Genomic DNA, 230,686 nt, shown 5'->3' with positions numbered 1-230,686 from the left:
TTTTGCAGAAGCTCAACGAGCAAGGGCGTACCATCTGTGTAATAACGCACGACCAACAGCACGCGGCACTGGCGCACAGGCAGATCCCCATTAAAGATGGTCAAATCGGTTTATGACGAAATCACTGCTCATCGATTTACTCATTAATTGGAGTAAGCAAACTTACCAAAGCAAGAAGCTACTTCTCGCTATTGTGTTAGTGGCGCTCCCCCTGAGTATTTTGGTTAGTTTTTCGAGCATAAAGGCCACTTATCTAAGCCCCACTTTTGCTGGGCTCGAAGCGAATACGCCGATTCACCACATAGTGCTTAAAGAAGCCGAATCACAAAGCCCCTTAGAGCCCTATCTAGCAGAAGAAATAGCGCAAACGCTGGCGCACCCCATTCTCTATGAAAGAACGGTGCCACTGTCGCTGAACTATTTAGGGCGGCAATATCAAACCAACATTAGTTTCTTTTCCGGTGCTTACAAAAGCCTTAATTTAACGGCTTTAAAGGGCTCGCTCAGCAGCTTGGACTTTCCAAAAACAGGCGCTGAAGCCAGCGCTGCAATAGGCTATCACTTTTGGCAAGAGCAACTCTCCGGCGAAGAGGTTATTGGCAAGTATATCGCTGTTAACGGCAAGGCCGTCAAGATTGTTGCCATCTTGCCGCCTGAAATGGAGTCTTTGCGTAAAGGGGTGCCATTGGACCTGCTAATGGCTTTTAATCAACAAAGCTTTATCCTTGATACGGAAAACATCCAACTTACCCCGGACACCTATAGCTATATTATTACCGAGCCGACGCGCTCTAACGAAGAGCTAGCCCAATCTCTGAGCGCTCACCTTATAGAGCAAGGCTTGCTGCTGGAAGAGGATAAAATCAGCATTACCGCCGTATTCGGGATCCATCCCCAACAGTTTGAGATGATAGTCACCCGAGTGAACATACTTATGGCGGCATTCTCACTGCTGTTACTGTTTTGCTTTATCGCATTTTTGACCGTTTTTAATGCCCAGTGCCACTACAAGCAAGAAGAGTTAATCGTCAGGCAATTATGTGGTGCATCGTACAAACAGATCACCTGGCAAGGTTATCTGGAGTCTACCGCGACGGCCTTATTGATTGTGCTAATCGCGTTTTTGCTCACCCCTGTGAGCAACGCCCTCGCAGACATGCTGTTACCCAGTTTAAAAACGGGGTTATCTGCTACGGACAAGCTCACTTTCAGCCGGTTAGGTGTGGGTATGTTGATACTTGTCATACTGATCATGAATGTGTTTTATACAATTCAAAGCAAATGGATTAAAACACCCATTGGACGGGGTGCAAGCGCAAGTAAAAGCCAGATATTACAAAGTCACACCTTGTTAGCCCTGATGCTCAGCCTGTCGTTTGTTACGCTTTACTCGGCTACTTTGCTGTTACACAGCCAATATAATATTTACCACACCGATTTAGGCTTTGACACCACACAAAGATACTATGTGAGTTTTGAATTTCCCGAGCAGCATGACATAAGAATGTACTCGCAGTTTTCACTGGCACAGTTAGAGCAGATGTTAATGGCTAAAGAGGAAATTAACCAGGCCGGGGCAGCAATCACCTTGCCACTGACTAATCGCCATTACTTTTCAAACTGGTTTTTAGCATCAGGCGAAAAAATTGGCAGCGGCCAATTCAGTAACACCCATAGCAACCTGGTTTCTCCCAACTATTTTGAAACGCTCAACATCCCTTTTATCTATGGCAACAACTTCTCTTTTAACCATACCAACGCCGTGATTATTAATCGCAGTTTATGGCAACGTTATTTTCAAAACAGCTCGTTAGCACAAGCCAAGCTTCTGAAATACGACCCTTACAGTGAAAAATACACAGAATACAGCGTGATTGGCGTAGTCGACAATGTTCATTATCAAAGTGCAGATTCAGCACCAGTGCCCAGGGTTTATGAGCTGCAAACTACGTTCAACAGCATCATTAATTTAGTCATTTCCTCCGGTGCTAATATGGCAGATTTAAAATATATTTTATCCGACGCTATTGGCCGCTATGACACAAGCATAAATGAATTTAGCTTGGACAGCCTAGAGCGCATCGTTGCTCAAGAGAATCAAACTCGCTTATCTATTACGCTGACTATGCTGGTGATCACCATCATCATCTTATTAGCGACAATCTCCTTCTGTATAACCAGTTTGGCTCAACTCTGCCGCAAAGACGCCCAAGAGCTGGCGCTACGTTTTAGCGTCGGGGCTCCAACTCATCGTCAGTTAGGCAATCAGATAAAACGTTTTATGCTTGTTGCAATACCGATATTCGCGGCGATTTTTATACTTTTCGCGAATTTTATACACCTTTTGCAAGAGCTTTTAGTTGATCTTGCTACCTATGTACCGCTGTACTTTCTTTTCAGCGGCGGGATATGCGCCCTTATATTCAGCGCGACAATTTTATACCAGTTTCACAACACCATACGCCAATCATGGCATCATTTAAGTTAATAAAGTAAAAGGGAAATTCGCATGAAAAAACTAATATTCATGGCACTTGTTTTGGTTAGCACATCTTCGTTTGCAAAAGAGTTTACAATTAATGCCGTAGAGATGTATGAAGCGGGCTTGATGCCGGGTGGACCACAAGTACTTATCTTTAATCAACAAGGTAAGCTGGTACACCACAGCACTGAGCTTAATAAGCAGATAGTCACTGAATTCAAGCAGCAATCAGACTTTGCAGACACGCAGAATATCGTAGAAAAACTAGAGAAAATATTAGGGGAGCCGCTCGTTTCTGGTGCACAAGATTACACCGTCTACTCCATTAATATGGAAGCCGCAAATCCTTGCCCTCCATGCGCAAAGCAAAACAAATTCCTAAATGCTGCGTTAAAGAAGTATGCCGATAAAAAAATAACGCACAACAAGGTTCACCTAAGTTTGTAAGCACCGCCCCATTACTACCAGCATTTTTCATTTTTTTAAATGACGTAGTGGGGTCATTCGGTTTCTAACAGGCCGATAAACTGATCGAGCTGCTGGGCCATCTGGGTTAGCGCCTGCTGCTGGCAGGCCAGGCCTTCACTGAGTGTTTCCCGCCATTTTTTAACCTTAGGTGCCAGGGCTATGCCCTGCTCCGTCAAGGCAATCTGCAATTGCCGCTCGTCCTGTTCACTGCGCACTCTGCTGAGCAAGCCAAGCTGCTGCATGCGCTTTAATAAAGGCGTTAGAGTGCCCGAGTCGAGATGCAAACGTGAACCCAGGGCCTTTAAGCTTAAAGGCAACTGTCCCTGCTCGTTAGCCTGCCACAATACCAGCAATACTAGGTATTGGGGGTAGGTGATCCCTAAGTCTTTCAGCATCGGCTGGTAACCGCGGATCACCAGCCGAGAAGCGGTATAGAGCTTAAAACACAGCTGGTTTTGCAAATAGAGATCCTGATCCATGCTCATGTTTAGCTCGCTAGCAGGGCTTCGATGTCGGCGCGGATCGCTTCGGGCTTGGTCAGTGGTGCATAACGCTTTAACACCTTGCCGTTTTGGTCGACCAGAAACTTGGTAAAGTTCCATTTGATCTTCTTGGTGCCCAACAGGCCCGGGGCCTGAGCCTTGAGGTAGTCAAACAAGGGATGAGCACCCGTGCCATTAACGTCTATCTTGCTCATAATGGGGAAAGACACACCATAGTTCAGCTCGCAAAACTCGCTGATCTCGCTATCGCTGCCCGGCTCTTGCTCGCCAAACTGGTTGCAAGGGAAACCTAGCACCACCAGCCCCTTGGCTTGCAGGTCTTTATATAGATCATTTAAGCCCTGGTATTGAGGCGTAAAACCGCACTTGCTCGCGGTATTGGCGATCAACATCACCTTACCCTTAAAGCTGGATAAGGCCACCTCTTCGCCTTTGTTATTGGTCGCAGAAAATTCGTAGATAGACATAAGGTAACCTCATTTAGATTGTGCACAATATAATTGATCAAAATCTAACTATTCGCAACAAAAGCCACCCCAAATTATTGTATACAATATATTTTAAATGTATTTTGTTGCTCTATTCGTTCACTCTAACGCGATCACAATGACAAAAATTACAGCACTTATCGCGCTGACCCTGCTCAGCGCCTGCAGCACCTCGGTGCAGAAAACCCCATCGACAACAACTACCTATAACTATGTTGATATCTGGCACAGCGCGCCGACACTCACCCCGTCAGACGCAGCCTTTGCCAGTGCCCTTGAGGACACGCTGACATTTATCTCTACACAGGCCGATGCGCGCACGGTCGATTGGGCAGCGCTAAACAATGCCTTGTATTTTTTGCGCGCCTACAGTTACAAGGGCGATCTAGACGCCATTAGCGAGTCGCAATTAGTGAACCTAAACTCTACGCTGCAGGCCTTAATAGTGCGAGTTGAGGATGCGCCAAAGGCGCAGCAACAGCGATTTTTAGAGCACTATGCGGTAACACTGTACCGCCTACTCGATACCCCAAAGCTCTATGACCAGGCGCCGCAATGGCTTGAAAATACGCTCAATACCCTAACTAAAGAGCAAACAGCACCTTCGCTAGAGCGTGATTATGCCCTGTGGGAAAGCTATCGCGCCCTGGGTTTTTTAGCCTTTAGCGCCCGTGACAACGAGCAACTGGCCCAGAGCATCAGCGCAGACGCTAGGCTGCGCCAGGTCTTAATCAAGAACATTGCCCTGGGCGATTGGCAGCAGGCCCATGCCCTGTGGGTGCTGGGCTATGTGCACCAGTTGTTGCCGCGGGAGCAACAGCAGCTACTGGACACTCAGGTATGGCAGGCATTGACCAAGGCAGAACCAAACAAGACCCAGCAACAAACGCTGTTCTCAGGCGTTTACCTGGTTAATAGCTTTCGCGGCAAAAGCAGTTGTGGTGAAACCTTTAAAGGCCAGTGCCTGGAAATTGATATCGACCAGGCGCTACCAATAAATCATGAGTGCAGCGAACACCTGTTTATTCGCGCCACCTCATTAGACGCCGAGCAACTCGCCTATAGCTGTAACAGGCTTACCGCACAGGAGGAGGACTTTCATACCCTGCTCGACACCCAATACCAGGCCGTGGCCAACGATCATAACCGAGCCCTGCGGGTGATTATTTTTGACCAATATGCTGACTATAACCGCTACGGCCAACTGCTGTTCGACATAGATACCAATAACGGCGGTATGTATATCGAAGGCACACCAAGCGACCCCAATAACCAGGCCACGTTTTATACCTTTAGGGCATTTTGGCTACAAGACAGAAATAAGGTATGGAATTTAAACCATGAATACGTGCATTACCTGGATGGCCGTTTTAATAAATACGGCGGCTTTGGGCACTTCCCAGCACAACTGGTGTGGTGGAGTGAAGGCTTAGCGGAATTAGTCGCCAAAGGCGAGCACAACCCCAAAGCCTATAAAGCCATTGCCGAAACGCCAAAGCATGAGCGCCCAACACTGGAGGCCATTTTTGCCACCAGCTATGAGGATTCGAGCCAGCAAATTTACCAATGGTCCTATCTTGCCATTCGCTATCTGGCCGAGCAGGATTTAAATGCCCTGCGCCAGTTGCAACAGCACCTAAAAGGGGATTTCTATCAAGGTTACGCCAATAACCTGGCCAAGCTTGCCAAGAAACACCAGGATGGCTTCACCGCCTTTTTGGACAACTACCCGGCGACGGAGGAAAGCGCAGAAGACAAAGCAAAACAGAAGATCAACAAGCTTTATCGCTATCTGTATCGCGACTACCTGATGCCAAAGCACCTCAGCTACGATGAGCAGCATCGACATTTATTTTAAATCACTTTATCTGGGGTCAGCTGGCCCCCTTTTTTTGCAAATACGCTAGTCGTTCGCCGCGCACTTGATATATGCTGACTCAAATAAAAACCGCAATATAAAGTGAAGCGAATACATGGAGTTAGTTACCCCTAGCCAGGCATTGGAGCAATCGTACCGCGACTATATCGTCGAGTTAGGCGCTGAAGAGCGCTACCCGTTTCCCCTCGATTTTGACCACCAGGATTTTCCCGCCTTGCTGGCACGGCTGGATGACTTTGCCAAGGGAATGAACCTGCCAGCAGGTTTTGTGCCGAGCTCAACCCTGTGGCTGGTCGATAAGGGGGAAATCCTTGGCGTGACCAATATTCGCCACACCCTGAATGACGCCATTGCCCATTGTGGCGGCCATATCGGTTTAAGTATTCGCCCTTCCAAGCGCGGGCTGGGTTTGGGCAAGGTGCTGATGGCCAAGTCCATCGCGTTTTTGCAGCAGCGCCAAGTCAATGAGGTGCACATCCATTGTTATAAGGATAATCAGGCCTCCGGCCGAACCATCATCTCCTGCGGCGGTCGGCTCGACTCCGAGATAGAGGTCGGCGATAAATGCGTACAGCGCTATGTGGTTAGGCGCTAACCGATTTCGGCGCCGCCTCAGTACCAAAAATAACAGCATGCTCTGCGGCCCTGGTGTTTAGTACCTAAATTTGCTTTTATAAGAACAGGCTTTTATTCAATGAGTTAGCACAGGGAAAACATGGCCATTCAACACCTTTTTTATCGCATGTATCATCTGGGTTTGCGCCTGGCGGCGATGCTTTTGCCTATTCCCGAGCCCCATGTATTTCACGGTGATAAGGCCATTGAACAATGGCTGGCACACCTAGAAGCGCAAAAGTGTAAACGTATCTTGCTGGTCAGCGATCCGGGCGTACTCGCCCTTAATTTGCATGCCCAGCTAAAAGAACAACTGCTGGCCAATCACATTGAGGTGGTAACCTTTAGCGACCTGAGTGCCAATCCCAGTATCGAACAGATAGAGCAAGGCGTGCGCTGCTACCAGGCAAACAAATGCGATACCCTGTTAGCCATAGGGGGCGGCTCGGCCATGGATTGCGCCAAGCTTATCGCCGCACGAATTGCTCGCCCCAAAAAGTCGTTACGACAAATGCGCGGGCTGTTTAAGGTGCTGCGCACCTTGCCCCCTGTGTATGTAGTGCCGACAACGGCAGGCACCGGCTCCGAGGTAACGGTAGCGGCCGTAGTCAGTGATACCGAGCGCAGAATTAAATTCGCAGTCAATGACCTCTGCCTGATGCCTAAGGGCGTGCTGTTTTTGCCCGAGCTCACCACAGGGCTGCCACCGGGGCTGACAGCCAGCACCGGCATAGATGCGCTCACCCATGCCCTAGAGGCCTACATTGGCATCAATGCCACCGCCTATACGCGAGATAAAAGTGAAAAAGCCGTGGCGCTTATTCTCGATGCGTTGCCCAGGGCCTATCACCATCCCGACGACCTTGCCGCCCGCACCGACATGCTTTGGGCCGCCATGTTCGCCGGTCAGGCCTTTACCCGTACCTCGGTCGGTTATGTGCATGCCATCGCCCATCAGTTAGGGGCTGTTTATGGCCTAGGCCATGGCCTCGCCAATGCCCTGGTACTCCGGCCCATACTGGACTTTTATGGCGATAGAATAGACGCCCAGATGAAGCGCTTAGCCAAGCACTCCTTGAGTGAGCACAGCACGGCCGCTGAGTTACGCGATAAAATCTATGCGCTGCTGGATGAACTGGCTATCCCACACTGCATTGCCGATTTAAAAGCAGAGGATATCCCACTCATTGCCAAGCTGGCGCTGGAAGAAGCGCACCCGGACTACCCGGTACCCTGCTTTATGACGCAGCAGGAGCTGGAAGACCTGCTGCGCTCGCTCTTACCTAATAATGAGCCTGATAGTTAGCCTGTTATATGCGAGCTATTAGCGAGCTATTAGCCAGCTGTTGGCAAGCTTAATCCTCCGCCAAATAGTCCTCAAGTTGTTCGGCTAACCATTGAGTGAGGCCACCTAGCTGGCTATAGCGATTTTGGATCATGCCATAGGCCTGACGTTTCATGGCCTGATCATAATTAAGCACCTTGACGCTGCCATCGCGCAGGTAGGGGTTAATAAGTACCGAGGGGACGTTGGAAAAGCCGGTGCCATCGAGCACCGCATTGCGCAGATGCTCATAAAACGGCAGCGCAATGTAATTGCTAGAGGCCGGCGCGACGGCGTGCAACCCCTCATCGTCTATGGTCGCCAGGGCAAATTCGGTGTAACGGGCCAGATCGGAACTGACAACCTGTGAGAGCTTACACAGTGGATGGTCACTTTTGGCCACCGTCATCATGCGAATTTCACCCAGCTTGACGTGATGAGTGCTCGGTAAACGGTTGCTGTGAGGCAATAGGCAGTAGGCAATATCAACCATATTCTGCTCCACCATGTCGTTAAGCTCCGGCGGCGGCGCCATATACACGGACACACTGGTAGCTGGAAACTGCACGCTCATCTCATGAATAAGCTGGCGCCAATAAGACTCGGGCAGCGCATCGTCTCGGGCGATACGCAGCACGGACTCAACGCCCTGCAAATGCTGCCGGCAACGCCCGGTAATGTCATTGCCTATCATCACCATACGCTCACAGTCATTCTTGATCACCCGCCCGATATTGGTCAGGGTTACCTGATTACCGCTGCGCTCTAACAGCTCAACGCCAAGCTCATCCTCCAGCGCACTCAAGGACGAGCTCAAGGTGGTGCGGCTTTTGCCCAGCCGCCGTGCGGCTTCGGCAATCGATCCCGACTCGCTAATGGCAAGAAACATTTCCAACTGGCTGATCTTCATCATTGACACCCAAACAGATCCGTTGATATCTAAGTATTTAACGGTCAACACACAGCAGCCTAGAAATAGCAGGCGCCTCCAGCGACGATAATATCGTCGCTCAGCGATTATGGGAATAGCCAACCCCCCTATAAAATCTACACCAACGAGTAAAACGCCAGCGATAGCTGACGAATAATTGCCACAACCGAGGTGTCTATGCACTGCAGTATTTCTTTAGAGCGAAAATTATTAACCTTCTCTACCGCATCGGCCTTGGTGTTTGCCCTGATGGGTATCGGCCTTGGAGTCTGGATGGGCTCGCTGGTGATCCTGTTCGACGGTGCCTATTCACTGGTGAGCCTGTTACTGACCATTATTTCCCTTGCCGCCGCCTGGTATATCCGCTCACCCAAGGCACGTGAGCATAACGCAAATATCAACTTGATTGAGCCGGCGGTGATCGCCTTTAAAGGCTTTGCCATTACCCTGATGTGCAGCGCCTCTTTTATCTCGGCAATTTTGGCGGTTTTGGCTGGGGGGCGCGAGGTAAATACCGGACTGGCATTGGTATTCGGGGTGATCAACCTTGTTGGCTGCGTGGGCACCTATTGGCTCTTGGCTAAGCGTGGCCGCCAGACTAAGTCGGCACTGCTTGAGGCGGAGTCGAAACAATGGCTGATGGACTCGGTGATCAGCGCCGCGGTGATGGCCGGGTTTATTATCGCTTCCCTGCTGAGCTATGCAGGACTGACAGAGTACGCGGTGTTTGCCGACCCTGTGATGGTAATGATTGCTTCTGTCTATTTTACCCTGGTACCAATAAAGATGACCCAAGGCGCCCTGCGCCAGCTATTCACTGTGTACCAGCAAAACGATGGGGCTATTTTTGACCGACGCATGCAAAAGGCGGGGTAAATGCACCCCGCCTTGTTGGCATGACTTTTTACCTAGAAGCTAAGACAAACGCTTAGTTACAGGCTGTACCCACGCATTGAACATCGGCATCGTAATACACATACGCAAGCTTGGTATTTGCCGTTAAGTCCAAGGATGTCAAGGAGTTATTGTTCAGATACAGGGTGTCAAGCTCTGGGTTATTGACCAAGTCGATACTGGTCAGTTGGTTATCGTTGAGGGTCAACGAGGTAAGCTCCGGGTTATTGGTGACATCGATACTGGTCAATTTATTGTTCTCGATATTAAGATCGGTGAGCTTCTGGTTTGCAGCCAGGTCTATCTGGGTAAAAGATTGATAACCCAACCACAGGCGCTCTAAGTTTGCGTTCTGACTTAAGTCCAACACCGACATCACACCTGGGCGTGCCTCGTCCATAACGATAAAAAGCTCGGTTAGCTGGGGTAATACGGACACATCGACCTGTGTTAGCTGCACATTGCCACTCAAAGCGACGGTTTCAAGCAGCGGATTGTTTGACAGATCAATGTTGCCCAGCTGATTGCCTCCGGCATAAAGCGTTTCAAGATTGGGATTATGGGCAAGGATAAGGTCTGAGAGCTGCATTGCTTCCACGTTGAGAAAGGTCAGAGACTCGTTTTGCGATAGGTCAACCTCTGCAATGGCATTGGCGCCAACACTTAACCTGCTTAATTGGGGATTTTGGCTGACATCAATTGCCGACAATTTATTACCATACACACTGAGGTTTTCTAGCAGGGGGTTATTTCTGGTATCGATGAGGGCTAACTCATTATAATCGGCTTCTATACGCGATAAATATGGGTTACTGGACGTGTCCAACTCGGTGAGTTTGTTCTGAGCAACAGCTAGATAGTTTAATCTGGTATTCGCCGAGATATCCAAGCTACTGATACCTGTATACGTTAGGTTCAGAGTTTCCAAATTCACAAGATGCTCAACCCCTTGCGTTGAGCTCACCGCTTGATACCCACAATAAAGATTATAGACCTCATCGGCATAGTGACTGCCTTCAACATTCTCGCCGTCAGTGCCTTGCGCACAAGCCAGTAGGTTGTCATCGGCAATTATTGAGGTTAACTCAAGGCGCGCAGCAAATGTCACGGTGACTTCACAGTTTGAAGTCATGGCCTGCGAGTAGGTTTCAAAGCTAGTCGTGGCGTTTTGTTGGTCAAGACTTAGTTCAACACCGCAACCGGTGAAGCTTTCCAGCAAATAACCTTCATCTGGGGTCACGGTAAATACGGCCACCTGTTCGTTAGAATAGCTGGTGTCATCCGTGGTGACCGAGCCGTTGCCATTGATATTAATGGTCACCGTATAAGACTGTTCAACGGGTTGAGGTTCCGGCTCACTCGAGCCACCGCCGCCACACCCCACTAACGCCAAACTCAAGATCCCTGGCGCAAAAAGCGCTGTTTTTGTTTTTTTAATCATAATGCCGCTAATTGTTAATCCTTTGTATGGTTCAATTTAAATAATTGTGCCCAAAAAATCAACAAAAAAGGCATAAATAAGCTAATTAACCTAAAACCAACACCTTGGCAAAGGACTTAAATACCGGAGGTTTATTGGCGTAAAGTGACCACCGCAGCCAAAGCAATGACTGCCCCTACCAGAGCCCACATCACATAAAACAATCGCCGTTGTGATAATGTGGCTATCACACCTTGCTCATCCGCCAAAATATAACGTGGCACCTCCTGCGTTGGTTCCAGGGGCATCAGTTGCGAGCGCAATTCATTGCCGTAACGGTAGGTCAGCAACATCTGCTGCTGGCCCACCAATTCCAGGGGAAGGACGCGGTTGTCGCGCACCGCGGTGATATCCACCACCTTACAGCTGCGCGCTTTGGGCTTACGCCACAGAAGTGATTTGATCATAGACATATTTAGCCGCCACCAGGTCGCTCAAGGCCGTACCGACCGATTTAAACAAAGTAATGTCGGTGTCATTTTCACGGGCATGGACGTTATCACGGGCGAGCTCGCTGAGCTCCCCTCTCACATCCGTTTCGCTAAACACACCTTCATTGATTGGAAGCAGCAGCTCTCCGGCTTCGTTTAATACATTTTCTCGACTATCAACAAATACCTTGGCACTTACCACCGTATGGGTATCGCATTCCCTGGCATCGCGATGGTGGTTACCAATTAAGTCCACATGGGTGCCTGCACTTACCCATTGGCCATCAAACAAGGGGGCATGACTGCCGGTGGCGCAGCAAATGGTATCGGCGCTGGCGATCAGCTCCTCACTGACAGGTTCATGGCTAAACTGGCAATGAGGGTACTCCCCCTGAAGCAGCGCTATCAGCGCCTGCGCTTTTTGTTCATTGCGCGCCACTATGCTCACTTTTGCGTAGTTGCGAACCGCCAGATGGGCCCGTGCCATAAAGGGTGCCAATTTCCCCGAGCCAAATAAAACCATGTGTTTCGCGTCTTTCCTCGCTAAATAATCGGCGGCCAGGGCCGATACCGCAGAGGTACGCCAAAGAGTGATTTCGGTGCCATCCACCAAAGCCAGCGGCTCGCCAAACTCCCGCGAGAACAGCATAATTTTTGAGTACAATGACGAGCGACCTTGGCGCTCGTTCTCGGGAAAATAAGTAAACGCCTTGACACCAATTACCTCGTCATTCCACGCCGGTAACACGGCAAAGGCATCGTGGTTATTCGGCTTATTATCAAGCGCATAGACAGTGCGCCTGGGTGTGCCAGCCTCACCGGCGAAGCCCCATTGTAAGGCCTGTAGCAGTGGCGTGTAGGCCATCACCTGTTGCACCTGCTCGGCGGTAATGATGTTCATGTCAGCCTCCTAAAATGAATTGTTGTGGCGCCTGGGTCAGGCAATCATAACCTTCTGCCGTGACCACTATGTCTTCTTCCAAACGCACGCCGCCAAGGTGTGGAATATAAATACCCGGCTCTATGGTGATCACATTACCGGCTTGCAAACGGTACTGCTCGCCGGGCTTTAAAAATGGAATTTCATGCAAAAATAAGCCAAGACCATGCCCTAGTCCCTCCCCAGCATATTGGCCGAATGGGCTTGCCTGGAGCACCTCGTGGGCTTTTGCATTGAGCTCATGGGCGCTTACTCCAGGTCGCACCGCATCCAGCGCCGCACGCTGGGCATTTTGCACCGTATCAAAAATCGTCTGTTGCTCGGCACTGGGCTGCCCCCACACATAACTGCGGGTCATGTCCGAACGATAGCCATTCACCACGGCACCAAAATCTATCAAAATAAAATCGCCCTCAAGCAGTTGCTTATTCCCCGGATTTCCATGGGGCAAGGCGCTGCGCTCGGCAAAGAGTAAAATGGTGTCGAACGAGGTGCCGGTGGAGCCGCGCAACTGCATTTGATAATCCAGCTCAATGGCCAGTTCGCGCTCTGTAATACCGGTTTTAATTTGCGTGAGCGTCTGTGCCAAGGCACTGTCGGCGATAGCGGCCGCCTGACGTATACAGTCAATTTCATACTCGTCTTTGACCCGGCGTAAGGACTCGACCATATCGGTTCTTGGTGTGAGCGCGGCGGCGTTCAATTCACTTGCTATGCCTTGCCACTGCGCCACGCTAAAGTGCGCCGCTTCAAAGCCAATGCGCAGGTTTGCGCCACCGAGTCGTGCAATACAGGCCCCCAGACTTTCATTATCACGGTCCCGCTGCACCACCTCGATATCCTGGGTTTCACTCAGGGCGCGTTGGTAATAACGATAATCGGTGATCATCATCGCTTTTTGCGGCATCACCAAGAGGGTTGCCGCGTGGCCAGAGAAGCCGGTAAGGTAAGAGATATTCTCAAACCCTTGCACTACTAACAGTTCGTCACCCAACGAGGTAAGAAGATTTTGTAATCGCGCTAAACGCGCTAAAAAGACCTGACTCATCAAAAAATAAACCCTTGTAAGAAGACCCTAAAAATAAGGTAAACCGGCCATTACGGCCAATGCATGCGTGTACTAAGGTGCTAACAGCAATCATGGGATCCTTTGCTATCAATGGCACTATCAAGACCCAAAAAAGCCTCCCCCTTAACAAAGCCTCAGCGCCTCTTTTAGAGTTCACTACTGCAGACCAAGGCAGCGATTTTCGCCCTTGGCTCTACATAACGCCTGCAATCTATTGCGGTGCCTACCGCTTAATTGTATACAATATCCATAATGCCATTTCCTTATTCGACGCACAAGCTCTCGCCATGAGTAAATGCAGGCGACAAGATAAAACTATTAAGTGACTGATAATAAAGAACTAGTAGAGTTTATATTCTAAAAAAAACCAAGTTCTATAGAGCTTATATTCTAAAAGCACCAAGAAAGTATTAAATGTCAAGCACTGGTCCAAAATGGTACAAATTAACATCAGTTGTGACATTTATTAAAAACACCTTTTAACACACCGTTAACACTGGGTTTTTAATTTCGCCTAATTTTTCTTCACGCCATCTCTTGTACTTTTCGCCATGACAGGCATTGCAATCAAAGGGCCCATCCTTTACTAATCTAGGGGCTGCTTATCGGCAAAGCACCTAATAGCTGCTCATTTTGCAACAATTGCCATTTGAGCATCAGCGGCAACAAATTTTTAAAGTGAAAACCTAAATTTTTTGGGGAAGGTCCAATGAAAACAACATATCTCGGATTACTCATACTTGGAGCAATGACCACGTTAAGCGGTTGCGCCAAGCTCGATGGCCGTGTGACGGCTGGCGGCACCTTGCACTCGCAAGGCGGTGATGGCAAGGCGGTCTTTACTGCCCATGCAGCACGCTGTGATGGCGACATTAAAGGCCGCGTCAATTACCAGGATAAAACCGCAATCGATTGGCAACAATTCGGCGGCATCGCCTTTAAAGCCAACGTTACTGGTGCCGGGTTATGCAGTGAAGATCCCGTTGCTCCGGATGGTTTAGAAGACGAAACACGTCATTGTAAACAGGATATCTGTACCGAAGGCATGTTCCAGGTTGAGTTCAATTATGACTCCACTAACCCAGCGGCGCCCGGTGAAGGTACAGGCTTTGCCTGCATGATGGATATCGGCGAGGGGATCAACTCCGGCTTTGGCGCCAACGGCATCTTAAATGTGATGTTGCTTGAGTCTGGCCCATATCAGGGTTATCACAACGCCGGAACCATGAGCGGTAACGTTCAAGTACACGATTGTCCATCTAGCGATGACGACGCCTAAGCGCAAGGAGCAAAAAATGAAAGTACTAAAAAATAAAACCCTACTTGCAGCGAGTATCGCCACCCTACTGAGCCTACCGGCAACGGCCGCCGAGCCACTGCGTATGGTCTTAGAGGTCAATGCCAACGACTTTGACAGCGTTAAATCACAACTTGTTGCTCAGGGCATTCAAATCAATCGCGAAATATCCGCTTTAGACAGCCTGGCGATCACCCTGGATAAAAGTCAGCTGGGCAATGTGTCTGCATTAAAAGGCATTCAAGCATTTTACCCGGATATGCCACGAAAGCTTATGTCTGAGGGCAGCACCCAATTTATTCCTTATGGCCTGCCCATGGTGCAAGGAGATCAAGTAAGCTACCAAGGCGGCCAGAAGGTGTGCGTAATTGACAGCGGTTATGGATTAAGCCATCCAGATCTGCCTAGCGCGGCTGTAACAGGTGCCGAAGACGGAGGCGCCGGCGTATGGTATGAAGACCCATTTGGTCACGGCACCCATGTTGCCGGCACCATAGCGGCCGTGAACAACGACATCGGCACGGTTGGCTTGGTCTCGGATCATTCCCTCGAGATGCATATTGTACGTGTCTTTGGCGGTGATGGTCGTTGGGCTTATGCCTCGGATCTGGCTCATGCCATCAATGAATGTAACGACGCAGGTGCAAACATCATCTCCATGAGTTTAGGCGGTACCTTCTCCAGCCCTATCGAAGAACGCGCCATCGCCAAAACCGCTCGCAACAACGTGTTGATGATTGCCGCCGCGGGTAACTCGGGCCAACCAAGCCACAGTTATCCGGCCTCATACGACAGCGTGGTTTCAGTAGCGGCCGTTGATAGCATTAAAGATCGTGCCCCTTTCTCCCAACGTACGAGTCAGGTTGAGTTAAGCGCCCCAGGCGTGGATATCTTTTCGACCGTTCCTCAAGGACGAGGCGCTCGCTTTGATAAGTTTAACGTGGTTCAAGACGGCTTAAACCTGCTTCACTACGCCATGGAAAATTCGGCCAAAGGTAGCGTCACCGGTGAGCTTGTGGACTGCGGTCTGGGTACCGAAAGTTGTGGCGACATGACGGGCAAAATCTGCTTAATAGAACGTGGCCAAATTCCTTTCTACCAAAAAGTGGAACAGTGTGAAGCCGATGGTGGTGTAGGCGTTATCGTGCGCAATAACATGCCTGGTAAATTGATCCCCATGATCTATCCAACTGACATGATTGCCGGAGCAGTCACCTACCAAGAAGGTATGAAACTGATGGATAATCTTGGCAAGGAAACCACGATTTCAACGGCCAACTTCCCGGATCATGACTTTATGTCCGGCACCTCTATGGCGACACCACATGTCTCGGGCGTTGCGGCCCTGGTGTGGAGTAACTTCCCGGAGTGTTCTGCCCAAGGTATTCGCTTAGCGCTTAGAGCATCGGCACAGGACTTGGGTGAGTCGGGCTATGACTATGCTTACGGCTGGGGTCTGGTTCAGGCCAAGGATGCGGTCGACTATATCAAGGCCAATGGCTGCCAAGCTCCGCAAGGCAACATGAAAGGCGGTCAAGGCTAAACGAGTTCGTTTTTATTCCTTTATAATCGTTACTTCAAGCGCTCCTAGTGAGCGCTTTTTTATTGCAGAATTGACATTAAAAAAGCAGGCAATTCAGCCTGCATTTTTATCTGTTAAGCGCTCTGCTCTTCCATCTTAATAAGCAGCTTTTTGATGTCTTCTTTGGCACCAGTTATATGGCGAATAAGGTAATCACAGGCTGCATCCACTTGCTTGGCCCTGCAGAGTTTCAGCAATTCGCGGTGCTCTTCCGGGGCGGTGTTAAGGCCTCCGGCAAGGAGAATATGCATACGCACATAACGCTCGGAGTTTTTACTGAATTGCTCTACCAGTTCACGGGTTTGTGGACGCTCGGCGCGGCTATACAGCTTGCCATGAAAGGCGCTGTTAAGATGACCCGTCGCGGCCTGAGTATCACCGGCAGCCATCGCGGCTTCTAGCTCTTGTAATAATACTTCTGCACTTTGAAAATCGTCTTCAGTTAATTTTTCCAGCGAGTGGCGCAGCAACTCCGCCTCGAGCAAGGCACGTAAGTCGAAAATTTCATCCACTTGCGAGGCACTGACCTCGGTCACCGTGGCCCCTTTATGAGCTTCAAAATTAACCAGGCCTTCGGCTTCAAGTTGCAACAAGGCTTCACGCACCGGAATACGGCTGACATTAAGCTCTTCGGCCAAGGCCGCCTGACGCAGCGGTGAGCCTGATTTAAATTCACCCGTTAGGATCTTTTCACGGAGCACCTCGGCGACCAGCTGGGTGCGGGTTTTATGTTCGATTGCCATAATACTTTCAATAAGTTGCATCTTTTATACAGTATACAGATGGACGCTACCTATTTCGAGTACATTGTATACTTTTGTGGGAATGAAAAAGCGCTACCACGCACGGGATGCGGCAGCGCTTGGGGACGTTTTGCTTAACGTTTATTTCCTATCAGGGAATTATTTTTGCACGCACAGGGGACGCATAAAGCGGCGCATGGCCTCCAGGCCTACCGAGGTTGAACGTACATCGGTAGACGATGGGAACGGCCCTCCATGGTTCATCGACGGACAGACTTCAACACCCGTTGGCATTTGCTCCATGATCAGGCGCCCTACCTTGTAGCTCAATGCCTCCAGCAAAGCCTGATGCTCATCGTTTTGCTCATTGGCGCCATGTACAGAGGCCGTAAGCTGTCCCTCTAGCGCATTGATCACCTCCATCAGTTGCATCAAGTCCTGGTAGTGCACAATCAGGGCGCAAGGACCAAACACCTCTTCATGGAGCAAGGACGTTTGCAAAAATGCCTTGGCATCACAGCTAAACACATGGGCGTTGGCGTGGAAATCCCTCTGTCTTTCCCCCTGTGCCACCAGCCTAGTTGCCTTACAGTCGGTGAGACTTTCAATCGCATGTTCAAATGAGCGCACAATACCCGGTGTTAGCAAGGTATCGGAAGGGGCAGAGTTAATACTTTCTATCACCTTATCCATAAAGACATCACAGCCATCGGCCGGCACCAACCACAGTCCCGGACTGGTACAGAATTGACCGTTGCCCATCAACATGGATGCGCACAATTGCCCTGCAAGTGCAGGCTTACTTTGCAATGCCTCTGGCAAGACAACTTGAGGGTTGATGGAGCCCAGTTCACCATAAAAGGGGATTGTTTCAGCCCGGGTTTGAATGGTGGCCATCAAGGCTTTGGCAACCCCCATGGAGCCGGTAAAGCCCACGGCTTTTATTTGCGGTGCGGCTACCAGGCGATGGGAGATGTCATAGTTTACGCCTTGCAGCATAGAGAACACGCCTGAGGGCATATCACAACGCTGGATGGCCTTATCGATTGCACGGGTCATCAGTTCACTGGTGCCAGGATGAGCCCGGTGACTTTTCATCACCACGGGGCAGCCCGCCGCCAGCGCCGCAGCAGTATCGCCGCCTAGCGTGGAGAAGGCATAAGGGAAGTTAGAGGCACCAAATACCGCAACTGGGCCAACCGGCAAATATTTAAGCCTGGTATGCGGCTTTGGCAACGGCTGTCGTTCTGGATCGGCCAGATCTTCGCGGGTGACATGCAAAGGCGCTAAGTTATCCGCCAAGGCATCGGCAAACGCACGCAATTGATTAATGGTGCGACCACGTTCGCCCTGCAAGCGCGCTCTGGGCAGGTTGGTTTCTTGATGGGTTACATCGAGTAATTGTTCGCCCAAGGCTTCAATTTCATCGGCGATGGCGTGTAAAAACGCGCTGCGCACCTGCATGCTGGTTTGTCGATAAATAACGAACGCCTGCTGTGCCGCCTCGCATGCGGTATCGACTAGATCCAGAGTGATATCGTAATAGGCCTGGTTTAGTGGCTCATTGTTTACAGGGCTAAAGCTAAAAAAGCGCTCACTGCTGCCTTGCTGCCATTGCCCGGCAATGTAACTATAACCCTTCAGTGTATGTGGCATTACTGTCTCCTTATAAAACTTGAAACCCGAAAGCATAGGGATCGTCATCATCAACCACTATGGCGTTGTGACCGGTTACCCTAGCCCAGCCTTCAATACTGGGCACTATGGCGGTTTTGCCCGCCACTTCGGTCACCGACTCGATGCAACCGATAAACTGGCTGCCAATGTAACTTTCGTGCACAAACGGCTGCCCCTGCCCTAATTGGCCCTTGGCAAACAGCTGCGCCATACGGGCACTGGTGCCGGTACCGCAGGGCGAGCGATCAATGGCTTTGTCGCCATAAAACACCGCGTTAGCGGCATCCGAATTGTCATTTTTAGGTAACCCGGTCCAGAGCACATGAGAGGCACCGCGCATGGTTGCATCATCCGGATGCACACACTCAAGCTGCGCGTTGATGGCATCACGCAGTAAAGGGCTCCAGCGCAATAACTGCGCGGCCGTGCAATGCTCGATACCGGGGAAGTTCGCCTGTGGCTCAACGATGATGTAGAAGTTTCCGCCGAAGCTGATATCAACGCACAAGGAACCGAGCTCAGGCACATCAACCTGCACTTGCTCATAGGCAAGGTAGGCGGGCACGTTGAAAATTTTCACCGCCTCCACCTTTTTACCTTGCATGCGGTAGTGAGCTTGAACTCTTCCTGCCGGAGTATCCAGCTTGACCACTCCTGGTGTTCTTGGGTTTAGCAGGCCGTTTTCGATGGCAAAGGTCACGGTACCGATAGTGCCGTGACCACACATGGGCAAGCAGCCCGATGTTTCGATAAATAAAATGGCCGCGTCACCGTCTGCTGTTGTCGGCGGATAGAGAAATGAGCCCGACATCATGTCGTGGCCGCGCGGCTCAAACATCAACGCCTTGCGGATCCAGTCATAATCACGCAAAAAGTGCTGACGTTTTTGGCTCATACTTTGCCCTTCTAAAGAAGGATGGGCGCTTGTGACCAAGCGCACCGGATTCCCGCAGGTATGGCCGTCGATACAAAAGAAGGTTCCGCGGTTCATAGGCTAGTCCAGGTTGTACTTGCTAAGGTCGATGCGATTCTCAAGCGCTTCGTTGTAAAGGCGCTCAACGTACGCTTTTTCATCGGCGGTCAGGGATAAACGCGGAGCACGGGTGCGCTCACTGCCGCGACCAGCCAACTGCTCAGCATACTTGATGCACTGCACCAAGGTAGGGATGGTATCCAAACGTAACAGTGGTAAGAACCAGCGCCACAACTCACGCGCTTCTTCATAACGCCCCTGTTGCGCCAGTTTATAAATGGCCACAGACTCGCGAGGGAACACATTCGTTAAGCCCGATATCCAACCGGTTGCGCCCAGCATCATAGACTCAAGGGCGATATCATCAACGCCGCCGAACACCACATAACGGTCGCCAAAGGCACTAAATAGCTCGGTGATACGGCGAGTGTCTTCAGTTGCTTCCTTCACCGACACGATATTGGCTTCCTCGGCCAGTACACGCATGCCCTCGATAGACACATCAACGCCGTAGGTGACCGGGTTGTTGTAAATCATAATGGGTAATGCGGTAGCGCGGGCTATTTTTTGGTAATGGTCGATGGCCTCCCGCTCGCTGCTGCGATACACCATACCCGGTAGCACCATTAAACCATCGATACCCAGCTTTTCGGCATCCTGAGCAAACTCGATAGCAACTTGCGTGGTGGTTTCAGCCACACCGCTTAGCAATGGTACGCGACCAGCGACCACCTCTTTGGCCATGGCTAAAACCTGACGCTTTTCATCACTGCGCAAAGAGCAATTCTCGCCCACGGTACCAAGCACGATAATGCCGTGCACACCCTCTTTAATCAGGGTGTCGATCATCGCTGCCGTGGTTTCAAAATTAATGCTGTCATCGTTGTTGAACTGGGTCGTGACTGCCGGGTATACACCCTGCCAATTTACCTTCATGGTTATTCCTCATGTTGTCGTTGTGCTTGCCATAATAGATATATTGTATACAATATTCAACATACAAGGTTAAATTAGATTGCCAAAGTGTTCGCAACACCCGTTTAAGCACACAAGAAAAAATGCAACACATTGAAAAAATTAAACAAAGAAACCTAAGAAAATAGCGGTGTAGGATCAGGAAGGGTTAGATGCAAAATCTTTATAGCAATGTACACACAGACGATTTGCCCATAGCGGTGATCGGCGCGGGAGTTGTTGGCTTAAGTTGTGCGTTGCAATTACAGCGCCAAGGGCACAAGGTCCATTTGTACGACCCAGAGCAACCGGGCAGCCAATGTTCGTTCGGCAATGCCGGCCACTTTGCCACCGAGCAAGTATTCCCCCTTGCCTGCAAAAGCTTATTGCCTAAGTTACCTAAAATGCTGCTCACGCCAACCAGCGTGCTGCGCATTCGTCCTGCTTACTTTTTTAGCCTGCTACCCTGGCTGTGGCGGTTTTGCATGAACATGCGACAGCGCCCATTTAAGCGCAACACCCTAGCCCTCAAGGCGCTTAATGAAGCGGCACTTGGCGCCTGGCAACGACTACTGGCCGATGATTTTGATACTCATATTCAATGCAATGGCTCATTGCTGACCTTTGAGCGCACGCCACTAAGCAGGGTTCAGGCACTTGCCGAAAAATACGCAGCGCACAGCATTGCCGTTGAAGTGCTCAATAAAGCGCAAGCGCAGGCCCTGGAGCCCGAGCTAAACACCAATATCAATTATGCGCTTTATTTTACCGAGGTTGGCCATACCGCCTCACCAAAAGCACTGAGCGATCACCTTTTTGATACATTAATTCAAGCGGGCGCGGAGTATTTCCCCCTGGACGTCGAGGCAATACAGGATAAAGGGTCTTTTTGCCAGTTAGTTACCGCAGGGCAGACACGTGCTTATCGCAAAGTGGTTGTATGCACCGGTGCATACAGTAAAGTATTGTGCCAACGACTTGGTTACAGGCTTCCCATAGAAGCAGAACGCGGCTATCACTATCAATTGCGAACGCACCACAATGTGACGCGCCCCATTGCCTGTGCTGAACGTCAGTTTATCGTAACGCCTATGCAGCAGGGGCTGCGTTTGGCAGGAACCGTGGAGTTTGCTGGCTTACATACGCCAGCGGATTATCGCCGCGCCAAGAACCTGCTCAAGCATGGCAAAGAGCTGATACCCTGCATTAACGAAGAATACAAACAACAGGATTGTTGGCAAGGGGCACGACCATCACTACCGGATTCATTACCTGTGATAGGCCCGGCGCCCAAACACCCAAATGTTTATTTTGCCCTGGGCCACCAGCACTTAGGGCTAACCCAAGCAGCAATAACGAGCGAGCTGATTGCAGCAAGTATTAACGAACAACCCACCGCGATTAATCTCGATGCATTTTGCATCTCGCGGTTTCAATAAGTAAGGAGCTAGGCGCAATGAAAGGCATTGGCTATCAAACACAAGAACAAGCATTGGCACAATTGAGCGACATGACCACAGATATCACGCCCATTGAAGAGGCGGAATACCGTGCGCGTATTGCCAAAGCGCAAGCCTATATGCAGGCGCATCAAATCGATGCCGTCTACCTTAATGCTGGCACCAACATGACCTATTTCACCGGCTTAAAATGGTATGCCAGTGAGCGCTTAGTGGGAGCACTTCTGCCGGCTCAAGGTGACATAGCCTTTGTGGCACCGTTTTTTGAAATTGGCTCATTGCGCGATTACCAGGTGATTGATGCGCCAATTCATGCCTGGCAGGAAGAAGAAAACCCCTATGAACTGGTGCGCGAGGTGATGACACAACTGGGTTATGGCAACACCGCCACACTGGCCATTGATGAAAGCGCGCAATTCTTTATTGCCGATGGCATTAAAAAAGCGGCACCCAATTACACCCTGATTAATGGCGGCGAAGTAACTAAGCATTGCCGCATGCATAAATCAAACAATGAGCTGGCGCTGATCCAGCGTGCCATGGACATGACCTTGGAAGTACACAAGGCAGCGGCCTCGATTCTTCATGAAGGGATCACCACCCGCGAAGTAGAAGCCTTTATCAATGCGGCGCACAAGAAAGTAGGCGCCGTGGCCGGTAACATTTCTGCATCGTGCTATTCGGCCAGGCCACCAGCTTCCCCCATGGCGTGAAAGACCCGCAAACCCTGAAAAAAGGTGACATGGTGCTGATCGATACCGGTTGTCAGCTCAAAGGCTATTTAAGCGATATCACCCGCACCTATGTGTTTGGTGAAGCCACCGAGCGCCAGCGTATGTTCTGGGAATTTGAGAAAAACGCTCAATTAAAAGCCTTTGCAGCGGCACAAGTGGGTAACACCTGTGGTGATGTAGATTTTGCCGCGCGCAGTTATCTAGCAGAGCAAACGCTGGGACCGGATTATCAACTACCGGGCTGCCCGCACCGCACCGGCCACGGCATTGGCATGGATATTCACGAATGGCCGTATTTGGTTAAAAACAACCCGCAGCTGCTGGCGCCGGGCATGTGTTTCTCCAATGAGCCCATGCTGGTGATCCCGGGCGAATTTGGCGTGCGTTTGGAAGATCACTTCTATACCACGGAAAAAGGTCCAATATGGTTTACCGAGCCGGCGCACAGTATCGATAACCCTTTTGGGCTGTAAGCACGGCCCAAAGCATACGCAGCACCTGTTTAGGTGCGGCCATTGAAATACCAACTAATAATATGAAAAACAGGATTTTTATGCGCCTATTTTTGTTTGTTCTACAACTTCTAACTATTCCAGTGCTATGCGCTGAAACATCTCAGCCAACCTACGCAAACTTAATTAACCGCGAAGCCACTGTGCTCGCGATGCAAGACCAGGATAAGTTTGACCATTCGCGCCACAATCCGCTGTTCGATTTGGGTGCCTGGCACGGTCATCTGCTTAACGCTCAACAGCAACCTGGATTAGGTGGCCTGGCTTTGCTTACCGAGGAGTACCTCAACTACGTTGCCAATGAGTTTGAGCGTTTGGATGTGTTTCAAAACGATACCCTAGTTAGACTTAAGGTAGAGCAATTCGCCCTTCCCGATGCACTCATCCAAGAACTCACACATGAAAATGTACATATTCGCCATACCCTACGTTTTGTGGATGCACGCACATCGGTATTACACACCGAGGTTATTAAGGGAGATAACCTCACTCTAAAATACAGTGGTAAACTACTAACTCATTTCCATGCAAAAGAAAAAAAGCTTTCAGAACAGAACATTACTGAACGTTTTAAGACCTTGAACTTCAATTGGCAGCAGGATAAACAAAGCATTGTACTGGCACTTGGGCGCACACGTGACAGCTACAACTTAATGACCTCAGGTAATGCTCGCTTCTCTATAGTACGCAGTGTTCCACAAAGCCTCTCGGCCAAAGGAAATTCCTATCAAAGCACATTAAATCTATCCCAAGGTGAGTCTGTGTATAGCCGATATCGCTATATTTTAGATGCCAGTGAAGCGGAGCAATGGCCGCACAAAGCAGACTGGCCATCACTTGTCAGTAAATTCAAAAACAATCAAGAACGCTGGCATGATCGCATTGCTCGAGCAACGGCCAGTATTGAATCTACCAAGGGCAAAAAAATTGCGGTCAAATCCGTACAAACACTGATTGGCAACTGGCGCTCGCCCGCTGGCGCACTTAAGTTTGATACCCTTTCCCCCTCCGTTACTTCTAGATGGTTTTCCGGGAATCAAACATGGCCATGGGACAGCTGGAAACACATTGCTGCTCTGGCTTACTTTGAACCCGAACTTGCAAAAGCACACATGCGAGCGGTATTTGCCGAACAAATAAAAGCTAACGACCCAGTACGCCCACAAGATGCTGGCATGCTACCTGATTTAATTGCCTATAATCGCAGCGCTGAGCGTGGCGGTGATGGCAGTAATTGGAATGAGCGTAACACCAAACCCTCACTGGCTACTTGGGCTTTAGATATCCTTTATCAACAAACCGGTGATAAAACCTTTGTGAAAGAAATGCTCCCCAAGCTTATTGCCTATCGCAATTGGTGGCATCAAAATCGAGACAGTAATCACAATGGCCTGATGGAATATGGCGCAACACGGGACAAAGCCCATAACAATGCCCAAGGCGAACTGCTTTTTTACCACGATGGACAACCTAAATATGGCCTCAACACCCTAGCCCAGGCGCGTGCTAAAGGCGGCAATCTTGATATCCCAGCGCTCACAGCTGCCTCGTGGGAAAGCGGTCGCGATCACGCTGCCACCTTTGGTTTCATTGGTGACAAGCAACTTAAGAAATACATTGCCAGCGGTGGCAGAGCAAGCGATTGGCATGTGCAGCTTGCACCTATTTTCACCGAAAGTGGCAACCACGCTGGGTTTGTAATTGACCAGGAATCGGTTGACCAATCAAGTTATTTTGCCAGTGAGGCGCGCTTACTCAGCGAGTTAGCAAAAGAAATCGGTGAAAAAGAGCTTTATAGAAGCATGCAACAAGAATTTGGGCACCTAAAAAAGGCTATTCAAGAGTGCATGTTTAGTTCTGACCATGGCTTCTTTTTTGATGTTCGAATAAATCATCAAGGCCATGACTGTGAAGTCATAGCTGAGCGTGGTATGGGACCGGAGGGTTGGTCTCCCTTGTTTAATGGCATAGCGAGCCAAGAACAAGCCGAAAAAGTGCGAGACATTATGCTTGATGAAAAACATTTCAACACTCATGTGCCTCTGGGCAGCGCCGCAAAATCCAATCCAGCTTTTGGCGCCGATATTTATTGGCGTGGCCGAGTATGGCTCGATCAAGTGTATTTTGGTTTAAAGGGCCTAAGTGATTATGGCTACGAGCAAGAATCACGCATGCTCGCAGCCAAGCTGTTGAACAATGGTGATGGCCTACTTGATTCTGCCCCCATACGCGAGAATTATCATCCACTGAGCGGTGAACAACAGGGTGCACCTAACTTCTCTTGGAGTGCTGCCCACTTATATTTAATAGCAAATGAGAATTGGTTTTAGCTCAGTTCTGTAACATGCAGCACCTGTTTAGGTGCTGCATTCAACTTCTAGCCCCTTTTGGACTGAGCGTCAGGGGCCCTATGCACCCACTTGGGTTCTCTCTTCCACCGCTAGCAACCTGTGCTTTATACCCGAAACATTACTGCCGGCACCAGTCCCTGCAATCAGAGCAAACAAGGCTAAAAAAACTTCACCTATACTAAGAACCATAGGTTGAGCTTTTTCTATGCGAGCTGAATTGATCCATGAATGAAAAGCAATATCATAAGTTTCTTAGCTTCAAATACTTCGAATATATTATCGGACTGTGTTTAACCTTATTTATAGCCGCATTAGTGTTTGTGGTTCTAGCCTTTGTCAGTAAGAGTGAGCAACAAAAAGGCTTGGAGCAAAACTTTAACCTAGTACGACTCTCTCAAGAACTGCGCTTGAGTTCAGATCAACTCACCATGATGGCAAGAGCCTATGCCGCTACATCGAATCCCAAGTTTAAAGAGTTTTTTGAACAAATTCTGAGTATTCGCTCCGGCGAGAGCCCAGGCCTAAACACCTCAATAGAGTTTACTGGGACATGCTTATGGTGGTCGATGGGTCACCCCCCTTCCCCAGTGGCGAACCTAAATCACTGCTCGACCTTCTCAAAGAAAATGGCGCGTCCGAGCAAGAGTTAACAGCCCTGACGCGTGCCTATGATCAAAGTGAATCTTTGGTGCTCTTAGAAAACCAAGCCTTTGATTTAGTGCGCCAAGGTGAAAATCAAGAAGCGTTAGCAATCTTATATAGCGAAGCCTACCTGCAAAGTAAGGTACGCATAATGAGCCACATCAACGAATTTTTATCTATTCGAGAACAAAAGTTGGGCGAGTTTATCGCTTACTCTACGATGAAGCTCAACGTCTATTATTTCGCTGCGGTGGTTTGCTTTTTATCCCTACTTTGCGTCCTCATTTTCTTCTACAACGCCCGTTCACGCATACGCAAAAACATTATTTCTTTTTTGAATTCTGAAGTAAAAAGCCAAACCAACGAGCTCGTATCAAAAAATAACGCGCTCTGTGCCGCAGTATCCGATCTTGAGCGGGTACAAGCCAGGTTGGTTAACGCCGAGAAGTCGGCAACCTTGATGCGCCTTATTCCAGGGCTAGCGCATGAGATAAACACGCCAGTTGGCATTGCCGTGACCGCATCAAGTAGTCAGCTTCTTGCCCTTGAAGAGGTCAAAGCCTGTGTTAACGAGAATAAATTAGCCAAAAAATCCTTACTTGAATCAATTGAAAGCATAGAAAATTGTGCGAATTTAGTCGGTAACAGCGCCAGTCGCATCAGCAATATAATGACCAAGCTAAAAGTGATTACTCAGTATGGATTTGACGAAAAAGCACAAATGCTCGTGCTTGCAGATGAAATACGCGACTGTGTTGAAGACGCGGATAACAAAGGGATGGATGTAGAGTTAGACATCGAAGTCGATGAACACATTCAAATTGAAGCACCTCGATTTTTACTGCACCTGCCTCTGGCTATATTGATAGAAAATTCTTTCAATCATGCCTTTGAGCATCCATCCACCCAATATAAATTACACATTCAAGCCAGTTTAACTAATCAAGAGCTAACCATAAGGGTTTGCGACAACGGCTGCGGTATTCCTGATGCTATAAAAGGCAACCTGTTCGATACCCTTGTTGTCGGTAACCGCGATGCAACGGTTACGGAACTGGGCTTGTGTTTAGCACATGAAATTATTAGTCAATATTTTTGCGGAACGCTGGAATATGAGTCGCACAGTGAAGGAGGCGTATGCTTTGCGATCACCATGCCACTTGATGGCTTCAGGCAATCTACAGCCAAGGAGAATGGCGCATAACAACACCTCGAAAAAACAAAATGAGCATATCTGATACTCCTTGCTATTAATGCATTTGTTGTTATGTTCGACGTGCCTTTATTACGGGCAAGATTCTTTAGACGCTCTACTGACCATTTTTCCTTAAAGATACGAAGAGCCAGGCTTAAAGTAGATGAAAAATTCTGAAATTATTAATCAGCAGGTAGCTATTTCACTATTGAAATGCAAGAAAATATCTTTGTTTTATATGTAGTTAAGGGGTACAGTACAGCTAACAAAGCGGTTGAATAATCGGATACATAACTGTTAACTCGTTGTCGCTTACGCCAGTTTTAGCCAGCTATTACTGCAGCTTCGCATGGCGTATATCCTAAATAAAAGTATGGCATTATGGATATAGTATTTACCAAAGGTGATAAAAAATACGGTCACTTAAAGTGTATTAGAAAAGATGGCTCATCTACAGAAACTAAAATGCCTGAGCAAGGCGTTGCACCTCACGATATGATCCATTTTGTAGTAGAAAAGCATTTTGCCGTAAAAGGTGCTTTTTATGGGCAATTGAAAGCAGGCGCAAGCATCAGCTTTCAATTAGAACATAATGAGCTTTCTAAAGAAGTTGCAGATAAAATAGACGTCTGGCAAACAGAATCTATGGTTGAATCATTACAGTCACTGCTATGGACTGGAAGTGAGCCCGATTATAATGGCTTTATGTACATGACTGAGCAAGCCTGTGTTAGTCGCAATATACCCACCCCAAGCATCACTCAACTGCAATTTGAAAATGTGGTAGAAGAACTTCTTAGCCTAAACCAGCAATGGAAACAGCTTTCTAAAGGTCAGCATCTATCGGTTCATTTCTAGGGTTAATTGTGGGGTTAACCTCGAACGCTTAATTATAGGTGTTATTCTCATTATGTCGTTTTCTGCATGGGTGTATTTGACTGGCTACCTCACTTTGACCGGAACATTACCAATAAAAAGTGAACAACAGCAAAGCGATAGCGAGTAACAGGAGAGGATTGTTGAATGAAAGGATATCGAATCAGTACCAAACATGAAGACCTGGATTTCGAGGTAATCTATCAATTCATTTCTCAAAGTTATTGGGCCATGGGTATTCCAAGAGCAACCTTGCGCAAGGCAATTGATAATTCCTTGTGCTTTGGTGTGTTTGAAAATGGCGGCATACAAGTGGGCTTCGCCCGTTTAATCACGGACAGAGCGACATTTGCTTACCTGGCCGATGTATTTGTTGTCGAAGCGCATCGCGGCAAGGGGCTGAGCAAATGGCTTGTAGAGTCGATTGTTTCTCACCCGGATCTACAGGGGTTAAGGCGTATGGTGTTGGCCACAAGAGATGCCCATGGTTTATATGCTCAATATGGTTTCAAAAGGATAGAGAACCCGGAAATACTAATGCAGATTTGGCAACCCGATATCTACAGCGAGCAAAAGGCTTAGCCTCCCCCATAAAAAACCCACGCTTAGGCGTGGGTTTTACTTTTTAAAACGCAATTTACTCGGCGTTAGCGTTAGTGTCGCTGAGCAGGTACTTATCCAGCCACTGCTCTTGCTCCCATAAAACATGCAGCAAGCTCTTGCGGGCACGGTAGCCGTGTGCTTCGTAGGGTAGCATCACCAGGCGGGCGTCTTTACCCAGACCTTTCATTGCCGCATACATGCGTTCACTTTGCATCGGGAAGGTGCCGCTGTTAGGGTCTTCCTTGCCGTGGATCATCAGCATGGGTTCGTTAATCTTTTCCGCATGGAAAAACGGTGACATATTGGCGTACACCGCCTGACCTTCCCAGAAGTTACGCTCTTCACCCTGGAAACCAAATGGCGTCAAGGTGCGGTTGTAGGCGCCGCTGCGGGCAATACCGGCTTTAAACAGGTCGCTGTGTGCCAGCAGATTGGCCACCATAAAGGCACCGTAGGAATGACCGGCAATGGCTATCTTATCTTTATCCGCCACGCCTTTTTCAACCAGCACATCCACCGCCGCCTGAGCACTGGCTACCAGCTGCTTGCGGAAGGTGTCGTTCGGCTCCTTGCCATCTACCCCAACTATGGGCATTTTCGGGTCGTCGAACACGGCAATGCCCTTGGCCAAATAAGGCATGGGGCCCCAATAACCTATATAGGTAAATTCATAAGGCGATTCACGCACTTGCGAGGCCACATTTTTGTCCTTGTACTCCAGTGGATAGGCCCACATCAGCACGGGGATTGGGCCTTGTGACGGCTCATAACCGGCTGGCAAATACAGGGTACCGGACAACTCAACACCATCGTCACGTTTATAGCGTAACTGCTCTTTTTGAATGCCCTTAAAGGCCGGATAAGGATGAGGGAACTGAGTCAGTTGCGTCAGGGAATCGTCATCCAAATCGCGCACGAACAAATTGGGTTGTTCGGTTTTAGACTCACGCACGGTAATAAAGCGCTCACCCTCTTCGTCTAGCAAGTCAACAACGCGCTCATAGTAAGGCGCCTCGCTGCGCCACAGGCGCTCGGTGCTGTTGGTTTTAACATCGTAACGGTCTAAAAACGGGATATTACCCTGCTCCGAGGCACCATCGCCGCGCAGGTAAATATAGCGGTCACCCACGACCTGCATTACGCGCGCCCCCAAATCATTGTGGGTGTAAATGGGGTCGCCCGGATCTTTATAGGCATCGTTATAACTGCGCTCGGAGAAGAGCACAGGTGAAGCACTGGCATCGTTAGGCGCGATAATCCAGCTGCGCACCTGACGGTCGCTAAAGCGCCACTCGGAAAGCATCGCCAGATTCTCATTGCCCCAGGTCACCCCGGCAAAACGACGCTCTGTTTTTGCAAATAACTTAGGCTTACGTTTAAACGGCGCGCTCAGGGTGTAAATATGGTCGTGATGCGGCACATCTTTTTTCATATCGCCGCCATCTTGGGCTTCGGCCCAGATCAGCGTTGCACCTTTATCGCTGCGCCACTCAAAGTCGCGAGGGCCGGTGCGCACACTATCAAAACCCTGGGGAATGTTGTCGGCCAACGGCTGTTTAACCAGCTCTGTTAGCTCGTAGCCACTCATTCCCCACACAGACCAGGTAGTGGCAAAACGGAAATACGGCACCTGATAAGAGAAGGGCTGATCCAAGGTCGCCACAAGAATATTGTTGCTATCGGGTGAGATACTGAAATTACTAAATAGCTTGGCCTTACCTATGGCTTTGGCCTGGCCATCCAAACCCACACGCATCAACTGACCCTGACCATAGAAGGAAAACAGCGCTTCGTCGTAGGGACTGGTCAATAGATTCTGATAGGTACGGGCCGGCGCCTTTTCACCCGTGGTTTGTTGGATCACAGGCACAACCGTGCTGGCATCGTCTTGTGGCTGGGCCTTACCCAGGTTCACCGCATGGTTAATGATTAACCCACTGGCATCGGGCATCCATTGATACGGGGTGGCGGTAACCACTGAGTTAAGTGCATGCTCGGTCAACTGTTTCAGGGTACGCGTACTTATGTCGTACACCCACAAGGTGGCCGATGCTGGCGTTTCATAGACAAAGCTCAGATAGCGGCTGTCGCTGGACCACTGTGGCGAGCGCATAATGCCCTCATCCAAACCGCTTACGTCCAGGCTAATATCACCCTCGAGGGATTTAAACGTCAGCGCCGTGTACTTGTTGCGCACTCGCGAGCGAGAAAAATTATCTGGATTGAGCTTAATACCGGCCAGTTTCAGCTCTGGCTTGGCCAGCTCCTGTAAGCTCTCAACGCGGCGGCGTTCAAGTAATGCCAGCCATTGGCCGTCCGGTGATAACATGGAATGCGGTGCCAACTTGGCATCGACGACCTGCGCCAGCTCTTTCGATGGCACTTGATAGCCACCGTCATTTTGTGCCCCGGCCGGCGCCTCTTGCTGAGCAAGCGCAGTTGACGCACATCCCAGGCCCAATGCCCCAAGGAGCACTGAGGCGATGAGGTGTTGTTTCATAGAAAACCCTTTTGTTGTGATTATTATCCTCCAGAGCCTATTTATCCAAATAAACAGGCTCTTGGGTACAGTCTACCTCGGTATAAAAACCAAGCAACTAAATAGGGTTAACTTGTTAGTTTTGTTCACAATTACCAGGGAATGCGTTCACCCAAATAGGTGTAGAAGCCGCCGCTTTGCTCAGGGCTGAGCGCATCGATTACCTGTTTCAGCCCCTTGGCCGAGGTGGCCGCATCGATCAGCGCGTTAGGACCCCCCATCTCGGTTTTCACCCACCCCGGGTGCAAGGAGACGGTTTTGATCCCCCGGCTTAGCAGATCATTGCTCAAACTTTTCACTACCGAATTGAGTGCAGCCTTGGAGCTACGATAGATATATCCGCCGCCCTTGGTGTTCTCCGTATGACTGCCGACCTTGGATGATAACGCGGCAAAAACCGGGGTCGAGGCTTTTAAGAGGTGTGGTAAAAAGGCCTGCGCCAACTTGGCTACTGCCAGCACATTAGTGCTCATAACCTGCTGCCACTGGGCAAAGTCGATGTCATCCAGGCCGTACCCCTTGGGACCATACATACCCGCATTACTGAGTAACACATCGATGGCCTGATCGTTAATCTGCTCGGCGAGTTTGTCTATTTGCTCAAAGTCGGTGATATCGAGTCGGTGCACGCTCAGCGCGTTATCTTGCTGGGCAAGCGCTTGCAATTGCATGGCTTCCTCGGGCTCTCGGCAACAGGCAAGCACCTGCCAGCCTTGCGCCAAGTAGAGTTTGGCAAGGGCTAAACCTATGCCGCGATTGGCACCGGTAATAAGGACGGTTTTCATGGGTTAACTCCTGTATTTGTACTGACGCTAAAGCGCGGAATCTGCTACCATGTAGAGCTTAATCAGCGCCTTATAATGCCATGAACAGCACACCACCTCATCCCAAAGTCACCATTATCCAAGTTGCCGAGCTCGCCGGGGTGTCTAAATCCACCGTTTCGCTGGTGCTAACGCAACCGGACAAGGTCAGCATTAAAACCAAGGAAAAGGTGCGCCAGGCGATGGCCGAATTGGGGTATGTATATAACCGGGATGCGGCAGCGCTGCGCTCAAAACGCTCGGGCCTGGTGGCAATTATGCTGCCAACCTTGGATAACCCAAAATTCACAGAGCTGGCAACGACACTGCAACAAGGCGTGCTGGAGCGCGGCTTTGTGCCCATGCTGCTTAGCAGTAATGATGAGCTCGACACCCAGCAACGGTTGATGGAACGTCTCAAGGAATCCAATGTGACCGCGGTGATTTTGTGTCCGGCCACGGGCACGGATGTTAATTGGCAAAACGCACTTAACAATAGCGGCATGGTGATCATTAATGTGCTCCGTGAAGTGCCCTTTAGCGAGGCCCCCTGTGTATTGGCCGATACTCAGCGCGGGGCGTTTTTGGCAACTCAGGCATTACTGGAGCAGGGCTGTCACGCTCTGGCCTTGGTGGGCGGCCCCTCTCTGAGCAATTATGCACATTTTAAAGAGGGGTTTGAGCAGGCGGTACATTTGCACCCAGGTACCCCGAGCAGCCAATACATCCCCTGTGATAATACCCGCCAGGCAGGTCAGCAGGCCTTGAATGACCCAGCACTGGCCCAGGTGATCGCCAAAGTGCGTACCGATGACCGGGCGGCGCCCGTGGGGCTTTTATGTGCCAGCGACCAACTCGCCTATGGCGTGCTCGATGCCCTGCCAAGTCATGGCCTGAGTGTCGGCAAGGAGCTTAAGATCGTGGGTTTTGGCGATCTGCCCGACTCCGCTGTTTTGCCTTGTCCGCTCAGCTCGGTGGCCTATCGCAGCGGCGATCTGGCCGAGCACAGCCTAAGCATTTTAACCGCGTTACTCAGTGATCAAAACGTGCCTCGCCGCACGCTTATCGATGTAACCCTTATTAAACGAGCGTCTTGTTTATGACCCAAGTATTAGTGATTGGCTATGTGTGGCCAGAGCCCAATTCGTCGGCGGCCGGCAGCCATATGATGTCGTTACTCAAACTGTTTCGAAATCAAGGTTGGCAGGTGGAATTCGCCTCACCGGCGCAGCGCACAGAACATATGGAAGACTTGGCACAATATGGGATCAGCAGCGCGGATATCGCCCTCAATTGCAGTAGTTTTGACGCCTACCTCAACGAATTAAACCCGGATATTGTGATGTTCGATCGCTTTATGATGGAAGAGCAATTCGGCTGGCGGGTCGATAAGTATGCACCGGATGCCATGAAAATCCTCGATACCGAAGACCTTCAGTGTTTGCGCGGTGCTCGCCATGAGGCCCATAAAGCGGGCAAGGAGTTTGAGACGAGCGACCTGCACACGGATTTGGCCAAGCGCGAAATCGCCGCTATTTTGCGCTGCGATCTCAGCTTGATCATCTCCACCTACGAAATGCAGCTGCTCAATGAGGTATTTAAGGTTGACCGCGCGCTGCTGCATCACCTGCCCTTTATGGTCGACTTAAGCGCCCTGCCCAAGCAAACACCGAGCTTCGCCGAGCGCCAACATTTTATGACTATTGGCAACTTCAGGCATGCACCCAACTGGGATGCGGTGCTGTATTTACAACAGATCTGGCCGCTTATTCGCAAACAGCTCCCCAAGGCGGAACTGCATATCTACGGCTCTTACCCGCCGCCTAAGGCTACCGCCTTGCATAATCCAAAAACCGGCTTTTTAATCAAGGGCTGGGCCGATGATGCATTGGCAGTGATGAGCGCGGCGCGGGTGTGTTTGGCACCATTGCGTTTTGGTGCCGGTATCAAGGGCAAACTACTGGAAGCCATGATCACCGCCACCCCTTCGGTCACTACCCGCATTGGCGCCGAGGGTATGCATTTAGACTTGCCGTGGAACGGAGCTGTGCACAACGACCCGCAGCAATTTGCCGATGCCGCGGTGCGCTTACATGAAAATGAAGCCGAATTCATTACCGCCCAGGGTCACGGCCAGCAAATACTCAACCAGATCTACGACAGCCATACCTTGTCCTCTAACTTGTTGGCACGCATCAAGGAGTTACAGCAAAACCTGATGCAGCACCGCCAGACAAACTTCACCGGGCAAATGCTAAAACACCACACCATGCGCAGTACCCAATACATGGCACAATGGATTGAAGCAAAAAATTCAATAAAATCTTGATAGAAATCAGTAGACAGGTAACCTTAGATCAATAAAATGCGCACGCTCTATGCGTTATGAATGACTACCGAGGACCGCTGCGTGGAAGACGCTCTCTTTAAAGAAAAACGTAAATTTATCGTTAAGCTCGGCAAGATGCTGCACAAATACGGTACCCCGGCCTATCGACTCGAGGCGCACCTGATGGAGGTTGCGACCTACCTGGAGCTGAAGTCTTCCTTTGTAATGTCACCGACCTCGGTGACCTTTGTGATCTGGACCGACGGTCATGAAAACGAGTATACCCATGTGGCTCGTGTTGATCCGGGTGAGCACGATCTGGGCTCATTAGCAAACACCGACGAAGTGGTGAACTCGTTGCTCAAAGGCGAATTAAGCATCACCGAGGCGGATAAGCGCCTAGATGAAATCGCCGTGATGCCGGCGCCTTACAATAAACTGATCACCGCCGTAGCCTTTGCTTCCTCTGGCGGCGCGTTCGCCATGTTGATGGGCACCAGCTGGAATGATGTATTTTATTCCGGCTTGCTCACCCTGGTGGTTTACTTGTTCGTGCTCTGGTCAAGCTACTCGCGCCGTGTAGCCCACATGCTCGAGCCCTTGGTTGCCGTGATATCAGCCATTTTGGCCTGTGCCATTAGTGTGTATCTGGACGCCCAGATCAACATTCGCCTAGTGGTGCTCTCCAGTATCATTGTCTTTATCCCCGGTCTGGCCTTGGCGCTCGGTCTTGCCGAATTAGCGGCGCGGCATCTGGTGTCCGGTACAGCGCGAGTGATGGACTCCTTTATGTTGCTCTTTAAGCTCTATTTTGGGGCTTTTATTGGGATTGGGATTGGCTTTGCATTGTTTGGACAAGCGGACTTTGTGGCCCCGGATCCCCTACCAAAGTGGACCGCCTGGCTTGCTATTTTACTGCTGTGTATTTCACTGGTGGTTATTTTTAGAACCAAAACAAAACATGCAATTTGGTCTATTGCCTCTGGCTTTATCGCCTATGGTGCCAGCATCGGCTCCGCCGCTTACCTGGATTACACCCTGGGGACCTTTGTCGGCGCCCTTGCGGTGGGGATTTTTAGTAACCTCTTTAACCGCATCGCCAACGCGCCAGCCTCCATCGTTGCCATGCAGGGCTTAATCGTACTGGTGCCGGGGTCAAAAACCTACATTGGACTTAACTCTTTAATTGAAGGGCAAGATTTTGTTTATGCCGACCATATCGGCCAACAAACCTTTTTGATCTTTATGTCACTTGTGGCTGGGCTTATTTTTGCAAACGTGGTGCTGCCACCGAAGAAAAGTCTCTAAGCAAAAAAAAAGGGTGAACTTATTGATAGGAAGCCACAGGGAAAAGGCTATAAGTTCACCCCAAAAAATGTTGTCACAACAATAACAACAACGTACTAGCAATCAGTACAAACGCGCTCCAGCAGAGAAAAAAAGGGGAACTCCTGGGGTAGCCCCAGGGAGAGCCTCATGGGTAAAAGACTACAAGTTTCCCCAAACACTGCAGGAACAGAACTCTGTATTAGCCCTTGGCTAACAATTCTTGATTAACCTGGTCGATGCCCACCTCGGTGATACGAGCGATAATTTCTTTCTGTTTGGCATCAAGTAGTGAAATACCCTCGGCTACCAGGTCATAGACGCGCCAGCTACCGGCCTTGTCTTGGCGCAGTTTAAAGACGATATCTATGGTCGGCTTGCCCGCTTCGACAATCTCGGTTTTCACCGTCGCATAGCCATTAGTTGGCGCCGCATTAGGTTTAATAAAGTGCACTTCCTGACCCGTATAGCTCATCAGGGCATTGGCATAGGTATTGGTCAGGTATGACTCGATGGCACCGATAAAGGTAAGCGCCTGTTGCTTATTGATCTCGCGGACATGCTTGCCAAGGAGCTTAAACGACACAAATTTGGTATCGATATGGGGTATCAACTGCGCCTTTACCAGGGTGCGTAATTGCGCTTTTTTCTGTTGTTCTTCGGCATCAATATTGCCGATATCAACAAAGAGTTGCTCGCCAACCTGCTTAAGCAGCGTGTAAGGCTCTTCGGCATTTGCAGCCTGGGCCTTGCTCGCCGACAACATCAGCATGGCGGTGGTAATAAACAGTATAAACAGCTTGGGTGCTCGCATTGGCCACTCTCCTCACTTCGAATTGGTGGCAATAGTAGCGGATTGGATTTTGAAATATAAGCAACAAATACGCACATTATTGATTCCGATTTTGCACATATAATTTTATTCTTATTATTCAAATAGTTAGTTTATTGTTGCCGTGTATGCACCAGCACTGTGCATTTTCGTGCATTGATCCCAGGCCCGACACAATAAATAGTACGCGCCCTTTTTGTTGTGAGGTTAAGCGTATGAAATCACTAATGTTAGCCACCTTGGCGGGCGCCCTAAGCCTGGCTCCTATGGCGGCCAGTCAGGCTCAGGAAGCACCACGGCACGGATACACCCTGCATTACATTCAGGGTGAAGGGGATGTACAAGGGATCAAGTTAGGCTATCAGTATTATCTCAGCGAATACCTGCCGGAGCGCTTCAATAACGTTGAGATGTTTCTCGAAAGCAGTGTGAATTTTTGGCGCTACGGCGACAATAACGACTATGATCACAACTTTGTTGTGGCACTCACCCCGGTGTTTCAATACCCGCTCACACAATACCGGGGCAATCCGCTGATGTTTGAATTTGGGATCGGCTTTTCGCTTTTGGATGACACTCAGTTTGCCGGTAAAGACGTAAGCACCCACTACCAGTTTGAAGACAGAATTGGCCTAGTATATAAACTGGATAATGCCGAGTTTGGACTGCGCTACCTGCATTATTCCAATGCCGGTTTTGAAAGCCCTAACCCGGGCCTGGACTTTATTTCCTTGTCCTACTCGCGCTCTTTCTAGTGACTCGGCCCACGCTGGTTCGCGCCGGCCTCTGGCTCAAGGGGAATGTCTCAGCCTTGAGCCGATTTAACTGTCACCACAGGACGCACATCGGCGCTGTGGTGATACAGTTCGCGCAGAGCCTCACTGACCAAATCGGCATCAAAGGCCAAGGTACGATGGGCTGGAGGCTGAATGTGACCGGCGCCCACATCCTGCAATAATTGTTGTCCCATAAAGCTCAATTTTTGCTGCGCACATAGGCTGTTTGCCAACCAGGCTCCGCCCAACGACACGGCGGCGATAACGGGTGCCCGGCTAAACAGCAACTCCTGCGGGATTTGTGCAAAACCATTGAGACAGGCAATACGGCCACCAAAGCGCAGATGCGCCAAATCGGCAACAAAAGTCTCACCACCGCAGCTGTTGAGTATGGTGTCAAAACCGTCGGGGCCGAGTTCGTGCTTGATATCCTGCACCAACTGCTCACCCTCGCTGGCAAACAACACCTCGGCGCCCAAGGCCTTAATTCGCTCATGCTCGCTTTGCGGAGCACTGACAAACACCTTGGCTCCGCGCTGGCGTGCGTATTGAATGGCAAAATGCGCCACCGCCCCGCAGCCGGAATTAATATAGATGCTCTCACCCGCCTGCAACTGAATTTTATCCAAGGCTGCCAGCGCCGTCATCCCGGCATTGGGCAAGGTGGCGGCCACAGCACTGGGGATGGACTCGGGCACTTCGGCAACCGCATAGTTAGCCACCTTGGTATAGCGCTTGAGCACCCCCTGCTCGGCCAAACTGGTGGTAAAGATCACCCGGGTACCGCGCTTAGGAAATACCCCTACCGGCGCCTCAACAACCGTGCCCACGGCATCGAGGCCAAGCACATGAGGATAGTGCCAACGACAAAAACCCTCGGCGCCAAGACGCGCATCGATATGATTGAGACCCACATATTCAACCTCCACCAGCACCTCATTGGCACCGATCTGCGGTACCGGCAGCTCCTGCATCTGTAACGCCAAAGAGGGAGAAGGCTCATTTATAACAAGCGCTTGCATAGTATTTGTGGGGCCGAGCATAACCTACTTCCTATTATTAAAAATTCATATCGCCGCCCAGCGACGCGTCTACTGTTCGCTACTGGCGTCAATTGCTGGGCTCATACTGAGCAAATAGACGCCAAGATTCAACCTTATACCAATTCACTTAAATAGCTAATCATTCTAGCGGGCTAAATATCATACTAACGGCGTTGGAATTTTTCTATGGAGAATACGACATAAGAAAAACTCCGCCTGTTATCACATCATTTATCCAGCGCAATCTTTAACCACATACTTAACAGAATTGGTATTACCATGTTAAATAACCACAGCGGCGCCAGATACACTGGTTTTATAAAAACATTAATGCCAGAATGGCATCAATTGATGCTGCCCCGCCGAGACCCTAGCTATGGATACCACCAGCCGACTCATTATGCTCCTTGAAGTAGTGGAACAGGGATCCTTTTCTAAAGCCGCCGCCATGCGCAACATAGATCGCTCGGTGATTTCTAAACAGATCAGTAAGTTAGAAGATGAACTGGGCGTACGCTTACTTAATCGCACCACCCGGTCGTTTTCATTGACCGCCGCCGGAGCGGAAATGGTGAAAAAAGCCCGAGACCTGCGCCTGCTGCTAACGGACACGGTGCAACTCGCGGAAAACTACCACCAGGAGCCTCGTGGCCTGCTGCGCATTGCCACCTCGCACACCCTGGGTCGGCGCTACATTCAGCCGGTGATCAACGACTTTCAAAAGCGCTTCCCTCAGGTCAACGTCGATATGCGCTTGGGTGATCGCCCCGTCGATATGATCTCCGAGGGCTATGACTTGGCCTTTCGCATCGGTGAGCCCCGCGACTCATCCTTGATCGCCCGAAAAGTGGCCCGCAACCGCATGCTCCTGCTGGCAAGCCCGGAGTTTATCGCCACCTATGGTAACCCTCAATCCATAGAAGAGCTCGGACAATTACCGGCGGCCACCTACGCCACCTCGCATACCCGTCTTGATACCATTAACTATATAAATGCCGAGGGCGAGGAGTGTGAGCAGGTGATCAACGCCGTGTATACCTCCAACGACGGTGAGGTGATCCTCGATAAGGTGATCTCCGGTACCGCTTTTTGTCTGGTACCGGCGTTTTTAATCGAAAATGAAATACGTGACGGCCTGCTGACACCGCTTCTGCACGACGTTAATCTACCCGACTATGGCGCCATGTATGCGCTCTACCCTCATCGCGATCTACCGGTGCGTACCCGCCTACTGCTGGATGCGGTCCGTCATTATATCGGCGATCCCGTGCCCCGTTGGGAGTTAAATATTCCCGAACTGGACTCCCTTTATAAATCCCAATAACCGCTGTCGTCTGGTTACAGACGGGCGGTACGTTTGGGTGCTACATATGTAACCCGCACAGTCAAAAATCGCACACTTTTTCACACTTGTGTAAACATCTGTTAAGTGGAGTAATACTATGTAAAACATGGGATTTTTTGTTTTTTTATCGGTCATACTGGGCACCTAGTTCACTATGGAATCAAGTATGAAACACAACAATAATAAAGGCCTTAAGCCAACCCTGGCAGCGCTAGCAGGCACCGCCCTAGTCACCCTCAGCGGTTGCGGCAGCAGCTCCGACGGCAACAGCGACTCGGGCAGTATTCAGCTATACAACGGCACCATAAATGGCCCAACCATGACCCTGAGCATCGCCGATGTTGCGCGCACCACGGCGGATCTGGGCGATGTCACATCAACACACAACTACACCGCCGACGATTACGACTACGCCATCCAATACAGCAATGATCAGGGCAACCTGGTCGATATTATCGGCGACACCTTGAGCATTGTTGACGACACCAAAACCTTATTAATGATGTATGGCAACATCGAAGATAAAAAGCTCATCAGCGTTGATTTGCCCTACCGTGAAGCCAGTGATATGTTCTCGTTGCAAATGCTCAATATCACCAGTGAAGGGCGCAATTTCGATCTGTATATGGCCGCGGAGGATGGCGTCTTCGATCAGGCTGAATTGGTGGGCTCGGCAATGTTTGAAACCCTTAGCGCGAGTACAGAGCACAGGGTCGACACCTATACCTTCTACCTGACCCAAGCTGGCGCAACCACGCCCATTTGGCAATCCGATGAAACCCGCATCAGCTCCGACGATGCCCTGGTAATGGCCATTCGCCCCAGCTATGACAATAACAGCGACTACCTGACGGTGGACATCATTACCAATGGCAATACCCCGTATAGCCTGAAAAACAAAGATGCCCAGGCTCAGGTGCAGTTTTACAACAGCATAGACGAGTATCCAAACGCCCAATTCAGCGCCAGTAAGGGGGACTTCCAGCTAAGCACGGCAAGCACCGCCGCCGATACCCTGTCACAGACGTTACAACTGGCACCGAACAGCTACTCTATTTCCATGCATGATGAGCAGGGCAATACCCTGGTAGATAATTACCTGTTAACCCTGGAGCAAGAGCAAAGCGCCTTAGGTATTTTCTACAAGGATGCCGAGCACGGGCCAAGACTGATGAGTGTGGCGCAAAACCTGGTGCCGAACAGCGTTAGCCATCAGCTCACCGTGGTAAACCTGGTCGACGAATACGCCGGTTTGCCGGTGCACAAGCTAGACATCTACTTTACCCTCGATGGTCAGCCCATTTCGCAAACCGAACACCATCTGGATAGCGTCAATAGTTATAGCGCCAAGTCATTGACCCTACTCGATAAAAACTATGGCTTTTATGCCATTTTAGAAGATAACGGCCAGGAAATAGTGCTGCACCAGGAAGGAAATGTGGATGTGACCGAGGACGGCAACTACATAGTGATTTTAGAGGCCGATGCCAACACTGCCTCCGGGTATAAGCTGACCACCTTGCATACGGTGGCCACCGAGAACGAAGAGCCGGCCCCATAAATTAGCAATCAGGGCCTAGGTTTAGGCCCTCGGAACAGTTCCCAACCCAAGTTGGCAGGCGCAGAGCAACAAGCGCCCGCCAACTGTCTCTGTAGTCCCGTTGTTTAACCCACCGATTCTGGCCTTAATCGCAAACACTGGCTTTCGCGGCGCGCTTTTGTAGAATAGCGACGACTGACAACAAGCGAAGGACAGACATGAAATTATTAAAATCGACGCTGGCCCTGGCAATGGCCGTGGGCGTCAGCGCTCCGGTATTTGCCAATGACACCATCACCGTTGAAGACATTCCAAAAATTAAAAGCGTTTTACAAACCGCAGTAAGCCCGGATGGCGAGCAGGTGGCCTTTACTCGCTCTCTCCCGCGTGAACTCTACAAGGACAAAAACGGTCTTAACTACAGCGAGTTGTACGTTATTGATGATGAAGGGGTAGAACGCCCCTATATTACCGGCAAGGTCAACATCAAGAGCATCAGCTGGTCTGCAGATGGCAAACACATTTATTTCTTGGCCAAGCTTGCAGAAGATAAATTCACCGCCCTATATCAGATCCCCGTTGATGGCGGTCAGGCGCAAAAAGTCATGGCCCTCAAAGGTCGCGCCATTGCCAGCTACGAGCTCAGCCCCAATGGCGAGCAGGTAGCCTTGCTGGCCATGCCGGCAAAAGACAAGTCTGAAAAAGAACTTAAAAAACTTGGCTTTATGGCCGAAGTGTATGAACTAGGTCTGGACAACAAACAACTGCACCTGGTTGACCTTGCGCAAGCCGACAAGCCACTCGACCCAGAGGCCATTGCCATTGCAGGCTATGTCAGCGACATGAATTACTCAGCCGATGGCAAAAAGCTGTTGGTTAAGACCCAGCCTACGGCGCTGATCGATGACAAATACATGAAGTCACAATGGCACCTGTTCGATGTCGCCACCAAGCAAGTGACCTTGTCATTTAAAACCGAAGGTAAGCTAGGTGCCGCCGAGCTTTCTCACGATGGCCGCTACGTGGCGATTCTTGGCGCCGACGACAAGCACGATCCGGCTACCGGTCGTTTATACCTTGCCGATACCGAAACCGGTGAGATCAATGAATGGCTGCCTGACTTTATGGGTCATATCAGCGATTTTGAATGGTCGAACAAGCGCAACACCTTAAACTTTGTGGCTCAGGTTAGCCCTGAAAGCTTTATCGGTCAGGTCAAAGTTGGCTCAAACAAATACAAGAAGCTGGTAAAAGAAGGCAAATTTATCGCCGGCTCTTTGAGCATTTCAGACTCGGACAAGACTCTGGCCCTGAGTGCCAACACCGCCAAACACCCGAACGAGGTGTATATGGTGCGCGGCTCAAAGGCGACGCGTTTAAGCGACTCAAACCCTTGGCTCAATGACAAACGCTTCGCCAAGCAAGAAGCGCTGACCTTTAAGGCCCGCGATGGCGTTGAAATCGGTGGTGTACTTGTTTACCCGCTTGACTATGAAGAAGGCAAAACCTACCCACTGATCATGGCGGTCCACGGCGGTCCAGAAAGCCATGACAAAAATGGGTGGGTAACAAGCTATTCAGATCCAGGGCAAATGGGTGCAGCCCGCGGCTACGCCGTGTTCTACCCTAACTACCGTGGTTCAACGGGTAAAGGGGTTGAGTACTCTAAGCTGGGTCAAAACGACTATGCCGGTAAAGAGTTCGACGACCTAGTCGACATGAAGCAATACCTTGTAGACATGGGCCTGGTTGACAGCAAGCGCGTGGGCATCACAGGTGGTTCTTACGGTGGTTATGCCTCGGCCTGGGGTGCAACCAAGCTGACCGAGCACTTTGCCGCCAGCGTGATGTTCGTAGGGGTGACCAACCAGCTTTCCAAGTTTGGTACCACGGATATTTCCAACGAAATGCACCTGGTTCACGCTCGCTCTTACCCTTGGGACAAGTGGCAATGGTACCTGGAACGCAGCCCAATCTACTGGGCGGGTCAATCGAAAACACCATTGCTTATTATGCATGGTAAAGACGACCCCCGTGTTCACCCGGCACAATCCATGGAGCTTTATCGCTACATGAAAGTGCAAGGCAAAGACGTACGCTTGGTATACTACCCGGGCGAAGGCCATGGTAACCGTAAGGTAGCGGCACAATACGATTACAGCCTGCGTTTAATGCGTTGGATGGACAACTACTTGATGGAAGGCAACAAAGACATGCCGGAATTCAAGATTGACCACGCCGCTAAACTCAAAGCCGTGAAAGACGCAGAAAAAGAAGACTAAGGCGTTGTTTTAAAATTTACTTTTATACATACAAGGGAGCGACTTTTGTCGCTCCTTTTTTTATTTCCTCAATAAACTCAGCCCATCGACGAACTTTTTACTGCCAGTGCACTTTTATTTCCTAAGAGCATGGCCGGTTTCATCGCTAAGCCATGACAACGCATTGTATTCTCTGTTGACTGGCGAGGATGGCGTGGGCGGGTCGGAGTGAAGACGTAAAAAAGCCCCACCTTGTTAAGGTAGGGCTTTGTAATTTTACCTCTAGTCTTTAACTAGCAGTCAAATTAGAACTTGTAGTTCAAACCTAAAGTTACCGTACGGCCATCTAGGTCGAAGAACTCACCGTCATCGTAGTAAGAAGGATGACGAGGTGGTGTACGGTCAAATACATTCAACAAACCACCACGTAGTTCAAGGCTTTCAAGAACTTGATAACGCGCTGTCAAATCCCACTCGATATATGAAGGGATGTTGTTGTAGTTGTTGTCTTCAGGAGTCCATTCACGGTCAACTACGGTAGCATGACGATAGTTTGCATTTACTGCAACGCTTAGATCATTCCAGCTATAGTTAGTTGTGAAACGCGCCTTCCAGCGTGGACGGTGAACTTCCCCTTGGAACTCACGCTCATCTTCAGGACGGCCGGTGGTATTTAGCTTACGCTCGGCAAGGTAAGTAGTTACCAAACGGAAATCGAACTCACCAAAGCCAGTCTCAAGGCCATAGTTAACTTCGATATCGGTACCCTTGATGCTGCTTGTCGCGGCGTTTACAGGCTTCTCATAGAAAGCTGTGATTTCTAGTGAATCTGGGTCACGCTCGATCAGACCACAGTATGGGTTATCCAGCGATTCAAACTCATAACAGTTTCTAACAATAGATGCAGCGCCAGTTGCTACGATCATTTTCTCTAGTTCGAATTCCCAGTAATCTACCGTGAAGCTTAGATCTTCAGCAAAGCTCGGCGTATAGATAAAACCAAGGGTAATGTCGTCCGCCGTTTCGTTCTCTAGATCTTGGTTACCTACTACCCAACCAGGGTGGTTAGTCGTCTTCCATAGGTCAGTAGGAGCCCAACCTTCTGGGATACCCGCTGCACGACAGTTACGCTCTACGTTATCGCGGAACTCACCGGCGTTATCGATTTGACCTTGCTCACACGGATCGTTGAATGACGCAAAGGTTTGGCCTTTTGGTGCAAATAGTTCATCAATGTTAGGCGCACGAACCGATTTAGAGCGGTTTGCACGGAAGCGTAGTTCATCGTTAAGCACATAGTTGAAGCTTACTTTCCAAGCATCATCTGTACCTGTAGAAGAATAATCCATGTAACGGTACGCTAGTTCGAAGAAGATCTCATCGGCAAATGCAGTATCTACTACCACTGGAATTGAGAATTCAGCAGCAACTTCAGTTACATCAAATTCACCACGAAGGGCATCTGATTGGTTGTTAAAGATAAGACCGTTACGCATTGACGGATCCGGCAAGGTAGATGCTTTTTCTTCACGGTATTCCGCTGAGAATGCAGCCGCTAAAGGACCTGCCGGTAATTCAAATAGATCACCCGTTACCGTTGCACCAATGACTGTTTGGTCGATTGTTGCACGACGCATCGCGTCTGTACCTACATATGCTAATGCTTCTTCAGAAGCTAAGCCCTTACCCCAAATATTCAGAGGCACACAACCATCGGCCTGAGCTTCGGCACTGCGACATACGATGTTACCATCGTCGTCCAAGGCAGCATCAATAGCGTTATAGAAACGTTCTTCGATTAGCTCACCAAACCAAGTCGTATCGGCTTGTACGTGACCCTTAGTGATATAAGCGTCATATGTCCAGTTATCAGTGATCATGCCTTCGAAGCTTAGCGCACCACGAATAAGTTCACGGTTCTGATCATACTTACGATGACCGAACAGATCCGCTAGGAAGTAAGCGCCGAAGGTGTCCATGCCACGGTCATCGAAGAACTGCTGCGTCTCATCGCTAAAGAATGGGTTATCCGTGCTGTTACCCGGTAGGTAGAAGAACGCTGGAGAACTCTCACCATATGCAGACGTGTTTGAATACGTCATTTCAAAAGACATTTTATGGTCTTCGTTAATGTCATAATTTACATTAGCTGACGCATTTAAACGCTCTAATGGAGTACGAACGTATTTGTGTTCTAAGAAGTTATAACCATCGCCATCGCCGATGTAATACTGGGTGTTACGGCTTCCCGGAGTCGAACTCGCAGGTAAAAACTCGCCAGTTTCAAATGGACGAATAGAGCCGTCATCGGCGAAAACGAAGTGGCCGTCTGGTGCAAAGAAGTCACCTGTTTTGCTGTATACGAACAGCGATGTTGAACCTTCTTTATCCCAAATAATACGACGTGGAATACCATCTTCGTTATCAACGTTATCTGGGTGGTCGATAGCAATTACACCATTACGAATAAAGTCACGCTGATCGGCGCGAAGCTGTTCGTTTTTAGTGTAAGTGATGTTAGCGATGAAACTGCTGCTTTCGCCTTCATCACCAAAAGTTAGTGAAGTGTAGTATGACTCACCGCCGTCCTGGGTAGGTTGAGAGGTTGAGGCATCGATCTCAACACCGTCAAACGATTTTTTAGTGATGATGTTAACAACACCGGCAATCGCATCAGAACCGTATACCGCAGAAGCACCACCTGTTGATACTTCGATACGCTCAATCATAGACGTTGCAATGTTGTTTAAGTCAACCGCTGCACTGCCTGGCGCACCCGCTACATAGCGGCGACCATTAACTAGTACCAGAGTACGGTCTGAACCCAAACCACGTAGGTCGGTGTTACTCAAGCCGTTGGCAAAGATAAAGTTGTTTGTAGTTTCTGGAGAAAGACCTACAGTCGCAGAAGGCATTTCTGAAAGCAGATCTGCAACGTTAGTAATACCCGCGTCAGTTAAGGTATCGCCGGTAATTACAGTTACTGGCGTCGGTGATAGCTCACCGATACGCTTAATTTTTGAGCCAGTTACCTGAATACGCTCTACCTGTTCTTCCGATGCATCTTCGGCTGCAAACGCTTGACCTGTTACCACAGATCCAACAAGCAGCGAATATTGTATCGCTTTTGTGATTGTTGATTTAGTAAACATTTTTATTCCCTGAATTTTTTATTATCACCTACCCAAAAAGCTTATTAACTTGGCTTAAATAGCAAAATTAAAATTGGGCACGAAAATGTTTTACCCACTCCCACAATTTTTTACAACAAAAATAGATAAAAAAATCCATATTTTTTTATTAATAAAAAATGTTCAATTTACTCTCTGTCAACAGGGGCAACTAATGCAGACCAAAACCTCACGAATTGATACACTTTAATACTTCTTGTTTCATTTATTCACTTGACATTCAACTTATAATATAGATGTTAAAATAAGATCAATTAAATACACAATTAAGGAACAAACTATTTACATTTAAGAATTCAAAATATAACGTAAGTTAAAGATTTTAAGAGCGAATTTCTAAATCATTCAGACCTGCCTCTTTTACTTCTTTTCCATTACCTTTACGAATAAACGATGCCAGTAGGGCCTGCTAAATGGACTAGTGCCCAGATGAATTTTAATTTGTGAAGGTGTCAGAGCCGAAGCATGGTAGTGGGTAATAAACCTCATCCCCAAATATTCGGCGCTTAATTTAAAGGGAGCAGCAAAGGCGTCTAGGCCGAGTTCAACGTTACTAGTCGACAGCAGCGACATGTGCTTGTTACGCAATAACCTCAGTTGCGGGCGCAATTCTTCTTCATTCATATAGTCGGTGAGGCGATCAAAGAAGTTCTTTAGCTGAGGTGTGGTGTTATACCAGTAAACGGGAGAGGCGAAAACCCAGTGCTCAAAGGTAAGTAATTTAGCTATGAGTGCTCGAAAATCATCTTCTTCAATCTCTTTATACTCATTTATTTCATAGCAATAATTTTTTATTCGAAAATCGTCTAGAAACAATATATAGGTATCCAATCGCCGCGCCAGCGTTCGTGCTGCTTTATAGGTGTTGCCGTGACGTCGTGCACTGCTGAAGATAATAATTTGTTTAGCCATAACCAATTGCCTTATTTGAAATTTAGCAATAGGCTAAAAGCTCAACTTAGGTTTAGGTCAAGAGCAAATGACATTAGAAGCGAACCTGTCCGTGGGGTTGGTGGCCAAGCGCGCCGACGTAAGTATTTCAACATTGCACTTTTATGAAAAGAAAGGACTGATCCGCAGTTGGCGTAACCAGGGTAACCAGCGCCGCTATAAACGTGATGTATTGCGACGCCTCGCCGTGATCAAAGCGGCACAGAAGATGGGCATAACGCTCGAAGAAATTAAGGAAACACTGAGTACCTTGCCGGATCAGCGCACGCCAACCAAGGCCGACTGGCAACGCCTATCGCGGCATTGGCAAAGGCAGTTAGATGAGAAGATTGCGTATATGCAGAGGCTTAGAGACAAGGTTGACGGCTGTATCGGTTGCGGCTGCCTGTCGATGCAACATTGCCCTATATACAACCCAGACGACCAATTAGCGGAGCTTAGCAGCGGTGCCGTATTACTGGAGCACCCCGAACTGGAAAAAGATGAAAAGTAGAGTCGTTTTCTTTATTGCCAGCTTTTCTATATCTTATTAACCTGCACTAGATAACAAGAATAATGATGAGCGCTTAGTTCAATAGCGCTAAAAAGAGACAGGGTTAACAATATGAAAAAACTCGGCCCAGGCCTGCTCGTTGCCGCCGCTTTTATCGGTCCAGGCACCATTACCACCGCGTCCGTCGCCGGCGCCAGCTTTGGTTTTACCCTGCTTTGGGCGCTGGTGTTTTCGGTCTTTGCCACCATTTTATTGCAGAGCATGGCAGCGAGGTTGGCCGTGGTTAGTGGTCAAGGCTTAGCGCCAGCCCTGCGCGATAATATAAACCAGCCTCTATTAAAGTATTTAGCAATCTTTTTGGTGATCAGCGCCATCGGCATCGGCAGCGCCGCCTATGAGGCCGGAAACCTAAGTGGCGCAAGCCTCGGTTTGCAAGGGCTCTTTGGACAACACACGGGAAGCTTCTGGACACCTGTCATTGCCCTTGTCAGCGCCCTGCTTCTTTACAGCGGCAAATACAAATTAATTGAGCGCACCTTGATGCTCCTTGTTGGCGTTATGAGCATAGTGTTTATTGCCACCATGGTGCTTGCGTCGCCATCATTTGGCGAGCTATTTGCCGGTTTTAAACCCAGTCTGCCCGCTGACTCTTTGACCACAGTGCTGGCGCTGATCGGCACCACCATAGTGCCTTATAACCTGTTTTTACACTCTGGAGTGATTGCCAGAGAAGATGCCAAACCACAGGATGTAGGCCAAGCTATTCGAACACACAATTGGGACACGGGTCTTTCGGTGGGTCTTGGCGGTCTTATTACCCTGGCCATAGTCGCCACCGCCAGCGTCGCCTTCTTTGGTCAGCATACGGGCCCACTCAATGCCGCTAATATGGCGAAACAGCTGGAACCCCTGCTCGGCAGCTATGCTCAGTATTTCTTTGCCATTGGTTTATTTGCCGCCGGCCTAACCAGTGCCATTACCGCTCCCTTAGCCGGCGCTTATGCGGTCTGTGGTATGCTTGGTGGCACAGACGCGGTAGAAGATACGCGCTTTAAGCTGGTGGCCCTCGCCATCTTGGTTTTTGGCACCGCGGTTGCCAGCTTGGGGCTCGACCCCGTAGCAGTGATCATCTTTGCCCAAGCCAGCAATGCCTTACTTTTGCCCATTGTGTGTATATACCTGTTATGGTTACTCAATAACAAGCAGGTGATGGGCCAATATAAAAATAACTGGTTGGTAAACCTATTGAGCCTGCCGGTCATTATTACCGTGGTCGGCTTAAGCGCTTACAAGCTTGTTTCACTGCTGTAATGATTGGCGATATTCCGGCCCTTTGAGCACACAAAGGGTCTTGATATCATAGCTAATCAACTGTATTCATTGCTTCTTTCTTGATCCCGCAAGGATTGTCGTTCACTCTTAAAGACAACCAAAGTTACGAGAGATTAAGACGCCGATGAAATACTTACTTTCCGCCTTCTTGCTGCTGTGTACCCATATAGCGAGTGCCAATGGCAAACTTGCCAGCGAGCTGCAAGTGTTCGAACCTTACCTGGGTACCTGGGAGTCCACCTTCAGCATGGGCCCCGAGCAACCTGATGTCACCGATGTGGGCAAGTGGGAACGAGCACTTAACGGTACGGCGATACGCACAATGCACAGTATTAATGACGGTGCCTATGGCGGCGAGTCCCTGATTTTTTGGGATAAGGATAAAGAATCCCTGGTGTTCTACTACTTCACCACCGCAGGCTTTTACACTCAGGGAACATTAGAAGTGACTGACGACGGCTCTTTCGTTGCCTATGAGGATGTGAGCGGTAGCAGTGAAGGGATCACTCGGGTGAAATCCACCAGCTCATACGTCGACGGGCAGTTTGTGGTCACAACACAATATTTAAAAAATGGTGAATGGACCCCGGAACAAAAGCGTCACTATAGCCGCTCGCAAAAAGAAGTGGTGTTTAAATAAACCCTTGCTAGGCGCTAAATATCACTGCGCCTAATTGACTCAAAACCAAAAAATAGCGCGTTAGGCGCTATTTTTTGTGCTCAAGCAACATCCCAGCCTGAAACTTAACTCTGTTTAATGCTAGGTCACTGCCGCTCGCTGTCTTATCAAAAAGCTTACGTTTACCCACAAAGGGAAAGCCTTGGTTTTCGTCTTTTAATTATGTTACTTGTAATTAAAAGTAAAAATTAAGTTAATCAGCTTGTTTCCTTAGCTGTGTTTGTTCCTCCTAATCGCAAGGACATCGATATGTTAAAGGCCCTCATTCCGCTCGCTATTTCCGCCGCATTAAGCACTTCGGTTGCCGCACAAGAAACCAGTTTCAATCACGCTTACCAAAAGTATAAAGACGCTGTAGAAAGCGGCCAACCTGCTGGACAATATGCAAAAGCAGCCTACGCGCTAGGCGTCGAGAAATTCGGCAAAGACTCCGTCAATGTGGCTAACCTGGCAATCAACTATGCCGGTACCCTTGGCGTTCACTCCAAAGAATTACGAGAGCAGCGTAGCGAGCTTTATCAACGCGCCTTATCAATCTTTGCCAATGATAAAGAGACATCCGAGCTTGCAAAAATAGATCCTCTCTTCGGTCTAGCGGAGAGCGCCGATGGCAGAATAGACACCACAGATTACTTAGAGCAGGCCATTGAGGTTGCTAGCAAAAGTAAGGACTTTAAGCTGCTGGCGGATCTTCGTGTGAATGCTGCGCAGGTTTTAATTAGACGCTTCCACTTCAAACCTCACGCCATGACTCAGGCTCGCGAGTATCTCGACAAGGCCGAAAGTTATTATCAAAGTCATGTTGCAAACAATACGTTGGAGTATGTGCGTATCAACTTATATCAAGCCATTGTTCACGGGGCTAGAGGCAATAAAAATGAATCCATAGAGCGACTTACTAATGTAATCAAAGTCTTTGATGATAACCTTGAATTTGACCACCTTCTCGAGCTACAAGCCCGTTCAATGTTGGTAGAACTCTATGAGCAAAAAGGAGACAGAGACAGTGCCACCGAGCATAGCCTGGCCATAGCGAAGATGAGGCCCTGGAGTGACGATGCTGAGCAGGTGCCAATCTATCGAGTGCATCCAAAATACCCCATTTCCGCAGCAAGATGGGGCAAAGAAGGTTGGGTGGAAATGCAAATCACCATAGACCCGGCGGGTCTTGTGGAGCAGGTGACCGTTCTTGATTCTGATGGCGGCAGCAAATTTGAACGGGAAGCGCGTAAGGCGGTTGAACAATGGCGCTATGCCCCTAAATTTGAAAATGGGCAGCCGGTCGCAGCCACAACCAAGGTCCGATTAGACTTTAAACTTGGCTCCTAACAAAAAACGGGCGAGTAAATACACGGGCATAAAGCTACGTTAAGCTAATAAAAAAGTATAAATTTCGATCTAAGTCATAAAACTGTCATTTTGACGGCGCATAATTGTCCGCAAATCGGCAATAATTGACAGGATATGACCCAGTTTCGCTCTCCGTTGGCAGTGTTTGCACTGCGTAACGACAATGCTTTAGCAGACTTTGATAGTTTAACGCAGCAGCCCGTGCTTTTAGGCGCGCCCGAACAGCCGCCGCAACTGCTTTGCCGTCTGCCAAACAATGCCCAACCAGGGGACTGCCTTCATGCCAGCGTGAGCTTTGCCGAGCAACGTCATGCCCAGTTGCAGGCGCACTATCGCGTCAGTGAGCGTGACCTTAATAGTGCCATGGTGGCTTTGACGCTGCGCCCCAGCACCGAGTCCATGGAATTGGAAATACAGGGCCAGGGACTGTTGCAGCTAAGCCTGCACGGTCGTCATGAAATCATTAAAGAAAGTGCTCAGTTTAGCGTTCATCTGCACCCACAAAGCCTGTACCAAAGCCTAACCCCTGGCCTGCAAAATAAATCCAAAGCCCGCCGTTTGGTTGACTACTGCCAACGTATTTGGGCTTAGTCGGGAAAACTGACTTTGCCCATGCTTACCGCCGGCATGCCCGCATGACCGGCATCGCTCATGCTGCTGCCGGCCAAGGTCTCATTGGCCAACAGGGCAAATAACACCGCTTCCTTGGCATCCGGCTCTATACCCAACAGCTGCAACGAGTCCAGGCTTATACCCGTAAGGCAATAAGCGCGAATGCGCGCCATCAACAATGGATTATGAATGCCACCGCCGCTGGCATAGACCTTAATTTCACCTAGCTTATCTGCCAAGACATTAAGCTGCTTAGCAATCGCCAGCGCGGCAAATTCACATAAGGTGGCCAGCACATCCTCATGATTTAACTCCTGAGTATCACTTTGCGCTTGGCATTGGCGTAAATAGGCGAGATTAAATACTTCCGGGCCCGTGGTCTTGGGCATGGCCTTGGCAAGAAACGGATGGGCGCAAAGGGCCCGTAATAATGCCGGGTCTACCTTACCCCGTTTTGCCAATTGGCTGTCTTTGTCGTATTCAAGGGGGGCAAAATAGCGCTGCACATAGGCATCAAGCATGGTATTCCCTGGGCCAATGTCCGCGCACAAGGTGTCTGCTAGGGGAGCATCTTTGGCCAGCACGGTCATATTCGCTATACCGCCCATATTCAGCAACACTCGGTGCTCATCGCTACTGGCAAAATACCAATAATCCCCATAGGCGGCCAAAGGTGCACCCTCGCCACCTGCGGCTATGTGTTTTTGACGAAAATCGCTCAGGGTGATGATCCCGGTAGTACGGGCTAGATGGCAACCATCGCCAAGCTGCAGCGTGGCGTTGCCATAGTCGCTAAGCCCATGCTGGCTTTGCGGACAGTGATAGACGGTCTGCCCATGACTGGCAATAACATCAACACTCTGCGGCTCTAGGTGCCAACGCGCCAAACATTCATTCACCAATTGCCCATGCAACTGCCCTATCCAGGGATTAAGCAAGGTAAGGTGCTGCAGGTCAATATCACGCTTGGCAAAAACCTGACGTACCCGCTGTTGATAGCTTGCGGGATAAGGGCAAGTAGTAAAATGTTGAACCTCAACTTGCGTATGGGTACCGGCACCGCGAACACGGCACAGGGCTACATCGAGGCCATCCATAGAAGTACCGCTCATCAATCCAACAATAATACGCTCTGACTTAGCGGCAATTTTATAAAGGCGCTCGATATGTGCATGCATGGGGAGGAAACCTGAAGATTCTTTTACCGTCAATCTAAGCTAACGGTCGGCAGAACTCAAATGCTTTGCCGCGCATCATCCCCATTCGTGAAGGTAAAGCGCGGCTGCATTGTGTCCCGGCCTAAAAACCACTAGTGTTTGGCAAAGCGCACAACCAACTCACACAAATCATCGGCCACCTTGGTCAAACGGGTAATGGCAGTTTGTGCCTGCACCGAACTTTGCTGCGAATCATTGGCGAGCTCGGCAATTCCCACTACCTGTCTGTTAATGTCCTCAGACACATGGGCTTGCTCTTCCACGGCCGCGGCCATTTGCGTCGCCATATCGTTAATATTGGCCACCGCCTGCACGATACCCGCAAGCATATGGGTGCTGCGTTCCACTTCCTCTAGGCCCATCAGTGATTCCTGTTGTCCCTGATCGGCGATTACCACGGCTTGCTCGCTGCGGGCATTCAATTCATTGATGATCCCCTGGATTTCACCGGTTGAGCGCTGGGTTCGCTGTGCCAGTTGTCTCACCTCATCGGCAACCACGGCAAAGCCGCGACCCTGCTCGCCGGCGCGCGCCGCTTCGATGGCCGCGTTCAAGGCCAATAGGTTAGTCTGCTCGGCAATTTGCTCGATCATCTGCGCCGCCGCGGCAATATAGCCGGATTGCTCGGAGACACCGCGCACCGAATCGCTGATCTGCGCCACCGTCTGCCCCAATGTTTCGATTGAAGCGCGGGTTTTCTGCGCCACCTCAGCCCCTTCGATAGCCAGTTCATTGGCGGCTCGGGCCTGCTCAGAGGTCAGGTTCACATTTTGCGATACCTCGGCAATGGTCGCCGTCATCTCATTCATTGCCGTCGCCACTTGCTCGGTTTGTTGATGCTGGGCGTCAATTTGCTGACCGGCATTGGTAGACAAGTTAAAGCTCGCCTGGGCATCGTCGGCCACGCGGGCGGCGGCATCGTCGATACGCGTTAAAATAGTGCCAAGGTGGGCACGCTCCGCCTTGACCGCGACATGGAGTCGCCCGAGGGGACCGCTGTGATCGCAATAACTCAGTACCGCCAGCGGGTCGTTAAAACGCCCCTCGATAAGTTGATCTAAACGTTTCTTAAGGCGTAGTCGCGAAAACGTATTAAAAACGGCAAAAAGAATGACGCTGCCCACCATCACCACCTCGGCGGCCAGTGTTTGCTCAAAAAACCACAGTGCTAAGGCTGCAAGCAAAGCAAACATGAGGGCATAAAACTCGCTGTTGTCCGGCAAAGTGAACGAGCTCTTATTGGCATTCACTTGCTGATAAAGGGCCGCTGCTCGATTAACATCTTCACGAGCGGGGCAACTGCGCACCGACTCATAGCCCACTACCTGACCATGCTCTGTGATGGGCGTAACATAGGCATCTACCCAATAATGATCGCCATTTTTACAACGGTTTTTAACCAGTCCCATCCAGGGTTGACCGGCCTTAAGATAACGCCACATGGTGGCAAAGGCGGCACCAGGCATATCCGGGTGGCGAACAAGATTATGCGGCTGACCGATAAGCTCTTCGCGGCTATATCCGCTTATGTCGATAAACGCCTGGTTACAGTCGAGGATGTTGCCCTGTAAATCGGTCACCGAGATCAGTTTTTGGTCTTTCGCGAAGTGACGTTCATTCTGTGTCACCGGCAGATTCGTACGCATTTGTTGGCCCCCATTCAAAACACAACAATAGTCTTAATTTTAAAGCCGGGATATTACCAAAAAGTTGACCCTACGCCTCATAAATACGTTCGTATCCAAACCTTTATGATGTTTTATTCATCGCTCCGGTTTGGAAACTTGATCTAGATCAAGTTTTTGCCCGATTAGCCATTATATAAGTGAGGCGTTACGCCCGTAATTAACCACTCAAATTTTAAACCTTGGCAACATTTTCCAGATTTGCAATGAGTTACTATACTGAACAAATAATGAATCAAAACCATCCAGGGCGCTTGGGGAAGCGGCGCCGGGTGCTAGAATATGGTGCGTTTACATCGCTATAAAGTCGCGCTAATACAGGCCTTAGCTGTAATCAGTTGTAATAGCCTTAAGTTTACAAATTTGAGAATTAAACCAATTGTAAAATAAATAAATCACTTGTAATTGAAATAAAATCACATAAAATTAGTATCAAAGTACTAGTAATAATTATAACCTGCTGCTTTTGAAAGGATTTCTTCCACATCAAGGCGCTTACACAATAATAGCTATAGGTATTTAAGGTCTTGTATCACGCATTTCGCTCAGTCATTAGCGCGTCGCTACTGTGTTTTGTACTTTTAATAAGTTCGAAGCAGGGACTCGCACAAACGTCAAAGACTCCTCAGTCTATTGCCTTCTATTACGGTGATATCGACTCAACTCGGGAGTTACTCAGCTATGAGCGCGTGGTAGTCAGTCCTGAGCAGCTCTCTTCGGCTCAATTACAGCAACTTAAAAGTGCCAAGACCCAGGTATTTGCCTACCTCAGCCTGGGTGAAGCGTCTGAACAGCTGGCGCCGCGTTTCTCCTCCGCGGTACTGGGTTACAACGACTTGTGGCAGGCCAGCATTATGGATAGCAGCGCCGAACCATGGCGCCAGTACCTGTTAACACAGGCACAGCAACTGCGCTCTGCCGGATACGACGGTTTCTTTCTCGATACTCTGGATAGCTATCAGCTGGTGCTCGATAAAGCACAATTTGGCGCCCAGCAAAACGCCTTGATCAGTCTGATAGGTGAGCTGCAAACGCAGGGGCCGGTGCTATTGAATCGGGGGTTTGAACTCTATCAAGGGCTGGCACAACCGCCTCTTGCCGTGGTCGCCGAGTCCTTATTTCACTCCTATGACTACCAGGGCAAGCGCTACCGTAAGCAAAGCAAAGAAGACGCCCAATGGCTAACGGGGCAATTGCAACAAGTGCAGGCCAGCCAGATTGAAGCCATAGTCATAGATTATTTGCCCGCCGATGATGCACAGCGCCTCAAAGCCGCACAACAAATAGCGGCGCTGGGTTTTACCCCTTATATCAGCGACCCCATGTTATATCAGTTTGGCGTCTCCACCCGCTACCCGGTGCGCCGTCGCGTACTGGGCCTGTATGATTCCAGTGTCAATGTGAAAAAGCAGTCCGAATGCCATCGCTTTCTGGCAACCTTGATTGAATATCAGGGCTATGTGCCTCAGTGTATTGATATTCAAGGAACGGCCTTACCCAAGCTGGATTGGAATCGCTATGCCGCGGCGGTCTTCTGGCTACCACAGGTCAGCTACCAGCAAAGCAGCACGCGCGACGCGTTATTGCAAAGCCTGGACACATTGCCAACTGTCCTAGTCGGCGAATTGCCAGAACAAACAAGCCTGTTGGCCCGCCTGGGGGTCAAACAACAAGGCAATTATCGCGGCGTCTTGCAACTGGACGCTGCCGCGCTTAAGTATCCACTGCCCAAGGCGCAAGGGGAGCAATATCCGCGCTATCGCTGGCTAGATGAACAGCAAACCTCCCAGCTTTCTCTTATCGACGAACAGGGCCAACAAGGCATCGCTGTCGCCAGCAGCGATTGGGGTGGCCTGTGGCTTGAGCCATTAACCGTACAGGAATTGCCCGGCGAGCGCATGCGCTGGCCGCTTGATCCGTTTGAACATCTCCTACCCTTGCTGCGATTAGCGCCGATCCCGAGCGCCGATATCACCAGCGAATCAGGGCAACGTATCGTCACCGCCCACATAGATGGCGACGGTTTCCCTTCTCGTGCCTGGCTCCCGGGTAAACCCTTCGCTGGGGCCTCGATTTATAACAATATTTTGCGTCGCTCTAAGCTGCCACACACGGTGTCCGTGATTGAGGCCGAGGTGGCAAAAACCGGTCTGTATCCAGAGCTGACCCCGGAGCTTGAAGCCATCGCCCGGGATATCTTTGCCCTGGATAATGTTGAAATTGCCTCGCATACCTTTAGCCACCCGTTTTTCTGGGACCCGCGTATTGAAGCCAAGGAAAAGCTCTATGGTGATGCCCTAGCCGTGCCCGGTTATGTCCTCGATTATGACCGCGAGATTTTTACCAGCGTGCGTTACATCAACGAGCACCTGGCGCCAAAAGATAAGCGGGTCGAGGTTTACTTGTGGTCCGGTGCCGCCAACCCGACCGCCGATATCATCGCCAAGGTGGCTCAATTGGGCCTCTACAATGTCAATGGCGGCAACACTTATGTGCTAACCGATAACTATTCCATCGCCCAAGTCACGCCGCACCTCAACTGGTATAAAGACGCGGTGCAGGTGTATGCACCGGTCATGAACGAAAACCTCTACACCGAGCTGTGGACGGAAAACTTCAGCGGCTTTGGCCGTGCCATTGAAACCTTTGAGCTGCTCGGCGAGCCCCGCCGCTTAAAACCGGTGAGCGTTTATTACCATATGTATTCCGGCGTCTACCCGGCGTCATTATCGGCCTTGGAAAAGATCTATGATTGGGTGGACAAGCATCCGCTCACGCCCTTATATCTGAGCGAATATGCCCACAGGGCTCGTGCCCTGTATGAAACCGGTCTGGCCAAATCAATTAATGACGAGGCCTGGTATATCACCAGCACCGGGGTCAAAAGCATGCGAATCGATAAAGCGCAGAGCCCAAGCGGAAACAGCCAGGGTGTGGCCGGGGTCAATGCTGGCCCCGATGGTAACTATGTCACCTTGTCGGCGGTGCGCGCTCGCCTCGAGCTAGACGCCGCGGATACACCTTTTTCCGGAAACCTGTATCTGCAAGGCGCCAATGGCGTGCTTGAACATTGGCAGCAACAAGGCGGTAATATCGACATCAGCTTTATGAGTCACCAGCCATTGCAAGCCCGTTTTGCTCAAGCACGAGGCTGTCGCGTGCAACAGCACAGCGGCGCCCCGGTGACGCACAAATTTAAGGGTGATCAGCTTATCCTCACCAGCAAACACAAGGGCCGGGTTCGATTCACCCTTAGCTGCGCCGGCCAACCTCAGGGTGGGAAAACGCAATGACCTCACCTAAGTACGTACTGGGCAGTCGCAACAAGCAGGACAAACGCATTGTTCTGACCAACCGCCGTACCCTGATCAGCCTAGCCTTGGCCACCTTGGCGCTATTGTGGATTTTGCAGCCCAATCGCGGCCTGCTGCTCGATATTCTCGATGAAGCCCAAGACCCCAATGTGGCGCTGGCGTTTTTACGGGTGTTGAAGGACGCAGATGATCCCTCCCCGCGCTTGCAAATGGCCTTTGCCAAACAATATTACCGCTTAAAAGACTATGAAAAGGTGTTGCATCACCTTACGCCGCTAAGCCAATTTAGCGATCCCGAGCAGCTGTTGCGCGCTCAGAGCATGTACGCCAACAGCCTACTGCAGCTCAGCCATGATTCGCGCTTTAAAGAGCAGGCCACCCGCGAACTGAGTCGCTACCTCAAGTATCTGCCCGACGATCTCAGCCCCGAGCAAAGGCAAACCTTTGCCGAATACGCGCTGCAAATCGGCCAACCCGCGGTGGCCCATAAGCTTTTAAAACACCACAGTCAGGGCGATCTGCAGCGTTTGTTCACACTTGCACTGCAAGCCGGCTTGTATGACTCCGCCATGGCGCACGGGAAACAACTTTATCAACGCCAGCCTTCGGCCGCTCACTTCGAACAACTCCTGGCGCTGTATCAACAGCATCAACGCTGGCCCCAGGGACTGGCGCTGATAAACCAACATATCGACGCCGGGCTCTGCGAGCTTGCCTGTTTGCAACAAGGCATCGACTTTGCGCGCAGCGCCGATAACAGTGCCTCAGCCAGCCAATTTGCAGTGCAAAAGGCCAGCATCAGCTCGGATAGTCAGGACTGGTTGCAGGCCAGCGAACTGGCGGTCGCTGTCGGCGATATTGCCACCGCTATCACCTGGCTGGCCAAGGCCAATCAGGCGGCACCATCAGCTGAGCATATCAGTACCCTGCACAGTTATTACTTATGGCGTGGCGACCTAGATAATGCGCTTGCCATGAGTAAAGACCTGATGCGTTACAATCCTGAGCTGGCGCAGTTGCGCCAGGGAATAAATGAGGCCTTGGCGCAAAGCGACCTCAAGGCTCTGAGTGACTTTTACTATCAGCTGGCGCAGACACAACAACTGAATCAGGAAGAGCGCCTGCAATGGGTCAACTATAACGACAAGGCCTACGGCGCCAAGGCCACCGTGAAACGCCTAGAGCATTTATCTCAGCGCTTTCCGAATGAGCCACTTTATTGGTTCCAACTGGCGCGTTTTTATAACTTTATCGGTCAACCACAACGGGCGACTGAGCTGTGGCAGCAAATTAAGGTACCCACACCAAGCAACTATCTTGATCTCAATTACTTTGCCCAAAGCTTTATGGCCACTGGCAACCCACAGCAGGCCCTGACCATTTTGCATCAATACAGCAACCCCCAAGGTTTGGCTCTTGACCAACTCATCACCTTGCAGGAGCTGGCCAATTACAATGCGGCCACCGACCTACAGCGCTATTATCAGCGCCAACGCATCGAGCGTGGCGACACCAGTTTAGACCCCTACTCCTTAATCGCCAGCCATAACGGCAAACAGCGCCAGGATATAGACGTGCTGTGGGATTATTATCAGCGTACCCAATCACCGGTGCTGCTGATCTATCTAATGAATCTAGCGCTTGAGCAAGGTGACGAGCGCTTACTCAATGCCACCAGTGAAGCCCTGCTTGCCAACCATGGCGACGACACCAGCTTGAATATGCAGCTGTTGCGGGTCCGCTTAGCCATGCATCAGGAGCGTTATGCCAACGCAAAAAACTTGTTGCAGCAGTTGCTCGGCAGCCACCCGGAACATGATGAGGTTAAACAAAGTGCCATGTGGCTGGCCATCTCCATTGGCGACAACCTGTGGCTGCGGGAGCTATATTGGCGTGTGATCAGCACCCATCAAGACAGCAGCGATATGTACCAGGTACTCGCTATCGCCGCGCAGCAACTGGGCCTGTTCCAACACGCGGATTTATGGTTCCAACGCCTTAACAATAGCGCCCCCATGAGCGCCTCCGATAAGTTAAACTGGGCACAAATCCTTGAACACCAAGGCAGTCTGGCCCAGGCCTCTAGCCTGCGTTGGCAAGTGATCAGCACCCTCAGTGAGCAACTGCGTCAAGTCGAGGGAGGGGATGTAAGTTACCGCTCCTTGGTAGCGCTGTTCGTGTCACCGGCTCTGGCGGATGCCCAGCTCACTAAACAACTACTGCTCCGTGGCAACAAGGCAGATATCGCCGCGCTATTAAACGGCTCACAGTCTCATGCACTGCAACAACTGGTCTTGTGGCAGGCGCAACGCAATTTAAAAGACCAGCAATTCAACGCCTACGTACAGTTGGCCCTGGCTCTGGCCCGCGATGACCGCTCCGCCATTTACCAGTTGAGTTACGACTCGGTGCAGCTGGATGACTTCACCCGGGCAGCGGCCCTGGCGCAAATAGGTGAAAATGCCCACGCCTGGCAATTGGCCGAGCAACAGCTGGGCGCGCATACCGCCAAACGAGATATTGCGCCGTTGCAGCGCTTGCTCGCACAACAGCACCCGCTGGCCAGTCACGGCCTGCGTTATGAGCATGTGATAAAAGATTCATGGCAGGTCCGCTCGGAACAGCTTAGGTATTACCGCCCCATGGAGAACGGTCAATGGCTACTCGATGCATCCTATGACCATGGTCACCCGAAAAGCGATCTGCTTGAGGACTACCAGCAACGAAGCGCGCAGTTAAGCTGGCGTTTTAGTCCGCAGCATTATCTGGTTAATCGCGGTGAAGTCGGCGTAGCCATCAGTGACCGCCACCAAAAAACACACTATGGTCAGTTTGCCACCTTGATATGGCAGCCCTCATCGCGCTTGAGCCACAGCCTCAAACTCGGTCACAACATGGCCACAGAGCAGAGCGAAAACCTGTTCCTGCTGGGCCGTGAAGACAGCGCCAAATGGGAAGTGAACTGGCAGCCTACTCGCTACGAACAACTGAGTGTCAGCGTGTCACGCTCGCTGTTTAAGTCCGATTTCGATGATCCCATTGCGCAGCAATGGCACAGCACGGTGCGCCTGAGCGAGCAGTTTAACTTTACCCCGAGTTGGCAGGCCTATGTGCAATATGATCACCAGGAAAACACCCTGGACCAGCGTGCCCTCACCGGTGTCTCGGACTATCTGGGTAGGCCGGTAGTGGCAGCTATTTTTATTTCGCCCCGCTATCGCCGTTTGGCATTGGGACAACAATTGCTGCATGGTAATGTCGGCGAGCCGGGCAAGCAGGTACCGGGCATGCGCTATTGGCTCGACAGCGCCATAGGTTACAACTTTGTCACCGACGAAGCGGACTACTCCGCCAATATCGGCCTGGGTATTCGCGTGTTTGGCAATGATGAATTCTTTATTAAGGGAGCGTGGCAAAGCGCCGATCCGAATGGTCGCGAAAGCCTCACCTTTAACTTAGGTTACTTTTTAGATTTTTGATCCGAGGACAGCAAGATGAAAACTTTACTTACTACCGCGTTAGCGCTTTTTTTGGCCGGCTGTGCTTCCCAATACAGTGCCCAAAGTCCGGCCCTGAATAGCGGCAATACCCTGTACATTATGCCCTTTGCCAACCAGTCAAATATGCCCATGGCACAGGCTCAGGCAGAACAACTGGTGGCCTCGGCGCTGGCCGATCAAGGCATCAAGGTGCGCGTGTATCCCAAGGCTCAGGTCGGCGATCTGCAGGCCAGTTTAGAGCCGCAGCAACGCCAACAAGAAGCGCAGGCCTGGCTGATGCAACAACCGGCGGGCTATGTTCTTGCGGGCTCGGTACAGGAATGGCAATACAAGTATGGTCTCGATGGCGAGCCTGCGGTGGGCCTGACCCTCACTTTAGCCACCAGCACGGGTGAACAACTGTGGCGCGGCTCGGCATCTAACAGTGGCTGGGGACGAGAGTCCTTGTCTGGCGTTGCCTTAGATGCTATTGAAGACTTACTCGACCAATTAGATTGGGAATAATTTGGCCATGCCACATAGCAAACGCCGGGGTATCAATGCCCTTATCAATCGCCTCTTGCTCGGCAGCGATAACCAGCCAATAGCCTGGTTTGAGTTGGTGTTCATCACCTTCTTAGCGCTGAGTATATGGGGTTATCAATCGACCCTGAGTCATGACAGGGCCACCGACTATTTCTACTGGCCCATGTTTGGACCTGTATTGATAGCGCTGCGCTATGGCTTTGGCCGCGGCATGATGAGCTTTGTATTATTGCTGCTTGGCGCGGGCCTATTTGATCGTCTGCTTGGCACCCAAATTCAGCTTAGTTTCTCGGTGTCGGTGGGCACCGCCGTCGTCACCATGCTGGTTGGTGAGTTTCGCGATCACTGGCACGAGATCAACCAAAGATTCGATCTCAACCACAGATATATGGAACAAAAGCTGAAAAGCTTTACCCAAAACTACCACCTGTTAAAGATCTCTCACGATCAGCTCGAACAACGCGCCGCGGGCAAGCAGATGAGTTTGCGCACCGGCATTCAATTGTTGCAACAGGCGGCTTCCGGTCATACCGAAAATCGCCTGGCCAATTTGGCGCAAAAGAGTTTGCAGGTGTTCGCCGATGTGATCACCATGTATCAGGCCGGACTGTACGAGGTACGGGACGGCAAGCTCGTTCCCGGTGCCCTGGCCACGGTGGGCAGCGACCATCAGTTACACCCGGGCGATCCCATGTTGGCCGATGTACTGGTCTCCAAGGCGGTGCTTTCTCCTGCAGACTTTATCGAGTCCGACGAGCATCAGTTGCACTATCAACTGGTGGTGCCCATGGTTGATGTCAGCGGCGAAATTCAAGGCGTGCTCTTGGCCGAAAAGGTGAAGTTTGTGTCCCTGACCGAGGGCAATATCGCCTTAATGGCGCTGCTTGCGGGCTATATAGCTAACTTTATGTCGCACCAGTTATTTGCACCCATCTTGCAACCAGAGCAACGCCAGTTATTTAGCCAGTATCTCGACAATCAATTGTGGTACAAACGCCATTACGGAGTCGACAGTGCCCTGGTGGTGTTTACCGACATCAGTGCGAAGCAGTACCTGGATCTGTATCGGGTGACCGACTACCGCCGTGGTGCCGATGTCTATTGGGCCTGTGAAAATAGCGAAGGGAAACAAGTACTTTGCGTACTGCTGCCGATGACTACGGCGATAGAAGCGCAGCAATTTATCGAGCGCATAGAAACGATCCTCAGCGATAAACATAATTATGCCGCCGGTGAACTGGACGTGGTGGGACCCTTGCTGGTCTTTGAACAGCATCAGCAAGTCAATCTGCTGTTGGACGATTTAGGAGCCTTTGATGAAGATTTGGTTGATTCTTCAAACGATACTCTTTGAGTCCGCCAGCCTCTATCTGCTCGGTGACAGCCAGCTCGGGTGGCTGGGTTGGCTGGGCTATGCCAGCAGCCACGGTGCCGCAGCGGGTACCTTCACCCTGTTATGCTGGTTGGCACTGCCGATGCGTTATAAAAAGCCGGTGCTGGCATCCATGGCCTTTATTTTTGTTATCGCCTTTAGCATGCCCATCATCGGCATGCTAGGCCTGGCAACCGTGTTTATTCTCGCTCTGTATCTGCCCAAAGAGCAGTCTCAGTCGCTGTGGAAGCGCTCCGAAGTGCTCGAATTGCCACAGCACCCAGAGCAACTGGAGCAAGGTCAATACGGCGCCGCTGCGCTTAAAGATATTTTGCTGTTTAACCCTTCGGACGAGCGCCGCCAAATCGCCGTCAATGCCTGTCGTTTCTTACCGGAGCGAGTGGCAATTCCACTGCTTAAACTGGCCCTCACCGATAAGGCCGATGACGTACGCCTGCTGGCCTACGCCGCCATCGAAAAGATTGAGTTTGCCATCAACCAAAAAATCGATGCCTTAAAGCAACAACAATCAACACAACGGGCCTCGCAACATTTTCAAATTGCCGAGCTCTATTGGGAGCTGTGCTACCTGGGCCTCGCCGATGGCCCACTGCGCACCCATTATCTGGAGCAGGCCAAAAAATACCTGTTGCAGGCGCAGCAAATCGCGCCGGCGGCGCGCAGCGAGCTACAACTTGGCAAGGTCCTGCTAGAGCTGCAAGACTATCAGGGCGCCTATCAATACCTGGAGCAAGCCAGACGCAGTGGTCTGTTGATGAAGCAGGTGGCTCCCTATTTAGCCGAAGCCGCCTTTGCCCAAGGGGACTACCGTCATGCCGCCCTGCTGGTGAGTCACTTACCCACGGAGCGAGGCGAAGCGCTCAACGAATTAAGGGAGTATTGGCGCCGTGAAGCCTATTGATATTTGCCTGCTACTCGAAGGAACCTACCCCTATGTGCGCGGTGGCGTATCCAGTTGGGTGCATCAGCTGATCACCGGCTTGCCCCAGTATAACTTTTACCTGGTCTTTATCGGTGGCTGTAAGTCGGCCTACGGCGAGCAATATTACCAACTACCGGATAACGTGGTGGGCATGGAAAAGCATTTCCTGATGGATCATCACGGCCTCTTTACGCCGCGCCCTCGTCGCGGTAAAAAAACCGCCTTTACCATGTGGCAATCGGTGATCGAGCGCTTTAAACGCCCCGAGGAATCGCTTTCTCCCGAGCACTTGCAAGGCCTGCTCGATAACCTGGGTAAACAACAAGGGCTGAGTTTTAGCGATTTTCTCTACAGCGAGCGCTCCTGGGAAGTGATCGTCGATTTATATTATCAGCACGCTCAGCAGCAATCCTTCGTCGATTACTTCTGGACCTTCAGGCATGTTTACAGCCCGCTTTTCACCCTGGTAAAAATCGCCGAGAACCTGCCTAAGGCACGCATGTTCCATAGTATTTCTACCGGTTATGCCGGGTTTTTAGGCGCCTTGGCAAAACAACAACAGAGCGCGCCCTTTTTGCTGACCGAGCATGGTATTTATACCAAGGAACGTAAAATCGACCTCACCCAGGCGAGCTGGATTAAAGACCGCCATAGCGCGTTGGACACCAGCATCCATAAGAAGATGGAGCAAACGCGGCAAACCTGGATCGACTTCTTTGAGCAGCTTGGTCGCACCGCCTATGACCGCGCCGACGAAATCGTGGCCCTGTATGAGGGTAACCGACAGCGGCAAATTCACGATGGTGCGCCTGCCGAGAAAACCCAAATCATAGTCAACGGCATCAATATGGCCCGCTTTTCAGAGGCCTACGACGCCCGATTGGTGGCACCGCCAAAGGTCGCCGGACTAATTGGCCGCGTGGTGCCCATTAAAGACATTAAAACCTTTATCCGGGCCATTCGGGTGGCAGTTAATTCCGAGCCCGAGCTGCAAGGCTGGATAGTCGGCCCCACCGAGGAAGATCCAAGCTACTACCACGAGTGTAAATTGCTGGTTAGCAGTCTGGGGCTGGAAGACAATATCCGCTTTTTAGGCATGCAGGATGTGGCCGAGATCATGCCGCATATTGGCGTCTGCGTGCTGACCTCGATCAGCGAAGCGCAACCCTTGGTATTGCTTGAAGCCATGGCCGCCGGCGTACCCTGCGTTGCCTCCGAAGTGGGCTCCTGCCGGGAAATACTCGAAGGCATGAATGATGAAGATAAAGCCCTGGGCCGCTGCGGTTACGTTACCAATATTGCCGACCCGAACCAAACCAGTGCGGCACTGTTAAGCTTGCTCAATGATGCGCGCAACTGGCGTCGCCTCGGTGACAACGGCTATCGACGGGTGCAGAGGTTTTATCAAGAACACACCATGTATAACCATTACCAAGGTCTGTATGAGGAGCTATTAGCATGGCAGGAATAGGTTTTGAGCTGCGTCGTATTCTGCGCAAAAACACCCTGCTTTCCTATGTGGAGGCCTATGGCCTGGCCGCCGTAGTCGGATCCGGCCCCTGGGTGCTGTCGATTCTGGCGCTGATGGTCATCGGCCTGCTGAGCATAGGACGCATTTTCCCCAGCAGCCTGATCGTGCAGTTTTTGGTGCTGGTCACCTATATGATGGCGGGCTCGCTGCTCTTGAGCGGGGCATTCCAGGTGCTGCTCACCCGCTTTATTTCCGACCGCTTATTTGAGCGTAATGATCATAAGGTGACCCCGAATCTGCTCGGCTGCATGCTGGTCGTTTCCATGTTGGCCAGCGTCCTTGGCATTGCCATACTCGGTCTGACCGAGCTCGATTCGGCGGTTAAAATGAGCCTGCTCTGTGGCTTTGTGGTGCTCTGTAACCTGTGGCTGATCATCGGCTTTTTAAGCGGCATGAAACAGTATTACCGTATTGTTCTTACCCTCTGTGGCGGCTATACCCTGATGGTACTGGGCGCCTGGTTATTGCCTCCTTTCGGTGTCCTTGGGCTGCTGATTATTTTTGCCGCCTGTCAGGGTCTGATAGCCTTCGTCCTGCTGTTCTTTATTTTGCGCACCTTTAGTGCCAACAAACTGATAGCGTTCGACTTTTTAGACCCAAAACAAGCGTTTTTCTCCCTCGCCCTGGTTGGCCTGCTGTATAACCTTGGGGTCTGGGTGGATAAGTTTGTGTTTTGGTCGCACCCCGAGGTGTCCTTCGAGGTCATCGGCGGTTTTCGCGCCTCCTATATTTACGATCTGCCCATTTTTGTCGCCTACCTGGCGATTATTCCCGGCATGGCGGTGTTTATGCTGCATATGGAGACGGATTTCGCCAAGTCCAACGAGAAATTTTATAATTCCGTGCGCGACGGTGGCACCCTGGAGTCCGTGTACCTGCTTAAAGACCAAATGGTCCTGGATTGTAAAAACAGTCTCTATCAGATCTTTAAGGTGCAAGGACTCACCTTGGCACTCTTGCTACTGTGGAGTGAAGAAATTCTCACCCTGCTCAAGATCGACTTGGCCTATTTGCATCTGCTCTATGTGGATTTGGTGGGCGTGTCCTTGCAGGTAATAGTTATGGCGATTCTCAACGTCATGTTCTATCTCGACAGGCGCTATGAGGCCCTGTCTTTGGTGGCGGTCATGGCCTTGACCAACTTTGTGCTGACCGAGATTTCAATTATGCTCGGGCCGCAAATGTATGGCTACGGCTTCGCTTTATCCATGCTGCTCACCACCATGCTCGGGCTGGTCTGGCTTAACCGCCAGTTTGATCGCCTCGAATACGAAACCTTTATGCTGCAACGCTAAGCTTGTTTGCTACCCACCGCAAAGCGCCCAGGGTTGAACACCTCGGGCGCGTAAATTTCGTCTTGGCTCTTTTTAGCGTGCGCCCTATTCCGTATGATTGCGCTTTAGCCAAGCAGTGAGTGGGGTGCTATGAATATTCAGCAGGTGATTGACGAAATTAATGCCGACATACGGGCACGTTTGCCTGACATGCCCGGTCAGGTAGCCAGTTATATTCCGGCGCTGGCCCAGGTCAAGGGTGAGCAGTTTGCCATGGCGGTGCACACAGTTGATGGCCAGAGCTATTACAGCGGCGACAGCGAGCAGCGCTTTACCATACAGTCGGTCTCTAAGGTACTGACCCTCACCCTGGCGCTACAGCGCTATGGCGATACCCTGTGGCAACGCGTCGGCAAAGAGCCCTCGGGCACGGCCTTTAACTCCCTGACACAGCTCGAATTTGAGCAGGGAATACCGCGCAATCCCTTTATCAATGCCGGTGCCATCGTCACCTGCGATGCCCTGTACTCGCGCCTCAGTGCGCCAACCCACCATATGCTGGCAACGGTGCGTCAGCTTAGCGGCAACCCGCGCATCAATATCAATCAGCAGGTATCACGCTCGGAGTTTCAACACCGTCACCGCAATGCCGCCATGGCCTATTTAATGGCGTCGTTTAATAACTTTGAAAACGAGGTGGAGGAAGTGTTAAAGGTGTATTTTGGCTTTTGTGCCATAGAGATGAATTGTGCCGAATTGGCGCGCACCTTTTCCTATTTGGCGAATAAGGGCGTGGATGTGGCCTCAAAGCGACGCATTCTTGCCGCCAAGCAAAACTCCCAGCTCAATTCCCTGCTCTTTACCAGTGGCCTCTATGATGCCGCCGGAGACTTTGCCTACCGCGTCGGAATGCCGGGTAAGTCGGGCGTCGGTGGTGCGATTATCGCCGTAGTGCCGGGACAGTTTACGGTGGCGGTGTGGTCGCCCAAACTCAATGAATACGGCAACTCCAGCGCCGGTATTTATGCACTGGAGCAATTTGCCGACAGGCTGTCGTTACAGCTCTTCTAAGGCTTCCTCAGCGGTTTCCATGGCCGCTTTTTTAGCTGCCTTCGGTGCCGACTGCGGCTTATCGAAAATGCCCAGACGAATACGAATAAAGTGGAAGATCTCCCGCGCCACATCAATGGCGGTGGCCTGCTCTAGCCCCTCAAAACCCGGGCTGGAGTTGGCTTCACAAATCTTAAAGTGCTGCTCATCGAACAATAAATCGATACCGGCCACGTCGAGATCCAGAGCATTGGCGGTTTGCGTTGCCAACCATTCAATTTCCGGGGTGATGGCATAAAGCGAGCCCGTGCCACCGGCGCTGACATTGGCCTTAAAGTTATCGCCGCCGCTGTTACGCTCCATACAGGCCACGGCTCTGCCGCCTATGGTTAGTACTCGTAAGTCGCGGCCATGACTGCTTTTAACAAACTGCTGCAGGATAATATTGGCCTGAGGACTAGTCGCCTCAATAAGTTGCATCAAGTCGTCGAACTCGTTGCGGGTCTTACTCAAAAATACGCCGCTGCCTTGAGAGCCCGACAAGGTTTTTACCACCACGGGGAAGCCAATTTGCTGCTCAACCAGGGCGATGTTGACCGGGAACTTCACCAACATGGTGGTTGGCGTGGGCAGGTTTTGCTTAGCCAGGATTTGCTGCGCATAAAGCTTGTCTTTGACCGTTTCTATGGCGTGAGCCCCATTGACACAGTACACCCCAAGACGCTCTAAGTGACGGATAATGGCGAGGGCGAAATAGGTGGTACCCGCTCCCATACGCGGCATAACAAAGTCCGGCAGAGGCACCGGTTTGCCATCGATCAAGATACTTTTTTCATCTTCACGAGTGACCAGTAGATCGAATTGATCCGGGGCATAGACCTCCAGCTCGATATTCTCTTCTTTGGCAACCGCCAGCAGTCGTTCGATTTCATATCGCTCTGGTTTTAATAGATTGGCGCCATCAGTGTAGATTATCCAGCCGCGCATAGTGCCCTCTCAATAAGCAAAAGGCGGCATTATGCTTTGCCGCTTAACGCCGGTAAAACAAGATTATTTTATCGTGGCGATAAAAATTCACACTATTGAGTAGGGACACCAAGGCTGTCTGCCAAGGAGCAACGAAGGAGCCCAGTTAGTGGCTCACCTCAAGCGGGCTGGTCAAAGAGTCGGCCTGCTCCAGCAGGATCAGCGCCTGAGCCAGACTAACCGGCTCAGAGTAATAAAAACCCTGACTAAAGTGACAACCGTAATCACGCAATTGCTGATGCTGCTCTTCGCACTCGACGCCTTCGGCGATCACTTCCATATCCAGCTCGGAGGCAATTTTGATCAGGCTGGCGATCACCACCTGATGCTTATGCTCACCGAGCAGTTGCTGGGTAAAGGATTTATCAATTTTGAGGTAATCGGCGCGCAGGTCGATAAGGTGGCTGAGCGAGGAATAGCCGGTACAGAAGTCGTCCAGGGCCACCTTGACGCCCTTGTCACGGAGCTCATTAAGCTGATCCTGCACCTGCTTTTGTGCGCCAATGGCCACCGACTCGGTGACCTCTATGGTAAGCTGATGGGTGGCGATTTGATGTTCGTGCAACGCCGCCAAAATCGCCTCAACCGGCTGCAACAAATGGTTAAACTCGGATGCCGAACGATTGACCGACACGCCGATATGACGGTAGCCCCGCTTGTGCAGGGTGGCCAAGTCATTCAAGGCCCGTTTGAGCACGAATTGCCCGAGCACGGAGATCAAACCGAACTCCTCGGCAATGGCAATAAACTCATCGGGGTAGATGGTGCCCAGCTCCTCATCATGCCAACGGGCAAGCGCTTCAAACTTGGTGATTTTGCCGCTGCGCAAGCTGATAATGGGTTGATAAGCCACGCTCAATTCATTGGCCTTAAGCGCCTTGGCCAGCTTGTCGCGCAGCTGAATTTTACGTAAGTACTGGCCCTCAATCTCGTCGCTGTAGATAACAATGCTTTGAGACTGGGCCCGTTTAGCGCTGAGCATGGCATGGTTGGCGTTGCGTACGAACACGGTCGCGCTTTTGGTATTGTTATCGATATGGGCGATGCCCAGGCTACAGGTCAGCTCGATATTAAGCTCGCCAAGACGGATTGGCTGGCAGATGTGGGTTAAAATACGCTGGGCACAGGCGTAGGCCTGCTGTGGTGAGCTGTTGGCCAGCAACAAGGTAAACTCATCACCGCCATAACGGCTAAGCACGTCCGAGCTTAATACACAGTGTTGCAAGCGTAAGGCCACCGCCACCAGCACTCTGTCTCCCACTTCCGGGCCATAGAGATCGTTGATGTCTTTGAAGCGGTCGAGGTTCAAAAACAATAAAGAGCTGAGTGTGCGCTGCTCATTAAACAGGTCAATATGCTGCTCTACTCGCTCTAAAAAGCTGCGACGATTGTGCAGTCCGGTAAGCGGCTCTTGGTTGGCAAAAAAGCGCAGTTGTCGCTCGCTTTCTTTCCAATCGCTGATATCGCGAAAAAGACCGATGTAATGGGAGATTTCACCCTTATCATCGCGATTAACCGTGATCGATAATTCTTCCGGGTACACCTCGCCATTTTTGCGGCGGTTATAGACCTCACCACGCCAATGACCATGGTTGTGCAACTGCTGCCACATGTTGGCATAAAAAGGCTGGTCGTGACGGCCCGACGCCAACACCCCGGGGGAGCGCCCCAATAATTCGCTTTCACGATACCCGGTGTAAAGTTCAAATGCCGGATTCACACGCAGGATTTTGTTCTCACTGTCGGTGATCATAATGGCTTCTTTGCTTTGCTCGAACACAATATTGCGCAGCGACAGCTCCGCCAGCATGGTATTTTTTCGTTCAATATCAATATCATGGCGCGCCTGTGCGGCAACGATAAAGGCCAGGTCTTGAAACCATTGCAGGCTTTGTTCGCTAAAATCCTGTGGCTGCTCAAACATGGCCACCAAAATGCCGATGGGATTTCGGGCCACATCGCGCAGCGTCACGCCTAAATAGGCATGGATACCCAGCTCCCTCAACATGGTGTCTTGAGGAAACAAGTCCGCAACCTGCTCGTTGTAAATACAGACATCAACGCTTTGCAGAGCGTCGGCACAGGGGGTCTCTTCAAGCCCATACTCGATGTTGGCCAATACATTCCCTTGGCCATGAAAAGCCGCGGTGCGTACCCGCGCGCCATCGTCACTCAGGCGACCGACAAAACAGTATTTGGCAGCAAATACCTCATCGATCATCGATAAGGCCAGCTCATAGGCTTGCTCACTGCTGCTTGTTTGGTACAGGGCGTTGAAGGACTGGGTCATGAAGTGATGTTATTCTTTGTCTTATTTTCTTGTAGCTTAGCACAATATCGTCTGTGCACCTGAGCGTATTGTTATATATCAAGACAATATAAAACAATGACTTTAGAGTGACAGTTTTTTTACCATGGCAAAAAATCGGAGTTTTCTTTGCTACACTAGGGCAAGCAACCTAGGTGACCTAAACTATGCAAAAACGTGTTCAAAAACAAAATAATACCTTATTACGAATTTGCCTGTTTTCGTGCTTCACGCTGAGCCTGAGTTGGCTGTTTATTAGCGACCAAACCTTGTTGCTGATCATCACCCTATTGGTGATCTTGCTGTTGGTCTGGGGCTTATCGCAACGCTTACTCACTCTGCTGGAGCGACAGAAACAGCGTTAAAGCCACTGCACCTCGGTGCGATTGCGGCCATTGTGTTTCGCCTTATAAAGAGCGTTATCGGCGGCCTTAAGTGCGGCACCTATCTCGTTGCCCGGCTGCCATAAGCTTACCCCCACCGATACGGTCACCTGGGCCACGGGCGCAAACTCATGGCTGGCTATCTGCTGACGCAAGCGCTCGGCAAGTTCCTGTGCCTTTTCCACATGAAGCCCGGGTAATAGCAGCATAAACTCTTCGCCGCCGCTGCGGCACACACTGTCATATTCACGACAGCCCAGCTTTAGTAACTGCGCCAGGGTTTTGATCACTTCATCGCCAATATCATGACCAAAGTGATCATTGATTTTCTTAAAATGATCAATATCCAGAGCCAGCACAGCGAACGCCTGCCCCTGCTCTTTCATTGAGTCTAAGCAAGCTTGCATATAGCGGCGGTTACCGATGCCGGTTAATGGATCCGTATTACTCGCCAGGTTAAGTGCACTAATGCGCTGCAGCTGCTCATTGCTGTAAGTTTCAATGGCCCGCTTCAGGGTTTTGGCCTCGTTATACCAGGCGGGGATATCGCTAAAGGTTTTATCGTTGTCGCGCACTCTTCGTGCCAGTAGCTGTAATGGCGCACTGATGGTACCGGCAAGCAGCCAAATGGCTAACAGCGTAATTAGAGTGACCGGCGCCGCCTTTTTCATCAGGTTGCCTATGGTGTTACCCACACTGGTGACCACCTGCTGCTGCGCACTCACCACCAGGACAACCCAACGCATGTCCTTGACCGGCGCATAGCCAATTAGCTGAGCCTCTTCTTTTGTGCTGATCATGGCGCCACTTTCACCCGCTTGCGCTTGCATAAACGCAGGCCATAAGGGGTGCACGTCGCCTATGGTCATCCCGATATGCTGACGCTGGTTATCATAGACCACGGCGCCATTCTCGCTGAGCACCAAAATACGCGACTCTGCACCGTGAAAATGGGTCCCCAATAGACGGGATAAGATGTTGTTGCCATTTAAATAAATGGTGCCCGCGATATAACCCAGATAACGTTTGGGTTCACCCTCAGCAAAAATAGGGTGTGAAGGACTTACCACCAGGTTGCCCAAGGGCGATACAAAGGGCTGTGGCATCAAGGGCTGCTGGGCCCTTAACGACTGTTTAGCCTCACTCGATTGTAGGGTTAAACCCACGGCCCCCAGTTGCTCCGGGGCGGCGCTGATCACCTCGCCGCGATGATCGATAAGCACCACAGAATTAAAGGATTCAGTCTGTGCCAGCAAACGCTGCACCTCTTGTTTGCGATGGGCTGGGTTATCCAGATCGCGGCTCAGAGACTGGGCGCTATAGGCCAGTTGCATTTGCAAGGATTGAATAAACTGGCTGGTGATATCGGCCATTTTACCGGCGTAGGCGCGGTTTGCCTCCAGGCTTTGGGTCATGGCCTGCTGGGTGTAAACCCGGTAACTAATAACAAACTGGTTAGCCAGGGTAATAAGCACCAAGAGCAGGGTAAAGCCCAGGATCACTTGGCGTAGATCGAGTAAAAACAACCGCGTAAGACGCATTAACTACCCACCACTAATACTTAATTACCAAATCAGGGTAACACAAATTCATGCTAATAATTTGTTATTAGTCAATAAAATCGCACAAGAAAAACGCTATTTTCTCACTGCATCAAGTGCCATTATCGCACAAAGGCTGGGTTTAACCTATTGAATTTTAAAATGACTATATAAGGCTATAGCGTAATTAATAGAATAACTGTTAGACTAGGTGAAGATAACACAATGTTTACTTATGTTTCGGAAATGAGATTAGCTTTTCTACTACTTTTTACCCTAGTTCTGTTGCCAGCTAGCGAAGCCGAGGCGCGAGAATATAACCGCGCCATGTGTATTCTATTAAAACAACAAATGGCTCAATTCGACCATTCGCGCACGCATCCCACTTACCGTAGCGCGCGGCGCGACTATGACAGAAACTGTCAGCAATTTAAAAACGCCCAGGCACAGCAACAAACAAGACCTCAGGCAAGCGCTAACGAGCCAGAGCGCGCGACCCTGGTTAAGCCCGAACCTTTTACAGAGCAAGTTAAAACCGAAACCAGTGCCGCAGAAGAGCTGGCCTCCACGCAGGCGCAAAGCACCCCGAGCAACACCACCAAGCCAGAAGTAGTGGCTACCTTAGCAAGTGCGCCTCAACAAGCCTCCGCTGAGGAGCAGGCTAATACCGAAACGGCAGCAGCAGGCAGCGCCACAGAAACCCAGACTGCACAGCTAAACTCAACACAGCCTAAGGCCGAACCAAAAGCCCAAACAAAACCAACCAAGGTGGCACCTAAACCTCAGCCCATTGCACAAACTGCAACGTCAGGCCTGATGGACATGATGGTCCCTGCACTTCTCGGTTTACTCGTGCTCATAGTTGGCATTGCCGCACTGGTGGTGGTGCGTAAAAAACGCCAAGAATCAATTGCTATCGCTAAGCCGAAATTGTCGCCAGAAGGCAAACCGCAAGCCATGAGTAAGCCCTCGGAGTTTATAAAGGCTCTGAAAAAATTGATCGGCAATAAAAAAGCCACCTTAGACCCGCAGCTTTACAGCAAGTTTACCAACGTGCCCATCGCCACCGGTGAGGAAGGCAAAAGCACAAACATAGAACACCTCTTGCTGAGCCCCTTTGGTGTATTTATGGTCGCCCACATCGATGCTGTCGGTGATATTTACGGCGGCGAAAAGGCCCAGGAATGGACCACCCGACACCACGGCGAAGACGAAAAGTTTGCAAACCCTCTTACCGCCTTGCGTGAACAAGCGCAGAGTTTGGCCGAGATGCTTTCACTGCCGATGCAAGAGATCAACTGTCTTATCGTGTTTAACAACGAGGCGGTATTTAAGTCGCCCATGCCAAGTTTCGTGCTACATGAGAAAGAGTTTGTTGAGCATGTGCTCAGCATCAGCACCCATGACTACGGCGAAGAACTAAACTCGGCTCATAAAGACCAAATTAAGCAATTACTGACCTATGGGGCTCATGCAGCGCTTAGCCCAGAACTAACCAGAACACTGTTGAAAGAAAAAGCGGATGCCCTATTGGGAACCCCCTCAGCCGATGCTTCTGCCGAGCCCTCAGCCGAGCCTTCAGCCGAACCCTCAACTGAGCAAACACCGCAAGCCGATGGCAACGACGAGCCACAGCCGCAGAATGTTGCACCTTTACACCGTAAGGCCGCTGCAAGCAAAGCCGCCAGCCATAGCGAGCCCCAGCATTGCGCCGAAATCCACCCCTTTGTGCGTAAAAAAGCGCAAGCTGATACTGAGGAGCCGAGCCCGACTCCTGTAACAGAGCCTACGGCTACCCCTGAAGCCGAGACAAACGCGCAGCCGCAAGAAGAGACGCCTGCAGCAGAACCGCAACCGACCAGTAAGGATTGGTCGAGCATGTCAGATGAAGAATTTCAGGCCTATTTAAACCAGGCAAGCGGCTCGAACACCACGCAAACGACTGAGAGCACGCCTGCTGAGCAAGAGCCGCAAAGTCACCAAGGTGGCCACCAAGGTAGCCACCAAGGTGAACCGAGCAGTGACGCGTCACAACTGCCCGTTGAGGACGAGCCCAGCATGGAAAATCCAACTCATGCTGAGGAGTTCGAACAAACGCCGGAGCCACAGCAAGATAACGAAGAAGCCGTTAATGAGCAGGTTATAGAGCAGCCTATTGCGGCCCAACCGAGTGCGGCCCAACCGAATGCGGCCCAACCTGTTGAGGCCCAACCTACTGAAGCTCTGACCGAGATAGTTGAGCCTCTTGCCACGCCAACGCTTGAAGACGAGCAAGGCGAAGTGGAACAAGTCGGAACGCAACCTCTCAACACCCAGGCCATTACTGACGAGCCGAGCGAAATGGAGCCTGAGCCAGAAGTAAATCTGGAACTCAACGACGCCGAAGCGCAGTCACTGGATGATGCCCTGCTGGAATTAGAGTCGGCCCTGGCACAACAAGCGCCTGTTCAAGAGCAAGAACTGGTTCCAGAAACCGAGGTTGAAGAAGACAAAGAGCAGAACAAAAAAGCCAAGGCCAACCCCTTCGCCAACCTGTCGCTCGACCCCGACTTCACCCCGCAGGAAGAAAAGATAGACATAGGCGCCGGCCCGTTGGAAAACGAAAAATCTTAATGCGAAATGGCGCCCGATGGGCGCCATTTTATTGTGTTAGTAAGTGCAATAAAGTTGTTTAGTTACCACTCCTGCAACTGCTGCAAATCCCGTAAACGCCCGCGCTGCAATACCAAAGCGGCAAACAAATCGTCTATCGAACGATTGCCCACTCCTAAGCCCGGTAGCGCCAGATTCGCCTCGGCGAAAAAGCGCTGCGAAAGCACGCTCTCTTTTTCCGTTTCCCAGGCTTGTTGCCACCAGTGGCGTATATGTTCCCCTGCATGAAGCAAACGGGTATTGCTGGGCAATCGGTCGCGCTTTTCATTGTTCGCTTTGGGTGTACTCGGTAATAAATTCCATAAATCGTTATTTGGCCAGCGTGAAAAAGGCATGCAATGATCAACATCAAAACCTTGCTGCAGCGAACGTTGCGTCCAGACACAATGAATCGCATCACCCTCTTCGGCCATCTCGGTCAATCGCTGGCGCACTTCTGTGGTTGTGCGCTTAGGGTCAAGCCAGTTTAATGCCTGAGAAAAGATATATGGCTGCTGCTTTAAGTGAATTGCATTACCGCGATAATTAGCCATGGTTCTTGCCCATTCGCTGACTAGCACCGGCTCAATCCAACAGGCGTAGCGATTCAGTGCCGTCCAAACATGTTCGGGAAGCGAAAACTCCCCCCATTGACACAGGCTCTCAAAATCTAAAAACAGAGTGTCCTTGGCACGAACAACTTGGCTCGCAAGCTCAAATACGCACTGCTCTGTATTGGGGAAGGTAATATATTTACAGGGCATATCGCGAATATTCTGCACCGCATGGGAAAGGGTGCGGTGCAAAGCAAGCGCATCCTCACCAGCAAATAGGTTGCCAACGCGAAAGTCAGTTGAACCTAAGTGCCTTAATTTATGCCAGCCACCCTCTTTCATAAACCCCATGTTTGGGCTGGCATTCGGCGTTTGGAAAAGTTCGTAATGGTCGATTAGATCTTTATATTGATGGCACCAATAAAGAGCTACCAAACCTGCCGGCAGTATGACGCGATTCTCCTCCCTGCGTATCACGGCTCCGGGGTGGCCATCGGCGATACGCAACAGCACTCGCATCAATGCCAATTTATGAGTCGCAGATTTACCATCATTGAGGGCTACGTGACGAATTAAACTAAAGGATCCGCTACCATCATCCGGCAAGCGCAGTACGACGGTTTGCCAATGTACATCTGCACGGTTGAGTTCATCGGTTTGGAGCTCGGTGCAGAGAATACACTGCAAGCCAACTTGCGTTGCTAATTGCTTTAACGTATCCGCGCATACTTGATACATGCCCCGCTCTTTAAGCTCTAACTCTCCTTGCCCATGACGCAAGGAGATCACCAGTTGCCCGCCGGGTTTCAGTAAGTTTGCCAGCTTGCGGATCGCTCGCGAACGTTGCCCTTCGGGAATATGCATCCACACGGCACTAAGCAAAATAAGGTCAAAGCTGATTTCTTTGCTGGTAACACGCTCGAGTGCCGGCAAGGAGTCTTCCAGCCAATGCACGGCATGATCCTTTGTATGCCTGGCACCTAACTCGGCGAGCATTTTGGCTGGCTCCACCGCATAAACCTCAACATCTTGCCCATGCTGAGCCAGGTATAAGGCGTCCCGACCCGCTCCCGCACCAATGTCCAGCATGCGACATTGTGATCTATTTAGTAGTGGTTTAAGCAGATGCAACCAGGACGCATGCACCTTTTCAAAGTCGGTACCGAGGTATTGCTCCGCCAATTGCGAAGCATGCTGGTTATAAAACTGAGCGCTCAAGAAGAATCCTTTCTACTACTTATAGTTATGAAAGAAAAGTAACACACCAAATAGTAATAACAAAGGCCGCCACGCTTTTCCTGGCACAAAAAAACGCCCCTTGCGGGGCGTTCCAGTGCGTATCTTAATTAATGGCGACGGCTTAGGATTTCTACAATCTCCAGGCTGTTTTCCAGTACCCGGAAAATGTCGCCGTGCATATCGACAATCACGTGGCCGTGGCGGTCGCGGCGCAGTATTCTGCCATGGCGGTATAGGTCGTAATCAATATGGTGACCTACACGCCAGTAGCGGTCATGGCGGCGATGGCTGTAATGGTCGCAGTAGTAGTGACGATTACGTTTATGCTTTTTATGATGGCCATAGTAGTGGCGATCATGGTGACGGTCATAATGACGGTCCCTTTTATGTTTGCGATCATGCTTATGGCGCTTTCTGTCGCGCTCGTGACGGTCATACCGCTTTCTGTCGCCTTCATGGCGATATTTGTGATCACGATCGTCGTGATTCACCAGCTTTTTCTCTTGGCCTGGCGGCATAAAGTGATCGGGTTTCGCCAGGGCCGCATCCAGGGGTGCCAAACAAAATAGTGCTGCACCGATAACAAATGTAGTGAGTCGCATAAGGACCTCCTTTTTCGGTCAGTTGACCTCTTTGTAATATCTTTACTCTAGTGGCGACTCCATGAACCCCAGATAAACCAACGGATTCTTTACACTTATTTACACACGCTCAAAACTCTTAATGAAAACTGAACAAAAGTTCGCAGATAGAAATCCCTCCACTATACTTTTTTCTAACACCGAGCGCTCTGCCACCAACAACTAATACTAAAGAATCAGGCTCGATAACTCTTAGCTAAACAGTTGTAGGAACCAACTTGAGCAACAACGAAAATACCATCATCTTGCTTTTCGATTGTGGCGGTCTTTGCAATGCGGTCTTCCCACGCCATTTGCAACGTTACCTGGGCTTACACATAGATGAGTTTGCTTTTCGCACCAGCGTCGAAACCCTGGATTTCAGAGCCTTGCTTCTGGACGAACATTATTGGGTAGAAACCGAGTGCGAGAACGGCGAGTATCAGGGTGACTTACATGTGTGTTGCGGCGAGCAGGCGTATATTATGGTTTCCCTGCAAAGGCGCCTTTCCGGCTACCACCAGCTCAGTTATGCCGAGCGTTTGCAAACCATTATCAACAGTACCCGCGCCGGCACCTGGGAGTGGAACTATCAAACCGGCGAGGTGATCTTAAATGAGCGCTGGGCACAAATTATCGGTTATACCCTGGAAGAGCTCTCCCCCATCTCCATTGAAACCTGGCTTGAATTTGCCCACCCGGATGATATTAAGCGCTCAAACAGCGCCTTGGAACGCCACTTTTGTGGTGATGACGAGGATTACCTGTGCGAGGTGCGCTTAAAGCACAAGGACGGGCATTGGGTCTGGGTTCGGGATTGCGGCCGGGTAGCTACCCGCACCGTCGACAACCAGCCGGAGTGGATCACCGGCACCCATATAGATATCAGCGCCCGCATCAACACCATTAATGAGCTACAACAGGTGCGCAACGAGCTCAACTCCATTATCGATAGTCTGCCGGCGGCGGTGTTTAAGAGCCCACTCAATCGCCTGGGCCACTTTACCTATATGTCGGTCGAGGTTGAGCGCATCACCGGCTACAACGTTGCCAGCATACAAGGCAACAGTCATTGGTGGCTGGCGCAAATACACCCGGAAGACAGAGAAGCGCTGCAGGCGGAATATAATCATTGGCTTGCTCAAGGTGCCCGGGGCGTGTGTAAATGTGACTATCGCTTTCGCCATAGTCAGGGCCATTATGTGTGGCTGTGTGAGCACAGCCAGCGCCTGAAAGCGCCAAAAGGCAACAATGGCGCGGCGGATGCCCTGGTTGGTTCACTGTTCGATAAAACTGAGAATATGAGCCTGCACACCCGCATGGATGCCCTGGCACAGATCATCCCCGGTATGATCTATCAATTTGTGTTAACGGCCTCGCGCTCCTGGCATTTTCTCTATGCCAGTGAAGGGGTAAAACGTATTTTTGAGGTAACGCCGGAGCAGGCGCTGCAAAACCCGGCACGCATGTTAAGCAAGGTCGCCCACGGCGACAGAGAGAATATGCTGGAAGAAATCGTGCACTCGGCCGCCAAGCTGGAAGACTTCGAATGTGAATTTAAGGTCACCCTGAGCGTCGGTTACAAGTGGTTGTTTGCCCATGCCATACCGCAGCGACAAACCGACGGTGGCATTATGTGGACCGGCATGGTGATCGATATTACCGAGCGCAAACTGCTGGAACTGCGTTTGCGTAAAGAGTCGACCACAGATCCCCTCACCGGACTTTATAATCGCCGTTATTTCTTTGAGCAGTTGCAACTGCGCCTGGATCAGGCAGTGCGCGAAGAACAGACCCTGGCCTTGATCATTCTTGACCTCGACTTGTTTAAACAAATTAATGATAACTTCGGCCATCATGGTGGCGATCTGGTGCTGCAAACCGTGGCCCAGTTACTCAATACGGTGATCCGTAAATACGATATCGTGGCCCGCATTGGCGGAGAGGAATTTGCCATTATTTTGCCCAACACCACACAGGAACAAGGGGTGCATGTAGCCGAAAAAATTCGCGAGAAGATCGCCCACGCCAGCATCTGCATTAATCAGGAGCTGATAGAGGTCACCGCCACCTTGGGTGTCTCCAGCACCGAATACACCAAGGCTCAGGTGAACGCCCTGTTTAAGCAAGCCGACCTATGCCTGTATCGAGGCAAGCGCTTGCGGCGTAACTGTGTAATAAGCAACACACTGTAACGCCGCGTCTCAGGGTTACAGTAGGTTGCCATCCCCATCATAGGCCTGCAGGCGCAAACCGTCAGCGTCTTGCTCATCCACGCCGGGCACCCATTTGTTCATGCAACTGGGTGTTTGTGTACAGGGATCGGTGAGGGTGGCCAAAAATGCCAATAAGTCTTCGATTTGCTGTGCATCATAGCTGCTTGGCTGCAACTGTGACTTACCCTCACTTTGCAGTCTATCCAGTTGTGCCAATGCCTGCTCGGTGTTATCTCGCCAGTGGCTCATTTGTATTCCCGGCTGAGTGTCATCGGGCACATAATCATTGATGCTTTGATGAGGTTGCAGGTGATGCACCAGCATGTCGCTCAGCTCGCTAAAAGCACCACTGTGCCCCCAAGGCCCGGTTTGCGTGACATTCAGCAGGGTCGGCGTTCTAAATGCATATTTGTCATCGGCAACCTTGGTTTCACGATAACGACCAAAGTCATCGTCTCCCCAAGCACCATCACCTTTACCACGGCCTATCTGCGGCACCGCTAGCACATGGAACGACTCATCGGTGAAAAAGCCTCCCTGATGGCAACTGGCACAGGCAAAGCCGCCCTGCTCGCTGGATTTGTAAAAAAGCAGCGCCCCGCGCTTGGCTTGCTCGCTAATAGCATCCTGCTCACCTTGTAAATACGCCGCCCAGGGGTTGTCGATAAGCACCTGGGAATTTTCATAAGCGGCAATGGCTAGGGTGATGTTGTCAAAGGTCAGCAAGGCGCTTGCACTGCCATCGGCTTGCTCTAGGCCTTGGCGAAAGGCTTCCAGCCAGTTGTTAATGGCCAGCTCGTCGGTATCGCCCTGAAAACGCGCTTGTAATGCGGCACGTAAATCATGGTTATTGCCATTGGCAACAAAGTCAAAACCACGCATCTCCTCTTTTGAGGTCACCGGGAATCGCGCTTGCGCCTGAGCCAGAGAAACGCCGGCCTTGTCATCACGCTCGCCGAAGGCGGAGTCTGGAGTGCGCATGCTGCCTTGTTCATCCAGCAGTTCGATGCGCCCATCATGGAACAGGGTGCGCTGATAAAATGCCAGGTTAAAGGTGCTGGGGGAATTGCGCGGCACGGTCGGCCCGCCATCATGGTGATACCCGTTAGCATCATGAAGGCGCCCGGGTCCTAGTAAGTCCGGCTCCAGCGCTTCAACGCCCACCGGCAAGGCCAGGGCATCGCCGCCGCCTAAATTGGGGTGATGGCAGCTTGCACAGGCGGTGTCTAAATTGCCGCTGAGCGCTTTGGTAAAAAATAGCTGCTTGCCTAATTGTGCCAGCGGGCTGTCGATGGCGACGGCCTCTTGCGGTGGAACTAATGGCGTGATCTGCTCTGTGGCGATCAGGCTTTGCAGCTCAATTTCTACCGCAGAGGCCTCAACGGCGGGTGGCTCCTGGGTTTGAGTATCGTTGGAGTCACAGGCACTCAGCATAAAGCACACGGCCAGAGGCAGCGCTATTTTTGTTGTCATTGCGTTTTTCTCATTAATTGGATTTATTATTGCTTTGCTAACGCCAGGCTATGCGGCAAGCATGCAGCAGGCCAGATAGCAGACGCTCGGATGGCGGGCATGATATATCAAGCCCCTCTTCATTAACATTACTTAACATTACATAAGGCGTTTTATTGGCATTTGAAGGGCGATTTACCCCTATATCTAGTTAAAATATAAGCAGGCTATGCACTAAATACGCGGAAATAACGGAATAAATGACTAGAAACCGTCCCGAAAAAGAGAATATAATCACATTGTTATTACAAAATAATAACAATGATAAAGGAATTATCCATGAAGAAGCTCACGCTAGCCGCTCTTATCTCTGCAACATTAGTAGGTTGTGGAGGCTCAGATAATAATGACGATTCGACTCCGTCTCCGGTAACCACAAACACTCCACCAACCCTTAGCGGCACCCTCACTTACGAGGTAAAAGCAGCCGCCGAATACCAAGAGGTATTAAATCTGGCCGATGCCGATGGCGACACCGTCTCGGTTTCGGTCGCAGAGCAGCCGGACTGGTTAAGCACAGAGGTAGCAAACTCACAGCTAACCTTAACTCTCGCTCCAGGCTTTTTTGATATTGGCGAACACGCAGTTACTTTACAAGTCAGCGATGGCAAGGCCAGTGTCGATTATCAACTGACATTGACCGTCGCAGATAACCCGGATAAATGGCAAGACATTGCACTTGGTGATGGTGTGCTCGAAGGTTTATGGACTAACCCTGTTAACGGTAATTCGTTAGCATTCACCGAGAGCAACAACGGCGTTATGACCGATGACAATGGTGATATCCATCATTTTTCCTATGAAGTGAGTGACACGGGTTTTACTACGGATATCAAAAAATATGCCTGTCTATCATGCACAGAATATGACTGGCTGGAATTCGAAGTTGTTGCTCAAGAGCAGGATAAGATTCGTGTGGTGCTGAGCACGGATGAAACAGAAACCGTTATGAATTTAACTAAAACGGTCCAGCCTGAGTTACAACACAGCTATTTCTTCATCGACGAACCTTCGAGCTATTATGGGGTCGGCCATCTTGAGCCAAGCGCAGATAAAGCCAGTCTGCCTGTATTCTATGCAAGAATAAAAGGGAAAGACTTCAATAGCACGGCTATCAATACCCAGATAGAAGGTAATCAACTCGTCCTTTCGGAGCTTTCTGAGGATTTTTACAGCTCATTCCATGATATAGATTATAACTATGTAGATTTATTTTTTACCCATTATATAGACGGTATAAAAGTACTGGCGCAGACGGAGCAAGGTTTAGCCATTGAGTTACTGCACCACAATGATTTAAAGGCAGAGTCGCAAGGTATTAGCTTGCTTAATCCGAGTGAGCTCGAAGACGCACTCATGCCGCAAGCGGATGTGCTCATTTATAGTAAGGTAGATAAGATCTCTGCGCCGGCGCTGGCGACTGGTGCCAGTTACTCGGGGCGCTTTATTACTGAGGCAACCACAGTAGGTGAAGAAGAGTATTTGATTGGCGGTACGGTACTCACGCTGGAGTCGGCAACCAAGGCTACAACGCACATTTACAGTCCCAAAAACCAACAAACTGAGGAACGCACGCTCACACTGACTCAAGGAGCAGATGTTCTGGCGGTAAATGATGGAACAACGACCACGGAATACAGTTTCTTTAGTAATGGAGAGATAACCTGGGCTGCGCGATATTTTGCAGAGTCAGAAAGTTATCTTGCCTACCCCTTTATGGAGGTGGATACCAACCTGGCATCGGCTAACACGCTGAGCGATGTTATCGGCATATACCAGCATCAGGATGCATTCATCAGCTTGGATATGAAAGACACTACCAATTATATGTGGTTGCACGGCGGCGGCTTTGGCAATTATAGCGAGCTCTTTGATTATCAGCCAAGCGTGGATGATTTCTACAGTGGACGAGACCTATGGAAGCTTGATGAGCAAGGTAGAATTCAGTTTATCTCAAGCTATTATTGTCCTACTGCTACAAGCTATGATGAATGTTATACCGAGACGCTGGCGACTCCGGAAGCAATGTATTTTATGCGTTCGCTACGTCCGCTGCACAGCGAGGCTGGTCAGACCGTCTTTAGTTACAGCTTTGCAGTAAAAAGTGGTGCAAGTGACTACTCATATCAGAGCCTGAGAATACTCAATAAAGTTGAGTAAAAAGAAGATAAAAAAGCCGAGTTAAACTCGGCTTTTTCTTTCCTGGTTAAAGCGGTTCGTTAATTTTGACGACCATTTTGCCGAAGTTACGCCCGTTGAGTACGTCGTTCAATCCCGCTGGCGCATTCTCAAGGCCTTCGATCATGTGCTCTTTGTACTTGATCTTGCCCTCACTCACCCACTGTTGCATATCCTTGGCGAACTCGTCATAACGATGGCCGTAATCATCGTAAATGATAAAGCCTTTTACCGTTACGCGCGTTACCTGCAAAAATGACATCAACTGGTATGAGCGATCCGGCCCAGCCGGCAGCTCGTCGCTATTGTACTGGGAGATATTGCCGCACAAAGGAATACGGGCGCAGGGATTTAATAGCGGTAATACCGCATCGAACACCTTACCGCCGACGTTTTCAAAATAGACATCGATGCCCTTTTCACACACGGCGGCTAATTGCTCAGCAAAATCATCGGCCTTATGATCGATACAGGCATCAAAGCCAAGCTCTTCAACCACGTAACGGCATTTTTCTTCGCCACCGGCAATACCCACCACCTTGGCACCTTTAATTTTTGCAATCTGACCCACGTTCGAGCCTACCGCGCCACTGGCCGCGGCGACCACCACTGTTTCGCCTGGCTGAGGGTTACCGATATCCAGTAAGCCCATGTAGGCGGTAAAGCCGGGCATTCCCAAGACACCCAAGGCCCAGGATGGCTTGCTTGGGTTTTTACCCAGGTTAATGACCATCTCACCTGTGCTGATGGCATAGTCCTGCCAACCATTAATCGACAGCACCCAGTCACCTTCGGCATAGCCATCCAGTTTAGACTCCACTACTTGCGCGACCGTACCGCCAAACATCACCCCGCCAAGAGCAACCGGCTCGGCGTAAGACTTGGCATCGCTCATGCGCCCCCGCATATAAGGGTCAAGCGAGAGATAAACGGTGCGCAGCAGCATTTCACCCTGTTTTGGGCTTGGGATCTCCCCATGGTGCAAACGAAAATTATCGGCGGTGGGCTCCCCTACCGGGCGTGAGTTCAACAGGATTTGACGGTTCATTTTATTAACTCCTAAGCATTCTTGAATGATTACTCAAGTAAGGTTGGGGCGCTCACCTGGCTTTCAAGTCGGCATCAGGTTGCAAAATGTAACCCTAGGTAATAAAGCGTCACTCGCCTGATAAAGAAGAAACCTGGGCAAAGACGTTCATCATTCGGTAGACTCTTTACAAAAGTACGGCTGTCGAATCTTATGAGCTTTAACCCGCATTTACCCTTGGTGTATCACCCTAATTATTCATTTAGCTTTGATCCCAATCACAGATTTGTGATGAGCAAATTTGCGCGCCTTTATAAGCACGTGAAGGAGCTAGGCTTAGTGCAGCGCAACCTGCATCAGCCGGAAATAGGCTACCCGGAGGATCTCGCCCTGGTGCACTGCGACAACTATGTCGACGACCTGTGGCATAACCGCCTCGATGCCAAAGCCATGCGCCGCATCGGCTTACCCTGGTCTCCCAGCCTGATGGCCCGCACCTTTACCGCCCCCTTGGGCACGCTAAAAACCGCCCGCCTGGCACTCGAACATGGACTTGCCTGTCACTTGGCCGGTGGCACCCACCACGCGCATTACGATTTTGGCTCCGGCTATTGCATGGTGAATGACTTGGCCTTCACCGCCCAAACCCTGATCCAATCGGGCGAGGTGACCAATGTGCTTATCTTTGATTTGGATGTACATCAGGGCGATGGCACGGCGGCACTTTTGCAGCATCAGCCCTATGCCTTCACCTGCTCAATCCATTGTGAGAAGAATTTCCCGTTTAGAAAGTGCGCCAGTGACCTGGATATCGGCCTGGCCGATAATATGGGTGATGATGAATATTTGGGCGTAGTCGATGATACCCTCTCTCATCTACTGCAGAGCCTAAACCCCGATCTAGTGCTCTATGATGCCGGCGTCGATATTTGGCAAGACGATGGCCTTGGCAAGTTGGATATCAGTTGGCAGGGTATAGCACGTCGGGATCACCTGGTTCTCAAACGCTGCCTGGAGCACAATACCCCGGTAGCAACCGTAATAGGCGGTGGCTATGACAAGGATCATGCCCGCTTAGCGGCGCGTCACGGTATCGTTATTGAACAAGCGATGCGTTTTTAAGTGTGGGTACCTTGTCATCACCTCGCCCGTTCCACCCCATGCGTAAGTAATTCAGCGCGATACTGAAGGTTTGGGTGGCATTAACATAATGATTGTTCATTGACTTTATCCCATTGTATTGCCAGATTTAAGTTATTGAAGCTAAAGGCTTTGGAGCAAACAATGGCAAACTGGTTAGAGGCAAAAGTAAAACGGCTGGTATGGTGGAACGAAAAGCTATTTAGTTTGATTGTTACCGCAGACATAGACCCATTTACGGCAGGACAATACACCAAACTGGCGCTACAAATCGGCGATGAGCGCGTAGCAAGAGCTTATTCCTTTGTGAACCCACCGAGCTCGAAAAACCTCGAGTTTTATCTGATCAAGGTAGACGATGGTGCTCTTTCAGCGGCCTTGGCACGCTTACAACCGGGTGACAGCGTGCAAATTGCCGCCCAAAGCAATGGCTTTTTCACCCTGGACGAGGTACCGAGCGCCGAGCAGCTGTGGATGCTCAGTACCGGCACCGCCATCGGCCCGTTTTTATCTATGCTGCAAGAGCAGCAGGTATGGCAACAATTTCAACATATAGTGCTGGTACACTGTGTGCGACACAGCAAGGATCTCAGCTACAAGGAGATGATTCAGGAGCTGCAGGAACAACACCCACAATTACAATATGTGCCCGTAGTAACCCGCGAGGACGAGGCGACGCCACTCAAAAAGCGTATCCCAGCATTAATTAAAAGTGGCGAGCTTTTTGCACACGTTCAGCTTGAGGCCACCCCGGATGTGGCACAGTTCATGATTTGCGGTAATCCCGACATGGTCAAAGAAACCACGCAATGTTTAAGCGATTTAGGCTACAATCGCAACCGCCGCCGGACCCCGGGGCACATAACCGTAGAGCAATACTGGTAGTAACCAAAGGACTAACTATGAAAACCTATATTGTCGCTCTTCTCGCGGCCCTGCTGTGGCAACCGGCACAGGCCAGCGAAAGTGCCGCCCCCCTAAGCGCCCAAGAAAGCGAACTGGTTGAAAATCAACTTGAAAAGCGCACCGCAAAGCAATTAAGCGCGGCTCAACAGCAGGCCGTAGCCGTGGTTGACGCCTGCTTAGCGCCTACAACGACAAGGACATAGATACCTTTATTAGCTATTTTGCCGAAGATATTTCCTTTTATATGTTTCCCGACAAACTGATGTTCAGCGGCAAGGAGCAGTTAATTGCCCGCTATGGCGCCATGTTCAAGAATCTGCAATGTGTAAAAAGCACGCCTATAAAACGCATCGTGCACGGTAAATACGTGATAGATCAGGAGCTCTCAGAGTCATGCAGCCAGGACCCCGAGGTGGTGGATAAGCGCGGCGAAGTGGTCGCCAGCTATGAAATCAATAATGCCAAGGTCACCAAGGTGCTGTTTTTTAGAGGGAAGTAACTGGTGCTAAGAAAGGTTTTATTACTAGGTAAAGCTAAAACCAAACCTAGAACTTAACGAAAGTTTTACATTTGTGTATCATGTCAATTGATAATGACAAATATTGACATGGTACATATCGATGGAACGAGTTTTACTTTTCGCCTTGACGCTATTTTTAAGCGCTTGTGCAACTAAAGTGAGCCACCAGAAGATAGATTCCGATCGTCTCGAATCAGACGAGCAGGGTTATCTTCTAATAGGCGTCAACACTAACCGCAGTTTAAAATCTATCCGTATTAGCGGCCCTCAAAACATTCTTTTGACCCCTAAAGACATTCGCCAAGGCAGCAACTACATACTCGTTGCTTTGCCCTTAGGAACCTATCATATAGAGCGGGTAGACTTGAATAGATATAGCTACCTGAAGCTAGATGATGAACAAAATTGGCAAATATCCCTGCAAAAAAGCCAAATAAATTATGTTGGCCACTTAGACATAGCTACAACTGGCTTTTGGCGTACACGGTCCTATATCGAATTAATAAACAGAAGTGCTCAAGCCTTAGCTTACCTCGAAGAAAGCTTTCCTAATCTGTTGCAACAAAGACACATCGCCTATGGTGGGCCGGGTGAAGATGGATTCCTAGAGTACGTCCAACAGCACAATATTAGTCAGGAGCAAAAATGAAATACTTACTTATATTAATTTGTTCACTTTTCTGCTCCCTGGCTCAAGCACAATTCATATCCAGTGAAGAGCTATTTCGTTCTGCAAACAATTACGATGCTCAGCTCTCTCCGAACGGGCAATGGATGAGTCATATTAATTTACCGAAGCTAACTGGTGAACAGAGAATCTTATTAACTAAGCTCGACTCAATGCAACAAACGAATATTCTCGAAATATCCGCAAAATTGAGGATCAGGGAGTACCGCTGGCTTAACGATGAGCAGCTCTACCTCACTGTTGTTAATAAAAATAAACCATATCGATTTGTCCTGACTTTATCGGACCTAGATAGCGAGCCAAAAAGCAAAAAAAAGGAACTCCAGCAAGCAGGATATATCGCCAGCTTTTTACCCTCTGAGCCAAATTACGTTTTATATGCAAAATCAACAGAACATGGCTATCGACTGTTTAAAATTTCCATTGAGGATTTACTCAATAGCCAATTTGGCAAGGCTAGGCTAATAGAAAAGAACATTGACGAAAACACCCGTGTTTTTTTCGACACTAAAGTAAATAAGCTCATTTCCTTTGCCTATCAACAAGAAGAAAACCGCATTCAAATTAAGCAGCGAGCAATGGGGGAAAGAAAATGGCAAGAGGTATTATCAATTAAGAACGACGACTCCTATTTTTTGCCCATCGGGTTTTTAACCGCCAATAAGCTAGCCGTTCTAAGCAACCAGAAAAGCGACAAAATTCAGGTGCATAGTTTTGATATTAAAACAAAAACACTAGGCGAGGTACTGTATGCCCACGACCGCTATGACGTACAAGACGCCTGGGTCAGTGAGCAAGGCCCGCTTTTGCAAAGCATAGCCTACTATCAATCTGGTCGTTATAAACGAGAATATTTGGCCTCCAGCTACAGCCGTGTCAAGCAACAAATTGCCCCCTTGTTGGCCGAAACCTCCTTCTTTTTTACCGCCGTAAATTTACCCACCGAGCAATATATTATCTTTACTCATGGCTCAGATAGCCGCGGCAGCTATTACTTATTTAATGGCAAAGAGAAACATTTAGAACAACTATTTTCTGAATATGAAGGTGAACCTTTGCAATTAGCAAAAACAGAGTTTATTCAGTTTAAGGCTGGCGACGGCCACACCATTGAAGCTTTTCTCACACAGCCCCTACACTTTAGCAATGATACCTTACTCATATATCCTCACGGCGGCCCTATAGGGGTTCAAGATACACAAGAGTTCAATGCTACCGTACAGTACTTGGCTAATCGCGGGTTCAGTGTATTAAAAGTTAACTTTCGCGGTTCATCCGGTTATGGAAAATCCTTCCAAAAAATGGGCGTAGGACAATTTGGTCAGCTAATTGAAGAAGACATCATGGCGACGCTGGCCCATATCAAGGCCCAGCAAAGGTTCAAATACAAGTGCGCCATGGGCAATAGTTACGGCGGCTACTCGGCGACCTTATTAGCCATAATGCACCCGGAAGAATTTCAATGTGTCATCGCGGGGTTCGGCATTTATGATCTGCCGCTATTATTCAACATGAGTAACCTAAGGGCACAAAAAGAATTTAGAGAATTTGTAGCTCGCACTGTAGGTGAATATAACGACAACCTCACGCAACTATCCCCTTTATATCGCCACCAAGAGTTACAGGCTCCCATTCTGCTGATTGCCGGTGAGCAGGACGATACCTCAGGGTTTGAGCAAAGTTACCGATTCAATTATGTGCTTAAGCAGCAAGGTGCAGACATTGAGCACGTCTTTTTTGAGGACGTAGGTCATGGTTTCAGCCTTTGGCGACATGAACAAGCTTATGCTGCATTAGTAGCCGATTTTATCCAGCGAAAATTGTCTCTACCCAAATGGCAACAACATATCGACAGTTCCTCGGATAGGGCTGCGGTTGCCAACGATTATTGGTCGATAGCGAGGACGTTATCAGCCAATGATGTGTCAGCTTCTCGTGCTAAAGCAGCACAGGATTACTTCGTTCAAGCCGCCCAGCTAGAGCACAATGAAGCCATGTTGTATGCCGCGTATCGCAAACATCATGGCATTGATACCGAGGTGGATTTAGCAGCTGCGGCTTCAATGTACGAACAAGCGATTGAACTTGAAAATAAGTTTGCTTATCAACATCTCGCTGAGCTTTACTGGGTGGGTATCAATCATAAGCCCAATATTGACAAAGCACTGGACAATGCTGAGCAGGCATATATCCATGACGATTCACTTTATAATCTGTTTGCCGTCACAACAATGCATTGCACCGCACCTGCTCCATTTAGTGATTACCAAAAGTGTTTAACGCACCTAGAAAAAGCACAAAAACAAGGTGACGTAATAGCTAACCTATCCAAACTGGAAAAATTCATCGCCGAAATCGTAATCGAAAATCGCTTTTCACCCACACAACGACAACAGGTTGTATCTGCTATTGAAAAAATGCTCAATAACACTGATGAAGATTACAGCCTTAATCTTATAGATAGCGGTTTTTACTATGAACAACAAAGCGACAAGCACCTACGCCCCAATGAATATATACATCTAGGTGAACAGTGGCCGGACACCGAAAATAGCCATGAAGCGAGTTACTTTGGGCTACGTTATGAATTGGACCAAGATGGTATAGACTCACGCAAAAGCCGCTTTACCGTCTTCCTTAAATGGCAGCACCGGGACACAAACGGGCAACTTCTGAATACCCGTTACGAGATTCAATTGGGCTCCCCCCTTGATCAGTGGCGCAACCTTTTATACTTCAATGACAAGGACAAGGGTACTTGGAATTTAAAGGTCTATAACGCTCAGGCACAACAGTTATACGCAACCAGCTACCATATTCCTTTGCTATAAAAAACGGCGGCCACTGGCCGCCGTTTTTTATCTTAATCTATCTTGCTTAGCCGTTAACGATATCGTTGAAGCTGGCGTTATCATGCAAGCTGGCAAAGGCGCTTTCGTGCAGCAGCTCGTTACGCAGATTTGGCGAGTATTCCAACGCCATACGAATATCAGCAAGGGCATCGCTGTGCTTGTGAGTCATGGCGTAGGCGCAAGCACGTTGCCAATAGGCATAACCATAGTCAGAGTCAACCTCCAGGGCTTGGTTGCAGAGGATAATCGCCTGCTGAATATCACCGAGCTCAAGCAATGCATCGGCCTTGTAGGCGATGGCTTCAACGTCTTCGGGCTTGCGAGCGAGGATTTCATCATAGATCTCCACCTTAGTGCCAAAGTCGCTTTCAAGGTTGGCCCGCATCCACAACGAGTGGATTTCATTGGTAATGGTGATCTTTTTCTGGTTATTGAGGATTTCTTCAGAACGCTCACGGAGCTGGCTTTCTAAACCGGCCAGCCGCGATTCATACTCTTCGGTAATCGCTTTGACCCGGGTGTTGACTATGTCTTCTACCTTGTTTTTAACATCACGCAATGAATTCCAGCCCACCAGTACAAGAATAGATACGGTGGCCGTGATCAAGATAAATAGGTTATTCATTGTGTCTGTGGTGTAGCCAAGGGCGCGATCGGCCGTGTCCAGCTGAGCATGCGCTATCTTTTCCACGTATTCGGCACGCAAGGCTTGCTGATCTTTGCGCACGGCCTGTAATTCATCGAGAATGTAACGCTCTATCAGTGGGCGATACATGGGCTCGTTTAACTCAGACACCGTTTGCTGGGCCTGTGCTTGTTGCGCTTGAGAAAGTCCTTTCGCCTGCTGCTCGGGTAGCGTATCTGCTGGCTGCTCAGTTTGGGCCCAAACCGATTGCAGCGTCAAAACGCTCAACATAAAACCAAATAGTAGGTAATTTACCCATTTCAGCATGCTTAGATCCTTTTCTCTTATTTTTTGCAGCCCCTATGATGCCAGCTTGGCGACGCCCAGGCAAAAAAAAGCCAGCTACAAATATAGCTGGCTAACCTGCTTAACAACAATAAAGGTTCAAAGGAACATTAACAGGAGTGAAGGGCCATAATAGTTACCGGACAATGAACCCATACTTAATTGATTTTACATACACTTATATTTTTATTGCGGCTAGATTAACTGGTATTTTTGGGCATAATGGATAGTAACTGAATAAAATTAACGCAGCCCGAGAAACAATATAATTGAGCGGTTTATAGACAAATGCGTTACCAAGATATGTTTCAGCCAGGTGTTGCGCCGAATGTCGGCTTTGTTTGTTTCAACCGAGCTTTTCAACCGAGCTTTCAACCGAGCCGTCAAGCGAGTTTGCAACCAGGGGAATGTGGTCTTTACTTCCTTATATAACAGCCGTGTTCGGCCGCGCGCAAAGCAACACAGATAAAAATAACCTGTTTGCGCAGCAAGGAAGACAATCATGGGCGCTAACCTCATCTAGCTTATAGGGTTTTGAAATGGGTCGGGACTTGCCAGGTCATGCTAATTTAGGATTATAAATGTTTGATATAAACAAAATATACAAGGGTAAGATTTTTTTGTTTGCGGTCGTTATATCGGCGTTCTCAACCCTGGCAATGATACTGGTCTACAAGCTTTTCGCGCAAAATATGCATGACATCGCCAAGGTGCTTTTTCTCCTGTGCACCCAACTGTTGTTAACCATGAGCTTACTGCTGTTTGTGATCCGCAAAGTCAATAAGCATGCCGCCGTTATCAAGCGGCTGCTCAACTCCATCAACGATGTGGTGCTGATCAAGGACTATCACGGCAACTTCAAGTTTTGTAACGACACCATGGCCAAGCTCTACAACTGCTCCCCGGAGCAAATGGTGGGCAAAGACGACTATTACTTTACCCAAAATCAAGAGCAAGCCGACTTTTTCAAGGACAATGTCCAAGGCATTATGCGTCGCTTTGAAATAGAAGAAGTGTACGAGTCGTCCACTGACGCCAATACCGGCGAAATCCGTCATTTTCATTCCGTAAAGGTGCCTTTTCGCGATGTTCGCAACCAACTTCATATCGCCGTTATAGCCAAAGACATCACCGAAATCACCCGCCTTAAAGAAGAAGCCGACAGAAACAAAAAACGCCTCGAGCATGTGTTGGATGTGTCCGAAGAAGGGCTATGGGAATGGAATGTGCAGACCAATCAGGTGTTGCATAACCGCCAATGGGAGCTGATCACCGGCATTGAGCACAGCGACAAGTCATTCCAAGAGTTTGAAAGCTGTATTGTCCCCGAAGACCGACCCATGGTGGCCAAGGTGCTGAAAAAGCTATTGCAAGATCATCAGTCCTACAGCATTGAATTTCGTATGAAAAAGCCCAGCGGTGAGGTGATCTGGATTTGGGATCGCGGCCGTGTTGCCGAGTTTGACGACAACAATCAACCGCTGTGGTTGGTCGGCCTAGCACTGGATATCACCGAAGAGAAAAACAATCAGGATAAGATCGTAAACCTGGCCTATTTTGACCAGCTTACCGGCCTGCTGAACCGCGCTCAGTTAGAAATTGAATTAGAAAAAACCATAAAAGCAAATCAAAAAAGTAATAGTTTCAGCGCCTTATTGTTTCTCGATCTGGATCGCTTTAAGTTACTCAACGACAGCTTTGGCCACCATATCGGCGATCAGTTGCTCAAGGTGGTGGCCGAGCGTTTAAAACAGATTAATCAGGATCGGGGCATCATCTCCCGTTTTGGCGGCGACGAATTTGTTATTGTGCTGCCGCACCTCAATATGGACCAAGCCAAGGCCTTGCATAGCGCCGAGCAATTTGCCGAGCGGGTGCTGAAAGAAATTTCCAAGTCGACGTCGTTAGCCAGCGACGTGCAGGATATAGACGTCGATTACTCGATCACCGGCAGTATTGGCGGCGTGGTGTTTACCGCCGATGACCTGTGCACCATGAAGCTGTTGCAACTGGCGGATATGGCCTTGTACCGCACCAAAGCCAGCGGTGGTCAAAAGGCAATGATCTTCGATACCAATATGCAGGATGAACTGCGTCAGATCAGTGAACTGCAAAAAGCCATGCATGATTCCATCACCAATCGTGATTTTTGTATCTATCTGCAGCCCAAGTTCGATATGAACGAAACGCTGATCGGCGCCGAGGCCTTAGTGCGCTGGCAGCATCCCAGCCTGGGTATATTAAGCCCAGATGTGTTTATGCACATGGCCGAAGAAAGCAATTTGATCGTGCCCATAGGCGCCATAGTGCTAGAGCGGGCTTGCCAGCAACTCGAGCAATGGCAAAGTCAGGCCCACAGTAAGCACCTGCATATAGCGGTCAACCTCAGCGCCAAGGAGATTTGGCGCGCCCACTTTGTCGAAGACTTTATTAAGGTGGTAGAGCAATACCAGATTGACCACAGTAAGCTAATTGTTGAAGTCACCGAGTCGGTGCTTATTCGCGATATTAATGATGCCACCGAAAAGCTCAATAAACTCAGAGAGTTTGGCGTGTCCATCGCCCTGGATGATTTCGGCACCGGCTATTCTTCATTGAGTTATTTACGCTCGCTGCCCATAGATGAAATTAAAATCGACCGCACCTTTGTGCAAGACATGGTCAGCGACGAGCACGCGCACCTGGTGGTGAAATCGATTATCGATTTAGCGAATAACTTTAATTTGACCGTTGTGGCCGAAGGCGTTGAAATGAAAGAGCATTTTAATCTACTGAAATCCTATAAGGTCGACTCTTATCAGGGCTATTATTTCAGTAAGCCGGTGTCTGCAACCGAGCTTGAGCGCCTGTTTATGGCTTCGGACAGCAAGACCAAGACCGAGCAAGGCGAGTCCTTGCTGCCATCAACCTAAAAATAAACTAAGAGATGGAGTCCAGCTAATGACAGAGTCACCCGCATCGCCGCCAAGCAACACAGACGAAAAATGGTTGGAGGCCGAAGTCTGTTATTTAAACCTTGAAGGGGGCTTTTTCGGCCTAGTTACCCGCGATGGCAAGCGCCTTTTACCACTAAACCTGCCTGCAACCTTTTCACAAGCCGGCGCTCAGGTCAAACTACAAGGCTATGCCCAGCGAGATATGATGACCATACAGCAATGGGGCACCCCTTTTCATCTTACTCAAATTGAATTTATCGACCCAGTGAACAAGGCCAAGCCACACAATCCCCTGATTTAAAAACCTTTGTAAACGCTGACTTGCTCGGCTCAGGTGCGCTACAATGGAGCTGCGCCTGGCCCCAACAGCAATGACGCAAGGAACCGAGTTAAGCCACACAAATCATGGATGAGTAGATGAAATCACGTCGATTAAATAGACCCCTGGTGTTCGTTTTAGTGCCCCTATTGGCCATTGTTTTAGCTGGCCTGTTTGCCTACACCTACACCCCATACACGCTGACCTCAGAGGATGTCATTCTAGATAGTAGCAGCGGCACCCTGGTCAAATACCAAGGTAATTATGGCCCGCGTACCTTTATCTCAGATTATGTTGCCGTGCGTATTCCCAGTAATCTCGATGGGGTGAGTATCACCCATATCGCGCCGTCGGCGTTTGAGCGTATCAGGCTCTCCAAGGTCATTATTGGCGAGGCGGTCACCCACATCGGCAAGCGCGCCTTTTGGGACAGCAAACTCAGCGGCGTTCGCCTGCCTGCAGCCCTGACACACATTGGCGAAGATGCCTTTAGATTTAATGAGTTAGTAAGTGTAGATTTACCGGACACGCTGAGCAGGATTGACGCCGGGGCGTTCGAGTACAACCTGCTGACCCAAGTTAATCTGCCCGACTCGCTGAGTCATTTGGGGGCGGATGCCTTTCGGGTCAACAAGCTCACTTCGGTCGCTCTTCCCGCGGCGGTGACACGAATTGATGAAGGCACCTTTGAGCACAATACCCTCACGGCCATCACCCTGCCAAAAACACTGGAGCATATTCACTATTCCGCGTTTCGCTATAACCGCATTGAAAAGGTAAACGGCAAGATCACACATGGCTTTATTTATGGGGAAGAGTCTAACCGCACCTTGATTGCCTATGGCGGCGAACGTAAGGCCATTACCCTGGCCGATTCGGTCACCAGCATAGCCCCTCATGTCTTTGATTGCCAACACCTAACGGCCGTCACCCTGCCAGACTCGCTGATCCATATAGGCACTAGCGCCTTTGATAGTAACGAGCTCACCGAGGTGATCCTGCCCGACTCCGTTACCTCGATTGGCAGTTATGCGTTTTGGGGGAATCCAACGGCCGAGATAACTGCTCCGGCAGCGCTGAAAAGTATGGGCACCGACGCGTTAAAAACGCGCCTGCACCCAAGTTGGGACTATATGGATGAGCTCAGAAGAAGTCTATGCATAGTTGATGAGCCAGCCTAACCAATACGCCCTTTACTCATTGGCCAGGGCGTATAACTCATCGATATCACTGATGTAGATTTTTTTACGTTTAACCTCGAGTACGCCCTCTTGCTTTAAGCGGGTGAACTCGCGGCAGACCGCCTCGGAGGAAACACCCAGCAAATTAGCAATATCGGCACGACTCATGGGTAACTCAAAACACAGGGTCGGCACCCTTGAGCTGCCCAGGCGCGAGGAAAGGTTCAGCAACAAGGAAGCGACGGCCGACTTAATACTTTTTGTTGGCAATTGACGCAGATGCTGATCGGCGGAAAATTCCTGGCTGATCAGACTTAGCATGGTCAGCAATACATCGGAGTTGGCAACCGAGTCCTGTAGCAGACGCGCAAAAGGAATTTCGCACACTCGCGAGTCCTGCAACGCCGACACCGAATAAAAGTGTTGCTGCTGTGCCAAACCGCCAACGCCAATAACATCGCCGGGAAAATACAGCCCGGTGACCACTTCCTTGCCCGAGGTCGTTAGTCGATAACTTTTGAATGCACCGGATTGCACCAGGTAAAGGGCTTTAAATTCATCCTCTTGGCGGAACAAGTGCTGCTCGGCGTCAAGGGATTTGCTGCCCTTCACCAACTCGCTTAGGCGCACCTGAGGTGTCTTCTGAGCGGTCTTGGCTTGCTTGCCTAAGCCCAGCTTAGGTGCCAACAGGTTAAAAATACTTCCTTGCATAGCCAGCTCCAAATTCACACTGTTCAATGGCATGTTGTGATCAATCATGGGTGCCTCGCTACATTCAATTCGCTGTTCGTGTCTTGCATGCTGCTAATTTAGCCAATTCAATGGGGCGCTCGCTATGCGTAGATGTACCTATGGGGGATCGGAAACTACTTATATTGACGTAAAAGTGAACATGGTAGCGTGCCTTATCAGTTATTTTTCGAGGTCGAGGCCTTGCCCATGAAGTTAATACGCACCGCACTCACCCCTTTAGTTTTATCCGCTCCAGGATTTGTCACTGTGGCAGCCCACGCCGATGGCATGGAGCATATTGAGGTGCTCAGCAGCACCTCGAACTTTTATCAATCCAGTCTGAAGTTAATCGAGGTCCAGCACATCGACCTGCAGCAAGCCCAGGGCTCGCCATTGCAGTTGTCGGAATTGCTGGCGCAGGAACCGACCATTTCCCTCAACGGTCAGGGCGGCATGATGCAAATGTACAGCATGCGCGGCTTTTCCCGCTGGCGAGTGCAAACCCTGGTAGAAGGCATTCCCATTTATGGCGATCGTCGCGCCGGCAGCGCCGCCGAATTTATCGACCCGGCGTTAATTAGACAGGTGCAGGTAATTCCCGGGGCCGCTTCAACCTACTATGGATCCGGGGCCATGGGCGGCGCCGTGGATATCAAACTGAACCGCGTCGAGGGTCAACAATTGGATGCCCAATGGCAAAGCAATAACCAGGCGCAACATCTGGCCTGGCAGGGGAGCAAAGAAGGCATTTCCTGGGGAATGTCGACCCGCACTGCCGATGAAGGCGAAAGCGCCGATGGCAACAGCATCTACAACGGCTATGAAAACCACAACGTGTTTTTAAGTGCCGACCTTGAGCTTCCCTACCTCACGCGTGCCTGGGTGCTCTATAGCGAAGGCAACAATCTGGGTAAGGCCAGTGCTTCGCCACTGAGCAAGAAACGCACCCTCTACCCACGCAATGATCATCTCTTAGCCAAGGCGGAGTTTGATTTTGACCAGATTTATGCCGATGTCTATGTGCACAATGCCCATCTCGATACCTATATTGAGCGCCCCAACAAGCGCATCAATACCCTGAGTAATTCATCCTTGGATTATGGGGCGGCGCTTTACGGCTATCAGTATTTTGGCGATTGGCAGGGCAAATGGCGTTTGTCCTTCGATGCCAGAACCCAGGTGCAAGCGACAGAAAATGAGCTTGATTTAGCCTCGGGCCTAACCAGCAGCGACACCGTGCTGGACGCCAGCCAGTACCAGGGCGCCCTGGTGTACGATGCGACCCGTAGCCTGGATAACATCGACCTGTTGCTTGGTGCCCGCCTCGATTACAGTAAAACCAAGGCACAACAAGGGAGCCGCAACGACACCAATGTCAGTGGCTTTGCCGGTATTAGCTGGGCACTCACGCCCGAATTAGCGGCGAAGTTTATCACCAGTACGGCCTTTCGCCAGCCGGCGCTGACGGAAAGCTACTTTTTTGGTGAAACCCCCCGCGGCCGCGTGGAGGGCAATCTGGAGCTCGAGCCGGAGCAAAGCCTGGGCTTTGAAGCCAAGCTCTCCTACCAGAAATCGGATTTTAATTGGAGCGTCAGCGCCTTTTCCCAGCATATTGACGACTACATCGAACGCATCGATATCGATGCCGATACACGTCGCTATATCAATGTGGGCTCCGGGAAAATTAAAGGACTGGCATACAAGGCGGCATTTCAGGTAACCGACAACTTCTCCCTCGGCCTCGGTGGTCAGTGGCTTAACGGCGAGGATGAACAGGGGCGCCCCCTTGCCGACATTGGTGCCGGCGAACATAAACTCACTTCGACCTACCAGGGCGACCGTTGGCAATGGGATCTGGGTGCAACATTACGCAGTGCCAAGGACGAGGTGGGGCCCTCAGAGTTACCCCTGCCCAGCCATACCTTGCTTTCGACCAAACTGACCTATCAGCTCAATGAACGAACCAAGGTACGTCTGTGGCTCGACAATGCCGGTGATCGCCTCTATCGCGTCAGCGCCGATGACAGTGCACCCTACGCGCCGGGGCGAAACGTGGGCATTGCCATCAGCTACCAGTTTTAAGCGCTATTGAAGCAGTTGGGTGCTAGTTTTCTCCCAACTGCTGCGCCGCCAATTTATCTTTATTAAACAATGCGTTGACTTCTTTATCCGTTAAAATTAATTCCGACATAAAAAAGTCGTCGATAACGCCAGCAAAGGCATGCTTGCCTTGGGTGGCATGTTGCTTGGGGATCCCCCCTAAAAACACATCATTGACGATAGAGCTAACGCTAATGTTGGCGTCTTGGGCGGCATCAAGCTCACCGTTAATAAACAGCCGCGCTTGTTTACCATTATGCACCACAGCGACGTGCGTCCACTGGCCGTTTACCAGGCGAGTGTTACTTTTAACCACTGATTTTGGCTGGTATCCGGAGCTTGAGTAGATCAGTAACTCTACGCGTTTGTCTACCACTCTCAGCTTGTTACTTTGTACATCGCCATACCAGCCACCATACAAAGGATAAATTTGCTTGTCTTCCAGGGCCAGGGGCTTGAGCCACATGGCGATACTGATGCCACCATTTTCAAAGGTCACCTCACGCCAACGCGTAGTCGACAGCGGCTTACCAATTTTACAGCAGATATCCACACCCATATGAGCGTCCTGATGCACCGAGAAGTCTAGACCCTTGCCGGTTTTACCGGCACTGCGCGCGGCGCCGTGCAAGGTCCCTGGCCAAAAGCTGGCAAAGTCATCCAGTACTTGGTCACCCTCGCCCTCAAAGGAATAATAGCTGGAGTGACCGTGTAAATTGACCTGCAACACCTTGGATAATTCGTCTTCAACCTGTGTTTGTTCAACTCGCTGCAGCTGAGAAAACGCCAAGGCCGCTATGATGATAAAAATGGCGCACAGCAGCAGGGTCACTCGCAGCGCAAAGCTCATTTTAAACGTCATAAGCCACCTCCTCGCCAACGGCAGGTAAGGTCAAAGTAAAGTCGCATCCGCCCTGAGCATTGGCCTGATACTTCAAGGTACCATTGTGCGCCTTGGCAATCGCCAGGCTGATTGACAGCCCCACACCCATGCCTTGCTTCTTACTGGTATAAAAGGGTTCAAAAAGATGCTCGACGGCCTCGCCACTCACCCCCACGCCCTCATCGTGAATGCACAACTCCACCTCATTATTATCTCTGTTAAGGCAGGTAGAAATAACCACCTGAGCGCCCGGGTGACTGGCCTCAATGGCGTTTTTAATCAGGTTAATGCTCACCTGCTGCAACTGTACCGGATCGCCCTCGACATACAAGGGCGACGGATTGAGTTCGAGCACCAAACTCACCTGGTTACTGTTGGCCGTGGTCTCCACCATGTCGCTCACCTCGCGAAGCATGGTATTTGCATCCAGCCGCTGCATATCCATGGCCCGCAATTTCACAAAGTTGCGGATCCGTTGCAGCACCTTGCCACTGCGCAGCGCCTGCTCGGAAATTTTCTTTAGGGTCGTCGCTAACCATTGCTGCAGCTCGGCCTGCTGCTCGGGACGGGCGTTGTCGATACGGCGGGTGGCACTTTGGGCATAACTAGCAATGGCGGTTAGAGGCTGATTGATTTCATGGGTGATGGTGCTGACCATCTCGCCCATGCTGTTAAGCCTATCGAGGTGGGCGATTTGGTCGCGACTGGCCAAAAGTTTTTGCTCCGCTTCCAGGCGCTTTTTCAGCTCATCGCCAAGGCGTAATTGCATGCCATTAAGGGCTGTGACCACGGTTTGCAGCTCATCCGGAGAGCTTCGCTCCTTTTCCGTCCTGTCCAGCACCAAGGGTGGTATAGGCTTATCAAAGGTCAGGTTTTGTGCAAAGTCACTGATTTTACCGAGATGACGGGTTACCAGGTATTGAAACAGATAGAGGATAAAACCGGCCACTAAGAAGGTTTTAATGCCATTACTGATAACAATAAAATACACCCGGTCGGTGAGGCGGCTATATAACTCATCCAGACCCACCACGATTTGCAAAATCCCTAGGGGCGGCTCCTGCTCCCTGCCATGCTGATACAAGACAAAACGTTCATCGATAATTTCATTGGACATCACCTCACCGGCACGCCATTTCACCCTGTCGGTGGTAACAATACTGATACGCTCGATCCCAGGCAGCTTAACCAGTCCATCAAGTTGCAGCTGGAGCAACTGTATATTGCGGTCTTGCACATTGAGGGCAATGCTTTCAAGCTGGCTGTCTTTGATTTGATGAATCTCGGCATTGATATCGCTTACACCCTTGGTGTATTCCAAGTACAGTTGCAATGCCGACGATATTAGAGTGATCGCCGAGCTAAACAGGATGATATAGAGGATCAGCCGCCTGACCGTTCTATGCCGGGAAGAAAAGGTACGCATGGTATGGGTCCTCAACTGACTACCCCCCTTAGCCAGCGCCAAGGCGGTGTATTACTCTCTTTACCATACCTTAAATGGCGCAAACAGCCACTATAAACACAGCGACAATTAATTGTTTCCTTTATCCTTTTGGTCCTTTTTCTGCTTGCTGATGGCGTTTTCTACCGGCAGGCGGCCAATGGGCATCACCTTAACGGGCTTGGCGTTCGCGCACTCTTGCTGACGCTCCTCGGCGCTGATATCACGTAGCGATTTTGATTCGCCCTTGGCCGCATTCGTAGCTACTTTAGCCTTGGCAGGCTGTGTTTGGTTCGGCTTTTGTTGCTCCGTCATAGGCGTTTTCTGTTCATTGAGTTTGCGCTCCACGGGCAATTGATGCAAAGGGATCACCCTGGTTTCGCCCTCACACTCCGGTTTAGAAGCCGCTTGTTCAGGCTGTGCTTCCTTTTCAGGTTTGACATTGGTTGTCACCTTGGGAGGCTTGCTTTGGTTGGTGTCAACTTCGCCGTTATGGGCAAAAACGGGTGCGCTTACATTGAGGGTCATGAACGCAGTCAGGCCAATTAATAATCCGGGCTTAAAGGTTTTCATAATAACTGTCTCCTAAAGCAAATAAGGCGCCGAAACTCGGCGCCTTAGGGTTAGTTTTACGCTTTTCTGCGAACCAGAGTTAACGCCGCTAACATAAACAGTAGGTGGAACAGTGAACCACTGCTGCCCTTCTGCTTGTCGTTATCGGTTATTTTGACCGTGGTAACCACCTCGGCGTTCAATAACGTCTCATCGTCGGCACTGAGCAGGATATTAAACGACTCCATGGTTTCTACCTCGGCGTCATCCACCAGCTTAACGGTGAAGGACTTCGCCTCCCCATCTTGGTCATCCCAGTACAGCATGCCCGACGCAGGTTGATAATCCGCCAGCGCTTTAGCTGTGCCATCAAGACTTTGATAGTTCAGTGCCACGGCACCATCGCTGCCGCCGGTACGTTGTACCGTCACCACGACTTGATTGTCACCTTCATTAACTTCATAGGCGCTCACCTCGAAGCCAAACTCGCCCAACACGGGTTCGTTGACATTCAGGGTTACGGCAATTTCGTGGGCCGCATAGGCGGTATCGTCTTGCAGTAACAAGGTGGTCTGGTAGACACCCGGAGCCAAGGCGGCCGCATCGGCACCCAAGGTCAAGGCCTGTTGCTCGCCGACATTTAGCGCTCCACCATCTTCGGAGTAGGTGAACCAGCTTGCTTGCGGCTGTGCACACACCTGTTGCTGCCCCGAGGCAAGGCTAAAGGTGCGCGACATTACCAGGTCCATGGCATGCAAGGTGCCATCACAATCGAGGTCTAGACCCGCTTGCGAAAAGCTATTCATACCATCTACACGCGTTGCCCCAACCAGGCTTAGTTCGTTGTGCAAATCAACAACGTACAGATCTAAGATCTGATCGGCCTTGTCACTGCCTACCCCATTCTCGCCATTGGCGCTGACATACAGATGACCAACATTCGGGTTGTAGGCCAAACCAAAGGCAGGTAGACCAAGGTCGTATTCGGCGCTGACGCTGCCATCGAAGTTCACGCGATACAATTTCTGTGCATTGTAGCTACTGACCAGTAACTGATCGGCATGCGGATCATAGGCCAAGCCGCCAACCCCATTACCGTCCAGGTCTGGACACACGCGCTTGCCCGTCAACTGCATGGCGTTAAGGTCAAGCTCATGGATACAGTTTTCATCACTGAAAATGGCCTGCCAAGCGGTGTTGGTGCGGGTGTTGAACGCAAGATCCGCAACCAGATCATCGCCTGCCGCTAGCGGATTCAGGTCGATTACATCGCCGCTTTTCTGGCCCTGTTCGTCTAAACGATAGAGCTTGTTGTCACCGCCGAAGGCTTTGGCACTGTTAACCCAAACGCTGTTGGTCACCTTATCAACCACCATGCCATATGGGCGGGCAATGTTCAAAGCCTGTGCTTCCTGGTTATCGCCCAGGCTTGCCTCACTCGGGTTATCACCACTGGGTGGTGCGACTTCAGCAACCTTGTAGTTAAGCCCATAACTGCCTTCGTTGGCCAAGGTGATATCGCTGGCAACTTTGCGTCCGGCAACCACATCCAGTTCGAGCGCCTGAGCCGAGCTGGTTAGCAGACCGGCATTAAGGGCAACATTAAGCTCGCTGACCTGATCGTTGGCAATGCTTACGCTTTGCTCGGCCTGCGCATAGCCGCTAAGGGCGATGCTCATGCTCTGCTCACCGGCGGCATTAAACTGACGATAGAAGCCATCCTGAGCGGTTAATGTAACCTTACCCTGCTGGTTTTGTACCTGAGCTTGCGCTAACGGGGCCTGGGTGTTGGCATCGGTGATCATCCCTGCCAGCAAGCCACCCTCGGCAAAGCCACAGCCTAAACCGAACTCAACATTATCGATTTGCACATACCAGTCATAGGCATTATCAACACTCAGGGTGTAATAACGCCATCTTAGTCTGAAACTCTCAGCCCCCTCTAGGTAAGTGCCCAAGTCAACAACGACCTTGCCGATGCTGTCTGTGATCAGATTATGAATGTTCAGCCATTGACCACCGTCAACGCTGATATCAAAATCGAACACCGACTGGGCATACGCCTTAAAGGCCTGCTCATAACTCACGGTTTCAAAGCCTTGCAACGAAGCAACAGAGATAACAGGAGTGATCAACTCGGTATCGTAAAGGTTACGACCGCCGCGGTCGCTGTCCGCCGCCGCCGACATACCGCTGCCAGCGGTTAAGTTAGGACGACTCCATTGCTCACTGGTTTTCCACACCACGCCAGTACCGGCATTATCGACAACGGTCCAATCCGTAGGTGGGAAGTTCACATCTTCAAATTCGACCACAGAGGAGGTGCTGCTATCGGCCTTGTTGTAACCGGGAGCAACACACACATCCTTGTTCACCTGCAAGGCAATGTTACCTAGCTCGGTATCGCCATTGGCCTGAGTCGCCACATTTTGAGGATTATAACTGACGGACGAGGCCATCAGGTTTACCGGCCATCCGGCGTAACCATCCAGGGTAAATTCACCACTGATGGGGTCGGTGTTGATCACCGTATAAGGCACCAACTCGCCGCTTAGCTGCAAGCTCGCCGGTAATCCCCAACCGTGACCTGAACCATCAACCACCTTACCGCTAATGGTTGCCTTAGGTAGGGAAACCAAAGACGCGTCCTTAGTTAACTCACCTTCGCTGGCCACCTGCACCGAACCCAAGTCGGTCATAGGGTGACCATAAGCACGTGCCTTAAATTCATAGCTGCCCAGAGGCAAAGACAGTGTATAGACGCCTTGTGCATCGGCTATGGTGCTGTAGTCACCAAAACGTACTTCGGCGCCGGCCAGTGCTGCATTTGTCTCGCTGTCACGTATCACACCTGTAACCACGCCTTGCGGCTCGGCCTGACATTGATCGAGCTGGAATTTCGCGATGCGTGTTCCCCAAAGGGTTTCGAAATCGGTGTCAGCACCGTACTCACTGGAAAACCAGAAGGTGCAGTCATCGCTTGGGTCGATGGTCATTTGCGCACGCTCGCCCCAGCTGCCGTCGAACGAGTTCACCTGAGGTGCTAAACCTTCGGTGACGCTGCCTTCACCATAGCCAAGTTGGCCAAGAGGATCACTGGCTAAACGGCCACTGTAACGCATCGCCGGCAACATATCGGCACTGGAAACGCTATAGCCCAAAGCGATATTGCCCACCGCATCCATGGCCATACTGCCTAGCCAACGGCTGGCCGCATCGGGCGCATAGGTGCCTTGCTGATGAATAGTGGCTTCACTACCTGGGTTACGCACTTCATACCAGCGCACACCAAAATGCTTATCACCGGTTGCCACCGTGTGGTTTACCACCAGGCTGTCATGATCGCCAAAGTTGCGGTAAGCCAAACGGTACATCAGCGCTTGCTGATGAGCGTCTAGGGCGTTATAGCTGTCGCCACCCCAGGAGTCCTGAGCAACACAGGTTTTACCGCAGCTTTGATCGATGTCGAAAGGCTCGGTAGCCAAGGTCGCTAACAAGGCAAAGTTACTTTGCTCCGGGTTTTGCCAATCGGCCTCTAAGCCCCACAGCTGCAATGCGTCCGCGGCAACACCATGAACCTGATCATCGAGCATTTGCATAAAGTAGTTAGGCGAGCCTGCCTGTGGTGCGCGCATGCCATCCATATCCGCCGGTAAGGCGTTGTGCATATCGGCTTGGTCGAAATACAAGGTTTGTGCCGCTAGACCATGGAGCATTTTTTCACGCTCAAAGGCCACAACCGCCATCCCTTGCTTAGACTTGTCGACAGGAGAATATTGTGGCGCGGCCATATAATAGCCATCGCCCCAGACACCGAATTGCGCCTTGTCATACCATTTCGAGTCGGTGGCAATAAAATCGTAAAGATGCCACTCGCCGGTGGGATCGCCACTTTTCGACACCGCCACACATTGGTGCATCTTGGCGCCGTCAAACGCAGTTTGGCTTAGTAACCAGCGATCCGCTAAAACGTCATACAGGACCGCGCCATCGCGGTCTTGTTGCGCTGTCCAGCCGACAATAGCCGGTGGCTTGGCATCTGGATCGGCACACACGCCACCAAGCTCCTGCCAAAGCTGTGTAGTTGGCGTACGCCCTTGAACTAATTGGCCGTTCTTATCCCATACCGCATAGGACATGTTGACCACTTGCACTACGTGGTTGGCGCCTACATCTAAACTGGTATCCGGTACGGCGGCATCGCCCCAATCGGCGCCCTGGCCATCCAGGTTAAGACTGGGTTCTGAGATGGCTCGCTCACCCAGCGTAGTTTGTACCAGGGGATCGGTAAATCCATCTAAAGCCATTGAAACCAGGCTTTGTTGTTGTGCGTTATACAATTCGAGCTGATCCTCGAACTGGCCTGTTACTGACTTTGAAAGCGGCGCCTTACCCGCGGTGGCCAAGGTTGGGCTCACCGGTTTTAACGCCATGGCTGCATTGCTAGTACTCTGGCTTGTTAAATTCTTGACTGACTCACCAACCACTAGAGCCTGCGGCATCTCGGCAAAGGCATGATTACTGCCTATTAGCCCGAGCAAGCCAATAAGCACGCAGCTTTGCAATTTTGACTTGTTGAAGTTCATCAAAAGTCTCCTGTTATTTACTTTTATGACTCACGTATTCGCACTGCCGGTAACCAAACTCGAAATTATGCGAATTAGATACGTGTAAATAGCCGTTACATTTGTGCCTTTTGTATACTCATGCCAAAGTACGAAACTATCGTCGGGCTGTAACTGACAATTATCAGTTAACAGGATGTTATTTTTGTTTATCGGCTGTTTTTAACTTAGGAGTATGAATTTGCGGGTAAAAAAATCCGGGACAAATCAGCAATTGAAGAGCCCGGAGAACATGGAAAGAGGATGTTTAACGCTCGGCCATCAATTAACGATAGGCCTCTAAGGAAAGGGTCAAGGTGGTGTTGTCCTGAAGTTGCGCCGGCAATTGCGCCGCCAACAACAAGCCGCTGGACAAGGAAGCATGGATTTTTCGCTTTAACAGTGGCGAGGCCGACACCAGCAACTTTTCGCTGCGACGTTCAAATTCATTCAGTTGCACCGTCAGATCCTGTAACTGCTTACGTAGAGCCAGGTAACTAGCCTGTAGGGAAGTATTCCCTCCTGCGGCGGCGGTGCCGAAGTTCGCCAGCAGCGCATTATTGGCATCAGCTAATCGGGTTAGCTGTGCACTTAAGTGGTCGACAAAATAATAACTGCCTTTGTCGAAATCTAGGTCATGTTGACCGCTCGGCTCCAGCACAGGGGATGTTTGCTGTGCATCACTCACCTGCAGCGCTAATTGCTGCACCTGAGCGTTTAAATCTAAAAAGCGCGCAACCAGGCGCTCCTGCTCGCTATTAAAAGCGTGTAACTTATTGATCTTGCTTTTTTTCTCCTGCTTCATCGCTTGCCAACTTTGCGCCTCAACCGGTGCGGAAAGAGCGCCGGCAGCTAGGCAAAAAACACCGATAAGAAGTAATTTATTCATGGTTAACTCCTAAGGGAAATAAGGAGCTCTAGGAGCTCCTTAGTTACAGGGTACTACTTTATGCGTTAGTCTTTAGCGCACGACCGTGGCCGCGTCTAAACAAGGCTAACGTGGCCAGTAGCATTAGTACAAATGGGTGGCTGCTACCGCCGCTGCTCTTAGACTTGGCGTCTTCGATCTCAACCGTTGCCAATACCTGGCTTGAAAGCGTTGCGCCACCGTCAACCTGGTGCAAACGCACGGAGAAGGACTCGGGCTGTTCTTTCTCGCCGTCGTTCATCACGGCAATGGTGATTTCCTTGTCGCCGTCGTCCAGGTCTTGCCAATGTAATTGACCGCTGGCGCTTTGGTAATCGCTACCGGCAACCGCCGTAGCATCCAAAGTTTCATAGCTTACGCTTAGGGCATTATCGCTGCCGCCTTGACGAGACACGGTCAAGGTCACCGAGCCTTCGTTTTCGTTCACGCGATACTGGCTCACGGTAAAGCCCAACTCACCGGGGGTGCGCTCAAGTACGTTGAGGTTAACCAACACGTTTTGCGCTAGGTAAGGCGAATCATTGGCCATCAACAATTGTGCCTGATAGAAGCCTGGCTCCATGTCTTTGGCATCAACATCGATTTGTACTTGCTGCGTCTGTTCCAGAGCAAGTTGACCCTTGCTTGGCGTCGAGTTTAACCAGTCCACTTCTTTGAATTCGCATACCCCGGTTTCACCAGATTTAATCTGGATCATCTGCTGGCTTTCGATATCCAATACCCACAGGTTGCCGTCGCAATCCAGGCTGATACCAGAGCCACCGCCGTCGGCACGGCCAGGCACTGAATAACCACCGACCACACGGTATTCGTCGCTTACATCCAGCACATAGATATCGATATCCATAGGCGCAAAGCTGTTAGCGGCGACAAACAAGTGATTGGTTGCCGGGTTAAAGGCTAGACCGGCCACAGGCAGACCCACATCGGTCGACTCTAACAAAGTACCATCGCTGGCAAAACGGTGTACCAGACCATCAATAAACGAACCAGAGAAGAATTGGTCGCCATTGGGATCATACGCCAGGCCACGTTGCGAGCTAGGCAGATCTGGACAAATACGGTTACCGGTAGCGCTTAGGCTGTTGGTATCGAATTCATAGATACAACGGTCGCCGCCAACGATGATCTGCCAGAGCTTACCGGTACGCTTATTAAACGCCATGCCGGCATGGGCACCACGGGTGCTTAGCAAGGGGCTCACATCCATGGTTTGATCCGTTTTCGTACCGTCGGTTTTAAAGCGATAGATTTTATCGTCACCACCGAATACACCCAGGTTATTGAGCCATAGATCGCCGGTGCTTTGGTCAAAGGCAACACCATTGGTGGCAACCAGGTCGATCGGCCAGCTTTGTACCAGCTCGGCATTCATTTTCGGTGCATCAGGGAAGATAAATGGCACACGAATATCACGAGTGTTTAAGTCCCATAGATCTTTAGGGCCAAACTTACGGCCACCGATAGCAAACGCAGGACCTACCATGTCTTGGCGCGGCGCCGCATTGATTTCTTCGATATTGAAGTTCAATACGTCCGAACCCTTGTTGGCGAGATTCAACGCTGTTGACAGGCTACGGCCACTGGTCACAGACAGCTCCAGAGTTTGCGTATCCACATCCAATTTACCGGCATTAAGCGTGAAGTCCTGCTCTAGCACTTCATTAAGCGCCACGCTCAACGTCTCACTTTGTAGCGTATAACCGGCCTGTTTCACCGCTAATTCTACGTCACCCAGATCGGTGAACAGAAGATAGCTACCATCGGCTTTGGTTGATGTGCTGCGACCTTTGTCCGTACTGACGATCGCATTGGCCACCGGCTCGCCGGTATTGGCATCTAGCACGTGCCCCGATACCAGACCGCCTTCAACGCTGGCACAGCTTTGGGCTATGGTCACATCATCGACTTGGGCCCAGTTATCGAACTGTTCTCCGTCCCAGATTGTGTGATAACGCCAACGTAAACGGAAACTCTGCGCGCCTACCAGGTGTTCGGCCAGGTCATAATCGACGCGGAATTCACGCATGGTATTGCCATAGCTCAGCACCGAATTCCAGGCACCGCCGTCAAGACTGATGTCCATATCCAGCATGGAGCCACCGTAGATGCCACCAACGAAGTCCATTTTGAACTGCAAGCTGGTTACACCGTTCAGATCGCTAACCGCAATCTCAGGCGTGATCAGATCCGAGTCGTAACGACCCCAACCATAACGGTCGTTGTCGATAGCCGCGGCATGACCGCTGCCACCGGTATAGTTAGGACGTGCCCAGTCGGTGCTGGTTTTCCAGATAATTTCATCGCTGCTGGCATTATTTACCACGTTCCAACCGGCCGGCGGGAAGGCCGTGCCATCGAAATCTTCAACAATACCCAAAGACTGATAGCCCGGAGCTACACAGGCTTTGCTGTCAACCATCAGGGCAATTTCACCCAGATCATTGGTTTGCAAAGTATCGACTTTCACCTCTTGAGCAACATAGCCCTCGCCCAGTGAAGCAACCTTAATGGCATAAGGCCAGCCTTGATATACTTCAATGCTGAATTCGCCGGTACTGGAGTCGTTGCTGAAGTTCACATCTTTGGTTAGATCGCCCATCAGGGTTAAAGATGCTGGAATTGGCCAGGCATGACCTGAACCATCGACAACACGACCCACTAGTGTGGTTTTCGGTAGCTCTGACAAGGTGGCATCAACCACTTTTGCGCCATCTTTGACCACATTGATGGCGCTGAAGTCGACCTGCGCATAACCGTAAGCCACCATGGCGACATCATATTCGCCTACCGGGGCCAGAATTTCATAGTAACCAGACTCATCGGTAAAGGTAGTCATGGCACCTACGCTGATCTGCGCTTGCGCTAAAGGTTCCCCGGTACTGCCATACAAGTGACCCTTTAGGGTACCTGTTGGGCCTGCGGTACAGTTAGGGAATTTGAACGAGCCGATACGGGTACGCCAGTCAATGCCGCCCGGGTTGGTGTCGCCGTAATATTCCTGGGTATACCAGAAGGTACAGTCATCAACCGGGTCGATGTTCATAGAGCTGTAGTCACCCCAGCGGCCATTAGCACCGAGCTGAGAGCTGCCACCAGCAACTATTTCCTGCTCACCCTGGGCCATCATATTAAGAGGGTCCGAGGCCAAACGACCGGTGTAACGTACTGAAGGATAAGTATTTTCTCCGCTCACGGTATAACCTAGGGCCATATTGCCCATGGCATCCATGGCCACACTGCCCATCCAGCGCGAGTCGCCATCTGGCGCATAACTACCCTGCTGATGCAGTACGGCTTCGGTGCTCGGATTACGAATTTCATACCAGCGTGGGCTCCAACGAGCGGCACCGGTTTCCGTTGGTGTATAAACCGTGTGGTTCACCACCAAAGATTCGTGATCGCCAAAGTTACGATACGCCAGGCGGTTCATAAGACGGTAAGGGATTTTATCCAGGTAGTTTTCGGCTGATACACCCGGCTGCGGAATACAGCCGCCGCTACAGCTGCTGAAATCCATACCGGTCACCGGAACTGCGGCCACCTGCTCAAAGGTTGAGTTTTCTGGGTTTTCCCAGTCTGCTTTAAAGGCCCAGACATGCATTTCGTCGCTGTCGTAACCTTGCGACTCATCGATGGGTTGCAAGAAGTAGTTCGGCGCGCCCTCTGGCGGCGGCGTCATACCATCGAGATCGGACGGTAACATACCACCGAGTACCGGGTGCGGATCGTCGAAATAGATCATCCGCGCCGATTCGCCGCGCAACATTTTATCACGCTCAAAGGCAACGGCACCGGCGCCACCCCACTGATCTTCACGGCCATCAAGATAGAATTGGTTGACCGACATATAATAGCCATCAGGCCAAACACCGAAGTGCGGATAGTCGTTCATTTTGACTTCACTGATTTTGAAGTCATATAAGTGCCACTCGCCGGTCGGATCCGAGGTTTTGGAAATGGCGATACATTCATGATAATCGCTTGGGTTGATGGCAAACTGGCTCATCATCCAACGGTCGGCAAATTGATCGTACAACACAATGGGGTCACCATCGTTGTTCGCTGCACAGATACCGCCTAATTCATCCCACAGGGCATTGGTCGGGGTGGGCTCAATCAGCATATTGCCTAGCTTATCCCATACCGCGAAGGATACGTTCACCATTTGCACATAATGATTCGGGCCGACATCACCTACGGTGTCGGGCGGTGCCACGCGGTTCACATTGTCGACGCCATCAAAGCTCAACAAAGGAGATGGCATGGTGTCGCCGCCAAAATCGGTTTGCAAGTTTTTCGCCGCCATATACGGCTCAAGCATGGATAGATTGCTGTATGCGTCTAATGACGATGCATGTTTTTGCGATTCGCTGGTTACAAACGGCAGCTCGAAGTTTTGAATCACTTCGCTGGTTTTAGGCGACACTTCACCGCTGATGGCATCCATTTTACCGATCTGCAGACGTGCTTTAGCGTCTTTATTGACCGCTGCGGCCAACTGGATTAAAGGGCGAGTTGTGGTGTGTACCACAGCTTCATTGACGATCGGCTGTGCCGATTTTGCATAACTGACCGGGCCAGCAACCACCGTTGCTGCACCCAAGGAGATGCATAAGCTAATTTGTGACTTTTTGAAATTCATCAAAAGCCTCCTCAACATGTGTTTGTCGGTTTCCCTAAGGCGGGGGAAACGCATTTGCCCGACGCGGCAGATGCACACGCGAGCGCTTATTGAGTTTGGTTTTGTATACTTGGCCAGTTCAATTTACAGAAAACACACGAGCGCTAACTGACAAAAGTCAGTTAGCGTTATATTTATGTAAAAAAGATGTGTTATAGAAAGATAAATGGCGCCCTGACCGACCAGCGTCGGCACCTCTGGGCTGGGACCTCTGGGCTGGGATAGATGAGGCTAAGAGTCTAGCATGGTGTTCATTCGTACCAGCTCGGCCAACGAACGCACGGCCATTTTTTTAAACACCCGAGCGCGGTGAATTTCCACCGTGCGCTGGCTCACGCCCAGCTCGATGGCCATCACCTTGTTAGCCTTGCCGGCGACCACCAGATCATAAATTTCGCGCTCCCGGTTAGTTAGGGTTGCCAGCCTTTTTTTAATCTCGGCCTGTCCCGCTTGCCCCGCCCTAGCCTCCTTGTCTTTTTTCAAGGCACCATAAATGCATTCAAGCAAGTCATTGTCTCTAAATGGTTTTTCAATTAGATCAAAGGCACCCTCGCGCATCGCCCGCACCGCCAGTGAAACATCGGCATGGCCGCTGATAAAAATAATGGGAAGCTTGGCATTAATGCCACTTAAGCGCTTTTGCAACTCCATGCCGTTCATGTCGGGCATACGAATATCAAGCAGCAGGCAGCCGCTCATGTCGTCGTTGTAGGCATCGAAAAACTGCTGCGCCGAAGCATAGGTATGGGTGTTTAACTCGACGGATTGCAGCAACTCGGCAATGGCATCAAGCACCACAGGATCGTCATCAACTACATACACGCTTTGGGTTTCACTACCACTCATAAGTCTTACACCGTGAATAGTTATTTAGTTTTTGTGATTATTTTATTAGTGCATATTTTTCCGTAAATATCCACCTTGGTGCTGCTTGAGCCTGCACATGCTTTGCTCTAGACAATTGGCGAAGCAGGTAAAAAAACGATAGAGGCACTGTCGTTGGACTTTTAACCTTCATGAATTAGGCTTTCTTGTATGGTAGGTGACCTAGCAAGGTCTCGATAACAAGCGGTTTGGCTTCCTTCATGCCCAGGTACGGGAGTTTAAATATCACCTACGTTCACTCGGGAAAGCCCAAAAGGAGATTAAGATGAATCGAGCTAATACCATACAAAGCATATCGGCGGCTTTGTTGATTATCAGTATCCTGCTCTTTAATACCGCGTCGGCGCAATCAATCGATGACCCCGATCAGGTTGGTTGGTCCAGTATTCGTGGTTATTCAAGTGAAAAGTTCGGAGAATATTTTAAAAAGAAATCACGCCAAGGCTATCGCGTAGTCGATATCGAGGTCGATAAAGTGAACGGCAAACGTCTGTATTCTGCAATTTGGCAGCACAACACAGACAATCGAAAATGGCGAAGCCTCAGAGATCAAACCCATGAGCAGTTTTCTAATACCTGGAACTCCCTCAAAGATAAATATCGTTTAATTGATCAAGAGGCCTACAAAGTCGGAAATAGCATGCGCTATGCCGGTGTGTGGGTGGAAAACAAAGAAAACATAAAATGGCTGTCGTACCGCAATTTAAACGAGGCTCAGTTCAAAGAAAAGTTTAATAAGAACAAAGCCAATGGTTATCGGATGGTGGATATTGAAGCCTATAAAAATGGGGGAAAAACGGCTTATTCTGCTATCTGGGTTAAAAATACCGGCAACACTGCCTGGGCCGAGTTTAGAAATATGTCTGCATCTCAGTATGCCGAGAAGTTCAAAAGCTTTAGAGACCAAGGCTATCGGGTACTTGATCTGGAATCATATCGTCTCGGTGGCAAACATCAGTATGCCGCAATCTGGGTGAAGAACACCAATAAACGCGGTTGGAAAGCCCTCCGTGATATGTCAGCCCAAGGGTATGCTAACGCTTGGAAGACCGCTAAAGATCAAGGTTATCGGCTAGAGGATTTTGAGGCCTATAACACTAACAAGGGTACTCGATATGCGGGTGTTTGGCGGCAAAATGGCGAGCGCCTGAGCTGGGGTCCACGTAAAAGTATCGATAAGCTCGTAGAAAAATACCGTAAAGACAACAATATCCCGGGCGTCAGTGTAGCCATAGGCAAAAAAGGCAAGATAGTCTATGAACGCGGCTTTGGATTGGCCAATGTGAAGGATAAGAGCGCAGCCCATGCAGGGACGATTTACCGTCTCGCTTCGGTCAGCAAGCCGGTAACCGCTATATTGGCAATGCGTTTAATCGATCAAAATAAATTATCTGTAGATAACCCCACCCTTGATTACGTGTCCGATTTGCCCTCCGCCCACACGCATACCGTACGCCAATTACTGGAACACCGTTCGGGCATTCGACACTATAAGGGTTCCCGCAGACCTAAAGATTGTAAGAACACGGATCCCAAGTGTTGTTGGGTGCCTAAGAGCCTTGCCGGAAAAGACAAGAGTTCTAGCCAATTTTCGACGCAAAACCAGGCCATGTCCCTGTTTATCGATGACGCTCTGAGGTTTTCTCCGGGCAGCAAGCGATGTTACAGCACTCATGCCTATACCGTTGCCGGAGCGGCGCTTGAAGGGGCGGCTAAATCCAGTTTCCCAAAACTGATTGAGCAACACTTCGGACAGTCGCTTGGTTTACCCACATTGCGGGCTGAGAATATGAAAAAATCCGTGAAAGAGCGGGCAATGATCTACAAAAGTGCGACATCTGAAGCGAAGAGAGACAATATTAGCTGGAAGTATGCCGGTGGAGGCCTGGAGTCTTCGGCCACCGATATGGCACGTCTTGGACTGAAGCTATTCGCAGGTCAAGTAACCAAGGACAGTACACGAAAATCCTTCTGGAAAAATAACGTCTTTGGCCATTCTGGCGCACAAAACGGTGCCAAGACCTATTGGCGCTTAGACTTTGGCAATGAGCTGGTCGTCATCGTGCTAGCCAATAGAAATGCGGGTAACCCCACCGAGCTGGCAAAGCAAATCGCCAACTTGGCTAAATAGTGGGTTGATTCTTATGCAAACGCAGCCCCCTAATCATATCGCGATAAAAGCGTAAAAATAGCGTTAGTCCGAGCGGCCGCTAGCGCCGTTCGGCACCCTGTGCTCTACTTAACGTCTACGCCGCGCAAAGCCGTCCTAGTGGTCGGCTTTGCCATTAATTGTCAATGTGGCTTTCCTAATAAATATCTTCATTACCACCAAACATTTCACAGATTTAAATTAAACTTATATCTAACAGGACGTTATTTACTAATTTGCTCCTAACCTTGGGCGAGCTCCATGAAATTGAGATACATCCCGCTTTGGTTCGTTTTGCTAACAAGCTTAATGGCATGCACCGACAACGACTCCAATACCGCGTTCGGTATTCTTGAGCGAGACAGAATCACGCTGTTGGCCACATCCAATGAAATCATCGTGGCACAGCCGATTGCAGAAGGATCGCAGGTAAAAGCGGGCGATATTCTCGTTGAATTTAATCACACCAAGCAATTAGCGACCTTAAACAAGGCCAAGGCGGTTGAGCAGCAAGCGCAAATGCAGCTGACAAAATTACTCAATGGCGAGAGAGCGGAAGACATTCTCGCCGGCGAAGCGAACTTGGCCTCGGCAAACGCCACCGCCCATGAAGCCGAGTTGCAGCTTAGTCGCACACAAGAGTTGGTGGCCAAATCCCTGGCCTCACAAAGAGAGTTAGACAGTGCCATTGCCGCCCGGGATTTGGCCAAAGCGGCGGTCGAGGTGGCCCAGCAAAACCTCAATAAACTCCTTAACGGGGCGCGCATAGAAGACATTCAACTGGCCAGAGCGACGCTAGCGGCGGCTCAAGCGGATGTCGAATATGAACAAACCGTCTTGGCAGAGCTAACCGTAAGAGCATCCCGCGACGGTATTTTGGATTCACTCCCCTACAATGTAGGTGAGCGGGTGGATGAACACAGTGTGGTCGCCATTTTACAGGCTAACAGCACCCCCTATGCCCGAGTCTATGTTCCCGAGCCCTACAAGGCGAACATAATCGCCGGTAAAGAAGTCATGGTGCGTATCGATGGGGTGGAAAAAGAGGTCGCCGGTATCATACGTTGGGTGTCTGTGGAGCCCGCCTTTACGCCCTATCGCAGCATGAGCGAAGGCGATCGCTCGCGTCTGGTCTATTTGACCGAAATTGACCTACCTGCAAGCACCCAGGCCCTGCCTGCGGGCATTCCAGTGCAGATCAAGTTGGACTCATTATGACCGAACTGGTGATTCAAGCGCACAATCTCAGCAAACAGTTTGGCACCTTAAAAGCCGTGGACAACATTTCGCTGAAGGTGGAAAAAGGCAATATCTATGGCTTTTTAGGGCCCAATGGCTGCGGCAAGTCGACCACCATTCGGGTGCTTACCGGGTTACTTACGCCAACCACCGGCCAAGTTGAGGTATTGGGGCTGGCCATTCCTCGCCAAGCAGACGCATTAAGGCTAAGGATAGGCTACATGACCCAGAAGTTCTCCTTGTATGAAGATTTAACGGTGGAAGAAAACCTGTTTTTTATGGGGCAGATTTACGGTTTAGCCGGCACAGAGCTTAAAGCTCGCTGCCTAGAGCAAATCGACACCTACGGGCTGCATGCCTTACAAAAGCAAATGGTCGGCGGCATGAGTGGCGGAGAAAAACAACGTTTGTCTTTGGCCTGCGCCACCATCAATAAGCCCGAGCTACTGTTTCTCGATGAGCCCACCTCCGCCGTGGACCCGGAAAATCGACGGGATTTTTGGGAGAAGCTATTCGACTTATCCGAGCAAGGCACCACCATCTTGGTCACCACCCATTATATGGACGAAGCGGAACGATGCCACCGCTTGGCGATTATGGAGTCTGGGGCAATACGCGCCGATGGCTCGCCGGATGAATTAATGCAGAAGATGGGGGTGAACATTGTTGAGGTCAAAACCTCCGGTTTGCGCTCATTAAAATCTAAACTGATCGCCAATGAACAGGTGCGCTCCGCCGCACAGCTAGGAGTGCGCCTGCGCGTCCTCGTCTATGAGCAAATACCCAACCCAATCGACTGGCTTAAATCCCAGTACCCAGAGCTACACAATGCAGAGCTCACCCAGGCTCGCCCAACATTGGAAGATGTGTTTGTGAGCGTTACGGGAGATAGCAGAGAATGATTTCCTTTGCCCGCATTCGTGCGGTGATGTTCAAAGAAGTAAAGCAACTGGCACGGGATAGGCTCACCTTTGCCATGATAGTAATGATCCCCTTAATACAACTGACGCTGTTTGGTTACGCCATCAATACCGATGTGCGTCATATCCCCGTTGCGCTGGTTGATCAAAGCCATAATCAAACCGGCCGTTTACTGCTTGAAACCGTGCGGGCGACCCAAATAGTGAATTTCACCAAGACCTTTGACACCCCGAAAGCGGCAAAGGCTGCTATTGGGACGGGCGAAGTACGGGCCGTGCTCGTCATTCCCCATGATATAAACCAGCGCCTGGCGCAACAACGCGCCCTTGCCCACTGGCTGGTGGATGGCACCGACAGCGTGATTGGCGGCGCCATCTCCGGCTTGCAGAATATGCCGTTTACCCTGGACCCCAAATCTGCCAATGCCGGGCAGACATTACTCGATGCCAACAATACCTTCGAAGTGGCACTTTATTACAACCCCAGCCGCAGAACGGCGGTGAATATAGTGCCCGGATTACTTGCGGTGATCTTGAGTATGACCATGGTGCTGTTCACCAGCATTGCCATTGTCCGTGAACGCGAAAGAGGCAATCTGGAGCTTTTAATCACAACGCCGGTGCGCCCCTTGGAGCTGATGATAGCCAAGATTGTCCCCTATATTTTCGTTGGTTTAATTCAGGTGGTGATAGTCTTAGGCTTGGGCTACCTGATGTTTGATGTACCTATTCATGGCAAGCCTCATGAGATTTTGCTCGGTTCACTGTTGTTTATCTCCGCAAGCCTGGCGTTAGGACTTTTGATTTCGACCCTGGCACGCAGTCAGTTGCAGGCAATGCAGATGACCCTGTTCGTGCTGCTGCCCTCCATTTTACTGTCGGGGTTTATGTTTCCCTACGAAGGCATGCCCGTCGCCGCTCAATGGATTGCCGAAGCCCTGCCCGCCACCCATTTTATGCGTATTATCAGGGGGCTAGTGCTGCGCAGCGCTGAGCTCTCCAGTTTATGGCAAGACTCGCTGTGGCTTGGCGCCTTTACCCTTTTTGGCGTTTTCTTTGCCGCCAGGCGTTTCACTAAAACGCTGGATTGATAGCCACTTGTCCCAAATCCAGGTTTAAAAAGTGCTGTTAGTCGGCACCATGTAGACTTAGCGCCGACTCTGTAGCGCTTTGTAACAAAACCGGCGTTTTCATTTCAAAACAATTGGCATAAGGTGTGACCAACACAGAGAAAAGGATGCAGTGATGAAAGAATTACAAAAACTCGTGGGCAGCCTGAATAAATCCGGGGCGCTCAGCGGCTTTTTAGGCGGCGTGACCGGCGGCGGATTGACCAGCCTGGCCACGGGAAAAAAAGGCAAGAAAGTCGGTAAAAAGGCGCTTAAATACGGAGCCCTGGCCGCGGTCGGAGGGCTTGCCTGGAAGGCCTATCAGCAATACTCGCAAAAAAGCGATGCCAGGCAGAGCAATCAAGTACACAAAGAGTACCAAGGGCACTCAGACAATCACGGTGGCCGCATCTTTGATTACACCCCAGATCGTATGCCCGAGCAGGCGTTTGAGGACGTGATCGATGATAACAATGAGTCGGGACAATTATTGTTAATGCGAGCGATGATCGCCGCCGCCTATGCAGATGGTCATATCGACGAATTAGAACGACAAAAAATCTTCGCCAGCGTGGAAAATATGGCGCTCACGGTCGAGGAAAAAGCCATGCTCTTTGACGAATTACGCCAGCCCCTGACCTTGTCTGAGCTGGTGAGCGCGATACCGGATGCGCAAACCGGCATTGAGGTCTACGCCGCCAGCGTCGACGCCATCGATCTAACGCAGCCCGCATCAAGGCTATACCTCGATACGCTGGCAAATCAGCTGTGCATACCACAAGAATTGGTGACCAGCATTCATAACCAATTGGTACATCAACAAAACCTCTAGCACTTTTAAAAAGAACATATCGAGCCTCGCTGCTATGCGGGGCTTTTGTGTCTCTACTTTTAGGCTTACTCCTAAAGTACCAATCACACCATCGAACATTGCTAAGCCCCAGAAGACTTCTAGACTTAGGAGATTAAGCAGTTCTGTGCAGCCGTTCTTGGCAGCCAACTTTGGCAACCAAATTTGGCAAACGTGGGCACAGTAAGCGGCGTAAGGTCGGGAGGTGACCTTGCGGTAGCGCCGACAGGAAACATTTAAAAAGTTCAAAGGAGAGAGAAAGTGCAAAGTTTTAATCGTCTTTTGCTGTCGCTGCTGTTTGCTCTGGTTTATACCCATGCCCTTGCCTCACCTGGCGCCGTAGTGGTTCCGGGCAGTCATGACATCCCCGCCTACGCCCCTGACCGGTACTGGTGAAATTCAAACCAGGCACCAAGGCCAATGAGATCGGCCAGATGGCGGCCATGGCCGGTGGCTCGCAAGTAAGGGTGTTGTCGCCGCTGAATGTGCATGTAATTGAAGTGCCCGTGGGCAGCGTTGGTAAAAGTATCAAGATGTTCAGCAACAATCCCAATGTCGTTTACGCCGAGCCGGATCACTACCGGGTCTTGTTGATCCCCGATGAAGGGCAAGATCCGCCGCCCACCGGCACCGACAACCAATGGTTTAACGAGCAATGGGGCCTGAATAATACCGGGCAATTGCTGATGAACCCAGAAACAGGGCAACAAGAATTTGTCGGTCGGGTGGACGCGGATATTGATGCGCCCGAAGGCTGGGATATCAGCACCGGCTCCAATCAAGTGAAAATTGCTATTCTCGATACCGGCGTCGACTGCCGAACAGCTGCACGACCCGGCGGCAGCCTTGAATTTATTGCCCCCGGCAAATGCATTGAAGAAGTCAGTTTTGTTGCCGACTACAGCACCACCCTCGATGATGTTGCCGCCCACGGCAGCCATGTGGCTGGCATAGCCGCCGCGGCCACCAACAATGATATCGGCATTGCCGGCGTCGGTTGGAACAGCGCCGTTGGCAACCTGAAAACCTGCTTTGAATACACCATAGATCTAATGCCGCCCTTGGGCATTTATGTGATAGTCGGGGTGTGCCCGGTTTCCTCATCCGCCGCGGCGATCACCTATGCCGCCGACAACGGCTACCATGTGATCAACATGAGTTATGCCAGTGACTCGGTGGATGAAAATGGCGACCCTGCCGGTCTTGGCGGCTGGACACAGACCGAGTCCGATGCCGTCGACTATGCCTGGAGCAAAGGCACAGTGCTTATCGCTGCGGCCGGTAACGACGGCGTTAACACCCTCACCTACCCGGCGGCCTACGACCCCGTACTGGCCGTGGGCGCCACCGAACGAAATGATGACAGGGCTTCATTTTCCAATTTCGGTAATTGGATATCCATGATGGCACCGGGGGATCATATTATCTCCACCGTACCCAACGAGCTCTGTGTCTTCTATGCGGAGATTTTGGGGACTATTTTTGACCCCGACAACGATGCCTGCCTGGATTGGTATTCCGGCACCTCCATGGCCAGCCCTCATGTCGCCGGTGCGGCGGCAATGGTTTGGGCACATTTCTATAGTGACGGACTGGCGGATCCTGCCACCTGCGAAGCCGCGCCGGGCGTACCTTGTAACCAGGCCGTGCGTGAGCACTTGGAGCAAGGCGCTGACATCAGTGGTGCCGGGGGGCAAAATATGCAAGCCTGGTCGCAGCACGGTCGCCTTAATCTCGCCGGCGCCCTAAGCGCCAGCAGCAATCCGCAACCGCCCCTTACTCCCGGTAATTTTATCGTTGCTGACGGCGCTAATGGCACCGCACAACTTAGCTGGAATGATGTGAGCGGCGAGAGTGGCTACGAATTACAGCGAGAAAAGGCCCATAAAAAACTGGCGGGGGTGTGGCAGTCCAGCACATCCATTGGCCCAATTAGCGCCGATCAGACCGCCATAGTAGATGCCAGCGGCACCGGCACCTTCCGCTATCGCCTTCGGGCTTTTAATAATAGCGGCGCCTCATCCTGGTCGAGCTGGGTAAGTGTGGAGGTCACCGAAAGTGGTGGTGGTGGCAGCGGCGGTGATAAACCCTGCCGCGGTAAAAAGTGCAGCAACTAGTTGCTACGCAATAGGTGATAAGCACTAGGCGTTCAGCGCCGTTCAGAAGTGATAGACATAAAAAAAGCACGCTTTCGCGTGCTTTTTTATTCGATTGCGTTTAGAAGCTAAAGCTTACTTTCGCATAATAGGTCATACCATCAAAGCCATACGGCACTGCGCGAAGCGGGTATTTAAATGCCTGATTTGAAATAAAGTCAAGCGCTTCGTCTTGACCAAGCTCATCAGGGGTTTCATCAAACAGGTTGTCGATACCCACAGACAGCATGATCTCCTCGGAAAGCTGATAACCCACATTTACGTCCACAAGCACGGCCGATTCAACGGTGCTGGTGTCTTTAAATGACCCGGTAGGCGATAACTCATCCGGTAGGCCGATATGGTCATTACCGAAGTATTTAACGTCGGTCTCACCGAAATAGTTAAAGCGCAACATGCTGTTGTAATCGCCACGCTCATATTCGAATGTCAGGGTAGCACGCTCACCCGGCTGACCATCGGTTAAGAAGCTACGTTGTAAATCATCCAAAGCGATATTATCTGGAATGCCTTCAGGCGCGTTTACATCGTCGATTTCGGTGTCGTTCAAGTTACCCGCGAAGGTCGCTGAGAAGTCACCATCGTATAAATCGGTGCGATAAGAAGCGATGATATCCACCCCTTTCGTGGTTGAGTCAACCGAGTTTGAGAAGTAGTTCGCCTGCTCTGCACCGGTGGCATTAAGCGCGGCTACCGCTTCTGGGCTAAAGGCTACATCTTCTGCTGACATCAAGCTGCCTAGGGTGATGCGGTCTTTGATCTCTACGTGATAGAAATCAACGGTGAGTGATAGCTCGCTGCTGACATCGTAAACAAAACCAAAGCTTAAGTTTTCAGAGGTCTCTAGCTCCAGGTTATCTACACCCAGGGCAGATGGGAAATCCGAGCCGGCCGTTGCGGTAAACGACTGCAATAACACGCCACCGGCACCCAGGTTAGTGGTGTAGGCGGTGTAAGCGCTTTGTTGTAATGATGGCGCTCTAAAGCCAGATGAAATAGCACCACGAATGGCGAAATCATCGTTCACTTCATAGCGAGTCGCTAATTTACCTATGATGTCGTCACCGGCATCTGAGAAGTCTTCATAGCGCAGCGCCGCACTTACCTGCCAAGCGTCGGTGATTAATGTTTCGGCATCGGCATATAAGGCATAGCTGTGACGACTTTCGTCGTTCGATGCTTCAGGACGTAAGCCGTTGTAAGCCTGGAAACCACATTCTGCAAATTGGTCAGGATCATTTACCGAAGGGTAAGAGGTATCCATATTTGCTAGGCCACAGGCGTAAGATGCTTCTTCACCTGGGACGATTTCATAGTTTTCTTTACGGTACTCAGCACCAATTGACAGATAAACAGGGTCGGTACGACCGATATCGATAATACCCGTTACATCCGCATTCACCGTTGTTTGGTCGAAGCGGAAGCCGCCAGAATAACCGCCACGGGGGCCGGCATTGGCAATGATCTCTTCGTCCGTGGCATCTGGATTGTTGAACACATACTCAGCCGCGTAAGACGCATTGATGGTGTTTTTCGAATTAAAGTCATAGGTGTTTTCGCCATAAACCGCTGAAACATCATAGTTCCAGTCTGGGTTTATCTCACCGCGTAGACCCAAGGCAAAGGAGATATCTTCCGCCTCGTTATCGATGCGTGGCAGGAAGCCGTCGCCATATACCTGGACCACGTTCTTAGAGGCCTGGTCGAAGTTACGATAGAAGCCATTACCTAACGCAGTACGGTTTGAATAGCCACCAAAGGAGTACAGTTCATTATCGCCCATAGGCAGGGCCATATTGTAAAACAGTGAGGTAAATTCGCTGTCGGCATTACCTTGTCCCCAGCGCACTTCGTCGGACAGGGTACCCGCAGGCACATCTACCGAGCCACCAATGTCGCGCTGAGCACGGTTGGTGCCGTCGGCATCACGGTATTCAACAGAGAAGTTGATAAAACCGCCTTCATCGCCGATATCAAAACCGCGGTTTAGGCCGATAGAAATGGTGTCGCCATCCCCTTCACCCGTGCTGCCCGCTTGCACGTAACCGGTAGTAACACCCGTTGAGTTATTTAAAGAAAGGTTGATAACGCCGGCGATGGCATCGGAGCCATATTGCGCTGCGGCACCGTCACGCAAGACTTCAACGCCTTTTAACGCGGTCATGGGGATGGCGTTCATATCGGTACCCGCGGCACCGGCGCCTACCGTACCATTAAGGCCGAAGATAGACTGGTTATGACGACGTTTACCATTGATCAGCACCAGAGTTTGGTCTGGCTGTAAGCCACGCAGGGTCGCGGGGCGGAACAGGTCGGAGCCGTCCGATACCTGAGTACGAGAAAAGTTAAACGACGGCGCGGTGGCCTGTAAGCTTTGACCCAGCTCGGTATAGCCACCCTTATTCAGGTCATCTGAGTCGATCAAATCAACAGGAGAAGTAGATTCCGTGGCCGTGCGATTAGCCATGCGCGACCCCAGTACCGAAATTACCTCAATTTTTTCATCTGCTTTGACCTGTTGTGTTTCTTCGGCTTGCACTGAGACCGTGGATACGGCCAAGCCGACGGCTACTGCCAGCATATTTAAACGATGTGTTGTCATGTGTGTCCCGTTGATTATCCTGCCTACTCTTCTTTATCAATCGACACACCCAAAGGTGGAGACAAAGAAGAGTAAGTTAAAGCACGTATTATCGATTTATTAAAATCACTTTTATGAAGGCTAATTCAAGCCTGCGAATTAACCTTTAGGAAACATCCTATCAACAAAAATACGAAATGAAAGAAAAATCAACTACGACTAAAGTCTGAAAATGGAATTATCTAGTTATTTGAAATGGTTAGGATTAATTTGGTGTGGTGATACGACCAGTTTGGCGCTGTTTTTGGGGTCAGAAAGGGCCGAGCACAGCGAACCAAGAGCAATTAACTCTTATCAGGAGTTTTACATGCATTCAATATGGCGAAACTGAGAGCGACAACTTGTTGTGATAAATACCAGGCATAAAAAAGCCCCGCTAAAAAGCGGGGACTTTGAGATTAACGTTTTCGTTTGCCAGCGCCAATACGCTCTTGCTCTACTGCTCTATCTCAAAATCGTAATCCTGATGCTTCCTATGAGTCTCCGAAATCAAATTCCCTTCTGCGTTCTCGGCCTGTACTTCAAACCCATAGTAATGACCTGGCTTTAAAGTGACATCATATTTACTCAAATCAAGGAAAGTATCCTCTGTAGAGGGCCTTGCTGGCCAATCGAAAATTGACTTACTTTTCCATGTATCTGGATCTACTTTTTCAAAAATCTGGATCTTATATTTAACTGCATTTGGATATTGCTCCCACTTTAGCACCACAGAATCAGAACTTGAAAATCTCGATTTATCTAAGCGTTTGATAATAGGATCAACAAACCTAAAATTTAATCCACGCCCTTGTTCAGTTTCACTGACCCAAAATTTTGAAGTGGAGTTTCGGTCTTCAGGATGACTTATTTTCCCCGGTAATAATTCATTGACAATCGAATAATCAAATTCATAACCATCAATTTTGTACTCACCATAAGGCACCCTAACCTCGTACACTCCTTTAATATCAGTTATCGCCCATTGACTCTTTGCGCTGCCATTAAGAGCTAATCTCAGTTTCAAACCTGCTAAAGGTTTTCCGTTTACTGCAACCGTGCCATTAATAATACCTTCGCCTGCTGAAAGCTTAGAATAGCCACTTATTGGAAATTCACCTGAATAGATTGCTGACGATCCTAGGAAGTTATTTGGCTCGCGAATAGGCGGGGCTTGGTCAATCGTTTCTTCCAATGTTCTGGAGTCTAAGCTAGAAGACTGAAAAGAACCTTCGAGTATAGGCGGTATTACAAAATAGATAGCAACAACCCAGACCACAACAAAGGCAACACCAAATCCTGTGCCAAAAATTAAACCATCTATCAATCTCTTTAACATTGGACATTACTTCCTTTTAAAAGCATTGCTCTTCAGCGAATAGGCACAAATGTGGTAACCGGCTGGATATCGATGCCAAACCTCCAAATAAGTTGGCAAAATCACTTCGCCGCTTTACTGAGAAATTATCTTAACAGAACCAAACTATCAGGAGTTTTACATGCATTCAACATGGCGAGACTGAGAGCGACAACTTGTTGTGATAAATGCCAGGCATAAAAAAGCCCCGCTAAAAAGCGGGGACTTTGAGGTTAACGTTTTTCACGTATTACCAAGGAACACGGGTGTTGCAACCTAGGGATAGTCCCTAGGTGCATAAATTAGATTGATTCGAGGGCGATTTTCACCATCTCGTTAAAGGTGCTTTGACGCTCTTCGGCTGGCGTTGCTTCGCCGGTGATCACATGATCGCTCACCGTAAACAGCGCCATGGCATTGGCGCCGTATTCGGCGGCCACGCCGTAAAGACCGGCTGTTTCCATGTCCACCGCCAACACGCCCAGCTTATGCAGCTCTTCGTAGAACGAGGGGTCGGCCTGATAGAAGGTATCCGTGGTAAACACGTTACCTACCTTGGCATCAATACCCAATTCACGAGCGGCACGCACGCCATTTTCAAGCAAGCCATAGCTGGCCAGGGCGGCAAAATCGTAGCCACGTACACGGGCACGGTTGACATTGGAGTCGGTGCTCGCACCCTGGGCAAAAATCACGTCACGAATTTTGGTATCCGCGGCGATGCCGCCACAGGTACCGATACGAATAATGTTTTTCACGCCGTAGCTGACGATCAGCTCGCGGGCATAAATGGACATGGATGGAATGCCCATACCCGAGCCCATGATGCTCACCGGCTTGCCTTTATAAGTGCCGGTAAAACCGTACATATTGCGTACGCCAGTCACTTGTTTCGCATCGTCGAGAAAGTGCTCGGCAATGTATTGGGCACGCAGTGGATCGCCCGGCATTAATACCGTTTCGGCAAAATCGCCCTGGGCTGCGCTAATATGTGGCGTACTCATATCTTGTCCTCTTACTGTGCTGTGTCCGGCGTATCGAGCGACAGCGCCGCAACAAAGCCGTTACCATATTCAAGTGTTGTTAGGTCAAACCATTGCGCCAGGGTCTGGCCGATATCGGCAAAACTCTCACGCTCACCCAGAGCCACGGCTTGCATGCCCGGGCGATAGGCGATTACCGGCACATACTCGCGAGTATGATCCGAGCCTGGGGCGGTGGGGTCGCAGCCATGGTCGGCGGTGATGATCAGCAGATCATCTTCTTTTAACTGCGCCAGCACATGGGGCAAAAAGTCATCGAATACTTTCAATGCTTCGCCATAACCCACGGCATTACGACGATGACCGTATAGCTCATCGAAGTCCACCAGGTTGGTAAATACCAAGCTGTTGTCCGGCGCCTGTTTAAACACCTCGACGGTTTTCGCCAGCAGGTTTTCCAGGCCCGGCGCCTTATATTTTTGGGTGATCCCCTGATGGGCATAAATATCGGCAATTTTGCCAATACTGATCACCTCGCCACCGGCGGCCGCCAGCTTATCAAGCACTGTCGGGGCCGGCGGTAACACCGAATAATCGCGGCGATTACCGGTGCGCTTAAAATCATCCTTGTCATTGCCAACAAAGGGGCGCGCAATCACGCGGCCGATGTTGTAGTCATCAAGCAGTGAGCGTGCAACTTCACATACCTGATACAAGTTATCCAAGCCAAAGCTTTGTTCATGGGCGGCAATTTGGAACACGCTATCGGCCGAGGTGTAACAAATTGGCTTACCCGTGCGCACATGCTCCTCACCGAGCTCGGCGATAATGGTCGTGCCCGAAGCATGACAATTACCCAAGATCCCGGGAATACCGGTGCGCGCTACCAATTCCTCGATCAACTCGGCAGGAAAGCTAGGTGTGGTTAAGGGGAAATAACCCCAATCAAACAACACCGGCACACCGGCCATTTCCCAATGCCCCGACGGCGTGTCTTTGCCACTGGATAACTCCTTGGCATAACCCCACGCAGCCATTGGCTGTTGGCGATTGGCAACGTTAAGGGTTCGACCAGACGCCGCCTCACAGGCATCGATCAAACCCAGTCGCGACAAGTTTGCCAGCGCCAGGGGTTCACCCCAGTGCTGCTGGTAGGCATCTAAAATGTGGGCCAGGGTGTTGGCGCCAAGATCGCCAAAGGCCTCGGCATCCGGTGCCGCGCCTATACCCAGACTGTCGGCCATCAAGATCACTGCTCGTGCCATACTTGCCTCGCTCTATTACGCTATGTTGCTAACTTTAACCACTTGATAAATTTACCAACAGGACAAAAGTCCTACAGTAATTATAGGTTTGATCTGGGCGCTAGGGGTTCGCCACTGATGTTTTTTCAAGCGGACATAAGTCCTTATAAAAACCCGGTACAAAGGCTACATTTGTCGGAATAACGTGAGGATTTGCGTCACTTTTGGCGCGCATAAGCGCTAAAGGATGGCATCAATTGAGATTATTAGTGGCGAATTTGCTAAAGTAATCAATTGTCTAATTTCAGTCTGGATGCTTTGTTTGTGACACAAACCATTATCGCCATTGCCGGTGCGTCTGCATCGGGTAAGTCGTTGTTTAGTCAAACTATTTATAACGAACTGGTCAATGAGCTAGAGCCTGGGGCGATCGCCATTATCGAGGAAGATGCCTACTACCGGGATCAATCGCATTTACCTATGGCGCATCGCGTCAAAACCAATTATGACCACCCGGATGCCTTTGAGCACGAATTGTTGGTCGAGCACCTGCGCCAATTGCGCGAAGGGTGCGCCGTGGATGTGCCCATTTATGACTATAACGAGCACACCCGCGCAAAGGAAACACGCCGCGTTTTACCGGCAAAGATCCTCATCGTCGAGGGTATTTTGTTGTTAAGCGATCCGGCACTGAGAGAAGAATTTGATATCCAGGTGTTTATCGATACGCCTCTGGACATCTGTCTAATGCGCCGTATGCAACGCGATATTGAAGAGCGTGGCCGCACAATCCAATCGATTGTCGAACAATACAAGCGCACCGTGCGACCTATGTTTTACCAGTTTATCGAGCCGTCCAAGCATAACGCCGATTTGGTCGTTACCCGAGGTGGCAAAAACCGCGTAGCAATTGACATAATAAAAAGTAAAATCAAACACCTACTACAAGAATAACGGGAACATCGGCAATGACAACATTAATGAGCCTGATCGGTATGCTGGTGCTACTGGCGATTGCCTACGGGGCGTCAACAAACCGCAAAGCGATTAACGTGCGCACCGTGGGTGTGGCATTTTTACTGCAAGTCATCATAGGTGGCTTTGTATTATTTTTTGAATTTGGCAAAAACATACTTGAAGCCATGTCCAGAGGGGTTGCCAAAATAATCGGCTATGCCACCGATGGCATCAGCTTTTTATTCGGTCCTCTGGCCAAGGAAGACACATTAGGCTTTTTATTCGCCTTTCAGGTGTTGCCGGTTATCGTGTTTTTCTCATCCTTGGTGGCGGTCTTGTATTACCTCGGCATCATGGATTGGGTGATTAAATTCTTAGGCGGTGCGCTGCAAAAGCTATTGAAAACGTCGCGCCCCGAGTCGCTCTCGGCCACCGCCAATATTTTCGTGGGCCAAACCGAAGCGCCTTTGATAGTAAAACCTTTTATTACCACCATGACCAAGTCGGAATTATTCGCAGTCATGGTAGGTGGCTTAGCCACGGTAGCAGGCTCGGTCATGGCCGGTTATGTAAAGATAGGCGTTGAACTGCACTACCTGATTGCTGCCAGCTTTATGGCCGCACCCGGTGGTTTCCTGATGGCCAAAATGATCGTGCCGGAGACGGAAACCCCGAAGGAAACACTGGCCGAGCTCGATACCGAGCATGAGCAGCCGGTAAACGTAATCGATGCCGCGGCCGCTGGGGCCTCAAGCGGTATGCAACTGGCCCTGAACGTGGGCGCCATGTTGTTGGCTTTCGTCGCGCTAATCGCCCTATTGAACGGCGTATTAGGCTGGTTCGGCGGCTTCTTCGATAACCCGGAGCTGACGCTACAACAGATTTTAGGTTATGTCTTCGCCCCGGTCGCCTGGTTATTGGGTGTGCCTTGGGATGAAGCCATGCGAGCCGGTAGCTTTATCGGCCAGAAATTAGTCGTAAATGAGTTCGTCGCTTATTTGGACTTTGTAAATTATCGTGATGAGTTAAGTAAGCACACACAAGCAATCGTAACCTTTGCACTGTGTGGTTTCGCTAACCTGTCATCGATAGCTATCTTACTAGGCGGGATTGGCGGTATGGCGCCAAGCCGGCGAAAGGACATCGCACGTCTAGGGCTCAGAGCAGTGTTGGCAGGATCTATGGCCAACCTCATGAGCGCCGCAATTGCTGGGTTTTTCCTCTCTATTGCTTAGAAACAAAGAGAAGCCACAGTTGCAAAACAGGGTCTTAGACCTAGGTTGTTGCCTTAAGGGGTTAAGGTAACAGCTAACTTGAACGATACTTCACCAAAGGGCCGCAAGGCCCTTTTATCGTTTCTGCACCCTACTAATACCAATTCACTTAAATAGCTAATCATTCTAGCGGGCTAAATGTCATGCTCACGGCGTTGGAATTTTTCGATGTAGAGTAACTACATAAGAAAAATTCCGCCTTGTTATCACATCATTTATCCGGCGCTATATCTGCTCACATACTTAACAGAATTGGTATAAATTCATTAAAGTACCCAAATAAGGAATATTTTCTGCGTTATTAGGTGCATTCTCGATCGCATTTATCTATGCTTAGGGGAATTATTGGCTTAAGGAAAAAGCATGACCCCCTTGCTGCGAACGTCACTCCCCTTGTTATCTTTCCTATGCGCACTTCTATCCTTTAACAGTGCTGCGGATGACGCCGTGCAGGTGGTGACCGAACTGAGCCCGCCGAACCAGATTTTAATCAATGACAATATCGGCGGCAGCAGTACGGATATCGTTCGTCATGTGCTCAGCGAAGCGAATGTGGATGCCGACATCAACATCTACCCCTGGGCTCGGGCCTTTTACCTCGCCAAAAAGCAGGCCAATACGCTGATCTACAGTTTAGCGAAAACACCGGAGCGCGAGCCGCTGTTCCACTGGCTGGGCAAGGTCGCCTATTTTCGCTTGGGCTTTGTCAGCTTAGCTTCGAGCAAACACATCAACATCAAACAACTCGAGGACGCCCGTGCCTATCGCATTGCGGTGCAGCGCGATGACATCAGCGCCTTGTTTTTTGTTAAGCGCGGCTTTACCGTGCTGCAAACCACAGATATCAAACATTCCTATCGCCTGTTGCTTTCGGGTAAGGTGGATTTAATCATCGATGACCCTAACTATGTGGGTGCCATGGCGCAGCAGTTTAATCTGCCCGCCAGTCATTTGCGTTTTATCAGCGCCATCGAAGAGCTCAGCGTCTATGGCTACTTGGCGGCCAACAAAGATCTGGATGCCACTACGGTGGCCAACATTAAAGAAGCCTTCGCCGCCATCGAAGATACAAGCTGGTACCAGCAAAAGCTGCGCAACCCCTATCATGAGCTGCAAACCTTTAATGACTAAGGACGCTTAGGGTCTCATAAACGGCCATCTACATAATTTTTAACAACCTTTTAGTCGCACCTCGGTCGCAGTTATCCGCTCCCTTGCTATGATGTAACAGTCTCCCCAAAAGGATAGGATAACCATGAAAAAAATAACGACCTTGGCTTTGGCCGTGGCAACCACGCTGGCACCCTGGGTGTCGGCCTATGAAACCGAAGACACGCGCCTGTTGCGCTTCCCCGATATTCACAACGAACATGTCACCTTTATCTACGCCGGTGATGTGTATGTGGCTAACACCGCAACCGGCGCCAGCCAACGTCTGACCGATCATGTTGGCTTTGAGACCTTTCCTAAATTCTCACCGGACGGCGAACGCATCGCCTTTGCCGCCGAGTACAACGGCAGCCGCCAAATTTACGTGATCAACCGCGATGGCTCCGGGTTAAAGCAACTGACTTACTATAACGATGTTGGCCCTATGCCGCCGCGCGGTGGCTATGATTACCGGGTATTGGATTGGACCCCCGACGGCAAAAACGTGGTCTTTCGTGCCAACCGTACACCTTGGGGCAAGCGCATGGGCCGTCCCTATATGGTGCCAGCGGATGGTGGCTTAGAGCAGCCACTGGCTATCCCGGAAACCGGTGGCGGCATGCTGTCTCCCGATGGCGGTAAGTATGTGTACACCCCCATCGACCGCGAGTTTCGTACCTGGAAGCGCTCGCGAGGCGGTCGTGCCCAGGATGTGTGGGTGTATGACTTAGAAAACAACACCTCCAAGCAACTGACCAGCAGTCGCGCCACCGAGCAGCAACCGACCTGGGTGGGCGACAACATCTATTTTGTTTCCGACAGCGACTACACCCTGAATCTGTATCAATACCGCGAGGGAGCCGAGGCGAAAAAGCTCACCAATCACTCGGATTTTGACGTGCTCTGGCCCTCGGCCGGCCCTAACGCCCTGGTCTATGAAAATGGCGGCTACCTCTATCGCTTTGACCCAATTACCGAGCAAAGCACCAAACTTACCATTAATATCGCCGGCGTGCGCCAGTACGCCATGCCATACAGCAAGAATGTCAGCGAGTTTATCGACTCCATGTCATTGTCTCATGATGGCAAGCGCGCCCTGTTCACCGCCCGTGGTGAGCTCTTTAGCGTGCCGGTTAAACAAGGGCCCACACGCAACCTGTCCTACACGCCATCGGGGCGTGAAATTGATGCCAGTTGGTCGCCCAACGGCCGTTACATCGCCTACATGAGCGATGAGACCGGCGAATACGAAATTTACCTAAAAGATCGCGCCAACAACAATGCGGTGAAACAACTCACCGACAACGGCACCATTTGGCGTTTCACCCCGGTGTGGTCGCCGGATAGCTCAAAACTGCTGTTTGCCGATAAGAACCACACCCTGTGGTGGCTGGATGCAAAATCAGGGAAGCAACACAAGATAGATACCGGTCTGTATGACGAAGAAGGCATTCAGCAATACATCTGGTCGCCAAACAGCGAAGACATCGTTTTTGTGAAAAACAATGAAAACCGTTATGCCTCACTATGGCACTACAATACCGATGAGCAAACGGTGACGCGCTTAACCGATGAGATGACCAATGAGCATAGCCCCGCCTTCTCCCCGGATGGCCAATACCTGTACTTTACCTCTGAGCGCGACTTCAACCTTGCCTTTAGCAGCTATGAGTTTGACTACATGTTTAACCGCGCCACGCGCATTTATGCCGCCGCGGTCAACAATAAGATCACCCCCTTAATTGCCCTGCAAAGCGATGAAGCGGCCATCCTCAATGATGACGAAAAGAGCAATGACCAGGGCAAGAAAAACCAGCTGCAAAGCAGTGGCTTTATGCAACGGGTGACCGCTCTTAACGCCCCGGCGGGAGACTACAATACCCTGGCTGGCGTCGAAGGCGGTGTCCTGACGCTAAGTAAGGGCGACTTGCAGTTACTTGGCACCGAACACGACGCTGAATTGAAAACCGTGGCCAAGGGTGTGAATGGCTATACGCTCTCCAGCAACCGTGAGCATGTCTTGGTACGAGCGGGTAAGGACTACAGCGTAATTGCCCCGAAAGCGGATCAGGATTTGAACGCATCCAAGCTGGATTTAACCAAGATGACGTTGAAAATCGACCCGCAAGTCGAGTGGCAGCAAATGTATGTGGAAGGCTGGCGCACCTTGCGTGATTGGTTCTACGATGAAAACCATCATGGTCAGGATTGGGATGCCATCTTGGCCAAGTATCAGCCGTTGGCCAATGCCGTGGCGCACCGCGCCGATCTTGACTATGTGCTGAGCGAAATCGCCGGTGAGATCAATGCCGGTCATATTTATGTGCAATCCGGTGATATGCCAAAAGCAGAGCGCAAAAAACACGGCCTGCTGGGCGCCAAACTGGCGAGCCACAACTCGGGTTATGTACAAATCGAGCAGATTTTCCAAGGCGAAAACTGGCATGAAGACTTCCGCTCACCACTAGGCACCACGGGCGTTAAAGCCAGCGACGGAGACTTCATTATTTCCGTTAACGGCCGCCCGGTCACCCAGGTGAGTAACTTCTATGAATTGCTGGAAAACACCCAGGGTGAGCAGGTTGAACTGCTAATAAACTCCAAACCAAGCCAAAAGGGTGCCTGGAAGGTCAGCGTCAAGCCGGTGGCCAGCGAGCAAGGCCTGCGTTATCTGCAATGGGTGAATGAGCGCGCCGACTATGTGGCCAAGCTTTCCAATGGCCGGATTGGCTATGTGCACTTGCCCAACACCCATTACGAAGGCAACCGTGCCATGTTCAAAAACTTTATGCCGCAAACCACCAAGGACGCCATGATCATCGACGACCGCTACAATGGCGGTGGCTTTATTCCCGAGCACATGATCACCTGGCTGGCACGTAAGCCGCTAAACTACTGGAAGCGCCGTGGTGTTGAGCCGACGAAAACTCCGCAGTTTGCCCACGATGGTCCCAAGGCCATGCTGATCAATGGCTATTCCAGCTCCGGCGGTGATGCCCTGCCTTACTATTTCCGTCAGGCGGGTTTAGGTAAGCTGATTGGTACTCGTACCTGGGGTGGCTTAATCGGTATTTCCGGCAACCCGAACCTGGTCGATGGCGGTCAGGTGATTGCGGCGACCTTCCGCATCCTGGATAACGAGGGAAATTGGATCATCGAGAATGAAGGCGTAACGCCGGATATCGAGGTAATTGATCGTCCTGAGCTTATTTATCAGGGTAAGGATCCATCCATCGAGCGCGCCGTTGAAGAGCTACTTAAGGAGCTTGAGGCCAAGCCAAAACAACCACTGAGCGTGCCGCCGGCACCCAGTAAGTTTTAAGTAAAACCTAGGGTCTGTTTATCTTCGTTTCTTGCGCAGATAAACAGACAACCCACATTTTAAAACTCGAACTCCAGGGCCAGGCGAAAGCTATGGTCTTTACCGCCATGCCCCACTTCGCTGATAAAGCCCGCTTCCCATTTTAGCTGATGCTGACCGTCATAACGGTGCAAACCGATAAAGCCCGGGCCGACACCGACAAAGTCTTCGCCGCTGTAGAGCTCTAATGCCGGTTGAAACGCCGAGCGCAAACGGTAACGATACTGCGCCCGAAACTCCGACTCCCATTCTGAATCAATATCACTGCCCCACTCATACACCAAGAAGGCATTGACCGTGAGGCTGGTGATGCCGAACTCTTTTTCGAACAAGAGGCCGGAGGTGATCTCATAGTTATCTTCTTTGTGCTGCTTTTCTATTTCAAATAGGGCGCCAAAGTCGGCCCAATAACGCCCCTGCTCCACCATTTGCCAGCGCAACTCCGCTTCATAGGCGGCCAGACCAAAGTCGCCTTCATCGTCGCGCTCACCGACACCATAGACTTCCAGGCTCAGGGTTTCACTGATGGCACCGCCGACACCGAAGCGTTGCGCCAGCACATTGCCTTCCTCGGTTTGTCGCGATACCAGGCGCCACTCCAGCTCCCTCTCATAGGGCAGGACATAGGGATGGTAGACCTTATCGACCACCATGCCATCGGCCCAACTGCTGGCACTTAGCAGCAATAAAGCCCAGGTTAAATATCGCATTTTTGTCTACTCCGTTGCCAGTTGGCTGCTCCTAGCAGCGCCAACAGCGTCAATATATATACCCATAATGACAGCGAACTGGGGGTCGCTTCATAACCCACAACCACCTTGGCCAAACGGCCAAAAATACTATGCTCGTCCAACAGGGTGCGCAGATCCACCAAGGGGGAAGGCATGGTTAGTAAGCCTGCACCGGCGGCAATATCCAGCATGCCGACCATGGACCCGGCAATATGCATGCTAAATAGGCCGAGTACCCCCCAGGGCCCGTAATGCTCGGCCAACCAGGTAAGAAAGAAATAAAATAAAATGGCAAAACTACCGACTATGCCCACTCCAAGACATACCCCCAGGGCGCGAGCCAGCTCCATGTGCCCTTGCAGCAGCCAGGGTAAGTAGTGACTCAAATATAAACAGCTGGCACTGGCCAACAGCAACACAAAACTGGCCCACAGCCGCAGCGCCAACCCGCTGAGCGCCGCCAGCACCAATAGGGCCACCAGCAGCATTTGTGAATACTCAAAGCCCAGGTAATCGAACCACTGGCTGATTTGCTCAAGCGCGAGGATATAGCTCAATGTCGGCACCACCAGCCACAGGGCTAAAATAAGCCAGCGCTTTCGACCCAGGGGCTTAACGTGCAACACCAGGGCAAACACCAGCAACACCGCAGGCGGCAACAATTGATTGATGGTCACTAATAAGCTGTTGATCATGGCCTTTGCTCCTCAATAGGCACCGCTACCAGGGTGCCCCGTGCGGTGTCGGGTGCAAATTCGCCAAAAAAGAAGTACTCACCCGGGGCCAGAGGGCCGACATAGATAACATTAATGCGCCCGGGGAACAGCACCTTCTCGCGGTTTAAATCAAAGCTGTCGAACTCTTCCGGGTCGCCGTCGAGGTTGTGCACCAAGAGGCGAATTTTTTCACCGCTCGGCACCTCCATGCGCGCCGGATAGAAAAGGTGGTCCTTGAGCACCAGCTTAAACTCTTTGAGTTCGGCAAAAGCCGGCATACTCAACAGCAGCAATGTCCATATCAATCGCTGCATAATGTCTCTCGCTGTACCGCCATGGTAATGATCACTTCTAATCCACCCCATTCACTTTGCTTGAGTTGCACCTCACCCTGATAGAGGCCAATCACATGCTGAACTATGGCCAAACCCAAACCCGCACCAGGAATATGAGCTGGGTGCGAGTCGCCGCCAACGCGAAAGAAACGATCAAAAATGCGCTCCCGTAACTCGCTGGCAATGCCGGGGCCGGAGTCAGCCACTCGCAGCTCAATATTATCACCCCGATCGGCCAAGTGAATGGCGATACGGCCATTTGCTGGGGTATATTTCACCGCGTTGCTAATGATGTTTTTCAACATCACATTAAGGGTAAAGGGCTCACCGATAACCTCGCGACACTCGCCGCTTAAGCTAATATCCAGATTTTTCTGCGCTATTTGCGGATAGAGCTCGGCGATTAGCTGCTGGCAAATATGGGCCAGCGACTGTTTAGCCAGTTTGTCCTGCCACTGCTGGGAGGAAGTACGGCCAAGGGCCAGCATTTGCTCCACCAAATGATTTAGGCGGTCGACACTCAGGCTCAGCGCTTTGGCATCCTCATCATTATGACGCTGTAATAAGTTGTGCAGATTGATTTTCATCGCGCTCAGCGGCGTACGCAGCTCATGGGCGGCATCGCTGGCAAAGTAGCGCTCGCGCAAATAGGCCTGTTCGGTGCTCCGCAACAGGGCATTCAGAGTGTCCACCACGGGTTTGATTTCCAGCGCCTTGGCTTCGGTGCGCAACATGGAAAAATCATTGGCGGCACGTGTTTTGAGCTCGCGAGAGAGTAAGGTGAGGGGTTGTAAGGCACGCTTAACCGCCAGACTGATAAACACCGCCAATAAAACAATGCCAAGCAACATGGGCAACATCAGGGCGATGATCAATTGCTCCGACAGGGCAAAACGCTCACTGATGGGCTCGCCCAGCACCACGCAATCTTGTTGCTGGCAATAGGTGGCGATACGCAGTCGTTGCCCTTGGCTGTTGATGGTTTGCAGGCCCTGGGGCGGCACCTTGGCGAGTAAGCTTTCGCTTCCCCCCACTAAAGTATTGCCTTGCCAGCGCTGCCAAAATTCGGCCTGTTGCTTGGGCAGGGCCTCGGGAGCGACGGCAAACAGCAATTGGGTGCGGGCCTGGAGATGCTGGTCAAACAAGGCATCGGCACGGGCCAAACTGCGTTGATAGCCCTGGGCCAGGGCTAAAAACAAGATCAGCACCAACATGGCCAGCAAGAGCATCATCAGCTTGGTGCGTATGCTCAAGGTTCGCCGCCTTCATTGGTGGCTAACACATAGCCGATGCCACGCAGGGTTTTGATCATCTTGGCCGGCAACTTTTTGCGTAAATGGTGAATGTGTACTTCGATGGCGTTGGAGCCGAGCGCCTCCCCCCATTGGTACAGCTTTTGTTCCAGCTGCTCCTTGGACTGCACCCGGCTTTGGTTTTCCATTAACGCCTTTAACAGCATGTACTCCTTGCGCGGCAGATTGATCGAGGCGCCATCGACACTGACCTGATGGGCGCCGAGATCCATTTGTACCGAGCCACATTGCAATATGCTTGATGCCACACCACTGACGCGCCGGCCCAGCACCCGCAAACGTGCCAATAGCTCGTCCACGGCAAAGGGCTTGACCAGGTAGTCGTCGGCGCCCAAGTCCAGGCCCTGAATTTTGTCATCCAGGCTGTCACGGGCGGTGAGGATCAGCACCGGTAAGGGCTTGGCACGACGTTTAATATCCGCTAGCAGGCTTAAGCCATCGCCATCGGGCAAGCCGAGGTCGAGGATCACCAGATCCACATCATCGTGCGCTATCATGGGCCGCGCCTCGGCTAAACAGGTCACCGATTCCACCGCATAGCCCTCGTGAGCCAGAGTACGGCTCAAGCATTCATTGACGATGACATCGTCCTCCACCAGTAACAACCGCAATCCCTGTCTCCTTTGTTAGCGTTTTAGCTTACGCTCCACCTTAGCCAGTAACTGAGCCACCTCTTGCTGGCGATATTTATCGGCCAGCGGTCGCTCGGCGCGTGGTGCCGCTGCCTGGGCACGCAACAAATGCGCTTTCGCTTGTTTATACTTCCTTTCATCATAGAGGAACTGAGCATAAAAGTAATTAATATCAATGCCGTCAGGGTTGATAGCCAAGGACTTTTTAAACAGCTCCTGAGCCTTTTCATCATCGCCAAAGCCGATTGGCCAGCCCGGCACCTGCGCATACAAAGTGCCTAGACTGGTGTAGGCCGAACCTTGAAGCGCTTCACCATTGATGCTCATGGCCATTTCAAAGTCTTTTTTTGCTTCTTTAGCCAGGCCTAAGGCCCCCAAGCCGCCTTTTGCACCGGCGAAACTGGAATGAATAATGCCAGACCAGATATGGCCTTCGGCCTCATCCGGGTGTGCCTGGCGATAGGTTTGCGCACTCTTCGCCAGCTCGGCGAAGGCATCTTCCTGATCGTCGCCCTTGAGCTCATAATTGACATGGGCCCACTGGCGCATCAGTTGTTGCAGATTCATCTGCTCATCGACACTGGACCAGGTGCTTTGAGAAAAGGCACTTTGAGACAGGGCCGTGGCCACAAGAGCCATTGCGAAATAGGGTTTCATAGTTCACCTCATTAATTGTTTAATAGTCGCAAGTTGTTTCGCTAGGGCGTTATCCACCACCTTGGGCAGTAACGCATTGATTTTTGCAAAGAAGGACTCTTTGGCTCCGACACTGCGGCGGCGCTCGTCGGAGTCGAGTAAACGCATAAATTCTTCGGCCACATACTCCGGCGTATCCATGGCGTTACCCAATGCCTTATTGAGTGCCGTGACCTTGTCGCTGTTGATGGCCGTTTGTGTGGCACGCGGGGCAAAGTATTTAACCCGCACCTGAGTATCACTTAGCTCTCTGGCCAGCGCTTCACTAAACCCGCGCAAGGCAAACTTGGTGGCACAGTATTGGGCCTGTAACGGGTAACCTATGGCGCCAAACGAGGAGCCAATATTCACTATGGTGCCGCCACCTTGTTGCAGCAGGGGTAATAACCCTTGTGACAGCAGCATGGGCGCACGGACATTGACCGCCAGCGCCGCGTCGAGATCACACTTGCTCAGGGATCCAAAAGGCACCATGGTGTTTACCCCGGCGTTGTTGACCAACAAATCACAGCGGCCAATATCGCCAAGTAGGTCCACCACCCGGCTAATATCGGCGTCGTTGCTTAGATCCACCTGTAAGGCCAGATGATAAGACGCCTCGTCGCTTGGCAACTGTTGGCGAACCTGCTCCAATGCGGGCAAGTCGCGACCGAGTAAGATCATCCGGTAATTGCGGGCCGCCAATCGTTTGGCGATGGCACCGCCGATGCCGCCGCTGGCTCCGGTCAAAACCGCAATCGGCGCGCTCATAACGCCTCCACCTCTTCGCTCAGGGGCGCCAGGCCATGGTTAGTATCCAGGGTGCGGAACATGTCGCCGTAGAGACGATAAAAACGCTTCGCCGCATTCACTATCACCTGCTGTTCCTGCTCGTCGGTAATACGGTCCATCAGCCCCTGGAAGAACTTCACATGCTCTATATCCAAGGCACCATGGGAGGTGAGATAGCTAAAGGCTTTTTTTGGCAGCCCCAGCTTAGTGCGTATGGTGTCGGCGGCATTGTCGGCCAGCGCAATGGACGTGCCTTCAAGCACATGGACCATGCCGAAGAAACTGAGCGGCGAAATACGCGCTATGCTGTCGTAGGCATAGCTGACCATCATCTCGGTGGCAAAATTGGGCTCGCTGTAACGGGCCTGCTCTTTATCAAAACCACAGGCCTTGATGTCATTGAGCACCCATTCCTGGTGTCCCAGCTCTTCTTCTATGTATTCGGCGATGGCGTCGCGTAACCATTCCTGCTCGCTGCTAATGCGGGCGCCACAGGCCATCAAGAGTGGGATGGTGTGTTTAACGTGATGAAAGGCTTGTTGTAAAAAGGCCACATAAAGGTCCACGCTGACCTGGCCGGCCAACGCCTTTTGGATCACCTCGGCAGACAACAGGTATTGACGCTCTTGTTCGGTTTGTTCGACCAGTTTTTGGAAAAATAACATAGCGGACTACTCCTGATATAACTGAGAAATTTGTTGTGAAAAATGCGCATTGATAGCCGGGCGCTTGGGCCTTTGATTGGCACTGAGCAAGCCCTCGGCAGCACTGAGCGGCGCACTTAAGCGCAGGGTATTAACAATTTGCGCATACTCGGGCAGTTGCGCATTAGTGGCGTCGATAAGCGCCTCTAGCTGGGCGTCATCGACGGCCTCATGACAATAAATAAGGGCGCTCAAAAAAGCCTGACCTTCACCTACCACCACTGCTTGCAATATGGGCCCATGGCTAAGCAAGAGCGACTCGGGCCACTCCGGGGAAATATTGCGCCCGGTGCTCAGAATAAGCTGGTTCTTTTTACGACCAAGAATATGCAACTCGCCATTGTCCATGCGCACCAGGTCGCCGGTGGCGAAGCCTTGTGGCTGGGTGTTTGGCTCGCCAAGGTAACCAAGGAAGTTCGGTGCCTTGATGATCATTTCATCATCGCGGATTTCATAACGAACATGCGCCAATGGCTCGCCCACACCGGCGCCGTCAGCCGTAGCTAAACTCACCACCGAGCCGGCCTCAGACAAGCCATAGCCCTGATACACGGGCAGACCCAGATCATGGGCGCGTGCAATTAACTGAGGCGCAACCTTGGCACCACCGACGGCTATAAAGGTTAAGGAACTGGGTGCCTGCCAACCCGAAGCGCAGGCTTGCACCAGGGCCTTTAATAATTCCGGCACCAAAATCAGGGTATTGGGCTCTACCTCGCTAATGGTGGCCAAGAGCTTTTGTGGGGTAGTTAACCGGGCGCCGTCGAAGCCTAAGCTTGTCAGCGAAGGCACATAAATATCGCCACCGGCCAACATGGGCGCATAAACCCCGGCTACGTTTTCAAGCAACACGGGCAAGGGCAACAGACATAAATGCTTGGGCGCATCCACCGCGGTGCGACTGACCAAGGACGCGGCGACCTCAAACATATGCGCCGTGGACAGGCACACTCCCTTGGGTTGTCCGGTAGACCCTGAGGTAAAGGTAATTTTTTGCGTGCCTTGGGGCACTGCTTGCTCGGGAGCCGCCAGATTACTCGGTTGCAGGGCAATGCTTTCACTGCCAATAGTCCAGCTCTGTGCGGCGTTTTTTGTCTGGTCGGCGGCGCCGATAATAAGTTCGGGACGCGCCTTATCCAGGGCAAACTGGCGTTGCTCGGGCGAAAAGAAGGCTGGCAAAGGCAAGGACACTATGCCTGCCTGCATCAGGGCAAAATCAACCACCAGCCAGGGCAGACCATTATCCAGCTCCACCGCCACACAGCTTAACTGCATGTCCTTTAGGTGCGTAGCCAGGCGCTCGACTTGCTGCCAAAACTGCGCTGCATCCATGTGCTGTTGCTCACCGACCACCTGGCCGTGCCAAAGACGGGTTAATTCGGCCATCATAAATGCGTCACCTCAACGGCCAGATTAGCGATATCATTCTGATAGGACTTGGCAAAATAGGACAGGGTGTCGGTGCTATCCACATGCTTACAAACCTGCGCCACATCCACCACACAGACCTGAGGTGTATTGGTGTAATAACTGCCCCAACTCAGTCCGCAATCTGCCAGGCGCTCCGGCTTGGCATCGCCAAGTACCTCGAAGGGCGCACCAATGCGAGTAAGCAGGTTACGAATATGAGCGGTGGCACAAAATACCAGCTTGCGCTTATCGGCTCGTTGCAGCGCTTTTGCCAAAACGACAAAGTGTGCCAGCGTTGCCTGACTGTGGGTGGACACCAAATTACCCAGCTCGATACAGTCAGACGGCAGGCATTGCCATTGCTGCAGGTGCTCGGCCAGTGGCTGATCCAAATATTGGTTAATAAACAAAGGCTGGCTGGCACTGCGCAAACCAAAACAGCAATAGCGCTGCTCGGAGTAACCAAGACAGGCCAACAGCGGCATAAACTCCTGCACATCGGCGCCATAATGCTTGGCAAACCCCGCTTGAATACGGGTCGCCAAACTACGATGGATGGGCTGCTCTGAATTGGCAACAAAATAACCCTGAGCGATAGATGCGGGCTCGGGTAACAGATATTGCGACTGCATTGTGCCGTAGCTGAGCGATAAAGATTCCATAGCAAACCCTACTGAAGATGAGGCGATGGAATCAATTTAGAAAGCGAAACTTAAGAAAGTCTTAAGAAACTTAAAAAAGAGAAAATAATTAATTTGCTGCGCCTGCACGCGCTTACCGTGCACAGCCATTGACGAGCGCTGACACCCTTTTATTCCGGTATTCACAAAATTTTAGTTTACATCTTGGTAACAAACTCGTTGCTTTAGATTCAGCGGTTTGCTATTTTCATGCGGCTAATTATTAAGCAAATTGAAGGGCCTATGATGTTTACAATGAAAACAATAACAATAACAGTTGCACTTTCCTGCTCTCTTTTACTTCAAGGCTGTGCGCCCAGCTCATACAAGCTGAGTAAGCCACAACCTTCGCCAAATGCCTATGAGGCGACGGCTCAGACCAACCAGCAAAAAATACAGGTGGTCGACCAGCGCAGCGATAAAAGCGCGCCCTTCACCTCGGGTATTTTGCCCAGCGCCTTGATGTATGAAGGCAAGGTACTCAAGCAAGTGGAGTTCCTCGAGGCACATTTAGCCGAAGAATTTGCCGCCCGTGATTTGCCCATCACCTTAGGTGAGGGCGACAACAAGTTAGAGATCTTGCGTTTTAATATGCGCAATCATAGAACCAATGGCTTTACTCCTTTTATTACCTTCACCATGCTCAAAGGCAAACTGGAGACGACAAAAGGCAGTTACCCGGTGGCCGTGTATGTAAAGCGTGGCAAGGTACCGGTGTGGAGCTTTGACGAAATTATTGAGCCAACGCTCAATGAACCCATGAGCTTAGTGGTTAAAGAATTAAGCGCAAAAATCAATCAGCAGCTTATGGGCGGTAAGTTGTCCGATGAAAAAACCCAGACCCTGATCGACAGCATTAAGGGTGCCGGCGTTAAAGCCAACTACCTGGATGTGTATGAGCTTGGCTTCAGTAATAACCCAATTGCCCTGCCTTATTTGCGCGAACTGGTTAAATCTGAGGATGAATATGTTCGTCTCGCCGCCATCTCGTCTTTGGGCAATATGAAGGACAATGACAGTGTCCAGTTGTTAATAGATTTGTATGAAGGCACCGGCTCCTGGTCGGATCGCGCCATGGCCCTAAAGGCCTTGGGCGATATCGGCAACACGGTGACCTATAGCTATTTGCAAAAGCAAAACGAAGTGCTGCAAAGCGATGGTTCTAAAGAAGGCTTGTGGAATCGCGAAATCATCCAGCTTTACCTCTAATTGCACTTGATCCGCTGCGAACAGGACTCAGCAAGCATCAAAAAGGCCGCATTTAATGCGGCCTTCTCCTTTAGTTCTTTCGCAACACCCGAATCGCTGCGAGCAAGATCAGCGTAAGCCAACCAACAGAACCTCCCCCACCACCAGAACTCGGCTCTGGCGCCGGTGGTGGAGCAACCACATTGTTAACCGTCACCACCACACTTTGCTCGGCACTTAACGCGCCGTCATTGACGCTCAGGGTAAAATGCAACTGCTGCTGACTACTCACTTGTGGCGCGGTAAAGCTCATAGTAGCCGTTTGCGCGCCACTGAGGGTCACACTGGGCCCTTGTGTTTGCCGCCACTGATAACTAAGGGTATCGCCGTCGACATCCTCGGCCTGAGCGGTTAAGGTCACCTCCTCGCCCTCATCCACGGTTTGTGCCGTCAACTCCGCTAAGGTGGGAGCGCGGTTGTCACAGCGGCCCTCATCCGGGGCGCTTAATTGATAAAAGGCGCCGCTGGCCATACCTTCAATGCTAAGGTTGTCTATCCACCAGCCAATATCCTTGACGTTAACATCGGTGCTGAGACGAAAACGAAATTGCACCTGTCTACCGGCTAACAAGCTACCAAAGCTTACCTCCTCTTTATTACCTAAAACGCCGGCGCTGCTATTGCGGCCCGTGTAGGCGTTGCGCAACTGCAAAGATTGCGTTGGGCTTTCATTGAGCTTAGCATCGTAGCCGACGCTAAATTGACCGCCGACCTCAGTCACGTCTTGCCAGTCACCATCATCTACCCTAATTTCAAGCACGGCACCATCCCACAACTCCTCCAAAACATAGTAATGCCAAAAGGACACCCTGAGTTCGGATTGCGTTGCCGCCATAAAGGGCCTTGTGGTAAGCGCCACATCGGACTCATAGCCATTGTTATTGAGGAACAACGCCTGCTCTCCCAGCTCAAAACCACTTTGCTCAAAGAGCGCGATTTGTTCCGAGTTATCAAAACGCAAGGTGTTTTCTGCGCGGGGGTCTGACTTAAGCAAGTGCAAAGGCAAATTGGCCCGACTGAGCACCGCCTTTTCCATATCATCGCCTTGGCTGGCGTTAACAAGCGGCGCGTCAGTAAAGCTAAAGTTGACCGTAAATTTAGCCGTTATTGACTGCGGCTCGACGATATCGTCGCCGATACTTTGCTCGGGAAAACTCACCTCAATCTCAAGCTCGCTGGCCACATCGGCATTGAGCAAATAGATACTGATGGGCTCACTCCGGGCCGATGCGAAGGGTGCTATTTCAGCCACCGTGCTGTTGCCGCCATTGCCAAGGTTGACGCCTTGGGCAGATAACACAGTAAATTGCACCGGCACATTGGTCAGGGTTTCACTACCGGTATTGAAGATCTGTACGCTGATACTACCGCGCTCTCCTACGTCTAAAAAGCCATCCTGGCTACAATACAGATCGCTGTCGGCATCGAGTTTCACCTCCTCAACGGCAAAGGCCGCCAATTCCGTTTCGTATGACTCCACCACACCAGTTAGATTAGTGCTGTAACGCTCGGGCGACTGTGCTCCTAAGCCCAGACCGCGCTTAGCAAAGGCGGCCAATACCAAGCGGTAGTCGGTCATATCTTCGGCGGCTATGGTAGCGAGCAGCGCATCCCGTGCCTCGGTGTACAACGGAGCAACCGGGGTCATCTTGTAACCGCCCACCAGGTAACGGGCCATCCGCTGTTGCGCCTGGGCAAAACCATGATGGTTAATGAGTGCTACATAAGAATCCCATAACACCGATACCCAAAGCTCACCAGGGCCATGGGGCGAGGCCACTGAGGTTGGCGGCAGACCGACATCGCCACCGGCACCTTCGCTAATATGTCTAAAATTAAGGGGGTTGATAGTCTGATTCGGAGTGAAGGGTACTCGGCGGATCCCAAAGTAAAAATCTTCCACATAGGTGCCGGTCGCATAGGGCTTGGTAAAATCGCTATTACCCGCAATGGCCGCATCTTCTTCCTTGGCGATAAACAACAGCGAATGAAAGTCGCTCCAGCCCTCTCCCAAAGCCCGCCCCTGAAAGTTCACCAAACCGCTGCCATTCCCCACCAGACGGTTGCTCATATAGTGCCCCCATTCGTGCGCAATAATGCCGTTATCAAAGGTGCCGTCCTTAAGCGGGTTGGTATTAAACAGGCGCACATTTACCGCGCCGCCATCCAAGGCATTGTAGAGCATCTGCCCATCAGCGAAATTGAGCCCCATGTTGCCTATGCTGATGCTGCCATCGACACCGCCCATGGGCGCCGCAGTCCCATCATCAACATTATTCGTGATCAGTGCCGCCAGCGCGCCGGCATCCTGGGCGTTTTTCACCTTGGTCACAAAGGTGCACGTGCCGCGTTCGATAATGGCCACCTTGCCCACCAGTAGGCTGGGGTCGAGAGGCACTTCACAGCCGTCATAGACGCTAGCGGAGTCCATATCGTTGCCATCGTTATAGCGCACCAGCTCACCGCTGATATCAAAGACATCCGGGCCAAATTGCGAACGCTGTGTCGAGGTTAAAAGGCCATTGGGGCCTATCACCCCATAGTCTTCACCCACCCTGGCATCTTTGGAGTCAAACACAAACATTTGCATGCGCGGACTGGCTCCATCCGCCGGAGTTGCCATGTTGGCATTGTTCATCCCGCTGTAGTCCTGGGCTTCGGCGTTAATCGGGTCGCCCTCCACACCACCGCGACCATAGTTGCTCAGCTGCGCCACTCCGGCACTTTCATCAAAGCCTAGGTCGTAGAAGAAGTCGTGCAAGAAGTTATTCATATAGAAGAGGTTCACCACCGCGGCCTTGACATTGACCTCAGCGCTGGAAGATAAATCCGGGTCCAGCACATAATCAAAGGTAAAAGCCGAGGTAGTCTCGGCATTCAGATCTCCAGCGCTAAACCCCTGGGGCGCGTTAATATCTGCATAGGCATAGACATTATTGCCCTGAGTGCGGGTGGCCGTGTCACTTAACCAAGGATCGGCCGTGGAAAGCCCCGGGTAGTAACTCAGGCTTACCAAATTCGCGTTAAGAATTACGGTTTCATCTTCCTGCCCCAGCCCCATGGCAGGGATCACATCTCCATGGGGACCTTCCATCGGGTAACCGTTTTGCCCATCGGCGTAGACACGATAGTTATAGGCTGTGGCATGGTTTTGTAAGTTCTTTTTGAACAGCACCTTGTTCGAGCCGCTGTCAATCACGTAGGCAAAATAATCGCTCACCAAGGTATGGCGGTTTTGCCGTTCAACCTCCACATAGTGCGCCGCCAGCAGCTCACCGTCGAGGGGATAAAATACCGCCTTGGTGCGCACTCCGGCAAAGAACTCATCGGAATTTTGGCTTTGTACTCTAAACCAGTTATAACCCTGTTGCGTGCCTGTTGATTCAAGCTGCAACGACGCCCCACTTAGCTGACGCAAGGCATGGTACACCGCGGTGGAGGTATCGCTAAAAGCACTCAGGGCACTGAAATTTTGCGCTTCGCTGGGCACCTCGGCAAAATAACCCGAACTGGCCACTAACTCGCCGCGGCGATCCAGCATCACGTTATAGTGGCGATTGAACACTTCAATACCTTGCACATACTGACGATAGCGTCCGATCACCGCACCCCGCCCCAGATCATGCCAGTGACTGAGCTGAGCTTGATGCTGAGCTTGATGCCCAGCTTGATGCTGAGCCGACTTACTGTTGGCAATACCGCTTAAACGCTGCATATGCGCCTGGGCCGTTTGCTGCAATGAACCCTGAGCAGTGAAGTTAAGTACCGATGTAGCCGGTGCCCAGACGAAGGTGGCTCGGTTAAGCAAGGGATCAAAGTGCGAGGACATACCAAGTTTGGTCTGTTGCTGTGCTAATCGCTGTTGTTCTTTGGCCAACAACTTGGGTGGCTGCGACTGAGCCACATAGTAATCACTCGGTTGAGACGATGCATACGCCGTGGACAGGCTCCACAGCGGGGAAAAGTTTAACGTCGTTATGAAAAGAGCAGAGAAAACTGCCGGGCATGACTCTCGCACTGGTGTAAAAGATCGTTGTATAGCCATAGTGCACCTTGCCTATTTTAGACCGATGCAACTACCTTAACAGTAACGCCACACCGGAAAGAACGGATACAGTGCTAATGCGAACCCTGTTAAAGCTAGTAATGATTGTGACATTAGCCGCATGTCATGGCGACCAACCCGGTAAGTCAGAATCCCAGTCGAACACGTCTACACAGACTTATTTCACCTTAGACAACAATGGCGAAAAGATCCGCTGGAAAGGGCAAAAATTACTACCGGGAACCCGCATCGACAACCTCAGTAATGGTGAACCCGGATTGGTGGGCAGAGACTTTGTCGTCTCCAGCACCGCTCTCCCCATTCAGGAGTTAACCGCCAACTACCGTATTACCCATATCGCCGGCGATAATTATCGTCTAAGTGCTAAGGCAACACAGGATATGGCAACCGAGATGGCTCGTTTGAAAACCATACCCGAGCTCACCTTAGTCGAGCTGCAAATCGATTACAGTCCTCTGACCGAACTCCCCCAATATTAGGCCGCTTTCACCCTCTTTTACCAGGTTAGTAACGCATTGAATGTAAAAATAATTTGCTATACTAACGGTTTGATTTGCGAGCAGACAGATACTATGGAAGGCACCTGGCCTCAACGCATCACTTTTTGGTTTTTACTACTTCTAGGCGGAGCGTCCCAGAGCTGGGCGCAACAAGTACCCAACTCAAGCCCGGCTCAAATTGAACAAAAGCCACGACGCTTTTTACCGGTACCCACCATTATTACCGAGCCAGCGGTTGGCGCTGGACTGGGCTTGGCCGGGCTGTTTTTCCACGACAGCAAAAGCAATCAGGACAAGGCCACCACAGATACGCCTATTATGCCCAGCGGCATCAGCGTGATTGGCGGCGCCTATACCAGCAATCACTCCCACCTTGTCGCCCTGGGTCACCTTGCATTTTGGCGCAATGACACCCTACGTTATCGCGGCGCTGTGGGTTATGGTGATATCAACCTCGATTTTTACAGCCTTGGGAAACTGCAATTAAGCGAGCCGTTGAAGCTCAACTTACGCGGACCGGCGCTAATACAAACCTTGAGCGCCCGCTGGCGCGATTCAAATTGGTTTTTTGGCGCCAAACAACTTTATCGCCATGTCGATATCAGCCTGGCCGAGTCGCCTTTGCATGCCTTTGAGGGCCGCTGGGTCGAAGAGGTAAATCATGCTTTTGAGCAAATAGAGCTTGAGAATAACACCTCTGGCTTGGGCCTGGTTGCCGAATACGATTCCACGGATAGCCCCTTTAACCCCGAACTCGGCTATAACTACAACCTAGAATATATGATTTTTGATAGTGCGCTTGGCAGCGACAGCGACTACCACAGTTATATTTTTAGCGCCCTAAATTACTGGCATTTGACCAATAAGGCACGCGTTGCCTTACGCCTGGACTATGAGGGGGTAAGCAATCGGGGCTCGGGAAATTTACCCGTTTATGTGCTGCCCTATATCGATTTACGCGGCATAGCCAAGTCCCGTTATCAGGGTGAAGATATCGTCGTTGCCGAAATGGAGCTCGGTTATCACCTCACGGATCGTTGGAAGCTGATTGCCTTTAGTGGCCTAGGCCGCGCCGCCAATGGTTGGGATAAAATGTCTGCGGCAAGCAGCAAAACCACGCTGGGGACAGGGTTTCGCTACCTGGTCTCGCCACGTTATGGCTTTCGCATGGGCATAGATGTCGCCCATGGCCCAGAAGAAAATGCGATATATATTCAAGCTGGCAGCAGTTGGTAGGCTGCAGCAAAAACAATTTAAGTGCCCTATTTGCAGTAAGGGATTTTGCTAATAAGGATAGAAAAATGAAATACGCTTTGTTGACCCTGTGCACACTCCCCCTGTGCAATGGTGTTTTAGCCAAAGAGCAAGACGTTGCCGATATGTCAGACCCGCTGGCAATTTACACCCAGGTTGGTGGCGGCGCCACCGACAAGGGACTGAACTTTAAACTGGGTAAAGCCTACGACACGGGGGATGATGCCACTGCCGCCCAGTTTGTAGTGGAGGCCAAGGGCCTGCTCGGCGATACTCTGGGCTGGCGCTCAGAGCGTCACACCACCCAGTCACTCGACTCACTGCGCTTTCGTAACTTTGCCGTGACGCTAAAGAGCCTGCGCGCCACCCAACTCGATGTGAACTATAACTTTCGTCCTAATCTGGTCGCCGATGAAAGCGCCGACATTTCCTATTCCCTTATTCAAGCCTTGCCGCCGACGGGAGCGTTCAACTTTTATCCCCTCGCCGGCGTAGGCGCCTCAATCGGTAAGGATGAACGCCAAAGTGATGGCAGCCTAGACGATGGCTATTCGTTAATGGGCAGCTACGGCTTGGTAGGCATGTATGCCAAAGTAAATATTACCGAGCAAATCTGGCTTAACTACAACCCTTTTTGGCTCACGACTATTACGGGTTCAAGCGTTTATAAAGATAATTATTACGGCCTGGATGAGAGCAATATTTTGACCCATGAGTTTGCCGCCAGCTATCAGATCACCCCGCGCATGAATGTGCGTTACTTTGCCAACTGGAACGAAAACGTCGATATTTTCGATGGCGATCACCGCATCGAGTTTAATTACCAGCTTTAGGCCCTGTTGACCCCTGATCACGTTGCGCTGACGCGCTCGGCAGGATAAGTTATTGAATACAGGCTGATATATAGCCTTAGACTGGCCGAAAGGCGTCAACTATACATTTTCAGGGTTAGGGAAAATTATCGTCATGTATTTGGGTTTATCAAGGAACATAGCACTCGTTTTCACGTCATTTCTCTTGCTCGGCAGTGCTTATGCCGAGCCCCTGCAGTGCCAAAGCTGCCATCAGGAACAGGTTGCCGACTGGCAAGCCTCCCATCATTACCGGGCCATGAATCCCGCCAGCGCCGAGTTTGTCCTCGGTGCTTTTGATGGGCAGCGCATTACCTTCGAGCAGCAGACGCTTACCCTTAGCAAGGAAGGGGATGATTTTGTTCTGCACCGAGAATATCCAAACGGCAACACAGAGAGTGAAAAGATTCACTACACCTTCGGTTATCAGCCATTGCAACAATACCTGGTCGCTGATGAGCGTGGCGGCTATCAGTTTATTCCTCTGGCCTGGGACTCGCGCCCAACAGCGGAGGGCGGCCAACGCTGGTTTATTTTGCACCCGCAGCAGCGCAGCACGGATGAATTTCATCACACCCAAATGGGACAAAACTGGAATCATATGTGCGCCGACTGCCACAGTACCGACTTTAAAAAGCAATTTTCCTCCCAATCGAATCACTTCGCATCCAGCTATACAGCCATCAATGTCGGTTGTGCCGCCTGCCATGGCGATAGTGAGCAGCACCTGCAATGGGCCAATGGCGACAAAAACATCGCGAGTAAAGGCTTTAGTAAAGACATTGGCACTCAGGTCGCCCTCTTTAGCCGCGATGCCGATAGCTCCCTAATACCTCAAGGGGAAGTCAAACAGACCGAGCAGATCGCTCAGTGTGCCACCTGCCATGCCAGGCGCTCGCAGCTCGCGGACCGTGAGCCTCACGCCGAGCTGTTAGATACCTTTAAGCCCGCCCTTATTACATCGCAGCTTTATCATGTGGATGGGCAAATCCTTGACGAGGATTATGTCTGGGGCTCCTTTTTACAAAGCAAAATGTACGCCGCCGGCGTTACCTGCAGTAACTGCCATAACCCCCACTCGGGCAAACTAAAGCTGGGCGGCAACCAAACCTGCACCCAGTGCCATGACAGCAACCAGTACCAAAGCACAGAGCACCATGGCCATACCCTTGGCAGCACCGGCAGCCAGTGCGTCGACTGCCATATGCCCAGCACCACCTATATGCAGGTTGATCCCCGCCGCGATCACAGTCTGCGCGTACCACGCCCGGATCTCAGCATACAGACACAGGCACCGAATGCCTGTAACGGCTGCCATCAGGATAAAACCCCACAATGGGCCGTTAACGCCATTAAGACCTGGCATCCAGACTCTAACTACTTGGGAAAAAGCCATTTTTCTCAGGCCTTTTATGCCGCCGACCAAGGCCTACCAACGGCGTCTCAATTGCTGACCCGTATCGCGCAAAGCAGCGAGTATACGGATATTATCCGTGCCTCGGCGCTGGCACGTATGGCCCGTTACCCGGATAAAAATACCCTGGTCGCAATCAGCCGAGCCGTTAGAGATGAAGAGCCGTTAAAGCGTTTGGGGGCCATCGAGGCCGCAAAGGGATTTCCATTGTCACAACGCTATACCCTGCTACACCCCTTGCTAACCGATCCGCGCCTGGCAATTCGCACCGGTGCAGCCCGCGCCCTGGCAGCCATGTTGGTCGCGCCTTTTCCAAACAACCTGAAAGATGATCCTCGCGACGAGTTGGAACAGGCACTGGAGGAGTACCGGCAAACGGAGCGCTACAATAACGAGCGCGCCAGCAGCCATACCAATTTGGGTAACCTGGCGCTTGAACTGGAACAGCTGAACAAGGCCCGGGAGCACTATCTTAAGGCCATTACTGTCGAGCCCATTTATATCCCCGCCTATGTGAACTTGGCGGATCTGCAGCGACGTTTAGGCAATGAGAAACAGGCTCAAGCCGTGTTAGCTCAGGCCTTGCTACAGGACGACAAAAACGCCGATGTGCACTACGCCCTGGCCATGAGTTGGGTGAGAGGGAAAAGCAGAACTAAGGCCAAAGAGCATCTCGCGCTTGCCGCCCAGTATGGCGGCGTGAATCATATCTATACTTACGGCTGCTCCTCAATGAGATGGGTGAGACCCAAAACGCTTTAACACAGTTAGAAAGAGCCTTCGCCCTCGACAGCAATAACGCAGATCTGTGTTACACCCTGGTGCAAATCCACATAAATGAGCAAAACTACCGCCAGGCCCTGCGCTTTGCGACCCGGCTACAAGAGTTGGTGCCACGAGATCCACAAATAGCGGCCTTGGTTGAAAAGCTCACCTTGATGCAATCGGTCTCGCCCTAGGCCGCCGATTCTAAGGAGTCTGCTTTGGCACTAAAAATCCCTCCCCTGGCTCTGCTTGTTATCGCCGCCCTGCTGATGTGGCTGCTGACCACATTGACCCCGAGCCTGACGTTTCACATATGGGGGCGCTTTGGTTTTGCCTTGGCCTTGATGCTTATCGGCGCTGTCGTTGCCGCTCTAGGCGTGCTGCAGTTTCGCCTGGCCCAAACCACTGTCGATCCACGCTACCCACAGCAGTCGACGCGCCTGGTCAGCGGCGGTATTTATAGAATCAGTCGCAACCCCATGTACCTGGGATTCTTGCTTATGTTGAGTGGGTGGGCGCTCTGGCTTGCCAACCTAGCGGCAATCCCCGTATTGCCCTTGTTTGTTATCTACCTCAACCGTTTTCAAATACGGCCGGAAGAGCATTTTTTACGGCAAAAGTTTGAGGATGAATATAGCCAGTATTGCCGCCGAGTGCGGCGCTGGCTTTAATTAGCAGATAGCCTCACTCAGCAATCTTGCCGAGTGAGGCAAATAGACTAGCGATTAGTCGATGCCGATTTAGCCTTACTGATGGCCTCGTTAATATTAAGCGAGGCCGCCTCTTGGCGTGGCGGGAATTTTTCAAAGGTTTTGATATGTTCCGTCAACAAGGCAATGGCTGGCTGGAATACCCAGCTTTTTTTCATGATCTGATGAAAGCCGGTCACCCCGTCATAATGCTCCATGGGATCCTTACGCAGGTTAAATAACTTGGGCATGGTGTGCGTTACTAGGTCTTCGTAATAACGACCGCCCGGCTTAGAGGCAAAGTGCATTTTCCACGGGCCAACTCGCACCGCGGTTAACTGTGACTCGTAATAGTAGAAGAAGTGGTTACGCGCCGACTTTTCTACCTTACCACGCCAGTATGCAAGGTTATTTTCACCATCGATATAGACATTAAATTCCTTTTCCATGGCTTTGCGCAGGTTTTTCTCACCCACCGCCGCGGCTATAGTAGGAAACACATCTTCATGAGAAGAAATACCGTTGAGCTTTAAACCCGCCGGGATCGACTTGGGCCAGCGCACCATAAAGGGCACGCGCACACCGCCTTCCCAGGTGGTCATTTTCTCACCGCGGAACTTAGTAGTACCGGCATCGGGCCAGGAGCTTTGCTCGGGGCCATTATCCGTGGTGTAAATCACTATGGTGTTGTCGGCAATCTTAAGCTCATCGAGCTTATCCAAGAGCTGACCCACATGACCATCATGCTCGATTAAACCACTGCCGAACACATCTTCTTCCGAGCTGATATGCGTGGCCAGATGGCGGCTTTCTGGTTTAAGGTGAGTATACACATGCATGCGACTGGGCGCATGCCAGATAAAGAAGGGTTTATCCGCTTTGACCGCCCGCTCCATAAAATCGAGACTGCGCTCCAACACCTCTTCATCGAACGTTTCCATGCGTTTGCGCGTTAGTGGGCCGGTATCTTTAATGCGGCCATCGGCATAGGCCTCGATTACTCCTCGTGGGCCAAACTTTTTCTTAAACTCTTCGCCCTTTGGGTAGTCTTCCTGCTCTGGCTCTTCGGAAACATTGAGATGATAAAGGTTACCGAAAAACTCATCAAAGCCATGACGGGTGGGTAAATGCTCATCCAGATCGCCTAAATGGTTTTTACCAAACTGCGCCGTCATATAGCCGCGCTCTTTTAAGAACTCGGCCATGGTCGGATCCGCTTCTTTAATGCCCAGCGGGTTACCCGGCTGCCCGACCGTAGTCAAGCCGGTGCGCACCGGCAGCTGACCCATTAAAAACGCCGCACGTCCGGCGGTACAACTGGGCTGGGCATAGTGATCGGTGAACAGCGCTCCTTCGTTGGCGATGCGGTCGATATTGGGGGTGTTGTAGGTCATGCCGTGTGAGTATGCGCTGAGCGACACCTGGGCAACATCGTCGACCATAATGGCGAGTACATTAGGATCATCTTTCGCATTTACCGCAAGCGATAACAATCCTGCCATCACACCTATCAATGGCAATTTCATAACTTCTCCTTGATTATTAGCAAGATAAAAATAAGTTTAAAAAGTGATTGCGTAATTAATTATTAAACCCTAGTAACTATAGACGATGGTTGAAAAATAACGGTGATTTCTCAAAAGAGGAACGCTTTTTATGATTAAAATCAATCAAGAAGGTAAGGCGTTCATAAATTAACCCTTTTTCTTGTTGTAGTAGTAGGAACTGCTATAAATAATGTGGACTCATATAATTTCAAGGAGAGAGCTATGTTACGTTTCGCAGTATTTATATCCTGCCTGTTAACCTGTATTCCCAGTTTTGCCGCCGACAAGCCCAATATTTTGGTTATTTGGGGCGACGATGTGGGTATGTGGAATATCAGCGCCTACCACCGCGGTATGATGGGCGGAACCACTCCCAATATCGACCGCATCGCCAATGAAGGCATGATGTTTATGGATCATTACGCCCAAGCTTCTTGTACGGCAGGTCGTGCTGCGTTCATTCTCGGCCAATACCCTATTCGTACAGGTTTGAGTACTGTGGGCCTACCCGGCGCTAAAGAAGGTATTCAAACTTCCGATCCAAGCTTAGCGACTATGCTTAAAGCACAAGGCTACACTACGGGTCAGTTCGGCAAGAACCACTTGGGTGACCGTGACGAGCACTTACCAACCAACCACGGCTTTGATGAGTTTTACGGCATTCTTTATCACCTTAATGCCGGTGAATATGCTGAGCAATATGACTATCCTAAAGACAAAGCAACGCAAGAGAGAGTGGGTTTGCCTCCTTTGCGTGGCATCGTCCATTCAAAAGCACTGGGTAATGGCAAACAAGAAATTAAAGACCTGGGCCCATTTGGACAAGAAGTACAACGCAATATCGATGAAGACGTACTCATAGAGTCAAAGCGCTTCATTCGCGATGCGGTTAAGTCCGACACGCCATTTTTTGTTTGGCACAACACCACCCGCATGCACTATCGCACCAACCTCAACGAATATTATAAAGGCCGCAGTGGCTACGGTATTTATGCGGACGGCATGATGGAGTTAGATGATGATGTAGGTGAGTTACTCAACCTGCTTGACGAACTAAAAGTGGCTGATAACACCATCGTCATGTTCTCAACAGACAATGGTGCAGCATCAAACTCTTGGCCTGATGGCGGTAACCAACCATTCCATGGTGAAAAAGGTGTGGGTGGCTGGGAAGGCGGATTCCGCGTACCTATGCTGGTTAAATGGCCTGGTCACATTCCGGCTGATGTTAGCACTGGCGAATTCATGACGATGGAAGACTGGATGCCAACTATCATGTCATGGGTCGGTGAGAAAAATCTTAAAGAAGAACTACTTAAAGGTAAAAAAATCAACGGCCGTAAGTACAAAGTACACCTGGATGGGTACGACCAAAGTGAGCTATTGCTAAATAATGGTAAAACGAAACGCAAAGACTTCTACTACTTTACCGAAGCAACCTTCCACGGTTTACGCTATGGCGACTGGAAACTGCTGTTCACTGAGCAAAATCATTGGTTCCGCGCAACACAAGAGGCGCTCACATCGCCTTACTTAATAAACCTTAAGCTTGACCCGTTCGAGCGCTTCACCGAAGCACGTGGTTATGATGAGTGGGCGGAAAACCGTACTTGGATTATGGGCCCTGCAGGACTGCAAATTGGCAAGTTCGTAGAGACATTTAAAGAATTTCCACCAACTCAGAAGAGCATGAGCTTGCAAGTAGATGACGTCAGCAAGTTTATTAATAACCAGGCTATCAGCCGCTAGTCATGAATCGCAGGCAGGGTTAATCCCCTGCCTGATTTAGAGCGAAAAAGCACACTGGGTTGCGACAGCAAAATAAAGTACTTGCTTTATCTATTTTACATGGGTATATTACCGGATTGCCCACTCATCCTCAGTTAGTGAGCAATGCACATCTTAAAATGTGCGCGTGTGATGCCTTTCCTTGATCCAGTCAGTTCCATCCCGAAATTTATAACGCCTTAAAAGTCTGACAAAGATTAACCGGGTACTGCCTTTTTGTAACGGCAGTAAACCCCAATGCCGCGTAATTGACGCCGCTTTCCAGACGATAATAAGGCAATTTTAATGCGCCCTATGGCGCCAAGAAATGAGTTTTATTATGTCCTATTTATATAACAATCAACGTATTGATATTACCCTGCCGATAGCGGGTATTTCTATTAACAAACGCCGTATGGCCATTAGTCACCATCAAGGTAAAAGCTTTATCGAGTTTGCAAATAACGCCGATATGCAAGGCTTTATGCAATGGCTAAAGGGCCAGGCCTAAACCCAAAAAAGGGAGCGCTTAGCTCCCTTTTTTATGCCTTAAAACCCCGGGGCAAACCTAAATTGCGGTTAACTGTCACCGCGCATATTCAAAAATGGTAAAACTTCCCTGCACGCCGCCCCTTATCTGAGCGGCTTAAACGCGTTACACTCATACTCGTGTTTATAGCAAGGCGATCAGTAGCCATGAATTACCTCGCCCATCTGTATTTAGCTCAGCCCAATGCCGACTCCCATTTTGGCAACCTGCTCGGCGACTTCCGCCGCGGTCTGGTGCATCAACAATGGCCCAAGGCGGTACAATTAGGTTTAGAGAATCATTTATTGGTGGACAGATTCACCGATCAGCATAGCAGTGTGCGCTGTGCCGCTTCCTTGTTTTCGCCACAACGGCGGCGCTTTGCGCCGGTAGCATTGGATGTACTGTTTGATCATCTGCTGATCCGTCACTGGCAAGACTTTACCAGCAACGAATTTAACGATTTTTGCCAGCAAAGTTACCAGCTTCTCAACACCCGCACCGAGTTGATGCCCAAGCGTATGCAACATGTGGTAGGGAAAATGTCCGAACAAGACTGGTTTGCTACCTATGCGGAGCTCGATGGCGTTGCCCTTGCGTTGGATAGGATCGCTACCCGGATCCGCTTTCGCAATGACTTTGCCGGCGCAATCGAAGATATTGAGCGCCATTTCGATGCCTTTGAAGCACATTTTTTAACTTTCTTCCCCGAGCTCATCGCTCATGTGCAAACCCATAATATTGAGCTTGCTAGCATGGATACAAACGCCTCGCCCACGGAGCCAAATACTCAGGGCTGCAAGGCTTAGTGTAAACAGGAAAAAAACGATAGAGATGAAGAGGGCAAAGGGCGTAAGTCGAGTTACTAACGGCTTTATTGCTTTCTTATAGCAATTACAATTTTTATGCTCAAAGCAAATTAGGGGGTGAAGCTTTAGAAAAGCTTTAATAAAAAACGAGAGGTAAAAATAGTGGTAAAGAGGAAAGGTAAACGGGTGGAGCGAGGGCGCCCCACCTGAATATGCCAGCTAATTAGATAGCTGTAACGTCAGAAGCTTGAGGGCCTTTAGCACCTTCTTCAACGTTAAATTCAACTTGCTGACCTTCTTGAAGGGTACGGAAACCGCCTTCAGCAACGATAGCACGGAAGTGTACAAACACGTCTTTGCCGCCATCAGTTGGAGTAATAAAACCAAAGCCTTTTGCTTCGTCGAACCATTTAACTGTACCAGTTGTTTTAGACATAGTGTCTCCAAAATATTTAAATTAAATAATGTGTTGCGTTGCAACATCAGAATTGCCGAACTAAGTACTAGCTAACACGAGTGGCTTACGCTGCATAAATTCGGGTGGAACACTAACTGGGTAGAACACACGAAGAACTGAAGTACAAAAGCAAAATCGAATCTGGGTAGAACTCATCAGACGCGAGCATCCTAACACAAGGGGGCGAGATCACCTAAACTTTACGCCACTTTTTTGTATGTTTTTTATTCGTCGAGATGAAAAACCGTCTTGCCCCCTACAAACCGCACCTCAGAACCGCATTTATTATTAATCTAGGATCAATGTGTTACATTAGGGTTTGGTTGTATATTAACTTCGTTTTAACAGCACAAAGTTAAGCATTCCCCAACCTTAGGTATAACAAAAGCAAAGGACTTATAAGGACTTATTATGCGACATCAATTTGCGGCATTGGCACTAGGCCTATCGGCGGCTTTGTTAAGCGCTACGGTGAGCGCCGCACCTGAACCATTCGAGTATAAGAAACAAGGACGCGGCTCGGCGTCGGAATCCAAGATGCGCGGCGTCTATGATCTGATCCCCAACCCCAGCGGCGATGCAGCCAAGGCCCGTTTGGCCATTCTTCAAGGCATGCAAAAAACCAAAGGTGTTGCCTGGTTACTGGAACAGGAAGGCGACGGCTATGTACTGGCGCGTTGGGATTACAAGGGCCACACCATTTTTCATCGTATTGAATACAACAGTGAAGCAGTTCAAATCAAATATGCCGGTGGCCTAAACGAATACCAGTGTGAAAAGCAGGTCGGCGATTATTGCTACAAAACCCATAGAAACTATTACAAGTACAACCGCTCGTTGGTCAAGCAGTTGAAAATTGCCTTGCAGGGGCTATAAAACATGAAAAATATAAAGAGTACCTTATCGTCGTTATTGCTCGCTGCCACCCTGGGTTGCACCTTAGTTAGCCAAGTTCACGCCGAAACAAGCCAATCATTTACCTTGTATGACGATCCATTATTGTTGCGACCCTATGTCACCGAACCTGCCAAGGTGATCAAGCTAGGCATGAACCAGTATCAATGGCGAAGTGTTAACCAAACACCGGGCAAAATTGAAGCGGAACTGGACTACAAGGGCTACGTGCTGCGCGTCGATATTCATTACAACAGCGAAAAGATTTGGTTTAAGGCCATCTCGAGTGTTAACAATGGCTGTAAAAAGCCACCTTGCGAGGTTGAACAGCGCCATATTGACCGCTGGCGCACCGGCCTTCGCCGAGGCATTGCCAAGGCAATCACCGACTTAGCGGTTAAAGATGCCTATCAGCAAGTGTATCTGGATAAACCAGAGCCCTGAGCAATCTCGACCCCAAGGTGGCCTATAGGCCGCCTTGATTTACCTTCCTCACTTACCCGAATACATTTCAATAAATTAAAACATAGAGTTAAAAATTAAACTTTGGATGTCAGGATGACTAAATTTAGTGCCATTCTATTGCTGCTTATCTCCCTTAGCCTCAATGCCAAAGTCACTTATGTGGCCTTGGGTGACTATCGGGTCGAATACGAATTGCGAGGCGACTCTAAAGTCACCTTGCTACTCGAGGCCGGTGGCTCGGCCGGCCTAGAAGACTGGAACCCCATCTATGACCGGCTTAGCAGCGAGTATCGTACCCTGCGCTATTCACGTATTGGTAACGGCGGTTCAACCCCGGTGCGCAAAAATTACAGCTCAGAAGAATACGCCGACGAAGCGCTGGCACTGCTTGATGCCCTGAACATTGATGGTCCGGTTATTTATATCGCCCACTCGTATGGAGCCTATATTGCCCGTACCTTCGCCGCTCGATATCCAGAAAAAGTAGCGGCGCTAATGCTTATCGAGCCGGCGTCCGAGCATGATGTTGATATTATGCGCCAGATCGATTTAGCCAAGGCGGAGCAGGAAATAGCCGAGGTAAAGCGTGATGACATGAAAAACGGTATGTCGAATCAGTACCTCGACTTTTGGGCCAAACGTCCCTTGCCCGATCACCCGGAGATAGCCGATATTCCGGTGACCGTGATTGCCTCGATTAAGCGCTATGAAAATCCGCCGCTGTTATTTTTTACCGATAAGGCCAGAAAAATGTGGGGCGAACTGCACAGAGATTGGGCTTTGGCCTTCCCGCAAGGAAAAATCGTCCTCACGGATAAAAGCTACCATTTTCCGCAAAGGGATGAGCCCGAGATGGTGCTAGAGGAAATTAAGGCGCTGGTTCAGCGCACCACAAAATCAAAATAGGTGTTGGGATAGGGCTGGGGTTTCAATGAAAAGTGCCACCATTCCAAGGGGTAAGGAGCGAACCCCTGGGCCACCATTAAATCTCGTAACAGGTAACGGTTTTTCCGCTGAACCTCACTGATTCGGGGATCCTCCGTATTCGACAGGGTATCGAACATATCAAAGGGCGAGCCCATATCCAGTTCTTTGCCACTGCTGCTGTCCACCAGGGTGAGATCGACCGTGGCACCACGACTGTGGCCGGACTGAGCGGCAATATAGCCTCCCAATAACTTATCTTTGCCTAAGTTGGGATAATACTCGGCCTTGGTTTTGGTATCGGTATCATCCTTAACCCAATGCACAAAGTGATTCACCGCACGCTGCGGCCGATAACAATCAAACACCTTAAGCGTAAGACCTCGTTCACGTGCCGCCTGTTGCACACGCACCAAGGCGTCGGCCGCACCAAGCTGTAAAATACACTTGGGCGCCTCATAACCCGTTACTTTAGTGCCGACAAAATTATTGCTGCCAAAGTAACGAATATCTTTTTCGATGCTGGGGTCCAAATCACCGATGGCAATAAAATCCTCGGGCATGGCAGCGTAGGCGCTTGCGCAAGCAGCAACCAAGAAAGTGGCTAGGGTAAATGAAGTCAGCTTTTTCATAAGGTTAAGGCCTGAACGCATCTGGGTTGTTAAAAACAACATACCCTATTTCAAAAACCGGATAAAGGCCGCCGACTACCCGCTTTATACCAAATTCTGTTAACTATGTGAGCAGGTATAGCGCTGGATAAATGATGTGATAACAAGGCGGAATTTTTCTTATGTAGTTACTCTACATAGGCGAGCAAGACCGAAGCAATGCTTCGCAGCTTAGCGAGGTGAGCGCATGGATGCGCGATGTAACCAAGCTTCATGGATGAATTTAACCGCATAAATCAATGAGTATATTCATCAGAATGCGTTTAGATTGAACATAAAGTAAACCGCAAAGATAAACAGATCCTAGCTATTTAAGTGAATTGGTATTACCACAGGCATAAAAAATGCCGCTTACTGTAAGAGTAAGCGGCATTAAGCTGTTAACTAGATTGGGTTAGTTAAGCTTTTTTACGGCGTAACCAAGCTAGCGGGCTAAGCAGTAATAACCAGGCTAGTGAACCTGAGCTAGATTTCTTAGCTTCTGGCTCTGGCACTACTACTACCGGCTCTTGACCGTCAGAAATAACCGTTAGGTTAAAGGTGCTAGATACGGCATCCGCAGGATTCTCAATATCTTGAACCGTTACCGTCACCATGATATCACCGTGGAAGTCTTGCTTCGGTGTGATAGTCACGGTATCGCCATCCACTTCGGCAGTCATGTTATCACCGGTTACGACGATTTCATTGGCCGAGTTGGTTTCGTCAACATAGGTCACATCGAATGAGATAGCAGTATTCTCATCGGTTTCCATGTCTTCCAGGTCAACCATAACGATGTTGCTTGGTACCGAAAGAGTGTGTGACTTAACCATGGTTTCCATGCCATCCACTTCGATTGTTGCAGTGAACTCCATATCACGACCTGCAGACGCAGTGGTGATATCGGCCCAGGCCGTTACTTCGAACTGTGATGACTCAGGACCAACATAGTCCATACAGATAACCATGTCGTCTTTAACCACTTCATCAACTTCGTTGAAGTTAACTTGCTTACCAAGGTACGCTTCAAGAGGACCACGCGAGTATGATTGACCCTTGTATCCTTGAATACCGATACTACCGCGGGTATCCGTTGAACCGAAATCAATGTTGTCATAGGCCAAATAGATTTCGTGTTGGTTATCACCGAAGCGAGTAAATGGTGTGAAAATCACTTCGAAATCGAATGAGTTATCACGTTTTGTCCACTCATAAGTACGCGTTGTACGGTCATAGACTGGGTTACCGTAGTCGGCGGCGTTATCCCACTCGATGATTGCCCATGTACCTGTAGTCGCCAGAGTAATACCCTCTTGAGAACTCAAGCCAACACTCATAATGTCATTCGGGAAACCTGGGAACCAGCCACGCCATAGCGCACCAATACTCTCATACGGGAATGATTGGTATGGGAACGGCATACCAAATGGAGTGAAGTGACGTGTTGGGCCAAATGACACTTTACCGTTACCATGTATGGACATAGTGCCATAGCTTATGTTCGCTGCTTCTGCATTGTTGTAAAGGTGTACATCTTCGATACCGTTAAACAAAGCGTTCACTGGTAGCGTATAACCACGGTCATAGGTGATCGCGTTGTTTTCATCAAAACCAGACAGAAGTGGCGTTAAACCAAATCTTGAAAGGTCAACGTACCCGCCCGGATTTGAACCGCCGAAGTTTGGTGTACGACAGAACTCGTCAGTCACATTGTTCGTCACAATGTAATCAGGCGTTACATCACGGGTATCTTCTTGCGTACCAGAGATGATCAGTTTGCCATCGGCTACTTCAATATTAACGTCACCGCGTGAGCTCAATACGCTGTGCTCACTGATATTCAAGCCTTCAGGGATATCAGCTGTGAAGGTGAACTCACGATCCATACCCGTATTGTTTGGTAATACCTCGAAGGTGAACGGTACTTTATCACCAATTTTCGCTTTTTGTTGCGGCACATCCAGGTGCACTCGGTCTACGCCACGCTCTAGTTTGAACGGGATAGAGCCCAGGTTACCGTGGTTCACTTCAGACGTACCTACATCGATGGTGCTGTAGAATACATCATCTTGCTCCATGTCCATGTTCCAGGCGATGTTCATATCAACCTTGTTGATACCATCACTGGCAGGCAATGAAGCGGTGATTGAAGAATCAACCTGGTCGCTAACAACAGCCACGGCATATTCAAAGGTCTCTTCAGTGCCTTCATAGCCATTGTCACGGTGGTTATACAGCATGTACCAGTATTCGCCCGCTTCCGGGTTATTGATGTTACAGAAGTTATCGTAAATTACGTGGTTAGATACACACAGAATTTCATCCTGCGGCTGAATAATACCATCGCCATTGTAGTCTTTACCCACGTAAATACCCGGGTTACCTATGGCCAAGGTACCTTCAAACTCTGAGTCAACCACATCCAGCACTTCAACAATTAAGCGCTTCGAATTTGGAGCAACGGTCACAAAACCTGTGTGCACTGCTTCATCAATGATGTCTTCCTCTGCAGGCACCGATGTACGGTTCATGGCCCAAGGGAATGTCCAATCATCATCTTTAGCAATAGTGGCAGTTTGAACTTCGGCTTTAACAGGCTTGTATGCACGTGCTACAGGGCTGTCTACCAAAGGAACAGTAATACCTTTAGCCACATAGGTGTCGTTGTTCGCATGCGCAACGGCATTTAGACGTGCAGGCAAGTCACCACGGTCATATTTGAATGCCATTGGCCAATGCGCGTCTGGAATACCTTCTTCCTGTGCCTGGAAGATAAGGTTAGTGTGCAGCTCAACTTCTGAGTTAGAGAACCAATCCTGGGTATCCATGACCGACGCTTTAACCACGATAGTTTGTGTTTCGCCGGCTTTCAGTGAGAAGGTCTCTGGGATGATTTCAATGTCCACACCATTTTGCGCTGCTTGCTGACGCATATCAAACGCCCAGTTCACCACGTCTTCGTGGCTTACCGTCCAGGTACCGTCTTTGGTTGCTTTAACCGTACGTACCCACTGACACTCAGGAGCACACGAGAAGTTAACCAGGTTAGGCATGTTCAACTGGTGCGGCGTACCGCCATTGTATGGGTCGGCTGCAAGGAAGTTCTCAGCAGACTCATCCATGATAAGGCCTGATTTAACCGCGTTGGCAACGTTAATACGACCAGTACCGGCACGGTAGATCTGTGCTTTGTCAGACTGGCTACCTTCTTGGTTTAGACGCCAGTATTGTACTTCATTGTCAGATGTCATCATCAGCGCCGATTGTACCTCGGCCGCCGTCCACTCTGGGTTTGCTTGGCGGATCAAGGCCATGGCACCGGCTACATGAGGAGAAGCCATCGACGTACCACTCATCAAGGCATAGTCTTGACCGAAAGGTGTTGATACAAATGGATGCTCATCCGAAGCTGCGGCATAGATATCTACGCCCGGAGCAGCAAGAGTAGGCGCCAGGATTTCAACGTTCGAGTATGAAGGACCACGAGACGAGAATTTTGCCAACCAGTCGGCATCTTCTTCGTTTATGCGACGCTCGATAACCGTTGGTTTAATGGTGATCATATGACCCATTTCACTGAAGCTATCTACCCAGTCTTCCAGGCCATCGTCTGGATACACACCATTCCACTGGTCATAGGTGAAGTGCACACCAGGCAGTGAGTAGCTTTGCGGCACTGTGCCTTGGTTACGGTCGCGGTTGTACATGATAAATGCGTCAGCACCACCGGCTTGAACGTTTTCTACTTTGGCAGTACGCGCATTGGCGTTTGGATCTTGTGGATGGTGACGCTGACAGATTACGATAACGTTTGTAGAACCGTCTGCTGCACCAGGAATAGCCGTACCGTCTTTAAAGAAGTCAAAGGTGCCAGCCGGGTATTCCGATTCACAATAACCATTAAAGTCTTTTTCACCATTGATATCGGCATAGTCTTTCGCCCAAACTACCACACCGGTTACTTCTTCTTGGTTGATTGAACCACCAACAAGGCCCATATCTGCCCAGCTTGGTACTTCCGAGCCCAGTGCTGGGTCGATAAAGCCAGCGTATTCAACGGCGGTATCGATAGCCACGGTACGACCGTGTGTCGTTGCCGCTACCTGAGCCAACCAAGGCGACGAGTTATCAAGGTAACCCAGACACTCAGAGCCACCACAGACGCCTGTGCCCGAGTTACCCGCTGCAGCGGCAACGTTGATACCCGCTTCACGCGCTGATAGGAAGGCTAGTTGAACTGGGTCGGCCCATACGTTTGAGTCGGCACCACCGATTGAGAAGTTGATAACATCAACGCCGTCGGAGATAGCATCTTCGATACCAGCAACAAGTGCTTCGCCAGGACAACCGCGGTAACCACTTTCGTTTGATGAGTGACAGACTTGATAAGAAATAATGTTTGCGTGTGGAGCCACACCCGAAATTTCAGGGAATAACGCCTCAGCAAGTACAACACCATCTTGGTTCTCACCTGTACCAGCTAGCATATAAGGCACGTCTTTTACTACGTTACCCGCAGCCGTTGAAGCTACGTGTGAACCGTGACCCTGATAATCTTCACCAATAGCTGGCCAACCTGGGATCATTGCTGCGTAGGTATCGGTGATCACGTCGTATGAACGTACGCCGATCAGCTTGTCGTTACACTGGATATGCTCTGCATCTTCAACACAGTCACCCACGTATTGACCCGCGCCCCACGGGTTGGTGTGGTCATAACCGTCACCGCCAACATCGGCGAATGATGGGTGGTCTGAGTTAATACCGGTATCGATAATACCGATAATTTGACCTTCCCCCTTGTGCTTTACTCCCGTAGGAGAAGCCATGCCAGACCAAACCTGATCCGCAGCAATTTGCTTAGGGCCTTGATCTGAAAGTAAATCGTAATGTTTAGAACGCATAACCGAGGCAACGCTGCCCAAGTTAGCAATGCGCGCCGCTTCCTGTTCGGTCATTTTCACCGAGAAGCCGTTGATAGCTTTGGTGAATTGACGACGCATTTCGGTGCGGCCGGTTACCGCCGTCACTTCCTGCATCACGCTTTGTTGCTTAGAACGCAATTGACGCTCATAAGTGATTACCGCTTTAGAAGTCGGTTGACCACGCTCGAATAGCTTACCCGTGTTGTCACCGATTGAACGTGTTAGCGCTGAATTGGGATCTTTTGCTGCAACGGCTACAGAAGCATCGCGCAGGCGCACGATGTAGATATGTTCACCTTCGATGTTTTCCTTAACAAACTTACTCCCATGCGCGTTTAGTTGTACGTTTACGCCTTGTACATCGGCACCATTCAAGCTTTGAGTATTTAGTTCTTGTTGTAGTGCTTGAACGCCTTCAAGGGTAAGGCTAGGTGCTTTTAGTTTATTTTCTGCGCTGACCGAATGGTCATTGGCATTAACGGCGGCATACAGAGATGTAGCACTAAAGAGTGCAACACCAACCGCTGTTGCGATGGTTGATTTCTTCATAATGGACCCTAACTTAGTAAGTAATTAAGTTACAATTTCGAGCTAGCCGAAATTTTTTAACAGCCCGATTCAATCACATTAACAACACCCACCACTAACAACTCTGTGTACACTTTTGTACAACAGCAAAACAAAACAGACACACTAAATTAACACAAGAAACAGCGAGTAACCTGGGCTGGGATTAATGTAGCAATTTGTACATCAAATTTTGTTAACAATATAAAAACTTCATATAAATCATTGAAATACAATCTCTATGAAATATTTGTAAGGGATTACTGCTTTGCTAAAACCGCCTCACTAGGCTAACGTGGCTTGCGTAATATCGACAAATAATTAAGATTCAGTTAACGCATAGAAGGAATACAACTGAAACATGAATAAACATATCGCCCTTGCGTGTACATTATTTTCCGCCTCGGTACTGAGCCAGGATGCGCCCAGCGAGTCGGCACAATATATTGAGGTAGGTACATTAGAGGCGTCAGTCACCCTAGGATACGGTGGCATCGAAAACCCAATTCGAGGAGCGGAGCACGTCACTTCTGTTCTTCTTCCGCACCTGGCTTATTATGGTGAGAAGTGGTACTTCGACGATTTTGCTCTGGGCTACAGTTTGCACCAAGATGAATCTTGGTACGTGGATATTGTCGGTACGTTCAACGAAGACGGTTTTTTCTTCGAGCTTGACGGCATAGATAAGCTTTTTGCCACCTCGGCGGTGCGCAACTCGCCGCGCCCGGGAAGACCCAACGCCACACCCATCGAACTCACCCCCATAGAGCGTAGCCTGGCCTACGAAGGCGGTCTGGCGCTCGGTTACAGTGCAAAAAATTGGGGCCTTGAACTTAGTACCCTGCATGATATCAGCGGCGTACATAATGGCTTGGAAAACAAATTTATCGCCTATTACAGTCAAAATTTGCTTGGCGGTCAGTTTGTTATGGAGGCCGGAGTGACCCATAAAAGCACCGAACTCATCGAGTATTACTATCGCATCCATCCGGGCGAGGCCTTGTCGCGCATCCCCAGATATGATTTAAATAGTGCGCTAAATTATCACCTTAAATTTGAGTACAAATACCGCCTTAGCGAGCAATTAAGTGCTATGCTAAATATCTCAAATACGTGGATTGACAACGATTTAAGTGATACACCTATGTTTGATCGAGACCAGTATATGACTGGCTTTACCGGGATTACTTTTGAGTTTTAGCAGTACTAACATCGCATGCTAGTTAATTACTTTGTTGCCTTATCAATGCTGCCGGCATCCATGCAATCTGCTGTGGAGGGTACCCTTAGGGTGTCGCCACACACCTGCATTGGTGAGCTGCAAGCCGCCACTTGCACCATGGACATCCATGTCAATGCGAGATCGGCAGCAGCAGAGCAACTCTGTATCAGTATTGCTCTGCCAAAGCGGCAATATGAGTGTTTTAACGGCAACCGGGTGTCGGTGACCTATCAGGTGACACTTGAATCCACCACCACCATCACTCTCACCGATCAATCTGGAGTGGTACTGGCAGAACAAAAATTAGAGGTGGGGAAACTTGCCTCAAAAAACTATCGCGTAAGAAGACGTTTTGGTTGGGGTATTTAACATTGACGCACCAGGTTCTACTGATAGAAGACGACAAGGAGTTAGCCAGTCTAATTAGTCGTTACTTAAGCAAAAATGGACTTGATGTGAACATAGTAAACAGTATCGCCGCCTTTAAAGCCTGCTTTGAACAACAACAGCCCGATATCATTCTCTGTGACGTCATGCTCCCAGATGGCAATGGTTTTGAACTCTTTCCCCAGTTAAAAAAGCACTTTAGTTGCCCGGTTTTATTTTTAACGGCCCTCGATTCGGATCGCTCGCAAATAAAAGGGCTTAACCTGGGCGCCAATGACTATTTAATCAAACCCATTCGCCCCGAACTACTGCTGGCGCGCATTAACAATAGCCTGCGCTTAAGCGGCAAGGGTGAGGCGACCAAGGCCATCGGCCCATTAAAGTTAGACACCACCCACCGCCAATTGCAATTTCAGCAGCACCAGCTCAACCTCAATGACGATGAAGTGCGGCTGTTTGCCCTGTTTATCCAAAGTTATCCGACGCCCCTATCGCGGGAAACCCTATTTAAGGAAATCATTGGCCGTGAGTACGATGGCCTGGATCGCGCTGCGGACCTCAAGATAAGTCGTTTGCGCCGTAAAATTCGCGATCATGGCATTGAAGAGCTGGATATAATCTCTATTCGTGGTGAAGGCTATCTGCTGCAGGTCCCTACTGAGCCCCATGCGTAAGCAGTTTTTTCGTCTCTACCTGTTTATTATTTTCAGTGTGATTGCAGCACTGATCGCCTTCGGGCAAATCTATCAAAACTATGTATTTGAACAGTCCCCCACTATTGCCCTGCCGGTGAGCCAATGGCCAGCGCTCATTGAAAATAAGGGCGATAGTCTGGTCAGTTTAGCGCGCCAGGATCTGGCCTTACCGCCAGCCCTGGCGCAGCAACTTAACGAACAAAAATTGTTGACCGTGATACAAACCGAGGGCAACTTCGTTTATGTTCTTGGCAACGGCGACAAGGCCGACACTGTGTATCGCATCGGGCCTATTACCGTAGCCCCGCCGCCGGATGAACATAGCATCTATTTCTTGTTGGTCTATAGTGCCATTGCGCTTCTCTTAATGTCGTTTATCTGGCCTATTTTCAAAGATCTGGCTGAGTTAAAACGCGCCTCTCGTCGCTTTGCAAGAGAGAAAAAAGCCTTTAGCGCCAAGGTCAAACCCAGCTCAACCGTATACCCCTTGGCGCAAACCCTGAGCGATATGGCCGAGCGCATCAGTAAGTTTATTCAACTGCACGAAGATTTATCGCGGATCATCTCTCATGAAATTAGGACGCCGCTGTCGCGTATGCGCTTTGTCCTTTCCTTGCATAGCGATCTCGATGAAGAAATTCAGCACACCATGCAACGCAATATCGATGAAATAGAAAATCGCCTTTGTCAGTATTTGGATTTCGCCCGGGTCGAATATCTAACCCAGCCTCTGCAGTTGCAAGAACTTGACGCTAAAGAATTTATCAATCAAGAAGCGAAGAAAAACCAGCTCTTTACCGATGTTAAAATCGAGACCCAGGTGCATTTGGACAAGCTCTATTGCGAGCCAAACAGCTTTGCTATCCTAGTGCAAAACCTGCTTTTTAACGGTGTTAAATACGCGCAAAAACAGGTGGTACTGCGACTTCATCAGCAAGAGCAAATGCAGGTGCTAGAGGTTTACGACGACGGCCCAGGACTGCCCAACGACGCCGATTTGCTCTTAGCCCCCTTCTCGTCTTCCAAGGACAGTGCGGTGGCCAGCGGTTACGGGCTCGGCCTTTATATAGTCGAGCGTATCTGCCTGTGGCATGGCGGCAAGTTATCCTTGGGTAACCATCCGCAGACCGGTGGAGCCCATATTCGCATCTGCTGGCCGCAACAAATCGAAATTTAGCAACCCTTACCTATCGTTCCGTCTAATCAGGGTGGTACTGATGCTAAATCCCGCATATTTGTCCATCACCAGGCGGCCCCTTTATGGGAATTTATAGCCTATTTTTAACCAGTAAATTCAGAGTACTTAGCCAGTTAACGCTCAATTTCAAGTAGTCACACGCCATTGCAAGAAGCGAAAGAGCGCCGCTCTTCAGAGATAATCCGGCTTTAAAGCGGCAAAATGTTAATACTTTTTACTTATTTTTAACCCTTTTGTACGAAAAAAACTAGTGAACTGCCAATTTGCGTCATACACTTTTTTTCATACTAAAAATTAATACTTTAGGCTTGCTATGCGCTATAAATACAATGTCTTACTCTTGTCATTATTAATGAGTTGCGGGGCGCTAAATGCGGCGCCAAGTGCTCAACAACAAGAACTAATTACGACTTTTGGGGATTACACCACTTTTAAGAATACTAGCCCGGATAGCGGTAGAAAATGCCGCCCCCGTAAGCTCTGTGAAGAGCCCGTCGATCCGGATCCTCAACCGGAACCAGAGCCCGATCCAGATCCCGAACCGCAGCCACCGAGTGAAGGCTTTCTAAGTGCCGGTGCCAGTTATCAAATGCAACTTCAGGGGCCACTCAATACCGAGTATGCCGTCGATGCCTATGTCTTTGATCTGTTTGATGTCAGCGCACAGACCATTGCTGATATTAAGAGCACGGGTGCCAAAACGATTTGTTACTTCTCCGCCGGTACGCATGAAGATTGGCGCCCGGATGCCGATGATTTCGCTGCCGAAGCCATAGGCGACCCACTTGGTAATTGGCCCGGAGAGCACTGGCTGGACACTACCCATGAGTCGGTGAAAGCGGTTATGGCGGCACGTATCGCCTTAGCCAAAAGCAAGGGCTGTGACGCCGTCGACCCCGACAATGTCGATGTGCACACGCAAAAAAGTGGCTTTAGTATCAGTTATGAGCAGCAACTCAGCTATAACCGTTTTCTGGCAACATCAGCCCATGAGCAGCAGCTCGCCGTGGGCTTAAAGAACAACTTAGGTCAATTGGCGGACTTGCACAGCTATTATGACTTCGCTATCAACGAGTCATGCATTCGCTGGAACGAATGCGACATGCTACGTCCCTTTGTCGATGCGAACAAACCCGTGTTTCACGTTGAATACTTGGGGGTCAGTGGGGTTGGTAGTCCCGAGTTTGATGAGATGTGTGCCACCACAGACGCCCTGGGCATCTACTCTGTGGTTCTGCCCCTTGAACTTGATGACGCCTATCGCTTTAGTTGTAAATAACAAGACGGCGACGGCGTAATTCGCTGTAATATTATTTTGTCCCCTCCCGAGGTAAATTAATGCCCACCGGAGGGGATGAAATGAACAAAAGAACCTATACACCCGAGCATCACAAAGCCTTAAAGAGACACGGCGAAAACACAGCGCCGAGCTGGCTTTATGCGTGGGTACACGCGACCCTAACTCGTACCCTGCATTTGTACTATGCCATCAGCAGTGAGCGTTGCACCCAGTTACACCGCCTCGCACTCGCTGTAACCCTGGTCTATGTGGCCTTTCCATACGATCTATTACCCGACTCCAGCTCTGTACTAGGCTTACTTGATGACACCCTACTACTGACATCAGCCGCCATTTCCCTGCTCGGCTACATAGATGCCAGGGTTAAAGTGATTGCCGGGCTCCAAGCCCACCAACTGCTTCTTAAAGTCCGCTCCGTGCCGAAATGCTAACGAGTTAGCGCAGCCGCTCGCTCATCCAGCAAATCTAACAGCGAAGAAAAACTGACCCCGGTGTGCCGTGTTAGACCCACCTCACAGGTGCGGCTGTTCGAATAGCCCACCGAGCAGCCCTGGGGTTTGCATTCATTCACACAACGTAAGGCATGGTCGTTTAGTTGAGGATGAGTAAAGCCCTTATCGCCAGCAAAGCCGCAACAACTCACCTCGGTGGTGCTCACCTTGGAGCTCAGCGCCCTGGCCACACTCAGCATGGCGGTGCCGCCATCTAAATGTTGCGAGCTGCAGGTAATATGCAGCCATAGCGGCTCCTGAGTGGTTTCAATCGCCAGGCGAGGAAGCAGGTATTCGCTGGCAAAGCGCATGCTATCGAGCACCCGAATCACGCTCTGCTCTTGGGGTTGGCTTTGCAAAGCACAGGGGCTGGCGTCCATCACCACGGGCCAGCGCCCCTGCTCACTCAACTGGGCGATGACTCGTTGCAACTGCAGCTGTTTTTGCGTGGCCACATCACTGAATCCATGACTTTGCCAAGGCATGCCACAGCATAACTCGGCGACCGCCTCGGGGACCACCAGAGTCAACCCCGCCTTATCGCACAGGCTTTGCAGCCGCTGCTGCACACTTGGCTCGGTGGCGTTGGCAAAAATACGATTGCCGCAACTGGGCACATACACCACCTTCTCTTTGCCATCGCTAACCTTGCCGCCAAGTGGCAGGTCATGTTGTGCCCGAGGCCAGCCGCTAAAGTAAAGCGGTGTGCCGAAACGCCGTTGCAATTGGGCGCTAAAGCGCTCCAGCCGCGGCGTCCCCACCAGTTTGGCGCTAAGATGGGCACCGCGTACACCCACTCGAGCCAGGACACTGCTCATGGCAAAGTGGTTGGCGCTCCAGGCAGCAATTTTACTGATCACCGGTTTGTGTTGCATCTGCTCGGCGCGCAATGATTTGATATAGGCTCCGGTATCGATGCCCACCGGGCATCGGGTGGCACACAGACCTGTGGCGGCGCAGCTGTCGATGGCTAGGTGTTGATAGCTTTGCCTTACACTGGCAAGGCGTCTAATAAGATTGGGGTCTGAGGCTTGCTGCGGAGCTTTCTGCGGAGCTTGTTGCAGAGCTAGCTGCTGCTCATGGCGTTTCAAACTGATACGCTGGCGCGGCGTTAAGGTGTATTCCTTGGATGGGCACACCGGCTCACAAAAGCCACACTCGATACATTTATCGATTTGCGCATCACTGGTGGGCATGGTTTTAACATGCTGCACATGGGCACGGGGGTCGTGATTGATGATCACCCCAGGGTTTAAAATCCCTTGGCTATCAAACAGTAGTTTAATTTGCCCCATGACCGCGTAGCCGTCATCGCCCCATTCGAGCGCGACAAAGGGTGCCATATTGCGCCCTGTGCCATGCTCCGCCTTTAAAGAGCCTTGTAATTCCACCGCCACCAGCTGTGCCACATCGGCCATAAATGCCTCATAACGCTGGATCTGCTCTGGGCTGTCAAAGGCCTGGGTAAAGACAAAATGCAGATTCCCGGCCAGGGCATGACCAAAAATAATAGCCTCTGCATAGCCATGTTTATCGAACAAGTAATGCAGCGCCTTGATGCCCCGACTTAAATCCGCCAGGGCAAAGGCCACATCCTCAATGATCACCGTGGTGCCGGTTTCACGCACCGCACCGACCGCCGGGAAGGTGCCCTTACGCACATTCCATAGAGCCTGCGCCAACTCGGCGTCATCGCTTAGGGGATACTGATGCACGAGCTGCGCTTGATATTGCGCCAAGATGGCATCGACCGAGCTCATAAGCTCATTAAGGGCCTGCTGGTTTTCATCGCTGATTTCTATTAGCAAGGCCGTGGCCTCAGGAGGGAAGTCGGCGATATCTTGCGGCATGACCGCATGATCCTGTACCGAGAGCAGCGCCCGTTTATCGAGCATTTCCACAGCGGCAATGGGCAAGGAGCTGAGCTGCTCAATTAAGACGCAGGCGCTCTGCACATCGGCAAAAGTAAAAAGGCCCGTGCGTTTAAATCGAGGCTCGATAACCGTGTTATAAGTAATATTGGCTATAAAGCCCAAAGTTCCCTCCGAGCCTATCATCAGGTGTTTAATGATCTCTATGCCGTCCTGATGGTCCACCAAGGCATTGAGACCATAACCCGTGGTATTTTTTAAGCGATATTTGTGGGCAATGCGGGCGCTTAAAGCCTGATTGTTGCGCACCCGCTGCGCCAACTGCTCAAGGGAGGCCAACAGCTCCCCATGGCTTTGCCGAAATGCTGCCCTGGAGTGCGCGTCGGCGGTGTCCAGATAAGTGCCATCGGCAAGGATAATCGCCATGTCTTTGAGAGTATGGTAACTATTGTGTTTGACCCCACAGCACATACCGGAGGCATTATTGGCGGCGATACCACCGATTTTGCAGCTATTAATAGAGGCTGGATCCGGGCCAATTTTGCGCCCATAAGGAGCCAAAATGCGATTCACCCGAGCCCCAATTAAAGACGGCGACAGGCTTATCCAACTGCCATCCTCGGCCACCCTATAGTCTTGCCAATCATCACTTAGCAACACCAGCACACTGTCACTAATGGCCTGCCCGGAAAGGCTGGTGCCGGCGGCCCTAAAGGTGACGGGTAGGCGATATTCGCCAGCGCTTAATATCACCTTTTGAACCTGCTCGGCGCTTTTTACCAGGATCACACATTGAGGCGTTAAGCGATAAAAGCTGGCATCCGTACCCAAGGCATAGCGCAGGGCATAATCGGTGATCACTTGCTCGGGACCAAGGGCCGCGATCATGGTATCAATGAAGGCTTCCATAGCCTTGGGGGACTCTGACATAATGAGGCAATTGCTGATACGGGGTTGCCCTAGCATAACTTGGAATAAAATATTATTAAACTCGTATTCATCTATTAGCACTTATTCACAAAGAATAAATGGTGTTAGCTGTGACTTTGTGAAGCCTAAAGCGCTTGTGCTTGCGCCATTAATCACTATAGAATCATGAATACTTTATTCCAAGGGAGCTCGCCATGATTTTCCGCCGCTTAACGAGTGCGTTGGCGCTTCGCCTGCAACCAAACAGACTAACCAAATTCGCCATTTTAGGATGTGTATTTATGAGTGCATCTAGCCTAGCCGCCCCAGCGCTGACGCTAAAACAGCAAATCGGCCAAAAACTCATGCTGGATTTTCGCTATTACTGTGAGGATAAGGATATTAACAGCGCCCGCTGTCGCACCCCCATGACCTCCTTGCCCCAGCCTTTGGCCAAGCTCATTACAGAGCAGCAAATAGGCGGCGTGATCCTGTTCGCAGAAAACCTTGAAAGCAGCGAGCAAATGGTTAAGTTAACGCAACAGTTGCAACAGGCGGCGCAACAAAGCGAGCTCGGTGCTCCGCTGTTTATCAGCATAGATCAGGAAGGTGGTCGAGTGGCCCGGATCCCTCGGGATTTAGGCACAGCCATGACCGGTAATATGTCCATTGGCGCCACCTATGCGCGCCATGGCACCGACTTTGCCCGCCGCAGTGCCGAAATCATCGCCAGTGAACTGCGTGCCGTGGGCATTAACCTAAACTATGCCCCCACGGTCGATGTGAATATGAACCCGGATAACCCGGTGATCAATGTCCGTTCCTTCGGTGAAGACCCGCAACTTGTGGCCGAACTCGGCGGTGCTCAGGTCGACGCCTACCAGGAACAACAGGTAATAGCCGCATTAAAGCATTTTCCCGGCCATGGCGACACCAATGTCGACAGCCACACAGGCTTGCCACGGGTTGCCCATGACAAGGCGCAGGTCATGAGTCAGGATCTTGCCCCCTTTAAACGCATTATCGATGCCGGTCATGCGCCGGGGATGATCATGACCGCGCATATTCAATATCCGGCGCTGGACAACTCCACCTTTGTCAGCAAGGATGGCGATACCATGATCAAACCGGCCACCATGTCCCGAGCCATTATGACCGACTTGCTACGCACTGAACTAGGTTATAACGGTGTAACCATCACGGACGCCCTGGATATGGCCGGGATCAGTCACTTTTTTAGCGCCGAAGACGCCGTTATCAACACCTTTAAGGCCGGTGTGGATATTGCCCTGATGCCCATTGCCGTGCGTAACCAGGGAGATATCGCCAAACTTTCGGCGCTGATCGATGCCGTTGCCAAGGCGGTGCAAACGGGCGATCTGGATGCAGGTGAATTTAGCCAATCGGCAGCCCGGGTGATGGCGCTCAAGGCCAGCTATCAATTGCTGCCAGAACACCACAGGGATCTGGGCAAACAGCAGGCCCAGGCCAAACAAGTGCTTGGCAACGCCAAACACCGCGCCACTGAGGCGGAGCTTGCCAGCGCGGCAATAACAGATATCAAAAATGGCAAGCACACCGCTTCTCTGCTCAAGGGTGCCAAAAGCGTGGCCATTATTATGCCCGACACCCGCAAGTGCATGGCCCTGGAACAAGCGCTGAAGGGACAGCTCACCGACATCCAATTTCACTGCCTGAGCCTGCAAGGTCATGATCCTGCTAAGGCACAGGCGCTAATTAAAGAGGTTGATCTGGTTATTGCCGGTAATGCCAGCCCGGCACAAAGCGCGGTGGAAATTGGCGGTATGGATGACGGCGACGCCATTGCCCAGTTTGCCCTGAACCAGGCGCAGCAGCCCGAAGCCTTAGAGCGCTTATTAAAGCAGGCGAAACAAACGCACAAGCCTACGGTGTTTGTCAGTTTGCGCGCCCCCTACGACATCGCCCGTTTTGGCCACTATGCCGATGCTATACTGGCTACCTACGCCTATAACATAGACGTGGATGAGGGCGAGAAGGTACAAGGCCCGGCCTTTAGTGCCCTGGCCAAGGTGCTGCTCGGAGAGCAAACCCCACGCGGGCAATTACCTGTTACTATTAAGCAATAACTTAAGCGCTTGGGCTTTTCCGAGTGCACGAACCGATAAGGCGTATGAAAATGGATGCCAATGCCTCGCTACACACCCCCGCGGATATCCGCAAGTTGATCCGCGCCGGTGATTACACCGGCCATACCTCGGGCTTTGCACCGGGATTTGTACAAGCAAACCTGGTAATTTTGCCGCAAAAATACGCCTATGACTTTTTGCGCTTTTGTCAGGCCAACCCCAAATCCTGTCCCTTGCTCGGACAAACCGAGGCGGGTGCGGTAGGCCTCAAGGCGCTGGCTGAGGATCTGGATATACGCACCGACTTGCCAAAATACCGGGTGTTCGAGCAAGGACAGTTGGTCAGCGAGCCGACCCAGGTTAATGATATATGGCGCGATGATCTGGTGAGCTTTTTAATCGGCTGCTCCTTTTCCTTCGAGGAAGCGCTGTTGGCCGATGGCATAGAGATCCGCAACCTCAGCGAACATAAAAATGTGCCCATGTATATCACCAACCACGCCTGCACCAGTGCCGGGCCCTTTGTCGGCAACCAGGTGGTGAGCATGCGCCCGATGACTCCCAAAGACGCCATTCGTGCCATCCAGATATGTAGTCGCTATCCCAGCGTACACGGCGCGCCGGTGCATTTTGGCGAGCCCGCTGCGATTGGCATTAAGGATATCAATCGCCCCGACTTCGGCGAGGCGGTGACCATCAAAGACGGCGAGGTGCCGGTATTTTGGGCCTGTGGCGTCACTCCTCAGGTGGCCATCAGCAATGCCCGCCCGGACTTTTGCATTACCCATAGCCCAGGGCATATGCTGATACTCGACATCAAAAATACCTCATTGGCAACCTTGTAGGAGGCACCATGTTACTGAACTGTGATTTAGGCGAGAGTTTTGGCAGTTGGACCATGGGCGAAGATGAATTGGCCATGGCCCATATCGACTTGGCCAATATTGCCTGTGGCTTTCATGGCGGCGATCCCCTGGTGATGCAACGCACCCTGGCGCTGGCCAAGCAACACGGGGTACATATTGGTGCTCACCCTAGCTACCCGGACCGGCAAGGCTTTGGCCGTCGTTCCATGGTGCTGAGCCCCACCGAGCTTATTGCCGATCTACACTATCAAATCGCCGCCCTGGCGGGCATGGCCAAGGTGCAAGGGCTGCAGCTGGAATATGTCAAACCCCATGGCGCCCTGTATAACGATATGATGGCCAAGGAGCAGGTTTTTGTTTGTGTGCTACAAGCCGTGGCTCAATATGACCCAAGCCTCAAATTGATGATTTTAGCGGGTAATAATAGCGAAACTTATCGCCAATTGGCCGAAAAACAAGGCGTGAGCCTATTGTTTGAAGCCTTTGCCGATCGTCGTTACACCGATGCCGGCACCCTGATGCCGCGCAACCAGGCCGGTAGCGTGTTAACCAAAACCGAGATGTTAGAGCAGGTGCAGCAACTGGTCAGTGACGGAACGGTGCAAACCGATGGCGGCAACACCTTGGCATTAAAAGCCGACACTCTGTGTGTCCATGGTGACAACCTGGAAGCGGTGGACGCTATTATCGAGATCCGCGCCTTATGTGTCCGCTAAACCCCGAGTTGCAGCTCAGTCGCCGCATCGAAGATCTCCTGGTAGCCAGAAATCTGCGCGGCATGGCGCAGATACAACCGGCTTTGCAGCCAGGTTATGTGTATCGCAGCGCCCAGGCGCTGTATCAGGCCGAAGGAAAAATTCTGATCGGCACCGGCTTTTGGGTTGCCGGCACCTTTGAAACCGATGGCCCGGTTGGCGCCATTGCCCTGTATTTAGCACTGCAAAAGCTAGGTAAAGATCCGCTGCTAGTCTGTGGCAACCCCCTTTACAGCAAGCTGGCGGAAGATTTTAATTGTTTTGAGTTGCCCATCCACAATCTGACGCAGGCACAGTCTCTGGCCCAGCAGTATTTCGCCACCGAGCAGGTAGGCTGTGTGCTGTCCATAGAACGCCCGGGGCTCAATCAAGGCGGCGGCTATTGCAATATGCGCGGCGAGGATATTAGCCAAGGCTGTGCCAGTTTCGATCCCTTTGTCGAAACCGCACCGTGCCCCAGCATTGCTATCGGCGATGGCGGTAATGAAATCGGCATGGGTAAAGTGGCGTCGGCACTAAGCCAGTTGGCCATTACCCCCAGCGTGACCAGCTGCGATGAGTTGATTATTGCCGATGTCTCTAACTGGGGCGCCTATGGCTTAATCGCCTTTTTTGCGCTGTGGCAACGAGAAGACATGCTCGCAGCCATTGACCCGCAGCATTGGTTGGCGTATTTAAGCAAGCATGGCAGCGTCGATGGCGTCACCAAACGCAACGAGGCCACCGAAGACAGCCTGGATGCCACTCACGGGCAAGCTGTGATCACAGAATTACGACGGTTAACGGGCTTTTTGCCCACTGAATGAGGAAACACAATGAGCCAAGTGTATTTAAATGGCGACTATATGGCCCCCGAGGAGGCGAAGATCTCGCCCATGGATCGCGGCTTTCTCTTTGGCGATGGCATCTATGAGGTGATCCCCGCCTATCATGGCAAAATGCTTGGTTTTAATGCTCATATCGAGCGCATGCAACAGGGCCTGGCCGCCATCGAAATCGCCCTTGATTACAGCCCCGCGCAATGGCGAGAGATCTGCGAGACGCTGTTAAGCACAAATCCGGGGCCTAACCAGGGCATCTATCTGCACGTGAGCCGAGGCACCGACAGCAAGCGTAATCACGCCTACCCCAGCAACGTCGCGCCCACGGTATTTGCGTTTTGCTTTACCCTGCCCGGCGAGCCCAGCAAGGATGCCGATACGGCAACCAGCTACGAGGTCTCCCTGGAACAAGACCGACGTTGGCAGCGCTGTAATATCAAGTCCACCGCCCTGCTCGGTAATGTGATGCACTATCAAAGCGGCGCCAGGGTCGGTAACAAGGAAACCATTTTATATAACGCCCTGGGTGAGATCACCGAGGCCAGCTCCAGTAATGTCTTTATCGTTAAGGATGGGGTGATTGCCACGCCGCCACTGGACACGCAGATTCTCCCGGGGATCACCCGCTGGTTAATATTACAGATAGTACACAGTCACAGCGAACTGCGTATTGAAGAACGAGTAATAAGCAAGGACGAGCTGCTGAGCGCCGATGAGGTATGGATCACCTCGGCCACCAAAGAAGTGGGGCCGGTGCTTAAAGTCGACGGTAAACAAATAGGCCAGGGCCGACCCGGGCCCATGTGGCAACGAGTGCAAGGCCTCTTTAGCCAGCACAAATTCGATTATTAGAATTTAGTGACCAAGATAAACCGCCACTTCAACCCGGCGGTTTTTTTATGCTCCTTGGCCCTCCCAATAAGATGGCAACATGGCAGACACAAATAGCCATAAAAGCGCTCAGTCCCAAAGCGCCCCCATAACCATTTAGCTTAGGCACCAGGTATTGAAATAAAGGCGCAAAAATAATGGCCGAGCTGGTCAGGGTATAAAAACCGAAACGATGCGGCGCACTCATCCCGATAAAGGTGCCACCGAAAAATACCAGCGCATAGAGGTCGGGATTATCGCTAAACAGCCATAACAAGCCATAGGCAAAAATAGCCGACAAGGCCGACGCACGTATGGCATCAAAACGCCGACGTTGCGCCAACATATAAGTGCTTAGGGCGCCAAGCAGCGCCAGCAGAACAAACGCTAGGGTTACCATAGGCCCCCCCGGGTTAGCATAAACAGCGCCACGCTGACAAAGGCCACCCCACCGAGTTTACCGCCAAAGCCGGTAAACATATTTATGGTCAGTGCATATAAAGAGGTGCCGATCAAAGCCAGTAACGCTATATGCCAGTAACTACCGATCAACTCCGCCGAACACATGCCGGCAAAGCTACCGGCATAAACTGCCCCCCGAGGATGTGGACCAAAGGCCTGAGAAAGGGGTATAAAGCTGCCCAACAAGCCGGTGACACTGGCCGCCAACACCACGGGCACGGCAAATTGCGCATGCAATACAAAGCACAGCGTACAACCAACTAAAAAGGCCAGGTATTTAACAAAGAAGAATTTAACCATAGGCCTGATATGGTAAATAACTTTAGGCTTCGATGGTATCTATTTTCCCATTCGTATTCTCACCGATGCGTGTGTCAGGCAACACATTGGCGTCCTTCCAGTGACGCGCTGAGAAGGGGTTTAGAAAGAACATAAATTAAAACGCAAAGATAATCAGACCCAAGATACGGCAAAAACTGGCATCGCCACCAGTGCTAGCGTTACAATCTTGGTCGTTAACGCACATCAACATCAAGGAACAACATTGAAAATCTCTATTTTGGCCTCAGCCCTGGCGTTACTAAGCACATCGGCGCTAGCGGCCACGGTTGCCAGCGACAAAGATGCCGTGGCGCAGTACGCCCTTTCTCAATACCAAGAAGCACAAATTCATACCCTGGAAAACCTGGTGTCTTTCCCTACGGTCAATGCCGGCGACATCAAAGCGCCAAACAACCCGGCTTTTATCGGTTTTAAATCCTATCTAAAGTTGAAGGCTGAACAATTTGGTTTCGACTATCAGGACTTCGGCTACACGGTTCTGATCGGCATGGGCGAGCAGCGCGAAAAGGTGACCATAGTGACCCATGGCGACGTGCAGCCGGCCGATGCCAGCAAATGGGCAAAGAGCCCGTTTGAGCTCGATAGAACCACAGAGCCAGGCAAGCTGATTGCCCGCGGCAGTGAAGACGACAAGGGTGCCATTGCCACCGCCTTGTACGCCATGAAAGCAATAAAAGATAAGGGCATAGAGCTTGATAACCGTATCGAGCTGATGGTTTATCTGGCTGAGGAGTCGGATTGGGGTCCTATTAAAGAGTTTATGAAAACCTATGAGCAGCCCAAGTATGCGGTCACCATAGACGCCAGCTACCCCGTAGTGGTGGCGGAAAAAGGCTGGAGCCTGATTGCCCCCACCTTTAGCGGCGCAAATCCAGACCAAGGCCTGTATGTCTCTGCTCTTCAAGGCGGTGCCTTTGTCAGCCAAATTCCCGAAGACGCCAGTGTTATCGTGCATAACGCCGACGACCAGACTAAAACCCGACTACAGCGCAATATCAGCGCCCTACAAGGCGTTAAGGTGTCCATGGTCGAACAAGACGACGGCCTGCATATTCGCGTAAAAGGCACCTCGGCACACTCATCGGAGCCGGAAGCGGGCGTGAACGCCATTGCTCACCTGGCGGCCATCTTTGACGATGTCGCCCTCGCAACTAACAGCGATGGCCAGGCCTTGATGTTTATTAACGAATTGATTGGCCTGGGCTTATACGGTAAGCAGTTTGGTGATATCGCCTATGAGCACGACTTTATGGGTCCGATGACGGTGGCACCGACGCTGCTTAGTCGCAATGAGCAAAATAACGACATCACCTTATCGGTGAATCTGCGCCGCCCTATGGGCAAAGACGAAGCCCTTCTCGCCGAGCAAATCGATGCAGCCCTAAAGGCGTGGCAGCAACAGCACCAGGTGACCTTGAGCAATGTGGAAGTGGAAATTGGCACCCCCATGCTGCTTGATAATGCCCCCCATGCTCAGGCGCTGTTGGATATTTTCAAACACTACACAGGCGATCAGGATGCCTCCTTTGTCTCCATCGGCGGCGGCACCAATGCCAAGCTGTTCGACAATGCCGTCTCCTTCGGCCCGTCAATGCCGGGCAAGCCTTACACCGGCCACTCGGAGCATGAATTTATTACCGAGGAGCAACTGGCACTCAACCTGAAAATGTACACTGCCATGATGCTCACCCTAGGCAAGATGTAACCACAAAAAAGCCCACGAAAGTGGGCTTTTTATATAAATTGTTGCCAATAACTGACTATTAGGCTGGGCCGATTGGTCCCTTATTAATCAGGGTGAGCGCTTGGTTAACATCAAATAGTTTGCCACGCACCTCACTAATACCCATCGCCTGCAAACGCGCACTGTGCATGTTTAGATAATTCCTGGCACTGGTTTCATCTGTAAACAGATAGATGCCGCCGCCTAACTGCTCAAGCTCACTTTCGGTCCAAATTTTCCAGATCATGCCCGGCTCATTATTAATCGAGTTCGCCAGCTCAAGTAGCTGATCCGCCATCTGCTGTCCATACGGGCCATTATATTGAAAGTCGACTTGCAGCAATTTTGCCATTCCAATGTCTCCATAACTGAATGCTTTATTAACTAATGGCGCATTTTCACCTATAAGAAATAGAAACAAAAGCCCAGGCCACTGCGCTTGCTCAGCGGCTGTAAGCTTTGTTGGACAATACCCTGTACATGAAGGATATAAGGTTGTTTTATAACCAAATTAGATTAACAATGGCGTTATGATGTTATGCTCAAAGAGTAAGCAAGGAAAGCCATGAAAAAAACGATTTTGACCTTGGGAGCGCTGGCTCTGGTAGCGCTGCTGGGCTATTTTTTTCTGCCATCGGCGGATAAGCAACAAACAATGCTAATAACAGAGGTTTCCGAAGAGGAGCATACGCAACAACAAAGTGCTGCCCAAGGACACAAGAAGCCCGCAAAGAATTATGTTCCAGAGCCCTTTCCCGAGCAAACCCTGGATAGCGAGCTCTGTGAGAACTTAAAAGATCTCTTTAATCAGCATCATTTTCAAAACCGCCAACAACTGGAACTCTTGGCCGCCCGCGCCTTAAAACAGGGCCATAGCCTGGACGATATTAGCCTGGCACTATGGGCCGCTGGCATGGATGCAAGAGCGCTCATCTATTGGCACAATGGTACCGCAGCCTTGCAGGCGAGCCTCAAGCAGCGCACGGCCATTAAACGTTATATTCAAAAAAATATCCCTGCCAACCCTCAAACGGAAGTTGAAATGGCTAAGGCCAGGGCCATGGCGTCTTTTATAGAGCGGCTTGACGAACTGCCGATGCAAATGCAGCAAGATAAACGCTTGCCTTCAAGCTTTCCCATGGACTATCTGTACAGAAACACCCTAGCCCAACAAGGCCTGGAGGAGCTGATAATCGGTAATGTGCCGGCCTATGAGCTGGCGCAAAAAGTCAAAGACCTTATTTATGAGGTGGACACCACCTTGGTGAACGACCCACAACTCACCCCGCTTAAGCTTTCTTTTACCGCCTTACTGATGCTGGGAAAAACCGAAGCGGCGGCCATACTCAGCGAGCAATACCCTCTGGCTTTTCGCAATGATTTTATGTTTATCAGTGACATGCAGCAGGTGGTACTAGAACATATAGAAGCCTTTGGCAGCACATTGACCGACGCAGACGCCCTATCGCGACTGATTCAAGGCACACAGCTGGGGAGCAAACGCTACTATTATCACCGCCAGGGGCAACTGGCCATAGAGCGCGCTCCCAGCACATTAAGCCAATTGGGTATTCATATTGATATCCACCCTTTAACCGAGTTGCCAAGGGATAATGCCAGCACGGCATTAACGTTTGCGACCCCCGCTGCCTTGGATGCGCAGCAACAGGCGCAATTAGAGGCCTGCTCGGCGCGAAACACATGGTTTGAAGAACGAGAAAAGCCCATAGAGCAATGGCAAGAGTTCGCCGACTCAGCGTTTGTGGCAAGGGTGATCGAGTCGCCCGAATTTGACTATTGCCAAAGCCATAATGACAAAGAGATGGAGCTGTTTATCAATGACTCGGCGGCACGGCTTATGAGTCTGGCGCAACACAAACCCTTGCCAGAGCTGATGCGCCTGGAGCTGGATGACCTCAATTTACCGCCCCTGTCCGAGCAGCAAAAAACGGCCATGGGCTTGTTCATATCATCGATGGCGGTACTTGATAACAAGCTTACCGAGCAGGAAATCGTGAATAAACTCAGTAACGCCGGGCTGGCTCCAAGCATTGAGGCCGATCAGGTGCTGGCACAGTTTGCCGGAAGTAACGAGCTCACCCTGTGGCTAAAAAGCTTTTCCCATATCCCGGAGCAAGCGGCCTTTGAGCTCGCCAATGCAGTCGCCGCCAAGGGACACATAGCGCAATATAAACTACTTGAGCCTTACCTGGGAGGTGCCCATGGTGAGCGCTTAGACCCGCTGTATTTTGTACTTAAAAACTATAGCTTAGAGCGCTATCTGCCGCCCGAGTCAAAGACCGAGAGGCCGGTCAGTTACCGCCGTTTTTTAGAGTACCTGAGGGATAACGGCGCCGAAATACAGCCCCACCACCTGCGTCTGATGATGAAAAACAGGTTTGAGCAGCCCGAAATATACCAGCATTTAATCACCCTACTGCCCGAGCTGGCGGTGAATAACAGTGACGGCTATTCGCCGTCAGCTGCCAATAGTAAAACGAGTTAATAATAGCGAGGCTGATTCAATCAGTCCCGCTAAAGCTCGGTGACTTTAATGCGAATTTGGCCGTTGTTGCCCGCCGGGATCACCTCGTTTTCCACCACCTTGCGGCGGCGATTAATGCTGTTTTCATGACCCACGAGCACGTACTTTTTCTCTACCACGGGCGTGTCGACCATCAAGGGTAAGTCAATGGTGTCGGGCAACTGTTCGGAGTCGAGCAAATAGGTGGCTTTGCCGATAATATCCACGTCTTCGTCATCGCCAAGGACGTCAATGACGGATTTGCCCACGGTATTGGTGATCTTACCCACATAGGCGCTGCCAAAACCGCCGGTAAAAATGCCCAGGGTCGAGCCGAGGATGCTGTTTAACAGCTTTTTAAATGACGCCTGAGCCTGGGAGTCCTTATCGACGCTGCAGGCCTCGATAGAAAGCTGGGCCTTGCCCCGCAGTGGCGTTTTAAACAAAATCGCCTTATCGAAGTCGCTGTCCCAGTCGGTCGGCAGGTCGTCGGTCGACAGCAGGGTTTTCACCGATTCGATGGCCGAAATTCCTTCCGCCGGATAGCTCAGCACAAAGCGAAACAAGTTAATGTCTTCGGCACCGTCCATGGGGCCACGTTTGTGTAGCATGAGTTCGGCAATAGACAGCTGTATAACCTTCTTTTCCATAATTTCCCTGCGTAAATAAGCTAATGAATAACCGCTAAAAGCCTATATGAGCGCCGGGCAATATGCCAGCCAATTAAGAAATTAAACAGAAAAAGCAATTAGTTAGGCTAATATCCAAACCGTTTAACGCCTAGTTTTATAAGGTAGAGGTCGGCATTTAACAGGCATTGCATGGCAGCAAGGGCCATTTCGCCGTCGGCTGTGAATCGTCGAATTTATTTTTATGGATATCGCGTGTTAGTAAGCGGGTGGAATTACTCTTCTGACGCCGTATTCTCTTGTTGCTCTAACTTTTCGCGCTCGGCTTTTGAGATGTAGGCAGGTTTATTGCTTTTGTGCAATTTGGCATTCGCGCGTTTGTCTTTGGCTTTAAGCTTGGTGAAAATTTTCTTTTTACGGTTCATATTTTAGATACTTGGTTTCGATGCGTGGATTCGATATGTGATTAATGACGTCGCCTTGCATTATACCCTGCAATTGGCGTTTACACCGACATGTTTTCAGTCACAAACTCATGCGCTTGCATAGCCAGCAAAAAAGCGAACCTCAGTGGTTCGCTTTTTAGTTTTTAATTCAATGCCTTATTCTTGGGCGTTAAACTAATTCAGACTAGCCTTTGTTAAACAACTCACCACGGGCTTTGTGTAGCTTTTTATAGCTGTCGATCAAACGCAGGTGCTTGTCCAAGCCCTCTAGCTTCATATTGGTTGGGGTTAGGCCATAGAAACGCACCTCACCGGTGACCAAGCCCACGGCGTTTTCCATGGTTTCTTTGCCAAACATACGTGAGAAGTTATGGATAAAGTCGGCCAACTCCATCTCTTCATCCAGGGTTACTTCAAGCACCGCGTTCACGGCTTGATAGAACAAGCCACGCTCAACCGTGTTGTCGTTGTATTGTAAGAAGTCACCCACCAGCTCGATGGCCTCTTCCAATTCACCCAGTGCCAGGTAAATCAGAATCTTAAGTTCAAGAATGGTCAACTGGCCCCACACGGTGTTTTCATCAAACTCAACACCGATGAGGGTGATGATGTCGATGTAGTTATCCAGCTGACTTTCTTCCAAACGCTCTACCAAGGCGGCCAGTGCATCGTCCGATAGCGAGTGCAGATTCAAGATATCTTCACGGTATTGCAGTGCCTTGTTGGTGTTATCCCAAATCAGGTCTTCCACCGGGTACACTTCTGAAAAGTCCGGCACAAGAATACGACATGCGCTGCCGATTTCTGTAAATTCAGCAATATATGCCTCTTTACCCAGCGCCTTTAAAATGCCAAACAAGGCGTCGCTTTCTTCTTCGTTAGTGCCCGAGAAATCCCATTCGACAAAATCGTAATCCGCTTTCGCGCTGAAGAAACGCCATGAGATCACCCCGGTTGAGTCAATAAAGTGCTCAACGAAGTTTTCCGGTTCAGACACCGCCATGGAGTTAAAGGTGGGTTTAGGCACATCGTTGAGGCCTTCGAAGCTGCGCCCTTGCAGCAACTCGGTAAGGCTGCGCTCTAACGCGACTTCCAGGCTTGGGTGCGCACCGAATGAGGCGAATACGCCACCGGTCCGCGGGTTCATCAGGGTCACACACATAACAGGGAATTGACCACCCAGTGAGGCGTCCTTAATAACAATCGGGAAGCCCTGCTCTTCGAGCTTTTCGATGCCCTCAACAATATCCGGGTACTTGGCCAGCACCTCTTGCGGTACGTCCGGCAGGACAATTTCCTGCTCAATGATCTGGCGTTTAATGGCGCGCTCGAAGATTTCAGACAAACACTGAACCTTGGCCTCGTTGAGGTTATTCCCCGCACTCATACCATTACTTAGGAACAGGTTCTCAATCAGGTTTTGCGGGAAGTAAACCGTTTCGCCGTCCGAGTGGCGGGTATACGGAATAGAGCACACACCGCGGTCAGCACGGCCCGAGTTGGTGTCGATTAAATGCGACGCTTGCAGTTCACCGTCCGGGTTGTAAATCTCTAAACAGTAGTCGTCTAAGATCCCCTCTGGCAGGGCATCGTCTGCACCCGCTTGGAACCACTTTTCATTGGGGTAATGGACAAAGTCGCTGTGCGCGATTTCTTCACCCAGGTACTGATCGTTGTAGAAGAAGTTGCAGCTTAGGCGCTCGATAAATTCACCCAGTGCTGAGCACAGCGCACTTTCTTTGGTTGCGCCTTTACCGTTAGTGAAACACGCAGGTGACGCCGCATCACGGATATGCAAAGACCACACATGCGGAACGATATTGCGCCACGACGCCACTTCAATTTTCATTCCCAAATCGGCCAGCATGCCGGTCATATTCTGGATGGTTTGCTCAAGCGGTAAGTCTTTACCCAAAATGTAGGTGCTGTGATCAAGGTCGGCCTCCACCATCAACATGGCCTGGGCATCTTCATCGATATTCTCTACCGGATCGATTTGGAACTCGGGTCCGGTTTGCACTACGCGCTTAACCGTACAACGCTCGATTGAGCGCAAAATACCTTGGCGGTCTTTGTCAGAAATACTCTCTGGTAACTCAACCTGAATTTTGAAGATCTGATTGTAGCGATCTTCCGGATCTATGATGTTGTTTTGCGAAATGCGAATACCATCGGTTGGAATTTCTCGACTGTTGCAATACACCTTCACAAAGTAAGCTGCGCACAAAGCCGATGATGCCAGAAAGTAATCAAACGGGCTGGGTGCAGAGCCATCGCCTTTATAACGTATCGGCTGATCGGCAATCACGGTGAAGTCATCAAACTTGGCTTCAAGTCTGAGGTTATCGAGAAAATTAACTTTAATTTCCATGTGTTATCGGTACTCTAAAAATCGCAATGACCGAGCTTGCCAGCGCTGCTAAGCAGACTGGGTGGCAATATCGGTCAATCTAATGAATTTAATGTTCCAATTATCGTCTTTTTGCGTGCAATCGTCTTGGTTTATTTTGGAATTATATAAATCAAAACCACAAAGAGACCTTGGATTCGGTGCTAGCGAGCAGTCACTAACAATAAAAGGCAGCCCTGTGCTGCCTGCTTGATACCACAAATCAGTGGAATTTATTTTTCTACCGGCTCAAAGCGTAACGACATTAAGCCTAAATCGCGCACCAGCACGTCACCGTCTTCAATCAGCCAGGTTTGTTCTTCATTGCCCGATTTAAACACCAGGTAGTCACCCGACTTAAGCTCACGCACAAAGATTTCGTCAAACTCGGTGCGCTGACCATCCGCTTCGATGAAGTTCTCGCCGATGTAGATTTTTTTCGCGCCAGCCAGTTCCGACAAGGCATTAAATACCTTGTTATCCGAGGTGCTGACATAGTGCCCTTCATACCCATGGCCACCACAGCCAAACATAAATAATGAGGTTAAAACGATGAGGGTATATTTGAAGTACTGCATATCTGTCGCTCGATTTTGTAAAACATAGTCCCCGCTAAAGGGGCGGTTAATTTTACATCATCTCGGATGCGATACCAATACGTAAAAAAAGGGCCGCTTTTGCGGCCATAGGGTCTGTTTAGTTTAGATCGAAACGATCTGCTGTCATCACCTTGGTCCATGCCGCAACAAAGTCATCTACGAACTTTTGTTCAGCATCATCGGATGCATACACCTCGGCAATCGCACGCAACTCCGAGTTGGAACCGAAGATCAGGTCGACCGAGGTCGCGGTCCACTTTTTCTTACCGCTTTGACGATCGAAGCCTTCATACACACCCTCTTCCTTGCTTGATTTGCTCCATTTCGTGGACATATCAAGCAGGTTAACAAAGAAGTCATTGCTTAAGGTTCCCGGATTTTTGGTTAATACCCCGTGATCCATGCCCTTGTAGTTGGCATCCAGCGTACGCATACCGCCTAGCAGCGCCGTCATTTCCGGCACGCTTAAGCCAAGCAGGTTGGCACGCTCAACCAGCATACCCGTGGGCGACTTCCAGGCACTGCTGTAATAGTTACGGAACGCATCGGCGGTCGGTTCAAGCACCGCAAAGGATTCCACGTCTGTGTACTCTAACGAGGCATCCATACGACCCGGCTTAAACGGCACGCGAATGCTAAAGCCCGCATCCTTGGCGCCCTTTTCAATCGCCGCGGCACCGCCCAGGACAATCAAATCGGCAAGCGATACCTGAGTGTCACCGCCTTTTTTATTGAAGTCCTTTTGAATTTTCTTCAATACCTTAAGCACCTTGGCCACCTCTTTGGGGTTGTTTACCGGCCAATCTTTTTGCGGCGCTATGGCCAGACGGGCACCGTTGGCACCGCCGCGCATATCGCTGGCACGGAAGCTCGACGCCGAAGCCCAGGCAACACGCACAAGCTCAGACACGGTCAACTTAGAATCGAGGATTTTCGCTTTTAAGTCGGCAATTTGCTTATCATTTACCAGGGTGTGGTTCACTTCGGGAATGTAGTCTTGCCAAATTAATACTTCGCTCGGTACTTCATCACCCAGGTAACGAGCACGAGGGCCCAGGTCACGGTGATTTAGCTTAAACCAGGCCTTGGCAAAGGCGAGCTCGAACTTGTCGGGATCGGCACGGAAAGACTCGGCAATCTTGCGAAATTCAGGGTCTTTTTTCAGCGCAATATCCGTAGTGAACATAATGGGTGCATGGCGCTTGCCCTTAACATGGGCATCGGGAACCAGATTCTTCGCCGACTCATCGGTGGGGATCCACTGAATAGCACCGGCCGGACTGGTGGTTTGCTGCCAGGTAAAGTTAAATAGGTTGTCTAAATAGTTAGTGGTCCACTGCGTTGGCGTGACCGTCCAGGCGCCTTCAAAGCCACTGGTCATGGAGTCTTCCGCGTTCCCCTTGCCGCACTTGTTTTTCCAACCAAAGCCTTGGTCTTCGATGGCAGCGGCCGCAGGCTCTTTGCCGACACAATCGCCTTTTTTGGCACCGTGAGCCTTACCAAAGGTGTGACCACCGGCAATAAGGGCCACGATTTCTTCATCATTCATGGCCATACGTCCGAAAGACATACGGATGTCGGTGGCCGCTAGTAGAGGATCGGGTTTACCGTGTGGGCCTTGCGGGTTAACATAAATTAAGCCCATTTCCACCGCCGCCAAAGGCCCTTTTAGCTTGCCTTTTTTATCACGGCGCTCGTCGGTGAGCATTTTACCTTCCGGGCCCCAGTAAACAAGATCCGGCTCCCAGTCGTCTTCACGACCACCGGCATAGCCGAAGGTTTTAAAGCCCATGTCTTCTAAGGCCACGTTACCGGTTAACGCCATTAAATCGGCCCAGGAAATATTGCGGCCATATTTTTGTTTGACCGGCCACAGTAAGCGGCGCGCTTTGTCCAGGTTGGCATTGTCGGGCCAGCTGTTGAGCGGGTCAAAACGCTGTTGCCCACCGCCTGCACCGCCGCGACCGTCAAATACCCGGTAGGTACCGGCGGCATGCCAGGCCATGCGAATAAAGAAGGGGCCATAATGACCATAGTCCGCCGGCCACCAGTCCTGAGACTCGGTCAAAACGGCGCGAATATCTTCTTTAACGGCTTTAAGATCCAGACTTTCAAAGCCCTTGGCATAATCAAAGTTGTCACCATAAGGGTGTGATTCCACCCCGTGTGCGCGCAGCGGACTGAGGTCAAGCTGCTCCGGCCACCAGAACTGATTTGATTTCGGCTCAACGGATGCGGCCTGAGCGCCCAGCGTGAGCACCGAGGTTACAGCCAGAGCGGCAGCGCTGATGAAAGGACGTGTTTTTTTACCCATGAAACTCTCTCCCCGTTTTGGAGTTAAGTGATTAACGAGATTGAATATAGTTCATGGTTTTAATCTGTTGCAGCGATAAAAACAGATTGGGTTAATCGATTATTTTGATAGCTTATTCATTTAATGAGGCTTGGCTACCACAACAATGAGTGCCAAGCCCGAAGGCCTTTATTCGGCGGTGGTGGGATCAATAATGGTTTTAACTTCATGAATGGCACTGATTGGAAACTCACCCATACTGGCGTGCTGCTTGATCAGAGCTTCATCCGGGGCAATATACACACAAAAAATCTTATTACCGGTCACATAGCTCTCCACCCACTGAATCTGCGGGCCGAGTTGCTCGAGTACATCACAGGAGCGCTGTGAAATCCCTTGCAGTTCATCTGCGGACAGCCCGCCCGCACCTTCTATTTCTCTTTCAATCACGTACTTTGGCATTGCTGACCTCCATTGAGAGTAAGAGCAATAAGTATAGTCAAGGAGCGCTGGAGTGAAGAGGCCTAGGTGGAAATGGCAGGATTAGGGCTGTGGCTTGTATGAGCCCCGACCGGCGAAGGCGCCAGCCGGGAACCTTAGGGTATTAAATTCCCTGACTTTTTAGGTACTCTTCATATGAGCCCTGGAAGTGCACTATGCCCTCGGGGCGAATATCAATAATCTGCGTCGCTAGGGATGACACAAACTCACGGTCGTGGCTGACAAAGAACAAGGTGCCTTCGTAGTTTTCCAAGGCCAGGTTCAGAGCCTCGATAGACTCCATATCCAGGTGGTTGGTCGGCTCGTCCAGTACCAGCACGTTAGGATTAATAAGGCTCATTTTACCAAACAGCATGCGACCCTTTTCACCACCGGAAAGCACCTTAACGCGTTTCTTCACATCATCATTGGAAAACAACATGCGCCCAAGAGCACCGCGCACCACCTGGTCGTCGCCCGTGGTCCACTGTTTCATCCAGTCGAACAGGTTAGCGTCTTCAACAAAGTCGGCGGCGTGATCCTGAGCGATATAACCAATTTTCGCTTGCTCGGCCCATTTTACCGAACCCTGATCGGCCTCGACCTCACCCAGTAAACAACGCAGTAAGGTGGTTTTACCGGCGCCGTTTTGGCCGATAATGGCAACACGCTGACCGGCTTCAACCTGTAAGTCAAAGTTGCTGAACAAGGGCGTTTCAAACGCTTTTGACAAGCCTTCGATGGTAATAGCCTGACGGTGCAGTTTCTTCTCTTGTTCAAAGCGAATATAGGGGCTGACGCGGCTTGATGGCTTCACTTCTTCAAGCTGAATTTTATCGATTTGCTTGGCACGAGAGGTGGCCTGCTTAGCCTTAGAAGCGTTAGCAGAGAAGCGGCTAACAAAGCTTTGCAGCTCGGCAATTTGCGCCTTCTTCTTAGCATTTTCGTTAAGCATTTTCTCACGGGCCTGGGTGGCCGCGGTCATGTACTCGTCGTAGTTACCCGGGAATAGGCGCACCTCACCATAGTCCAAATCGGCCATATGGGTACACACGGTATTTAAGAAGTGACGGTCGTGCGAGATGATCACCATGGTCGACTTACGCTCAACCAGTACCTGCTCTAACCAGCGAATGGTGTTGATATCCAGGTTGTTGGTCGGTTCGTCGAGTAGCAGTACATCCGGATCGGAGAACAAGGCTTGCGCCAACAATACACGCAGCTTCCAGCCCGGAGCCACTTCGCTCATGGGACCAAAGTGTTGTTCAATAGGAATTTCCAAGCCAAGCAAAAGCTCGCCGGCGCGGCTTTCCGCGGTGTAACCGTCCATCTCCGCAAAGCGTACTTCCAGGTCGGCTACTTCCATGCCTTCTTCTTCGCTCATCTCGGCCTGACTGTAAATGAAATCGCGTCGCTCTTTCACCGCCCACAGCTCGGTATTGCCCATTAATACCGTGTCCATCACCGAATATTCTTCGAAGGCAAATTGATCCTGACGCAACTTACCCAGACGCACGCCTTCGCCGAGCATCACGTTCCCCGCCGAGGGCTCAAGATCGCCACCCAGAATTTTCATAAAGGTCGATTTACCGCAGCCGTTGGCGCCGATCAGGCCATAACGGTTGCCATTGTTGAACTTAACGGAAACGTTTTCAAAAAGAGGCTTAGCGCCAAACTGCATGGCGATATTTGCTGTTGCGATCAAGGGAAATGATATCCATGGTTGGTCAAAAAAAGGACGCGCAGTGTAACGGAATATGCCGCTTTAAGAAACCTACAGACGTACTTTTAGCCGATAAAAATAGGCGCTGAAGTCAAACTCGTTAAGATATGCTGTGTGATGGGAGTCATTCCTTGCCCAAGGCTTAAGAAATTGGGAGCAAAACAGCTCATTGCGGCTGCGTCGCTCCCCAATAGAAAAAGTCCCTACCAATGCCAAAATATCGTAGGCAGTAGCCCCCACACTCCGAGCACAACACAAAGTTGCAAGGCCATAAGTATGAAGACCGCATCCCGTATCAGGCTCTTGGTTTTATCTCGGCTTTTAAAGCAGAGCCTTAGAGATAACAACAGGGTGATGGGCAAAAGAGCGGTCACTAAAGTTAGTGAAAGGCTCGCTCTAGTCGGGTCGCCAAACTCTAAAAAGGACTGATGAGCATAAAAGTAAGCCGGAATGCCGACGGCTACTAAGTTTAAACATGGCCATATGAGTCGCTTAAGACCGCTGAAATTTCTGGCTCCGAGTCGGTATAGGGCTAAAAGCAGGATATAAACGATGCCAATGAGTCCAAGTGCGATACTCAACCAATAAAATACAAGATCCGTTAAACTTCCCTTTTTATAAGTTTTAAGGCCGTCGCTAAGCAGTAACTCACCTTCTTTATTGGTATAAAAAACATGTGATGGCTGAGTTCGCTCGGTATCGCGAAACAGTTTGTCACTGACTTGAACCAGCCGCTTGTCCTCACTTTGCAACGACTTCATCACTAGGTGATCATTCGCTGGCCTCAACCAGATAAAACCAAAGAGTCTATCAATGAGTTCAAACTCGGCCATGCTGTTCGGTGACAAGAGGTAAATACCCTCAAAAGCTGTGGTATCAAAAGTCTTTTCAGCTGCTCCGACTATAGGTGCACTGGGAAGGGCTAAGCCATGAATAAACAGGGCCGTCAGTTTTTCATAATCGGCGAGTTCACTGTCTGTATTGCTGGCATAAAAGAAGCCCTTGCCTTCCCCGGGGAACAAACACATAAAGGAGTGAAAACCAAATGTTTCTCCGGGGTGGCAATGGCCGACGACACCATGGCGGTCTCGGGTAGCAAACGCAAGGCCATGCCCTATATTTAGGCCAGCAGCATGAGCATCTGTGCCTTGTGGATGAGCAAGCATGGTCATTAATGGCGAGCTAATAAATGTTTCCCCATTGAGTTGGCCATCACCCAAAGCAAAGGTCATAAACTTCGTCATATCTGGCGCCGTAGTGGTGAATTGACCGGCGGGGCGCAAATACGTTGGCACAGCGGCCTGAGGGACATTATGTTCATGATAACCCATGGCTAAAAGCGGATCTGCTTGTTGGCTAATAAACGCAAAGCTGCTATCGCGCATCCCCAGAGGGGCTAACAAGTTATTATCCAGATATGCTTCGTAATCTTGCTGGGTTACCGCTTCAATCACCATTCCCAACAACGCATAGCCCATGTTGCTGTACGCATATTGAGTGCCGGGTTCAGTTCTCACTTTAAGTAAGGTCGAAAAGTTAGAAGCGAAAGCATTTTCGAGTGGGGTATGAGGTGTAGGCTGAGTACTGAGAAACTGCCACATTCTCACGTTCTCTAACCCTGCGGTATGCTCGAGAAGACTCCTTACAGTGATCGGTGAGCGGCCCCCCCAAGGGTTCTTAAAATTCAGCTGTGGTAACAGAGTTTCCACATTGGTGTCGAGAGACAGTCGGCCCTCGGATATCAACCTTAGTACGCCCAAGGCCAGCACCGATTTGCTGACCGAGCCCACGTGCATCTTTTGTCCCGGTTTCATCAATTCCGATTTAGCCAGGTTCGCATACCCGGCGCTGCCGCTGATGCTACCTTCATCAGTAACGGTGGACCAGGAGAGGCCGACGAGCCCTTCATTGGTTATGATCTTTGTCACTTGCTGAGTGTAATCAGCACTGCTTTCATCGCTGACAACCTGTAACGAAACTAAGGTTAAAAACAATAATAAGATTTTTTTGAACATCAATGTCTCTATTTATGATTCTCGCCTCGACAAGGCGTTAAATTTAGGTGGGTTAATACTCGGTGGATCCTGCATCACGCATAGGCTGAGCTTTCAAGGGCATTCGTGTCTTATCTTTTGAGTAATCGACTTTATTCTTTGCCATTGTAGCGTTTCACCTGATCTGGTCGGTAGCCTGTGTTTTTGCTATGCAATGAGGCCAAAGCGCATGGCTTATCCCCTCAAACGCACGCGGAGTGTCTGATAACATCCTGATTTTTATATGTTATAGACTTACCAACCCTGTGTCATCCGTATGTCCCCCTCCCTGACTTTTGAACGCGCGATACTAGCACTACCTTTATGTACGCTGACTGAGCAAGGCGAAATTATTCATTATCATGGGCTAATTTTTCAGCCACGGGCTTAATTTTGTACTTGGTAAAGTTGTGGGAAGTGCGTCTAGGCGCCAATGAATTACGTAGATAACAAGAGATGAAATTTCTGGCTTGGTGAGCCACTTCCTTGCCCAATGGCTTTACTCACCAGCAAAAAATAATCCAGGTGTCCCGCGCTTAATAAAACGAGTGTGGCTGGGCTTCTATACCCGCTCTTGGTTGTAGCTTAAATCCAGCTCCAGTTGCTCTAGGGACTTGCCCTTGGTTTCCGGTAAATACCGCCAGACCAACAATAACGACAGCAGCGCAAAAACGCCGTAGAGGGCAAAGGTCACCGCGGCGCCGTACTTCGCCAGCTCCCAGGGAAAAACCAGTTGCACTAAAAAGCTCACGCCATTATTGATCACGGTTACCACGGAAATCGCCACCGCCCGCACCGCATTAGGGAAAATCTCCGAAAACATCACCCACATGACCGGGCCCAATGAAACGGCAAAGGCGGCCACGAATAGGGTGATCCCTACTAGCACCAGGGTCGCATTCATGGTGATCGCCTCGGCCATAATTTTACCCTGATGGCTTTGCAGCTGTTGCTCACCGAGACGCTGTGCCAGAGCTTCCTTAAACACCACATCATTTGCGTAAGTAGCGCCGGCCATGGTCTCCAGGCTTTGCACCAGCTCGGCGGGCACCTGAGTGTTTAGCTGAGTCAGCGCTTTTTGATCGAGCCGGTAGGTGGCCTGATTAAAGCCCCAGCTACACAGGGCCATGCTTATGGCAATACCACTAAGACCGAAAAGTAACAAAGGCTTACGTCCATAACGGTCAATACTCAACATGGCAACCAGGGTAAAGAGCACATTCACAACGCCTATCCACACCGCTTGTGCGAATGCGGTGTTGGTTCCGACCCCGCTTTGTTCAAAGATGGTTGGCGCATAAAAAAAGATAACATTAATGCCGGTGATCTGCTGCGCTACCGCCACCAAGAGGCCTATCATTAGCGCAAACCGCAACTTAGCACCGAACACAGTTTTAATACGCTCAGATAAAGGCGGCACCTGCTGTTGCAGTGATGCCCGCATGCTGCCCAGCTGCTTATCGATCTGCTGGGCAGAAAATAACTTTATCGCCACGGATTCGGCTTCTTCTTCCATGCGCTGCATCAGTAACCAGCGCGGGCTGCGCGGGATCACAAACAGCAGCACCAGCCAGCACAGTGCGGGTATCAGCTCCAAGCCTAACATCCAACGCCACAAATGCTCATCGAGCGCCAACGTATTTACCCAGGCTGCGTCGCTTTGTGCCCACTGCAGTAGGCAGTAATTACTGAAATAGGAAACAGAAAAACCCAAGACAATATTGAGTTGATTGATGGACACCAATTTACCGCGATGCTCAGGCAGGCTGATTTCCGCGATATACATGGGCGCCACCATCAAGGAGCAAAAGGCCATGCCGCCGATAAAGCGGGCGATGACCAGCATCCAATACCCCTGCGCCAACGCCGAGGCCGCGGCAGAGATAACAAATAACACGGCTATGACTATCAAGGTCTTGCGGCGGCCGATGGCGTCACTAACCACGCCCGCGAACAAGGTGGCGAATAACCCGCCTAGGGTGGGTGAACTGACCACAAAACCTTGCTGCCAGCTTGTAAGTTGGTACTGTTCGGAGATAAAGCCAATGGCACCGGAGATCACCGACGCATCAAAACCAAATATAAATCCCCCCAGCGAAACCACTAGAGTGTAAAACAAAGCTGGAGGGATGATTTTGTTCATTCAGGGGCTACCAGGGAGTCACGCACAATTAATTTGGGGGCGAACAAGTTTGTGTGATGTCGTGATTTTTTATCCTTGTATACGTGCTCAAGTACCCACAGAGCCGCGCCGTTACCCATTTTCTGAATCGGGTTATCTATGGTTGTTAGTTTGGGGTATAAATAGCGGGCAAAAAGCACATCATCGAAGCCTACCACCGACAACTGCTCGGGAATACGCACGCCGCGCTCGCGAGCCGCGGTCATCGCCCCTGAGGCCATTTCATCGTTGGCACAAATCAAGGCCGTAAAGGGTTTGTTTACCGCAGTTAACTGCAAATAACCTTGTGCCCCTTCTTCTTCATGGAAGCCGCCCTCAACCATAAGTTCAGGGTCAAAGGTGATGTTTGCCTCGCGCAAGGCACGCTTGTGACCTTCTAAGCGCTCTTTCGCATCTTGCTTAAACAAGGGACCACTGATGTAGGCAATATCCCTGTGCCCCTTATCTATGGCAGCCTTGGTGGCCAGATAACCGCCGAGCTCGTTGTCGGTATAGAAGCAACGCTCGGCCATTTGCTCGATACGGCGGTTAATCAACACCACTTCAACATCGCACTGACTGAGCTCTAACAGGTACTCATCACTGACCGCCTCGGCATGAAGGATCAAGGCATCACAGCGTCGGTCGAGTAAAAATTCGATGGCATTTTTCTCTTGTTGCTCATCACTATGGCCCGCGGTGATCACGACGTGTTTACCGGCCTTTCGCAATACGTCCTCAACGGTACTCATCATGTTGCCAAAGAAAGAGCCGTGCAATGCCGACACTAATAAGCCCACGCTGTTACTGCGATTGGAGGCCAAAGACTGGGCAATGGAGTTAGGTTTATAGCCTAACTCTGCCATTGCCTTGAGTACTTTTTGGCGCGTACGGTCGCTGACCTTCACATTACCGTTCATCACCCGGGACACGGTCGCCAATGATACGCCGGCGGCTTTTGATACTTCGTAGATGGTTACCATGGTTGTTTTTATAAATTTCCTAATGGAGCAACGCTAATACAATACGCCGCTAGAGTCTATTGCTAAGCAATGCTTTGTACGCCAGAGCGCTGTGTTTTAACGTCCGTTGTTGCGTTGCATAATCCACATAAACCAGGCCAAAACGTTTGCTATACCCGAGCGACCATTCGAAGTTATCCATTAGGCTCCAGGCAAAATAACCGCGAATGTCCACGCCTTGTCGGATGGCATTATCCACCGCGCGCAGGTGGCTGTTAAAATAATCAATCCTTGGCTGATCCACCACCTCACCGGCTACAAGCTGATCATCAAAGGCCGCGCCATTTTCGGTTATGTACAAGGGCGGAAGCTGGTAGCGCTGGTCGAGTTCCACTAAAAGCTTGGTGAACGCATCGGGCACTATCTCCCAGCCCATGGCCGTCAGCGCATGGCCCTGAGGCACCACCTGCTCAAGCCAGCCATGACCATCGTCTTTATAAACGGCTCGGGTGTAATAGTTAACGCCGATAAAGTCGTTGTTCTGGGCGATAATTGCCATGTCACCCTCTTCGACCTGCGGACGCGATTGCGCATCCAGGTCGTTGAGAATATCCGGGTAACGACCTTCCAATAAGGGCTGAATGTACCAATGGTTGTGGTATTCATCCCCTTTGCGCGCCGCCTGCACATCGGCCTCGCGGGTACTGGCGCTATACGCGGTAGAGAAATTAAGTACGATACCGCACAGGCTATCGGGTACACAGCGCCTAAGCACCTTCATGGCCAAGCCATGCGCTAATAATAAATGATGCGCTGCCTGACGCCCGTTTGCCTGCCCTACTTTACCCGGCGCATGAATGCCTTCCTCATACCCCAAGTAAGCCGAACAAAAAGGCTCGTTGAGCGTCGCGTATGAGTAAACCCGGTCGCCTAAGGCCTTGGCCACCACCTCAGTGTAAAGGGCAAAGGCATAGGCGGTATCGCGATTCAGCCACCCCCCTTGCTCCTCAAGGTGTTGCGGCAAATCCCAGTGATACAAGGTGACAAACACCTTGATACCCTTGGCCACCAGGGCCTCAACCAAATTCCGGTAGAATCCAAGCCCCTGAGCGTTGATGGAGCCATCCACATTCATAACCCGGCCCCAGGCGATAGAAAGGCGATAAGCGTCTACGCCTAAATCTGCAATCATAGCCACATCTTGTTGCCAATACTTCACATGCTCACAGGCGATAGCGCCATTGCTGTGGTCGGCAATGGCATTGGGTTGCTCACAAAAAGTGTCCCAAATGCAAGGGGTTCGAGCGTCTTTTGCTCCTTCAATCTGAAACGAAGAAGTGGCCACACCATAAATAAACTCTCGGCGCAGCATGGGGGATTCGTCTGGCAAGCTGATTGTAGATATCAAGGTAACAGATCCATTTTATATCCCTACACCGGGATTTTTTTATTTGAATTCATCGGCACTTTCTGCAATTATCAAATGCAAATGAAAGCGCTTTCATTTGTAAATGTAAGCGCTTTCGGATAAAAGATCAACAGGAGAACGACGTGGCTTTATCAATGCAGCAGTCAGCGCAGGAACACTCGCCCAGCGCAAATCAACCCTATCGGTTTGCGCTTGTGGCTCTGACCTCGCTTTTTTTCATGTGGGGATTTATTACCTGCCTTAACGATATACTTATTCCCTATTTAAAAGGGGCTTTTGAGCTTAACTACACACAAGCCATGTTGGTACAGTTCTGCTTCTTCATTGCTTACTTCCTGGTCTCTTTGCCTGCAGGTAAGCTCGTTGGACAGCTAGGCTATCAGCGCGGCATTGTGGTCGGGCTTGTCGTTGCCTGTGTGGGCTGTTTGCTGTTTTACCCCGCGGCCAGTGCCGGCATCTACGCCCTATTCCTGATCGCACTTTTTGTATTGGCATCGGGCATTACCATCTTACAGGTGGCTGCGAACCCCTATGTAAGTGCATTAGGTCCGGCGGAAACCGCCCCTTCACGTTTAACCATGACCCAAGCGTTTAACTCTTTTGGTACAACGGTCGCGCCGTTTTTCGGCTCAATTCTGATTTTCACCGAAGGAGCTGAGGTGATCAAAGGGGATGCATCCGCAACACAAGGGCCCTACCTGATGCTCGCCGGGGCCTTGTTATTACTGGCGGGCATTTTTGCAAAACTAACCTTACCTAAAATCACCAGCCAAACAGGTAGCAATACCAGCACCAAAGGTTCTGCTTGGCAATACAGTCACTTAACTCTTGGAGCACTGGGTATCTTTATGTATGTCGGTGCCGAGGTTGCTATCGGCAGCACTATCGTCAACTTCTTCACCCTGGATAGCATTGCCTCAATGCATGAAGGGGAAGCGGCTAAATACCTTACCTATTACTGGGGCGGCGCTATGGTCGGTCGCTTTATCGGCGCCGCGGTTATGCAGAAAATTTCCGGTCGTACCGTACTCGCCTTCAATGCCATGAGCGCATTTGCATTAGTGCTTATTGCCGTATTTTTTGACGGCATGCTCGCCATGTGGGCCATTTTGTTAGTGGGTTTATGTAACTCTGTGATGTTCCCGACCATCTTCAGCTTGGCGCTCAACGGCCTAGGTAAACACACGGCGCAAGGCTCGGGCATACTTTGCCTGGCCATTGTCGGCGGTGCCATAGTACCCCTTTTCCAAGGCATGCTCGCCGATAGCATCGGTCTACAGTGGTCATTCCTTCTCCCTGCCCTGTGTTATGTTTACATCGCTTTTTATGGCATCAAGGGTGCTATTCCACACGCTATTGAATCAGGAAAATAACAATGAAATCTACTTTAAGCTCAATTGCAGTGAGTCTTGCAGTGATAGTGAGCGCGGGCTGCTCTAAGGAGCAAAAGTCTGGCGATCAACAAGTGCAAGCAACGCCAAAGCAGGCACCTCAGCAGCTGTGGCCAAAGATTGATAACCAAGTGGCAAAGCTGAACGATGTGGAAAGTCGCATCACCGAGATCATGACGACCATGACCCTTGAGCAAAAAATCGCGCAAATGATCCAACCCGAAATTCGCGATATTTCCGTGGAAGACATGCGTAAATACGGTTTTGGTTCCTACCTCAATGGTGGCGGTGCGTTTCCTGACAATAACAAGCAGGCCAAGGTAGAGGATTGGGTCGCCCTTGCAGAAAAAATGTATCAAGCCTCCATCGATGACTCGCTCGATGGCAGCAGCATCCCAACCATGTGGGGTACCGATGCGGTACATGGCCATAACAATGTAATCGGTGCCACACTGTTTCCGCACAACATAGGTTTAGGTGCGGCAAATAATCCCGAGTTGATCGAAAAAATTGCCGAAGTAACCGCGACCGAAGTACTCGCTACGGGCATTGATTGGATTTTTGCGCCCACGGTTGCTGCGGTGCGCGACGACCGCTGGGGCCGCACCTACGAGGGTTACTCGGAAGACCCTGACATCATCAAGGCCTATTCACATGCGATTGTAACTGGTCTTCAAGGCAAGCCCGGTGAGGGTTTCCTTGGCCAAGACAAGGTGATCAGCACGGTCAAGCATTTCGTCGGCGATGGCGGTACCCTAGGCGGTGACGACCAGGGTGACAACATCAGTTCTGAAGAAGAGCTCTATAAGATCCATGCCCAGGGTTATGTGGGAGGCCTCAATGCCGGTGCACAATCGGTGATGGCCTCATTCAACAGCTGGCATGGCGAGAAAATTCACGGCAATAAATACCTGCTTAACGATGTCCTGAAAGAGCGCATGGGTTTTGATGGTTTTGTGGTCGGTGACTGGAACGGTCATGGCCAGGTAGCCGATTGTAGCAATGCCAGTTGCCCACAATCCATTAATGCCGGCTTAGACATCTTTATGGTCCCTGGGGATTGGAAAGCCCTTTACGACAACACCTTGGCTCAAGTGCAAAGCGGCGATATTTCGCAAAGCCGTATCGATGACGCCGTGCGCCGAATCTTGCGTGTCAAGGTACGTGCTGGCTTGTTCGAAAAACCCAGCCCGGCACAGCGCATCTATGCCGGAAAAAGCGAGCTTATAGGCAGCGAAGCGCACCGTGAAGTGGCTCGCCAAGCGGTGCGCGAGTCTTTGGTTCTACTTAAAAACAATGAACAGCTCCTGCCACTGAAACCCAACACCAAGGTGTTGGTTGCTGGGGATGCGGCTGACAACATTGGCAAGCAATCGGGTGGCTGGACCATCACCTGGCAAGGCACCAACAATGAAAATAGCGACTTCCCCGGCGGTACCTCAATTTGGGATGGTATTTCAGCGCAGGTTGAGGCCGCTGGCGGCAGCGCGCAATTGAGTGAAGATGGCAGCTTTGAGGAAAAACCAGATGTTGCCATAGTCATATTCGGAGAAGAGCCTTATGCGGAAGGGCATGGTGATCGCGCCAACCTTGAATACCAAGCCGGCGATAAACGAGATCTAGCGCTGCTCAAACGCCTTAAACAACACGGTATTCCTATTGTTGCGGTATTCATCAGCGGCCGACCCATGTGGGTCAACCCGGAACTGAACGCCTCTGACGCCTTTGTGGCCGCCTGGCTGCCAGGCTCCGAAGGTTTGGCGGTAGCGGATGTTCTCTTCACTGACGCCCAAGGCCAGGTACAACATGACTTTACCGGACGCCTTAGCTACTCCTGGCCAAAAACCCCGACTCAGCTAGTAAACCGGGGAGATACAAACTACGCACCATTATTGCCTTATGGCTTTGGCTTAAGCTACGGCGATAAAAATGTATTAAGTGACGAACTGGATGAGCAAGTAGCAAGCGCACACCAACAACAAGCAAGCGTGCCGCTTTTTACCGGCACGGTACAAAAGCCCTGGCAACTCTGGCTCTATTCCGGCGATGAAAGTATCAGGGTCAGTGCCAACACCCACGAAGTAGGCGGGTTATTTTATCGCACCATAGACAAAGAGGTGCAGGAAGATGCGCGTAAGCTGCGCTTTAACGGCAATGCAAACGCCGGTATTCGCCTGGCCAGCAAAAGCTTCTTTAGAGAGGATTTACGCGCCAAGCTAGGTAGCGATGTCGTGGTTACATTTCACCTCAATGTTGAGCAAGCGCCCAGTGACGCCGTATACCTGAGGATGAACTGTGAAAGCGAGGGCGATGCCCCAGGTTCCTGTGGCGCACAGGTCGATATCAGCGAGCAACTAAAGGCCGTGCCATTGAATACCTGGCAGCCGCTGACGGTGGATTTAGCTTGCTTCACCACCCAAGGCTTTAAACTGCAAAATACCGTGGTGCCGTTTGAGCTGAGCACCCCAGGCACGTTGACCGTGAGCCTTGCTGACATCAGCTTAGAAAAGAAGTCTGATCAATTGGGGCAGTTACGCTGCAACTAGTTGACTTTCTAGTAACCTCCCAAAGCGGCCTCCGGCCGCTTTTTTAGCATCTAAATCTTGCAAGCCCCTATTGCGCTTTATTCCATTTAAGTTCGCACAATGTCGGATAAGTGCCTATAAATGTATTACTTTAGGAACGAAAACATGCAATTGGCGATTTTTCGGTGTAAGGTGGAAAAGTCCTTATTCTGAATAAAAACAAACAGAGGTCATTATGAACGGAAAAATTATCGGCATTATTCTTATTGTGATCGGCGTGGCGCTGGTTGCCTGGGGCTATAACGTGTATGACGCGGTAGAAGCGCAGCTAACCCGCTCTCTTAACGGCGAAACACCCATTGAAGCCTGGCTGGGCATGGTCGGCGGTGCCATCTGTGTCGCCGTGGGTGTGTTTAAGTTAAAGTAAACACAAAGCGAGTCATTGGTTCGCCAGTGGCTCGCCAGCGGATCGCGATTTAAACACATAAAAATAAAATAGTTATCCCCTGCAGAGAGAGCAAAACCTATCTCCCTTATTCTGCATCGTGTCCCGCCGCTTAAACAATTCATTAAATAGCCAGCAATGCCCTTTTGAACTAGACTTCAGCCTTACTACACGCGGTTATTGCTACCCGGGCTACGCTCGCAGACCGCCACTTGGGAGCTCACCCATGTTAAGACGGCAATTCTTATCCTCACTTTCCAGCCTGTTAACCATTAGCCTGTTGGCACCAAAAACGGCATTTGCCGAGCAACCGACAACAAATGCCTCGGCTCCCATCGCGCCCGGCGACTGGGTGGCCCTGCGCAAGCTGTTCCCGCTCACCCATGACTATATTCAGCTTGCCACCTTTTTACTGGCCTCGCACCCCAAACCGGTCAGCGATGCCATCGCCCACCATAGGCAGCGTTTTGATGAAAACCCCGCCGACTACTGGCACGCCCATTTTATGACCATAGACAAGGAAATTGCCGAGGCCGCAGCTGCCTACATGGGCGGCCAAGCCGCCAATATCGCCCTGACCGACAGCACTACCATGGGGCTGGGCATGGTCTACAACGGCTTAAAGCTGGCCGCCGGCGATGAAATAGTACAAACCACTCATGATCACTACTCCACCGATTTGTCCTTAGCCCATAAGGCGCAGCGCTGCGGCGCCGTGGTGAAACGAGTCAGCCTGTATGACAACCCCGCCAATGCCCATATCGATGAGATAGTTGCCCGAATCAGCCAGGCGCTGAGCAAAAAAACCAAGGTCGTGGCGGTGACCTGGGTGCACTCCTCTACCGGGGTAAAACTGCCGATTAAAGCCATGGCGGCAACGATTCGTAAGGTCAATCCGGAGATATTGTTTTGTGTCGATGGCGTGCATGGGTTTGGCATTGAAGATCAGGATGTGAGCCAACTTGGCTGCGACTTTTTTATTGCCGGCACCCATAAGTGGATCTTCGGCCCGCGCGGCACCGGCGTGGTTTGGGGCACGGAGAGAGCTTGGCAACAGGTAGCCCCAGTGATCCCCAGTTTCAGCGCCTCCTACGAGGTGTGGTTAGGGAATATGACCCAAGATCAGGTGCCCCTTGGTGAGCATATGACCCCGGGCGGGTTCCATTCATTTGAGCATCGTTGGGCGCTGCCCGAAGCCTTTAAGCTGCATTTGCAGCTCGGCAAGGCTCGGGTTCAAAGTCGTATCCATCAGCTCAATCGCCAGACCAAGGAAGGGCTGGCGGCGATGAGGCATGTCACTCTCCACACCCCGGTGAACTCAGAACTTTCCTCCGGCCTGGTATGCTTTGATGTGGCGGGAATGGCACCGGAAAAGGTGGTCGAGACCCTGCATCAGCGCGGCATTATTATGAGCAATACCCCATATCGGCAGAGCCATGCCCGCTTTGCCCCCTCACTGCTGAACAATGAGCAGGAGATAGAGCGGGCGTTGGCGGAGATCCGGGCACTGGCCTAAAATTGAGGGCCTATTTAACAAAGAGTTTGTAAAACAGTCGGTGAATGCTGCGGCCATAAGGCGGGTAAAGCAGCTTACCGCCATTGAGCTTACCCAGGGTGTGTACCGCCTTGGCCTTGGAAAAGGTCTGAAAGCCCTCAAAACCATGATAGTGCCCCATGCCCGACTCGCCGATGCCGCCAAAGGGCAAATCCACCTGAGCCAAATGGGTCATGGTGTTGTTGATACAGACTCCGCCGGAGTGGGTGTCCTGAATAACCCGCGCGTGTTCATTCTTATCCAAGCTGAATAAATACAGTGCCAAGGGTCGCGGACGCGCGTTGATATAGTCCACGGCCTGTTGCAAGGACTCATAGCTCACAATGGGCAGCAAGGGACCAAAAATCTCTTCGGTCATCACCCGGGTATCTTGCCCGGCGTTGTCAATCAGCACCGGCGGCATTTTCCTGCTGCCGCTAAAGTCCTCCTTGGCTGGGTTAATAGTGGTGCAGCTCGCCCCCGCGGCTTTGGCCTCTTCCAGCAGTGCCTGCAATCTTTGGTATTGGCCGTCATTGATAATGGCGGTGTAATCCGGATTGTCTTTAATGCTGGGGTACATGCGAGCAAAGGCGTTTTGATAAGCGGCGATAAAAGCCTGCTTTTTATGCTCGGGGCAAAGAATATAATCCGGTGCCACGCAGGTCTGGCCGGCATTCAGGGATTTACCAAAACAAATGCGCTCGGCGGCCATATCCAGGTCGATAGTATCGCCGATAATCACCGGGGATTTACCGCCCAGCTCCAGCGTCACCGGGGTGAGGTTGGCCGCCGCGGCGCGCATCACCAACCTGCCCACGGCGGTTGAGCCGGTAAAAAACAAATGATTAAAGGGCAATTGCGAGAACGCCGTAGACACATCGGCAACGCCGGTAGTCACCGCCACCTGCTCCTCGCTAAATACCTCTCCCAACAATGCCGCTAAGCATTGGTTAAAGTAAGGGGTATGCTCGGACAGCTTAAGCATCACGCGATTTCCGGCGGCGATGGCGGTAATTAACGGGCTTAAACTTAAATATAGAGGGTAATTCCACGGCACCATAATGCCCACCACCCCAAGGGGTTGATACACCACCTTATTGCTTGCCGGCTGGAAAATCAGCGCGGTTGAACGAGCCGAGGGCTTGCACCAGCGAGCAAGGTGTTTAATGGTGGAGTCGATAGCCTCCACCAGGGTCAGCACCTCGCACAGGCGGGTTTCATCTTCACTGCGATGACCGAAGTCTTTGCTAATGGCCGCAACCAGCTCATCCTGCTTGGCCAGCATCACTTTTTTGAGCGCCTGTAACTGGGCTTTTCGCTCGTCGACGGCCGGGTATTTATTGTTGTTAAAGGCCCTCAACTGCGCTTCAAACAGGGGTTGCAACTGAGCAACCTGAGTGTGCTGGTGAAGAAGATTGTTTTCAATATTCATAAAGACTCGCGCATTGATTGACCAGTCGCTTGTTTTACCTAACTTTTAAGGTAAAGGCCGTGACCGGTCTTTGGGTGTCGTACCCCTTGTTATACATCAAGTGATTGAAAATAACGATCAGGCCTGTGTTTTTAGCAGTTAATTTTACTTCGGCATGGCAAACCTCTGCGCCAGAAACATTATTTGTGCTACATTTGCCGCGTTTTTCACCCTATTGAGGCGGCTATCGCCATGCTTGCGATTATTCTTGTATTTTTAAGCGCATTTTTACTTTTCCAAGTCCAGCCGATCATGGCCAAGATGCTGTTGCCCAGCTTTGGCGGCGGCACTCAGGTTTGGACGGCGTGCTTGTTGTTTTTCCAAACATTTCTGCTCGCAAGCTATGGTTATGCGCACCTTATCTCAAGCCGCTTGGCGTTGAAAAAGCAGTTTTTCGTCCATGGTGGCGTTTTACTAGCCGGAGCCATTGCCCTGCCCATAGGCACGCAGGCGCTCGGCGCCCCGAGCGACGCCCCCGCCTTGGGCGTGTTAGCCCAGTTGGCGATGGCCGTGGGTTTGCCTTATTTTGCCCTGGCTGCCACGGCGCCCTTGATGCAAAGCTGGCAGGCCAAGGTGGATTATGAGCATGCCTACAAGCTCTATAGTTATTCCAATATTGGCTCCTTTTTGGCCCTGCTCTCGTATCCATTCGCGGTGGAGCCCTGGCTCGGGTTAGGGGATCAGTCCTGGCTGTGGAGCGGTTTATTTGTGGCCTTTGCCGCCACCTTCTATGCCTATATGGCACGCTTTTATAATCAGGCCAAGCGCCTTGGCAGCACAGAACAGAGCGCCTTTCGCGGCGGTATTCACGGTAAATGGCTGTTGTGGTTGCTGCTTAGCGGCTGCGGCGTGATGGTGCTCACAGCTAGCACCAATGCCATGACCCAAAACGTGGCGCCTGTGCCCTTCTTATGGTTGTTACCGCTGGCACTGTATCTGCTGACCTTTGTGCTGTGCTTCCACTCGCCCAAAGCCTATCATCGTATTTTCTGGCTGGCGGCGCTGGCGGTCTGTGCCTTTATCTCCTGCTTCTTATTCTTTATCGGCAGCCAGTTCGATATCGTCAGCCAGGTGATTCTCTACTCCTTGGTGCTGTTTGCCGCCTGTATGATCTGTCATGGCGAGCTGGTGCATGCCAAACCCAGCACCGAATACCTGACCCAGTTTTATCTGGTGATGGCCCTAGGTGGCGCGCTGGGCACGGCGCTTATCACTTTTGTCGCACCGCAGGTATTTACCCTGTATTACGAATACCCCTTGGCCATAGGCGCCGCCTTGGTATTGTTTGCCTGGGGAGTTGTCAGTGATAAAGGCATCCACAGAGCCCCCTTGCTAGGTGGCAGCGCACTGGGCACAGTGGCTCTGGCTGGACTCTTGTTCTTTTGGCTCGATGGCCAGTTTAAAAGTAACGACATTGAGCGACTGCGTAACTTCTATGGCCTACTAACCGTTACCGAAGTAAACATTGAAGGGCGCACCGAGCGCCGCCTGATCGACGGCACCACCACCCATGGCGTGGAGGTACTCAAAGGTGAAGGCCAAGGCGAGCCACAAAGCTATTACCGCTACCAAACCCTGGTAGGGCAGTTACTGCAAGACCTACCGAATGGCTCCCATGTAGGCTTTATTGGCCTGGGTGCCGGCACCTTGGCGGCCTACGGTAAAAGCAAAGATACCTATACCTTCTATGAGCTTAACCCCAATGTGCTGGCCACGGCCCAGGCGCAATTTAGCTACCTTGATAACTCCCAGGCCAAGTTGGATTATGTGCTAGGAGATGGCCGCATCACGTTAAGCGCACAACAAGCGCAGGGGCAGGAACAGGTGTTTGATGCCCTGGTGCTCGATGCCTTTAGCGGCGACGCCATCCCTATGCATTTGCTGACTCAAGAAGCCATGGCCTTATACTTAACCCAGCTTAAAGAAGACGGCATTCTGGCGGTGCATATCTCCAATACCCATTTGGATCTCACCCCCCTGATGCGAGGCTTGGCGCAACAATTCGATTTAACCATCCTCTATGGCGAGGCCAAGGCCGAACAAAGCCATGGTCATGATGTACGCTGGGTGCTACTAAGCCGAGATAAGGGCCAACTCGAGCCCTACCGTGCCAGCGAGTCCCCCTGGCCCAGCAGTACAGCACCCTTTGTATGGCGCGACGACTACAGCAACCTGCTGCAGGCCATGAAGTTTATGGGTGAGTAGGCTTGTTTGATGTTTAATGGCGCAGGGCTAACAAAGACTGCGTCATTGTTTTATTTATCGCTTTTACTTTATTTTCAGAAAAAAGATGTCAAGGAAATGAGTGGCGATTCAGTTTTCTAAATATAGCCAGCCTTTAAATAGATGCACAATGCAAGACCTGACCCCTTTTTCCACATTAACTTTTAAAAATTAAGATTTTATTATTTACCATTTTCTTGTTTATCATTTCGTTCCCTTTCTGAGCCAAACAACCTCCCCGTAGGTATCAGCACAAAAACAACAAGGCAAACACCTAAAAGTACAAATGAAATTTTTCCAAAAAAATCACATTGACTCGGGAAGTAATCACAAGAAACAACCTCCATATACTTGAATGTCTTTATAAAAAAATATGCCAAAGCCATGAGCATAAAATAAATCAATAATTTCTTAATCCACTTCGCACTTACAACGACCAGACTCTTCATTATATTTCTCCAATCCCCATCTCGTAAAATCAGACACTAAGCCCCAACTAAACCCACAAAGCCTGACTTAATAAAATTATTGAGCCCATTTCCTACTATACTACGTTGATTCAAAGTCTACATATGGAGCTGTAATTCCTCCTGTTAAACCTCCTGCGGTGCTAGACAAAAAGTCATCTTGCGCACCAGCTAGGGCGCCTGCGCCAAAGCCTACAACTGCAGCACATCAATTCGGTTTTGACTTTTCCGCTCCAGCTGCTATCGCACCGATAGATACGTAGGCCATAGTCGGGCCTGTATGATACCCAATCACTCCATTCACCCCAGCAAAGGCAAGAGCCACTCGCCAGTCTCTCGTTTCTATAATAGAAGCTGTAAATGCTCCAGCAGCACCTGAAATACCATCAATCATATTAGCTGAAAAAAAATTAGACCCAACGAATCAAAATAACTAATCGGATTCTGATACGCATACCCATAGGTAATCATCCCCCCACCCAAACTGAAACAACCTGGACACCCATCTAAACATATTCTTGTGGTGCGAGACTGCAGCAAGTAGCTACAAGCAATAAAGTTTATGAGCGGTGGTTAGATTGGAAGAATTAAGCAAATGTATATTCAAGGCCAGCATAAGCACTGGCCTTGGCAGGTTATAACATCTTATTGCTGTAAGTCGATGCGATAGAGGGCAAAGCCGTTTTCATCGAGTTTAAGCGGTGAGGTCGGTGTGACGGCCGGCAAAGTTTCGGCGATGGCGGCCACATCATCCAAAGGTGAGGTTCTAAACACCACATTCAGTGGCGTGTCTGTGCTGACCTTGGCAAAGCGCCAGTTGTTGTCCGCGGAAGGATCTAACCCCGTCTCTGGCGATTTAGCCGCTTCGCTGATGATATAGCTGCGCAGCACACCGCGGTTTTCATCCGGGCCTTCAAAGGTTTCACGGCTGCTGCCATCTATGGCCGGGAAGTTGCCGCCACCACTGGCGCGATAGTTATTGGTCACAACCAAAAAATCCGCCTCAGGATCGATAGCCTGGCCTTGATACTGCAGGTTAACGATGCGCGAGCTCTCTGGGTTAATAAGCACGCCTTCGTTGTCATAACGCTTAGGCTGGGTTACGTCAATTTCAAAGGTGACGCCGTCGATGATATCGAAGTTAAAGGTAGGGTAGCTGGTATCGAGCAGGTTTTGCTCGGCACTGGTGCTCATGTCGATTTGGTTAAACTGACCGGCGGAGCGCTCTAGCCATTCCTTTACGTCACCGCCTGATACCTTCACCATGCGAATGGTGTTGGGGAAGACGTACAGGCTGACGGTATCGAGCATTGCAATGTCGCCCGCCTTCACATGGGTGTAATCCTCCACGCCATTGCGCCCGGCACGAAACGGCGCTGCCGCCGAAAGTACCGGCAAACCATCTAATTCGGTGCCCTGAATAAAGGCGCTACCCCAGGCGATTTGCGCATCGGCAACGATTTGAATGGACGGGTCGTCCTGTACCAGGGCGAAGAAACTAAAGATGGGTGCAGAGATCTTCGCAAACGGCTCACTCACCCAGTCGATGGTGGCCTTATGTTCAAGCTCGATGGCCGCGGCAATTTCCCCATCGGCCTCGGCCAGGTCGACAAAGTTGCCTTCTGCATCCTTGGTGCTGATGGCGCGGTTGCTCACCGCCGAACTTGCAACCTGCCAGCCACCGTTTTCTGTGGGCTCCAGCTCCAGGTCGATAATACCCAGATGATTACCGAAAAAGCCCGGCATCACCGCGGGCACGCCATTGAGAGTGCCATTGACATTATCTATGCCCGCTTCTTCAAAGCCATCATTAGGCGGCATCGCCGGGGAAAACGCGGTGGTTATGACCAAATAAGATGGCGTCTATTCCCTCTACCTGAGAAAGGTAGAGGGCGGTGTTTTCGGCCATGCTTTCATAGGCGCTGGCGGTTAACCCTGAGTGAGGAATGGCAATAACAATATCGGCCCCCTCTTCTTTCATTTGCGGCACAAACTTCTCGGCGGTGGCGACGATATCCTTGGCGATCACCTTATCCTGCAAATGGGCGTTGTCCCACTGCATAATTTGCGGCGGTGTCAGCCCCAGGTAGCCGATTTTAACGGTTTGCTCGTTGCCATCGCTGTCGAAGACGATTTTGTCTTGAATATAATAAGGCGTGTAGCGGTTTTGATCGTTACTCTCATCATTATCACCATCATCCACGTACACGTTAGCATTCACATAAGGGAAGTCGGCTCCCGCCAAGGTGGCATCTAAAAACTCCAGGCCGAAGTTAAATTCGTGATTGCCCAGGTTAGCCACGTCATAGTCCAATAGATTCATCGCCTTATAGGCCACGTGAGTCGCGCCATTGAGAATATCGTCCTTGCGCACCAGGGCTTCATAGTCGCCCAACGGGCTGTTTTGAATTAGGTCGCCGTTATCCACCAAGACACTGTTAGGCACCTCGGCACGGGCTTCTTTGATCAAGGTGGCGGTATTAACCAGCCCCAGGGTTTCCGATGGCGCCTGAGCAAAATAATCATAGTTCGACAAATACATGTGAATGTCTGTGGTTTCCATGACCCGCAAACTCACCGTGGCTGAAGGGCTCACGCCAATGTCTTGGTCATCGTCATTGTCGTTACTTGAGCTGCAACCGCTGAGGCTTAGAGCAACGGCTAATGCCAGGGTGGATTTTAATAAGTGCTTGTTATTGATGGGCGTTTTCATACTTGTTCCATAGTTTTTTGAAAATGAAGATTGCCCCATCACCCTAAAAAGGCTTTATGAATTTATGATGAAAAAGTAGTATCAAAATGTTATCGAGACGCCGCTCCACACCTTTTTAAATACGCGCTTCAACAAAAGCACTAGACGACTGGTCTAATCGAGTTTATGATGCACGCCATGAACGCAAAAACCAATGACACACGCCAGCATATTTTAAAGGTCGGCTACGAGCTTATCGTCAGCAAGGGCTTTACGTCCGTTGGCCTTTCAGAGCTGTTAAAAACCGCCAATGTGCCCAAGGGCTCTTTCTATCACTACTTTAAGTCGAAGGAGCATTTTGGCGAGGCGCTGATCCAGGATTATTTTAGCCAATACCTCGAAGCCATCACCGCGCTGCTTGGCAACCCGGCGCTCAGCGGCTATCAGGCACTGATCCAGTATTTTGAGCTGTGGCTGGCTCAGGATAAGGGCAGCTGCAATGCCAATAAATGCCTGATCGTTAAACTAGGTGCGGAGGTATCGGATCTGTCCGAACCCATGCGTGTAGCCTTGAAAAACGGTGCCGATAGAATCGTTGATACCATAGCCCAATGCATTGAACGCGGCGTGGCCGATGGCTCAATTAAGGCCACCAATGCCAAGCAAAGTGCACAGCAAATCTATTTTCTATGGATTGGTGCCAGCTTGTTGAACAAGCTATATCAGGACCAAGCCGGGCTAAAACAGTGCCTGGAAAACACCAAACAGCTATTGCAGGGTAACTAGCCCGGCAATGAAATTACACCGCCATGTGTTTGGCGGTTTTTTTGCAACGAAAACTAGACGACCGGTCTAATCAATATTTAAATTTAGGAGAACACCTATGTCAGCTTCAACCCAAAACCGCCGCATCGTATTGGCATCACGTCCCCATGGCGCCCCGACGGCGGCTAACTTTCGCTTAGAAACCAGTGCTAAACCCGAGCCGCAAGCAGGCGAAATTCTGCTACGCAGCGTGTATTTATCACTCGACCCTTATATGCGTGGGCGCATGAGCGACGCCGAATCTTACGCCGAGCCGGTGGCCGTCAATGACGTGATGGTCGGCGGTACCGTCTGCCAGGTTGAGCAATCACACAACAGCGACTTTGAACCGGGTGAATGGGTGCTGGCCTACACCGGCTGGCAGGACTATGGCATCTCCGATGGCAAGGATCTGATCAAGCTGGGTAAAAACCCCGCTCACCCTTCTTACGCCTTAGGCGTTATGGGCATGCCCGGCTTTACCGCTTATATGGGGCTGTTGGACATAGGTCAACCTAAAGCCGGTGACACCCTGGTGGTGGCCGCAGCAACCGGCCCGGTGGGCGCCACCGTAGGGCAAATCGGTAAGCTTAAGGGTTGTCGCGTTATCGGCGTTGCCGGCGGTGCGGAAAAATGCCGTTATGCCGAAGAGGTATTGGGTTTTGATAAATGTCTCGATCACTATGCCGACGATTTTGCCGAGCAACTGGCAGCAACCTGCGACCAGGGCATCGACATCTACTTCGAAAACGTTGGCGGCAAGGTATTCGATGCGGTAATGCCGCTGCTGAACACCGGCGCCCGAGTGCCACTGTGCGGTTTGGTCTCTCAATACAATGCCACCGAGCTGCCACAAGGCCAGGATCGCCTGTCATTATTGATGGGGCAACTGCTGATCAAACGCATCAAGATGCAGGGCTTTATTATCTTTGATGACTACGGCCATCGCTACGATGAATTTGCGAATGATATGAGCCAATGGCTGGCGCAAGGCCACATCCAGTATAAGGAGCAGATCGTGACCGGGCTGGACAATGCACCCGAGGCTTTTATGGGCTTACTTGAAGGGAAAAACTTCGGCAAGCTGGTCATTAAAGTTAACGATCCTCTTTAATATTGCGCAATAAGGAAGAAAATATGATTAAACTACATCACCTTAACCAGTCTCGCTCTAAACGCATTATCTGGTTGCTCGAAGAGCTGGGGTTGGCGTATGAGGTTGTGCCCTATCAGCGCGATAGCGTGACATTTTTGGCCCCACCAGAGCTAAAAAGCATCCATCCGCTGGGCAAATCGCCGGTGATTGAAGATGAGGGGCAGGTGATCACCGAGTCCGGTGCCATTACCGACTACCTGATTGACAAATATGGCGCCCAAAAGCTGGCACCAGCGCGTGGCTCTCAGGCTTATACACAATACCAGCAGTGGCTGCATTTTGCCGAAAGCTCAGCGATTTTACCCCTGTTGCTTAAGATGTTTGTCAATAAAGACGGTGCCAAGATGAATTTTCTCGACGGCTATGCGGATATCGAAACCCATAAGGTGATGAGTTACTTTGACGCCAGCCTGGCAGGCAAAACCTACCTGGTGGAAGAGCGCTTGACCGGCGCCGATATCATGATGTCTTTTATCGTTGAGATGCTGCAAAAGTTTGGCTTAATTGAGCAATACGCCAACCTTCAACGCTATAGCGAGCAACTGGCCACACACCCCGCCTTTCATAAGGCCGATGCGGTTGAGGCCGAGCTGGATACCTCGGTAAGTTAGCGCAGATTAGTACAACGACACCCAAGGGGTAATTGGCAACAATTACCCTTTTTTATCGCCAATACGGTCCCTTCCAAAGACATCTATTGATGACTTTATGTAAAATACCCTTGACATAAAAACAATCCAAGCCTAACTTAAATGTAAAGCAAACATGACTTTTAGACAAAGGAGTTAGACTTATGACCTGTGAGCAACTTGATTCTAGACCAGCGGTGATCAACACCACCAAGAAACTGGCAATATGGACGGGAGCCTGGGTTGGCTCGGCGGCACTGGCGACCCTGGGTCACCAATTGTTATGGACAGATAACATCACCCTGTCGCTGATTGCCATAGTGATCAACCTGCTCCTTGGGGTGCAGATGATCCGCGCCTACATCAAACACCTGAAGGCCCTCGACGAGCTGCAGCAGAAGGTACAAATTGAAGCAGCGGCGATCACCGCAGGCACCGGCATAGTCGCGGGCAGCAGTTACAGTTACTTATCGAGTTTTGGGGTGATCCAGCAGGAGGCGGATATTAGCGTGTTAATCGTTATTATGGCCCTGGCCTACATAGCCGCCATTATTATCGGCATGTGGAGATACAGATGAAAAATCGCTTAAAGGTACTGCGTGCCGAGCGCAATTGGACTCAGGCCGACCTAGCGAATGCCCTGGGTGTCTCCCGGCAAACCGTAAACGCCATAGAAAAAGGCAAGTTTGATCCAAGCCTACCCCTGGCCTTTAAATGCGCGCGGCTGTTTGAGCTGCAAATTGAAGAGATTTTTGAGGATGAATCCGTGTGAATTGCGCCAGCCAAAAAAGCCGCTCAATTGAGCGGCTTTGGTTCTCTCATCGTTGGGCAGTATAGCGCTTAGAAGCTATAACGCGCACCAATGCTGTAACGTGGGCCATACTGACGAGCAAATAAGAACTGCTCTTCATAACGACCATAGCCTCGCTCTGTTTCGTTATTGAGGTTAATGCCTTCGAAGAACACGGTGACTTGCTCGTTGATGTCATAATTCACGCTCAAGTCCCACTGGCCGTAGGTATCACCAAACTGAGGAGGTGCATCCGCTGAGCCTTGTGACTGACCCACACCAATCAAGTACGAGTCACGCCATGCGTATGTCACTTTGACCGACAAGCCATTCTTATCATAAAAAGCCTGCAGGTTAGCAGAGTCACTTAAACCATAAAGCGGCGCTTGTTGCGTCAGGCTGTCAACATCAAACTCAACGTCACCATCAACAAAGGTTGCGTTCACACCCAGGCCGAACCCCGTCTCACCAAACACATGCTGTAGGGCAAGCTCAAAACCATCAACTGACTTGCTGTCGCTATTCTGTGGTTGGGTGATATTCCACACCATTAAGGGATCCGAGCTGTTGGGCTCAATGGCACCATCTGCATTACCGTAACCAAGCGCCAGTAATTCATTGAAAATAGCATCGCTCGTTGCTTGCTCACCGCGCGCTTCCAGGGCTGTAACAGCCTCTTGATAGCGCGGGCCATTGAGGATGTCATACAGACCATCAATGGTGGTTTCGGTGATCTGTCTTTGAATAAAGTTATCCACGTCTTTTTTGAAGTAACCAACAGAGGCGTAACTACCTTCGCCGTAGTAATACTCAAGCGACAAATCGAGGTTTGTTGACTCAAATGGCAAGAGGTTGGTGTTACCTTGAGCGCCAGTACGTGAACCTGGTTTTGGACTGCCCGTCAGGCTGCGTCCACCCGCCAAGTCACCCAAGGGCGCACGGGCCATGGTTTTGCCCCAAGACGCACGGGCAACCACCTCATCTGTTAGCTCAACTTTGACATCAATATTGGGCAACCAGATGTCATAATTACCCTCTTCGGTGTAGAAGTTGTCGCTGCCACCGGCTTCGTATTGCATGATCCACTCAGACGCACTGACCCAGTTAACCTGCTGTTCAACGCGCTGACGAACGGTGCTGGTGACGTCTGTTTCCTCATAGCGTAAGCCCGCGTTGATTTGCACAAAGTAATCGGCAACATCAAATTCCCACAGGGTATTGACGTAAAAACTTTGCGTTTTCTCTTCCACTTCACTCTCACTGTCGATGCCATCGAAGAAGGGGTCAATGGAGTAGTAGTTATCACCTAGAAGGTCTTCGGTTAAAAACGCCAGCTGGCGCGCCAAGGCTTCTTCAAAGCTGAAGGTGTAGTAATAGTTTGGCTGCAAGGCACTGCCGCCACCCGCGAATTCATCCAGCAGATCACCGGTTTCGTTTAGGTGAACATGCCGTCCGGGAAGATTTCGGTGAAGGACGGGTTAAAGCCAGGGCCGCCACGCAGACCACTCCAGGCGGTGAAACCACCCATGGTTTGTTTGGTATGAGCGGCACCAAACTTCACTTTCACCAACGGAATTTCAAAGCTGTCGTTTAACCAATCGGCGTGCAGTTGAGCTTGCTCAACCTTGGACTCACCTGGTGAATAGATAAACTGACTGAAGTTTGAGTCTATCTCGCTGGGGTTAAGCACGGTCGTGCCATTGTTCCAATTAACGTAAGCATGCGGAATTTCACCGCTGCGGTAGTCGTACACTTTACTGCGTAGTTGATCAGAGCCCAGAATGATCTGGCCATCAGCTCCTAAACCATCGTCGGCACCATTGTCGGTTTCATTTTTTGAGTCGTGGTAGTCAAATTCAACCTGCCACTGGTCGTTAACTTGCCACTCAAGGTTGAGACCAATTGAGCGCGCTTCCACTTCTGTGGTGTTACGGCTGGCGGTGAATGAACCGTCGTTACCGCTGATATCGGCATACAAGGCGGTACCGTTTTCATCCAGTTCATAGCTGTTGATATTGCCACCGAACTCGTTCCAAATACCCCAACCAACCGTGTTAGTTCCGGTGATTGCTCTGCTTGCCGTGTAATCGAGAGTCGCAACCAAGCTATCAACCGGTGAGTATTGCAGTGTGACCTGGCCGTTAGTTCGTTCACGTTCAACATTGGCAATGCTGTAGTTCATGTCTTTTGGGAAGAAGTGGTTCCCGATGCGGTTGCCTTCGCCGTCTACCGCGCGTGGATCGATGAACTCACCTTCTGCGAGTGTTGGTAAATCAACATTCGCTTGCCAGCCTTGAATATTGGCTGCCTGCTGTTGAAAATCACGCTCCTGGTGTGAAAACGACACGGCAAAACCCAGCGAATTATCCGCATAGGTGTTGCTGTACATCGCCGAGAATTCAGGGGTTACATCGTCGCCCTCTTCGTTGGAAGTATCGTGATTGGCCTTAAGGGACGAGCTGAACTGCTCGCCTGGGCGCTGCAATGGACGCGTTGTTATGATATTAACCGTTGCTCCCAAACCACCACTTGGCACATCGGCCTGCCCAGATTTGGCCACCTCAAGGGCACTAATACCGTCCGCTGCGATGTTTTCCAATGCAAATGAACGGGTATAACCCGTTCCCGGCATTTGACGGCCGTTGAGGGTGATCAGGTTAAACTCGGGACCAAAACCACGAACGGTGATTTCACTGCCTTCACCATTTGAGCGACTTACCGATACCCCGGTGATACGCTGCAAAGACTCGGCTAGGTTGGTGTCCGGGAACTTACCCATTTCTTCCGCAGAGATGGCATCCACCACGCCGGTTGCCTGACGCTTCATATCCATTGCACGGATCATACTGCCAAGAATACCTTTGACTTCGATGACTTCGATTTTATCTTCGGTACTTTGCTGTTCTTCAAACGCCTGTGCATTTGAGATGCTGCCCATTCCCGCAGTCAGGATCATCGCTACCGACGCTGCAAGCGGTGTTTTTATAAATTGTGTGCTTCTCATGATTACCTGCTTTTGCAATTTAATGTCATGTAATGAGGGTGCCGCTCATCGGCACCCATGGCCTGTTGTCACCCTTGCTTAAGGGTTCGCAATCACTGTGTTATCGATGCGGTACACCGCACCTTCACCCATGCCCCATGAAGGGAACACCATGACAACGTCGATTGCACTGATATCAAGACCTGCGCTCAGTAAATCCGCGAGCGTAAAGGTATAGGTTTGCCACTCACCCGCTACCGGCTCGACACCTTCTTGGCTTGCGCTCAATGGTAGCTCTACCGCTTGACCGGCATCGTTGGATTCAATTTTGAACAACCACTGCGCATCTGGGTTACTTGCGTTTGATACGATCTTCATTTCAAAACGTATCACACCAGCGGACAACAAGTGTGATGAATCAAAAGACACACCATCGGCAGCGAGGAAACCCATGACAGTTGGCGTCGCACCAATTTGGAACTCGGCGACAGCACCATGTGCCTCGTCGTCCGTCTCCACGGTTGGCGTACTGCCGGCACAACAGTCCCAAATACTCCATTGCTCGGCCACATTATCGGCAAATAAGGTCAGGTCAGTTTGCGGCTCTGGCGCAAAGATACGGGCGTTATCCACACGGTAAATGGCTCCCTCACCTTGACCCCAGGCTGGGAAGATCATCACCACATCAATGGCGCTTACATCTAAGCCGGCTTGCAGCAAGGTATTAATCGGGAAGGTGTAGGTTTGCCATTCACCCGCAACTGGGTCTGCACCTTCAACACTGGTATTAAGGTTCATTTCAACCGCTGTTTCACCGTTATTTGATTCCAGTTTAAGCAACCAGGGTGCATCAGGCGTCGTTGACAGCGATGTGACTTTCATTTCGAACTGCAACATGCCGTCGTCCACAAGCGGTGTTGCATCGAATTGTGTTCCGCTGCCGCCAAATTCGGTGCGGTTGATAAAGCCCATAACAGTAGGACTGGCGCCAATAGAGAACTCGGCCGTGACCCCATGAGCCTCATCATCGACCACTTCAACCGGCGTTGAACCACCACAGCAGTCCCACAACGGCCAATCGGTGTTGGTTTCATCCGTGAATAAGGTGAGTGAAGGAAGAGTACCTCCGCCATTGGTGATCTCGACATTATCAACACGATAAACCGCACCTTCACCTTGACCCCAGGCTGGGAAGATCATTACCACATCGATAAGCGATACATTCAAACCTGCATCCGATAGCGCTTGCAGTGGGAAGGTGTAGATTTGCCACTCACCGGCGACTGGATCAAGGCCTTCGGTGCTGGTGTTTAGATTCACTTCAACTGCGGTTGCGCCACCATCGCTTTCAATTTTGAACAGCCAAGGCGCATCTGGCGTGCTTGGCAACGAAGTGACTTGCATGTCAAAACGCACATAACCGTCTTCTAGCATGCCACTGGCATCAAATGGCGCCGCTTCACCGTTTTCATCTGTGATAAAGGCATCGCGGCTGATAAAACCATTCACCGTCGGGCTTGCACCCACATTAAACTCAACAACGTCACCCCGGTTGGCATCTGCAACAAGACCCGGCGTTGAACCACCGCAGCAATCCCATGCCGGCCAATCTGGGTTGAAGCTACCATCGAAGATAGTTAAGGGTGTTACTGTGCCATCACTTGGCGGGGTTGGTGCAGGTGCTTTACCTTCAACCAGTGCGTCGTTCAAGTCATCGTAACCTGGACGAACCGTTTCGCAGCCTTTGCCTGTATCCGGGTCTTGCGCACATTCATAGACGCGAACATAGTCGACTTCGAATGTTTGACCATTTTCGAACGCAGTCGCGTCGATACCCGTTTGGTTTACATTCTCCGGCCAATCGCCCCCCACGGCGAAGTTCAAGATCATATAGAAGGTTTGATCGTAAGGACTCGAATCCCAGTGGGTTTGCAACTCACCGGTTGTCTGATCGTAATACTCTGAATACCAACCCCGGTGTTTAAGCGCCAGCGCTTCGCCTTTTGAGTTGTATAGTAATTCAGACTGGCGCTGCGTCGCGTAGAGGTAGTTATCTACATACCAGCGGATTTCACCCTCTTGCCATTCAATTGCATAGGTGTGGAAACCATCCGCTGGATTAGAATCTTGAGGGAAGGTATAGGCCTTACCGCTTTGATCATTGTTTGGCCATTCGCGACCATAATGCAATGTGCCGTAGATATTGGATTCTACACCATCATCGGTAGGTACTTTGAGGTTAACCGACTCGACTACGTCGATTTCGCCTGAACGTGGCCAGCCGCCATATACTTCATCGGTTGGCAGCATCCAAAATGCTGGCCATGAGCCCTGACCGCTTGGCAGTTTCGCGCGCATTTCAAAACGGCCATATTTGAAATCTGCTTTATAGCGCGTGTTAAGACGTGCCGAGGTATAGGGTTTTGCGGCACCTTCATCTGCGGGCAACGCAACGATATTCAGAATGCCATCGGCAACGAAAGCATTTTCGGCACTGTCGGTGTAACACTGTTTCTCGTTGTTACCGCCGCCAGCACAGTCTACTTCGAAGTTCCATTTACCCTCGTCGATCGTATCGCCGTTGAAATCATCTTCCCATACCATGACCCAATCTGAAACGGGTTCACTTGGGTCAATGGTATCAATCTTGGTATCTGTGGCTGAGCCACCGCACCCTGCCAATGCGACTACCGAGAGTGCCATGGCTAGTTGCGTTATGTGTGTTTTTACTTTGTTCATTGCGTTGAACCCTAACATCATGTGTTTGTTAGTATCTAGCTGATATATATTAGTTTTTATTGAAACCAGCTAATTTGTAAGCGCTTACAAAATCAAGCAAATAAAAAGCACTGAGAATGTAAGCGCTTTCATAGAGTATTGTAAGGTTGTTAAAACGTCAACAAAGTAAATGTTTTTTTAACATAGAAAATATCTAAAAGTGATTATAAATAGACCGGAAAGCTAGCTGAACTGCAGTGTGAGTTATGGAACAAATGGCCAATTAATCAAGTGGTTGTTTTTAATTGGCCATTATTGGCAGGGAAATATGTAAGCGCGTGTGAGCGATGCTCCCCTGGCTTTGGGATTGTTCAGTTACCCTGAGCTATCAGCTCGTAGGAGCGCAAACGGGCGTGTTGATCATGAAGAATGGCGTTAATCATGATTTCATCGGCGCCGGTACGTGCCTGTAAGCCACGTAGCCCGGCGTGTACCTTGTCCTGATGGCCAACGATGGACTCGCGCAACATATGGGTTACCTGCTGGCGCTCCGCCGCGGTCCAAATCATATCCATATTCTCGGTTGGTGGCGGAATTAGCCCCTCTTGCCCTCGCAGCATGCTGACAAACTTTTGTTGCCCAGTGGTAGCCAGAAACTCGGCTTCCTCATTGCTATCGGCGGCTATCACGTTCACCGCCACCATGACATAAGGCTCGGCCAGTTGTTGGCTCGGTTGAAACTGCTGGCGATACAATTCAATGGCACGCATCATAAAATCAGGGGCAAAATGCGAGGCAAATGCAAAGGGCAGCCCCTTTTTCGCTGCCAACAGGGCACTGTAGGTGCTCGAGCCCAACAACCATAAGGGCACCTGGGTACCGACTCCGGGATAGGCGCGTACCCTTTGCCCGGGCTTGGCATCCCCAAGGAAATACGCCAATTCATCGACTTGCGGCTCTAAATCTTCCGCCGCGCTCGGATCGCGACGCAGCGCATGGGTAGTGGCGCCATCGCTACCCGGAGCGCGACCTATACCAAGGTCGACGCGATCCGGAAATAAGGTCGCCAGCGTACCAAACTGCTCCGCCACCACCATGGGCGCATGATTGGGCAGCATCACGCCGCCGGATCCTATGCGTATCTTGTCGGTATGAGCACCAATATAGGCCAACAAGGTTGAGGTGGCGGCGCTGGCGATATCGGGCATATTATGATGCTCTGCCATCCAAAAACGCTGATAGCCCAGGCGTTCAACATGTTGCGCCAGCTCTTTTGCGCGCATGAACGCATCGCGGGTCGAGCTCCCCTGAACCACGGGAGCCAGGTCAAGCACGCTTAAAGGGGGTAATTTTGCCATCATGTATTCACTGCCGTTGAAAGTTGTCAGAAGGGTAGAGTAACAGCTTTGTTCGCTCACATTTAGACAGCTACAAACACATCTTTGTGGCTAAATCGGCATCAATCTTCAACATGAATGCCACAACGCTCTCCCTAGGCTTAGGCTAAGATAGAAGTGTCATAAAATTAACAAGGTCAGGGGCTATGATCGGGACTATTTACGATGGGAACAAGCTCATGCGCGTCGCATTCATCACTACACTTTTCGCCTTGTTGGCTTTGGCGTACGTTCTCCCAAGCGCTAACGCCTCATCAGCAGTTATCGCAGCAGATACTCACATTCAGCTCGGCCCCCGCCCCTATGCGCTCGTCGATGCCATGGCGCCCAGTGCGCTCAAAGACAAACTGCTCGCCTGTGGCGACAAAGAATTCAAGGCCCATGCGTTTTCCATCGGTCATCGTGGAGCGCCGCTGCAATTTCCCGAACATACCCGCGAAAGCTACCTGGCTGCGGCACGCATGGGTGCCGGTACACTCGAATGCGATGTCACCTTTACCGCCGACAAGGAGCTGGTCTGTCGCCACTCTCAATGCGACCTGCATACCACCACCAATATTTTGCAAACCGAGTTGGCGGCCAAATGCTCTGAGCCTTTTACACCGGCTTCCACGCTCAAACCGGCCAGCGCCAAATGCTGTACCAGCGATATCACCCTGGCGGAGTTTAAAACCTTAAAGGGGAAAATGGATGGCGCCAACGAGCACGCCACGAACGTCGAAGACTATCTGCGCGGCACCGCCGACTGGCGCACCGACCTCTATGCCATCCAGGGCACACTGATGACCCATAGAGAGAGCATTGCCTTGTTTAAAGAGCTGGGCGTGCAAATGACGCCTGAGCTTAAAGCACCCAAGGTCAAGATGCCGTTTAAAGGCATGTCGCAAGGGGATTACGCCGCCAAAATGATCGAGGAATATCGCCAGGCTCAGGTACCTCCTAGCCTGGTGTGGCCGCAGTCTTTTAACCGCGATGATGTGATTTATTGGCTCAACCACCACCCGGATTTTGCAAGTCAGGCGGTATACCTGGATGGCCGTGAAAATGGCGTACATTTCGATCATCGCAAGCCGCACAGCTGGTCGCCCAACATGAAAGAGCTGGCTAACCAGGGTATAGAAATGATCGCGCCGCCAATCTGGATGTTGCTTGATTTAGACACAGACAACAACATAGTGCCCTCGGCCTATGCCAAGGCCGCTAAGAATGCGGGATTAAAGATCATTGCCTGGTCGCTGGAGCGCTCAGGTCCATTAGAAGGTGGCGGCGGATGGTACTATCAGTCAATCACCGAGGCGGTAAACAATGACGGTGTGCTAATGCAGGTACTGGATGTGCTGGCGCAAGAAGTGGGCGTGAGCGCCGTCTTTAGCGACTGGCCGGCCACCACCACCTATTACGCCAATTGTCTGCTTGCAGCGGATGAAAATTAAAGAAGATTAAAAGTAAGTACACACCAATATAAATATCTCAGTAGGCCGTTTAATGCCATTTTAACTGATGACGCAAAACCGACTTAAGCCTCTAATTATTAGGGTAAAGTTTATATTTTTATGGCGCTATTAGGGACACAATGGTAGGCTTGAAGCGGCGCTTTATTAATCAACAACTAGCTAGCGCCCTAATTTCGGTCTTTTCTAAGGAGAGTAATATGGACCCCGTTTCGCAGATCCTCAACATGCTATTCACCGTTGAGGCATTTCTACTGATCTTCGTGATTGTGCTACTTAAAAGCAGCGTGAAGTTCGTTCCACAAAACCGCGCCTGGCTTATTGAGCGCTTTGGTAAGTATCAGTCCACCAAAGAAGCCGGTCTTAACTTTATCGTTCCTTTTATCGACCGCATCGCCGCCGATCGCAGCCTAAAAGAGCAAGCACAAGACGTTCCGTCGCAGTCTGCAATCACCAAAGACAATATCTCGCTTATCGTAGACGGCGTGTTGTACTTCCGAGTACTTGATCCGTACAAAGCAACCTATGGGGTTGATGACTATGTATTCGCCGTGACCCAATTGGCGCAAACCACCATGCGTTCCGAGCTGGGTAAAATGGAGCTAGATAAAACCTTTGAAGAACGTGACTTGCTCAATACCAATATCGTCGCGGCAATCAACCAGGCCTCAGAGCCCTGGGGTATTCAGGTGCTGCGTTATGAAATTAAAGACATAGTGCCGCCAAATTCTGTGATGGAAGCGATGGAAGCACAGATGAAGGCCGAGCGTGTAAAACGTGCGCAAATCCTTGAATCCGAAGGTGATCGTCAAGCCGCTATCAATGTGGCCGAAGGTAAAAAACAATCACAGGTACTGGCCGCTGAAGCGGAAAAGGCCGAGCAAATTCTTAGAGCCGAGGGTGAAGCCCAGGCCATTATCGCCGTGGCCGAAGCCCAAGCCGACGCCCTGCTTAAGGTCGGTGCTGCCGCCGATACCGAACAGGGTCAAAAAGCCATCCAGCTTGACCTGGCTACCAAGGCCATCGCCGCCAAAGAAGCCATCGCCCGCGAATCGTCAGTGGTGTTACTCCCTGAAAGCGGCACCGATGCGAGCTCTTTGGTAGCCCAAGGGATGTCCATCATTAACTCCCTTAATAACAAACAAAAAGTTAGTTAACGTATAGGAGAGTATTATGGAGTTCATCACCAACAACCTTGCCGAAGCCTTAATGATTTTGGGCGTACTTGCCCTTATCGTGGAGGTCGCGGTGCTGGGTATGTCGACCATTATTTTGCTGTTATTGGGTCTGTCGCTGTTGGCCACCGGGCTCATGATGAACTTTTCATTACTGGATAGCTCGTTAACCACGGCACTGTGGAGTAACACCCTGGTCACTGCAGCCTTAGCCCTCTTGCTCTGGAAACCACTTCAGCGCATGCAGGAGCAACGCGACAGCACCGAAGTGCACTCTGACTTTGCCGAGTTAACCTTTACGCTAACAGAAGATGTAGACGATGAGGGCTTAGCCCATTACGTCTACTCTGGTATCACCTGGAAACTTAAAAGTAGGCAGCCTCTTAGTGCTGGCACCTTGGTCAAGGTGGTGAAAAAAGAAGTGGGTGTGATGTGGGTGGAAGCGTCTGAATAACTCCCCCGCTGCACACCTGACCTGCGCGAAGAAGCGCACGCAATAAAGATAAGTACGAACACATCGCGGTGAGTTCGTACTTTTTTTATGGCGATGCTAACTAATACCACACTCTAGCAAGGCTGAGGTGGACGCTGAAATACTGGTTTGTTCAACGCACACTTGTGTTTCACACAAGATGTTTAACTCGTCGCTAATATGCGATACATAAACCAGTGATACCCCACCCTGTTGCAACCTGCGTAAATAATCCAATATCTTTTTCTTCAAACGCATGTCGATACCCGTCAGCGGCTCATCAAACAATAAAAAATCGGGCTCACTATAGATAGCCCGCGCGATGGCAACACGCCGTTGTTCACCGCCAGAAAGAAGGTGCGGCTTGCGTGTTAATAAATTTTCCAACTCCAACACCGATATTAGCTCTGACAACAAAGCCGGGTTTGCCTGCTTATTGCCAAAAGATATGTTCTTCAGCACATTAAGATGAGGGAATAAACAGGAATCCTGACAGACCACCCCAGCCCGGCGGTTCTCAGGCGACACAAAGACACCCTGTTGTGAGTCCTGTAAACACCGTCCTGCCACTTCCACACGTCCAACCGCGCGGGGCTCAAAACCCGCCAGGATTCGTATCAATGACGTTTTTCCGCAACCTGACGCGCCGGTGATCCCCACACTGTGCACCTTCCCCGTATTGATCTCATAGCGTTGGCGTTGCTCCCCCCGAGCGAGCATACAGTTAATGACCAGCATGTTTTTGCCCGCCTCCTTTTAAGATATTAATAAAGGTTAGGGTAATAATGGCAAATACAAAGAGACCCAATGACATACGGTGAGCCGCGTCATAATCCATGGCTTCTACAGCATCAAAAATCGCGATTGAGAGCACTTGCGTTTCCCCTGGGATGTTACCACCTATCATCAAAATCACACCGAATTCACCCACGGTGTGAGCAAAGCACAATAGCGTCGCGCTCATAATGCCGTGTTTACATACGGGTAAGGTGACCCTGATAAAGGTTTGCAAGCGACCATAACCCAGGGAGCGGCCCATTTCGCTTAAGCGATGATCAAACTGGGCAAATGCACTTTGCAGTGGACCGATAACAAAAGGCAGCGAATACAACAACGAGCCCAATAAGATCCCAGTAAAAGAAAAGGCTAAAGGTCGCGACGTAAGTGCACTAAATTGTGAGCCGATAAAGGAGTCAGGAGAAAAGGCCACCAACAGATAAAAGCCCAACACGGTGGGAGGTAAAATAAGAGGAAGAGTGATCACAGACTCGACAACCCTGGCCATTATGCTGCGACTGGCATTGAGCCACCAAGCAAGAGGCAAGCCGACTAACATTAGAATCAAGGTCGTCAAAGTCGCCAACTTTACGGTCACCCAGAGCGCGTCATAGACGAGGTTACTGAGCATAATCATCCACCTGTTCATAACCCGTTTGGCGCAGAATCTGCTTGGCAATGGGGGTCGTTAAGAACTCGATAAACTGCTCTGCGGCTGGATTCGGCTGCTCTCCCAATAACGCTAGAGACTGCACCAGGGCTTGCTGACGAGGCAGCAATTGATACGCTGTTTTTGGTATTTTCTGGGCAAGCACCAAACTGTAAGCAACCAAGCCTACATCGGTGTTTTTCAAAGCGGTAAACTGAAAAGCCTGGCTGACATTAGCGGCTATAATGGCCTTACACGCTTGGAGACGCGGCATGTCAGCGAGTATGTTCTGCGCGGCGATGCCATAGGGCGCAAATTTTGGGTTCGCATAAGCCAGACGACAGTCACCAGGTAAGACATTCAGCACCTCTGCAATAGGCCTTTGTGCACTATAAAGTGCCAATTGCCCCTGAGCATAGTGGCGGGTATCACGCGCATACCCCTGTTGCAATAATAGCGCAGGTCGCTGAGTGTCCGCAGCGAAGAAGATATCGAAAGGGGCGCCGCGTCTTATTTGCTGGTACAGAACCCCCGTTGACGCGCTCGAAATACTAAACCTGACCGCCATGCTCAGCTTGGTATGCGGCAACAAGTTGCTGTAGCGGTAACTTAAAGTTACTGGCTACGGCCAAACGTACGGGGTCCGCTTCAGCCTTTACCATCAGCGGCATCATGACTAACAGAGACAATGCCCAGAGTCTCATTCGGACTCACCCCAACGCGCTAATGCCAAAGTATCTTTGTCATTTTGCGCCAACCAAAGCTCTCCCTCTTGGCGCTGCTCCTTTTTCCAAAAAGGCGCTTCACTTTTCAAATGATCCATCACATATTCACACGCCAAAAAAGCTTTTTCCCGGTGTCTTGCAGCAACACCAACAAAAACAATTTGTTCATTGAGAGCTAAACTCCCCACTCGATGCACAACATCAATGTGCGGCACTTCAAAGCGCGCTTTAGCACGAGTGCAAATCGCTTCAAGGCTTTTTTGCGTCATTCCCGGATAGTGCTCCAAGGTGAGGCCGCTAACGGCCTCACCCTGATTGATATCACGCACTAATCCGACAAAACTGACGACGGCACCACAACTGCTGTCA

Annotated in this window: 177 protein-coding genes and 2 pseudogenes (1 of these 179 running past the window's edge); 98 read left to right on the top strand and 81 right to left on the bottom strand. The window is 50.6% G+C overall.

The window, feature by feature from the left end; translation table 11 throughout:
- The 3 genes in view from C2M36_RS08130 to C2M36_RS08120 are tightly spaced (at most 21 nt apart) and all read left to right on the top strand, a layout consistent with a single transcriptional unit that may run on beyond the window.
- On the top strand, positions 1 to 116 hold the final stretch of the coding sequence (locus tag C2M36_RS08130) for an ABC transporter ATP-binding protein (protein WP_234399123.1). The gene continues 559 nt to the left of window position 1, outside the view; the window shows 116 of its 675 coding nt (coding positions 560-675); its start codon lies off the left edge, out of view; the stop codon is at positions 114 to 116.
- Positions 113 to 2,488 (top strand): ABC transporter permease, encoded by a 2,376-nt coding sequence (locus tag C2M36_RS08125; RefSeq protein WP_105201594.1) that lies wholly within the window; start codon positions 113 to 115, stop codon positions 2,486 to 2,488. The genes C2M36_RS08130 and C2M36_RS08125 overlap by 4 nt, the downstream gene beginning before the upstream one ends.
- A gap of 21 nt (positions 2,489 to 2,509) precedes the next feature.
- Positions 2,510 to 2,929 carry a hypothetical protein gene (locus C2M36_RS08120; protein WP_105189169.1) on the top strand — a complete coding sequence of 140 codons (420 nt, stop codon included), beginning with the start codon at positions 2,510 to 2,512 and terminating at the stop codon, positions 2,927 to 2,929.
- Between the two features lie 53 nt (positions 2,930 to 2,982).
- On the opposite strand, the gene C2M36_RS17120 is transcribed toward C2M36_RS08120, so the two are convergent.
- Both C2M36_RS17120 and C2M36_RS08110 read right to left on the bottom strand, forming a co-directional pair.
- Positions 2,983 to 3,435: a MarR family winged helix-turn-helix transcriptional regulator gene (locus tag C2M36_RS17120; RefSeq protein WP_105189170.1), complete on the bottom strand. Its 453-nt coding sequence runs from the start codon at positions 3,433 to 3,435 to the stop codon at positions 2,983 to 2,985.
- A 2-nt stretch (positions 3,436 to 3,437) separates the two neighbouring features.
- Positions 3,438 to 3,920, bottom strand: a complete 483-nt coding sequence (locus C2M36_RS08110) for a glutathione peroxidase (RefSeq protein ID WP_105254475.1) — start codon at positions 3,918 to 3,920, stop codon at positions 3,438 to 3,440.
- A 139-nt stretch (positions 3,921 to 4,059) separates the two neighbouring features.
- Between C2M36_RS08110 and C2M36_RS08105 the strand changes: the two genes are divergently transcribed.
- From C2M36_RS08105 to C2M36_RS08095, 3 genes are all read left to right on the top strand, one after another.
- Positions 4,060 to 5,799 (top strand): collagenase, encoded by a 1,740-nt coding sequence (locus C2M36_RS08105; RefSeq protein WP_158678886.1) that lies wholly within the window; start codon positions 4,060 to 4,062, stop codon positions 5,797 to 5,799.
- 115 nt (positions 5,800 to 5,914) lie between these two features.
- Complete coding sequence (locus C2M36_RS08100) at positions 5,915 to 6,415, top strand: GNAT family N-acetyltransferase (RefSeq protein WP_105254473.1); 501 nt, start codon at positions 5,915 to 5,917, stop codon at positions 6,413 to 6,415.
- A 120-nt stretch (positions 6,416 to 6,535) separates the two neighbouring features.
- Complete coding sequence (locus tag C2M36_RS08095) at positions 6,536 to 7,741, top strand: iron-containing alcohol dehydrogenase (protein ID WP_105254472.1); 1,206 nt, start codon at positions 6,536 to 6,538, stop codon at positions 7,739 to 7,741.
- Between the two features lie 49 nt (positions 7,742 to 7,790).
- Here C2M36_RS08095 and C2M36_RS08090 read toward each other — a convergent pair whose 3' ends face one another.
- Entirely contained in the window at positions 7,791 to 8,672 is an 882-nt protein-coding gene (locus C2M36_RS08090; protein ID WP_199883027.1) for a LysR family transcriptional regulator, read from the bottom strand.
- A gap of 195 nt (positions 8,673 to 8,867) precedes the next feature.
- Between C2M36_RS08090 and C2M36_RS08085 the strand changes: the two genes are divergently transcribed.
- A complete protein-coding gene (locus C2M36_RS08085; RefSeq protein ID WP_105254470.1) occupies positions 8,868 to 9,566 on the top strand; it encodes a cation transporter in 699 nt (232 codons plus the stop codon).
- A gap of 52 nt (positions 9,567 to 9,618) precedes the next feature.
- Here C2M36_RS08085 and C2M36_RS08080 read toward each other — a convergent pair whose 3' ends face one another.
- The 4 genes from C2M36_RS08080 to C2M36_RS08065 form a co-directional block, all read right to left on the bottom strand.
- Positions 9,619 to 11,025 carry an InlB B-repeat-containing protein gene (locus C2M36_RS08080; protein WP_105254469.1) on the bottom strand — a complete coding sequence of 469 codons (1,407 nt, stop codon included), beginning with the start codon at positions 11,023 to 11,025 and terminating at the stop codon, positions 9,619 to 9,621.
- A gap of 131 nt (positions 11,026 to 11,156) precedes the next feature.
- Positions 11,157 to 11,477 (bottom strand): hypothetical protein, encoded by a 321-nt coding sequence (locus tag C2M36_RS08075; protein ID WP_105254468.1) that lies wholly within the window; start codon positions 11,475 to 11,477, stop codon positions 11,157 to 11,159.
- Positions 11,446 to 12,396, bottom strand: coding sequence for an ornithine cyclodeaminase family protein (locus C2M36_RS08070; protein WP_105254467.1), 951 nt, complete (start codon positions 12,394 to 12,396; stop codon positions 11,446 to 11,448). Before C2M36_RS08070 ends, C2M36_RS08075 begins: the two co-directional genes overlap by 32 nt.
- A 1-nt stretch (position 12,397) precedes the next feature.
- The gene (locus tag C2M36_RS08065) at positions 12,398 to 13,483 is read right to left on the bottom strand and encodes a M24 family metallopeptidase (RefSeq protein WP_105254466.1); all 1,086 of its coding nucleotides are present in this window, start codon (positions 13,481 to 13,483) and stop codon (positions 12,398 to 12,400) included.
- Positions 13,484 to 14,213: 730 nt separating this feature from the next.
- Here C2M36_RS08065 and C2M36_RS08055 point away from each other — a divergent pair.
- Together C2M36_RS08055 and C2M36_RS08050 are read left to right on the top strand one after the other, a co-directional pair.
- The gene (locus C2M36_RS08055; RefSeq protein WP_158678884.1) at positions 14,214 to 14,783 is read left to right on the top strand and encodes a hypothetical protein; all 570 of its coding nucleotides are present in this window, start codon (positions 14,214 to 14,216) and stop codon (positions 14,781 to 14,783) included.
- A gap of 16 nt (positions 14,784 to 14,799) precedes the next feature.
- On the top strand, positions 14,800 to 16,344 hold the full coding sequence (locus C2M36_RS08050; RefSeq protein ID WP_158678883.1) for a S8 family serine peptidase: 1,545 nt from the start codon (positions 14,800 to 14,802) through the stop codon (positions 16,342 to 16,344).
- 113 nt (positions 16,345 to 16,457) lie between these two features.
- Here C2M36_RS08050 and C2M36_RS08045 read toward each other — a convergent pair whose 3' ends face one another.
- The 4 genes from C2M36_RS08045 to C2M36_RS08030 form a co-directional block, all read right to left on the bottom strand.
- Complete coding sequence (locus C2M36_RS08045) at positions 16,458 to 17,126, bottom strand: GntR family transcriptional regulator (protein ID WP_105254716.1); 669 nt, start codon at positions 17,124 to 17,126, stop codon at positions 16,458 to 16,460.
- 159 nt (positions 17,127 to 17,285) lie between these two features.
- Complete coding sequence (locus tag C2M36_RS08040) at positions 17,286 to 18,782, bottom strand: aldehyde dehydrogenase (NADP(+)) (RefSeq protein ID WP_234399122.1); 1,497 nt, start codon at positions 18,780 to 18,782, stop codon at positions 17,286 to 17,288.
- 10 nt (positions 18,783 to 18,792) lie between these two features.
- The gene (locus tag C2M36_RS08035; protein WP_105254462.1) at positions 18,793 to 19,794 is read right to left on the bottom strand and encodes a 4-hydroxyproline epimerase; all 1,002 of its coding nucleotides are present in this window, start codon (positions 19,792 to 19,794) and stop codon (positions 18,793 to 18,795) included.
- Positions 19,795 to 19,797: 3 nt separating this feature from the next.
- On the bottom strand, positions 19,798 to 20,712 hold the full coding sequence (locus C2M36_RS08030; RefSeq protein ID WP_105254461.1) for a dihydrodipicolinate synthase family protein: 915 nt from the start codon (positions 20,710 to 20,712) through the stop codon (positions 19,798 to 19,800).
- Between the two features lie 191 nt (positions 20,713 to 20,903).
- Between C2M36_RS08030 and C2M36_RS08025 the strand changes: the two genes are divergently transcribed.
- The 6 genes and pseudogenes from C2M36_RS08025 (at position 20,904) to C2M36_RS08000 (ending at position 29,082) form a co-directional block, all read left to right on the top strand.
- Positions 20,904 to 22,169, top strand: a complete 1,266-nt coding sequence (locus C2M36_RS08025; RefSeq protein WP_105254460.1) for an NAD(P)/FAD-dependent oxidoreductase — start codon at positions 20,904 to 20,906, stop codon at positions 22,167 to 22,169.
- A gap of 17 nt (positions 22,170 to 22,186) precedes the next feature.
- Positions 22,187 to 23,397, top strand: a pseudogene (locus C2M36_RS08020) (M24 family metallopeptidase).
- Between the two features lie 62 nt (positions 23,398 to 23,459).
- On the top strand, positions 23,460 to 25,766 hold the full coding sequence (gene ygjK, locus C2M36_RS08015) for an alpha-glucosidase (protein ID WP_105254459.1): 2,307 nt from the start codon (positions 23,460 to 23,462) through the stop codon (positions 25,764 to 25,766).
- 577 nt (positions 25,767 to 26,343) lie between these two features.
- Entirely contained in the window at positions 26,344 to 27,633 is a 1,290-nt protein-coding gene (locus C2M36_RS08010; RefSeq protein WP_234399121.1) for a sensor histidine kinase, read from the top strand.
- Positions 27,634 to 28,005: 372 nt separating this feature from the next.
- Positions 28,006 to 28,482: a cytoplasmic protein gene (locus C2M36_RS08005; protein ID WP_105254458.1), complete on the top strand. Its 477-nt coding sequence runs from the start codon at positions 28,006 to 28,008 to the stop codon at positions 28,480 to 28,482.
- Positions 28,483 to 28,647: 165 nt separating this feature from the next.
- Positions 28,648 to 29,082 (top strand): GNAT family N-acetyltransferase, encoded by a 435-nt coding sequence (locus tag C2M36_RS08000; RefSeq protein WP_105254457.1) that lies wholly within the window; start codon positions 28,648 to 28,650, stop codon positions 29,080 to 29,082.
- Positions 29,083 to 29,137: 55 nt separating this feature from the next.
- On the opposite strand, the gene C2M36_RS07995 is transcribed toward C2M36_RS08000, so the two are convergent.
- Together C2M36_RS07995 and C2M36_RS07990 are read right to left on the bottom strand one after the other, a co-directional pair.
- Complete coding sequence (locus tag C2M36_RS07995) at positions 29,138 to 31,603, bottom strand: S9 family peptidase (RefSeq protein ID WP_105254456.1); 2,466 nt, start codon at positions 31,601 to 31,603, stop codon at positions 29,138 to 29,140.
- A gap of 131 nt (positions 31,604 to 31,734) precedes the next feature.
- Positions 31,735 to 32,427 carry an SDR family oxidoreductase gene (locus C2M36_RS07990; RefSeq protein WP_105254455.1) on the bottom strand — a complete coding sequence of 231 codons (693 nt, stop codon included), beginning with the start codon at positions 32,425 to 32,427 and terminating at the stop codon, positions 31,735 to 31,737.
- A gap of 80 nt (positions 32,428 to 32,507) precedes the next feature.
- On the opposite strand from C2M36_RS07990, the gene C2M36_RS07985 reads away from it, so the two are divergent.
- From C2M36_RS07985 to C2M36_RS07975, 3 genes are read left to right on the top strand one after another with little or no spacing between them, the layout of a single operon-like run.
- Positions 32,508 to 33,548, top strand: coding sequence for a LacI family DNA-binding transcriptional regulator (locus tag C2M36_RS07985; protein WP_105254454.1), 1,041 nt, complete (start codon positions 32,508 to 32,510; stop codon positions 33,546 to 33,548).
- Positions 33,545 to 34,774 (top strand): glycosyltransferase, encoded by a 1,230-nt coding sequence (locus tag C2M36_RS07980; protein ID WP_105254453.1) that lies wholly within the window; start codon positions 33,545 to 33,547, stop codon positions 34,772 to 34,774. The genes C2M36_RS07985 and C2M36_RS07980 overlap by 4 nt, the downstream gene beginning before the upstream one ends.
- Before the next feature lie 60 nt (positions 34,775 to 34,834).
- On the top strand, positions 34,835 to 36,082 hold the full coding sequence (locus C2M36_RS07975) for a threonine/serine exporter family protein (RefSeq protein ID WP_105254452.1): 1,248 nt from the start codon (positions 34,835 to 34,837) through the stop codon (positions 36,080 to 36,082).
- Positions 36,083 to 36,302: 220 nt separating this feature from the next.
- Here the strand turns inward: C2M36_RS07975 and C2M36_RS07970 are convergent, their stop codons facing one another.
- Positions 36,303 to 36,914 (bottom strand): MlaC/ttg2D family ABC transporter substrate-binding protein, encoded by a 612-nt coding sequence (locus C2M36_RS07970; RefSeq protein WP_234399120.1) that lies wholly within the window; start codon positions 36,912 to 36,914, stop codon positions 36,303 to 36,305.
- Positions 36,915 to 37,147: 233 nt separating this feature from the next.
- Between C2M36_RS07970 and C2M36_RS07965 the strand changes: the two genes are divergently transcribed.
- A complete protein-coding gene (locus C2M36_RS07965; RefSeq protein WP_105254451.1) occupies positions 37,148 to 37,687 on the top strand; it encodes an acyloxyacyl hydrolase in 540 nt (179 codons plus the stop codon).
- Between the two features lie 50 nt (positions 37,688 to 37,737).
- Here C2M36_RS07965 and C2M36_RS07960 read toward each other — a convergent pair whose 3' ends face one another.
- Positions 37,738 to 38,682: a zinc-binding dehydrogenase gene (locus C2M36_RS07960; protein WP_234399119.1), complete on the bottom strand. Its 945-nt coding sequence runs from the start codon at positions 38,680 to 38,682 to the stop codon at positions 37,738 to 37,740.
- A gap of 445 nt (positions 38,683 to 39,127) precedes the next feature.
- Here C2M36_RS07960 and C2M36_RS07955 point away from each other — a divergent pair, with 445 nt between their 5' ends.
- The 3 genes from C2M36_RS07955 to C2M36_RS07945 all read left to right on the top strand — a co-directional run bounded on the left by C2M36_RS07955 (position 39,128) and on the right by C2M36_RS07945 (position 43,918).
- Entirely contained in the window at positions 39,128 to 40,075 is a 948-nt protein-coding gene (locus tag C2M36_RS07955; protein WP_105254449.1) for a LysR family transcriptional regulator, read from the top strand.
- Between the two features lie 187 nt (positions 40,076 to 40,262).
- Positions 40,263 to 41,657, top strand: a complete 1,395-nt coding sequence (locus C2M36_RS07950) for a hypothetical protein (protein ID WP_105254448.1) — start codon at positions 40,263 to 40,265, stop codon at positions 41,655 to 41,657.
- A 197-nt stretch (positions 41,658 to 41,854) separates the two neighbouring features.
- Complete coding sequence (locus C2M36_RS07945; protein ID WP_105254447.1) at positions 41,855 to 43,918, top strand: S9 family peptidase; 2,064 nt, start codon at positions 41,855 to 41,857, stop codon at positions 43,916 to 43,918.
- 284 nt (positions 43,919 to 44,202) lie between these two features.
- Here C2M36_RS07945 and C2M36_RS07940 read toward each other — a convergent pair whose 3' ends face one another.
- Entirely contained in the window at positions 44,203 to 46,992 is a 2,790-nt protein-coding gene (locus C2M36_RS07940; protein ID WP_234399118.1) for a TonB-dependent receptor domain-containing protein, read from the bottom strand.
- Positions 46,993 to 47,448: 456 nt separating this feature from the next.
- The gene (locus tag C2M36_RS07935; RefSeq protein WP_105254445.1) at positions 47,449 to 48,000 is read right to left on the bottom strand and encodes a flavodoxin family protein; all 552 of its coding nucleotides are present in this window, start codon (positions 47,998 to 48,000) and stop codon (positions 47,449 to 47,451) included.
- Positions 48,001 to 48,067: 67 nt separating this feature from the next.
- Here C2M36_RS07935 and soxR point away from each other — a divergent pair, with 67 nt between their 5' ends.
- From soxR to C2M36_RS07910, 5 genes are all read left to right on the top strand, one after another.
- On the top strand, positions 48,068 to 48,532 hold the full coding sequence (soxR, locus tag C2M36_RS07930; RefSeq protein WP_105254444.1) for a redox-sensitive transcriptional activator SoxR: 465 nt from the start codon (positions 48,068 to 48,070) through the stop codon (positions 48,530 to 48,532).
- A gap of 111 nt (positions 48,533 to 48,643) precedes the next feature.
- Positions 48,644 to 49,843 (top strand): Nramp family divalent metal transporter, encoded by a 1,200-nt coding sequence (locus C2M36_RS07925; RefSeq protein WP_105254443.1) that lies wholly within the window; start codon positions 48,644 to 48,646, stop codon positions 49,841 to 49,843.
- Positions 49,844 to 49,988: 145 nt separating this feature from the next.
- Positions 49,989 to 50,504 (top strand): hypothetical protein, encoded by a 516-nt coding sequence (locus C2M36_RS07920; RefSeq protein ID WP_105254442.1) that lies wholly within the window; start codon positions 49,989 to 49,991, stop codon positions 50,502 to 50,504.
- A gap of 288 nt (positions 50,505 to 50,792) precedes the next feature.
- Positions 50,793 to 51,872, top strand: a complete 1,080-nt coding sequence (locus tag C2M36_RS07915) for an energy transducer TonB (RefSeq protein ID WP_105254441.1) — start codon at positions 50,793 to 50,795, stop codon at positions 51,870 to 51,872.
- A 135-nt stretch (positions 51,873 to 52,007) separates the two neighbouring features.
- Entirely contained in the window at positions 52,008 to 52,484 is a 477-nt protein-coding gene (locus tag C2M36_RS07910) for a hypothetical protein (RefSeq protein ID WP_105254440.1), read from the top strand.
- Here the strand turns inward: C2M36_RS07910 and C2M36_RS07905 are convergent.
- Complete coding sequence (locus C2M36_RS07905; protein ID WP_105254439.1) at positions 52,481 to 53,683, bottom strand: anhydro-N-acetylmuramic acid kinase; 1,203 nt, start codon at positions 53,681 to 53,683, stop codon at positions 52,481 to 52,483. The genes C2M36_RS07910 and C2M36_RS07905 overlap by 4 nt on opposite strands.
- A gap of 131 nt (positions 53,684 to 53,814) precedes the next feature.
- A complete protein-coding gene (locus C2M36_RS07900; RefSeq protein WP_105254438.1) occupies positions 53,815 to 55,368 on the bottom strand; it encodes a methyl-accepting chemotaxis protein in 1,554 nt (517 codons plus the stop codon).
- A 566-nt stretch (positions 55,369 to 55,934) separates the two neighbouring features.
- Here C2M36_RS07900 and C2M36_RS07895 point away from each other — a divergent pair.
- The 8 genes from C2M36_RS07895 (at position 55,935) to glsB (ending at position 68,937) form a co-directional block, all read left to right on the top strand.
- Positions 55,935 to 58,700, top strand: coding sequence for an endo alpha-1,4 polygalactosaminidase (locus C2M36_RS07895; RefSeq protein ID WP_105254437.1), 2,766 nt, complete (start codon positions 55,935 to 55,937; stop codon positions 58,698 to 58,700).
- Positions 58,697 to 62,200: a tetratricopeptide repeat protein gene (locus tag C2M36_RS07890; protein WP_105254436.1), complete on the top strand. Its 3,504-nt coding sequence runs from the start codon at positions 58,697 to 58,699 to the stop codon at positions 62,198 to 62,200. Before C2M36_RS07895 ends, C2M36_RS07890 begins: the two co-directional genes overlap by 4 nt.
- A gap of 15 nt (positions 62,201 to 62,215) precedes the next feature.
- The gene (locus tag C2M36_RS07885) at positions 62,216 to 62,725 is read left to right on the top strand and encodes a hypothetical protein (RefSeq protein WP_105254435.1); all 510 of its coding nucleotides are present in this window, start codon (positions 62,216 to 62,218) and stop codon (positions 62,723 to 62,725) included.
- 7 nt (positions 62,726 to 62,732) lie between these two features.
- Positions 62,733 to 64,100, top strand: coding sequence for a PelD GGDEF domain-containing protein (locus tag C2M36_RS07880; RefSeq protein WP_158678881.1), 1,368 nt, complete (start codon positions 62,733 to 62,735; stop codon positions 64,098 to 64,100).
- Positions 64,063 to 65,040 carry a hypothetical protein gene (locus C2M36_RS07875; protein WP_105254433.1) on the top strand — a complete coding sequence of 326 codons (978 nt, stop codon included), beginning with the start codon at positions 64,063 to 64,065 and terminating at the stop codon, positions 65,038 to 65,040. Before C2M36_RS07880 ends, C2M36_RS07875 begins: the two co-directional genes overlap by 38 nt.
- Positions 65,027 to 66,532: a GT4 family glycosyltransferase PelF gene (gene pelF, locus C2M36_RS07870; protein ID WP_105254432.1), complete on the top strand. Its 1,506-nt coding sequence runs from the start codon at positions 65,027 to 65,029 to the stop codon at positions 66,530 to 66,532. Before C2M36_RS07875 ends, pelF begins: the two co-directional genes overlap by 14 nt.
- A complete protein-coding gene (gene pelG / locus C2M36_RS07865; RefSeq protein ID WP_105254431.1) occupies positions 66,520 to 67,887 on the top strand; it encodes an exopolysaccharide Pel transporter PelG in 1,368 nt (455 codons plus the stop codon). Before pelF ends, pelG begins: the two co-directional genes overlap by 13 nt.
- Positions 67,888 to 68,016: 129 nt before the next feature.
- Positions 68,017 to 68,937: a glutaminase B gene (gene glsB / locus C2M36_RS07860; protein WP_105254430.1), complete on the top strand. Its 921-nt coding sequence runs from the start codon at positions 68,017 to 68,019 to the stop codon at positions 68,935 to 68,937.
- Here the strand turns inward: glsB and C2M36_RS07855 are convergent.
- Complete coding sequence (locus tag C2M36_RS07855) at positions 68,923 to 69,903, bottom strand: ATP-grasp domain-containing protein (protein ID WP_105254429.1); 981 nt, start codon at positions 69,901 to 69,903, stop codon at positions 68,923 to 68,925. The two genes, glsB and C2M36_RS07855, sit on opposite strands and share 15 nt — an antisense overlap.
- Before the next feature lie 145 nt (positions 69,904 to 70,048).
- Complete coding sequence (locus tag C2M36_RS07850) at positions 70,049 to 72,232, bottom strand: bifunctional diguanylate cyclase/phosphodiesterase (protein WP_105254428.1); 2,184 nt, start codon at positions 72,230 to 72,232, stop codon at positions 70,049 to 70,051.
- A gap of 185 nt (positions 72,233 to 72,417) precedes the next feature.
- Between C2M36_RS07850 and C2M36_RS07845 the strand changes: the two genes are divergently transcribed.
- Entirely contained in the window at positions 72,418 to 72,615 is a 198-nt protein-coding gene (locus C2M36_RS07845) for a hypothetical protein (protein ID WP_105254427.1), read from the top strand.
- On the opposite strand, the gene C2M36_RS07840 is transcribed toward C2M36_RS07845, so the two are convergent.
- Positions 72,612 to 74,174 (bottom strand): sensor domain-containing diguanylate cyclase, encoded by a 1,563-nt coding sequence (locus tag C2M36_RS07840; RefSeq protein WP_105254426.1) that lies wholly within the window; start codon positions 74,172 to 74,174, stop codon positions 72,612 to 72,614. The two genes, C2M36_RS07845 and C2M36_RS07840, sit on opposite strands and share 4 nt — an antisense overlap.
- Before the next feature lie 246 nt (positions 74,175 to 74,420).
- Between C2M36_RS07840 and C2M36_RS07835 the strand changes: the two genes are divergently transcribed.
- The gene (locus C2M36_RS07835; RefSeq protein WP_158678880.1) at positions 74,421 to 76,787 is read left to right on the top strand and encodes a nuclease-related domain-containing protein; all 2,367 of its coding nucleotides are present in this window, start codon (positions 74,421 to 74,423) and stop codon (positions 76,785 to 76,787) included.
- A 62-nt stretch (positions 76,788 to 76,849) separates the two neighbouring features.
- On the opposite strand, the gene C2M36_RS07830 is transcribed toward C2M36_RS07835, so the two are convergent.
- Complete coding sequence (locus tag C2M36_RS07830; protein ID WP_105254424.1) at positions 76,850 to 78,577, bottom strand: class I SAM-dependent methyltransferase; 1,728 nt, start codon at positions 78,575 to 78,577, stop codon at positions 76,850 to 76,852.
- Positions 78,578 to 78,705: 128 nt separating this feature from the next.
- Entirely contained in the window at positions 78,706 to 79,200 is a 495-nt protein-coding gene (locus C2M36_RS07825; protein WP_105254423.1) for a hypothetical protein, read from the bottom strand.
- Between the two features lie 257 nt (positions 79,201 to 79,457).
- Between C2M36_RS07825 and C2M36_RS07820 the strand changes: the two genes are divergently transcribed.
- The gene (locus C2M36_RS07820; protein ID WP_105254422.1) at positions 79,458 to 81,413 is read left to right on the top strand and encodes a GGDEF domain-containing protein; all 1,956 of its coding nucleotides are present in this window, start codon (positions 79,458 to 79,460) and stop codon (positions 81,411 to 81,413) included.
- A gap of 15 nt (positions 81,414 to 81,428) precedes the next feature.
- Here C2M36_RS07820 and C2M36_RS07815 read toward each other — a convergent pair whose 3' ends face one another.
- On the bottom strand, positions 81,429 to 82,907 hold the full coding sequence (locus tag C2M36_RS07815) for a cytochrome-c peroxidase (protein WP_199883026.1): 1,479 nt from the start codon (positions 82,905 to 82,907) through the stop codon (positions 81,429 to 81,431).
- A gap of 318 nt (positions 82,908 to 83,225) precedes the next feature.
- On the opposite strand from C2M36_RS07815, the gene C2M36_RS07810 reads away from it, so the two are divergent.
- A complete protein-coding gene (locus tag C2M36_RS07810) occupies positions 83,226 to 85,106 on the top strand; it encodes a hypothetical protein (RefSeq protein WP_105254421.1) in 1,881 nt (626 codons plus the stop codon).
- A 46-nt stretch (positions 85,107 to 85,152) separates the two neighbouring features.
- On the opposite strand, the gene C2M36_RS07805 is transcribed toward C2M36_RS07810, so the two are convergent.
- On the bottom strand, positions 85,153 to 86,172 hold the full coding sequence (locus C2M36_RS07805; protein WP_105254420.1) for an NADP-dependent oxidoreductase: 1,020 nt from the start codon (positions 86,170 to 86,172) through the stop codon (positions 85,153 to 85,155).
- 192 nt (positions 86,173 to 86,364) lie between these two features.
- On the opposite strand from C2M36_RS07805, the gene C2M36_RS07800 reads away from it, so the two are divergent.
- The 6 genes from C2M36_RS07800 (at position 86,365) to C2M36_RS07775 (ending at position 92,236) form a co-directional block, all read left to right on the top strand.
- Positions 86,365 to 87,273 carry a histone deacetylase family protein gene (locus tag C2M36_RS07800; RefSeq protein ID WP_105189232.1) on the top strand — a complete coding sequence of 303 codons (909 nt, stop codon included), beginning with the start codon at positions 86,365 to 86,367 and terminating at the stop codon, positions 87,271 to 87,273.
- A gap of 162 nt (positions 87,274 to 87,435) precedes the next feature.
- Positions 87,436 to 88,176 (top strand): ferredoxin--NADP reductase, encoded by a 741-nt coding sequence (locus tag C2M36_RS07795; protein ID WP_105254419.1) that lies wholly within the window; start codon positions 87,436 to 87,438, stop codon positions 88,174 to 88,176.
- Between the two features lie 17 nt (positions 88,177 to 88,193).
- Entirely contained in the window at positions 88,194 to 88,400 is a 207-nt protein-coding gene (locus tag C2M36_RS07790) for a hypothetical protein (RefSeq protein ID WP_105254418.1), read from the top strand.
- Positions 88,370 to 88,696: a nuclear transport factor 2 family protein gene (locus C2M36_RS07785; protein WP_105254417.1), complete on the top strand. Its 327-nt coding sequence runs from the start codon at positions 88,370 to 88,372 to the stop codon at positions 88,694 to 88,696. The genes C2M36_RS07790 and C2M36_RS07785 overlap by 31 nt, the downstream gene beginning before the upstream one ends.
- A 121-nt stretch (positions 88,697 to 88,817) precedes the next feature.
- The gene (locus tag C2M36_RS07780) at positions 88,818 to 89,366 is read left to right on the top strand and encodes a hypothetical protein (RefSeq protein WP_105189235.1); all 549 of its coding nucleotides are present in this window, start codon (positions 88,818 to 88,820) and stop codon (positions 89,364 to 89,366) included.
- Positions 89,363 to 92,236, top strand: a complete 2,874-nt coding sequence (locus tag C2M36_RS07775) for a prolyl oligopeptidase family serine peptidase (protein ID WP_105254416.1) — start codon at positions 89,363 to 89,365, stop codon at positions 92,234 to 92,236. The genes C2M36_RS07780 and C2M36_RS07775 overlap by 4 nt, the downstream gene beginning before the upstream one ends.
- 46 nt (positions 92,237 to 92,282) lie before the next feature.
- On the opposite strand, the gene C2M36_RS07770 is transcribed toward C2M36_RS07775, so the two are convergent.
- Positions 92,283 to 93,209: a tetratricopeptide repeat protein gene (locus C2M36_RS07770; RefSeq protein ID WP_234399117.1), complete on the bottom strand. Its 927-nt coding sequence runs from the start codon at positions 93,207 to 93,209 to the stop codon at positions 92,283 to 92,285.
- A 599-nt stretch (positions 93,210 to 93,808) separates the two neighbouring features.
- Between C2M36_RS07770 and C2M36_RS07765 the strand changes: the two genes are divergently transcribed.
- The 3 genes from C2M36_RS07765 (at position 93,809) to C2M36_RS07755 (ending at position 97,663) form a co-directional block, all read left to right on the top strand.
- On the top strand, positions 93,809 to 96,139 hold the full coding sequence (locus C2M36_RS07765) for a sensor domain-containing protein (protein ID WP_105254415.1): 2,331 nt from the start codon (positions 93,809 to 93,811) through the stop codon (positions 96,137 to 96,139).
- Positions 96,140 to 96,167: 28 nt separating this feature from the next.
- Positions 96,168 to 96,464, top strand: a complete 297-nt coding sequence (locus C2M36_RS07760) for a hypothetical protein (protein WP_105254414.1) — start codon at positions 96,168 to 96,170, stop codon at positions 96,462 to 96,464.
- Between the two features lie 116 nt (positions 96,465 to 96,580).
- The gene (locus C2M36_RS07755) at positions 96,581 to 97,663 is read left to right on the top strand and encodes a leucine-rich repeat domain-containing protein (protein WP_105254413.1); all 1,083 of its coding nucleotides are present in this window, start codon (positions 96,581 to 96,583) and stop codon (positions 97,661 to 97,663) included.
- A gap of 12 nt (positions 97,664 to 97,675) precedes the next feature.
- On the opposite strand, the gene C2M36_RS07750 is transcribed toward C2M36_RS07755, so the two are convergent.
- Positions 97,676 to 98,374: a Crp/Fnr family transcriptional regulator gene (locus C2M36_RS07750; RefSeq protein ID WP_234399116.1), complete on the bottom strand. Its 699-nt coding sequence runs from the start codon at positions 98,372 to 98,374 to the stop codon at positions 97,676 to 97,678.
- A 228-nt stretch (positions 98,375 to 98,602) separates the two neighbouring features.
- Between C2M36_RS07750 and C2M36_RS07745 the strand changes: the two genes are divergently transcribed.
- On the top strand, positions 98,603 to 100,477 hold the full coding sequence (locus C2M36_RS07745) for a TonB-dependent receptor (RefSeq protein WP_158678879.1): 1,875 nt from the start codon (positions 98,603 to 98,605) through the stop codon (positions 100,475 to 100,477).
- A gap of 22 nt (positions 100,478 to 100,499) precedes the next feature.
- Here the strand turns inward: C2M36_RS07745 and C2M36_RS07740 are convergent, their stop codons facing one another.
- The 7 genes from C2M36_RS07740 to C2M36_RS07710 all read right to left on the bottom strand — a co-directional run bounded on the left by C2M36_RS07740 (position 100,500) and on the right by C2M36_RS07710 (position 114,436).
- Entirely contained in the window at positions 100,500 to 101,357 is an 858-nt protein-coding gene (locus C2M36_RS07740; RefSeq protein WP_105254410.1) for a LamG domain-containing protein, read from the bottom strand.
- Positions 101,347 to 102,804: a sensor histidine kinase gene (locus C2M36_RS07735; protein WP_105254409.1), complete on the bottom strand. Its 1,458-nt coding sequence runs from the start codon at positions 102,802 to 102,804 to the stop codon at positions 101,347 to 101,349. The genes C2M36_RS07740 and C2M36_RS07735 overlap by 11 nt, the downstream gene beginning before the upstream one ends.
- 108 nt (positions 102,805 to 102,912) lie before the next feature.
- Complete coding sequence (locus tag C2M36_RS07730) at positions 102,913 to 103,395, bottom strand: hypothetical protein (protein ID WP_105254408.1); 483 nt, start codon at positions 103,393 to 103,395, stop codon at positions 102,913 to 102,915.
- 56 nt (positions 103,396 to 103,451) lie between these two features.
- Entirely contained in the window at positions 103,452 to 107,960 is a 4,509-nt protein-coding gene (locus tag C2M36_RS07725) for a carboxypeptidase regulatory-like domain-containing protein (RefSeq protein WP_105254407.1), read from the bottom strand.
- A 304-nt stretch (positions 107,961 to 108,264) separates the two neighbouring features.
- Positions 108,265 to 108,867 (bottom strand): hypothetical protein, encoded by a 603-nt coding sequence (locus tag C2M36_RS07720; RefSeq protein ID WP_105254406.1) that lies wholly within the window; start codon positions 108,865 to 108,867, stop codon positions 108,265 to 108,267.
- A 58-nt stretch (positions 108,868 to 108,925) separates the two neighbouring features.
- Positions 108,926 to 113,551 carry a carboxypeptidase regulatory-like domain-containing protein gene (locus tag C2M36_RS07715; RefSeq protein ID WP_158678878.1) on the bottom strand — a complete coding sequence of 1,542 codons (4,626 nt, stop codon included), beginning with the start codon at positions 113,549 to 113,551 and terminating at the stop codon, positions 108,926 to 108,928.
- Between the two features lie 270 nt (positions 113,552 to 113,821).
- The gene (locus C2M36_RS07710) at positions 113,822 to 114,436 is read right to left on the bottom strand and encodes a response regulator transcription factor (protein ID WP_105254404.1); all 615 of its coding nucleotides are present in this window, start codon (positions 114,434 to 114,436) and stop codon (positions 113,822 to 113,824) included.
- Between the two features lie 304 nt (positions 114,437 to 114,740).
- Here C2M36_RS07710 and C2M36_RS07705 point away from each other — a divergent pair, with 304 nt between their 5' ends.
- The 6 genes from C2M36_RS07705 to C2M36_RS07680 all read left to right on the top strand — a co-directional run bounded on the left by C2M36_RS07705 (position 114,741) and on the right by C2M36_RS07680 (position 122,859).
- Positions 114,741 to 116,606, top strand: coding sequence for a serine hydrolase (locus tag C2M36_RS07705; RefSeq protein WP_105254403.1), 1,866 nt, complete (start codon positions 114,741 to 114,743; stop codon positions 116,604 to 116,606).
- Between the two features lie 279 nt (positions 116,607 to 116,885).
- Positions 116,886 to 117,842 (top strand): HlyD family secretion protein, encoded by a 957-nt coding sequence (locus C2M36_RS07700; protein ID WP_105254402.1) that lies wholly within the window; start codon positions 116,886 to 116,888, stop codon positions 117,840 to 117,842.
- Entirely contained in the window at positions 117,839 to 118,765 is a 927-nt protein-coding gene (locus C2M36_RS07695) for an ABC transporter ATP-binding protein (protein WP_105254401.1), read from the top strand. Before C2M36_RS07700 ends, C2M36_RS07695 begins: the two co-directional genes overlap by 4 nt.
- Positions 118,762 to 119,874 carry an ABC transporter permease gene (locus C2M36_RS07690; protein ID WP_105254400.1) on the top strand — a complete coding sequence of 371 codons (1,113 nt, stop codon included), beginning with the start codon at positions 118,762 to 118,764 and terminating at the stop codon, positions 119,872 to 119,874. Before C2M36_RS07695 ends, C2M36_RS07690 begins: the two co-directional genes overlap by 4 nt.
- 154 nt (positions 119,875 to 120,028) lie before the next feature.
- On the top strand, positions 120,029 to 120,724 hold the full coding sequence (locus tag C2M36_RS07685) for a tellurite resistance TerB family protein (protein WP_105254399.1): 696 nt from the start codon (positions 120,029 to 120,031) through the stop codon (positions 120,722 to 120,724).
- Positions 120,725 to 121,134: 410 nt separating this feature from the next.
- Positions 121,135 to 122,859 carry a S8 family serine peptidase gene (locus C2M36_RS07680; RefSeq protein ID WP_105254398.1) on the top strand — a complete coding sequence of 575 codons (1,725 nt, stop codon included), beginning with the start codon at positions 121,135 to 121,137 and terminating at the stop codon, positions 122,857 to 122,859.
- A 100-nt stretch (positions 122,860 to 122,959) separates the two neighbouring features.
- Here C2M36_RS07680 and C2M36_RS07675 read toward each other — a convergent pair whose 3' ends face one another.
- The 4 genes from C2M36_RS07675 to C2M36_RS07660 form a co-directional block, all read right to left on the bottom strand.
- On the bottom strand, positions 122,960 to 125,500 hold the full coding sequence (locus C2M36_RS07675) for a TonB-dependent receptor plug domain-containing protein (RefSeq protein ID WP_105254397.1): 2,541 nt from the start codon (positions 125,498 to 125,500) through the stop codon (positions 122,960 to 122,962).
- 475 nt (positions 125,501 to 125,975) lie between these two features.
- Entirely contained in the window at positions 125,976 to 126,857 is an 882-nt protein-coding gene (locus C2M36_RS07670) for a fibronectin type III domain-containing protein (protein ID WP_105254396.1), read from the bottom strand.
- A gap of 320 nt (positions 126,858 to 127,177) precedes the next feature.
- Positions 127,178 to 127,879, bottom strand: a complete 702-nt coding sequence (gene deoD, locus C2M36_RS07665) for a purine-nucleoside phosphorylase (protein ID WP_105254395.1) — start codon at positions 127,877 to 127,879, stop codon at positions 127,178 to 127,180.
- A gap of 11 nt (positions 127,880 to 127,890) precedes the next feature.
- Positions 127,891 to 129,123 carry a phosphopentomutase gene (locus C2M36_RS07660; protein WP_105189260.1) on the bottom strand — a complete coding sequence of 411 codons (1,233 nt, stop codon included), beginning with the start codon at positions 129,121 to 129,123 and terminating at the stop codon, positions 127,891 to 127,893.
- 303 nt (positions 129,124 to 129,426) lie between these two features.
- Here C2M36_RS07660 and udk point away from each other — a divergent pair, with 303 nt between their 5' ends.
- The 4 genes from udk (at position 129,427) to C2M36_RS07640 (ending at position 135,804) form a co-directional block, all read left to right on the top strand.
- Positions 129,427 to 130,056 (top strand): uridine kinase, encoded by a 630-nt coding sequence (gene udk, locus C2M36_RS07655; RefSeq protein WP_105254712.1) that lies wholly within the window; start codon positions 129,427 to 129,429, stop codon positions 130,054 to 130,056.
- A 14-nt stretch (positions 130,057 to 130,070) separates the two neighbouring features.
- On the top strand, positions 130,071 to 131,294 hold the full coding sequence (locus tag C2M36_RS07650) for a NupC/NupG family nucleoside CNT transporter (protein ID WP_105254394.1): 1,224 nt from the start codon (positions 130,071 to 130,073) through the stop codon (positions 131,292 to 131,294).
- Between the two features lie 402 nt (positions 131,295 to 131,696).
- Positions 131,697 to 132,464, top strand: a complete 768-nt coding sequence (locus C2M36_RS07645; protein ID WP_105189262.1) for a substrate-binding periplasmic protein — start codon at positions 131,697 to 131,699, stop codon at positions 132,462 to 132,464.
- 124 nt (positions 132,465 to 132,588) lie between these two features.
- The gene (locus C2M36_RS07640; protein ID WP_105254393.1) at positions 132,589 to 135,804 is read left to right on the top strand and encodes a S41 family peptidase; all 3,216 of its coding nucleotides are present in this window, start codon (positions 132,589 to 132,591) and stop codon (positions 135,802 to 135,804) included.
- Between the two features lie 59 nt (positions 135,805 to 135,863).
- On the opposite strand, the gene C2M36_RS07635 is transcribed toward C2M36_RS07640, so the two are convergent.
- From C2M36_RS07635 to C2M36_RS07590, 10 genes are read right to left on the bottom strand one after another with little or no spacing between them, the layout of a single operon-like run.
- Complete coding sequence (locus C2M36_RS07635; protein ID WP_105254392.1) at positions 135,864 to 136,553, bottom strand: hypothetical protein; 690 nt, start codon at positions 136,551 to 136,553, stop codon at positions 135,864 to 135,866.
- Positions 136,541 to 137,269, bottom strand: coding sequence for a hypothetical protein (locus C2M36_RS07630; RefSeq protein WP_105254391.1), 729 nt, complete (start codon positions 137,267 to 137,269; stop codon positions 136,541 to 136,543). Before C2M36_RS07630 ends, C2M36_RS07635 begins: the two co-directional genes overlap by 13 nt.
- A complete protein-coding gene (locus C2M36_RS07625; protein ID WP_234399138.1) occupies positions 137,266 to 137,607 on the bottom strand; it encodes a cupredoxin domain-containing protein in 342 nt (113 codons plus the stop codon). Before C2M36_RS07625 ends, C2M36_RS07630 begins: the two co-directional genes overlap by 4 nt.
- On the bottom strand, positions 137,592 to 138,878 hold the full coding sequence (locus C2M36_RS07620; RefSeq protein WP_105254389.1) for a sensor histidine kinase: 1,287 nt from the start codon (positions 138,876 to 138,878) through the stop codon (positions 137,592 to 137,594). Before C2M36_RS07620 ends, C2M36_RS07625 begins: the two co-directional genes overlap by 16 nt.
- Complete coding sequence (locus C2M36_RS07615; protein WP_105254388.1) at positions 138,875 to 139,549, bottom strand: response regulator; 675 nt, start codon at positions 139,547 to 139,549, stop codon at positions 138,875 to 138,877. The genes C2M36_RS07620 and C2M36_RS07615 overlap by 4 nt, the downstream gene beginning before the upstream one ends.
- Before the next feature lie 15 nt (positions 139,550 to 139,564).
- Positions 139,565 to 140,227: a tetratricopeptide repeat protein gene (locus tag C2M36_RS07610; protein ID WP_442792642.1), complete on the bottom strand. Its 663-nt coding sequence runs from the start codon at positions 140,225 to 140,227 to the stop codon at positions 139,565 to 139,567.
- Positions 140,228 to 140,230: 3 nt separating this feature from the next.
- A complete protein-coding gene (locus C2M36_RS07605; RefSeq protein WP_105254387.1) occupies positions 140,231 to 141,016 on the bottom strand; it encodes an SDR family oxidoreductase in 786 nt (261 codons plus the stop codon).
- On the bottom strand, positions 141,013 to 141,702 hold the full coding sequence (locus tag C2M36_RS07600; protein WP_105254386.1) for a TenA family transcriptional regulator: 690 nt from the start codon (positions 141,700 to 141,702) through the stop codon (positions 141,013 to 141,015). The genes C2M36_RS07605 and C2M36_RS07600 overlap by 4 nt, the downstream gene beginning before the upstream one ends.
- 6 nt (positions 141,703 to 141,708) lie before the next feature.
- Entirely contained in the window at positions 141,709 to 143,130 is a 1,422-nt protein-coding gene (locus tag C2M36_RS07595; protein WP_105254385.1) for an AMP-binding protein, read from the bottom strand.
- A complete protein-coding gene (locus tag C2M36_RS07590) occupies positions 143,127 to 143,813 on the bottom strand; it encodes a thermostable hemolysin (protein ID WP_105254384.1) in 687 nt (228 codons plus the stop codon). Before C2M36_RS07590 ends, C2M36_RS07595 begins: the two co-directional genes overlap by 4 nt.
- A 273-nt stretch (positions 143,814 to 144,086) precedes the next feature.
- On the opposite strand from C2M36_RS07590, the gene C2M36_RS07585 reads away from it, so the two are divergent.
- Complete coding sequence (locus tag C2M36_RS07585) at positions 144,087 to 145,040, top strand: HEAT repeat domain-containing protein (RefSeq protein WP_158678877.1); 954 nt, start codon at positions 144,087 to 144,089, stop codon at positions 145,038 to 145,040.
- Between the two features lie 70 nt (positions 145,041 to 145,110).
- Here the strand turns inward: C2M36_RS07585 and C2M36_RS07580 are convergent, their stop codons facing one another.
- Positions 145,111 to 149,124, bottom strand: coding sequence for a rhombosortase-dependent M36 family metallopeptidase (locus C2M36_RS07580; RefSeq protein ID WP_105254382.1), 4,014 nt, complete (start codon positions 149,122 to 149,124; stop codon positions 145,111 to 145,113).
- Between the two features lie 107 nt (positions 149,125 to 149,231).
- Between C2M36_RS07580 and C2M36_RS07575 the strand changes: the two genes are divergently transcribed.
- The 6 genes from C2M36_RS07575 to C2M36_RS07550 all read left to right on the top strand — a co-directional run bounded on the left by C2M36_RS07575 (position 149,232) and on the right by C2M36_RS07550 (position 154,600).
- On the top strand, positions 149,232 to 149,624 hold the full coding sequence (locus tag C2M36_RS07575; protein WP_158678875.1) for a hypothetical protein: 393 nt from the start codon (positions 149,232 to 149,234) through the stop codon (positions 149,622 to 149,624).
- A 93-nt stretch (positions 149,625 to 149,717) separates the two neighbouring features.
- Complete coding sequence (locus C2M36_RS07570; RefSeq protein WP_105254380.1) at positions 149,718 to 150,881, top strand: BamA/TamA family outer membrane protein; 1,164 nt, start codon at positions 149,718 to 149,720, stop codon at positions 150,879 to 150,881.
- A gap of 65 nt (positions 150,882 to 150,946) precedes the next feature.
- On the top strand, positions 150,947 to 151,732 hold the full coding sequence (locus tag C2M36_RS07565; RefSeq protein WP_105254379.1) for a hypothetical protein: 786 nt from the start codon (positions 150,947 to 150,949) through the stop codon (positions 151,730 to 151,732).
- Between the two features lie 133 nt (positions 151,733 to 151,865).
- Positions 151,866 to 153,926: a multiheme c-type cytochrome gene (locus C2M36_RS07560; RefSeq protein WP_105254378.1), complete on the top strand. Its 2,061-nt coding sequence runs from the start codon at positions 151,866 to 151,868 to the stop codon at positions 153,924 to 153,926.
- Complete coding sequence (locus tag C2M36_RS07555) at positions 153,902 to 154,123, top strand: tetratricopeptide repeat protein (RefSeq protein ID WP_105254377.1); 222 nt, start codon at positions 153,902 to 153,904, stop codon at positions 154,121 to 154,123. The genes C2M36_RS07560 and C2M36_RS07555 overlap by 25 nt, the downstream gene beginning before the upstream one ends.
- A gap of 24 nt (positions 154,124 to 154,147) precedes the next feature.
- The gene (locus tag C2M36_RS07550) at positions 154,148 to 154,600 is read left to right on the top strand and encodes a methyltransferase family protein (protein WP_234399115.1); all 453 of its coding nucleotides are present in this window, start codon (positions 154,148 to 154,150) and stop codon (positions 154,598 to 154,600) included.
- 47 nt (positions 154,601 to 154,647) lie between these two features.
- On the opposite strand, the gene C2M36_RS07545 is transcribed toward C2M36_RS07550, so the two are convergent.
- On the bottom strand, positions 154,648 to 156,144 hold the full coding sequence (locus C2M36_RS07545; RefSeq protein ID WP_105254376.1) for an arylsulfatase: 1,497 nt from the start codon (positions 156,142 to 156,144) through the stop codon (positions 154,648 to 154,650).
- 243 nt (positions 156,145 to 156,387) lie between these two features.
- Here C2M36_RS07545 and C2M36_RS07540 point away from each other — a divergent pair, with 243 nt between their 5' ends.
- The 3 genes from C2M36_RS07540 (at position 156,388) to C2M36_RS07530 (ending at position 159,270) form a co-directional block, all read left to right on the top strand.
- Positions 156,388 to 157,914, top strand: a complete 1,527-nt coding sequence (locus C2M36_RS07540; RefSeq protein ID WP_105254375.1) for an arylsulfatase — start codon at positions 156,388 to 156,390, stop codon at positions 157,912 to 157,914.
- Between the two features lie 358 nt (positions 157,915 to 158,272).
- Positions 158,273 to 158,443: a hypothetical protein gene (locus C2M36_RS07535; RefSeq protein ID WP_158678874.1), complete on the top strand. Its 171-nt coding sequence runs from the start codon at positions 158,273 to 158,275 to the stop codon at positions 158,441 to 158,443.
- 185 nt (positions 158,444 to 158,628) lie between these two features.
- Complete coding sequence (locus C2M36_RS07530; protein ID WP_105254373.1) at positions 158,629 to 159,270, top strand: acyl carrier protein phosphodiesterase; 642 nt, start codon at positions 158,629 to 158,631, stop codon at positions 159,268 to 159,270.
- A 223-nt stretch (positions 159,271 to 159,493) separates the two neighbouring features.
- On the opposite strand, the gene cspE is transcribed toward C2M36_RS07530, so the two are convergent.
- Entirely contained in the window at positions 159,494 to 159,706 is a 213-nt protein-coding gene (gene cspE, locus C2M36_RS07525; RefSeq protein ID WP_105189283.1) for a transcription antiterminator/RNA stability regulator CspE, read from the bottom strand.
- A gap of 432 nt (positions 159,707 to 160,138) precedes the next feature.
- On the opposite strand from cspE, the gene C2M36_RS07520 reads away from it, so the two are divergent.
- The 3 genes from C2M36_RS07520 (at position 160,139) to C2M36_RS07510 (ending at position 161,992) form a co-directional block, all read left to right on the top strand.
- A complete protein-coding gene (locus C2M36_RS07520; protein ID WP_105254372.1) occupies positions 160,139 to 160,603 on the top strand; it encodes a hypothetical protein in 465 nt (154 codons plus the stop codon).
- A gap of 3 nt (positions 160,604 to 160,606) precedes the next feature.
- A complete protein-coding gene (locus C2M36_RS07515; RefSeq protein ID WP_105254371.1) occupies positions 160,607 to 161,065 on the top strand; it encodes a hypothetical protein in 459 nt (152 codons plus the stop codon).
- A gap of 114 nt (positions 161,066 to 161,179) precedes the next feature.
- Complete coding sequence (locus tag C2M36_RS07510; protein WP_105254370.1) at positions 161,180 to 161,992, top strand: alpha/beta fold hydrolase; 813 nt, start codon at positions 161,180 to 161,182, stop codon at positions 161,990 to 161,992.
- Here the strand turns inward: C2M36_RS07510 and C2M36_RS07505 are convergent.
- On the bottom strand, positions 161,968 to 162,642 hold the full coding sequence (locus C2M36_RS07505; protein ID WP_199883025.1) for a M15 family metallopeptidase: 675 nt from the start codon (positions 162,640 to 162,642) through the stop codon (positions 161,968 to 161,970). The two genes, C2M36_RS07510 and C2M36_RS07505, sit on opposite strands and share 25 nt — an antisense overlap.
- 437 nt (positions 162,643 to 163,079) lie before the next feature.
- Positions 163,080 to 168,137, bottom strand: coding sequence for a S8 family serine peptidase (locus C2M36_RS07500; protein ID WP_105254368.1), 5,058 nt, complete (start codon positions 168,135 to 168,137; stop codon positions 163,080 to 163,082).
- 379 nt (positions 168,138 to 168,516) lie between these two features.
- Here C2M36_RS07500 and C2M36_RS07495 point away from each other — a divergent pair, with 379 nt between their 5' ends.
- From C2M36_RS07495 to C2M36_RS07470, 6 genes are all read left to right on the top strand, one after another.
- Positions 168,517 to 169,356 (top strand): MipA/OmpV family protein, encoded by an 840-nt coding sequence (locus C2M36_RS07495; protein WP_105254367.1) that lies wholly within the window; start codon positions 168,517 to 168,519, stop codon positions 169,354 to 169,356.
- A gap of 15 nt (positions 169,357 to 169,371) precedes the next feature.
- The gene (locus tag C2M36_RS07490; RefSeq protein ID WP_105254366.1) at positions 169,372 to 169,746 is read left to right on the top strand and encodes a DUF3019 domain-containing protein; all 375 of its coding nucleotides are present in this window, start codon (positions 169,372 to 169,374) and stop codon (positions 169,744 to 169,746) included.
- Positions 169,734 to 170,438 carry a response regulator transcription factor gene (locus tag C2M36_RS07485; RefSeq protein WP_105254365.1) on the top strand — a complete coding sequence of 235 codons (705 nt, stop codon included), beginning with the start codon at positions 169,734 to 169,736 and terminating at the stop codon, positions 170,436 to 170,438. Before C2M36_RS07490 ends, C2M36_RS07485 begins: the two co-directional genes overlap by 13 nt.
- A complete protein-coding gene (locus tag C2M36_RS07480) occupies positions 170,431 to 171,636 on the top strand; it encodes an ATP-binding protein (protein WP_105254364.1) in 1,206 nt (401 codons plus the stop codon). Before C2M36_RS07485 ends, C2M36_RS07480 begins: the two co-directional genes overlap by 8 nt.
- Before the next feature lie 334 nt (positions 171,637 to 171,970).
- A complete protein-coding gene (locus tag C2M36_RS07475) occupies positions 171,971 to 172,936 on the top strand; it encodes an endo alpha-1,4 polygalactosaminidase (RefSeq protein WP_105254363.1) in 966 nt (321 codons plus the stop codon).
- Between the two features lie 80 nt (positions 172,937 to 173,016).
- Positions 173,017 to 173,388, top strand: coding sequence for a DUF1232 domain-containing protein (locus tag C2M36_RS07470; RefSeq protein WP_105254362.1), 372 nt, complete (start codon positions 173,017 to 173,019; stop codon positions 173,386 to 173,388).
- On the opposite strand, the gene C2M36_RS07465 is transcribed toward C2M36_RS07470, so the two are convergent.
- On the bottom strand, positions 173,385 to 176,249 hold the full coding sequence (locus C2M36_RS07465) for an FAD-binding and (Fe-S)-binding domain-containing protein (RefSeq protein WP_234399114.1): 2,865 nt from the start codon (positions 176,247 to 176,249) through the stop codon (positions 173,385 to 173,387). The genes C2M36_RS07470 and C2M36_RS07465 overlap by 4 nt on opposite strands.
- A 281-nt stretch (positions 176,250 to 176,530) precedes the next feature.
- On the opposite strand from C2M36_RS07465, the gene C2M36_RS07460 reads away from it, so the two are divergent.
- The 5 genes from C2M36_RS07460 to C2M36_RS07440 are packed head-to-tail and all read left to right on the top strand — an operon-like array spanning position 176,531 to position 181,630.
- Complete coding sequence (locus C2M36_RS07460) at positions 176,531 to 178,336, top strand: glycoside hydrolase family 3 protein (protein WP_105254708.1); 1,806 nt, start codon at positions 176,531 to 176,533, stop codon at positions 178,334 to 178,336.
- Positions 178,337 to 178,386: 50 nt separating this feature from the next.
- The gene (locus tag C2M36_RS07455) at positions 178,387 to 179,181 is read left to right on the top strand and encodes a putative hydro-lyase (protein WP_105254361.1); all 795 of its coding nucleotides are present in this window, start codon (positions 178,387 to 178,389) and stop codon (positions 179,179 to 179,181) included.
- 8 nt (positions 179,182 to 179,189) lie between these two features.
- On the top strand, positions 179,190 to 179,918 hold the full coding sequence (locus C2M36_RS07450; RefSeq protein ID WP_105254360.1) for a 5-oxoprolinase subunit PxpA: 729 nt from the start codon (positions 179,190 to 179,192) through the stop codon (positions 179,916 to 179,918).
- Positions 179,906 to 180,763, top strand: coding sequence for a glutamate cyclase domain-containing protein (locus C2M36_RS07445; RefSeq protein ID WP_105254359.1), 858 nt, complete (start codon positions 179,906 to 179,908; stop codon positions 180,761 to 180,763). The genes C2M36_RS07450 and C2M36_RS07445 overlap by 13 nt, the downstream gene beginning before the upstream one ends.
- Positions 180,764 to 180,772: 9 nt before the next feature.
- Positions 180,773 to 181,630, top strand: a complete 858-nt coding sequence (locus C2M36_RS07440; protein WP_105254358.1) for an aminotransferase class IV — start codon at positions 180,773 to 180,775, stop codon at positions 181,628 to 181,630.
- Between the two features lie 28 nt (positions 181,631 to 181,658).
- Here C2M36_RS07440 and C2M36_RS07435 read toward each other — a convergent pair whose 3' ends face one another.
- Entirely contained in the window at positions 181,659 to 182,048 is a 390-nt protein-coding gene (locus C2M36_RS07435; protein ID WP_105254357.1) for a hypothetical protein, read from the bottom strand.
- A complete protein-coding gene (locus C2M36_RS07430) occupies positions 182,042 to 182,410 on the bottom strand; it encodes a hypothetical protein (protein ID WP_199883024.1) in 369 nt (122 codons plus the stop codon). The genes C2M36_RS07435 and C2M36_RS07430 overlap by 7 nt, the downstream gene beginning before the upstream one ends.
- Positions 182,411 to 182,666: 256 nt before the next feature.
- On the opposite strand from C2M36_RS07430, the gene C2M36_RS07425 reads away from it, so the two are divergent.
- Positions 182,667 to 184,157, top strand: coding sequence for a dipeptidase (locus C2M36_RS07425; protein WP_105254706.1), 1,491 nt, complete (start codon positions 182,667 to 182,669; stop codon positions 184,155 to 184,157).
- 58 nt (positions 184,158 to 184,215) lie between these two features.
- Here C2M36_RS07425 and C2M36_RS07420 read toward each other — a convergent pair whose 3' ends face one another.
- Complete coding sequence (locus tag C2M36_RS07420; RefSeq protein ID WP_105254356.1) at positions 184,216 to 184,527, bottom strand: monooxygenase; 312 nt, start codon at positions 184,525 to 184,527, stop codon at positions 184,216 to 184,218.
- Positions 184,528 to 184,740: 213 nt separating this feature from the next.
- Between C2M36_RS07420 and C2M36_RS07415 the strand changes: the two genes are divergently transcribed.
- Entirely contained in the window at positions 184,741 to 186,681 is a 1,941-nt protein-coding gene (locus tag C2M36_RS07415) for a hypothetical protein (RefSeq protein WP_105254355.1), read from the top strand.
- A gap of 29 nt (positions 186,682 to 186,710) precedes the next feature.
- Here C2M36_RS07415 and C2M36_RS07410 read toward each other — a convergent pair whose 3' ends face one another.
- The 11 genes from C2M36_RS07410 to C2M36_RS07360 form a co-directional block, all read right to left on the bottom strand.
- Positions 186,711 to 187,349, bottom strand: a complete 639-nt coding sequence (locus C2M36_RS07410) for a hypothetical protein (protein WP_105254354.1) — start codon at positions 187,347 to 187,349, stop codon at positions 186,711 to 186,713.
- Between the two features lie 254 nt (positions 187,350 to 187,603).
- Positions 187,604 to 187,753 (bottom strand): DUF2986 domain-containing protein, encoded by a 150-nt coding sequence (locus C2M36_RS07405; protein ID WP_105254353.1) that lies wholly within the window; start codon positions 187,751 to 187,753, stop codon positions 187,604 to 187,606.
- Positions 187,754 to 187,958: 205 nt separating this feature from the next.
- Positions 187,959 to 190,145 carry an OsmC domain/YcaO domain-containing protein gene (locus tag C2M36_RS07400; protein ID WP_105254352.1) on the bottom strand — a complete coding sequence of 729 codons (2,187 nt, stop codon included), beginning with the start codon at positions 190,143 to 190,145 and terminating at the stop codon, positions 187,959 to 187,961.
- Positions 190,146 to 190,396: 251 nt separating this feature from the next.
- Positions 190,397 to 190,741, bottom strand: coding sequence for a hypothetical protein (locus tag C2M36_RS07395; RefSeq protein ID WP_105189303.1), 345 nt, complete (start codon positions 190,739 to 190,741; stop codon positions 190,397 to 190,399).
- A gap of 118 nt (positions 190,742 to 190,859) precedes the next feature.
- Entirely contained in the window at positions 190,860 to 193,076 is a 2,217-nt protein-coding gene (gene katG, locus C2M36_RS07390) for a catalase/peroxidase HPI (RefSeq protein ID WP_105254351.1), read from the bottom strand.
- A gap of 168 nt (positions 193,077 to 193,244) precedes the next feature.
- Positions 193,245 to 193,517, bottom strand: coding sequence for a DUF4242 domain-containing protein (locus C2M36_RS07385; RefSeq protein ID WP_105254350.1), 273 nt, complete (start codon positions 193,515 to 193,517; stop codon positions 193,245 to 193,247).
- Between the two features lie 142 nt (positions 193,518 to 193,659).
- Positions 193,660 to 195,240 (bottom strand): ABC-F family ATPase, encoded by a 1,581-nt coding sequence (locus C2M36_RS07380; RefSeq protein ID WP_105254349.1) that lies wholly within the window; start codon positions 195,238 to 195,240, stop codon positions 193,660 to 193,662.
- Positions 195,241 to 195,461: 221 nt separating this feature from the next.
- Positions 195,462 to 197,273 (bottom strand): serine hydrolase domain-containing protein, encoded by a 1,812-nt coding sequence (locus C2M36_RS07375; RefSeq protein WP_105254348.1) that lies wholly within the window; start codon positions 197,271 to 197,273, stop codon positions 195,462 to 195,464.
- A gap of 580 nt (positions 197,274 to 197,853) precedes the next feature.
- Positions 197,854 to 199,434, bottom strand: a complete 1,581-nt coding sequence (locus C2M36_RS07370; RefSeq protein ID WP_105254347.1) for a sugar porter family MFS transporter — start codon at positions 199,432 to 199,434, stop codon at positions 197,854 to 197,856.
- On the bottom strand, positions 199,431 to 200,435 hold the full coding sequence (locus C2M36_RS07365) for a LacI family DNA-binding transcriptional regulator (protein WP_105254346.1): 1,005 nt from the start codon (positions 200,433 to 200,435) through the stop codon (positions 199,431 to 199,433). Before C2M36_RS07365 ends, C2M36_RS07370 begins: the two co-directional genes overlap by 4 nt.
- Positions 200,436 to 200,484: 49 nt before the next feature.
- Positions 200,485 to 201,819, bottom strand: coding sequence for a GH1 family beta-glucosidase (locus tag C2M36_RS07360; protein ID WP_105254705.1), 1,335 nt, complete (start codon positions 201,817 to 201,819; stop codon positions 200,485 to 200,487).
- Between the two features lie 158 nt (positions 201,820 to 201,977).
- On the opposite strand from C2M36_RS07360, the gene C2M36_RS07355 reads away from it, so the two are divergent.
- The 4 genes from C2M36_RS07355 to C2M36_RS07340 all read left to right on the top strand — a co-directional run bounded on the left by C2M36_RS07355 (position 201,978) and on the right by C2M36_RS07340 (position 207,720).
- Positions 201,978 to 203,216: a sugar MFS transporter gene (locus tag C2M36_RS07355; protein ID WP_105254345.1), complete on the top strand. Its 1,239-nt coding sequence runs from the start codon at positions 201,978 to 201,980 to the stop codon at positions 203,214 to 203,216.
- A gap of 2 nt (positions 203,217 to 203,218) precedes the next feature.
- Positions 203,219 to 205,780 carry a glycoside hydrolase family 3 protein gene (locus C2M36_RS07350; RefSeq protein WP_105254344.1) on the top strand — a complete coding sequence of 854 codons (2,562 nt, stop codon included), beginning with the start codon at positions 203,219 to 203,221 and terminating at the stop codon, positions 205,778 to 205,780.
- 214 nt (positions 205,781 to 205,994) lie between these two features.
- Positions 205,995 to 206,186 carry a DUF3185 family protein gene (locus tag C2M36_RS07345; RefSeq protein ID WP_105188797.1) on the top strand — a complete coding sequence of 64 codons (192 nt, stop codon included), beginning with the start codon at positions 205,995 to 205,997 and terminating at the stop codon, positions 206,184 to 206,186.
- Positions 206,187 to 206,430: 244 nt separating this feature from the next.
- A complete protein-coding gene (locus tag C2M36_RS07340; protein WP_105254343.1) occupies positions 206,431 to 207,720 on the top strand; it encodes an aminotransferase class V-fold PLP-dependent enzyme in 1,290 nt (429 codons plus the stop codon).
- A 10-nt stretch (positions 207,721 to 207,730) separates the two neighbouring features.
- Here C2M36_RS07340 and C2M36_RS07335 read toward each other — a convergent pair whose 3' ends face one another.
- Positions 207,731 to 209,170, bottom strand: a complete 1,440-nt coding sequence (locus C2M36_RS07335; protein ID WP_105254342.1) for a coniferyl aldehyde dehydrogenase — start codon at positions 209,168 to 209,170, stop codon at positions 207,731 to 207,733.
- Between the two features lie 231 nt (positions 209,171 to 209,401).
- Between C2M36_RS07335 and C2M36_RS07330 the strand changes: the two genes are divergently transcribed.
- A complete protein-coding gene (locus C2M36_RS07330; protein ID WP_105254341.1) occupies positions 209,402 to 211,414 on the top strand; it encodes a spermidine synthase in 2,013 nt (670 codons plus the stop codon).
- A 200-nt stretch (positions 211,415 to 211,614) separates the two neighbouring features.
- Here C2M36_RS07330 and C2M36_RS07325 read toward each other — a convergent pair whose 3' ends face one another.
- From C2M36_RS07325 to C2M36_RS17110, 3 genes are all read right to left on the bottom strand, one after another.
- Entirely contained in the window at positions 211,615 to 211,881 is a 267-nt protein-coding gene (locus C2M36_RS07325) for a hypothetical protein (RefSeq protein WP_105254340.1), read from the bottom strand.
- Positions 211,882 to 212,544: 663 nt separating this feature from the next.
- Positions 212,545 to 213,750, bottom strand: coding sequence for a 5'-nucleotidase C-terminal domain-containing protein (locus C2M36_RS17115; RefSeq protein WP_325050532.1), 1,206 nt, complete (start codon positions 213,748 to 213,750; stop codon positions 212,545 to 212,547).
- Positions 213,710 to 214,612 carry a metallophosphoesterase gene (locus C2M36_RS17110; RefSeq protein WP_325050531.1) on the bottom strand — a complete coding sequence of 301 codons (903 nt, stop codon included), beginning with the start codon at positions 214,610 to 214,612 and terminating at the stop codon, positions 213,710 to 213,712. Before C2M36_RS17110 ends, C2M36_RS17115 begins: the two co-directional genes overlap by 41 nt.
- A 177-nt stretch (positions 214,613 to 214,789) precedes the next feature.
- On the opposite strand from C2M36_RS17110, the gene C2M36_RS07315 reads away from it, so the two are divergent.
- The 5 genes from C2M36_RS07315 (at position 214,790) to C2M36_RS07295 (ending at position 217,952) form a co-directional block, all read left to right on the top strand.
- Entirely contained in the window at positions 214,790 to 215,377 is a 588-nt protein-coding gene (locus C2M36_RS07315; RefSeq protein WP_105254704.1) for a TetR/AcrR family transcriptional regulator, read from the top strand.
- A gap of 97 nt (positions 215,378 to 215,474) precedes the next feature.
- The gene (locus C2M36_RS07310; RefSeq protein WP_105254339.1) at positions 215,475 to 216,509 is read left to right on the top strand and encodes an NADP-dependent oxidoreductase; all 1,035 of its coding nucleotides are present in this window, start codon (positions 215,475 to 215,477) and stop codon (positions 216,507 to 216,509) included.
- Positions 216,510 to 216,532: 23 nt separating this feature from the next.
- Complete coding sequence (locus C2M36_RS07305) at positions 216,533 to 217,162, top strand: glutathione S-transferase family protein (protein ID WP_105254338.1); 630 nt, start codon at positions 216,533 to 216,535, stop codon at positions 217,160 to 217,162.
- 182 nt (positions 217,163 to 217,344) lie between these two features.
- Positions 217,345 to 217,758 (top strand): hypothetical protein, encoded by a 414-nt coding sequence (locus tag C2M36_RS07300; RefSeq protein WP_105254337.1) that lies wholly within the window; start codon positions 217,345 to 217,347, stop codon positions 217,756 to 217,758.
- Entirely contained in the window at positions 217,755 to 217,952 is a 198-nt protein-coding gene (locus C2M36_RS07295) for a helix-turn-helix transcriptional regulator (protein ID WP_105254336.1), read from the top strand. The genes C2M36_RS07300 and C2M36_RS07295 overlap by 4 nt, the downstream gene beginning before the upstream one ends.
- A 68-nt stretch (positions 217,953 to 218,020) precedes the next feature.
- On the opposite strand, the pseudogene C2M36_RS07290 reads toward C2M36_RS07295, so the two are convergent.
- The 3 genes and pseudogenes from C2M36_RS07290 to C2M36_RS07280 form a co-directional block, all read right to left on the bottom strand.
- Positions 218,021 to 220,974, bottom strand: a pseudogene (locus C2M36_RS07290) (TonB-dependent receptor).
- Positions 220,975 to 221,052: 78 nt separating this feature from the next.
- On the bottom strand, positions 221,053 to 223,692 hold the full coding sequence (locus tag C2M36_RS07285; RefSeq protein WP_105254335.1) for a glycoside hydrolase family 16 protein: 2,640 nt from the start codon (positions 223,690 to 223,692) through the stop codon (positions 221,053 to 221,055).
- 350 nt (positions 223,693 to 224,042) lie between these two features.
- Positions 224,043 to 225,032 carry an LLM class flavin-dependent oxidoreductase gene (locus C2M36_RS07280; RefSeq protein WP_234399113.1) on the bottom strand — a complete coding sequence of 330 codons (990 nt, stop codon included), beginning with the start codon at positions 225,030 to 225,032 and terminating at the stop codon, positions 224,043 to 224,045.
- 215 nt (positions 225,033 to 225,247) lie between these two features.
- Between C2M36_RS07280 and C2M36_RS07275 the strand changes: the two genes are divergently transcribed.
- The 3 genes from C2M36_RS07275 (at position 225,248) to C2M36_RS07265 (ending at position 228,148) form a co-directional block, all read left to right on the top strand.
- On the top strand, positions 225,248 to 226,501 hold the full coding sequence (locus C2M36_RS07275; protein WP_105254334.1) for a glycerophosphodiester phosphodiesterase family protein: 1,254 nt from the start codon (positions 225,248 to 225,250) through the stop codon (positions 226,499 to 226,501).
- Between the two features lie 218 nt (positions 226,502 to 226,719).
- On the top strand, positions 226,720 to 227,676 hold the full coding sequence (locus C2M36_RS07270; RefSeq protein ID WP_105254702.1) for an SPFH domain-containing protein: 957 nt from the start codon (positions 226,720 to 226,722) through the stop codon (positions 227,674 to 227,676).
- Between the two features lie 16 nt (positions 227,677 to 227,692).
- On the top strand, positions 227,693 to 228,148 hold the full coding sequence (locus tag C2M36_RS07265; RefSeq protein WP_105254333.1) for an NfeD family protein: 456 nt from the start codon (positions 227,693 to 227,695) through the stop codon (positions 228,146 to 228,148).
- A gap of 96 nt (positions 228,149 to 228,244) precedes the next feature.
- Here the strand turns inward: C2M36_RS07265 and C2M36_RS07260 are convergent, their stop codons facing one another.
- The 5 genes from C2M36_RS07260 to C2M36_RS07245 form a co-directional block, all read right to left on the bottom strand.
- Complete coding sequence (locus C2M36_RS07260; RefSeq protein WP_105254332.1) at positions 228,245 to 228,904, bottom strand: ATP-binding cassette domain-containing protein; 660 nt, start codon at positions 228,902 to 228,904, stop codon at positions 228,245 to 228,247.
- Positions 228,891 to 229,574, bottom strand: coding sequence for a molybdate ABC transporter permease subunit (gene modB / locus C2M36_RS07255; RefSeq protein WP_199883022.1), 684 nt, complete (start codon positions 229,572 to 229,574; stop codon positions 228,891 to 228,893). Before modB ends, C2M36_RS07260 begins: the two co-directional genes overlap by 14 nt.
- Positions 229,564 to 230,160 carry a molybdate ABC transporter substrate-binding protein gene (gene modA / locus C2M36_RS07250; RefSeq protein WP_105254331.1) on the bottom strand — a complete coding sequence of 199 codons (597 nt, stop codon included), beginning with the start codon at positions 230,158 to 230,160 and terminating at the stop codon, positions 229,564 to 229,566. Before modA ends, modB begins: the two co-directional genes overlap by 11 nt.
- A complete protein-coding gene (locus C2M36_RS16795) occupies positions 230,144 to 230,296 on the bottom strand; it encodes a hypothetical protein (protein WP_158678872.1) in 153 nt (50 codons plus the stop codon). The genes modA and C2M36_RS16795 overlap by 17 nt, the downstream gene beginning before the upstream one ends.
- A partial coding sequence (locus C2M36_RS07245; protein WP_105254700.1) for a molybdenum cofactor biosynthesis protein MoaE occupies positions 230,293 to 230,686 on the bottom strand: 394 nt, incomplete at its 5' end. The genes C2M36_RS16795 and C2M36_RS07245, both read right to left, overlap by 4 nt.

This window comes from Pseudoalteromonas sp. T1lg75 (genome assembly GCF_002964705.1).
Taxonomy (GTDB): Bacteria; Pseudomonadota; Gammaproteobacteria; order Enterobacterales; family Alteromonadaceae; genus Pseudoalteromonas.
This window is presented reverse-complemented; position numbering and strand designations above follow the sequence as displayed.

Bases quoted from the DNA above. Each gene is read 5' to 3' on its own strand.
- C2M36_RS07335 (WP_105254342.1), bottom strand. From the start codon at position 209,170: ATGAATATTGAAAACAATCTTCTTCACCAGCACACTCAGGTTGCTCAG.
- C2M36_RS07270 (WP_105254702.1), top strand. From the start codon at position 226,720: ATGGACCCCGTTTCGCAGATCCTCAACATGCTATTCACCGTTGAGGCA.
- C2M36_RS07935 (WP_105254445.1), bottom strand. From the start codon at position 48,000: ATGGCTAAACAAATTATTATCTTCAGCAGTGCACGACGTCACGGCAAC.
- C2M36_RS08000 (WP_105254457.1), top strand. From the start codon at position 28,648: ATGAAAGGATATCGAATCAGTACCAAACATGAAGACCTGGATTTCGAG.
- C2M36_RS07555 (WP_105254377.1), top strand. From the start codon at position 153,902: ATGGGTGAGACCCAAAACGCTTTAACACAGTTAGAAAGAGCCTTCGCC.
- C2M36_RS07750 (WP_234399116.1), bottom strand. From the start codon at position 98,374: ATGCAAGGAAGTATTTTTAACCTGTTGGCACCTAAGCTGGGCTTAGGC.
- C2M36_RS07995 (WP_105254456.1), bottom strand. From the start codon at position 31,603: ATGAAACAACACCTCATCGCCTCAGTGCTCCTTGGGGCATTGGGCCTG.
- C2M36_RS07610 (WP_442792642.1), bottom strand. From the start codon at position 140,227: ATGAAACCCTATTTCGCAATGGCTCTTGTGGCCACGGCCCTGTCTCAA.
- C2M36_RS08070 (WP_105254467.1), bottom strand. From the start codon at position 12,396: ATGAACATCATTACCGCCGAGCAGGTGCAACAGGTGATGGCCTACACG.
- pelG (WP_105254431.1), top strand. From the start codon at position 66,520: ATGGCAGGAATAGGTTTTGAGCTGCGTCGTATTCTGCGCAAAAACACC.
- C2M36_RS07530 (WP_105254373.1), top strand. From the start codon at position 158,629: ATGAATTACCTCGCCCATCTGTATTTAGCTCAGCCCAATGCCGACTCC.
- C2M36_RS07415 (WP_105254355.1), top strand. From the start codon at position 184,741: ATGAAAAAAACGATTTTGACCTTGGGAGCGCTGGCTCTGGTAGCGCTG.
- soxR (WP_105254444.1), top strand. From the start codon at position 48,068: ATGACATTAGAAGCGAACCTGTCCGTGGGGTTGGTGGCCAAGCGCGCC.
- C2M36_RS07775 (WP_105254416.1), top strand. From the start codon at position 89,363: ATGAAATACTTACTTATATTAATTTGTTCACTTTTCTGCTCCCTGGCT.
- C2M36_RS07430 (WP_199883024.1), bottom strand. From the start codon at position 182,410: ATGGTTAAATTCTTCTTTGTTAAATACCTGGCCTTTTTAGTTGGTTGT.
- C2M36_RS07580 (WP_105254382.1), bottom strand. From the start codon at position 149,124: ATGGCTATACAACGATCTTTTACACCAGTGCGAGAGTCATGCCCGGCA.
- C2M36_RS07720 (WP_105254406.1), bottom strand. From the start codon at position 108,867: ATGAATAAATTACTTCTTATCGGTGTTTTTTGCCTAGCTGCCGGCGCT.
- C2M36_RS07520 (WP_105254372.1), top strand. From the start codon at position 160,139: ATGCGACATCAATTTGCGGCATTGGCACTAGGCCTATCGGCGGCTTTG.
- C2M36_RS17120 (WP_105189170.1), bottom strand. From the start codon at position 3,435: ATGAGCATGGATCAGGATCTCTATTTGCAAAACCAGCTGTGTTTTAAG.
- C2M36_RS07630 (WP_105254391.1), bottom strand. From the start codon at position 137,269: ATGATCAACAGCTTATTAGTGACCATCAATCAATTGTTGCCGCCTGCG.
- C2M36_RS07990 (WP_105254455.1), bottom strand. From the start codon at position 32,427: ATGAAAACCGTCCTTATTACCGGTGCCAATCGCGGCATAGGTTTAGCC.
- C2M36_RS07295 (WP_105254336.1), top strand. From the start codon at position 217,755: ATGAAAAATCGCTTAAAGGTACTGCGTGCCGAGCGCAATTGGACTCAG.
- C2M36_RS07670 (WP_105254396.1), bottom strand. From the start codon at position 126,857: ATGTTAAAGAGATTGATAGATGGTTTAATTTTTGGCACAGGATTTGGT.
- C2M36_RS07835 (WP_158678880.1), top strand. From the start codon at position 74,421: ATGAGATTAGCTTTTCTACTACTTTTTACCCTAGTTCTGTTGCCAGCT.
- C2M36_RS07925 (WP_105254443.1), top strand. From the start codon at position 48,644: ATGAAAAAACTCGGCCCAGGCCTGCTCGTTGCCGCCGCTTTTATCGGT.
- C2M36_RS07800 (WP_105189232.1), top strand. From the start codon at position 86,365: ATGAGCTTTAACCCGCATTTACCCTTGGTGTATCACCCTAATTATTCA.
- C2M36_RS07965 (WP_105254451.1), top strand. From the start codon at position 37,148: ATGAAATCACTAATGTTAGCCACCTTGGCGGGCGCCCTAAGCCTGGCT.
- C2M36_RS08040 (WP_234399122.1), bottom strand. From the start codon at position 18,782: ATGCCACATACACTGAAGGGTTATAGTTACATTGCCGGGCAATGGCAG.
- C2M36_RS07540 (WP_105254375.1), top strand. From the start codon at position 156,388: ATGTTACGTTTCGCAGTATTTATATCCTGCCTGTTAACCTGTATTCCC.
- C2M36_RS07600 (WP_105254386.1), bottom strand. From the start codon at position 141,702: ATGTTATTTTTCCAAAAACTGGTCGAACAAACCGAACAAGAGCGTCAA.
- C2M36_RS07310 (WP_105254339.1), top strand. From the start codon at position 215,475: ATGTCAGCTTCAACCCAAAACCGCCGCATCGTATTGGCATCACGTCCC.
- C2M36_RS08035 (WP_105254462.1), bottom strand. From the start codon at position 19,794: ATGAACCGCGGAACCTTCTTTTGTATCGACGGCCATACCTGCGGGAAT.
- C2M36_RS07635 (WP_105254392.1), bottom strand. From the start codon at position 136,553: ATGCGATATTTAACCTGGGCTTTATTGCTGCTAAGTGCCAGCAGTTGG.
- deoD (WP_105254395.1), bottom strand. From the start codon at position 127,879: ATGAGTACGCCACATATTAGCGCAGCCCAGGGCGATTTTGCCGAAACG.
- C2M36_RS07710 (WP_105254404.1), bottom strand. From the start codon at position 114,436: ATGAGTGGTAGTGAAACCCAAAGCGTGTATGTAGTTGATGACGATCCT.
- C2M36_RS07825 (WP_105254423.1), bottom strand. From the start codon at position 79,200: ATGCGACTCACTACATTTGTTATCGGTGCAGCACTATTTTGTTTGGCA.
- C2M36_RS07545 (WP_105254376.1), bottom strand. From the start codon at position 156,144: ATGAAATTGCCATTGATAGGTGTGATGGCAGGATTGTTATCGCTTGCG.
- C2M36_RS08065 (WP_105254466.1), bottom strand. From the start codon at position 13,483: ATGAGTCAGGTCTTTTTAGCGCGTTTAGCGCGATTACAAAATCTTCTT.
- C2M36_RS07985 (WP_105254454.1), top strand. From the start codon at position 32,508: ATGAACAGCACACCACCTCATCCCAAAGTCACCATTATCCAAGTTGCC.
- C2M36_RS07890 (WP_105254436.1), top strand. From the start codon at position 58,697: ATGACCTCACCTAAGTACGTACTGGGCAGTCGCAACAAGCAGGACAAA.
- ygjK (WP_105254459.1), top strand. From the start codon at position 23,460: ATGAAAAACAGGATTTTTATGCGCCTATTTTTGTTTGTTCTACAACTT.
- C2M36_RS07280 (WP_234399113.1), bottom strand. From the start codon at position 225,032: ATGATGGCAAAATTACCCCCTTTAAGCGTGCTTGACCTGGCTCCCGTG.
- C2M36_RS07325 (WP_105254340.1), bottom strand. From the start codon at position 211,881: ATGAAGAGTCTGGTCGTTGTAAGTGCGAAGTGGATTAAGAAATTATTG.
- C2M36_RS07690 (WP_105254400.1), top strand. From the start codon at position 118,762: ATGATTTCCTTTGCCCGCATTCGTGCGGTGATGTTCAAAGAAGTAAAG.
- C2M36_RS07900 (WP_105254438.1), bottom strand. From the start codon at position 55,368: ATGCGTACGAATCTGCCGGTGACACAGAATGAACGTCACTTCGCGAAA.
- C2M36_RS07955 (WP_105254449.1), top strand. From the start codon at position 39,128: ATGGATACCACCAGCCGACTCATTATGCTCCTTGAAGTAGTGGAACAG.
- glsB (WP_105254430.1), top strand. From the start codon at position 68,017: ATGAATATTCAGCAGGTGATTGACGAAATTAATGCCGACATACGGGCA.
- C2M36_RS07495 (WP_105254367.1), top strand. From the start codon at position 168,517: ATGAATAAACATATCGCCCTTGCGTGTACATTATTTTCCGCCTCGGTA.
- C2M36_RS07345 (WP_105188797.1), top strand. From the start codon at position 205,995: ATGAACGGAAAAATTATCGGCATTATTCTTATTGTGATCGGCGTGGCG.
- C2M36_RS07660 (WP_105189260.1), bottom strand. From the start codon at position 129,123: ATGGCACGAGCAGTGATCTTGATGGCCGACAGTCTGGGTATAGGCGCG.
- C2M36_RS07960 (WP_234399119.1), bottom strand. From the start codon at position 38,682: ATGCAGGAGCTGCCGGTACCGCAGATCGGTGCCAATGAGGTGCTGGTG.
- C2M36_RS07595 (WP_105254385.1), bottom strand. From the start codon at position 143,130: ATGATGGCCGAATTAACCCGTCTTTGGCACGGCCAGGTGGTCGGTGAG.
- C2M36_RS07695 (WP_105254401.1), top strand. From the start codon at position 117,839: ATGACCGAACTGGTGATTCAAGCGCACAATCTCAGCAAACAGTTTGGC.
- C2M36_RS07730 (WP_105254408.1), bottom strand. From the start codon at position 103,395: ATGAAAACCTTTAAGCCCGGATTATTAATTGGCCTGACTGCGTTCATG.
- C2M36_RS07905 (WP_105254439.1), bottom strand. From the start codon at position 53,683: ATGCATGCACATATCGAGCGCCTTTATAAAATTGCCGCTAAGTCAGAG.
- C2M36_RS07410 (WP_105254354.1), bottom strand. From the start codon at position 187,349: ATGGAAAAGAAGGTTATACAGCTGTCTATTGCCGAACTCATGCTACAC.
- C2M36_RS08010 (WP_234399121.1), top strand. From the start codon at position 26,344: ATGGTGGTCGATGGGTCACCCCCCTTCCCCAGTGGCGAACCTAAATCA.
- C2M36_RS07760 (WP_105254414.1), top strand. From the start codon at position 96,168: ATGACAGAGTCACCCGCATCGCCGCCAAGCAACACAGACGAAAAATGG.
- C2M36_RS07650 (WP_105254394.1), top strand. From the start codon at position 130,071: ATGACAACATTAATGAGCCTGATCGGTATGCTGGTGCTACTGGCGATT.
- C2M36_RS07445 (WP_105254359.1), top strand. From the start codon at position 179,906: ATGTGTCCGCTAAACCCCGAGTTGCAGCTCAGTCGCCGCATCGAAGAT.
- C2M36_RS07640 (WP_105254393.1), top strand. From the start codon at position 132,589: ATGAAAAAAATAACGACCTTGGCTTTGGCCGTGGCAACCACGCTGGCA.
- C2M36_RS07585 (WP_158678877.1), top strand. From the start codon at position 144,087: ATGAAAACAATAACAATAACAGTTGCACTTTCCTGCTCTCTTTTACTT.
- C2M36_RS07435 (WP_105254357.1), bottom strand. From the start codon at position 182,048: ATGGTAACCCTAGCGTTTGTTCTGCTGGCGCTGCTTGGCGCCCTAAGC.
- C2M36_RS07355 (WP_105254345.1), top strand. From the start codon at position 201,978: ATGCAGCAGTCAGCGCAGGAACACTCGCCCAGCGCAAATCAACCCTAT.
- C2M36_RS07300 (WP_105254337.1), top strand. From the start codon at position 217,345: ATGACCTGTGAGCAACTTGATTCTAGACCAGCGGTGATCAACACCACC.
- C2M36_RS08120 (WP_105189169.1), top strand. From the start codon at position 2,510: ATGAAAAAACTAATATTCATGGCACTTGTTTTGGTTAGCACATCTTCG.
- C2M36_RS07795 (WP_105254419.1), top strand. From the start codon at position 87,436: ATGGCAAACTGGTTAGAGGCAAAAGTAAAACGGCTGGTATGGTGGAAC.
- modA (WP_105254331.1), bottom strand. From the start codon at position 230,160: ATGGCGGTCAGGTTTAGTATTTCGAGCGCGTCAACGGGGGTTCTGTAC.
- C2M36_RS16795 (WP_158678872.1), bottom strand. From the start codon at position 230,296: ATGAGACTCTGGGCATTGTCTCTGTTAGTCATGATGCCGCTGATGGTA.
- C2M36_RS07490 (WP_105254366.1), top strand. From the start codon at position 169,372: ATGCTAGTTAATTACTTTGTTGCCTTATCAATGCTGCCGGCATCCATG.
- C2M36_RS07315 (WP_105254704.1), top strand. From the start codon at position 214,790: ATGAACGCAAAAACCAATGACACACGCCAGCATATTTTAAAGGTCGGC.
- C2M36_RS07500 (WP_105254368.1), bottom strand. From the start codon at position 168,137: ATGAAGAAATCAACCATCGCAACAGCGGTTGGTGTTGCACTCTTTAGT.
- C2M36_RS08050 (WP_158678883.1), top strand. From the start codon at position 14,800: ATGAAAGTACTAAAAAATAAAACCCTACTTGCAGCGAGTATCGCCACC.
- C2M36_RS07590 (WP_105254384.1), bottom strand. From the start codon at position 143,813: ATGGAATCTTTATCGCTCAGCTACGGCACAATGCAGTCGCAATATCTG.
- C2M36_RS07340 (WP_105254343.1), top strand. From the start codon at position 206,431: ATGTTAAGACGGCAATTCTTATCCTCACTTTCCAGCCTGTTAACCATT.
- C2M36_RS07875 (WP_105254433.1), top strand. From the start codon at position 64,063: ATGAAGATTTGGTTGATTCTTCAAACGATACTCTTTGAGTCCGCCAGC.
- C2M36_RS07755 (WP_105254413.1), top strand. From the start codon at position 96,581: ATGAAATCACGTCGATTAAATAGACCCCTGGTGTTCGTTTTAGTGCCC.
- C2M36_RS07725 (WP_105254407.1), bottom strand. From the start codon at position 107,960: ATGAACTTCAACAAGTCAAAATTGCAAAGCTGCGTGCTTATTGGCTTG.
- C2M36_RS07920 (WP_105254442.1), top strand. From the start codon at position 49,989: ATGAAATACTTACTTTCCGCCTTCTTGCTGCTGTGTACCCATATAGCG.
- C2M36_RS07565 (WP_105254379.1), top strand. From the start codon at position 150,947: ATGAAATACGCTTTGTTGACCCTGTGCACACTCCCCCTGTGCAATGGT.
- C2M36_RS07570 (WP_105254380.1), top strand. From the start codon at position 149,718: ATGGAAGGCACCTGGCCTCAACGCATCACTTTTTGGTTTTTACTACTT.
- C2M36_RS07745 (WP_158678879.1), top strand. From the start codon at position 98,603: ATGAAGTTAATACGCACCGCACTCACCCCTTTAGTTTTATCCGCTCCA.
- C2M36_RS08125 (WP_105201594.1), top strand. From the start codon at position 113: ATGACGAAATCACTGCTCATCGATTTACTCATTAATTGGAGTAAGCAA.
- C2M36_RS07470 (WP_105254362.1), top strand. From the start codon at position 173,017: ATGAACAAAAGAACCTATACACCCGAGCATCACAAAGCCTTAAAGAGA.
- C2M36_RS08080 (WP_105254469.1), bottom strand. From the start codon at position 11,025: ATGATTAAAAAAACAAAAACAGCGCTTTTTGCGCCAGGGATCTTGAGT.
- cspE (WP_105189283.1), bottom strand. From the start codon at position 159,706: ATGTCTAAAACAACTGGTACAGTTAAATGGTTCGACGAAGCAAAAGGC.
- C2M36_RS07375 (WP_105254348.1), bottom strand. From the start codon at position 197,273: ATGTTCAAAAAAATCTTATTATTGTTTTTAACCTTAGTTTCGTTACAG.
- C2M36_RS17110 (WP_325050531.1), bottom strand. From the start codon at position 214,612: ATGAAAACGCCCATCAATAACAAGCACTTATTAAAATCCACCCTGGCA.
- modB (WP_199883022.1), bottom strand. From the start codon at position 229,574: ATGCTCAGTAACCTCGTCTATGACGCGCTCTGGGTGACCGTAAAGTTG.
- C2M36_RS07440 (WP_105254358.1), top strand. From the start codon at position 180,773: ATGAGCCAAGTGTATTTAAATGGCGACTATATGGCCCCCGAGGAGGCG.
- C2M36_RS07885 (WP_105254435.1), top strand. From the start codon at position 62,216: ATGAAAACTTTACTTACTACCGCGTTAGCGCTTTTTTTGGCCGGCTGT.
- C2M36_RS07715 (WP_158678878.1), bottom strand. From the start codon at position 113,551: ATGAATTTCAAAAAGTCACAAATTAGCTTATGCATCTCCTTGGGTGCA.
- C2M36_RS07915 (WP_105254441.1), top strand. From the start codon at position 50,793: ATGTTAAAGGCCCTCATTCCGCTCGCTATTTCCGCCGCATTAAGCACT.
- C2M36_RS07685 (WP_105254399.1), top strand. From the start codon at position 120,029: ATGAAAGAATTACAAAAACTCGTGGGCAGCCTGAATAAATCCGGGGCG.
- C2M36_RS07805 (WP_105254420.1), bottom strand. From the start codon at position 86,172: ATGAACCGTCAAATCCTGTTGAACTCACGCCCGGTAGGGGAGCCCACC.
- katG (WP_105254351.1), bottom strand. From the start codon at position 193,076: ATGGGTAAAAAAACACGTCCTTTCATCAGCGCTGCCGCTCTGGCTGTA.
- C2M36_RS07705 (WP_105254403.1), top strand. From the start codon at position 114,741: ATGAATCGAGCTAATACCATACAAAGCATATCGGCGGCTTTGTTGATT.
- C2M36_RS07945 (WP_105254447.1), top strand. From the start codon at position 41,855: ATGAAATTATTAAAATCGACGCTGGCCCTGGCAATGGCCGTGGGCGTC.
- C2M36_RS07980 (WP_105254453.1), top strand. From the start codon at position 33,545: ATGACCCAAGTATTAGTGATTGGCTATGTGTGGCCAGAGCCCAATTCG.
- C2M36_RS07765 (WP_105254415.1), top strand. From the start codon at position 93,809: ATGTTTGATATAAACAAAATATACAAGGGTAAGATTTTTTTGTTTGCG.
- C2M36_RS07510 (WP_105254370.1), top strand. From the start codon at position 161,180: ATGACTAAATTTAGTGCCATTCTATTGCTGCTTATCTCCCTTAGCCTC.
- C2M36_RS07975 (WP_105254452.1), top strand. From the start codon at position 34,835: ATGACTACCGAGGACCGCTGCGTGGAAGACGCTCTCTTTAAAGAAAAA.
- C2M36_RS07855 (WP_105254429.1), bottom strand. From the start codon at position 69,903: ATGCGCGGCTGGATAATCTACACTGATGGCGCCAATCTATTAAAACCA.
- C2M36_RS07330 (WP_105254341.1), top strand. From the start codon at position 209,402: ATGCTTGCGATTATTCTTGTATTTTTAAGCGCATTTTTACTTTTCCAA.
- C2M36_RS07845 (WP_105254427.1), top strand. From the start codon at position 72,418: ATGCAAAAACGTGTTCAAAAACAAAATAATACCTTATTACGAATTTGC.
- C2M36_RS07385 (WP_105254350.1), bottom strand. From the start codon at position 193,517: ATGCCAAAGTACGTGATTGAAAGAGAAATAGAAGGTGCGGGCGGGCTG.
- C2M36_RS07305 (WP_105254338.1), top strand. From the start codon at position 216,533: ATGATTAAACTACATCACCTTAACCAGTCTCGCTCTAAACGCATTATC.
- C2M36_RS08105 (WP_158678886.1), top strand. From the start codon at position 4,060: ATGACAAAAATTACAGCACTTATCGCGCTGACCCTGCTCAGCGCCTGC.
- C2M36_RS07880 (WP_158678881.1), top strand. From the start codon at position 62,733: ATGCCACATAGCAAACGCCGGGGTATCAATGCCCTTATCAATCGCCTC.
- C2M36_RS08005 (WP_105254458.1), top strand. From the start codon at position 28,006: ATGGATATAGTATTTACCAAAGGTGATAAAAAATACGGTCACTTAAAG.
- C2M36_RS07400 (WP_105254352.1), bottom strand. From the start codon at position 190,145: ATGGAAATTAAAGTTAATTTTCTCGATAACCTCAGACTTGAAGCCAAG.
- C2M36_RS07535 (WP_158678874.1), top strand. From the start codon at position 158,273: ATGTCCTATTTATATAACAATCAACGTATTGATATTACCCTGCCGATA.
- C2M36_RS08075 (WP_105254468.1), bottom strand. From the start codon at position 11,477: ATGTCTATGATCAAATCACTTCTGTGGCGTAAGCCCAAAGCGCGCAGC.
- C2M36_RS07700 (WP_105254402.1), top strand. From the start codon at position 116,886: ATGAAATTGAGATACATCCCGCTTTGGTTCGTTTTGCTAACAAGCTTA.
- C2M36_RS08095 (WP_105254472.1), top strand. From the start codon at position 6,536: ATGGCCATTCAACACCTTTTTTATCGCATGTATCATCTGGGTTTGCGC.
- C2M36_RS07770 (WP_234399117.1), bottom strand. From the start codon at position 93,209: ATGCTGAAATGGGTAAATTACCTACTATTTGGTTTTATGTTGAGCGTT.
- C2M36_RS08110 (WP_105254475.1), bottom strand. From the start codon at position 3,920: ATGTCTATCTACGAATTTTCTGCGACCAATAACAAAGGCGAAGAGGTG.
- C2M36_RS07605 (WP_105254387.1), bottom strand. From the start codon at position 141,016: ATGAGCGCGCCGATTGCGGTTTTGACCGGAGCCAGCGGCGGCATCGGC.
- C2M36_RS07450 (WP_105254360.1), top strand. From the start codon at position 179,190: ATGTTACTGAACTGTGATTTAGGCGAGAGTTTTGGCAGTTGGACCATG.
- C2M36_RS07475 (WP_105254363.1), top strand. From the start codon at position 171,971: ATGCGCTATAAATACAATGTCTTACTCTTGTCATTATTAATGAGTTGC.
- C2M36_RS07740 (WP_105254410.1), bottom strand. From the start codon at position 101,357: ATGACGTTTAAAATGAGCTTTGCGCTGCGAGTGACCCTGCTGCTGTGC.
- C2M36_RS08055 (WP_158678884.1), top strand. From the start codon at position 14,214: ATGAAAACAACATATCTCGGATTACTCATACTTGGAGCAATGACCACG.
- C2M36_RS07370 (WP_105254347.1), bottom strand. From the start codon at position 199,434: ATGAACAAAATCATCCCTCCAGCTTTGTTTTACACTCTAGTGGTTTCG.
- C2M36_RS08085 (WP_105254470.1), top strand. From the start codon at position 8,868: ATGCACTGCAGTATTTCTTTAGAGCGAAAATTATTAACCTTCTCTACC.
- C2M36_RS07395 (WP_105189303.1), bottom strand. From the start codon at position 190,741: ATGCAGTACTTCAAATATACCCTCATCGTTTTAACCTCATTATTTATG.
- C2M36_RS08045 (WP_105254716.1), bottom strand. From the start codon at position 17,126: ATGGCAATCGAACATAAAACCCGCACCCAGCTGGTCGCCGAGGTGCTC.
- C2M36_RS08030 (WP_105254461.1), bottom strand. From the start codon at position 20,712: ATGAAGGTAAATTGGCAGGGTGTATACCCGGCAGTCACGACCCAGTTC.
- C2M36_RS07275 (WP_105254334.1), top strand. From the start codon at position 225,248: ATGCGCGTCGCATTCATCACTACACTTTTCGCCTTGTTGGCTTTGGCG.
- C2M36_RS07460 (WP_105254708.1), top strand. From the start codon at position 176,531: ATGAGTGCATCTAGCCTAGCCGCCCCAGCGCTGACGCTAAAACAGCAA.
- C2M36_RS07455 (WP_105254361.1), top strand. From the start codon at position 178,387: ATGGATGCCAATGCCTCGCTACACACCCCCGCGGATATCCGCAAGTTG.
- C2M36_RS07790 (WP_105254418.1), top strand. From the start codon at position 88,194: ATGAAAACCTATATTGTCGCTCTTCTCGCGGCCCTGCTGTGGCAACCG.
- C2M36_RS07950 (WP_105254448.1), top strand. From the start codon at position 40,263: ATGAAACACAACAATAATAAAGGCCTTAAGCCAACCCTGGCAGCGCTA.
- C2M36_RS07505 (WP_199883025.1), bottom strand. From the start codon at position 162,642: ATGAAAAAGCTGACTTCATTTACCCTAGCCACTTTCTTGGTTGCTGCT.
- C2M36_RS07675 (WP_105254397.1), bottom strand. From the start codon at position 125,500: ATGACAACACATCGTTTAAATATGCTGGCAGTAGCCGTCGGCTTGGCC.
- C2M36_RS08025 (WP_105254460.1), top strand. From the start codon at position 20,904: ATGCAAAATCTTTATAGCAATGTACACACAGACGATTTGCCCATAGCG.
- C2M36_RS08100 (WP_105254473.1), top strand. From the start codon at position 5,915: ATGGAGTTAGTTACCCCTAGCCAGGCATTGGAGCAATCGTACCGCGAC.
- C2M36_RS07480 (WP_105254364.1), top strand. From the start codon at position 170,431: ATGCGTAAGCAGTTTTTTCGTCTCTACCTGTTTATTATTTTCAGTGTG.
- C2M36_RS07405 (WP_105254353.1), bottom strand. From the start codon at position 187,753: ATGAACCGTAAAAAGAAAATTTTCACCAAGCTTAAAGCCAAAGACAAA.
- C2M36_RS07420 (WP_105254356.1), bottom strand. From the start codon at position 184,527: ATGGCAAAATTGCTGCAAGTCGACTTTCAATATAATGGCCCGTATGGA.
- C2M36_RS07780 (WP_105189235.1), top strand. From the start codon at position 88,818: ATGGAACGAGTTTTACTTTTCGCCTTGACGCTATTTTTAAGCGCTTGT.
- C2M36_RS07365 (WP_105254346.1), bottom strand. From the start codon at position 200,435: ATGGTAACCATCTACGAAGTATCAAAAGCCGCCGGCGTATCATTGGCG.
- C2M36_RS07560 (WP_105254378.1), top strand. From the start codon at position 151,866: ATGTATTTGGGTTTATCAAGGAACATAGCACTCGTTTTCACGTCATTT.
- C2M36_RS08090 (WP_199883027.1), bottom strand. From the start codon at position 8,672: ATGATGAAGATCAGCCAGTTGGAAATGTTTCTTGCCATTAGCGAGTCG.
- C2M36_RS07285 (WP_105254335.1), bottom strand. From the start codon at position 223,692: ATGAACAAAGTAAAAACACACATAACGCAACTAGCCATGGCACTCTCG.
- C2M36_RS07840 (WP_105254426.1), bottom strand. From the start codon at position 74,174: ATGCGTCTTACGCGGTTGTTTTTACTCGATCTACGCCAAGTGATCCTG.
- C2M36_RS07265 (WP_105254333.1), top strand. From the start codon at position 227,693: ATGGAGTTCATCACCAACAACCTTGCCGAAGCCTTAATGATTTTGGGC.
- C2M36_RS07350 (WP_105254344.1), top strand. From the start codon at position 203,219: ATGAAATCTACTTTAAGCTCAATTGCAGTGAGTCTTGCAGTGATAGTG.
- C2M36_RS07970 (WP_234399120.1), bottom strand. From the start codon at position 36,914: ATGCGAGCACCCAAGCTGTTTATACTGTTTATTACCACCGCCATGCTG.
- C2M36_RS07515 (WP_105254371.1), top strand. From the start codon at position 160,607: ATGAAAAATATAAAGAGTACCTTATCGTCGTTATTGCTCGCTGCCACC.
- C2M36_RS07810 (WP_105254421.1), top strand. From the start codon at position 83,226: ATGAAGAAGCTCACGCTAGCCGCTCTTATCTCTGCAACATTAGTAGGT.
- C2M36_RS07260 (WP_105254332.1), bottom strand. From the start codon at position 228,904: ATGCTGGTCATTAACTGTATGCTCGCTCGGGGGGAGCAACGCCAACGC.
- C2M36_RS07465 (WP_234399114.1), bottom strand. From the start codon at position 176,249: ATGTCAGAGTCCCCCAAGGCTATGGAAGCCTTCATTGATACCATGATC.
- C2M36_RS07815 (WP_199883026.1), bottom strand. From the start codon at position 82,907: ATGACAACAAAAATAGCGCTGCCTCTGGCCGTGTGCTTTATGCTGAGT.
- C2M36_RS07850 (WP_105254428.1), bottom strand. From the start codon at position 72,232: ATGACCCAGTCCTTCAACGCCCTGTACCAAACAAGCAGCAGTGAGCAA.
- C2M36_RS07735 (WP_105254409.1), bottom strand. From the start codon at position 102,804: ATGCGTACCTTTTCTTCCCGGCATAGAACGGTCAGGCGGCTGATCCTC.
- C2M36_RS07645 (WP_105189262.1), top strand. From the start codon at position 131,697: ATGACCCCCTTGCTGCGAACGTCACTCCCCTTGTTATCTTTCCTATGC.
- C2M36_RS07910 (WP_105254440.1), top strand. From the start codon at position 52,008: ATGACCCAGTTTCGCTCTCCGTTGGCAGTGTTTGCACTGCGTAACGAC.